General features: G+C 71.3%; 173 protein-coding genes, 3 rRNA genes, 9 pseudogenes and 2 riboswitches (1 of these 187 running past the window's edge). Of the genes and pseudogenes, 64 read left to right on the forward strand and 121 right to left on the reverse strand.

Features of this window, described 5'->3' with window-relative positions; translation table 11 throughout:
• The first annotated feature begins 455 nt into the window (after positions 1–455).
• A complete protein-coding gene (locus OGH68_RS05065; RefSeq protein ID WP_264242109.1) occupies positions 456–848 on the forward strand; it encodes a hypothetical protein in 393 nt (130 codons plus the stop codon).
• 5 nt (positions 849–853) lie between these two features.
• A complete protein-coding gene (locus tag OGH68_RS05070; RefSeq protein WP_264249913.1) occupies positions 854–1,522 on the forward strand; it encodes a nucleotidyl transferase AbiEii/AbiGii toxin family protein in 669 nt (222 codons plus the stop codon).
• 83 nt (positions 1,523–1,605) lie between these two features.
• Here the strand turns inward: OGH68_RS05070 and OGH68_RS36370 are convergent.
• A pseudogene (locus OGH68_RS36370) lies at positions 1,606–2,148 on the reverse strand (transposase family protein); the annotation flags it as partial.
• Positions 2,149–2,523: 375 nt separating this feature from the next.
• On the opposite strand from OGH68_RS36370, the gene OGH68_RS05080 reads away from it, so the two are divergent.
• The 3 genes from OGH68_RS05080 to OGH68_RS05090 all read left to right on the forward strand — a co-directional run bounded on the left by OGH68_RS05080 (position 2,524) and on the right by OGH68_RS05090 (position 7,134).
• The gene (locus tag OGH68_RS05080; RefSeq protein ID WP_264242111.1) at positions 2,524–3,966 is read left to right on the forward strand and encodes an ATP-binding protein; all 1,443 of its coding nucleotides are present in this window, start codon (positions 2,524–2,526) and stop codon (positions 3,964–3,966) included.
• A complete protein-coding gene (locus OGH68_RS05085) occupies positions 3,867–5,756 on the forward strand; it encodes a hypothetical protein (protein ID WP_264242112.1) in 1,890 nt (629 codons plus the stop codon). The genes OGH68_RS05080 and OGH68_RS05085 overlap by 100 nt, the downstream gene beginning before the upstream one ends.
• A 217-nt stretch (positions 5,757–5,973) precedes the next feature.
• Positions 5,974–7,134, forward strand: coding sequence for a hypothetical protein (locus OGH68_RS05090; protein ID WP_264242113.1), 1,161 nt, complete (start codon positions 5,974–5,976; stop codon positions 7,132–7,134).
• A 162-nt stretch (positions 7,135–7,296) separates the two neighbouring features.
• On the opposite strand, the gene OGH68_RS05095 is transcribed toward OGH68_RS05090, so the two are convergent.
• Both OGH68_RS05095 and OGH68_RS05100 read right to left on the reverse strand, forming a co-directional pair.
• A complete protein-coding gene (locus OGH68_RS05095) occupies positions 7,297–7,914 on the reverse strand; it encodes a hypothetical protein (protein WP_264242114.1) in 618 nt (205 codons plus the stop codon).
• A gap of 17 nt (positions 7,915–7,931) precedes the next feature.
• On the reverse strand, positions 7,932–8,990 hold the full coding sequence (locus OGH68_RS05100) for an aldo/keto reductase (protein WP_264242115.1): 1,059 nt from the start codon (positions 8,988–8,990) through the stop codon (positions 7,932–7,934).
• A gap of 38 nt (positions 8,991–9,028) precedes the next feature.
• Here OGH68_RS05100 and OGH68_RS05105 point away from each other — a divergent pair, with 38 nt between their 5' ends.
• Positions 9,029–9,214, forward strand: coding sequence for a hypothetical protein (locus OGH68_RS05105; RefSeq protein ID WP_264242116.1), 186 nt, complete (start codon positions 9,029–9,031; stop codon positions 9,212–9,214).
• 353 nt (positions 9,215–9,567) lie between these two features.
• Positions 9,568–9,789 (forward strand): NUDIX domain-containing protein, encoded by a 222-nt coding sequence (locus OGH68_RS05110; RefSeq protein ID WP_264242117.1) that lies wholly within the window; start codon positions 9,568–9,570, stop codon positions 9,787–9,789.
• Positions 9,790–9,973: 184 nt separating this feature from the next.
• On the opposite strand, the gene OGH68_RS05115 is transcribed toward OGH68_RS05110, so the two are convergent.
• Positions 9,974–10,678: a thioesterase II family protein gene (locus OGH68_RS05115; RefSeq protein WP_264242118.1), complete on the reverse strand. Its 705-nt coding sequence runs from the start codon at positions 10,676–10,678 to the stop codon at positions 9,974–9,976.
• A 524-nt stretch (positions 10,679–11,202) separates the two neighbouring features.
• Between OGH68_RS05115 and panD the strand changes: the two genes are divergently transcribed.
• The 6 genes from panD (at position 11,203) to OGH68_RS05145 (ending at position 25,759) form a co-directional block, all read left to right on the forward strand.
• Complete coding sequence (gene panD / locus OGH68_RS05120; protein ID WP_264249914.1) at positions 11,203–11,646, forward strand: aspartate 1-decarboxylase; 444 nt, start codon at positions 11,203–11,205, stop codon at positions 11,644–11,646.
• Positions 11,647–12,070: 424 nt separating this feature from the next.
• Positions 12,071–13,855, forward strand: coding sequence for an ABC transporter transmembrane domain-containing protein (locus OGH68_RS05125; RefSeq protein WP_413470937.1), 1,785 nt, complete (start codon positions 12,071–12,073; stop codon positions 13,853–13,855).
• The gene (locus OGH68_RS05130) at positions 13,852–15,612 is read left to right on the forward strand and encodes an ABC transporter ATP-binding protein (RefSeq protein ID WP_264242119.1); all 1,761 of its coding nucleotides are present in this window, start codon (positions 13,852–13,854) and stop codon (positions 15,610–15,612) included. Before OGH68_RS05125 ends, OGH68_RS05130 begins: the two co-directional genes overlap by 4 nt.
• Positions 15,613–15,719: 107 nt before the next feature.
• Entirely contained in the window at positions 15,720–16,886 is a 1,167-nt protein-coding gene (locus OGH68_RS05135) for a threonine synthase (protein ID WP_264242120.1), read from the forward strand.
• A gap of 63 nt (positions 16,887–16,949) precedes the next feature.
• Positions 16,950–21,611: a type I polyketide synthase gene (locus OGH68_RS05140; RefSeq protein WP_264242121.1), complete on the forward strand. Its 4,662-nt coding sequence runs from the start codon at positions 16,950–16,952 to the stop codon at positions 21,609–21,611.
• Positions 21,612–21,634: 23 nt separating this feature from the next.
• Positions 21,635–25,759, forward strand: a complete 4,125-nt coding sequence (locus tag OGH68_RS05145; RefSeq protein ID WP_264242122.1) for an amino acid adenylation domain-containing protein — start codon at positions 21,635–21,637, stop codon at positions 25,757–25,759.
• Between the two features lie 116 nt (positions 25,760–25,875).
• Here the strand turns inward: OGH68_RS05145 and OGH68_RS05150 are convergent, their stop codons facing one another.
• The 22 genes from OGH68_RS05150 to OGH68_RS05255 form a co-directional block, all read right to left on the reverse strand.
• Positions 25,876–30,393: a non-ribosomal peptide synthetase gene (locus OGH68_RS05150; protein ID WP_264242123.1), complete on the reverse strand. Its 4,518-nt coding sequence runs from the start codon at positions 30,391–30,393 to the stop codon at positions 25,876–25,878.
• A gap of 5 nt (positions 30,394–30,398) precedes the next feature.
• On the reverse strand, positions 30,399–33,545 hold the full coding sequence (locus OGH68_RS05155) for a condensation domain-containing protein (protein WP_264242124.1): 3,147 nt from the start codon (positions 33,543–33,545) through the stop codon (positions 30,399–30,401).
• A gap of 1 nt (position 33,546) precedes the next feature.
• Positions 33,547–34,752 carry a hypothetical protein gene (locus tag OGH68_RS05160; RefSeq protein WP_264242125.1) on the reverse strand — a complete coding sequence of 402 codons (1,206 nt, stop codon included), beginning with the start codon at positions 34,750–34,752 and terminating at the stop codon, positions 33,547–33,549.
• 102 nt (positions 34,753–34,854) lie between these two features.
• Complete coding sequence (locus OGH68_RS05165; protein ID WP_264242126.1) at positions 34,855–35,106, reverse strand: acyl carrier protein; 252 nt, start codon at positions 35,104–35,106, stop codon at positions 34,855–34,857.
• A gap of 29 nt (positions 35,107–35,135) precedes the next feature.
• Entirely contained in the window at positions 35,136–35,987 is an 852-nt protein-coding gene (locus OGH68_RS05170; protein ID WP_264242127.1) for a 3-hydroxyacyl-CoA dehydrogenase family protein, read from the reverse strand.
• Between the two features lie 85 nt (positions 35,988–36,072).
• The gene (locus tag OGH68_RS05175) at positions 36,073–40,653 is read right to left on the reverse strand and encodes a type I polyketide synthase (protein ID WP_264242128.1); all 4,581 of its coding nucleotides are present in this window, start codon (positions 40,651–40,653) and stop codon (positions 36,073–36,075) included.
• Complete coding sequence (locus tag OGH68_RS05180; RefSeq protein ID WP_264242129.1) at positions 40,646–43,897, reverse strand: non-ribosomal peptide synthetase; 3,252 nt, start codon at positions 43,895–43,897, stop codon at positions 40,646–40,648. The genes OGH68_RS05175 and OGH68_RS05180 overlap by 8 nt, the downstream gene beginning before the upstream one ends.
• 82 nt (positions 43,898–43,979) lie before the next feature.
• On the reverse strand, positions 43,980–45,143 hold the full coding sequence (locus tag OGH68_RS05185) for an acyl-CoA dehydrogenase family protein (RefSeq protein ID WP_264242130.1): 1,164 nt from the start codon (positions 45,141–45,143) through the stop codon (positions 43,980–43,982).
• 46 nt (positions 45,144–45,189) lie between these two features.
• Entirely contained in the window at positions 45,190–46,158 is a 969-nt protein-coding gene (locus OGH68_RS05190; protein ID WP_264242131.1) for an alpha/beta fold hydrolase, read from the reverse strand.
• Positions 46,155–47,576, reverse strand: coding sequence for an AMP-binding protein (locus tag OGH68_RS05195; RefSeq protein WP_264242132.1), 1,422 nt, complete (start codon positions 47,574–47,576; stop codon positions 46,155–46,157). The genes OGH68_RS05190 and OGH68_RS05195 overlap by 4 nt, the downstream gene beginning before the upstream one ends.
• Before the next feature lie 3 nt (positions 47,577–47,579).
• Positions 47,580–49,337, reverse strand: a complete 1,758-nt coding sequence (locus OGH68_RS05200) for a non-ribosomal peptide synthetase (protein ID WP_264242133.1) — start codon at positions 49,335–49,337, stop codon at positions 47,580–47,582.
• 54 nt (positions 49,338–49,391) lie between these two features.
• Positions 49,392–50,531 (reverse strand): cytochrome P450, encoded by a 1,140-nt coding sequence (locus OGH68_RS05205; RefSeq protein WP_264242134.1) that lies wholly within the window; start codon positions 50,529–50,531, stop codon positions 49,392–49,394.
• Between the two features lie 95 nt (positions 50,532–50,626).
• A complete protein-coding gene (locus OGH68_RS05210) occupies positions 50,627–51,364 on the reverse strand; it encodes a hypothetical protein (RefSeq protein WP_264242135.1) in 738 nt (245 codons plus the stop codon).
• 42 nt (positions 51,365–51,406) lie between these two features.
• The gene (locus OGH68_RS05215; RefSeq protein ID WP_264242136.1) at positions 51,407–53,275 is read right to left on the reverse strand and encodes a CocE/NonD family hydrolase; all 1,869 of its coding nucleotides are present in this window, start codon (positions 53,273–53,275) and stop codon (positions 51,407–51,409) included.
• Complete coding sequence (locus OGH68_RS05220) at positions 53,272–56,793, reverse strand: amino acid adenylation domain-containing protein (RefSeq protein WP_264242137.1); 3,522 nt, start codon at positions 56,791–56,793, stop codon at positions 53,272–53,274. The genes OGH68_RS05215 and OGH68_RS05220 overlap by 4 nt, the downstream gene beginning before the upstream one ends.
• A gap of 119 nt (positions 56,794–56,912) precedes the next feature.
• Positions 56,913–57,668, reverse strand: a complete 756-nt coding sequence (locus OGH68_RS05225) for a thioesterase II family protein (protein WP_264242138.1) — start codon at positions 57,666–57,668, stop codon at positions 56,913–56,915.
• Positions 57,665–57,877: an MbtH family protein gene (locus OGH68_RS05230; protein WP_264242139.1), complete on the reverse strand. Its 213-nt coding sequence runs from the start codon at positions 57,875–57,877 to the stop codon at positions 57,665–57,667. Before OGH68_RS05230 ends, OGH68_RS05225 begins: the two co-directional genes overlap by 4 nt.
• A gap of 87 nt (positions 57,878–57,964) precedes the next feature.
• Positions 57,965–64,708 (reverse strand): type I polyketide synthase, encoded by a 6,744-nt coding sequence (locus OGH68_RS05235; RefSeq protein WP_264242140.1) that lies wholly within the window; start codon positions 64,706–64,708, stop codon positions 57,965–57,967.
• A 377-nt stretch (positions 64,709–65,085) separates the two neighbouring features.
• Positions 65,086–68,187 (reverse strand): amino acid adenylation domain-containing protein, encoded by a 3,102-nt coding sequence (locus OGH68_RS05240; protein ID WP_264242141.1) that lies wholly within the window; start codon positions 68,185–68,187, stop codon positions 65,086–65,088.
• Between the two features lie 79 nt (positions 68,188–68,266).
• On the reverse strand, positions 68,267–68,986 hold the full coding sequence (locus tag OGH68_RS05245) for a helix-turn-helix domain-containing protein (RefSeq protein ID WP_264242142.1): 720 nt from the start codon (positions 68,984–68,986) through the stop codon (positions 68,267–68,269).
• A gap of 155 nt (positions 68,987–69,141) precedes the next feature.
• Positions 69,142–69,873 (reverse strand): 4'-phosphopantetheinyl transferase family protein, encoded by a 732-nt coding sequence (locus OGH68_RS05250; RefSeq protein ID WP_264242143.1) that lies wholly within the window; start codon positions 69,871–69,873, stop codon positions 69,142–69,144.
• Complete coding sequence (locus tag OGH68_RS05255) at positions 69,870–70,718, reverse strand: metallophosphoesterase family protein (protein WP_264242144.1); 849 nt, start codon at positions 70,716–70,718, stop codon at positions 69,870–69,872. Before OGH68_RS05255 ends, OGH68_RS05250 begins: the two co-directional genes overlap by 4 nt.
• Positions 70,719–71,475: 757 nt before the next feature.
• On the opposite strand from OGH68_RS05255, the gene OGH68_RS05260 reads away from it, so the two are divergent.
• Together OGH68_RS05260 and OGH68_RS05265 are read left to right on the forward strand one after the other, a co-directional pair.
• The gene (locus OGH68_RS05260; protein ID WP_264242145.1) at positions 71,476–71,961 is read left to right on the forward strand and encodes a winged helix-turn-helix domain-containing protein; all 486 of its coding nucleotides are present in this window, start codon (positions 71,476–71,478) and stop codon (positions 71,959–71,961) included.
• Between the two features lie 47 nt (positions 71,962–72,008).
• Positions 72,009–72,331: pseudogene (locus OGH68_RS05265) on the forward strand (transposase); the annotation flags it as partial.
• Positions 72,332–72,408: 77 nt separating this feature from the next.
• Here the strand turns inward: OGH68_RS05265 and OGH68_RS05270 are convergent.
• The 6 genes and pseudogenes from OGH68_RS05270 to OGH68_RS05295 all read right to left on the reverse strand — a co-directional run.
• A pseudogene (locus OGH68_RS05270) lies at positions 72,409–73,434 on the reverse strand (transposase); the annotation flags it as partial.
• A gap of 12 nt (positions 73,435–73,446) precedes the next feature.
• On the reverse strand, positions 73,447–73,674 hold the full coding sequence (locus tag OGH68_RS05275) for a hypothetical protein (RefSeq protein WP_264242146.1): 228 nt from the start codon (positions 73,672–73,674) through the stop codon (positions 73,447–73,449).
• Positions 73,675–73,707: 33 nt separating this feature from the next.
• Positions 73,708–74,451 (reverse strand): transposase family protein, encoded by a 744-nt coding sequence (locus tag OGH68_RS05280; protein WP_413471087.1) that lies wholly within the window; start codon positions 74,449–74,451, stop codon positions 73,708–73,710.
• 145 nt (positions 74,452–74,596) lie between these two features.
• A pseudogene (locus tag OGH68_RS05285) lies at positions 74,597–74,845 on the reverse strand (transposase); the annotation flags it as partial.
• Positions 74,846–74,941: 96 nt separating this feature from the next.
• Complete coding sequence (locus OGH68_RS05290) at positions 74,942–75,757, reverse strand: IS3 family transposase (protein WP_264242148.1); 816 nt, start codon at positions 75,755–75,757, stop codon at positions 74,942–74,944.
• Positions 75,754–76,065 carry a transposase gene (locus OGH68_RS05295; RefSeq protein WP_390838786.1) on the reverse strand — a complete coding sequence of 104 codons (312 nt, stop codon included), beginning with the start codon at positions 76,063–76,065 and terminating at the stop codon, positions 75,754–75,756. Before OGH68_RS05295 ends, OGH68_RS05290 begins: the two co-directional genes overlap by 4 nt.
• Positions 76,066–76,409: 344 nt before the next feature.
• Between OGH68_RS05295 and OGH68_RS05300 the strand changes: the two genes are divergently transcribed.
• Positions 76,410–77,420: a KAP family NTPase gene (locus OGH68_RS05300; protein WP_264249916.1), complete on the forward strand. Its 1,011-nt coding sequence runs from the start codon at positions 76,410–76,412 to the stop codon at positions 77,418–77,420.
• Here OGH68_RS05300 and OGH68_RS05305 read toward each other — a convergent pair.
• Positions 77,395–79,284: an SMI1/KNR4 family protein gene (locus tag OGH68_RS05305; RefSeq protein WP_264242149.1), complete on the reverse strand. Its 1,890-nt coding sequence runs from the start codon at positions 79,282–79,284 to the stop codon at positions 77,395–77,397. The genes OGH68_RS05300 and OGH68_RS05305 overlap by 26 nt on opposite strands.
• A gap of 98 nt (positions 79,285–79,382) precedes the next feature.
• On the opposite strand from OGH68_RS05305, the pseudogene OGH68_RS05310 reads away from it, so the two are divergent.
• A pseudogene (locus OGH68_RS05310) lies at positions 79,383–79,724 on the forward strand (IS30 family transposase); the annotation flags it as partial.
• 182 nt (positions 79,725–79,906) lie between these two features.
• Here OGH68_RS05310 and OGH68_RS05315 read toward each other — a convergent pair.
• Positions 79,907–80,458: a hypothetical protein gene (locus OGH68_RS05315; RefSeq protein WP_264242150.1), complete on the reverse strand. Its 552-nt coding sequence runs from the start codon at positions 80,456–80,458 to the stop codon at positions 79,907–79,909.
• A gap of 289 nt (positions 80,459–80,747) precedes the next feature.
• Here OGH68_RS05315 and OGH68_RS05320 point away from each other — a divergent pair.
• The 6 genes and pseudogenes from OGH68_RS05320 to lnt all read left to right on the forward strand — a co-directional run.
• Positions 80,748–80,988: pseudogene (locus tag OGH68_RS05320) on the forward strand (transposase family protein); the annotation flags it as partial.
• A gap of 353 nt (positions 80,989–81,341) precedes the next feature.
• Positions 81,342–81,473 (forward strand): annotated as a pseudogene (locus OGH68_RS05325) (undecaprenyl-diphosphatase); the annotation flags it as partial.
• 52 nt (positions 81,474–81,525) lie between these two features.
• Positions 81,526–81,705, forward strand: a complete 180-nt coding sequence (locus OGH68_RS05330; protein ID WP_264242151.1) for a hypothetical protein — start codon at positions 81,526–81,528, stop codon at positions 81,703–81,705.
• 22 nt (positions 81,706–81,727) lie between these two features.
• Positions 81,728–82,891, forward strand: a complete 1,164-nt coding sequence (locus tag OGH68_RS05335) for a methyltransferase (RefSeq protein ID WP_264242152.1) — start codon at positions 81,728–81,730, stop codon at positions 82,889–82,891.
• 143 nt (positions 82,892–83,034) lie between these two features.
• Positions 83,035–83,499, forward strand: a complete 465-nt coding sequence (locus OGH68_RS05340) for a nuclear transport factor 2 family protein (RefSeq protein WP_264242153.1) — start codon at positions 83,035–83,037, stop codon at positions 83,497–83,499.
• Between the two features lie 94 nt (positions 83,500–83,593).
• The gene (gene lnt, locus OGH68_RS05345) at positions 83,594–85,210 is read left to right on the forward strand and encodes an apolipoprotein N-acyltransferase (RefSeq protein WP_264242154.1); all 1,617 of its coding nucleotides are present in this window, start codon (positions 83,594–83,596) and stop codon (positions 85,208–85,210) included.
• Here the strand turns inward: lnt and OGH68_RS05350 are convergent.
• Both OGH68_RS05350 and OGH68_RS05355 read right to left on the reverse strand, forming a co-directional pair.
• On the reverse strand, positions 85,134–86,039 hold the full coding sequence (locus OGH68_RS05350; protein WP_264242155.1) for a Gfo/Idh/MocA family protein: 906 nt from the start codon (positions 86,037–86,039) through the stop codon (positions 85,134–85,136). The genes lnt and OGH68_RS05350 overlap by 77 nt on opposite strands.
• A gap of 26 nt (positions 86,040–86,065) precedes the next feature.
• On the reverse strand, positions 86,066–87,316 hold the full coding sequence (locus tag OGH68_RS05355) for an FAD-dependent monooxygenase (protein WP_264242156.1): 1,251 nt from the start codon (positions 87,314–87,316) through the stop codon (positions 86,066–86,068).
• Positions 87,317–87,397: 81 nt separating this feature from the next.
• On the opposite strand from OGH68_RS05355, the gene OGH68_RS05360 reads away from it, so the two are divergent.
• Both OGH68_RS05360 and OGH68_RS05365 read left to right on the forward strand, forming a co-directional pair.
• Positions 87,398–88,012, forward strand: a complete 615-nt coding sequence (locus OGH68_RS05360) for a TetR/AcrR family transcriptional regulator (protein WP_264242157.1) — start codon at positions 87,398–87,400, stop codon at positions 88,010–88,012.
• Between the two features lie 32 nt (positions 88,013–88,044).
• On the forward strand, positions 88,045–88,566 hold the full coding sequence (locus OGH68_RS05365) for a DinB family protein (protein WP_413470938.1): 522 nt from the start codon (positions 88,045–88,047) through the stop codon (positions 88,564–88,566).
• A 16-nt stretch (positions 88,567–88,582) separates the two neighbouring features.
• On the opposite strand, the gene OGH68_RS05370 is transcribed toward OGH68_RS05365, so the two are convergent.
• The 8 genes from OGH68_RS05370 to OGH68_RS05405 all read right to left on the reverse strand — a co-directional run bounded on the left by OGH68_RS05370 (position 88,583) and on the right by OGH68_RS05405 (position 96,115).
• On the reverse strand, positions 88,583–89,056 hold the full coding sequence (locus OGH68_RS05370; RefSeq protein ID WP_264242159.1) for a hypothetical protein: 474 nt from the start codon (positions 89,054–89,056) through the stop codon (positions 88,583–88,585).
• Positions 89,057–89,178: 122 nt separating this feature from the next.
• Positions 89,179–89,862: a uracil-DNA glycosylase gene (gene ung, locus OGH68_RS05375; protein ID WP_264242160.1), complete on the reverse strand. Its 684-nt coding sequence runs from the start codon at positions 89,860–89,862 to the stop codon at positions 89,179–89,181.
• Between the two features lie 107 nt (positions 89,863–89,969).
• Positions 89,970–91,544, reverse strand: a complete 1,575-nt coding sequence (locus tag OGH68_RS05380; RefSeq protein ID WP_264242161.1) for an ABC transporter substrate-binding protein — start codon at positions 91,542–91,544, stop codon at positions 89,970–89,972.
• Between the two features lie 127 nt (positions 91,545–91,671).
• On the reverse strand, positions 91,672–92,451 hold the full coding sequence (locus OGH68_RS05385; protein WP_264242162.1) for an SDR family oxidoreductase: 780 nt from the start codon (positions 92,449–92,451) through the stop codon (positions 91,672–91,674).
• 17 nt (positions 92,452–92,468) lie between these two features.
• Positions 92,469–93,230 carry a 3-oxoacyl-ACP reductase FabG gene (gene fabG, locus OGH68_RS05390; RefSeq protein WP_264242163.1) on the reverse strand — a complete coding sequence of 254 codons (762 nt, stop codon included), beginning with the start codon at positions 93,228–93,230 and terminating at the stop codon, positions 92,469–92,471.
• Positions 93,231–93,403: 173 nt separating this feature from the next.
• Positions 93,404–93,787, reverse strand: a complete 384-nt coding sequence (locus OGH68_RS05395; protein WP_264242164.1) for a DUF3037 domain-containing protein — start codon at positions 93,785–93,787, stop codon at positions 93,404–93,406.
• Entirely contained in the window at positions 93,784–94,638 is an 855-nt protein-coding gene (locus tag OGH68_RS05400) for a HipA family kinase (RefSeq protein ID WP_264242165.1), read from the reverse strand. Before OGH68_RS05400 ends, OGH68_RS05395 begins: the two co-directional genes overlap by 4 nt.
• 232 nt (positions 94,639–94,870) lie before the next feature.
• Complete coding sequence (locus tag OGH68_RS05405; RefSeq protein WP_264242166.1) at positions 94,871–96,115, reverse strand: MFS transporter; 1,245 nt, start codon at positions 96,113–96,115, stop codon at positions 94,871–94,873.
• 140 nt (positions 96,116–96,255) lie between these two features.
• Between OGH68_RS05405 and OGH68_RS05410 the strand changes: the two genes are divergently transcribed.
• Together OGH68_RS05410 and OGH68_RS05415 are read left to right on the forward strand one after the other, a co-directional pair.
• Positions 96,256–97,191: a LysR family transcriptional regulator gene (locus OGH68_RS05410; protein WP_264242167.1), complete on the forward strand. Its 936-nt coding sequence runs from the start codon at positions 96,256–96,258 to the stop codon at positions 97,189–97,191.
• Between the two features lie 32 nt (positions 97,192–97,223).
• Positions 97,224–97,679: a hypothetical protein gene (locus OGH68_RS05415; RefSeq protein WP_264242168.1), complete on the forward strand. Its 456-nt coding sequence runs from the start codon at positions 97,224–97,226 to the stop codon at positions 97,677–97,679.
• Between the two features lie 45 nt (positions 97,680–97,724).
• Here the strand turns inward: OGH68_RS05415 and OGH68_RS05420 are convergent, their stop codons facing one another.
• The 3 genes from OGH68_RS05420 to OGH68_RS05430 are packed head-to-tail and all read right to left on the reverse strand — an operon-like array spanning position 97,725 to position 99,940.
• Positions 97,725–98,948 carry an RNA polymerase sigma factor gene (locus OGH68_RS05420; protein ID WP_264242169.1) on the reverse strand — a complete coding sequence of 408 codons (1,224 nt, stop codon included), beginning with the start codon at positions 98,946–98,948 and terminating at the stop codon, positions 97,725–97,727.
• Positions 98,945–99,322 (reverse strand): YciI family protein, encoded by a 378-nt coding sequence (locus OGH68_RS05425; protein ID WP_264242170.1) that lies wholly within the window; start codon positions 99,320–99,322, stop codon positions 98,945–98,947. The genes OGH68_RS05420 and OGH68_RS05425 overlap by 4 nt, the downstream gene beginning before the upstream one ends.
• 36 nt (positions 99,323–99,358) lie before the next feature.
• Entirely contained in the window at positions 99,359–99,940 is a 582-nt protein-coding gene (locus OGH68_RS05430; RefSeq protein ID WP_264242171.1) for a dihydrofolate reductase family protein, read from the reverse strand.
• 158 nt (positions 99,941–100,098) lie between these two features.
• Here OGH68_RS05430 and OGH68_RS05435 point away from each other — a divergent pair, with 158 nt between their 5' ends.
• Positions 100,099–100,248: a hypothetical protein gene (locus OGH68_RS05435; protein ID WP_264242172.1), complete on the forward strand. Its 150-nt coding sequence runs from the start codon at positions 100,099–100,101 to the stop codon at positions 100,246–100,248.
• A gap of 114 nt (positions 100,249–100,362) precedes the next feature.
• Here OGH68_RS05435 and OGH68_RS05440 read toward each other — a convergent pair whose 3' ends face one another.
• Positions 100,363–101,865, reverse strand: coding sequence for a SulP family inorganic anion transporter (locus OGH68_RS05440; protein WP_264242173.1), 1,503 nt, complete (start codon positions 101,863–101,865; stop codon positions 100,363–100,365).
• 399 nt (positions 101,866–102,264) lie between these two features.
• Here OGH68_RS05440 and OGH68_RS05445 point away from each other — a divergent pair, with 399 nt between their 5' ends.
• On the forward strand, positions 102,265–102,660 hold the full coding sequence (locus tag OGH68_RS05445) for a MerR family transcriptional regulator (protein ID WP_264249917.1): 396 nt from the start codon (positions 102,265–102,267) through the stop codon (positions 102,658–102,660).
• A gap of 170 nt (positions 102,661–102,830) precedes the next feature.
• On the opposite strand, the gene nhaA is transcribed toward OGH68_RS05445, so the two are convergent.
• Together nhaA and OGH68_RS05455 are read right to left on the reverse strand one after the other, a co-directional pair.
• Entirely contained in the window at positions 102,831–104,147 is a 1,317-nt protein-coding gene (gene nhaA / locus OGH68_RS05450) for a Na+/H+ antiporter NhaA (RefSeq protein ID WP_264242174.1), read from the reverse strand.
• A 228-nt stretch (positions 104,148–104,375) separates the two neighbouring features.
• Positions 104,376–104,941 (reverse strand): annotated as a pseudogene (locus OGH68_RS05455) (lipase); the annotation flags it as partial.
• Between the two features lie 205 nt (positions 104,942–105,146).
• Between OGH68_RS05455 and OGH68_RS05460 the strand changes: the two are divergent.
• The gene (locus tag OGH68_RS05460; protein WP_264242175.1) at positions 105,147–105,908 is read left to right on the forward strand and encodes a DNA alkylation repair protein; all 762 of its coding nucleotides are present in this window, start codon (positions 105,147–105,149) and stop codon (positions 105,906–105,908) included.
• A 178-nt stretch (positions 105,909–106,086) separates the two neighbouring features.
• Positions 106,087–106,557, forward strand: coding sequence for a Rieske (2Fe-2S) protein (locus OGH68_RS05465; RefSeq protein WP_264242176.1), 471 nt, complete (start codon positions 106,087–106,089; stop codon positions 106,555–106,557).
• On the opposite strand, the gene OGH68_RS05470 is transcribed toward OGH68_RS05465, so the two are convergent.
• On the reverse strand, positions 106,544–107,194 hold the full coding sequence (locus tag OGH68_RS05470) for a cysteine hydrolase (protein WP_264242177.1): 651 nt from the start codon (positions 107,192–107,194) through the stop codon (positions 106,544–106,546). The genes OGH68_RS05465 and OGH68_RS05470 overlap by 14 nt on opposite strands.
• 133 nt (positions 107,195–107,327) lie before the next feature.
• Between OGH68_RS05470 and OGH68_RS05475 the strand changes: the two genes are divergently transcribed.
• The gene (locus OGH68_RS05475; protein WP_264242178.1) at positions 107,328–107,795 is read left to right on the forward strand and encodes a pyridoxamine 5'-phosphate oxidase family protein; all 468 of its coding nucleotides are present in this window, start codon (positions 107,328–107,330) and stop codon (positions 107,793–107,795) included.
• Positions 107,796–107,810: 15 nt separating this feature from the next.
• Here OGH68_RS05475 and OGH68_RS05480 read toward each other — a convergent pair whose 3' ends face one another.
• Complete coding sequence (locus OGH68_RS05480) at positions 107,811–108,713, reverse strand: LysR family transcriptional regulator (RefSeq protein ID WP_264242179.1); 903 nt, start codon at positions 108,711–108,713, stop codon at positions 107,811–107,813.
• 74 nt (positions 108,714–108,787) lie between these two features.
• Here OGH68_RS05480 and OGH68_RS05485 point away from each other — a divergent pair, with 74 nt between their 5' ends.
• The gene (locus OGH68_RS05485) at positions 108,788–109,876 is read left to right on the forward strand and encodes a DMT family transporter (RefSeq protein ID WP_264242180.1); all 1,089 of its coding nucleotides are present in this window, start codon (positions 108,788–108,790) and stop codon (positions 109,874–109,876) included.
• Here OGH68_RS05485 and OGH68_RS05490 read toward each other — a convergent pair.
• Positions 109,867–111,198: an aminotransferase class I/II-fold pyridoxal phosphate-dependent enzyme gene (locus tag OGH68_RS05490; RefSeq protein ID WP_264242181.1), complete on the reverse strand. Its 1,332-nt coding sequence runs from the start codon at positions 111,196–111,198 to the stop codon at positions 109,867–109,869. The two genes, OGH68_RS05485 and OGH68_RS05490, sit on opposite strands and share 10 nt — an antisense overlap.
• A gap of 23 nt (positions 111,199–111,221) precedes the next feature.
• On the opposite strand from OGH68_RS05490, the gene OGH68_RS05495 reads away from it, so the two are divergent.
• The gene (locus tag OGH68_RS05495) at positions 111,222–111,893 is read left to right on the forward strand and encodes a pyridoxamine 5'-phosphate oxidase family protein (protein ID WP_264242182.1); all 672 of its coding nucleotides are present in this window, start codon (positions 111,222–111,224) and stop codon (positions 111,891–111,893) included.
• A 119-nt stretch (positions 111,894–112,012) separates the two neighbouring features.
• On the opposite strand, the gene OGH68_RS05500 is transcribed toward OGH68_RS05495, so the two are convergent.
• From OGH68_RS05500 to OGH68_RS05510, 3 genes are all read right to left on the reverse strand, one after another.
• Positions 112,013–113,014, reverse strand: a complete 1,002-nt coding sequence (locus tag OGH68_RS05500; RefSeq protein ID WP_264242183.1) for a DMT family transporter — start codon at positions 113,012–113,014, stop codon at positions 112,013–112,015.
• A gap of 198 nt (positions 113,015–113,212) precedes the next feature.
• A complete protein-coding gene (locus OGH68_RS05505) occupies positions 113,213–114,223 on the reverse strand; it encodes an EamA family transporter (RefSeq protein ID WP_264242184.1) in 1,011 nt (336 codons plus the stop codon).
• 31 nt (positions 114,224–114,254) lie between these two features.
• Positions 114,255–114,833 carry a Clp protease N-terminal domain-containing protein gene (locus OGH68_RS05510; protein WP_264242185.1) on the reverse strand — a complete coding sequence of 193 codons (579 nt, stop codon included), beginning with the start codon at positions 114,831–114,833 and terminating at the stop codon, positions 114,255–114,257.
• Positions 114,834–115,046: 213 nt separating this feature from the next.
• Here OGH68_RS05510 and OGH68_RS05515 point away from each other — a divergent pair, with 213 nt between their 5' ends.
• A complete protein-coding gene (locus OGH68_RS05515; protein WP_264242186.1) occupies positions 115,047–115,475 on the forward strand; it encodes an SRPBCC family protein in 429 nt (142 codons plus the stop codon).
• A gap of 114 nt (positions 115,476–115,589) precedes the next feature.
• Here the strand turns inward: OGH68_RS05515 and OGH68_RS05520 are convergent, their stop codons facing one another.
• Positions 115,590–116,204 carry a PadR family transcriptional regulator gene (locus OGH68_RS05520; RefSeq protein ID WP_264242187.1) on the reverse strand — a complete coding sequence of 205 codons (615 nt, stop codon included), beginning with the start codon at positions 116,202–116,204 and terminating at the stop codon, positions 115,590–115,592.
• 138 nt (positions 116,205–116,342) lie between these two features.
• Here OGH68_RS05520 and OGH68_RS05525 point away from each other — a divergent pair, with 138 nt between their 5' ends.
• Positions 116,343–117,164: a PhzF family phenazine biosynthesis protein gene (locus OGH68_RS05525; RefSeq protein WP_264242188.1), complete on the forward strand. Its 822-nt coding sequence runs from the start codon at positions 116,343–116,345 to the stop codon at positions 117,162–117,164.
• Positions 117,165–117,244: 80 nt separating this feature from the next.
• Here OGH68_RS05525 and OGH68_RS05530 read toward each other — a convergent pair whose 3' ends face one another.
• Both OGH68_RS05530 and OGH68_RS05535 read right to left on the reverse strand, forming a co-directional pair.
• Entirely contained in the window at positions 117,245–118,045 is an 801-nt protein-coding gene (locus OGH68_RS05530) for a CPBP family intramembrane glutamic endopeptidase (RefSeq protein WP_264242189.1), read from the reverse strand.
• Positions 118,046–118,122: 77 nt separating this feature from the next.
• On the reverse strand, positions 118,123–119,631 hold the full coding sequence (locus OGH68_RS05535) for a glutamate-cysteine ligase family protein (protein WP_264242190.1): 1,509 nt from the start codon (positions 119,629–119,631) through the stop codon (positions 118,123–118,125).
• A 472-nt stretch (positions 119,632–120,103) separates the two neighbouring features.
• Between OGH68_RS05535 and OGH68_RS05540 the strand changes: the two genes are divergently transcribed.
• Positions 120,104–120,694 (forward strand): hypothetical protein, encoded by a 591-nt coding sequence (locus tag OGH68_RS05540; protein ID WP_264242191.1) that lies wholly within the window; start codon positions 120,104–120,106, stop codon positions 120,692–120,694.
• Positions 120,695–121,012: 318 nt separating this feature from the next.
• The gene (locus tag OGH68_RS05545) at positions 121,013–121,219 is read left to right on the forward strand and encodes a DUF5999 family protein (protein WP_319020180.1); all 207 of its coding nucleotides are present in this window, start codon (positions 121,013–121,015) and stop codon (positions 121,217–121,219) included.
• Positions 121,220–121,311: 92 nt separating this feature from the next.
• On the opposite strand, the gene gcvP is transcribed toward OGH68_RS05545, so the two are convergent.
• Positions 121,312–124,197, reverse strand: coding sequence for an aminomethyl-transferring glycine dehydrogenase (gcvP, locus tag OGH68_RS05550; RefSeq protein WP_264242193.1), 2,886 nt, complete (start codon positions 124,195–124,197; stop codon positions 121,312–121,314).
• 180 nt (positions 124,198–124,377) lie between these two features.
• Positions 124,378–124,475, reverse strand: a riboswitch (glycine riboswitch).
• 114 nt (positions 124,476–124,589) lie between these two features.
• On the opposite strand from gcvP, the gene OGH68_RS05555 reads away from it, so the two are divergent.
• Positions 124,590–124,973, forward strand: coding sequence for a PRC-barrel domain-containing protein (locus tag OGH68_RS05555; RefSeq protein WP_264242194.1), 384 nt, complete (start codon positions 124,590–124,592; stop codon positions 124,971–124,973).
• 816 nt (positions 124,974–125,789) lie between these two features.
• Here OGH68_RS05555 and OGH68_RS05560 read toward each other — a convergent pair.
• The 13 genes and pseudogenes from OGH68_RS05560 to OGH68_RS05630 all read right to left on the reverse strand — a co-directional run.
• Positions 125,790–127,163, reverse strand: a pseudogene (locus tag OGH68_RS05560) (DNA polymerase IV); the annotation flags it as partial.
• A 49-nt stretch (positions 127,164–127,212) separates the two neighbouring features.
• The gene (locus OGH68_RS05565) at positions 127,213–127,758 is read right to left on the reverse strand and encodes a MerR family transcriptional regulator (protein WP_264249918.1); all 546 of its coding nucleotides are present in this window, start codon (positions 127,756–127,758) and stop codon (positions 127,213–127,215) included.
• A gap of 253 nt (positions 127,759–128,011) precedes the next feature.
• The gene (locus tag OGH68_RS05570; protein ID WP_005320145.1) at positions 128,012–128,485 is read right to left on the reverse strand and encodes a bifunctional nuclease family protein; all 474 of its coding nucleotides are present in this window, start codon (positions 128,483–128,485) and stop codon (positions 128,012–128,014) included.
• Between the two features lie 53 nt (positions 128,486–128,538).
• Complete coding sequence (locus OGH68_RS05575; protein WP_264242195.1) at positions 128,539–129,291, reverse strand: MerR family transcriptional regulator; 753 nt, start codon at positions 129,289–129,291, stop codon at positions 128,539–128,541.
• 42 nt (positions 129,292–129,333) lie between these two features.
• A complete protein-coding gene (locus tag OGH68_RS05580; protein WP_264249920.1) occupies positions 129,334–130,269 on the reverse strand; it encodes an FHA domain-containing protein in 936 nt (311 codons plus the stop codon).
• 82 nt (positions 130,270–130,351) lie between these two features.
• Positions 130,352–131,308 carry a DUF881 domain-containing protein gene (locus OGH68_RS05585; RefSeq protein ID WP_264242196.1) on the reverse strand — a complete coding sequence of 319 codons (957 nt, stop codon included), beginning with the start codon at positions 131,306–131,308 and terminating at the stop codon, positions 130,352–130,354.
• Between the two features lie 4 nt (positions 131,309–131,312).
• Positions 131,313–131,645 carry a small basic family protein gene (locus OGH68_RS05590; protein WP_003970459.1) on the reverse strand — a complete coding sequence of 111 codons (333 nt, stop codon included), beginning with the start codon at positions 131,643–131,645 and terminating at the stop codon, positions 131,313–131,315.
• A complete protein-coding gene (locus tag OGH68_RS05595; protein ID WP_264242197.1) occupies positions 131,642–132,568 on the reverse strand; it encodes a DUF881 domain-containing protein in 927 nt (308 codons plus the stop codon). The genes OGH68_RS05590 and OGH68_RS05595 overlap by 4 nt, the downstream gene beginning before the upstream one ends.
• A 99-nt stretch (positions 132,569–132,667) precedes the next feature.
• Positions 132,668–135,163 (reverse strand): mannose-1-phosphate guanyltransferase, encoded by a 2,496-nt coding sequence (locus OGH68_RS05600; RefSeq protein WP_319020270.1) that lies wholly within the window; start codon positions 135,161–135,163, stop codon positions 132,668–132,670.
• A 120-nt stretch (positions 135,164–135,283) separates the two neighbouring features.
• The gene (locus tag OGH68_RS05615; protein ID WP_264242198.1) at positions 135,284–135,892 is read right to left on the reverse strand and encodes a CDP-alcohol phosphatidyltransferase family protein; all 609 of its coding nucleotides are present in this window, start codon (positions 135,890–135,892) and stop codon (positions 135,284–135,286) included.
• Between the two features lie 146 nt (positions 135,893–136,038).
• Positions 136,039–136,155 (reverse strand): 5S ribosomal RNA (rrf, locus tag OGH68_RS05620).
• 96 nt (positions 136,156–136,251) lie between these two features.
• A 23S ribosomal RNA gene (locus tag OGH68_RS05625) occupies positions 136,252–139,376 on the reverse strand.
• Positions 139,377–139,664: 288 nt separating this feature from the next.
• Positions 139,665–141,192 (reverse strand): 16S ribosomal RNA (locus OGH68_RS05630).
• Together the 16S, 23S and 5S rRNA genes form the textbook arrangement of a ribosomal RNA operon.
• 581 nt (positions 141,193–141,773) lie before the next feature.
• Between OGH68_RS05630 and OGH68_RS05635 the strand changes: the two genes are divergently transcribed.
• Both OGH68_RS05635 and ptsP read left to right on the forward strand, forming a co-directional pair.
• Positions 141,774–142,223 (forward strand): PTS glucose transporter subunit IIA, encoded by a 450-nt coding sequence (locus tag OGH68_RS05635; protein WP_264242199.1) that lies wholly within the window; start codon positions 141,774–141,776, stop codon positions 142,221–142,223.
• A gap of 73 nt (positions 142,224–142,296) precedes the next feature.
• Complete coding sequence (ptsP, locus tag OGH68_RS05640; protein WP_264242200.1) at positions 142,297–143,967, forward strand: phosphoenolpyruvate--protein phosphotransferase; 1,671 nt, start codon at positions 142,297–142,299, stop codon at positions 143,965–143,967.
• Between the two features lie 81 nt (positions 143,968–144,048).
• On the opposite strand, the gene OGH68_RS05645 is transcribed toward ptsP, so the two are convergent.
• Together OGH68_RS05645 and OGH68_RS05650 are read right to left on the reverse strand one after the other, a co-directional pair.
• Entirely contained in the window at positions 144,049–145,020 is a 972-nt protein-coding gene (locus OGH68_RS05645; RefSeq protein WP_264242201.1) for a hypothetical protein, read from the reverse strand.
• A gap of 24 nt (positions 145,021–145,044) precedes the next feature.
• Positions 145,045–146,328, reverse strand: coding sequence for an MFS transporter (locus OGH68_RS05650; RefSeq protein WP_319020181.1), 1,284 nt, complete (start codon positions 146,326–146,328; stop codon positions 145,045–145,047).
• 59 nt (positions 146,329–146,387) lie between these two features.
• Between OGH68_RS05650 and OGH68_RS05655 the strand changes: the two genes are divergently transcribed.
• The gene (locus OGH68_RS05655; protein ID WP_264242202.1) at positions 146,388–147,707 is read left to right on the forward strand and encodes an aminotransferase class I/II-fold pyridoxal phosphate-dependent enzyme; all 1,320 of its coding nucleotides are present in this window, start codon (positions 146,388–146,390) and stop codon (positions 147,705–147,707) included.
• Here OGH68_RS05655 and OGH68_RS05660 read toward each other — a convergent pair.
• Positions 147,704–149,725 carry an acetoacetate--CoA ligase gene (locus tag OGH68_RS05660; RefSeq protein WP_264242203.1) on the reverse strand — a complete coding sequence of 674 codons (2,022 nt, stop codon included), beginning with the start codon at positions 149,723–149,725 and terminating at the stop codon, positions 147,704–147,706. The two genes, OGH68_RS05655 and OGH68_RS05660, sit on opposite strands and share 4 nt — an antisense overlap.
• 214 nt (positions 149,726–149,939) lie before the next feature.
• Between OGH68_RS05660 and OGH68_RS05665 the strand changes: the two genes are divergently transcribed.
• Complete coding sequence (locus OGH68_RS05665; protein ID WP_264242204.1) at positions 149,940–152,285, forward strand: glycoside hydrolase family 31 protein; 2,346 nt, start codon at positions 149,940–149,942, stop codon at positions 152,283–152,285.
• Positions 152,286–152,301: 16 nt separating this feature from the next.
• Here the strand turns inward: OGH68_RS05665 and OGH68_RS05670 are convergent, their stop codons facing one another.
• Positions 152,302–152,877 carry an NUDIX domain-containing protein gene (locus OGH68_RS05670; RefSeq protein WP_264242205.1) on the reverse strand — a complete coding sequence of 192 codons (576 nt, stop codon included), beginning with the start codon at positions 152,875–152,877 and terminating at the stop codon, positions 152,302–152,304.
• A gap of 59 nt (positions 152,878–152,936) precedes the next feature.
• On the opposite strand from OGH68_RS05670, the gene OGH68_RS05675 reads away from it, so the two are divergent.
• Both OGH68_RS05675 and OGH68_RS05680 read left to right on the forward strand, forming a co-directional pair.
• On the forward strand, positions 152,937–153,752 hold the full coding sequence (locus tag OGH68_RS05675; protein ID WP_264242206.1) for a M15 family metallopeptidase: 816 nt from the start codon (positions 152,937–152,939) through the stop codon (positions 153,750–153,752).
• A gap of 31 nt (positions 153,753–153,783) precedes the next feature.
• Positions 153,784–154,140, forward strand: coding sequence for a DUF962 domain-containing protein (locus tag OGH68_RS05680; protein WP_264242207.1), 357 nt, complete (start codon positions 153,784–153,786; stop codon positions 154,138–154,140).
• Positions 154,141–154,262: 122 nt separating this feature from the next.
• Here OGH68_RS05680 and OGH68_RS05685 read toward each other — a convergent pair whose 3' ends face one another.
• The 4 genes from OGH68_RS05685 to OGH68_RS05700 are packed head-to-tail and all read right to left on the reverse strand — an operon-like array spanning position 154,263 to position 158,559.
• Positions 154,263–154,865 (reverse strand): GTP-binding protein, encoded by a 603-nt coding sequence (locus OGH68_RS05685; protein WP_264242208.1) that lies wholly within the window; start codon positions 154,863–154,865, stop codon positions 154,263–154,265.
• Positions 154,846–155,250, reverse strand: a complete 405-nt coding sequence (locus OGH68_RS05690; RefSeq protein ID WP_264242209.1) for a DUF742 domain-containing protein — start codon at positions 155,248–155,250, stop codon at positions 154,846–154,848. Before OGH68_RS05690 ends, OGH68_RS05685 begins: the two co-directional genes overlap by 20 nt.
• 7 nt (positions 155,251–155,257) lie before the next feature.
• Positions 155,258–155,701 carry a roadblock/LC7 domain-containing protein gene (locus OGH68_RS05695; RefSeq protein ID WP_264242210.1) on the reverse strand — a complete coding sequence of 148 codons (444 nt, stop codon included), beginning with the start codon at positions 155,699–155,701 and terminating at the stop codon, positions 155,258–155,260.
• Positions 155,698–158,559 carry a nitrate- and nitrite sensing domain-containing protein gene (locus OGH68_RS05700; protein WP_264242211.1) on the reverse strand — a complete coding sequence of 954 codons (2,862 nt, stop codon included), beginning with the start codon at positions 158,557–158,559 and terminating at the stop codon, positions 155,698–155,700. The genes OGH68_RS05695 and OGH68_RS05700 overlap by 4 nt, the downstream gene beginning before the upstream one ends.
• Positions 158,560–159,009: 450 nt before the next feature.
• Here OGH68_RS05700 and OGH68_RS05705 point away from each other — a divergent pair, with 450 nt between their 5' ends.
• A complete protein-coding gene (locus OGH68_RS05705) occupies positions 159,010–159,453 on the forward strand; it encodes a hypothetical protein (RefSeq protein ID WP_264242212.1) in 444 nt (147 codons plus the stop codon).
• Positions 159,454–159,554: 101 nt separating this feature from the next.
• Here the strand turns inward: OGH68_RS05705 and OGH68_RS05710 are convergent, their stop codons facing one another.
• The 5 genes from OGH68_RS05710 to OGH68_RS05730 all read right to left on the reverse strand — a co-directional run bounded on the left by OGH68_RS05710 (position 159,555) and on the right by OGH68_RS05730 (position 168,030).
• Complete coding sequence (locus OGH68_RS05710) at positions 159,555–164,348, reverse strand: hypothetical protein (RefSeq protein WP_264242213.1); 4,794 nt, start codon at positions 164,346–164,348, stop codon at positions 159,555–159,557.
• 42 nt (positions 164,349–164,390) lie between these two features.
• Entirely contained in the window at positions 164,391–165,308 is a 918-nt protein-coding gene (locus tag OGH68_RS05715; RefSeq protein WP_264242214.1) for a hypothetical protein, read from the reverse strand.
• Positions 165,309–165,377: 69 nt separating this feature from the next.
• Positions 165,378–165,584, reverse strand: a complete 207-nt coding sequence (locus tag OGH68_RS05720) for a hypothetical protein (RefSeq protein WP_264242215.1) — start codon at positions 165,582–165,584, stop codon at positions 165,378–165,380.
• Complete coding sequence (locus OGH68_RS05725; RefSeq protein WP_264242216.1) at positions 165,581–167,107, reverse strand: hypothetical protein; 1,527 nt, start codon at positions 167,105–167,107, stop codon at positions 165,581–165,583. Before OGH68_RS05725 ends, OGH68_RS05720 begins: the two co-directional genes overlap by 4 nt.
• Positions 167,108–167,325: 218 nt before the next feature.
• On the reverse strand, positions 167,326–168,030 hold the full coding sequence (locus OGH68_RS05730; protein ID WP_264242217.1) for a GntR family transcriptional regulator: 705 nt from the start codon (positions 168,028–168,030) through the stop codon (positions 167,326–167,328).
• A gap of 161 nt (positions 168,031–168,191) precedes the next feature.
• Here OGH68_RS05730 and OGH68_RS05735 point away from each other — a divergent pair, with 161 nt between their 5' ends.
• The 4 genes from OGH68_RS05735 (at position 168,192) to OGH68_RS05750 (ending at position 171,792) form a co-directional block, all read left to right on the forward strand.
• Positions 168,192–169,469: an MFS transporter gene (locus tag OGH68_RS05735; protein ID WP_264242218.1), complete on the forward strand. Its 1,278-nt coding sequence runs from the start codon at positions 168,192–168,194 to the stop codon at positions 169,467–169,469.
• A gap of 66 nt (positions 169,470–169,535) precedes the next feature.
• Entirely contained in the window at positions 169,536–170,300 is a 765-nt protein-coding gene (locus OGH68_RS05740; protein ID WP_264249925.1) for a LamB/YcsF family protein, read from the forward strand.
• On the forward strand, positions 170,297–170,929 hold the full coding sequence (gene pxpB / locus OGH68_RS05745; RefSeq protein ID WP_413470939.1) for a 5-oxoprolinase subunit PxpB: 633 nt from the start codon (positions 170,297–170,299) through the stop codon (positions 170,927–170,929). Before OGH68_RS05740 ends, pxpB begins: the two co-directional genes overlap by 4 nt.
• Positions 170,926–171,792 (forward strand): biotin-dependent carboxyltransferase family protein, encoded by an 867-nt coding sequence (locus OGH68_RS05750; RefSeq protein ID WP_264242219.1) that lies wholly within the window; start codon positions 170,926–170,928, stop codon positions 171,790–171,792. The genes pxpB and OGH68_RS05750 overlap by 4 nt, the downstream gene beginning before the upstream one ends.
• Here OGH68_RS05750 and OGH68_RS05755 read toward each other — a convergent pair whose 3' ends face one another.
• From OGH68_RS05755 to OGH68_RS05780, 6 genes are all read right to left on the reverse strand, one after another.
• Positions 171,793–175,398, reverse strand: coding sequence for a hydantoinase B/oxoprolinase family protein (locus OGH68_RS05755; RefSeq protein ID WP_264242220.1), 3,606 nt, complete (start codon positions 175,396–175,398; stop codon positions 171,793–171,795).
• A complete protein-coding gene (locus OGH68_RS05760; protein WP_319020182.1) occupies positions 175,395–176,645 on the reverse strand; it encodes an SGNH/GDSL hydrolase family protein in 1,251 nt (416 codons plus the stop codon). The genes OGH68_RS05755 and OGH68_RS05760 overlap by 4 nt, the downstream gene beginning before the upstream one ends.
• The gene (locus OGH68_RS05765; protein ID WP_264242221.1) at positions 176,645–177,811 is read right to left on the reverse strand and encodes a glycosyltransferase; all 1,167 of its coding nucleotides are present in this window, start codon (positions 177,809–177,811) and stop codon (positions 176,645–176,647) included. Before OGH68_RS05765 ends, OGH68_RS05760 begins: the two co-directional genes overlap by 1 nt.
• The gene (locus tag OGH68_RS05770) at positions 177,808–178,932 is read right to left on the reverse strand and encodes a glycosyltransferase family 4 protein (protein ID WP_264242222.1); all 1,125 of its coding nucleotides are present in this window, start codon (positions 178,930–178,932) and stop codon (positions 177,808–177,810) included. Before OGH68_RS05770 ends, OGH68_RS05765 begins: the two co-directional genes overlap by 4 nt.
• A gap of 170 nt (positions 178,933–179,102) precedes the next feature.
• Positions 179,103–180,521 carry a HEAT repeat domain-containing protein gene (locus OGH68_RS05775; RefSeq protein WP_264242223.1) on the reverse strand — a complete coding sequence of 473 codons (1,419 nt, stop codon included), beginning with the start codon at positions 180,519–180,521 and terminating at the stop codon, positions 179,103–179,105.
• A gap of 266 nt (positions 180,522–180,787) precedes the next feature.
• Positions 180,788–181,180 (reverse strand): ankyrin repeat domain-containing protein, encoded by a 393-nt coding sequence (locus tag OGH68_RS05780; RefSeq protein ID WP_264242224.1) that lies wholly within the window; start codon positions 181,178–181,180, stop codon positions 180,788–180,790.
• Positions 181,181–181,475: 295 nt separating this feature from the next.
• Here OGH68_RS05780 and OGH68_RS05785 point away from each other — a divergent pair, with 295 nt between their 5' ends.
• Positions 181,476–181,670: a hypothetical protein gene (locus OGH68_RS05785; protein ID WP_264242225.1), complete on the forward strand. Its 195-nt coding sequence runs from the start codon at positions 181,476–181,478 to the stop codon at positions 181,668–181,670.
• Between the two features lie 32 nt (positions 181,671–181,702).
• A complete protein-coding gene (locus OGH68_RS05790; protein ID WP_264242226.1) occupies positions 181,703–183,289 on the forward strand; it encodes an ATP-binding protein in 1,587 nt (528 codons plus the stop codon).
• 40 nt (positions 183,290–183,329) lie between these two features.
• Here the strand turns inward: OGH68_RS05790 and OGH68_RS05795 are convergent, their stop codons facing one another.
• On the reverse strand, positions 183,330–184,829 hold the full coding sequence (locus OGH68_RS05795; protein ID WP_264242227.1) for a PLP-dependent aminotransferase family protein: 1,500 nt from the start codon (positions 184,827–184,829) through the stop codon (positions 183,330–183,332).
• Positions 184,830–184,893: 64 nt separating this feature from the next.
• Between OGH68_RS05795 and OGH68_RS05800 the strand changes: the two genes are divergently transcribed.
• The 4 genes from OGH68_RS05800 (at position 184,894) to OGH68_RS05815 (ending at position 188,386) form a co-directional block, all read left to right on the forward strand.
• Positions 184,894–185,580, forward strand: coding sequence for a YczE/YyaS/YitT family protein (locus OGH68_RS05800; protein WP_264242228.1), 687 nt, complete (start codon positions 184,894–184,896; stop codon positions 185,578–185,580).
• Positions 185,577–186,341 carry a glycerophosphodiester phosphodiesterase family protein gene (locus OGH68_RS05805; protein WP_264242229.1) on the forward strand — a complete coding sequence of 255 codons (765 nt, stop codon included), beginning with the start codon at positions 185,577–185,579 and terminating at the stop codon, positions 186,339–186,341. Before OGH68_RS05800 ends, OGH68_RS05805 begins: the two co-directional genes overlap by 4 nt.
• 39 nt (positions 186,342–186,380) lie before the next feature.
• On the forward strand, positions 186,381–187,745 hold the full coding sequence (locus OGH68_RS05810; RefSeq protein WP_264242230.1) for an MFS transporter: 1,365 nt from the start codon (positions 186,381–186,383) through the stop codon (positions 187,743–187,745).
• A gap of 266 nt (positions 187,746–188,011) precedes the next feature.
• Positions 188,012–188,386, forward strand: coding sequence for an RNA polymerase-binding protein RbpA (locus OGH68_RS05815; protein WP_003959706.1), 375 nt, complete (start codon positions 188,012–188,014; stop codon positions 188,384–188,386).
• Between the two features lie 133 nt (positions 188,387–188,519).
• On the opposite strand, the gene fxsA is transcribed toward OGH68_RS05815, so the two are convergent.
• The 4 genes from fxsA to OGH68_RS05835 form a co-directional block, all read right to left on the reverse strand.
• The gene (fxsA, locus tag OGH68_RS05820; protein ID WP_264242231.1) at positions 188,520–189,098 is read right to left on the reverse strand and encodes an FxsA family membrane protein; all 579 of its coding nucleotides are present in this window, start codon (positions 189,096–189,098) and stop codon (positions 188,520–188,522) included.
• A gap of 46 nt (positions 189,099–189,144) precedes the next feature.
• A complete protein-coding gene (locus OGH68_RS05825) occupies positions 189,145–189,960 on the reverse strand; it encodes a polyprenol monophosphomannose synthase (RefSeq protein WP_264242232.1) in 816 nt (271 codons plus the stop codon).
• 514 nt (positions 189,961–190,474) lie between these two features.
• Positions 190,475–192,118 carry an amidohydrolase gene (locus OGH68_RS05830; protein ID WP_264242233.1) on the reverse strand — a complete coding sequence of 548 codons (1,644 nt, stop codon included), beginning with the start codon at positions 192,116–192,118 and terminating at the stop codon, positions 190,475–190,477.
• A 10-nt stretch (positions 192,119–192,128) separates the two neighbouring features.
• Positions 192,129–192,569, reverse strand: coding sequence for an Lrp/AsnC family transcriptional regulator (locus OGH68_RS05835; RefSeq protein ID WP_264242234.1), 441 nt, complete (start codon positions 192,567–192,569; stop codon positions 192,129–192,131).
• A 204-nt stretch (positions 192,570–192,773) separates the two neighbouring features.
• Between OGH68_RS05835 and OGH68_RS05840 the strand changes: the two genes are divergently transcribed.
• Positions 192,774–193,193 carry a hypothetical protein gene (locus OGH68_RS05840; RefSeq protein WP_264242235.1) on the forward strand — a complete coding sequence of 140 codons (420 nt, stop codon included), beginning with the start codon at positions 192,774–192,776 and terminating at the stop codon, positions 193,191–193,193.
• 425 nt (positions 193,194–193,618) lie between these two features.
• Here OGH68_RS05840 and OGH68_RS05850 read toward each other — a convergent pair whose 3' ends face one another.
• The 3 genes from OGH68_RS05850 to OGH68_RS05860 form a co-directional block, all read right to left on the reverse strand.
• Positions 193,619–194,791 (reverse strand): acyl-CoA dehydrogenase family protein, encoded by a 1,173-nt coding sequence (locus tag OGH68_RS05850; RefSeq protein ID WP_264242237.1) that lies wholly within the window; start codon positions 194,789–194,791, stop codon positions 193,619–193,621.
• 334 nt (positions 194,792–195,125) lie between these two features.
• A complete protein-coding gene (locus OGH68_RS05855) occupies positions 195,126–195,275 on the reverse strand; it encodes an SCO1431 family membrane protein (RefSeq protein WP_264242238.1) in 150 nt (49 codons plus the stop codon).
• Between the two features lie 117 nt (positions 195,276–195,392).
• Positions 195,393–196,763, reverse strand: a complete 1,371-nt coding sequence (locus tag OGH68_RS05860) for a peptidase C39 family protein (protein WP_264242239.1) — start codon at positions 196,761–196,763, stop codon at positions 195,393–195,395.
• A 175-nt stretch (positions 196,764–196,938) separates the two neighbouring features.
• Here OGH68_RS05860 and OGH68_RS05865 point away from each other — a divergent pair, with 175 nt between their 5' ends.
• Positions 196,939–197,571, forward strand: a complete 633-nt coding sequence (locus OGH68_RS05865) for a uridine kinase (RefSeq protein ID WP_264242240.1) — start codon at positions 196,939–196,941, stop codon at positions 197,569–197,571.
• 386 nt (positions 197,572–197,957) lie between these two features.
• Positions 197,958–199,853, forward strand: a complete 1,896-nt coding sequence (locus tag OGH68_RS05870; RefSeq protein WP_264242242.1) for an AAA family ATPase — start codon at positions 197,958–197,960, stop codon at positions 199,851–199,853.
• Positions 199,854–199,873: 20 nt separating this feature from the next.
• Here OGH68_RS05870 and OGH68_RS05875 read toward each other — a convergent pair whose 3' ends face one another.
• The 10 genes from OGH68_RS05875 to ribD form a co-directional block, all read right to left on the reverse strand.
• A complete protein-coding gene (locus tag OGH68_RS05875) occupies positions 199,874–201,007 on the reverse strand; it encodes a hemolysin family protein (protein ID WP_264242243.1) in 1,134 nt (377 codons plus the stop codon).
• Positions 201,004–202,356: a hemolysin family protein gene (locus tag OGH68_RS05880; protein WP_264242244.1), complete on the reverse strand. Its 1,353-nt coding sequence runs from the start codon at positions 202,354–202,356 to the stop codon at positions 201,004–201,006. Before OGH68_RS05880 ends, OGH68_RS05875 begins: the two co-directional genes overlap by 4 nt.
• A gap of 193 nt (positions 202,357–202,549) precedes the next feature.
• The gene (locus tag OGH68_RS05885) at positions 202,550–203,038 is read right to left on the reverse strand and encodes a PH domain-containing protein (protein ID WP_264242245.1); all 489 of its coding nucleotides are present in this window, start codon (positions 203,036–203,038) and stop codon (positions 202,550–202,552) included.
• A 16-nt stretch (positions 203,039–203,054) separates the two neighbouring features.
• Entirely contained in the window at positions 203,055–203,903 is an 849-nt protein-coding gene (gene hisG / locus OGH68_RS05890) for an ATP phosphoribosyltransferase (RefSeq protein WP_264242246.1), read from the reverse strand.
• 66 nt (positions 203,904–203,969) lie between these two features.
• Positions 203,970–204,242: a phosphoribosyl-ATP diphosphatase gene (locus OGH68_RS05895; protein ID WP_264242247.1), complete on the reverse strand. Its 273-nt coding sequence runs from the start codon at positions 204,240–204,242 to the stop codon at positions 203,970–203,972.
• 33 nt (positions 204,243–204,275) lie between these two features.
• Positions 204,276–204,761 (reverse strand): 6,7-dimethyl-8-ribityllumazine synthase, encoded by a 486-nt coding sequence (gene ribH, locus OGH68_RS05900; RefSeq protein ID WP_264242249.1) that lies wholly within the window; start codon positions 204,759–204,761, stop codon positions 204,276–204,278.
• Positions 204,762–204,872: 111 nt separating this feature from the next.
• Positions 204,873–206,162, reverse strand: coding sequence for a bifunctional 3,4-dihydroxy-2-butanone-4-phosphate synthase/GTP cyclohydrolase II (locus OGH68_RS05905; protein ID WP_264242250.1), 1,290 nt, complete (start codon positions 206,160–206,162; stop codon positions 204,873–204,875).
• Positions 206,159–206,812 (reverse strand): nicotinamide mononucleotide transporter family protein, encoded by a 654-nt coding sequence (locus OGH68_RS05910; protein WP_264242251.1) that lies wholly within the window; start codon positions 206,810–206,812, stop codon positions 206,159–206,161. The genes OGH68_RS05905 and OGH68_RS05910 overlap by 4 nt, the downstream gene beginning before the upstream one ends.
• Positions 206,809–207,417 carry a riboflavin synthase gene (locus tag OGH68_RS05915; RefSeq protein ID WP_264242252.1) on the reverse strand — a complete coding sequence of 203 codons (609 nt, stop codon included), beginning with the start codon at positions 207,415–207,417 and terminating at the stop codon, positions 206,809–206,811. Before OGH68_RS05915 ends, OGH68_RS05910 begins: the two co-directional genes overlap by 4 nt.
• 1 nt (position 207,418) lies before the next feature.
• On the reverse strand, positions 207,419–208,591 hold the full coding sequence (gene ribD / locus OGH68_RS05920; protein ID WP_264242253.1) for a bifunctional diaminohydroxyphosphoribosylaminopyrimidine deaminase/5-amino-6-(5-phosphoribosylamino)uracil reductase RibD: 1,173 nt from the start codon (positions 208,589–208,591) through the stop codon (positions 207,419–207,421).
• 153 nt (positions 208,592–208,744) lie between these two features.
• A riboswitch (FMN riboswitch) is annotated at positions 208,745–208,875 on the reverse strand.
• Between the two features lie 296 nt (positions 208,876–209,171).
• Here ribD and OGH68_RS05925 point away from each other — a divergent pair.
• Positions 209,172–211,499 (forward strand): chitinase C-terminal domain-containing protein, encoded by a 2,328-nt coding sequence (locus OGH68_RS05925; RefSeq protein WP_264242254.1) that lies wholly within the window; start codon positions 209,172–209,174, stop codon positions 211,497–211,499.
• A gap of 95 nt (positions 211,500–211,594) precedes the next feature.
• Here the strand turns inward: OGH68_RS05925 and OGH68_RS05930 are convergent, their stop codons facing one another.
• Positions 211,595–213,724: a SpoIIE family protein phosphatase gene (locus OGH68_RS05930; RefSeq protein ID WP_264242255.1), complete on the reverse strand. Its 2,130-nt coding sequence runs from the start codon at positions 213,722–213,724 to the stop codon at positions 211,595–211,597.
• 216 nt (positions 213,725–213,940) lie between these two features.
• Positions 213,941–215,086: an ROK family transcriptional regulator gene (locus OGH68_RS05935; RefSeq protein ID WP_264242256.1), complete on the reverse strand. Its 1,146-nt coding sequence runs from the start codon at positions 215,084–215,086 to the stop codon at positions 213,941–213,943.
• A gap of 89 nt (positions 215,087–215,175) precedes the next feature.
• Here OGH68_RS05935 and OGH68_RS05940 point away from each other — a divergent pair, with 89 nt between their 5' ends.
• The 3 genes from OGH68_RS05940 to OGH68_RS05950 all read left to right on the forward strand — a co-directional run bounded on the left by OGH68_RS05940 (position 215,176) and on the right by OGH68_RS05950 (position 218,837).
• The gene (locus OGH68_RS05940) at positions 215,176–216,390 is read left to right on the forward strand and encodes an MFS transporter (protein WP_264242257.1); all 1,215 of its coding nucleotides are present in this window, start codon (positions 215,176–215,178) and stop codon (positions 216,388–216,390) included.
• Between the two features lie 197 nt (positions 216,391–216,587).
• Positions 216,588–218,027: a uracil-xanthine permease family protein gene (locus OGH68_RS05945; RefSeq protein ID WP_264242258.1), complete on the forward strand. Its 1,440-nt coding sequence runs from the start codon at positions 216,588–216,590 to the stop codon at positions 218,025–218,027.
• An 81-nt stretch (positions 218,028–218,108) separates the two neighbouring features.
• The gene (locus OGH68_RS05950) at positions 218,109–218,837 is read left to right on the forward strand and encodes a DUF5995 family protein (protein ID WP_264242259.1); all 729 of its coding nucleotides are present in this window, start codon (positions 218,109–218,111) and stop codon (positions 218,835–218,837) included.
• A gap of 18 nt (positions 218,838–218,855) precedes the next feature.
• On the opposite strand, the gene OGH68_RS05955 is transcribed toward OGH68_RS05950, so the two are convergent.
• The 4 genes from OGH68_RS05955 to OGH68_RS05970 form a co-directional block, all read right to left on the reverse strand.
• Entirely contained in the window at positions 218,856–220,553 is a 1,698-nt protein-coding gene (locus tag OGH68_RS05955) for a flavin monoamine oxidase family protein (RefSeq protein ID WP_264242260.1), read from the reverse strand.
• Positions 220,554–220,608: 55 nt separating this feature from the next.
• Entirely contained in the window at positions 220,609–221,409 is an 801-nt protein-coding gene (locus OGH68_RS05960; RefSeq protein ID WP_264242261.1) for a carbon-nitrogen hydrolase family protein, read from the reverse strand.
• Positions 221,410–222,157: 748 nt separating this feature from the next.
• A complete protein-coding gene (locus tag OGH68_RS05965; protein WP_264242262.1) occupies positions 222,158–222,610 on the reverse strand; it encodes an Lrp/AsnC family transcriptional regulator in 453 nt (150 codons plus the stop codon).
• Positions 222,611–222,701: 91 nt separating this feature from the next.
• A complete protein-coding gene (locus OGH68_RS05970) occupies positions 222,702–224,153 on the reverse strand; it encodes an amino acid permease (RefSeq protein WP_264242263.1) in 1,452 nt (483 codons plus the stop codon).
• Positions 224,154–224,542: 389 nt separating this feature from the next.
• On the opposite strand from OGH68_RS05970, the gene OGH68_RS05975 reads away from it, so the two are divergent.
• Positions 224,543–224,953, forward strand: coding sequence for an ATP-binding protein (locus tag OGH68_RS05975; RefSeq protein WP_264242264.1), 411 nt, complete (start codon positions 224,543–224,545; stop codon positions 224,951–224,953).
• A 242-nt stretch (positions 224,954–225,195) separates the two neighbouring features.
• On the opposite strand, the gene OGH68_RS05980 is transcribed toward OGH68_RS05975, so the two are convergent.
• From OGH68_RS05980 to OGH68_RS06000, 5 genes are all read right to left on the reverse strand, one after another.
• Complete coding sequence (locus OGH68_RS05980) at positions 225,196–226,071, reverse strand: RNA polymerase sigma factor SigF (protein ID WP_413470940.1); 876 nt, start codon at positions 226,069–226,071, stop codon at positions 225,196–225,198.
• 141 nt (positions 226,072–226,212) lie between these two features.
• Positions 226,213–227,655, reverse strand: a complete 1,443-nt coding sequence (locus OGH68_RS05985; protein ID WP_264242265.1) for a GuaB1 family IMP dehydrogenase-related protein — start codon at positions 227,653–227,655, stop codon at positions 226,213–226,215.
• 175 nt (positions 227,656–227,830) lie between these two features.
• Positions 227,831–228,835: a sugar-binding transcriptional regulator gene (locus tag OGH68_RS05990; RefSeq protein WP_264249928.1), complete on the reverse strand. Its 1,005-nt coding sequence runs from the start codon at positions 228,833–228,835 to the stop codon at positions 227,831–227,833.
• 169 nt (positions 228,836–229,004) lie between these two features.
• Positions 229,005–229,691, reverse strand: a complete 687-nt coding sequence (rpe, locus tag OGH68_RS05995; RefSeq protein ID WP_264242266.1) for a ribulose-phosphate 3-epimerase — start codon at positions 229,689–229,691, stop codon at positions 229,005–229,007.
• Positions 229,692–229,965: 274 nt separating this feature from the next.
• Positions 229,966–230,686, reverse strand: partial view of an RsmB/NOP family class I SAM-dependent RNA methyltransferase gene (locus OGH68_RS06000; protein WP_264242267.1) — the 3' portion only. Its footprint extends 713 nt past the window's final position; only the last 721 of its 1,434 coding nucleotides appear in the window; its start codon lies beyond the right edge, outside the window; it ends in the stop codon at positions 229,966–229,968.

Raw genomic sequence — 230,686 nt, forward strand, 5'->3', positions numbered from 1 at the left:
TTCGAGCGGGCGGCCCTGTGCTGCCCGCAGGCGGGCAGACCGGAGATCCGCGTGCGAGCAAGTGGCAGTTCGTCTTCGGGGGTCGGGAGCGTGACGGGCATGGACCACACACCGCTGGTCTGGGAGGCGATGCCGAGCGCGACCATCACCTCGGCGAGTCCCATGCCGTGGCCGGGACAGGGAGCCCGGCCACGGTGAGTACGTCGGTGCAGCCGGCCTCCTTCCCGGCAACCAAGGCGCGGATCTGGGCCTTGGTCGCCGTCCCGCGCAGCGGTAATCGCGGAGCCAACTCAGCCCTCTACCGCATTGCCCTCGTCCGCATGTCCAGAGACGCCCGCGCCAACGAGTTTGCCGCGGCGGCGGACCGTTCCGACTTTCCTGCCGGTGGATGTCGGCCGGTGATCGGCCGCGTCCAGCTGCTCGGCGAGCGGGAAGCTGCCGCCATAATGGGAGGCATGCCCTCCAGCCCGCACCACCCCGCACCCGCGTCGAAGAACCCCTCGGGCACGGACGCCGAGGACCTCGCGCTGTACCGGGAGAAGTTCCGGTGCCGTCTGCCGGAGTCGCTGGACGAGTTGCACGGCCCGACCCAGGGGGTCGTCGAGCTGCCGCTGCACATGGCCTGGTCCGGGATGACCTCGTACGACCTGGGCAAGCCGCGCCAGCGCATGGGCCTGTACCGCACTGTCTTGCATGAGGGCCTGCACGACGACCTGCCCCGCTACCTCAACCAGGACCTGCTCCTCCAGCTGTGGCCGGTGCTGCGCACTCTCGTCGGCCGCACCGTGCGCACCGTGTGGGAGGACGCCTTCGCTCAGCTCGCCTCCCGCACCCAGGCAGCCGCGTGACGGACATGCCGGAGCTGCACGCGCGGCTCCTGGCGGATGTGATCGCCCTCGGCTCCCCGTATCCCCTGGTCCTCACTGGCGGGTATGCCGTGCGGGCGCACCGCCTCGTGAACCGCCCCAGCCAGGACCTCGATGTCGCCACCGAGAACCCGGCGCCCATGGCCGACATCGCGGCCACGCTCCGCGCCGGCCTGGAAGCCCGCGGCTGGAAGGTGCACGCGCTGGAGACCGCCCCGCTGTCCGCCCGCTTCACCGTGACCGACCCGGCCACCGGGCAGGACTGCGAGGTCGACATCCTCAAGGAGATCTTCTGGCGGCCGGTCGCCCAGAGCCCGTACGGGCCCGTCCTCGCGGAGGAGGACGTGATCGGGACCAAGGTCCGCGCCCTCGCCGACCGCGGAGCGCCCCGTGACCTGATCGACGTGTTCGCAGCCTCCCGCCGTTGGAACACCGCCGATCTCGAGGAATTCGGCCGTCGCCACGCCCGCGGCCGCTTCGAGCGCGAAGACCTGCAGGCAAACCTCGCCGGATCCGAGTGGACCGACGACGAAGCCTTCGCCGCCTACGGCCTGGACCAGGCCACCATCACCGCTCTTCGTGCCTGGGCCGTGGAGTGGGCCGACGACCTCGCGGCCCGACTCCTCGAAGAGTCGGATGATCCGAACATCGACTGATCACATCTGGCCGACCACCGGAAACGGGAGCCCGGGGAAGCCGAGCGAGGGGCAAGGGCTGAGTGGTAGTTGACCTACGGGATTCAACCTGCGACGGCAAGGTTGTGCAGTGTCGCGACGGCGTGGCGGAGGCAATCTCCCCTCTGGCGGCAGTCGCACACATCTTCATCCGGGCGAAGGTGTGCTCGACACGGGCCCGGACGCGCCGATGTTTGGCGTTGTCCTGCTCCTGACCACGCAGGAGGGGGCGCCCGGGCCTTCTGGAGTTGGGAGACGATCAGTCCGGTGACCAGGTAGGCGCCATCCCGATCACCGTGATGCATGCGGCTTTCGCCAGCAGGTCCGACTCCCGCCAGACGTGGGCGTCGGCTTTGGTCCCACGCGCCGGCCGAGCCAACGCCACCACCAGCCGGGTGTCGGCGTCGACGATGGCCTGCACGTTCGCCGGGAACCAGTACTTGCGGGATGAGGCGCCGACGGTGTGATCGCGGACCTAGATCAGGGTGCGGCCACGATCCACAAACGCTCCACGTCGGCGACGGGCCGCGGAGCTGGCCCAGTGCGAGGAGCGGGCGAAGGCGCTGGATGACCCGGCAGACTGCGGCCGGGGAGATCCCGAACAGCGGGGGGGGAGCTGCCGTAGTCGGACAGGATGCACAACCAGGGCCTTCGAGCCGACCGAGGCGCTCTACCAGGCTGGTCTGACAACCGAGGGGCGATCAGAACGACTTTGCGCCGCGTTCAGCACCCTGCCAGAACGTGATGTCATCCCCTCCGCTGCCTGCACACGTAGCGCCGGCATCGTTCAGCCGAACCGCACCGCACCCCGTGGCACCTTACGCACCTGGCTGGATCACGCCCGCCCGATCATCGGGAACCGTCCCGGACCCCAGGCTTGGCGATGTCACAAGGCGCCAAAGGGGAGGGATACGGACGTGGACGCTCTCGCAGCAGCGGTACACACGCTTCTGGAGGATCCAGACGCATCTACGGAAGTGGAGGTGTCGACCCCGGAAGAAGCGGCACGGGCCGTCCGGCTCCTGGATCAGGGGCTGCGTAGCGGCCGTGGGGTCTACCGCAAGATGGCCGAGGGCGCGCTGCACGGCGCCAAGACACTCTCGACCGACCGTCTCCAGGTCCTCGCCGAGTTCGTCCAGAACTCCGACGACGCGGGAGCCGGACAGCTGCGCATCCTGCTGCGGTCCGACGACATTCTGGTAGCCCACGACGGAGCCGGCCTGCGCCTAGCTGATGTCCTCCCGCTTGGCATGCCCTGGCTCAGCGGCAAGACGGCCGACGCCAAAGCCACCGGCCGGTTCGGCATCGGACTGTCCACCCTCAGAGCCCTCACCACCGTGTGGGAGGTGCACTGCCACCCCTTCCACGTGCGCTTCTCCGGCACCAACCTCGAACCCGTGGCGCCCCCGGAACTCCCCGAGGGGATCTCCGGACCCGGGTGGACCGTCTTCCGCATCCCGCTGGCCCTCGGCACACTGACCGCGGCCCAGCTCCTTGAATGGTTCGAGGACTGGAACGACGCTTCCCTACTCTTCCTGCGTCACCTCCGCGGCCTTGAGGTGACGGCAGGCGAGCACAGCACCGTACTGACCCTGTCCTGGGAACATGTGACGCAGCGTCGGCTCCTGATCGACGGCGTCGAGCACCAGGTGAGCGTGCGGCACGCCCGGGCGACCGACGGAGCGCTGTGGCGTGTGTACACGGCGCAGGTGGCACCGCACCCCGACTGGGAACGGAGCCACAAAGCGCTGGGCCCGAGCGTACCCGTGGGCGTCGCGCTCCCCCTGGAACGTGGAGCGAACGGCAGCGTCCATGCTGGCCTGCCCGTCGCCCCACTGGACGTGGCGGCCCGCGTCCACACCCAGTTCGACCCCGTCGCCAGCCGGGAAGGTTTCGCTGGCAGCCGCCTCAACACGCAGCTCGTCCCCGTGATCGCCGACCTGTGGGCGGCCAGCGTGCGCGACGTCCTGGAGCGGGTGGATCCCACGGCGTGGCATCTCATTCCGCTTCCCTCCCCGACGGGCTCCGCGCCGGCGAACCTGCTTCAGGACCGGATCCGCACAGAGATGCTCACCCGCGCACGGCACTCACTCGCCGCCGAGCTGGCCCTGCCGGTCACGGAGGGTGGTCCCGACGCCCGCTCACCGATTTCGCGGTCGAGGAGACTGCGCTGTCGGGGGTCCTGGACGACGCCGACATCGCCCGACTGGGTAAAGCCCCGTACGCCCTGCCTGCCGCTGCCCGCGACACCGGCGGCCGCTGGCGGAAGGTCTTCGCGGACTGGCGTGCGGCGGGAGCCGTGGACCTGCCTGCGGAGGTGCAGGTCATGGACGCGCTCAGGCTGTTCTCCGACGACGAGTGGCAGGACGTCGCGCGGCTCGTACGGCTCGCTGCGGTCGCCCTCGAAACTGGCCACGAACATGTAATGGCCGACCGGGCGTGCCTGGTCACCGCCGACGGGCGCCGACTGCGGCCGAAGCCCGCGGAGAACGCGTTCACCGACACGTCCGGGGAGGCCACCGGCTCCTTGGATGTGCTAGGTGTCGTTCTGGACCTGCATCCCGCCTACGCGGAGGACAACGCCTGGGCGAAGGCCGTCACCGCATGGCTGCGTCGGCGGGACTGCCTGGTACGCCGCGACGACGCGGCAGCCGTACTGAAGATCGTCTCCCGGATCGGCAAAGCCGGCGCGCAACTTGCCGACGGGGACGAAGCAACGGAAGCCGCCCGGCTCGTCGCCCTCCAGCAGGCGCTCGGCGAGATGCCCAAGAAACTGCGCGACCCGCTCGGTCCGGGCATCGGACGGGCCGTCCTTCTCAACGGCTTCGCCTACGACAAGGAAGGGGCCGAACAGTCCCACCGCGTGAAGCCCGGCGCCGCCTATCTCCCCCAGGCGTTGGAGACCGCCGACGGAGACCGGTTCGAGGTCGCGGCACGCAAGACTCCCGGTCTCATCTGGGTGCGCCGCGCCTACGCGCGATCACTGCTCTCCGCCGCCCAGGCAGGCGGTCTGAGCAAAACGGCCTTCCTGCGGCTGCTGGGCGTGGCAGACACCCCCCGGCTCACCCCGGTGCGTGAGGTCTTTTACCCGGTCGACACAAAGACGTACCCGGGGGATCCCCGCCTCGGCCTCGCACGGGACTGCAGGTGGTCCGTCACAAACCGATGGGCGCAGATGATGCTCAAGGGAGCTGGCCACTCTCTGGACGACCTGACCAGCAGCAACCTCGTCGCTGTGGTCACGAACATCGCGGCCGAGAAGGACGTGGACGAGCGACGACGCCGCACAGCCGCCCTGCTGCGCGCACTCACAGCCCCGCTGACCAGTCCAGAGCAGGCCGTGGTCCCCCTGGCCAAAGGACACTACAAGTGGAATGTCGTGGGTGAGACGGCGGCCATCTGGGTGTGGCAGCTCCGGGAGACCTCCTGGCTGGAGGACAGCCAAGGCCGGCTCCGACCGCCGACAGACCTCACCCTGCGTACCCCGGACACGGAGGCCCTGTACGGGCCGGAGGATCCTGGCTACCTGCACCCGGCGATCCACCAAGCCCTGGCCACCCGCACGGAGGTCCTCACCGCTCTGGGTGTCTCCGGCGATCCCGACGTCCCGCGCCTGATGGAACGGCTGCATGAACTCCGGGACCGTCAGGCCGACAACGCCGCCGAGATCCATACCAATAGCGATACCGACGTACCGGACAGCCTGAGGGCGGAGGCGCTGCTGGTCTATCAATCCCTGGCGCGGCGTCTGACTCACCGTGCGGCAGATGCGACCCAGACGGCGGTGGAGAAGCAGATCCGCAACGAGTTCCGGTTCGAGGCGCTCGTCCTGACCGACCGTGGCTGGATGGAGTCCGGCAAGTGCTTCCAGGGACCTGCGATCCTGCGCGGGTTCCGTCCCTTCACCCTGACCGGGACGGACATCAACCCTCTGTGGCAGGCACTGGGCATCCCCGAACCCGGGCTCGATGACCTCATCGACGTGCTGAAGGAGATCTCCGGGACCGGTGCGGCCCCCGACGCCGAGCACGAGAGGGTCATGCTCGAGGCTCTGCGCCGCCTGCGGGACGTGATCTCCTCTGACGACAAGCCGAATGTCGCCGGGGCTGCAGAGCAAGCTGCGGAGTCTGCCGCTGTGGACCACGGACGGCTGGGTCAAGGGCCAAGGGCCGATCGGTGTTCGCGGTGGCCGACTCGGGGGTCGAGCGGCTCCTGACGGACCGTCTGCCCCTGTGGAAGCCGGGAGGGAACGTGCAGCAATTCACGGCACTGTTCGGACGGCTGCACGTCACCCCCTAGACGTCGCGGATGCCCAGGTCACATACGAGACCGGGGGCGTGGACGGAGCCGGGGATGCAGCCCTTGACCAGCCGGCCGATGCGAGCCTCACGGAGGACTTCCGGCGGGGAGTCGCTGCGCTCCAGGACCTTCTGGTGCGGGACGAGCCCGAGACGGCCGAGGCTTTCACCGGCTGGACCTGGCTGGTGGGCCTGGAGGTCCGGCTGCTCCCCGGCCTGCGGATCCGCCTCGATCCGGGAGAGACGTACGAGCCCATCGAACTCCCCGTCGACGCACAGATCGACCGCGGCCGCAGCACGCTGTTCCTACGCTCGCACACGTCGATGACCACCAAAGCCGGTGCGGGCGCGGCCATCGCCGCCCACTTCGCAGAAGAACGGTCGCGCGTAGGCCACAGCTGGCGGGACGTTTGGGAAGAACGCCTGGTGGAGGCAGGGTCCGGGGCCACGCTCACATCGGCAGGGCAACGGGACCGTGAGGAACGGCAGCGGCTCGCCGAAGAACTGCGTCGGCGAGCCCAGCAGGGTCCCACCGCGCCGATGCCGAACGGGAAGTCGGCCCCTCAGCGGGGCACGGGCGCCGGCCCCGCTGTCCCCGCTGGCCCGACCGGCATCATCCCACCACCCCGCACCGGCTCAGCTCCCGCGCCCGGGATCCCCGGACCCGGCGCCCAGCCCGGCCCGCAGCCCGCGCCGGCCGTGCGCCCCCTGGTGGACGCAGCCCACTTCAACGTGCTGCCCGGCAAGGTCACCCGCACTGGAACGCCGTCCACACCGGGCAGCACCCCTGCCCGTACACCGGGGACAGAGGGACCTTCGCCCCGCCCACACGGGACCCCACTCCCCCAGCCCAGGCACGGAGGGGCCCCGCCCCGCAGCCAGGCCCCACTGCTCGGCTACGCAGACCATCACAAGGAGGAGCTCGTCATCCAGGCGCTCCGCCGGATCCTGCAAGCGCAGGGCGTCGAGCTGGACGACCAGCGGGGTGCGTCGGGCGTGGGCGCCGACGCATACGACTCGACCGGGCGCTATTACGAGATCAAGGCCCACGGGCGTGCTGTCCCGGGCGAGCTGACCCTGACACGTTCGGAGTTCGTACGGGCCTGGTCCGAGGGCGAGAACTACACGCTCGTGATCGCCTCACATCTGGAGAAGGGCGTCGGCAAGCCGACCCTCCGCCTGGTGAACGACCCCGTGCACCACTTCGAAGTCGAACCGCCAACGGATGTTCGTCTCAAAGGCGTACGGGACTTGTCCGTGGAGTCGACCGTGTACGAGTGGCCCGGCACGGAGTAGTACCCTGCTCCCCCCGTTACCGTCTTTGTGGCTCCGCAATGGGGCTACCGGCCTTCGGGTCCGGCATGACTTCCCCCCTTGTTGCGGGTTGATGATCCGGGGGGTGGTGTCACCGGGCCCGGAGGCATCGAAGGACCGCTGATGAGGGGCTTGAGCACCGGCTTACCCGAGCCGGAAGAGCTCTCCGTAACGTGGGTGTGGCAGCTCGATGCCGAGGCAAGTGAACTTCAGGGCGAGGCGGGGACACGGTACGTCGGGCTCGCCCTCCGGTGGCGGTCCCCATGCCGCGAGCGCGGCCGACACCGTCCGTGTGCCTGATTCCAGATAGCAGATCATGTTGACCGGGTAGCGACTGTTGTCGAACATGTAGCGGTCCATTAGCGTCGGTTCCTCGCTTATTCGGAGCCCGCGCTCTTCGGGCGGGCCGATCCGGTGCCAATCGGGATGCAGGTGCAAGGATCCGAGGACTTCGATTCCGTCGAGCTCCGCCTGCCGGTGAATGCGCAGCAGGTCACGGGTGCTGCACCAGAAACCCCGTCGGGGGTTTCTGTAAGCGCCCCCGAAGCACGGTGCTATCGTATTGGAAAATTCTTCCAGTGCCACTGGATCGGTGGCGCGGACATTGGTGGCAAATTCTATCGACACGATGGTCGCTGTGTCGTCGGCGATGGTTCCGAGAAGGATGGCGAAACAGGAGGGCGGTTCATGTGGCGAACAGGCCTCGTATTCATCGTAAGCCGTTGCGGTGAAAGATTTTAGGGAATCGAATCCGATCAACACGGTGTGTGGATTAGTGGTCACAGATTCCGTCCGCTGTAGAGAGTTTGTGGATCTTTTCTCGTAGTGGTGCGAGAAGCGATGTCCAGGCAGTGGACATCGGTTTTGGTGAGTTCCAAGGTCGCTCCCGGAATCAGTTCGGCCAATTGCTCGGGCGTCGTGCTGCTGGCGAGGGGAGCGGTCACGTGGGGTTGGGCGCGGAGCCACGCCAGGGCGACCGCGGCTGGGGCGGTGCCGTGCTCGGCGGCGATCTCGTCGAGGGCACGGAGCACGGCCCGGCCGCGGCCGGTCGAGCCGTACGCGTGCGCCACGGCGCCCCGGACGCTCTCCACCGGGGGCGCGGCCTGGCGGTACTTGCCCGTCAGGAAGCCCTGGGCCAGGGCGAAGTAGGGGACGCAGGAGATACCTTCGCGCTCACAGACCGGGGCGAGACCGTTCTCGAAAGCCTCGCGCTCCATCAGGTTGAAGGGCGGTTGCACCGCGACGTACGCCGCAAGGCCCGCCTGCTTCGAGACCGCCAGGGATTCGGCCAGCCGGGGGCCGCTGATGTTCGAGGCACCGATATGGCGCACCTTCCCTGCTGATATCAGCCCGTCGAGCGTGGAGAGGGTCTCCTCCAGGGGCGTCCCAGGGTCGTCGGCGTGCGTGTAGTAGAGGTCTATATAATCCGTTCGCAGGCGGCGCAGTGACTCTTCCACCGCCTGCCGTATTACTTTCGGTGAGAGTCCCGTCAGGCCGCCCTTGCGGCCCACCTTGGTCGCGATCACTAGGCGGTCCCGGGTGCCCCGTGAGGTCAGCCAGTCACCCAGGATGGATTCGGATTCCCCGCCGGTATTCGATGGAGCCCACTGGGAGTAGGAATCGGCTGTGTCGATGAAGTTCCCGCCGGCATCGGCGTAGGCGTCAAGAACGCGGAAGGAAGTCTGTTTGTCGGCGGTCCATCCGAATACGCTGCCGCCGAGACAAAAAGCAAAAACGTCGAGATCGGAATTTGCGATGGTAGTCAAAGGGTGCTTTCTCGATTCTTTCGACGCGGCGGTGCGGCCAGGTTTCAGCGCTGCCGCGTCGCAGGCGAACATATGGTCGAGTCAGTTGTCGTCCTACTGACCTGTGTCTGGTGGAAGTTGTCGAGTCCGTGGGTCCGGCCGCGACGGCACAGCAGGCCGTCACGCCGGTCGTCGACCGTCTCCCTCCCAACTGCGGACCTGCCTTCGTCGGAACCCGAGAAGAACGCGGCGCCCACGACGTCGCGATCCTGCCCGCGAACCCCGAGATCACAGGCACCAACCGCTCCACGAGCTGATCGTGGTTCCAACCGTCGTGGCCCAGTACTAACTTTCGCGTCCCGGCTCATTCACGACATCAACGCCCACCTGGGCAAAGGCGAACCCGGACACGTCCACTTCGACCTGCGTTTCCTCTTCCATCTGCACAACACGACCGGGGTGCCGATGGTGCTGCAGAAGGAAGAGGTCGGCGGCGTCGAGTGGCGCCCCCTGGACCGGGTGACCTCCCCGACCCTGCACGAGAAACTGCTCAAGCCCCCGCCAGCAGCCGAACCGGAGACGGCTAACGCCTCGGCCCTGACTACAACGACCATGGTTAGAACCTTTTCCACCTGCGCGACTATTCCCCGGCGAGATCTGGGAGCCAGGCATGTGGTCTCTGCTGGGCGGCGGCCGAGAGCCCCAGGACCCCACCCTGGAACACACCGTGCGGCGCGAACTGGCCGAGGAAGCCCCGCCTCGACATCGGCGACCTGACCCCGTTCGGCACCGAGTACGCCTCCAACCACGACGGCGCGACCGTGCCCATCGCCATCTACGCGGGTCGTTGGACCGGCAACCCCCCGCGAACTCCACCTCACGGAAGGGGTGATGCTCACATCGCACTCTCGGTCCTGGACGAGCACAACGCCCAGGGCCTCGGAGGGCCAGATGGCACCTCCGAGCTGAGGCGGCAGTCGCGGAGGATCTTCCAGGTCTTTATTGCCGGGGTCGGCCCGGGGAAGCTCCTGCCACCGTCCACGCTGCTTCACGCGCGGACGCCGGAGGCCGGGGCTTCAGGCCGCGATGGCGGTGGCCTGCCGGACGACGCGCAGCACCTCGGACGCCGACTGGTTCAGGTACATATGTCCGCCCTCCATCTCCACGAACTCGAAGCCGCAGCTGGTGACGTTCCGCCAGTCCTGCGCCTCGGCGAGGGTCACGTTGTCGTCGTCCTGGCCGCGCAGCGACGTGATCGGCACGGGGAGCTCGACGGCCGGATCGTGGAGGAATCCCTCGTACATCTCCACATCGGCGCGGAGCGCGGGCAGGATCAGCTCCCGCATCTCGGGGTTGTCCAGAGCCGGATGGCGGTATCCCGCGAACTCCTCGACGCGCTCTATGAACGCCTCGTCCGGCAGGCCCGTCGCGTGCCGGGCCCGGCGCAGGCCGGGCCCCGGCGCTCCGCTCACGAAGAGCCGGACCACCTCGACGTCGGTGCGCGTCGCAAGCTCCTGGGCCAGCGCCAGGGCCAGGACGCCGCCGCTGCTGTGTCCGAAGAGCGCCACCCGGGTTCCTTCGACGCTCGACAGCAGACGGGGCAGGACGGTGGCTACCGCCTCGCGGATGCTCCGCACCGGCTCCTGCTCGATCAGCCGCTCACGCCCAGGGAGTTGTACCGGCACCAACTCGATGTCGGGAGCCGCGTGAGAGCGCCACGAACGGTAGTAGGAGGCACCGGCGCCCGCGAAGGGGACGCAGACAAGAGACAACTTGGACACAGAGATACTTTCTGATCTTCGGAGAGTTTCCGGCACCTGTGAGAATCCCCGCCGGAGACCGGGAGTTGGGGACGACCGTGGCCGCAACAGGAGGATTGAAGCAGTGCGGAGGCGGCAGGCTCCGCGGGCCGCCTACACCGCGCCACTGAACGACGGCACAGCAGGGCCACTTTGACGTGCATATTCTTAGGCCGCCCGCGGCCCTGTCAAGGGGTTCGTGCCGATCAGGCGGCTGCGGCCGGGCGGGCACCGTCACACCGCCGGTTATAGTCGGCTCCCGTGGGCCAACCGCCGTCCACTGTGCCTTCCTGCCCTTTGCCGAACCCCGGTCCCGAGTCGCACGCCGACCCGGGAATCCGCGGGCAGGACTCCACCTGGCCAGGGGGACACCATTCCACCCAGCGGCCCGTCCCGCGACTTCCCGCGAGGGGGCTCGCCGCGTCTTCCACGCCGTCGCAGTCGAGGCCGTCGCAGTCGAGCGCGACGGCCCGTTCATCCCAGTCATGATTCGAGGGTTGACCAGCATGTACCGCACCATGATGAAGTCCAAGATCCACCGGGCGACCGTCACCCAGGCCGACCTCCACTACGTGGGGTCCCTAACCATCAGCGCCGATCTGATGGAGGAGGCCGATCTGCTGCCGGGCGAAAAGGTCGACATCGTCGACATCAACAACGGCGCCCGCTTGTCCACTTATGTCATCGAAGGACCCCGGGACTCCGGGATCGTGGGCATTAACGGTGCCGCGGCACGGCTCATCAGCCCGGGAGACCTCGTCATCATCATCGCCTACGCCCAGGTGCCCGACGAGGAGGCCCGTGGGCTCAAGCCGCGGGTCGTCTTCGTCGACGAGCACAACCGGGTGTCCCTGACCGGACAGGATCCCGCGGAGGCGCCCGAGGGGAGCGGGCTCGAGCGGGGCGACGTGGTCGCCCCCGCCTCGACCGGGACCCGCGGCGCCCACTGAGCCGCAAGCGCCCGCGCAGCACCCTTCGGCCGCTCACCGGGAATCAGGCGTTGACAAGCCCGGGTCACACTAAGAATATGGATCGCATGCTGGCGCATTGTGCGCAGCGCAGGAACTCGGCTCCGTCAGACCGCTCTCCAGCGATCCGGGGCCGTGCGTGATCAGCCCTGTCGGGCCGGCCTCCTTCCGCCGGGCATCGCCCGCGCCCCTCCTCCGTCACCGCCGGCCCCGTCGTCCTCATCGCGAGGGACGACGGGGCCGGCGGTGACGTCTTCATGTCCCCTGCCGCCTATTTGCCGGCACCTGCCGGTCTCCGTCCTCGCCGCAGCTGGGCCGGACCGCCGCTCCCGGACAGATTCGCTCCCGTGGCCCGTGCCGACACAGCGGTATCGGCCGATCTGAACCAACACAAAGGACGACCGAGATGACCGACGGACCAGACCTGCCCGGTGGTGCGCACCGGGTTCCCTACAGCGATCCCGGGGAACCCGATCACCGCAGCCCGCTGCGCTACCTGTGGTGGCTGACGGTGCGGCAGCGCAAACGGGTCCTGCTCGGCTCCCTGTGGGGCAGCACCTGGATGTGCGCCCTGATGCTGCCCCCCTACCTCATGTCCAGGACGATCGACGAGGGGCTGCGGGCGCGGGACACCGGCGCGCTGGCCGGCTGGGTTGCGGCGGTCCTCGTGGCCGGGGCGGCCATCGCGGTCCTCGGAATCCTGCGCCACCGCACCATGACCTTCATACGGGTCGACGCGGCCTACCGGACCGTGCAGGTCATCACCCGGCATGTCACGCGTCTCGGCTCCACCCTGCCGCGCCATGTCTCGGCGGGCGAGCTGACCCATCTGCAGGCCGGCGACATCAGCCGGATCGCGCAGACCCTGACCATCACGGGCCCAGGGGTCGGCGCGGCCGTCGCCTACATCGCCACCGCCGTCCTCCTGTTCAACATCTCAGCCGTGCTGGCGGTCGTCGTCCTGCTCGGCGTCCCGCTTCTCGCGGTGACCGTCGGCCCCCTCCTGGAACGGCTGCACGGGGCCGAGGGCGACTACCGGGAACAGCAGGGCGTACTGACCGCCCTCGCCGGTGACATGGTGACCGGGCTGGGCGTGCTGAACGGCATGGGCGGCAAGCCGCTCTTCGCACGGCGCTACCGCGAACGCTCGCAGGCCCTGGTCCCGTTGGGGTACCGGGTGGCCGCGCTCACGAGCTGGGTACAGGCGCTCGGTGCCTGTCTGCCGCTCCTCTTCCTGGCCCTGGTGACATGGCTCGGCGCACGCATGGCGGCCGACGGTTCGGTCACGGTCGGTGAGCTGGTGGCCGTGTACGGGTACGTGGCGGCGCTCCTGGTCCCGGTCTCCTTCTTCATCGAGGGTGCGGACGACCTCCCCCGCGGTCTCGTGTCCGCCCGGCGCGTGGTCGACATCCTGGCGCTCGCGCCGGATTCCGACCGGCACGGCGCCCGAGTGGCCGCGCCCACCGGACCCGCCCCGCTGCACGACCCGGCGTCCGGGCTGACCCTGCGGCCCGGGCGGCTGACCGCCCTCGTCAGCGCCCGGCCCGACCAGGCGCGGGCCGTGGTCGACCGGCTGGCGGGCTACCAGGAATCCGACGCCACTTGGGGCAGCTCAAGGCTGTCCGACATCGAGCTCGCCTCGCTGCGGAGCCAGCTCCTTGTGTCCGACAACGACTCCTACCTCTTCGGCGGACCGCTGCGGTCCGCTCTGTCCGTTCACGACGACCACTCCCCCGAGGAGATCGAGCGTGCGCTGCACGCCGCCGTGGCGCAGGACGTCGTGGCGTCGATGCCCGACGGCCTCGACTCCCCTCTGGACAGTCAGGGCCGCAACGTCTCGGGCGGACAGCGTCAGCGGCTCCGTCTGGTGCGGGCGCTGCTCGCCGATCCCGAGGTACTGGTGCTCGTCGAGCCCACGTCGGCCCTGGACGCGCACACCGAGGCCACGGTCGCGACCCGGGTCGGCGCGTTCCGCCAGGGGCGCACCACCCTCGTCGTCGGCACGTCCCCACTCCTGCTCGGACATGCGGACGAGGTCGTCCACCTGGTGGATGGCAAGGTGGCGGCCACCGGCAGTCACGGCGAACTGCTCGCCACCCAGCCCGGATACGCGGCGCTCGTGTTCCGCGGTGACAGCGAGGGCGTCCCCGCGGCCAGTGCGGCGCACGCCCGAGAAGGAGACTCCCGATGAGCCGTACCGACGAGGCTAGGACCCTCCCGATCGCCGATGCCGCGACGGTACGCCGGGCCAGCTGGCGGCTCTTGAAGGACGACGGGCGGTCCATGGCGGGGATTCTCGTCCTGACCTGCCTCGCCTCTCTCGCGGGACTGGCCGGCCCCTGGCTGCTGGGCCGGATCGTCACCCGGATCGAGGCCGGGGACATGACCGTCTCGCAGGTGGACGGAATAGCGGCCGCCGTCCTCGCCTTCGCCCTGGCGCAACTGGTCCTGATCCGCTACGCACGCTACTTCTCGCACCGCTTCGGCGAGCGCGCGCTCGCCCGGCTCCGCGAGGAAGTCATCGACGGCGCGCTCGCGCTCCCGGCGCGTGTCGTCGACCGGGTCAGCACCGGCGACCTGGTGACGCGCTCCTCGCTGGACGTCGGCACGGTGGCCGCCACGCTGCGCAACGCGGCGCCCGATGTGTTCATCGCCGGCGTCCAAGTGCTGTTCATCTTCGTGGCCGTGTTCCTCCTCGACCCCCTCGTGGGGCTCTGCTCGCTCGTCGGCCTGCCCATGGTGTGGTGGGTCAGCCGCTGGTACCTCGCCCGTGCGCGGGACGCCTACCTCGCCGAGGGAGCGGCCGCGGGTGGCGTGGCCGAAGCCCTGAACTCCACCGCCCACGGTGCCCGGACCGTCGAGGCGTTCGGGCTGCGCCGCAGGCAGAACGGCACGATCGACAAGGCCGTCGACACGACGTACGCCGCGGGCGTGCGCACCCTGCGGCTGCGGACCGTGCTGTTCCCCGTCACCGAGTTCGCCCACTCCCTGCCCATGGCGCTCATCCTCCTGGTGGGCGGCCTCAGCTACCTGAACGGGACGCTGACCCTGGGCGCGGTCGTGTCCGGCAGCCTGTACATGTGGCAGTTGGTCGACCCCCTCGACCGTGCGCTCGCCTGGGTCGAGCAGCTCCAGCGCAGCGGTGCGTCGTTCGCCCGGATCAAGGGCGTCGGCCTGGTGGCGGAGCAGCCGCGGTCCGAGGTCCGGAAGCCCGAGGACGACCGCATCACGGTCAGCGGGGTCCGCTACTCCTACACCGGCGCGCAGGACGTGCTGAGCGATGTCGGCCTGCAGGTACGACCGGGCGAGCGGCTGGCGGTGGTCGGTCCTTCGGGAGCCGGCAAGTCCACCCTCGGCAGGCTGCTGTCCGGGGTGGACCTGCCAGACGCCGGTGACGTGCTGGTCGGCGGTGTGAAGGTCGCCGACCTGGCCGCATCCGGCGAGCTGGGTACCCGTATCGTCCTGATCACTCAGGAACACCACGTGTTCATCGGCACCCTCCGGGACAACATGACGATGGCGGCCCCGGACGCCGACGACGACGCCGTCCTCGCGGCGCTCGCCATGATGGAGGCCGACTGGGTACGGGACCTCCCCGACGGGCTCGACACCGTGCTGGGCGCGGGCGGGGTCGAACTGGAAGCCTCCCAGGCCCAGCAGCTCACGCTCGCCCGGGTCCAGCTCGCGGATCCGCACACGCTGATCCTCGACGAGGCGACGGCCCTGCTGGATCCCACGACCGCCCGTCAGGCCGAGCGGGCCATGGCCGCCGTCCGCTCGGACCGCACCGTCATCGCCATCGCACACCGCCTGCAGACCGCCCATGACGCCGACCGCGTCGCGGTCATGGAGGCGGGCCGCATCGTCGAGCTCGGTACGCACGACGAGCTCACCGCCGCAAACGGGCCCTACGCCGCCCTCTGGCGCTCCTGGAACGGCGAAGGCTGAGCCGCTCCCGTCCACGAGAACGCCTCCCGGCCAGGACCGGGGGGCGTTCTCGTTTCCCTGCCTCCTTTGTGCCCCGCTGCACCCCTCCGAAGGGACCCCGCACCTCCATGGTTGCCACGAAGCACGTCGAAGCGGCCGAGAAGTTCGACCTGGTCTGCCTGCTCTGCGAGAGCGTGTTCCCGCCCGCCCTCGTGTACCGATGTCCGAGCTGCTCGGGCGCGTTGGAGCCCCGGTACGCGCTGGACCGGCTGACCCGGTACGACCACGCGGATCCGGAGCAGGTCTACTTCGACCTCCTGCCGCTGACGGCGCGGGACTTCCTCGACAGCGGCGTGACCAAGCGGACGCCCTGCCGGCCGGCGCCACGGCTGGGCGCGGCCATCGGGGTCCCGGACCTGTGGGTCAAGGACGAGTCCCAGCAGCCGACCCGTACCACCAAGGACCGTCTCGCCTCGCTGGTGCCGGCCGTGCTGCGTCAGTTCGGGGTCAAGGAATTCGTCGCGTCGAGCACGGGGAACAGCTCGACCGCCCTCGCGCGGGCGGTACAGATGGATCCCGCGATGCGCGGGACCTTCTTCTGCGGCGAGGACTTCGTCCGCAACCATTCCGTGGCGCAGGACGAGCGGACCTCACTGACCGTGGTCGCGGGAAGCTATGTGGAGGCGTCCGCCGAGGCCCGCCGGTTCGCCGCCGCGCGCGGGCTCCACCTGGACGCCGGGTTCTTCAACTGGGCCCGGCGGGAGGGTCTCAAGCTGGCCTACCTGGAGGCCCTGGACACGATGGACCGTACCCCTGACGTCGTGGTGCAGGCCGTCAGCAGCGGTATGGGCATGCTCGCCGCGCACAAGGGGATGCGCGAGTACCTGGCCCTCGGCGAACTCGACCGGATGCCACGGTTCCTCATGGTTCAGGAGCAGTCCTGCGCGCCGGCGGCCGACGCCTGGGCGGAGGGCCGGACGGAGCTCACCGCGGACGACGTGATCGACCAGCCGTCGGGACTGGCGACGGCCATCCTCCTCGGTGACGGCTCGCCCTACTACCCATACCTGCACGCCATCGCCACGCGGACCGGGGGGTCGATCGTCCGGGCCTCCCGCGAAGAGCTCGTCGAGGCGCAGCGCATGCTCGCGGAACTCGAGGAGATCGACGTCTGCTACGCCTCGGCGGCCACCGTCGCGGCGGTGCGCGACGAGGCGGCGGCGGGCCGGATCCGGCCGGACCAGACGGTCCTCCTCAACCTGACCGGGCGCAGCCGGATGGTCGAACCCTCCTGATCCCTCCCGCCTCGGCGGCGACGGCAGGTCCCCTTCTTGTCTTGTTCTGATGACGGAGAAACAGTGGCAGACCACGAGTTCGGGCAGCACGCAGACCGTGACATCGCGATCGTCGGAATGGCCGGGCGCTTCCCCGGTGCCCGCGACCTGGACGAGTTCTGGGCGAACGTCCGCGACGGCGTGGAGTCCGTCTCGTTCTTCACCGAGGAGCAGCTGATCGCGGCCGGTGCGTCGCGCGAGACCATCGCCCAGCCGAACTTCGTGCCCGCCGGTGCCTGTCTCGACGACGTCACGGCGTTCGACGCGGGGTTCTTCGGTTACACCGCACGCGAGGCGGAGACGATGGATCCGCAGCACCGCGTGTTCCTGGAGACCGCCTGGGAGGCCCTGGAGCACTCCGGCTACACACCCGCCCAGGTGAACGGACGCGTCGGCGTGTTCGGCGGAGCCGGCACCAACAACTACCTCGCCAACATCTACTCGAACCCCGAGGTCGTCGACAGCACCGGCGGAACGCAGGTCCTCCTCGGCAACGAACTGGGTTTCCTGGCCTCCCGCGTCTCGTACAAGCTCGATCTGCGCGGCCCCAGCGTCTCGCTGCGCTCCGCGTGTTCGACCTCGCTCGTGGCCGTCCACCTCGCCTGCCGCTCGCTGCGCGAGGGGGAATGCGACATGGCCCTGTCCGGCGGGGTGTTCATCAACGCGGAACACAGCCAGGGCTACCTGCACCAGGAGGGGTCCTTCCTCTCTCCCGACGGTCACTGCAGGCCGTTCGACTCCCGGGCTGCGGGAACGCTGTTCGGCAGCGGGGCGGGGGTGATCACGCTCAAGCGCCTCGGCGACGCGCTGGACGCGGGCGACACCGTGTACGCGGTCATCAAGGGTTCCGCCGTCAACAACGACGGCGCGGTCAAGGTGGGCTTCACGGCGCCGGCGGTGACCGGCCAGGCGGAGGTCATCCGCGCCGCCCTGCGTGACGCGGGCGCCCCGGCGTCGGCCATCGGCTATGTCGAGGCACACGGTACGGGCACGGTCATGGGCGATCCGATCGAGATCCGCGCCCTGACCCAGGTGTACGAGGGGGTGCTGCCCGGCACCGTGGCCCTGGGCTCCCTCAAGTCGAACATCGGTCACCTGGACGCGGCAGCGGGCATCGCCGGTCTACTCAAGACGGTGCTGTCCCTGTGGCACGAGACGCTGCCGCCCACCCTGCACTTCGGCTCTCCCAATCCCGCCATCGACTTCGCGGCCGGCCCGTTCGTCGTCCAGCGCGAGCGCGCCCCCTGGCCCCGCTCGCGGCGCCCCCGGCTGGCCGGGGTGAGCGCCTTCGGCTTCGGCGGCAGCAACGCCCACGTCGTGCTGGAGGAGGCGCCGGCCGCTCCCGGAGCCGGGGAGTCGGCCCGCTCCTCGCAGCTGCTGGTGCTCTCCGCCCGCAGCAAGGAGGCGCTGGACGAGCTGAGTGAACGTGTGGCGGGGGTCCTCCGCAGCGGTGGGACGCCCCTGCAGGACGCCGCCTACACCGCGGCGGTGGGGCGGCACGTCTTTCCGGTGCGCCGCATCGTCACGGGCCCGGACGGTCCGGCTGTGGCGGACGCCCTGGCGGCCGCCGATCCCGCACGCGTCGTCGACGGCCACCACGAGGGCGGCCGGCCGGGCGTCGCGTTCCTGCTGAGCGGTCAGGGGGGTCAGTACCCGGGCATGGCGGCCGAGCTGTATGCGCAGGAGCCGGTGTTCCGTCAGGCCGTGGACGCCTGTACCCGAGCCCTGGCCGGGAGCGGGACCGGCACGACGGTACGCGACCACCTCCTCGGTGACCGGGAGTCGGCGGAGGCGGCCGCCGCGCTGACCCAGACGGAAGCCGCGCAGCCCGCGCTGTTCGTCCTGGAGTACGCGCTCGCCCGCATGTGGGAGTCGTGGGGCGTGAAGCCCGCGGCACTGCTCGGGCACAGCCTCGGCGAACTCGTCGCGGCCTGCCTGGCCGGGGTGTTCACCCTGCCGGACGCACTGCGTCTGGTGGTCCTCCGCGGAGCGCTGATGCAGCGCCGGCAGCGGGGTTCCATGCTGAACGTGGTGGCGGACCGCGACTCCGTCCTGGCCCTGCTGCCGGAGGGCCTCTCGCTCGCCGCCCACAACGGCCCGAAGGACTGCGTGGTGGCCGGGCCGGAGGCCGATGTGGCGGCCTTGGCCGGGCGGCTCGCGGCCCTCGGGATCCCCACTCACCCGGTGGCGACGTCGCACGCCTTCCACTCGGCCCTCATGGCGCCGATGGTCGAGGAGTTCACGGCGGCCGTCGCGGCGGTCCCCCGCCGGGGGCCCTCGGTGCGCTTCGTGTCGAACGTGACGGGTACCTGGATCACCGCCGAGCAGGCACAGGACCCGCGGTACTGGGGCCGGCAGATCCTGAGCCCGGTCGAGTTCGCCACCGGGGTGCGCACCCTGGCGGCCGATCCGGACCTGGTGTTCCTGGAGATCGGTCCCGGGACCACGCTCAGCAGCCTGGCACGACGTGTCCTCACCGGTTCTTCCGCACGCCTGGTCACCGCCACGCTGCCCCACCGGCGGGACGGGCGGCACCCGGTGGAGGCCGCGCAGCGCGCGCTCGGCCAACTGTGGCTGAACGGCTGCGAGCCGGACTGGGCCGGCGTCCACGGGCACGAACCGCGCCGGCGTGTCGGCCTGCCCACGTACCCGTTCCAGCGGCAGCGGTACTGGTTGGAGCGGCGCACGGGCCCCAGCGCGGAGCGCGGATCCGCGCGACGACGGCCCGATGTCACGGACTGGTTCCAGATCCCCTCGTGGGAGCGCACCGCCCTGCCGCCCGCGCGGCCCGACCGCGGCGGCGAACGCTGGCTGGTGTTCACCGATGCCGTCGGGGTCGGCGAGGCAGTGGCGACCCGTCTGCGGGCTGCCGGTGCCCTGGTCACGACGGTGGCGGCGGGACCGGCGTGGGACCGGCGGGACGGTGGCGGGTTCACGATCGACCCGCGCGACGCGTCGCACTACGGCCGTCTGGTCCGGGGCCTTGCCGAGAACGGCCCCGTACCCGCGTTCGTCGCCCACTGCTGGGGCGTCACCGACGGCCCCGCACCGCAGGAGGCGCTCCAGGAGGACACCGCTTCGCTGTGGCTGGGGTTCAACAGCCTGTTGTTGCTCTCGCAGGCCCTCAACGGTCTGGCCGACGGGGCCGAGCGCTCCGTGTGGGTGGTGAGCAACGGGATCCACGACGTGATCGGGTCCGAGCCGCTCATGCCGCTCAAGGCCACCGTGCTCGGGCCCTGCCGGGTCCTCCCGCGGGAGCACCCCGGGCTGGCCTGTCGCAGCGTCGACATCGTCCTGGACGGCTCGTCCCCCGACGCGCACGCCGCCCGGCTGGTCGCCGAGTTCGCCGTACCCCCGGCACACGCCGCGGTGGCACACCGAGGGCCGCACCGCTGGTCCCAGACCTTCGCGCCCGCCCCGCTCCCTCCCACGGCGGAGGGGACCTCGGCCCTGCGCGAGGACGGCGTCTACCTGATCACGGGCGGCACCGGAGGGCTCGGACTGGCGCTCGCGGCCCATCTGTCCAGGCCGGGCCGCAAGCTGGCCCTGCTGACGCGCACTCCCGTCCCCGCGGAGGACGGGGCGGAGCGGACAGGCGAACGGGCCGGGGGGCCCGCTCCGACCGGGACCATCCAGAAGCTGCGGGAGATCAGGGAACAGGGCGCCGAGGTCCGGGTGATCGCGGCGGACGTCCGCGATCCCGCGCAGACGGAGGCGGCGGTGTCCCAGGTCACGGCCGCCTGGGGGCGGATCGACGGTGTGTTCCACGCCGCAGGGGTCGTCGGCGGCGGGCTCGCGCAGCTCAAGACCCTGGAGGAGGCCGCCGGCGTCATGGCCCCGAAGGTCGGTGGAACGCTCGCTCTCGAACGGGCCCTCGCCCCGGTGAAGCCCGGCTTCATGGTGCTCTTCGGTTCCAACTCCGCCAACGTGGGCGACTTCGGGCTCGTGGACTACGTGGCCGCCAACTGCTTCCTCGATGCCTACGCCCACTCCCGCGCGTCGGGCGCGGGAGCCTCGCCCCGCGTACTCACCGTGGACTGGGGTCCGTGGCAGGAGGTCGGCATGGCCGTCGCGGCGGATCCGGGCAACGGGCTGGCGCAGGCCCGGGGCAAGGACCTGGCCAAGCGCGGCATGGCTCCCGCCGACGCGATCGAGGCACTGGAGCGCGGTCTGTCGGGCTCGTACGAGCCCCAGCTGATCGTCACCCCCGTCGATGCGCGCCACCTGGTCGAGAACGCCTTCACCCTGCGCGGCCAGGACCAGGAGGCCGACGAGAGGCTGAGCGGCCTGGACGCGCCCCGGACCGTGCACCCGCGCCCCGAGGTGCCCAGCGCCTACACGGCCCCGCACGGCACGGTCCAGCGCCGCCTCTGCGCGATGTGGCAGGAACTGCTGGGCATCGAGCAGGTCGGCGTCGACGACAGCTTCTTCGACCTCGGCGGAAGCTCCCTGGTCGCCATTCAGCTCATCTCCACCGTCAACAGGTCGCTCGGCACGTCGCTGACGGTCGCCCAGCTCTACGAGTCCCTGACGATCGCCCGCCTGGCGGCGCTGGTGGACGGAGGCGGCACCGTCCCCGCCGAGGACGTCAGGAACTCGCTCGAGGAGGTGCGCAACCGTGCCGGCTCACGGCGTCAGCAGCAGCAGAACCGCATGGCCCGCTCCCGCAGCCGCCGTCAGCAGTGAAGCGAAAGGAGACAGCAGTGCAGGTGAACGCGGTTCAGGGTGCTGACCTGGACATGCCCGGCACGGCGTCCGCGGGCACGGGGGCACAGTACCCGCCCTCCCAGCCCCGCACCCCGCGCCTGACCCGGCTCGTCGAGGAGGTCCGGGCCGCGCTGCGCGCCCGGCCGGAGGCTTCCGCCGAGGAGGCCGGCCGGGACGTGGCCGCGGCGCTCGCCCCGCACCTCGGGCGGGCCGACCTCCTGACGCCCGCCCAGCAAGAGGCCGACCGGGGCGGATACAAGCAGCACGTCCTGCACGTCGAGGCGGACGGCTCCTTCTCCGTCGTCGCCCTCGTCTGGCTGGCGGGTCAGTGCACGCCGGTACACGATCACGTCTGCTGGTGCGTCGTCGGGATCCACGAGGGTGCCGAGGAGGAGACCGTCTACCGCCTCTCCGGCAGTCCGGAGCAGCGGCATCTCCTCGCCGTGGACACCACCACGAGCGAGGTCGGTGCCGTCGCGGCCCTCGCTCCGCCGGGCGACATCCACGACGTCCGCAGCACGGCCGCCGGCCGGACCGTCTCCCTCCACGTCTACGGAGCGGACATCGGCCGGCTCGGCACCAGTATCCGCCGGGTTTACGAGCTGCCGGTGAGGCAGGCGGAGGACCCATCCGGCATCAGTCCAACAGTGTGGGGAAGTGACGTCATGGGCGACAAGTCAGCTCACGGCATGACGGCAGAGACCCTGCCGGACCTGTTCTCGGCCCAGGTGGCCAGGACTCCCGAGGCCGTCGCGCTCATCGCCGACGGAGTCTCGCTGACCTATGCCGAGCTCGACGAGAGGGCACACCGGCTGGCGGTGTCGCTCGTGGCGAAGGGTGCGGGCCCCGAGACGGTCGTCGCGGTGCGCGTACCGCGTTCGGTCGAGCTCGTCGTCGCGCTGTACGCCGTGCACAAGGCCGGGGCCGCGTACCTGCCGCTCGATCCGGACGGCCCGGACGAGCGGAGCCGGCACATGGCCGAGGATGCCGGGGCGCTGCTGGTGCTGACCGCCGAGGATGTCGGACGGGCGGCCGAGCCGGGCCCGGCGGACCCCGCGGGCCGGCCGCTCCCGGCCCCGCACCCGCTGAACACGGCCTACGTGATCTACACCTCGGGATCCACGGGGCGTCCCAAGGGCGTCGCGGTGTCCCATGCCGCGATCGTGAACCGCCTCCGCTGGATGCAGGCCGAGTACTCCCTCGGCGACGACGACCGCGTGCTGCAGAAGACCCCCGCGGGCTTCGACGTGTCGGTGTGGGAGTTCTTCTGGCCGTTGTGCGTCGGGGCGTGCCTCGTGGTGGCCGCCCCGGACGGACACCGCGACCCCGCCTACCTCACGGAGGTGATCCGGGCACAGCGGATCACCACCCTCCATTTCGTGCCGTCCATGCTGCGCCTCTTCACCGACGAGCCGACCGCGCGCCTGTGCACCACCGTGCGCCGGGTGTTCGCGAGCGGTGAGGCGCTGTCGGGCGAGCTGCGGGACCGGTTCTTCGAGGTGCTCGACGCGGAGCTGCACAACCTCTACGGGCCCACCGAGGCCGCCGTGGACGTGTCCTACTGGCGGTGCCAGCCGGACGACCGGCCGGGTCCGGTTCCGATCGGCCGGCCCGTGTGGAACACCCAGCTGTACGTCCTGGACGCAGATCTCCGTCCGGTCGGCCCCGGCGTCATGGGAGAGCTCTACCTCGCGGGCGTCCAGCTGGCGACGGGGTACGTGCGGAGGCCCGGGCTGACGGCCGAGCGCTTCCTTCCCGACCCCTTCGGCCCTCCCGGCACCCGCATGTACCGCACCGGGGACCTCGCCCACATCCGCGACGACGGGGCCGTCCACTACGCCGGACGCACCGACCACCAGGTCAAGGTGGGTGGTGTCCGGATCGAGCCCGGTGAGGTCGAGGCGGTGCTGGTGCGGCATCCCGCCGTCGCCGAGGCCGTGGTGACCCCAGCCGCCGACGGCTCCGGCGGAACCCAACTGGTCGCCCACATCGTGCCCGACCCTGTCGCGGCGGCGCCCCTGCGGAACCTGTGCCGGCTGGAGCGCGAGGGGGCCCTCGACGCCGGTGAGCTGCACACCCTTCCCAACGACATGGTGATCGCCGCCAGCAATCCGACCGAGACGGACTTCCTCTACCGGGAGATCTTCGAGGGCCACGAGTACCAGCGGCACGGCATCGTCCTGCCGGAAGGCTCCCGCGTCTTCGACGTGGGAGCCCACATCGGCCTGTTCTCCCTCTCGGTCGCCCGGTCGCGCCCGGGCAGCGTCATCTACTCGTTCGAGCCCATACCGCAGCTGTTCCGCCTGCTCGATCTCAACACACGGATCCACGGGGTCGACGCGCGGCTGTTCCCCTGCGGCATCGCGGAGAGTTCGGGGAGCGCCACCTTCACCTACTACCCGCAGCTGTCGATCATGTCGGGGCGGTTCGGTGACCTCGCCGAGGAGCGCGGCGTACTGGAGGCGTTCGTCCGCAACGAGAGTCGCGGTGACGAGTCTCCCGCTCCCGGCAGCGAGGCCGACCTGGACAGTCTGCTGACCGAACGGCTCAGGCACGTGGACGTCACCTGTGCCCTGCGGACGCTCTCCGACGTCATCGAGGAGACAGGCGTCGACCGGATCGACCTGCTGAAGATCGACGCGGAGAAGAGCGAGCGGGAGGTCCTGCTCGGGCTGCGTGACGAGCACTGGCCCCTCGTACGCCAACTCGTCATCGAGGCCCACGACCTGCCCGGGCAGGTCGACTGGATCCGGCGGCACCTGGAGGCCAGGGGGTACCGCGTCGCGGTCGACGGGCAGCACATGCTCGCGGACACCGGACTGGTCACCGTCTACGCGACCCGGCCCGGCACGGCGGAAACTCCGTCCTCCGGCGGGGCCGGTGCGCACGGAGTGCCCGCGGTCCCCGGCGGGGGCTGGTCCGACCCCGGACTGTTCACCGAGGACGTGCGGCGGGAGGCCGCGCTGAGCCTGCCCGGCCCGATGATGCCCTCGCAGTTCGTGATCGTCGACGCGCTCCCCCTGACACCCAACGGCAAGCTGGACCGTGCGGCCCTGCCGGCTCCGCGGGCCCGGGCCACCCAGACCTTCACCGCGCCCCGCGACCCCGTCGAGGAGGTGCTGTGCAGCCTGTTCGCCGAGGTACTCGGGGTGCGGGCAGTGGGCATCCACGACGACTTCTTCCAGCAGGGCGGGCACTCTCTCGCCGCCATCCGGCTGATGGGCCGGATCCGGGCGGTGTTCGGTACCGAGCTGACCGTGCGCAGCCTGTTCGAGGCTCCTACGGTGGCGCGTTTCGCGCCGCTGCTGGGCCGCGATCCGGGCGGGGACCCGTTCGCGGTGCTGCTTCCCCTGCGAGCCACCGGCGCCGCCGCGCCCCTGTTCTGCGTGCACCCCGCCGCAGGCGTCGGGTGGGTCTACTCGGGGCTGCTGCGGCACGTCGGGGACGACCGGCCCGTCTACGCCCTGCAGGACGCGGGGCTCACCGGCGGGGAGCCGGCCGCCGACGTCGAGGAGGTGGCCGCGGGCTACGTGCGCCTGATCCGCTCGGTGCAGCCGTCCGGCCCGTACCACCTGTGCGGCTGGTCGTTCGGAGGGCTCGTGGCCCAGGCCATGGCCACGCTCCTGCAGGAGGCCGGTGAGACGGTCGCCCTGCTCGCGGTGCTGGACGCCTATCCGCTGTGCGACCGTGCCGTGCCCGCCGCGCTCTCCTCGGACGGGCTCCGGGAGCTGCTCGTGTCCCTGGGATACGGAGTACCGGACGCTCCCGGGTCTTCGATGACCCCTGCGGAGTTCACCGAGGCGGCCGGCACCGCCGGCGGTGTCCTCGCCGATCTGGAGCAGCGGCAGGTCCTGGCCATGGCCGGCACGTTCCGGCGGAACGTCGTCCTGGCCCACGGCTTCCGGCCCGCCGTGTTCGACGGTGACCTGCTCCTCTTCACCGCCGCGGTGGGCCGGAGCGGCGACGCGCCGTCCGCCGGAGACTGGTCGCCCTACCTGACGGGCCGGGTGCACACCGTGGACGTCCCTTGCACCCACGGGGAGATGACCGGCCCGGTGGCCGTGGCCGACATCGGCCCCCGGATCGCGGACAGGCTGTCCGGTGTGGCCTCCCACCGGGCGGGGTGAGCGGACACCCCCTCGCACCGCGGTCCCTGCCCGGGACCCGTACGCACCAGGCCCGTCCGGCCGAGCGGTCAGCTCGGCCGGACGGGCCTTTCCGTGCTGTCCGGTGTCCGCCGTGGTCAGCCGCCGGCCGTCGCGCCCACGACGGACTCGGGGTCCCCGGCCGCCCGCTCCAGCAGGACCGTGTAGCCGTGCAGCAGCTCCTGCGCCGCCTCGGCGGTGAAGAGGTCGACCGCGTAGGTGAGGCGGATTCCGATGCCGTCGGGCGTGCCGTCGGCGGTCCGGCGCTCCGCCAGCTCGAACCGCAGGTCGAACCGCGCCGGCTGGTCCGGCAGCGGCTCGGTCCGCACGTCGAGGCCGGGCAGCGACAGGTCGGGCAGGGCGTTGTTCTGGAAGGCGAGCATGACCTGGAACAGCGGATGGCGGCCCGCCTCCCGGTCGGGGTTGACCGCCTGGACGATGTGGTCGAAGGGCACGTCCTGGTGCGCGTACGCCGCGAGATCGGTGGTGCGGACCCTCGACAGCAGCTCTCGGAACGTAGGGTTCCCGTCCGTCCTGGTCCTCAGCACCAGGGTGTTCACGAAGAACCCCACGAGGTCGTCGAGGGCGTCGTCGGTGCGTCCGGCGACCGGTGTCCCGATCGCCACGTCCGTACCCGCACCCTGTTCGGTGAGCAGGGCGGCCAGTGCGGCCTGGCACACCATGAACAGGCTGACGCCGCACCGGGCCGCCAGCGCGTGCAGCGGCTCCAGCACGGACACCGGGATCCGGGCGTCGAGGTGTCCGGCCCGGTACGAGGGGGCCCGCGGGCGTTCGGCCGCGGCGGGAATCTCCAACCGGTCCGGCAGTCCGGCGAGTTCCCCGGTCCAGAACGCGGTCTGGCGGTTGAGCTCCGATTCCGGCAGGTCGGCTCCGCCGAGCAGTCGGTGGGCCCACAGGGTGTAGTCCGCGTACTGCACGGCGAGGTCGCTCCACGCCGGCCGGGTGCCCGCCGCCGACGCGGCGTAGGCCCGGGCGATGTCCCTGGCCAGGGGGGTGAGCGACCAGCCGTCGCACGCGATGTGGTGCAGAACCAGCAGGAGGACGTGCTCCTGCTCCCCGATCTCGAACAGGCGTGCCTGTACCGGCGTTTCCTCCGTGAGGTCGAACGGATGGCGGGCCCCGGCGGCGAGCAGGCCCGGCAGGTCCTCCTCGGTCGTCACCACCAGCGGCAGCTCGACAGGCGCCTCGTGCGGTTCCAGCACCACCTGCTGCGGGACGCCGTCCCAGTCGGGGAAGGCGGTGCGCAGGCTCTCGTGCCGGGCGACGACGTCGTTGACGGCCCGGTGCAGGGCGGCACGGTGGAGCGGCCCGGTCAGCCGGAGCGCCATGGGCATGTTGTAGTTGCCGTTCGCGCCCTCCAGCCTGTTCTGGAACCACAGGCGGCGTTGCACCGGCGCCAGCGGCAACTCCTCCGGCCGCTCCATCGGTCCCAGCGCCGGGCGTGCGGCCGCGGGCCGCTCCTCCAGCGTCTCGGCGAGGTGGGCGACCGTCGGGGTCTCGTAGAGGGTGCGCAGGGCGACTTCCACGCCCAGCTCCCGCCGGATCCGGCCGATGAGCCGCGTGGCCAGCAGCGAGTGTCCGCCCAGGTGGAAGAAGGAGTCGTCGATCGTCACCCGGTCGAGCCCCAGTACCTCGGCGAACAGCCCGCACAGGAGCTCTTCCCGCTCCGTCCGTGCCGCGCGGCCGGATGAGGCCGACTGGAAGTCGGGGGCGGGCAGCGCCTTGCGGTCGATCTTGCCGCTGCCGGTCAGCGGCACCTCGGACAGGGGGAGGACCAGCGCGGGAACCATGTACTCGGGCAGCTGCCCGGCCAGGTGTGCGCGCAGCCGCGCCCCGTCGAGCGGCCGGCCGGGGTGTGCGGGGACGACGTACGCGATGAGGCGGGACCGGCCCTCGGTGTCGGGGCGGTCGACGACCACCGCCGCCTGCACGTCCGGGTGGGCGGCCAGGACCGCCTCGATCTCGCCCGGTTCGATCCGGAAGCCCCGTATCTTGACCTGGCCGTCGACGCGTCCGTGGAACACGAGACTGCCGTCGGGGCGGCGGCTGACCAGGTCACCCGTGCGGTACATCCGCCCGTCGGACGGGTTCCCGAAGGGGCAGGCCGGGAAGCGCTCCGCCGTCAGTCCACTCTGATTGAGGTACTCGTCGGCGAGGCAGGCGCCCGCGAGGTGCAGTTCGCCGACCACGCCCACGGGAACGGGGCGCTGCCACGCGTCGAGCACATAGGTCCTGGTGTTCCACACGGGACGGCCGAGGAGGACCTCGGGCCCGTCCGCCTCGGCGTAGAGGCTGTCCGCTCCGGCCTCGGACGAGCCGTAGAAGTTGACCAGGCGCGCACCCGGCAGGAGGGAGCGGAACTGCCGGACCAGTTCGAGGGTGAGGGCCTCACCGCTGGACACCCAGAGTCCGCAGGACGTCAGGTCACGCCGGCCGGCCTCTTCCAGCAGCGCTCCCAGCAGGCTCGGGACGACCGTGATCCGGCACGGTCCCGTGCCCTCGATCATCGCGGCGAGAGCGATCGCGCTGCGGGCGGTCCCGCTGTCGGCGAGGGCGATCCGGGCGCCGTTCAGCAGGGCTCCCAGCAGTTCGACGGAGCCGTCGACGAAGCTGAGGGTCGTCTTGGCGATCACCGTCTCGTCCGGCTGGTACGGGAACTCGGCGGCGTACCAGGCGATGCGGTTGAGGACGGAGCGGTGGCCGGCCACGACGCCCTTGGGGCGGCCGGTGGACCCCGAGGTGTAGACGATCCACGCCGGGTCGGTGGCCTTCGGCTCGGCAGGGCGTTCCCCCTCCGTCAGGTTGCCCGCGGACAGGCCCTCCGTCAGTGCGCGGAAGCCGTCGTCGCCCTGCCGCGCGGTGACGGTCGGTACGTCCGCTCCGACGACGGACAGCAGTTCCTCGGTGGTGAGCACGACGTCGGGCTTCGCGTCGTCCAGTATGAACCGGACCCGGTCCGCCGGAAGGTGCGGGTCCACCGGAATGTAGGCGGCACCGGACTTGAGGGCCGCGAGCAGGGCCACCACCATGTCGGTGGAGCGGGGCAGCATGAGGGCGACGCGCCGTCCTGGGCCTGCTCCACGGCCGAGGAGGAGCCTCGCCAGCCGGTTGGCCCTGCCGTTCAGTTCGCGGTACGAGACGGCGGACCCTCCGAAGACGACCGCGTCGGCGTCGGGGGTGCGCCCCGCCTGCGCCTCGAACCCGTCGGCCAGGGTTCCCTCCGGGATGTCCCGCACCGGTCCGTGCCAGCGCCCCAGGAGTTCCGCCTTCTCACCCGGGAGCAGGGGGACCAGGTCCCGGAGGGTGCTCCCGTCGCCCGCGGCCATCATCCCCAGCAGTTCGACGAGCCGGTCGAGCCAGGACCGCGCCTCCTCGGCCGTCATGAGGTGGGGCTGGTAGCCGAGGCGTATCTCCAGCTCGGTGCCGGGGACGACGGTGAGGGTGAGGGCGTAGTGGGTCGCGTCCGCGATGTCCGCGCCGGTCAACGTGATGCCCGGGGCCAGCTCGTCGCCCGTGGCAGCGTCGACCGGATAGTTCTCGAAGGCGGTCACCGTGTCGAAGAGGGCGGGCAGCCCGGTGAGCTCGTGCAGGTCCTGGAGTCCCAGGTGGTGGTGGGGCAGCAGGCGGGCCTGCTCGTCGCGCAGCCGGCCCAGGTAGGCGGGCACGGTTTCGTCGGCGTCGAGCCGCACCCGTACCGGAACGGTGTTGGTGAGCAGTCCGACCATGGACTCGACGCCGGTAAGCTCCGGAGGGCGGCCGGACACGACGGTGCCCAGGACGACGTCCTGGCTGCCGGTCATCCAGCCGAGCAGCAGGCCCCACGCTCCCTGCACCACGGTGTTCAGGGTGACCTGGCCGCGGACGAGACCGTCCAGGGCCCACGTCCCGGCCTCCGGCAGCACCGAGACGACCGTGCGGGGCAGCTGCTGGTGCCGCGGGGGCACCGCCGCGGTGACGGACGCCACCATGGCCGGTTGGTCGAAGCCCTCGAAGGACTCCCGCCAGGCCGCCACCGCCTCGGCGTGGTCCTGGTCCGCCAGCCACTCCAGGTAGGAACGGAACGGGGCGGGCTCGGGAAGGCCGGCGGCCTCCCCGCCCTCGGTGTAGACGCGGAAGACCTCCCGCACCAGGACCGGGAACGACCAGCCGTCGAGCACCAGGTGGTGGTTGGTCATCACCAGGGTCCACTGCTGGTCGCCGGTCCGGATCAGCCTGAAACGCACGAGCGGGGGACGGTCGAGGTCGAAGGGCCGGCGGCGGTCTTCGGCGATCAGCCGCTCCCGCCGGGCGGCCCTGTGCTCCGGGTCCACCCCGCGCAGATCGGAGGTGGACCACGGGGGCACGGCGTCACGGACGACGAACTGCAGGGGGTCGCCGGTGGCACGGGTCCTGAATCCGGCGCGGAGCGGGGCGTGCCGCCGCACGACCGTCGCACAGGACCGGGCGAGGCGTTCCGGATCCAGCGGGCCCGTCAGATCGAGGGTCAGCTGTGCGGTGTAGAGGTCGGCCGCCGCTCCAGCGAGTCGGGCATGGAAGTACAGCCCCGACTGCAGCGGGGTGAGGGGGTAGACATCTTCCAGTCGGGACGTACGCATAGGTTCTAGGCCCACCGTTCCAGTTCGGCTTCCAGATCATCGACCTCGTCCTGGCCGAGCCCGGTGAGGTAGAGGTCTGAGGGGGTGTGCCGGCTGACCTCGCGGCCTGCGGCAGCGGCCGCGAGGGCGCCCAGGGCCTCGTCCCAGAGCGTGCACAGCCGGTCCAGGTCCGCGGCGCGGAGCCATCCGGCCGGAGCGCTGAAACCGGCCTCCAGCCGGGGCCCGCCGCTGTCCTCCCGGACCAGGACGTCGATGGTGAGTCCGTGGCCGGCCGGGCCACGGGGGTCGCGCCCGTCCCTCAGGACGTCGGCGGCGGACACCGGGCTCCAGTCGGCTTCCTCGCGGCCGGGCAGCCGTCCCAGGTAGTTGAAGAGGATCTCCGGCTTCGCCAGACCGCGCAGCTCCCGTCCGGTGTCCGGGTTGAGGTGACGCAGCAGGCCGAAGCCCAGCCCGTCCCCCGGGACGGCACGCAGCTGCTCCTTGACCCACGCGAGTGCCTGGGTGGCGTCCTGGGGGACCGTGCCGCCGGCGTCCGCGGGGTTCAGTCGGACGGGGTGCATGCTCGTGAACCAGCCGACGGTACGGGACAGATCGGCCTCGTGGGAGCCGTCCGCCCGGCCGTGGCCCTCCAGGTCGAGCAGGACGTCGTGGGAGGCAGGGAGCCCGCGTTCCGCGCGCCATGCGGGGATCGCCAAGGCCAGCGCGGTGAGCAGCACATCGGGAATCGTGCCGTGCACGGCGGCGGGCACCGAGGACAGCAGGGGGGCGCTGCGGGCAGGGTCGAGGACCAGGTGCCTGCGTGTGCTGGTCGCGGCCGTGTCCACGGCCGGGTCCAGGGGGCGTTCCCCGAGCGGCGGGGCGTCCGGGGTCAGCACTGAGCGCCAGTGGGGCAGTTCCGCCAGCCTCCCGGCGTCGTGGGCCGAACCCTCCAGGAGCCCGTTCCACCGCGTGACCGAGGTCGCGACCGGGGGCAGTTCGACGGGGCGGCCTGCCCCGTGGGCCTCCCAGGCGAGCGCCAGGTCACGCAGCAGCGTGTACCAGGAAGCGCCGTCCACGGCGAGGTGGTGGACCACCAGCAGCAGCATGCCCCGCCGGTCGGGGCCGCCGTCGAAGAGGCGCGCCTGGAGCAGGGTGCCGCCCCATGGGTCGAGCCGCTCGGCGGCCTTCCGGACGTGGGTGGCGGCGAGTGCGACGGTCTCCTCGTCCGAGAGGTCCTCCACGGCGACGCGTTCGACGAGCCCCTCCACGGCAGTGCTGCCGGCCGGGGCGATGTGCAGACGCCACCCGTGCTCGTCCACCAGCCGGGCGCGCAGGACGTCGTGGTGGTCGGTCAGGGCGGTCAGCAGCGTCCGCAAGGTGTCCTGCGTGAGTCCGGCGGGAGTACGGATGAGCAGGGACTGCTGGTACGCGTCCACCGGGCCGCCCAGCTCCTCCAGCCATCTCAGGACCGGACTCGCCGGGACGGGTCCTGTGACGGCGTCGTGCGGGGCGGTCCCCGCCGCCGTCGCCTGCTCCTGGGCCACCGGTACGGCGACCTTCGCGAGCTCACGCGGCGTCTCGCGGGCGAAGACCTGCTTGAGGCTGATGGCCCACCCGTTCTCCCGCGCGCGGGAGACGAGCTGGATCGCGGTGATGCTGTCACCGCCGAGGTCGAAGAACGCGTCGTCCGGGGCCGCCTCGGCGACACCGAGGACGCTCCGGAACAACTGGACCATGGCCTCCTGAGCGGCCTCGCTCCCACCCGGCTCGGCCTGCTCGGCGGCGGTGGCCGGCTCCGGGCCCGCCTGAGCCGCCGGCCTGGCCTGCTGTCCGCCCGAATCGCGGGCGCCGGCCCTGACCGCCCGTGGGGCCGGGGCCACCGCGACGGAGCCGATGGCGCCCTGCGGGTCGTCGGCAGCGGCACGGAAGAGGCCGAGCAGGATCTGCTCGTGATGGGCGAGCTCTTCCTCCGCGTACCGTGCCGAACTCGCGTCCGTGTCCAGACTCAGACCCGCGCCGTCCTGGCGCCCGCCCACCGCGACGGCGATGTCGCCGACCGGGCCGTTGGAGAGGTTGTGGGCGACGGCGGTGTGGCCTCCCATGGTGAAGGTGTGGGGGAACGTCATGACGTTGACCATCGGGCCGACGACCCCGCGCTCGCCGCGCGTGAAGCCCAGGTCGCGGTGCAGGTCCTCGGCACGGTAACGCTGGTGCGGCAGTGCCTCCTTGATCACCAGCGCCGCCTGGCGGGTCAGGTCGGCGAAGGACATGTCGCCGTGCACGGCCAACCGGAGGGGGACGGTGTTGGACAGCATGCCGGGAGTGCGCCGCGCGACGTCTCCTCGCCGGGCCGTCACGGGGAGCGAGACGACGACGTCCTCGGCGCCCGTCACGAGGTGCAGCTGGGCGGCGACCGCCGCCACAGCCGTCGGTGCCAGGGACCGGCCGAGGCCCGCGCGCAGCCGGTCGGCCTGGTCCGCGGGGATCCGTGCCGTACGGCGCAGCACCGGCGCGGCCGGCTGCCAGGAGCGGTCGGAGAGCGACACGGGCCGTGGCCGGTCGGCGAGCTTGCGTGTCCAGAAGTCGCGGTCCGCGTCGAACGCCGCCGAGGCCCGGTACGCCTCCTCGTCCGCCAGCAGGTCGGCCAGCGAGCCGAAGGAGGAGGCGGCCGCCCGTGGGCCGCCCGTCTCCTGCGCGTAGAGGGCGGCGACGCGCTCGGCGAAGAGTGCCGCCCCGAATCCGTCCACGGTCAGGTGGTGGGTGCGCTGGTACCAGAGGAAGCGCCGGGAGGAGAGCCGGAACAGGCACACCGTGAGGACCGGATCGCGGGTCACGTCGAGCGGCCGGGCCAGGTCGTCCCGCATCCGGTCGAGCGCCGCGGCTTCGGGGTTCCCCGCGGTGGCGAGGTCCAGGAAGAGGATGTCGGGCGACGGCCCGGACAGGACCGACTGGCGTGGGCCCACCGGCGTGTCCGTGACCGCCACGCGCAGCGCCTCGGTCTCCTCCCACGCCCGGATCCAGGCGCGGCGGAAGGCTGCGGCGTCGACCGGTCCCGCTATGTCGAAGTACTCCGCTATCCGGTAACGGCCCCCGTGGACCTCGTCCTGGTCGGCGAACCAGATGCCGAGCTGGGCCCGAGAGAGGGGGAAGTCCGTGCTCGTGCTGTCGTCCATGTCAGATCCCGCTCAGCCCTTCGACGCCGGTGCGGACCGCCGCGGGCCAGCCCTCGGGGTCCACCCCGTACTGGCACAGGAACGCGTACACCAGGCGCTCCAGGCCGAATCCCACGCAAGCGCTCCTGACCAGACCGCCGGTGCCGTGCTGGATGCCGAAGTTCCGGCCGAACAGGTCGTCGTGGAAGTTGAAGGATCCGACGGCCACGGTCCGGTCGGGCCCGACGTCGAGGCGGAGTTCGTACTTGAGCTCGAGCAGCCGCTGCGACCAGATGCGCTGGGAGGTGTCGGTGCCGCAGAAGAAGGGATCGTTGCCCACCTCGCAGAACCCGGACAGTCCGAGCTCCTCGACGAGCGCGAACACGTTCCGCATGAAGGTCTCGCGGGCGGAGAGCACCTCGTCACGCGCGCCCATGAAGACGATTTCCCGGATGGTGAAGTCCCAGAGACGTTCGAGCGTGGTGGCGTAGTCGGACTCGTACCGGAACGACTTGCCGCGGGCGGTGACCACGTGGAGCCGGTCCGCGCTCAGCTCCCGCCCGCTGTACTGGTGGAAGGTGTGGTAGCACATGGTGGGCGGCAGGCAGTAGTCCACGTTCCCGCACGACTCGAGTACGCCGGAGTCGATCCCCGCTCCGGCGTACTTCTCCTGGAACCCCTGGTACACGTCGATGTCGTTGTGCAGCCGGGTCACGAACATGAGGTGCTGGGGGAACGACCCGAAGTATCCGGCCGTCTCCAGCACCCGAGTGCTGATGAGGGTCGGATAGCGGTACTCGCTCACCTGGAAGTCCTGGCGGAGGAGCTTCTTGACCGTCCGGTCGAAGTACTCCAGCAAGGAGAGGAACGGTTCGCCCACCGCCACCTGGCCTTCGCCGGCCTCGCTGACGGCTCCGGCGTCGGCCAGGAGGGTGAAGGTCCCCTCCCGCACCTCGCGCCGGTGGGGGGACCGCCACACGGATTTGGCGGGTGTCGGCCGCTGCGGGCGCACGTCGCTGTCGACCACGCGGTTGACCTTGTCGGCCAGGACAGCGGGGTCGACGGGCTCCGCCGACCGGATCACCACTCCGCGCACCTCGCCGTCGCCGACGACGAGCTCGAACGCGTCGATGTCGCCGGACACGAAGAACATGCGCCGCTCGATCTCGGGCGCGAGGTGCTCCGGCACCGGAGTGTGCAGGTCGACACGGGTACTGAAGGGGGTCATGGTGGTTCACTCCTGGCCGGATGGTGGGGCGGGACGTTCCGTGGGGTGGTCGCGGGCACCCCCTGCCCGGGCCCCGGGGAGCAGGTCCCCGGGGCCCTGCGGTCAGACCGCCGCGGCGGTGTTCGCGTTCACGAGGCGGACGAGGCCCGAAACGGTGCGGAAGTTGTCGAACTCCATGTCCTCGGCGCCGAGCTGCAGGGAGAACTCCTTCTCGATGAAAAGGACGAGCTGCATGGCGAAGAGGGAATTGACGTATCCCAGGGCGAAGATGTCGTCCCCGTCGGCGACTTCCTGACCACCCAGGTGCGGGGCGAGGAATGCGCGGATACGGGCGTTCACGTCGTTGTGCGTCATGTCGTTCTCCTGAGGGATGAAAGGGGTTTTCAGTAGGTGTAGAAGCCCTGGGACGTCTTCCGCCCGAGCAGCTTGGCGTCGACCATCTTCTGCAGCAGGGGGGCGGGCCGGTACTTGGAGTCCTTAAAGCTCTCGTACATGACCGTGAGCGAGTTCAGAATGGTGTCCAGCCCGATCAGGTCACCCGTTTCCAGGGGGCCCATCTTGTGGCCGAAGCAGCCCTTGAACATCCTGTCGACGTCCTCCGCGGTGGCGACCTGGTCCTGCACGCAGAAGACGGCTTCGTTGATGGTGAGCATCAGGACCCTGTTGGTCACGAATCCCGGGGCGTCCTGTACGACGATGCCCTCCTTGCTCGTGGCATCGAGGAGCCCCATGGCGACCGCGAGTGTCTCGTCCGACGTGAAGTAACCGCGCACGACCTCGACCGTGTCCATGAGCGGCACGGGATTCATGAAGTGCAGTCCCAGCACTTCGGCGGGCCGCTCGGTGACCGATGCCACGCGGGTGATCGGAACGGCCGAGGTGTTGACCGCGAAGACCACGCCAGGACGGCAGATCTTGTCTATCGTCTCGTAGACCTCACGCTTGACGTCCCAGTTCTCGGTGACGTTCTCGACGACGAAATCGACGTCCGCCAGAGCCTCGGGTTCGGTGCTGGTGGTGATGCGACCCAGAATGGTCTCCGCGTCGTCGGCGAGTTTCTCCGCGCGGAACAGGCCCTGCATACGCAGGTCCCGTTCCATCTGGCTCCTGGCACTCACGAGCTGGCTCTCCGCGATGTCGACCAGGACCACCTCGAAAGAGGACTGGGCCAGGGACTGCGCGACACCGCGGCCGATCGTCCCGGCGCCGATGACACCTATCTTGCTCACGCTCACGCCTGCCGCCTTCGGTTGTTCGGAAGAGAATGGAGGGGATGTCGAGGGGCGGCCCGGCGGACGAGCACCGGGCCGTTGTGCCGCGTCACCGGCCGTCGGCCGCGCGGAGGTCGTCGACGAGCCTGCCCAGGGCGCGGACGGTGGGGCCTTCGTAGACGACCGTCAGCGGCACGGGCAGGGAGAGTTCCTGGCGCAGCCGGTGCACGACCTGCAGGCCGAGGAGGGAACTGCCGCCGAGCTCGAAGAAGTTGTCGTGGACACCGACGCTCTGGACCCCGAGCAGCTCCTGCCAGATCACGGCGACCTGCCGTTCCGTGTCACTGTCGGGCGCCACGTAGGGGTTGCGGAGGTTGGGCCGCTCGTGCTGCTGCCGCGGCATGGCGGCCTCCGCGGCGGGCGCGACCCACTGTTCACGACGCCGGACCGGGTCGGAGGTGGAGACCACGACCTGCGCCTGCGGGACCGCGGCCAGCAGGGCGTCCGTCACCCGGCGTCCCTCGTCGGGGTCCAGAGCCAGGGCCTGGACCGCCGAACCGATGCCGGCCTCGTCCCTCGGCGCGGCGGTGAAGCGCCATGCCTCCCAGTTGACGCTGGACCACGGCTGCCCGGCGCCGTGGTGGCGCTGCGCGAAGGCGTCGAGCACGGCGTTGGCGGCCGCGTACGCGGCGAACCCGAGGCCGCCGAGGAGGGAGGCGATCGAGGAGCAGAGGAGGGCGAAGTCCAGTTCCTGGTCCGCCAGTACCTCGTCGAGGACGTACGTGCCGTACAGCTTCGGGTCGAAGTGCCAGGCGCTCTCGCGTTCGCCGAGGTCGGCCACCACGCGGTGGGCCTCGGCCCCGGTCGTACCGGCGCAGTGCAGCAGCCCGTCGACCCGGCCGTACGCCTGGACCACCGCCTCCTTCACCTCACGCATGCGGACGGGATCGGAGACGTCGGCGGCGCACACCATCACCTCGGAGCCCAGCTCCTCGAGCGCGCGGACGCCGCGGATCAGGTCCCGGGTGGCCTCGGGGTGGTCCGGTGCGTCCCAGGTCTCCCGCGACGGCAGCTCGGTACGCCCGAGGAGGACCAGGCGCACCCGTTCCCGCTCGGCGAGGGCCCGGGCCATCAGCATGCCGATCTTCCCCAGTCCCCCCGTGATCAGGTAGACCCCGTCCGCCCGGACCGGGGCGGAGTCGCGGCGCGGTTGCTCCGCCGCCACGAAGGTGGGGGCCCACCAGCGCCGTCCGCGCAGCGCGAGCGTCCGCTCGCCGGCGGGCCGGGAGAGCGCCGGCAGGATCGCGTCCACGGCCGCCGGTGCGGTCTGCCCGCCCGCGAGGTCGAGATGGACGCAGGTGAGCGACGGGTACTCCTGCGGGAGGACCCGGACGATGCCCTGGACCGCGGCCTTCGGCGGGCAGAGCGCCTCTTCCCCGGTCACGGAGCAGACCTCGCTGGAGACGACGTCCCACCGCTGCGGCACGCTCAGCCCGGACTCGGTGGCTTGGGCCCAGTGCAGCAGCGAGTGGAACCCCCGGTCGAGGAGGGCCCGTACGTCCTGCGGGTCGGTGCCGTGGTCCGCGTCGTTCCCCACGCTCCAGCAGTGGAGCACCCGGTCCGGCGGCGAACCCTCCTCCCGCAGGGCCTCGGCCAGCCGGGTGTAGTGCTCCGGGCTGCCGGGGTCGAGCACGTAGACGCCCTCGGCCTTGCGGCTCCATTCACTGCCGGCCCGCACGGTGCGCACCGTCGCGCCGAGACCTTCGAGCCGGTCCGCCAGTTCGCCGCCGACTCCTGTCTCATCCGCGAAGACGAGCCAGCTGTGCGCGGCCGGCCCGGCCGCGTCGACCGGGGGCACCGGTGCCGTCTGCTGCCAGGACGGGGCGTAGAACCACTGTGCCGGATCCGTATGGCGGCGGGCTTCGGCGGGTACGCGGGGCGCTGCCGTGCCGCGCTCCACCCAGTAGCGGCGCCGCTCGAACGGGTATGTGGGCAGCGGGGTGCGTCGCGCGCCCCGCACGGGCGGGAACGGCTGCGCACGCCCCGCCAGCCACAGCCTGGCGGCGGCGCGGAGCATGGTGGCGCGGTCGCTCTGCCGGTCGAAGACCCCGGGCAGCGAGTGCACCACGACCCGGTCGGCGACCGCGGCCGCCGCGGGGTGCTGCACGATCCCGGGCACCATGCTCTGGCCGGGTCCGACCTCGACCACGACGAGTTCGGGAACGGTCCAGAGAGTGCCGATGCCGTCCGCGAACCGTACCGGCCGCCGCATGTGCTCGGCCCAGTACTCCGGGCTGGTGGCCTCCTCCGGTGTGATCCACGTGCCGGACATGTTGGAGACGAAGGGCGTGGCCGGCGGGTTCAGCCGGACGGTTCGCACCAGCTCCGTGTACGGCGCGACCACCGGGTCCATCATCGGCGAGTGGAAGGCGAAGCCGGTGGTCAGGCGCCGGGAGGCGATGCCCTCCGCCAGGAGCGCGCGGCCGGCCGCCTCGATCCCTTCGACGGTGCCGGAGAGCACGCAGGTCTGCGGTCCGTTCACGGCCGCCAGGCAGACGTCCTCGCTCGTCCAGCGGTCGGCCTCGGCCTCCGAGAGCGGTACCGCGAGCATCGCGCCCTCGCCCTGGCCCTCGATGAGCCTCGCGCGTTCCACCACCAGGCGCAGCGCGTCCGGCAGTGAGAAGACGCCGGCCAGGCAGGCCGCCACGTACTCGCCGAGGCTGTGCCCGATCATGGCCTCCGGCTCGATGCCCCAGGAGCCCCAGAGCCTGGCCAGGGAGTACTCGAGGGCGAAGACCGCGGCGTAGCCGAGGCGGGGGCTGTCGAGCGGGTGCTCGCTGCGCTGCGGCTGGAGCAGCATGCTCCGCAGGTCCATGCCTCCCGCGCCGCCGCGCCCACTGCTCGCGGAGTCGGTGTCCGCGGTGAGCATGACGGGGCGGATGTCCAGGCCGAGCAGGGGCAGCAGGAGCTCCGCGCACTCGTCCAACGCCTCCCGGAACACCTCCTCCTGGTCGTAGAGACCTGCGCCCATGCCGGGGTACTGGGCACCGAACCCGGTGAAGACGAAGGCGACGGGCCTGCTGGAGGACTGGGGGCCGGATGCGGTGAGGAGCCTGCCGTCGTCCGGCGCGCCGAGGATGTCCCGTGCGTCGTCGACGCTCCCGCACAGCAGTGCCCGCCGGTACGGGAACTCCCTGCGGCCCTGTTGGAGGGTGAAGGCGACGTCCTCCAGCGGCACGCCGGGGTGTGCGCGCAGGTGGTCGAGGAGTTCACCGGTGGCCGTGTCGAGGGCCTCGGGCGACTTGGCCGAAAGGACCAGCAGCTGTTCCGTGTCCGGGCCGGACCGGCTGTTCCGGGGGATCTCAGGGGGCTGCTCGACGATCAGATGGGCGTTCGTGCCGCCGAGGCCGAACGAGCTGACCGCGGCGCGGCGCGGTCCGCTGTCCTGGGGCCAGGGCAGGAGCTCGCTGTTGACGTAGAAGGGACCGGATTCCAGGCCGAGCCGCGGGTTGGGTCGCTCGAAGTGCAGGGTCGGCGGGATCTCGCCCCGTTCCACGACCAGGGCGGTCTTGATCAGCCCGGCCACTCCGGCGGCGGAGTCGAGGTGTCCGATGTTGGTCTTGACGGAGCCGAGGGCCGTCCGTGCTCGCGGGACGCCGCCGTAGGCCGAGTTGAGTGCCGACACCTCGATCGGGTCGCCGAGGAGGGTGGCGGTCCCGTGCGCCTCGACGTAGCGGATGCTCTCCGGGTCCACGTCCGCGTTGGCGAGCGCCGTGGCGATGACGTCGGCCTGGGAGGCGGCGCTCGGGGCGCTGAATCCCGCTCGCGCGGCGCCGTCGTTGTTGACGGCGCTGCCCCTGATCACCGCGTGGATGTGGTCGTTGTCGTCGACCGCGTCCTGCAGGCGCTTGAGCACCACCATGCCGACGCCGTCGCCTCCGACGGTGCCCTGGGCCCGGGCGTCGAAGGTGCGGCAGTATCCGTCCGGCGAGTAGATCCCGTCCTCGCGGTAGACATATCCGTCGCGACGCATGACGTCGACGGCCACGCCTCCGGCGAGGGCGGTGTCGCACTGGTAGGCGAGCAGGGCCTGGCATGCCTGGACGACCGCGACCAGGGAAGTGGAACAGGCCGACTGCACATTGATGCTGGGGCCGCGCAGGTCCAGCTTGTAGGAGACCCTGCTGCTGAGGAAGTCCGAGCGGTTCCCGATGACCAGCTGGTTCCCGCCCATGACCTCGACCGCGTCCGGGTGGGAGGCGATGTTGAAGAGGAGGTAGGTGTTGTTCCCCGTGCCGGCGTAGACGCCGGTCAAGCCCTCGTAGCGGTCGGGGTCGTACCCCGCGCTCTCCAGGGCCGACCAGGCGCACTCCAGGAGGACGCGGTGCTGGGGGTCCATCAGTTCGGCCTCGCGGGGCGAGTAGCCGAAGAACGCCGCGTCGAACTTGTCGCTGTCCTCGAGCAGGTAGCCGACGGGGACGAAGTCCGGGTCGGCCAAGGCTTCGGCGTCCGCGCCGAGCTCGGCGAGATGCTGCTCGTCGAACCGGGTGGCGGCGCAGTGGCCGGCTTTCAGGTTGCTCCAGAACTCCTCGATGGTCCGCGCCTTGGGGAACCGGCCCGCCATACCCACGATGGCGATGTCGAGACCGTCCTCGAACGGGCCGGGCTCATCCGGAAGCTGCTCAGTCATGACGGCCTCGCTTTGCTCGCAACTGCTGCTGACGGCGCTTCATGAGCGCGTTCTGCTGGGCTCCCCTGGCTCTGGGGGGTGTGTCGGGCGCGGGGGGCTCCCCTCCCGCGGAGAGGAAGGCCGCCTGCGTCCGGACGGAGGTGTGCCGGAACAGGTCGAGGAGCTCGATGTCGCGGCCCGCGACGGCCTGGAGGCGGTGCTGGAGCTCGACCAGGAGCAGCGAATGCCCCCCGACGTCGAAGAAGTTCTGGTCGACGCCCACCGCGTCGGTCCGCAGCACCTCCCGCCATGCCTGCGCGACCTGGCGCTCGACCTCGCCCTGGGGCGGCAGTCCGGCCGGGCCGGCCCCTCCGGCGGCCGCCGGGACGGGCAGCGCGGAGCGGTCGACCTTGCCGTGCGGGGTCAGCGGCAGGGCGTCCAGCACCACGGTCGCCTGCGGGACCATGTGCGGCGACACCCGCTCCCGTACGTGCCTTTCGAGCTCCTGGGGGGAGACCGCCCCGGGCGGGGACAGCTCGGCGTACGCGACGACGCGCCGGTCCCCCGGGGTGTCCTCCCGGACGACCACCACGGCTCCGCGTACGGCCTCGTGGCTGGTGAGCGCGGCCTCGATCTCCCCGAGGGTCACGCGGAAGCCGCGTATCTTGATCTGGTCGTCGCGCCGTCCCAGGAAGGCGAGGGAGCCGTCGGCCAGGCGGCGCACGATGTCGCCGGTGCGGTAGAGCCGCGCCCCCTCGGGCCCGCCGAGGGTGTCCGGCACGAAGGCCGCCGAGGTCAGCTCGTCCCTGCGGTGGTAGCCGCGGGCCAGGTTCGTGCCGCCGAGGATCAGCTCGCCGGCCACGCCGAAGGGCACGGGACGGCCTTCCGCGTCGACCACGTGTGCCTGGGAGTTCGGAAGGGGGACACCGATCGGCGCGGTGTCCCACTGCGCGTCCAGGTGCTCGGCGACGGCCAGGGTGAGGACACCCACGGTCGTCTCAGTCGGACCGTAGTGGTTGAACACCCGGCAGTGCGGCACGGAGCGCTGGAGCGCGGTCATCCACTGCCAGTCCGACGCCTCGCCCCCGATCACGAGCAGGCGGCGGGGAAGGAGGTCCGCGAAGCGGGCCGATGCCTGCAGCGCCCGCAGGTGCGAGGGGGCGATCTTCAAGCAGTCCACCGCGTGGGTCCGCATCCAGTCGGCCATCCTGGCCGCGTCCAGTGCGTGCTCGCGGGACAGCAGATGGACCTCGCCGCCCGTGGACAGCGGCGGCATCAGGGCCGTGACGCTGGAATCCACGGTGAGAGGCTGGACCATCGCCCAGCTCAGGGGTCCGTCGATGCCCAGACGCTCGATGACCGCCCGCGTGTAACCGACCAGTTGGCGGTTCTCCACGACCACCCCCTTGGGCTTGCCGGTGGAGCCCGAGGTGTAGAGGAGGTAGGCGGCGTGCTCCGGCGCCGAGGCCGGTGTCGCGAGATCGTGTGCCGGACGGCCTTTCAGCACGGTGCAGTCCGCGTCCAGTACGACCGTCTCGTACCCCGCGGCCGGCGCGGGATCCGTGCAGATCACGACGCCGACCTGGGCGTCGGTGAGGATCGTGTCCCGGCGCTCCGCCGGGTCCCGCGGATCCAGGGGTACGTAGGCGCCCCCTGCCTTGAGCACGCCCAGCAGGGCCACGACCATCCGCCGGCCGCGCTCCATGCAGATGCCGACGGTGGTCTCCGGGCCGACGCCCAGGTGCCGCAGCAGGTCGGCCTGCTGGTTGGCCAGGGCGTTCAGCTCCCGGTAGGTGAGGGTCCCGTCCTGCGACCGGACCGCGACCGCGTCGGGCGTCCTGCCCGCCTGCCTCTCGAAGAGCTGGTGGAACGTCATGTCCGGGAGGTCGCCCCGGACGCCGTTCAGCTCGGCGATCGTGCGTTCCTCCTCCTCGGTGAGGAGGCGGAGCGCGGAGACGACACGACGGGGGTCCTCGACGGCGGCGTCCAGCAGCGTCAGGTAGTGCCGTGCCGTCCGCCGTGCGGTGGCGGGGTCGAACACGTCCTCCGCGAACAGCAGGCGCCCCGTCACCCCGTCCTCCCCCTCGACGAAATCCAGCGCGAGATCGCCGAGCACGTGCGTGACGGGGGCGTCCGGGAACCAGGTCCGGATGCCGGGCAGTTCACCGATGCGGGGCGCCGCCCGGTAGGAGAAGCCCGGCCTGGTGAGCAGTTCCGCGGCGGGCGCCGGGGTCGGCCGGGCACGTGCCGCGTCAGCCCGCACCCGGGCCACCAGCTCGTCCAGGTGCACGCCCGGGAGGACCTCGCACCGGACCGCGGCCGTGGTCTCGGAGGCCGTTCCCGCGGCACCTGCCACGGGAACGGCCACGGCGAGTGCGGTCTGGCCGCTGTAGCGGTGCAGGAGGACGAGGTACACAGCGAGCAGTACGTGGTGCAGCTCCGCACCCTGCCGCGCGCCGAGCGTGCGCAGCGCGGCGGCGGTCCCCCGCGGGATGCCGAACGCCACGCAGCCGGCGTCGAGGGCGCGCCGCGCGGGGCGGGGCCGGTCCAGGGGGAGCTCGGGGACCGGCGGCAGCTCGGCTGGCCGGTCCGCCGGCCCGGCGGAAGCCGGGGCCGGGACCTGGTCCACCGGGTGGCCCCCGGCGCCCGATGCCTCACGGGCCGCGGGCGAGGGGGTCTGCGACGCGGCCCCTTTCCCGGTCAGGGCTCCGTAGGCGGCCGCCATGTCCCGCAGGACCTGCTCGAGGAGGGCGTGGTCCGCGATCAGCCGGTGCGCCACGAGGACGAGGAGGTGTTCGGCGGGTCCGCTCCGGATGAGCAGGGCGCGGGAGAGCGGGCCGCTCTCCGGGTCGAAGGGCGCGCGGAGCGCTTCGGCCGACGCCTCCCGCACCCGGCGGCTCCGTTCGTCCTCGTCGAGGCCGCTCACGTCGGAGTACTGGACCGGCAGTTCCACCAGGTCCGCCGAGAGGCGCACGGGCATCCCGCCGGCGACGGTGAAGCGCGCGCCGGGTGACAGGTGGGTGGCAGCGGCCCCGCGCAGTGCCTCCAGGAGCGCCGGCCGGTCCGTGTCTCCGGCCAGCCCGAGCCCGGCGGAGACGTGGGTGGCAGTGCGGCCCGGAGCGAGCATGCCGAGCAGCCAGGTCTGCTGCTGGGCCGGGGTGAGGGGTGCGGGCGGCGCAGCGGGCCCGGTCGGCTCGCCGGGCGTCCGTGGGCTTTCGTGCCCGGGGCCGGTCGGCCCGGTCCGGGAGTGAGGATGGGACGTCATCAGGACTGCCTTGTGGATCGTGAGGTGGACGCGCTGGCTTCGGGAGATGGCCGTGCACCCCGGAGGCCGGGGCCGGCGCGGCTCAGGAGGTGCGCGCACCCCCAACGGCCGGATGCTGAATCTGAGCGCTCCAGCGGCCGAGCATCGCCTGGTGGAGCTGGCTCGTCCCTTCGATGATCTCCATGACCTTGGCGTCCCGGAACAGCCGTCCGACGGGTGCGTCGGGCCCGATGCCCTGGGCTCCGAGGATCTGGACGGCGTCGGCCGCGACGCGGTTGGCGGTGGTCGAGGCGAAGTACTTGGCCATGAGGGTCTGGTTCACGGCGTCGAAAGCGCCCTGCTCCTTGGCCGCCCCGGCCTCCCAGCACAGCAGCCGTGCCGCCCGGGAGCCGGCCACCATGTCGGCGAGCATGCGCTGCACAAGCTGGTGGTCGATGATCGGTGTGCCGTACTGGATGCGGTCCTGCGCGTGGCGAGTGGCGGCGTCGAGGCACGCCTGGGCAAGGCCGACACAGCCCCATGCCGTGCTGTACCGCCCGATGTCCAGGGCGGTGGAGGCCACGAAGGCGAGCCCGGAACCAGGATGGCCCACCATCGAGTCCGCCGGCAGACGGCAGTCGTCGAAGACGACCTCGGCCAGCGCGGAGCCCCGCAGGCCGAGCAGGCCGCGGATCGGCTCGACGGTCAGGCCGGGGGTGTCGCGCTCCACGAGGAACGCGGTGTGCCGTCCCTCGTACTGGGCGAACACCAGGCAGATGTCGGCGATTTCGGCGAAGCTGATCCACTTCTTGCGGCCGCGGATGACGTAGCCGTCCCCGTCCGCCGTCACCACCGTCTCGACGCCCTTGGCATCGCTTCCGACGTTGGGTTCGGTGAGCGCGAAGGCGGCGACGGCCTCGCCCGCCGCGATGGGCCCGAGCCACTTCTCGCGCTGTGCGGCGGTGCCCCACTTCCAGAGGGAGTGCGACACCATGTCGGCACAGGCCACGAAGTTGCGCACGTTCTGGCAGGTCCGGCCCATCTCCTCGGCCATCAGGCCGTAGCTGAGCGGGTCCAGCGACGAGCCTCCCCACTCCGCGGGGAGGAGCGAGGATATCCAGCCCTCCCTGCCCAGGCTCTTGACGAGCGTCCGTGGCATGGCCTGCTGTGTGTCCGCGGACTCGGCCGCGGGTGCCACCGTGGTGTCGGCGAACTCGCGGAAGGAGGCCCACTTCTCGCGCTGTTCCGGCGTGAGTTGACTGATCATCTGAATGTCCTCGTGCTTGAGACCGGAGCCCTCGCGGGCTGTTGCGTCACCTGTGGCGGGCGGGGCGGAGGTGCGGGGCGAGCTTCTCCAGGAACTCGTCCTCGGAGTCCCGGAGGAAGAAGTGGTCGCCCGTGACTTCCTCGATGTCGACGGCTCCATCGCCGTAAGCGGCCCAGTGGGCCATCTGCTCCCTGCCGGCCTCGTGGTCGTCGGCGCCGCAGAACGCCGTGACGGGACAGCCGAGGGGAGCGGTGCGGGGCGCCCGGTAGGCGTCCAGGATCGTGTAGTCCGCCCGGATCGTCGGAAGGTAGAGCTCCATGAGCTCCTCGTTCTCCAGGAGTTCCTCCGGGGTCCCGCGCAGCTTTCGCAGCCGCTCAGTGAACTCCTCGTCCGAGAGGTCGTGCGTGCTCTCCCGTGGGGTCGCGAGATGCGGAGCGGGGCATGCCGAGACGAGGAGGCGAACGGGCGGCGGGTACCCCTGGCCCATCACATGCCGCACGAGCTCGTAGGCCAGGATCCCGCCGAAGCTGTGGCCGAACACGGCGTAAGGAGCCCGACGCGCTTCGTCCATCGCACCGGCGAGGTCCTCCAGGAGCACGGACAGCCGGGACTGCGGGGGCTGGGACCACCGGGAGCCCCGGCCGGGGAGCTCCAGCGGTACCACGTTTACCGTGCCGGGCAGCTTGGCGCGCCAGGGGTCGTAGATCCGTGCCGATGCCCCGGCGTAGGGAAGGCAGTAGAGCGTCAGGGCCTGTGGACCGGACGGGGCGGGGGTCTCGGCCGGGAACGGGACGTCGAGGCCGACGAGGCCGGCGACGGTGGGATGGTCGTGCAGCTGCCTCAGCGGCACACGGTGGCCGAGCTCCGCGGAAAGCCTGCGCTGGAGCTCCACGACCAGGATCGAATTCCCCCCGGCATCGAAGAAGTTCTCGTCGTCGGAGGCTGGTTCGGCTTCGAGCGTGGCGCGCCAGGCCCTGAGGACCGCTGCGCGGCGCTCGCTCACATCAGTCTTCATGTCGTGCGGCTTTCCAGGAAGTCGGGGCGGGCCAGGGCGTTCCGGTCGACCTTCCCCGAGGTGTTCCTCGGGAGCGACCGCACCACGTGGACCTTGCCGGGGCAGTAGGCGGCGGGCAGCCGGGTGCGCGTCCACGCGCTCACCTCAGCGGCCGTCAGGTCGCCGGCGGACACCACGTAGGCGGCGATCAGGGCGCGCTCGGCCCGGTCGGGATCGCGCACGAGGGCCACGGCTTCCGTGATCTCCACGTGCTCCTCCAGTACGGATTCCACCTCACCGAGTTCGATGCGGTGGCCGCGGAGCTTGATCTGTCCGTCAGCCCGCCCCAGATACTGGAACGAGCCGTCCGGAGCCGGGCGGGCGCGGTCCCCGGTGCGGTAGGTGCGCCGCGAGCCCTCGGGCGTGTCCCGGACGGAGAAGCACTCGGCGGTCAGATCGGCCCGGCCGTGATAGCCGCTCGCCAGGTGATCACCGTAGAGGATGATCTCCCCTTGATCCAGGTACCAGCCCATACCCCTCAGGGGCTGTCCCAGGGAGAGGGCGTCGGGGCTCTCGATCCGCGCGGCGGTGGCCCAGATGGTCGCTTCGGTCGGCCCGTAGAGGTTCCAGAGCTCCGTGCTCCGGCCGAGCAGCGACTCGGCGAGGGTCGCGGTGAGCGGCTCACCGCCGCACCAGACGCGGAAGCGGTGGGCGGCGGCGGTCCCGCCGCCCGCCAGGAACAGCCGCCAGAAGCTCGGCGTCGCCTGGACCACATCGGGCTTGTGGAGGCGGGTGAACTCCTCGAAGAGCTCGGGGTCGGCCCGCACCTCGCCCGGTACGACGACGAACCTGGCTCCGACGATCAGCGGCACCAGCATCTCGGCCAGCGAGATGTCGAAGGACAGGGCCGTCATCGCCAGCATGGTCTCGCCCGCCCGCAGGCCCGGTACCTCCGCGAGCGCCTGGAGACACGAGGCCAGTGCGGAAGGGGGGACGACGACGCCCTTGGGGCGCCCGCTCGAACCCGACGTGTACATCACATAGGCCGCATCGCCCGGGACGCGGTCGTCCGGGGCCTCCGCGCCCTCGCGGTCGAGGTGCTCGACCGTGAACACGCCTTCCTCCGCCGACCGGAGCACCGCGACGGGACGGGCGTCCTCCAGCACGAACGCGCGGTGGGCCGCCGGGCTGTCGAGGTTCAGGGGGACGAGCGCGCAGCCGACTCGGGCGCCCGCGAGCAGGGCCACCGCCCCGCTCACCGGGCTGGCGGTCTCCACCGCCAGCCAGGACCCCGCCGGCACCGTCTCGCGGAGGGCGGCGGCGAGGACGTCGACGCTCCGCACGAGGTCCCGGTAGGTGTGCGGGCGCTCGCCGACGGCGGCCTGCGCGTCAGGAGTGCGCCGGGCCTGCTCGCTCACCAGATCCCACACCGTGGTCATCGCTCAGCCCTCCTTGATCCGGAGCTGCTCGGCCACGCACTCGACGAAGTCCGAGAAGACCGAACGGGTGAACATCACCTCGAGTGCCAGGGGGATCCCGAACTCCTTGCGGGTCATGGCCAGGACCCGGGCCGCCTTGAGGGAGTGGCCGCCGATCAGGAAGAAGTCGTCATCGGCTGCGGGAGTGCGGCCGAGGACCTCGGACCAGATCCCGGTGACCCGTTCCGCCGTGCTCGCGCCGGCCCCGGCCTCCGCGCCCGTCCGGTCCGTGGTCCCGGACCCCGGGTTCGACGGCGCACCGGGCCCCACCAGTTCCAGGAGACGGCCGCGGTCGATCTTCCCGTTGGCGTTGAGGGGGATGCCGTCCAGCCTGCGCAGTTCGACGGGGACCATGTAGCCGGGCAGGGACCGGGCCAGCTCGTCACGGACCGTCTCCGCCTCGGCCGTCCCGCAGTAGCAGCCGACCAGCTCGCCTCCGTCGTCGGTCTCCCGCGCGACGACCGCGGCCATGCCGACACCCGGGACGCCGAGGACGGCCTGTTCGACCTCGGCCGGCTCGACGCGGTGGCCGCGGATGCTGACCTGGAGGTCACGGCGTCCCACGAACTCCAATTCGCCGTCCGGCGTCCAGCGGCAGAGATCGCCGGAGGAGTACCAACGGCTCCCGTCCGGGCGGTGGGAGAACAGCTTCCGCGTCATCGGCTCGTCGCGCAGGTAGCCGATGGCCAGGACCTCTCCGCCGATGAGCAGCTCGCCCGGCACGGAGGATTCCTCGACGGTGCTGCCGTCGTCGGAGACGAGGAGCACCTCGGCCCCACGAATGGGACGCCCGATCACCGGCGCCCCGTGCCGCGCCGGCCGGCGGAGATCGCCGCTGGCCGTCGTCACCACGGTCGCCTCGGTCGGGCCGTAGTGGTTGAAGACCGCCGCCGGGAAGTCCGGGCGGGGGTGGACGCGCAGCTTGTCGCCGCCGGTGGTCAGGACCCTCAGCGAGCGGGGTGGCTGCGGCAGTTGGAGCAGTTGCTCCGCGAGCGGAGTACTGAGGAAGCACTGGTCGACCGCCCAGCGGTCCAGGAACTCGCACACGTTGTGGATGTCGGCGGTCGCGACCCCTTCGGGGAGCAGCAGCGTCGCCCCGCTCGCGAGCGCCGACCACGTCTCCCACACGGTGGCGTCGAAGCCCAGGCCCGCGAAGGCGCCGACGCGGTGCTCCGGTCCCGTCCCGTAGGTCTCCCGATGCCATGCGGTCAGGTTCGCGAGGCTCGCGTGGCCGACCTCGATCCCCTTGGGCGTCCCCGTCGAGCCCGAGGTGTAGATCACGTACGCCGCGTCCGGATCGAGCGCCTCCGGCTCCTGCGGGCCGGCGGCCGACGGTTCCACCGCGATGGCCGCGGGTGCGGTCCCGCCGGGTGACAGGACGGCGAAGGGACGGGCGTCGCCGAGGATCGCCCGGTGGCGTGCCTCGGGCAGGGCCAGGTCCAGGGGAAGGTAGGCCGTTCCCGCCCGCCAGGCACCGAGCTGGGCGACGAGACCGCCCGCCCCGCGGGGGAACCGGGTCGCGACCAGGGCCCCGGAGCGGAAGCCCGGCAGGGCGGACAGCCGCCCGGCCACCTCCCCGGCGGCCTCCCACAGCTGTCGGTACGTCAGCCGCGCTGTCACGGCACGCGTGTCGGCGACCATGACGGCCAGGTGGTCGGGAGCGAGCTCCGCTCTCTGCTGCAGCCACTGCGGCACGGTGGCCGGGGCGGATTTCGCGATCACAGTCTCTCCTGTTCGACGGCTTGCGGGGGCGTTCGTCCGGGTCCGGTACCGGCGTCAGCGACGCACGCGCAGCCAGAGGTGTTCCAGCACGGTCACGCCGTAGTGCGGGCGCAGGACGGGGGGTTCGGCGAGCTCGGCCTCACCGAAGCGCTCGACGAGGCCGGTCAGCGCCGCGTCGGCTTCGAGCCTGGCCAGCCCCGAGCCCAGGCAGTAGTGCGCGCCGTAGCCGAACGCGAGGTGGCGGGCGGTACGCCGCTCGGTGTCCAGGGTGTCCGGCGCCGGGAACACCTCGTCGTCACGATTGGCGACACCCAGCATGAGCAGGACCAGGTCGCCGGGCTCGATCCGGTGCCCCGCGCATTCCACGGGTGCGACGGCGACCCGGGCGACCTGCTGAACCGACGTGTCGAAGCGCAGGAGTTCGTCGATCACCGGGGTGAGGTGCTCCGTACGCGCGTCCTTCCACCGGCCGGTGTGCACGAGGGCGCGCACCGCCTTGCCGATGAAGGTCGAGGTGGTGTCGAAACCCGCGAAGACCAGCAGACTCGCCGTCGCGGCGATGTCCGGTTCCTCGATCAGGCCCTCCTGGTGGGCGCGCTCCAGGACGTCGAGGGCGCTCCCGGCCGGTACCTGCGAGGAACGGAGGGTCTCCGCCACGACGCCCTCGATCTCCTGGAGGGCCTTCGTCCCCCGCTCGACGACCCGGGGAAGGTAGTCGGCCACCAGCAGGGCCGCGATGTCCAGGGCCCAGGCGGCGATCCGGGGGGCCACCTCCTGCGGGATCCCGATCACCCGGCACACGACCCGGGCGGCCAGCGGCTCCGACAGCCCGCCGACCACGTCGATCCGGTCCGGCACGCCGTCGAGGAGCTCCCCGACGGTCCGCTCGACGAAGGGCCGGAGTCCGGCCACCCGTCCGGCCGAGAACAGGGGCGCCATCAGGCCCCGCAGGAGCTGGTGGCGCGGGGCGTCGTTGAACATGAACCAGCGCCGGACGATGTCGGCGGTGCGCGGGGCACCCTCCGTCTCCGACTGCTCGCCGTGCAGTCGCGTCCTGCCGCGCTCCGGCCACGCCGAGGACAGCGCCGGACTGCGCAGCAGCTCGGACACCTCGCGGAAGCCCGTGACGATCCAGACGCCCAGGTCGTCGTCCCGCCTGATCGTCCCGGTGCCCCGGAGGGCTATGTAGTCCATGCACGGATCCACCGGCATGGCTCCCTGATCCCGCCCGTAGGGACAAGTGGGGTCCATGGTCTGCTGCCTCTGCGTGGTTGGGGGTGGGCTGGGGACTAGGCGCCTGAGGGCGTCGGCGGGGTCATCCCGTCGAGCACGCCGGCGATCACCGCTGTGGCCTCCTCGGAGGTGAACAGCTCCACGTCGCCGACGGGGAAGCGGTGCACCCGGGCGCGGCCGGTGTGCTCCCAGGCCGCGGCCTCGCTGAGGAGGACGTGGTCGGGTCCGTCCCGCAGGACGCCACCGTGGGTGCCCGCGGCCAGGGTGTAGCTCAGCCAGGCGCGCTGGTGCGCGGTGAGCGAGTCGGCGATGTCGGACGGCAGGTCCGGGGCACACCGTTCGACGACCGAGCGCAGGAAGTCACTGATCACGGCCAGTGCCTCCGCGGGGCCGTGGCCCAGGATGTCCGGCACATCTCCCGGGAGGAGGTCCTCGTCCATGCCCGTGGCGAGTTCGACCAGCAGTTCCTGGGCCTCTTCCGCCGTGGGGGCGGCCGGGTCGACCAGCACCAGGGTGGTGTCCGCCCCCATCCTCGCCGCCAGCGCGGACGCGACCGGGGCTCCGGAGCAGTAGCCCAGCACCACGGCCGGGCCCGGCTCCGGGCCTAGCCGGCGTGCCCAGTACTCGGCCTGCTCCTCGACGGTGCGCACGGTCCGCGGGATGTCCGGGTGGGTGAGCAGGTCGATGCGCTGGTAGCCCTCCCGCCAGGGCGGTGGGAGCAGCGTCGCGAAGGAGCGGGGCGGGGTCTCCTTCCCGAACTCGACCCCCACGACGCGGTACTGGTGTGCAGGCAAGGCATTACCTTTCTGGTGCTTCGACGCGCCTCGGATGATCGGTCAGGCCCTCGGCACGACCGGCAGGACCACCCGGGACGGGTGGCGCGCGCCGCGGTGGACCGTGACGACGGGGGCGGGGGTGATCTCCTCCACCCGCGCGTTGTCCCGGTCGCAGCAGGTGATGCTGACGCGCAGCCGCCTGCCCGCCGAGAAGGCGTAGGACGTGGGGTGCAGGTCGATGACCAGTTCGACGGGCTCACCCGGGGGCAGCGGCGCGAGCGCGTCCCGCGTCCCCGGCTGGTAGGGCAGCCCCATCCTGTCGAAGGGGGCCGGACCACTCCCCCGGTACGAGGCCCGCAGGACGCCCTCGGTCACGTAGTGGGACTCCCCCTGCTCGTCCACCTCGCTGAGGTGGACGAAGAAGGCACCGTCCGAATGGGTCGAGGTCACCCACAGATGCACGAGGGGGTGGCCCGTCACCTCCAGGTCCTCGGACTGCACCGCCGACGTGTAGGTCAGGGCCTTGCGGTCGTTCGGGGTGAGGTCGTAGTGGAACCCGCCCGCGTACCCGTCCGACCAGCGGGTGGTGCGGCCGGAGGTCGTGGAGTAGTCGACCGTGTACGCGTCCCCGTCATCCTCGGCCGGCGTCCCGGTCCCCGCCAGCACACCGTCGTTGACGGACCGGATGGTGCCGCTGGGCCCGCCGCCGAAGCACAGCTCCTTGGGGCGCGCGGCCGACGGCGGCCAGGTGTCGGCCGTCTTCCATCCGGTCGCGGCCCCGGCGCCCATGGTGAAGTACCGCACCGGCGGCTCGGCCATGACCCCGTTGTCGACGCCCTTGAGCCAGTGGTCGTACCAGCGGAGGTGTTCGCGGGCCAGGTCCTCGTTCTTCCAGTTGTTGTGGCTCCACGGACCGATCACCATGCGCTGCGGGTTGTCCAGGTTGCGGAACCACAGGGTGGTGTCGCGCGCCCAGATGTCGTGCCAGCCGCCCAGGTGGCACACCGGGATGCCCGACGCGCTCACCGCGTCAAGCGCGGTCGCCGGACTGACGTCCCGGTAGGGAGCCAGGCCGGTGACCGGCTCGACGCTGTCGCGGAACTCCAGCGCCGCCGCCTGGCCGAAGACGTCCGCGTTCTCCTGGTGGCCCGCCAGGTAGCCCGCCGGCCCCTCCGGGCCCTCGCCGGTACCGGCGGCCCCTGCTCGGGTGTCCAGCCCACGCACCAGGTCGCTCCAGTTGCGGGCGAAGTCGTCGCGGAAGACACCGCCCGGACGGAGGAACTCGTACAGGTCGAACATCGCCATCTGCGGCAGGATCGCCGTGAGGTGGGGCGGTGCCGTGGCCGCCGCCAGGAGCTGGTTGATCCCCGAGTAGGAAAGGCCGTACATGCCGACGCGGCCACTCGACCAGGGCCGGGCCGCGATCCACTCGGTCACCTCGAAGGCGTCCTCCGCCTCCTCGTGGCTGAACTCGATCCGCCGGGTCCCCTCGGAGGCGCCGCTGCCGCGCGAGTCGACGACGACGACCACGTACTCGTTCCGCAGCATCTCCTTGAGCCAGGGCTGGGAGTCGAGTTTGGTGAGCACACCGCCCTCCACCGTCTCGGCCCGCCGGTACCGTTCGTGGCACCAGAGCACCGGCAGGGGCTCCTCGACGACCGCGCCCCGGCGCCGGGGCCGGAACACGTCGGCGGCCAGGCGGACGCCGTCACGCATCGTGATCCGTACCGTCGAGCGTTCCGCGATGTCGGCGTCCGCCAGGAAGGCCACGATCTCGCCCTTGTGGGCGACCAGTTCGGCACGGATCGCGTCCGTCATCACCCCGGCCGGTGCGTCGAAGCGCAGTCTCCCCTCCTCCGCCCACAGAACGATGTTCAGCGAGCGCATCTCCAGCAGGAGGTCGACCACGCCTCGTGCGGTTGCCGTCACAGCTCGCCCACCTCGCGCTCGCCGCCGGTGTCGACGGCCGCCACCTGGGACCCGAGCGCCCAGCGCAGGGATTCGAGGTAGGCGGCGAGCCCGGCGACCGTCGGGCTGTCGACGACGGCACGCACCGGGATGTCCAGGGCGAGCTCCTTGCGGAGGGCGTTGACGACGGAGAGCAGGGAGAAGGAATCGCCCCCGATCTCGAAGAAGTCGGCTTCGACGCTGCGGACGTCCTGTCGCAGGACCTCCGTCCACACCGCCGCGACCAGGTGCTCCATCGCGGTGGACGGCGGCACGGCCGTGGGTCGCGGCGGGGCCGGTGCCGCGGCGGGCCGCGGCAGCCGGGAGCGGTCGACCTTGCCCGTCGCCGAGGAGGGTATCGACTCCAGCCGGACGAAGACCGAGGGCTGCATGACGATGGGCAGCTTCGGAGCCAGATGGGCGCGTACCGAAGCCTCGTCGAAGGGCGCTCCGGGGGCGGACTCCAGATAGGCGACGAGACGCTGATCGGGCTCCAGTACGACGACCGCGTTCGCGACGTCGGGATGGGCGCGCAGCACCGACTCGATCTCCTCCAGTTCGACGCGCACACCGCGGATCTTCACCTGGCTGTCGACACGTCCGAGGAACTCCATCTCCCCGTTCGGCAGCCACCTCACGAGGTCGCCGGTGCGGTACAGCCGGCGCCCGGGGTTCGCGGGGTCGGCGGTGAAGCGCTCAGCGGTCAGGCCGGGCAGGTTGCGGTATCCCCGTGCCACCCCGTCACCGCCGATCCACAGCTCACCCGGGACGCCGATCGGCTGGGGGTTCTCCCAGCGGTCCACAACCGCGCAGGTGGCGTTGGCGATCAGCTCGCCCAGGGGCATGGAGGTGCGCTCCAGGGGCTCGTCGCCCATCCGGCCGACCAGCGCGGCGCCTGCCGTCTCCGTCGGTCCGTACTCGTTCCAGATCTCGCAGTCCCCGGACACCACCTTCCGGGTCCGTGCGACCAGTTCGGCGTCCAGGTTCTCGCCGCCCATGGACACGTGACGCAGGGAGGGCATCGCGATGCCCGTGTCCGCGATGCCGCGCATCTGGGTCGGGGTCAGGTAGAGCATGTTGATCGCGCGCTCGTCGATGAACCGCGCCGTGGCAGCCGGGTCGGCCCGCAGCTCGCCGGGCAGCATGACGAGGCACGCACCGCTCGTCAGGGCGTGGAACATCTGCTCGACCGACCAGTCGAAGTGGTAGAAGAGGTTGTGCACCACGCGGACGCCCGGGCCGATCGGCCGGCTGTCCTGCGCCCACTGGATCCACGGCGTGATCGCCCGGTGCGGAAGGCCGACGCCCTTGGGCCGGCCGGTGGTCCCGGACGTGTACATGAGGTAGACGAGCTGCGAGGAGTCGACCTCGACGGGGGGCTGCCGAGGCGTGTCCGGCACGGTCCCGGGCTGCCCGGGCGCCTTCGCGTCCACGGTCGTCACGTCCACACCGGCGACTACCTCGGCCGGCAGCTGTTCCCGCAGCGCCGGAGTGGCGACCAGGACCTTCATACCGCTGTCGGCCACGACGTACGCCATGCGGTCGGCCGGGGCGATGGGGTCCAGCGGTACGTAGCCGGCCCCCGCCTTGATGATGCCGAGGATGCCCACCATCAGTTCCAGGGAGGGCTCCGCGCACAGTCCGACGAGGTCGTCGGTGCCGATGCCGCAGCCCGCGAGCTCGGCCGCCAGCCGGTCGGCGAGGGCGTCCAGCTCCCGGTAGGTCAGCACGTCCGTACCGCTCTCCACGGCCGGCGCGTCGGGCGTCCTGCGCGCCTGCTCCTCGAAGAGGCGGTGCAGGAACAGGTCGGTGGCGTAGGGGCCGTGGGCCGAGGCCGACCACTTCGCGATCCGGCGCCGCTCCTCCTCCGGCAGGACGGTGAGTTCCGAGACCCGCTTCCCGGGGTCGGCCACGGCGTCGGCGGCCAGGACGCCCAGGTGGTCCAGGATGCGCCAGGCCGTGTCCTCGACGAAGAGGTCGCTGTCGTACTCCAAGGACACCCGGTAGGTGAACTCGGTCTCCGTCACGGCGAACACCAGGTCGAACTTGACCGCTTCGAGGCCGAGGTCCACGTCGCTCACCGTGATCCCGGGCAGGTCCGGAGCCGGGATCTCGTGCTGGAAGGCCAGCATCACGCGGAACAGACCCTGACGGGCGGACCGGTCCACGGTGACGGCGTTGACCACACGCTCGTACGGCACGTCCTGGTGGGCGTACGCGGCCAGGGCCGTCTCACGCACCCGGTGGAGGAGCTCCGTCAGAGTCGGGTCACCGGACAGGTCACTGCGGATCGCGAGCGTGTTCAGGAAGCATCCGAGCATCCCTTCCAGCTCGGGCAGATCGCGGTTGGCGCTCGGTGTGCCGATCACGATGTCGCTCTGACCGCTGTACCTGTGCATCAGGACGTTGAGCAGCGTGAGCAGCGTCATGAAGGGTGTGCTGTCGTGTTCCCTGGACAGCTCCCGAAGGCGGCGCGAGACCGCCCGGGGCAGCTCGACCGTCACCGAGGCGCCCCGTCCGGAGGAGGTGTCCCGGTAGGGCATGTCGGTGGGCAGGTCGAGGACCGGCAGCGGTGCCCGCAACTGCTCCTTCCAGTACTCCAGCTGGTCGTCCACGGTGGCGTCGCCGATGGTGCGGCGCTGCCACGCGGCGTAGTCCGCGTACTGCACCGACGGCTGCCGCGCCCCGGCGGACGGGTCGCCCTTCCGCGCGTACAGGCTGAGCAGCTCGGACACGGCGAGCTCGAAGGAGCGGACGTCCGTGATGATGTGGTGCAGGTTGATCAGGAGGACGTGCCAGTCCTCCTCCAGCCGGTAGAGCTCCACCCGGAGCAGTGGACCGCGCTCGATGTCGAAGGGATGCCGGGCGGACGCGGCCAGCCGGTCCAGGAGGATCTGCTCGCGCCGGTCCGCCGGCTCCGGGCTCAGGTCGATGGTGTGCAGGGCCACGTCCGAGTCGGGTGCCACGACCTGCTGGGGCACACCGTCCACGGCGCGGATGGTGGTACGGAAGACCTCGTGCCGCTCCACCAGCGCCCGGACGGCTGCTTCCAGGGCCGCCACGTCGAGCGGCCCCTCGATCTCGATGGCCGAGGGGATGCTGTACCGGGGGCTGGGCCCCTGGATGTGCTCCTCCACCCACATGCGCTGCTGCACGAAGGACGTCGGGGCGTGAAACACCCCATCGGCCCGCTGCTCCAGGGGCTCGATGGTCGGCGCGGCGGCGGAGACCGGCGTCCCGAGGGCTTCGACGGCCGCGGCGAGTTCACCCACCGTCTGGTGCTCGAAGAGGACGGAGAGGGGGATCTGGATGCCAAGATCGTCGCGGAGCCTGCTGATCACCCGGGCTCCCTGGAGCGAGTTCCCGCCCAGTGCGAAGAAGTTGGCGTCCGTCTCCGGGGTTCCGGTCCGCAGGACAGCGGCCCACGTCGCCGAGACGACATCCACCACGGAGGCGACTGGCCGGCCGTCGTTCGGTTCGGCCCCGGTCTGCAGAGTCATGTCGTTCCACCAAGTTCCATCAGTCAGGAAGGCACGGAAAGCTGCATTGCGAGGGCTCGCCAGGGCAATGCGCACAAGAGGGACGGGCGGCCCGCGGAGGATCCACGGACCCCGTGGCGTCAGCCGACGCGCGCGGCAGCGGCCTGGCCGAGCCCCGCGACCACCGCGGCGATCACGGCCTCGCGGGCCGAGTTCACGAAGAAATGGCCGCCCGGGAACATGCGCAGGTCGAACTGGTTGTTCGTCAGTTCGCCCCACCGCTCCAGAACCGACGGGGCGGCGTTGTCCTCCGTACCGCCGAACGCGGTGACCGGACAGCCGAGCGGCGCGCCGCCGGTGAACGTGTGGGTCTCGATGACGGCGAGGTCCGCACGGACCACGGGAAGGAGCAGCGCCATCAGCTCACGGTCCGCCAGTACGGCCTCGGGGGTGGCCCGCCAGCTGCGGAGCAGCTCGACGAGTTCCGCGTCGGACCGCTGGTGCAGCGGCGGATTTGCCGCCTCCATCGCCTGGGGAGGCACCCGGCCCGACACGAAGAGCCACTCCAGCGATCCTGATTCCAGGCGGCCCAGGGTGCGCGCCAGCTCCAGCGCGACGACCGCTCCCATGCTGTGCCCGAAGAAGGCGAACGGGCGGTCGAGCCGAGGGATGATCGCCGGCACCAGCGTGTTGAGGACGTCGCTCATGCGCTGGAAGGGAGGCGTGCCGATGCGGTCCTCGCGCCCAGGCAGCTGGATCGCCCACGGCTCGACTTCGTCGGGAAGCGCGGCGGCCCACCCGCGGAACACTGAGATGCCACCGCCGGCATAGGGAAAGCAGAACAGCCTCTGGGTGGCGTGGGGGCGGCTGACGAGCGGCCTGACCAGCTCGCTCACGAGGTCGCCCCGTCGGCCATCTGCCGGCGCAGGGTCAAGGGCCTCAGATCGGTCCATGTCTCGTCCACATACGCGAGGCACTCGCCCTTCCCACCCCGTTTGCCGACTTCCCGCCAGCCCTCGGGCAGTGCCAAGGCCGTCCGCCAGATCGAGTACTGCTCCTCGGCGTTCACCAGCACGGTGTACTCGTCCTCGTCGTGCTCGTCCATCTGTCACTTCCTTCTGGACCGACCCGGATCCCACCGGGCATCGAACTCATGTCTGCAAACGCGCTGCGCCGCACAAGGGCCCGCTCCTCAGCGGCGCGGGCGCGACAATCGCAGGCCGCCCGGCCTACGGCCTCCCGCCGATGTCGTCCGCGTCGCCTTCCGTGCTTCCCTCAGCGGCTCCGCGAGGGATTCCAGGCTCACCTGCGCATCGCGCGCGGCCTCGCTCAGGGCTGCGAGGAAGGTCGCCTGGATGTCGACGATCTCGCTCTTCGACAGCCGGCTGGAGTTGTAGTTGAAGCGCAGGCTGAGACCGTCCCCGCTCGGCTTCCCGTACAGACAGACGTCGAGTTGCGAGGTCTGGTACGCGGGCGGCAGGAAGTCGGTGAACTGGAACGCACTGGAGAACACCGGGTTCTGCCCCGGACGAGCGGGGACGGCGAGCCGCTCCAGGAGACGGGCGAAGGGGTACCGGCTGTTCGCGTACGAAGCCACGCTTTTGCGCTGGGCGCGCCGGACCACGTCGCCGAACGAGTCGGAGGCGGTCAGCCCGATGCGGACGGACAGCGGGTTCACGAACGCGCCGACCATCCCCTCCATCTCCTTGGTGTCCCGGCCCGAGAACGGAACGCACATCACGATGTCCTCATCGGAACCGATGTCGTGCAGCGCGACCACGAATGCACTGAGGAGCACCACGTGGACGGTCGCGTCGAGCCCCCTGGCCAGTTCGGCCACGGCGGTCGCCAGGTCCGGGCCGATCTCGAAGTCCAGCGTGTCGTTGACGACTTCCACCGAGTGCGCGTCGTGGTCCCCGATCCTCAACCGAGGCAGGGGCCCCTTGAGCTCGTCGGTCCAGTAGGCCTCCATCGCCGCGCTCTCCGGGCCCGACAGCCACTTCTGGCGGTCTTGGACGAAGCCGCTGAACGACATGGTCAGCGGTTCCAGTTCGGGCGTCCGCTGCTCCACCCGGGCGCGGTAGGCCACCAGCAGCTCACGGAGCAGGTTCCCCATGCTGGTCCCGTCGGCCACGATGTGGTGCACGTTCAGGTAGGCGCAGTAGTGGTTCTCCGCCAGCTTGTAGAGCTTCGCACGCACGGGCGGCACCGAGAGGTCGTCGAAGGGGACCGCGTTGTCGGCCTGGATGAGGAGTGTGCTCTCCTCCTCCGGGTCGTCCGCTCCGGTCACGTCCACCAAGGGCACGTCAAGGTCGTGCCGGGGCAACACCCGCTGGCGCGGACCGTGCTCGGTGTCCTGGAGGGACAGGCGCAGGGCGTCGTGACGCTCGACCAGGAACCCGACGGCTTCGCGGAAGGCGGTGACGTCCACCGCCTCGTGGACGTAGTGCCACACCGGGAGGTTCAAATCGGCCCGGTCTTCGCCGAGCTGGTGCTGCAGCCACATCCCCTGCTGGCCGTTCCATAGTTCGAACCACGTCTCGTCAGCGGGGTCCTGCCCCGTCGGAGGCACGGCCACGGAGTCCTCCGCCGGCTCCTCCCCGACGGCAGCCTCCTCCGGAGCCAGGTACGCGGCGAGGTCCGCGACGGTCAGGTGGGCGAACAGGTCGGCGATCGTCAGTTTGACACCGAGCGCCTTCTGTAGGCTGTTGGCCAGTCTCAGGGCAAGCAGCGAGTCCCCGCCCAGGTCGAACAGGCTGGCGAAGACGTTGATGTCGGAGATGCCGAACTCGGCCGCCCACAGGCCCGCCAGGGTGCGTTCGAGCTCCGTGTACCCGCCGTCCGCGCGTCCCGTGAGCCGCACGGACACCGTGCCCGGCGTCGGGGACACGGCGGGACCGGCAGCCGAGGAGCGGGCGGACACCGTTCGCTGGATGGACTCGGCGAGTCGCAAGGGCGCCGTCGCCATCCGTGCCCGCAGTGCCGCGGGATCGAGGGAACCCAGCATGCCGTAGTTGATCTCGCCGACGATCACCTGCGTGTACGACCCCCGCAGGATCGCCTCGTAGCTGGCGATGCCCTCCTCGACCCCGACGGACCGGAAAAACCCCTGATCCTGCCGGACGCCGTGGTCCGCGGCCATGCCCGTGCCGATCCAGTCGGTCCAATTCACCGTGAAGGTGCGCAGGCCCGCCTTGTTCCGCCATGCGGCGAATCCGTCGAGGTACTGGTTGGCCGCGGTGTAGTCGCTCTGGCCGGCGGAACCGAACAGCGCCGTGGTGGAGCTGAACAGCACCATCACGGGCCGATCGGCCAGGGTCGCCTCGTGGAGCGCCACCGCACCGTCCGCCTTGGGGGCAAGTGTGGCGCGGAAGGTCTGTGCCGACTTGCGCAGGAGGAAGCCGTCGCCGGCGGTTCCCGCCGCGTGGACCACGTGGGTGACGGCGCCGAGCTCGGCCCTCACGGCCGCGACGACACGTGCCATGTCCTGCGCGTCCGCGACGTCGCCCTGGAGGCACACGACGCGGGTGCCCCGCGCTTCCATCTCCTGGATCAGCCCGATCCGGGCGGCGGTCCTGCCTCCCCCGCTCAGGACCTCGTCCCATTCGGCGCGTGCGGGGATCGCGCTCCTGCCGACCAGCGCGATCCCCGCCCTGGGCCGCCGCAGGCTGATCGACCGGGCCACTTCCAACCCAAGACCGCCCATGCCTCCGGTGATCAGGTGCACTTCACCGGCGGACGCCTCGTGCTCCGGGGCGGCCTCGGCCAGATCCACCGCATCCAGTTCCGCGGCGTAGCGGCCCGTCCCCCGGAGGGCGATCTGGCCGAGCGGGTCGGAGCAGAGGATCTCCTCGATCCATGCCGCGGGCGCCAGGTCGTCACCCACGTCCACGCATCGGCAGCTGATCTCCTGGTGCTCCTGGCCGATGACTTTGGCGAGTCCGAAGAGCGCGGAGTGGGCGGGGACGAGACGGGGCTCGTCCCCGGTGACGTGGTGCACATGCTGGGCGACGACCGTGATCCGATGGGTACCGGCGCCCGCCCCGGCCAGGGCACGGGCAAGTTCGAGCAACCCCACGACGCCCTCGTCGAGCAGCCTCTCCTGCCCCTCTGTGCCGTCGCCGTCCGCCGCGTCCCCGGCCACGTAGACGATCTCCGACGGCAGGGGATCCGGCCAGGAAGCCCAGTCCGTTCCCGCGGGGGCCGTCGCGACGGTGACGCCGGCCGCGCGCAGTCCTGCCGCCGTCGCTTCGAGCAGTGCCGACCCGGCACCGACGACCAGGGCCGTGCGGACGTCGCGACGTCCCTCCTGCCCGCGGTCCGCACGCACCCAGTTCAGCGTGTGGTGCACGACCGAACCCCGGGCACTGTCGATGGTCCGTCGCGGGCTGTTGACCCGCTTCGCGGTGAACCCCTTGATCTCCAGGACGACGGCACCGGCAGGGTCGTGGACCATCACGTCGACCTTGCGGATCTCGCCGCTCTGCTGGAAGCGAGGGTCCGGTTCGATCACGCTGACGCACGAGGCCGGCATCGGGCCGTGCACCACCAGCCGGTCGTAGGCCAGCGGCAGGTAGAAGTCCCCGTTCGCCTCGCGCTGCTCGTCCTCCCCGTCGAACATGGCCCACCGGTGGAATCCGGTGGCGAGGTCCAGCAGCGCGGGGTGCAGCACGTAGTCGGCCGTCTCCTCCCGGAAGCGGGTGGGCAGGGCCATCGATCCCAGGGCGCACCGGACACCCACGTCCACCGTGCGCAGGCTCTCCTGCCAGCGGCTGCCGAACTCCATCACGCGGTGTCCGGCCTGGAGGGAGGCACCGTCCATGGTGGCGAGCCCGCAGCGGGCGGCGAACTCCGCGGGATCCGTGCCTGCGGGCGCCGACTGTGGGTCCGCGGCCACCCGGCCCCGTACGTGCAGGGTCCACTGCCGGCCCACGGCCGCGTCCGGGTCGTGGCTCACGACCCGGAACTCGGCTCCGCCCTCCTCGCCGGCCCGCACGATCGTGTGCGCCACGCGCGGCCGGTCCGCCGTCACCAGGAGCGGCACCTGGAACTCGACGTCGCTGACCACGGTCACCGGCGTGCCGAAGAGCGCCGATCCTGCCGCGCGGGCCATCTCCAGATAGGTCGTACCCGGGACGATCGCCTCCGCAAGCATCCGGTGCTCGCTGAGCACCCAGTGCCGTTCGAGGTCGAACTCGGTACGGAACACGACCTCGTCGACCGTGTGGAGCAGCAGTTCGTCCAGCAGTGCGTGGGGGGCGGGGCCGGCCGGGGCGGCCAGCACCGAGGTGGGCGCGGGGTCGAGCCAGTACCGACGGCGTTCGAAGGGGTAAGTGGGCAGGGCCACCCGCCCGGGGTTTTCCTCGCGGTGGTACGCGGACCAGTCCGGGGCCACGCCCGCCTGCCACAGCAGCCCGAGGGCCCGCTGTACGGATGCCAGCTGCCCGCGGACGTCACGGGCGTGCGGCAGGGATCCCACGACCACGCGGGCCTCGCCCTCGGCGAGCTGGCGCGTGACGAGGCTGCGCAGCGTCTGGCCCGGGCCGACCTCGAGGAACACCAGGCGGTCGTCGGCCGCCAGGGTCTCGATCCCCTTGGCGAACTCGACGGTGGAGAGTACGTGGGCCCCCCAGTAGGCGGGGTCGGTCGCCTCTTCGTCAGTGATCCAGTCTCCGGTGACGTTGGAGACGAAGGGGAGGTGCGGGGCGGTCAGGGAGAGCTCCGAGACCGCCTTGACGAACTCCTCGACCATGGGGGCCATCAGCGGGGTGTGGAAGGCGTGCGAGGTCGCCACGGGCCTCGCGCCGATCCCGTCGGCTGCCAGGATGGCGGCGAATTCCGCCACCGGGCCGGCCGCTCCTGCGACCACGCAGTCGGCCGGTCCGTTGTGTGCGGCCAGGGTCAGCCCGTCGGGCAGCCGCGCTTCGACGGTACTCCGCCCGGCCGAGACGCTCAGCATGGCTCCGGGGGCCTGCTCCTGCATCAGCCTGCCCCGCAGGGCGACCAGCCGGAGGGCGTCGCCGAGTGTAAAGACCCCTGCCAGGCAGGCTGCGACGTACTCCCCGAGGCTGTGCCCGGCCATCGCGGTCGGGGTCACGCCCCACGACGACCACAGCACGGCCAGCGCGTACTCGACGGTGAAGAGAGCGGGCTGGGCGAACTCGGTCCTGGTCAGCAGTTCGGCGGCGCCCGCGTCGTCCGGCGGGCACAGCAGCAGGTCCCGCACGTCCATGCCGAGCGCGTCGCGCAGCCCTTCCGCGCAGCGGTCCACAGCCGCCCGGAACTCCGTTTCCCGGTGGTAGAGTTCGCGCGCCATCCCGGGATGCTGGGAACCCTGACCGGTGAACAGCATCGCCACCTGCGCGGAGGCGCGATGTGCCGTCTCGGTCGCCAGCGCGGCGGGGTCACGGTCTTCCAGCGCCTGGGCCGCCTCCTGCGACGACGAGGCAACGACGGTCCGGCGGTGCCTGAACTCCTCGCGCCCCTGTGCCAGGGTGAAGGCCACGTCGACGAGCGCCTGCGGCTCCCGGCGCAGGTGCTCTGCCAGGCGGTCAGTCGCCCGTTCCAGCGCCTCGGGTGTACGGGCCGAGAGCACGAGGAGCTGCGAGGGACGCGCGGGCTCGGTGACCGGTCGCTCCGGTGCCTCCTCCAGGACGACGTGGGCGTTGGTGCCGCCGAACCCGAACGCGCTCACTCCCGCCCTTCGCGGTCCGTCGGGCGACTCCCACAGGGTCAGGTCGCGCTGGACCCGGAACGGCGACCGGTCGAAGTCGATCTGCGGGTTGGCCCGGTCGAAGTGCAAGGTCGGGGGGAGCATGCCGTGTCGCAGCGACAGCGTCGTCTTCAGGAGGCCCGCCATGCCCGAGGCCGCGTCCAGGTGGCCGACGTTGGACTTGACGGAGCCGATGGTGCAGTAGCCCGTGCGCTCGGTGCTCTGGAAGAACGCCCTGGTAAGTGCCTCGATCTCGATGGAGTCGCCGATCTGCGTACCGCTGCCGTGCGCTTCCACGTAGCTGATGCTGTCGGCCTCGACGCCCGCGACGTCCAGTGCCTCCAGCACGACGGAGGACTGCCCTGCCACGGCCGGGGCGGAGAAGCTCGCCTTCGTGGCACCGTCGTTGTTGACCGCCGTGCCCTTGATCACGGCGTGGACCGTGTCGTTGTCGGCCAGCGCGTCGGCGAGCCGCTTGAGGAGCACGACGCCCACGCCGTTGTTGAAGACCGTGCCCCGGCTGTCGGCGTCGAAGGGCCGGCAGTGCCCGTCCGGCGACATGATGCCGCTCTCCTGGAACCGGTACCCCTTCTGCGGGCTGACCTTGAACGCCACTCCGCCCGCGAGCGCCATACCCGATTCGTGGTTGAGCAGGCTCTGGCACGCGAGGTGGACCGCGACCAGCGAGCTGGAACAGGCGGTGTGCACGGGGATGCTCGGCCCCTGGAGGTCGAGTTTGTAGGAGACACGGGTGGTCAGGAAGCCCAGCTCGTTGCCCAGTCCCACATTGGATGCGCCGATCGCGGCACCGTCGTCGAGGTTGGCGAAGACATGGGGCAGGTAGGCGCTGGTGCCGGCCCCGCCGAACACGCCGACGGTGGTGTCGATCCGGCGCGCGCTGTACCCCGCGTTCTCCAATGCCTCCCATGCCGTCTCGAGGAAGACCCGGTGCTGCGGGTCCATGATGGTGGCCTCTCGCGGCGTGTAGCCGAAGAACTCGGCGTCGAAGAGGTCGATCCCCTCGGTGCGGGCGCCGGCCTTCACGTAGTCCGCCTGAGAGAACTCCTCGACGGGGACGCCGGCGGAGATCAGTTCGTCGTCGTCGAAGAAGCTGATGGACTCCACGCCATTGCGCAGGTTGTGCCAGAACCGGTCCAGGTCGGGGGCACCGGGGAAACGTCCGGCGACGCCGATGATGGCCACGTCGCAGCCGAATTCCTGCATCGCGCTAGCGTCTTCCACCGGCTTGCCCAATCTGTCGCAGGACCGCGCTGCTTCGCGACGCCGCACCTCGACGGGAAGGTGGCAGCGGCAACTCCTGCTCAGGGGCGGCCGCGAGGAGCGGTCGGCCGAGTACGGAGTGGAAACGGTCCGAATCAGGAAAAGAGAGAAAAGGGAGTCCGCGCCGACAGGAGATCCGACTCACTGCGGATTTGCGTCACACCCGGGCCGAAGCGCGCAGCTCAGCCACTATGAGGTACATATTCTTAGTCGATCCCGACCGTGTCAAGAGGGATCCTCTTACGGTCTCCACAGGTCTCGGACCTGCCGCAGGCCGGAAGGGAGGCCTGCGGCAGGCTGCCCTGCGGTCCCCCGAACCGTCAGGGTGCGGTCACGTCGTCCAGGAGTTCCAGGAAGCGTGCGCCCAACTGCGCGGCGAAGGAGGCGGGAATCTGATGGGGCCGGTAGCTGACAGTCAGCTGCGGTCCACCGCGTTCGTACGGGCGCACCTCGGCGACGAGTTCCGTCGGCAGACCGAAGGGTGCCGGACGGAAGAACTCGGTCGCCGCCCCGGAAAGCTCCAGTTCTGCCGGGGCGTTGTTCTGCAGCGCGAACATGTTCTGGAACAGCGGCGCGCGCGGCCCCCGGGGCGGGTTGACCAGCCGGACGACCTCGCTGAACGGGATGTCCTGCGCGGCGAAGGCACGGCGGACCGCGTCCGCGACACGTGCCCGATCGTTCCTCCTCACTCCCTTCCCGGAGAACCGCATCCGGATGCACAGCACGTCGACGAGGCAGGACACCGCGCGGTCCAGCCGCTCGTCCCCGCGCAGGGCGAACGGAGTACCGACAGCGATGTCTTCGTCTCCCGACACCTCCGCCAGGGCTGCGCCGTAGGCCGTAAGGAGGACGACGAAGGGAGTCACGCCTAGTTCGGCCGCGCGTTCCTCGACACGTTCGAGCGTCTTCTCCGGCAGGGGGAACACCTGGCATTCCGGTTCCGGTCCTCCGTCGGCCAGCCGGCCGACGGAGGATTCGGGAACCGTCAGACTGGGGACACCGGTGAGTTCGCCGCGCCAGTACGCACGCTGCTGCTCCAGTGTCTCGGACGTGAGGCGGGCCCGCTGGGCGGCCGCCACCCCCTGCAACGTCGGCCCCGGCTCTCCCGGGGGGATGGGGCCGAGCCTCGACGCGTTGTAGGCATCGGCGAGCTCCCCCGCCAGGATGGACTCGGACCAGCCGTCGAAGGCCACGTGGTGCACGACGAGACCGATGAGATGTGACGCGCCGGGTCCGACCGTCACCATGACCACCCGCCATATCTCGCCCTCTTCCAGCCGGAAGGGCCGGCCCAGCGCCTGTCGCAGGAGGGCGTGGGCCTCCTCGGGATCCGGTGCCCACAGAACCGCCGGCCGGGGAGGCACGGCATCGAGCGGGACCGCGGCCGGGCCGGGGTCCGCGTCGAAACGGTAGGAGGAGCGCAGGGCCTCGTGCCGGCGGTGGACGTGTTCGACGGCTCGGGCCAGCGCCTCCGGGTCCACTTCGCCATCCACCTGCCAGCCCATCGTGCAGTGGTGCACGAGGTCGTCCGGGGCGAAGACGTGACGCATCAGCATGTCGCTCTGCTGCGGGTTCAACGGCACGGGGCCGCCGTCGGGCCGGACGTCTGCGGCGCGAAGCTCGTGGCCCGCCTGTTCGAGCCATCGGGCGATGCCTGCGGGGGTGGGACTCCGGTAGACCTGGGAGAGCGGCAGGGGCTGTGCGTGGCCGCTCTGAAAGACGGCTCGCACCCGGTTCTGGAGGCCGATGGCCAGCAGGGAGTGCCCGCCCAGCTCGAAGAAGTCGTCCTGCGGGCCCACTTCCTCCTGTTCGAGGAGTTCGGCGAAGAGCGCACAGAGCTCCGCCTCCGCGGCCGACCGCGGCGCTTGCGCGGACCGGCCGGGTGTCACGACCACATCCGGCAAGGCGGCCCGGTCCAGTTTGCCGTTGCCCGTGAGGGGCATGGCCTCCAGCAGTCCGATCGCAGAAGGGATCATGTAGTGCGGCAGCACCTCGGCGAGGTGCGCGCGGATCTCCGCGACGTCCGGCTCGACGCCCGGCTCCGGAACCACGTGGCCCACCAAGGTGGCTCCCCCGGTGGCGGATTCCCGTACGGCGGCCGCCGCGTGGCGCACCGCCGGATGGCCGGCGAGCGCCGCCTCGACTTCGCCCAGTTCGATCCGGAAGCCTCGGATCTTCACCTGGCTGTCGGCACGGCCCAGGTACACCAGCAGCCCGTCAGGACGCAGCCGGGCGAGATCGCCCGAACGGTAGCCCCGGACCGGCCGGCCCGCGGAGTCCTCGACGGTGACGAAGCGCGCCGTCGTGAGATCGGGCCGCCCGAGGTAGCCCAGCGCCACGCCGGGACCCACGACCACCATCTCACCGGTCTCGCCCGGCGCGACGCGGCGGAGGTCCTCGTCGACCAGGAGCAGGTCGAGGTCGGGCAGCGGGCGGCCGATGACGCTGTCACCGTCGTGCAGGTCCGACTGCCGCACCTGGTGGTACGAGGTGTGCACGGTCGTTTCGGTGATCCCGTACATGTTGACGAGAACGGGCCGGCCGACACCGTACTTGGCGGCCCAGGGCTTGAGGTCGGAAAAGCGCAGCGCTTCCCCGCCGAAGACGACGAACCTCAGCGGGAGGCGTTCCTGGTGTCGGCCGTCCTCGGTCACCAGCTGCTGGAACGCCGAAGGCGTCTGGTTCAGCACCGTCACCCGCTCCTGCCTGAGCAGCCGGTGGAAGGATGCGGGGTCCTTGGCCACGTCGGCGGGCACGAAGACAGCGCAGCCGCCGTGGAGCAGGGCACCCCACATCTCCCAGACCGAGAAGTCGAAGGCGAAGGAGTGGAAGACCGTCCAGACGTCCTCGGACGTGAAGCCGAAGACGGGGGCGCTCTCCGAGAACAGGCGGAGCACGTTCCGGTGGGTGACCTCGACTCCCTTGGGCCTTCCGGTCGTTCCCGAGGTGAAGATCACGTAGGCCCGCGACTCGGGCGCCACCCGCTCCGGCAGGGGTACGGCGGCCTGCGGTGCGGCCGACGGGGCATCGACCAGACAGCGCTCGATGCCCGCCGGTACCCGTTCCGCGAGGCTCCTGGACGTCACCACGGCCACCGGCGCAGCGTCCTCGAGGATGATGGCGTTCCTCGCCGCCGGAGCCTCAGGGTCCAGCGGGAGGTAGAACGAGCCCGCCTTCAGCGCAGCGAGCGCCGCCACTGCCATCTCGACCGACCGGTCGAGCAGAATACCGACGGGACGCTCCGAGGTCCGGGTGAGGGTCGGCAGTTCCCTCGCGAGGTGCGTGGACCGCCGGTCGAGCTCGGCGTAGGTCAGGCTCCGCATGCCGCACTTGACCGCGGTGCGATCCGGGTACGCGGCCGCAGCGCTCTGGAACGCTTCGACGAGGGAGGCCGGAGCGATCGGTTCTGGTGGTTCGTGCATGTCTCACTCGCTCATCCGGAGGGAGCCCGGCCCCATGGGCCCGGGCCTGCGGTTTCGATGCATCGCTGCGAACGCGCTGTCAGCCGACGGACGCCAGCACGTCCGCCTTGGCGTAGTAGACGCGGCGCCCGTTCGTCCGCCGCCGCCAGCTGTTCTCCGAGGCGAGCCGATAGACGTTGCTCATGGAGATGCGGCACAGTTCCGCCACGTCCTTGGCGGTGAGCCACGGCAGCCCGGCCTGGTGCTGGTGCTGGTGGCTCACGCGGCGGTCCAGCTCCCGCCACTCGTATGCCGACCAGGCGTGCCCGGGATCGTTGTCGCACCGGACCTCACTGGGCAGCCGGCCGTCCGCCTGGATCACCGCGATCAGTGATCCCCCGCACTCGTGCTCGATGCAGGCCCCCACCCGGAAGCACCGTACCCGCTCCGGGCTGACGACGCGCCGTGCCATGGTGGCGGTCTCGGCCATCTCGCTGATGGCGTCACCCGCTGCCGGGTGGTGGCACAGCCAGCGTGCGTGCTGATGAAGGAACTCCGCCAGCACCTCCATGGACTGCCCGGCAGGAACACACCCGTGTTCCGCGTTCACCAGGTCGCACCATGCCCGAAGGCGCGCCCGCAGGGTGTCGCGCGCTTCGACGGCGACGGCGTTGAGCTTGATCCCGAACGACCGGGTACCGGAGACCCTCTGCCCGTCCCGGGGCGTGGTGGCGAGCATGTTCTCGCATTCCCGGTAGAGGTCCGGAATCGTTTTCAGATCCCGCTGGAACCGCTCGAAACATCCCGTACAGACACGCATACCGCCGAGCACGGGACGCACACTGTCAGCCGCTCGGTCGCGGATGTAGGGGCACTCTCCGTTTTGACAGCCGTTCACTTGAAAAATACCTCGCAGTACATGTCCGGCAGGAGCCGGAGAAGATGAGCTAATTCTTGTGGGCCCGGCGTTCGGCATTACGCGCGGACGTCCCGGAGGAATTCACTGCCGGTCGCGATCGAACCGGCGGACGCCGATCGGCCACCTGTCGCGGGAACGGTGATCGCCGTCACGATGAGCCCGTGCCGGGCGGCCCAGCGCCCCCGCAGCACGGTGAGCCTGACGTCATTCACCACGGGGCCGGGTGCCAGCAGATGGGCGGTGAAAGTCTCTGTTTCCGGTTCCAGGACCACTGCGGCGTGCTCGAAGCCCAGCCAACGACGGGCAAGCGGATACCACGCCTTGTACACGCATTCCTTGGCGCTGAACAGCAGCCGGTCCCAGGCGATGTCCGGGTGGCTCTCGGCCAGCCGGGCCAGCATGGCCAGTTCCGCCGGCCCCGCGATCAGCTCTCGGATTCCTTCGTCCGGGCAAGCCTCGTCGGGTTCCGCGTCGACCCCGATCATGGCGAATTCCTCGGCCCTGGCCAGGACCGCCACACGGTATCCCGCACAGTGGGCCATGCTCCCCACGAGGCCCGCGGGCCACAACGGCTCACCCTGGGCTCCGTGCAGGATCGGCACCGGCGCGAAGCCCAGCTGGCCCATGGCCTCCCGGGCACACGCCCGCACCGTACGGAACTCCGCACGCCGCGAGATCAGCGCACGCTCGACGAGAGCGGCCTCCTGGGCGAACACGGGGGGCGTGACGTCCGGATCCCCGAAGTACTGGACGGCCGCCACCTCGGCGGGAACCAACTCCGCTATCACAATGGGGCGCCATCGGCGGGCCAGCCCGACAGGACCGGCACGAGCTGCCCAGGCCGCGCGGCCCGCGCCCTCCACTCACGCGGATATCCCAGGGACACCTCGTAGTGCGGTACCCCGTCCTTGCGCATGAATCCGGGTATGTGCAGGTGCCCGTAGACGACGGCGACGGCACGGAATCTCCGCGGCCAGTCCTCCGTAGCTGAGGTGCCACACCACAGCTCGAACTGTGGATGGCGCAGCATTCGCGTCGGTTCGCGGATCAGCGGGAAATGATTGACGAGTACGGTCGACATGCCCTCCGGGAGAGCGGAAAGACGCGCTTCGGATGCGGCGAGCCGCGCACTGCACCACGCCTCCCGGCTCGGATGGGGATCGGGGTGCAGCATGAATTCGTCCGTGCACACCACGCCCGATTCTTCTGCCAGCGCGAGCGCCTGAGCCTTGTCGTGGATACCGAGAGCTCTGAACGAGTAATCGTAGAGAACGAAGAGCGGGGCTATGGCGACCGGACCCTCCGGGGTCTCCCAGACGGAGAACGGATCCTCGGGCGTGAGAACCCCCATACCCCTGCAGAGCTCCACGAGGGACCAGTACCGCTCTTCACCGCGCAATGCGAGCGGATCGTCCGGGCGTGTCCACAGCTCGTGGTTCCCCGGCGCCCAGACCACTTGCGCGAAATTGCTGCTCAGGACGTCGAGGCCCCATCTCACGTCGTCGCTGTGGTCGCCGATGTCACCGGCCACCACGAGCCAGTCTTCGTCCGACGTCGGCCGGAGCCTTCTGACCAGCTCCTTGTTCTCGTCGTACTGCACGTGCAGATCACTAATGGCCAAAAGATCGCCCATTGGTACACACCCAAAAACTCTTGAGACCGGAGGATCGGCTGGGCGGGTGGCGCTGCACACGAGACGCGGCAGCACCTCGCCGATCAGCCGGCTGAGGGGTGTCCGGGTCGACGTCTCGTCGGCAGCGGCGCCGCAGGGCCGCTTGCCCGCTCCAAGCCCCGCAGGTCAGCCGGGGGCTCTTCCAGCGACTTCCCGGCTGCAATTTCATACGCCTGTATACACACAGGGCCCCCCACGTCTCGACCTATGCGAGTCGCGAAATATTCGGTCGGCGACTCACCCGTTAGGATCTTCAAGTAATTCCGAGCGAGCCGCAATGGATCGTATCGTGAGATGGATCACCCTCTGCGTACGGGTGACAACAGATCAATATATTACATAACGGACATAATGCACCAGGTAGATCGAGGTCCGACTATGGACGGCGCTCGGCGACCCCGCTCCGTTCTGTGCACGAATATCGGCGCCTTTACATCCATATTCGGACGTCTTGAAAGAACGACCGCCGAGACGCCGCGCATGGAAAGTTGCAGTTGCAAACCTAGACCCCTCCGTCGCAGTAACTTAAAGTCCAGGCAAAGGACCTGGGCATCCACAGGGAGGCCCTGCGGGCCTGGGTCCGCCCAGGCCGAGGCGGACAAGGGCGACAGGCCTGATCTGATGACCACCGTCGAACGGACCGAGCTGGCCTACTGAGACTGAACTCGTGGTGTCGTAAGGGCTGGCGACTGGCCGCATGCTGCGGTATCACCGACGCATGCGGTATCCACAAGGGGGCGGTCTGACCGCCGAACGGCAGCGGTTTCGCGAGGAGTTACGGCTTGAAGCGGCCGAGAGGTTTGGCCAGGGCGAGGCGAGCTCGGCCATCGCCGCGGACCTGCGGGTCAGTGTGCGGTCGGTGCAGCGGTGGCGGCGGATGTGGGAAGAGGACGGTCCGCAGGCTCTGCGGTCACAGGGGCCGGCGTCCCTGCCGAGGTTGAGCGAGAGGCAGTTCGCTCAGCTGGAGGCGGAACTGGCCAGGGGGCCGACCGCGCACGGCTGGGAGGACCAGCGCTGGACCCTGAGCCGGGTGAAGACGGTGATCGGCCGACGGTTCCATCTGAGTTACACCATCCAGGGCGTGCGCAAGCTGCTGGTACGCAACGGCTGGTCCTGCCAGGTCCCGGCCCGCCGGGCCGTGGAACGGGACGACGAGGCGGTGGCCGGATGGGTCAAGGAGGTGTGGCCCCGCGCGGAAGGTTAGCGGCTCGTGGGGCCTGGCTGGTCTTCGAGGACGAAGCCGGTTTCTCCATGACGCCGCCGCACGCGAAGACCTGGTCACCACGTGGCCGGACGCCGGTGGTCCGGGTTCGCGGACGCTCGCGTAGACGGATCTCCATCGCGGCGCTGACCTGCTACAAACCCGGCCACCGGTCGAGGCTGATCTACCGCCGAGGCGGGACGACGGCAACCGTGACGGGCGCAAGAGTTTCTCCTGGCGCGACTACCGGGACCTGCTGATCGCCGCCCACCAGCAGCTCGGCGGCCCGATCGTGCTGGTCTGGGACAACCTCAACGTCCACAAGGCCGCCGGCCTACGGGAGTTCGCCGAAGCCAAGGACTGGCTGACCATCAGGTCGAGGGCTGCGAGGTGTGATGTCCGGGTGGGGGCGAGTGGTCGCCCGGTCCACCAGGCGTCGAGGCGGATGAGGTTGACGGCGGTGGCCGTGAGCACGTGTGCGAGGGCGGTCTTCCGTAGTCCTGTGTAGCGGGTTCTGCGGCTGCCGGCGGCCGTGACGGCTTGGTGGATCGTGCCCTCCACGCCGGATCGGATGGCATAGACGGCCTTCCATTCCTCGGTTGACTGCTCCGCACGGACGCGTTCGAGGACGGCTTCTTGATCTTGCGGGCGGACGGTGAGCTGTCGGCCGTAAAGTGTCGAGTTGGTGCATTGCCCGCGGGAGGGGCAGGGCGCGCAGGTCTCGGTGGCGAAGCGGATACGGATCGCGGGCCGGTGGCTGTTGTCGAGTCCTTCGGTCCAGTAGCGGCTGTGGGCGCCGTCGGGGCAGATTGCCCGGCGGGCGTCCCAGTCGATGGTGAAGGACGTCTTGTCGTAGCCGGTGGTCTGGATGGTGCGACGGGTCATGGGCCGGACCGGGCCGATAACGCGGACACCGTGTTGGCTGGGCGCCGTCAGCAGGAGTTCCGCGGAGATGTAGCCGGCGTCCATCAGGTGTTCGTCCGGCAGCAGGCCCTTGGCGCCGAGCTGGTCGTGGATCTCGTCGACGACGACCGGGTCGCCGACCGTCGCATCTGTGGTCACCACATGGGTGATCAGGTGGGGTCGGCCGCTCTCTTGGGCGTCGCAGGTCTCGGTGAAGTGGACCTTGTATCCGTCCCACGCTGAGCCGCGTTTGACGGAATTCCGGGCGTCCACGTCATAGGGCGAGGTGATCCGTGCTCTGCTGGGCGGGAGCTCGTTCTTTCCCCGCCAGGCCACCTCCTGCACCTCGTCCTCGACCGTTCGCTGGAACTGCTGCAGCCACACCGTCCGCAGGGTCCCGATAGCCGGCACCTGTCGCAGCCAGTGAGGGGCGTCCGATGCAAAGGCCGCCTCGAGGAACCAGTAGCCGTCGGCCGCAATGCGCCAGGTCAGCTGGGTCCGCTCGTTCTCATCACTCGGTAGCCGGTAGGCGTCCACTCGGGCGCCGTACTGTTCCTGCCAGGCCGGGGGCATCCAGGAGGCGAGCTACCCGGGTGCGGCGACGGCGACCGCCTCCAGCGCGGCCCGAAGTGTCTCACCGACGAACTCCAGGCGATTGAGGTCCCTCACTGCGGCGAGGATGTGGGTGGAGTCCGTGCGCTGGCGACCCCGCCCAGACACAAGCCCCAGCTCGATGAGCCGTTCCAGCATCAGATCCAGGACCTTCTCCTCCAGGACGTGGTCCAGGAGACGGTCACGGAAGCCCGTCAGCACGGTGAAGTCAAAGCCGGAGTCAGTGAACGCTTCTCATCCTGAGCTCCAGGCGATCTCGATGGCGTGAACGGCGGCGACCGTGCGGCCGATGCGGTTGGTGCTGCAGCGGGCTTTGCGGAGGATCCGCCATTGCTTGAGGCGCGCAAAGGCACGTTCGCCCGGCGCCCGCAGCCGGGCGTGGTCCCGGTTGAACTGGGCGTACTTCTCGGGGAGGTCTCGGCCGTAGTAGGGGGTGCGGACGGTGGCTCCGGCTCCGCGGTAGGCCCGGTCGGCAAGGACGAGGAGCTGACGGGACAGACAGGCTTGGATCACACCGTGTGCGCGGGCTGCGGTCAGGTCGTGCGTGCGGCCGGGCAACGCTCGCGAGAACCACAGCGGTGTCCCGTCCGGCGCGGCCACGACCTGCACGTTCATCCCGTGACGGCGGTGCTTCATCGAGTAGTACGGCTCGTCCGCCGCGATGCGGTCGGTGGCGATCAGGGTGCCGTCGAGGATGACGAACCCCTCCGGCGGCAACTCGCGCAGGGCCTCGTGCAGGCTCGGGGCGCGCTCGGCGAGGATGTCGACCGTTTCGCTCACGTAGCGGCCGGCGGTCGCGGTGGAGACGCCGAACCCCGCTGCGACCTGGGCCAGAGTCTCGTTCTTGCGCAGGTGCACCAGGACAAGCAGGGCCTGCCGGAAGCAGCCCAGCCTGCGCCAGCGGGAGTTCAGCTCACACCTTCGGGCGTAGATGAGCCAGGAAACGTGCTCCACGACCTCGTGCGGGACGTCGAGCATGGCACGATGCGGGACCAACAGGGCTCCTGTGTCGAGACGTTGGCGAGTGAGATCACCAGCCGAAACGACCAGGAGCCCTGCCGCGTTACGGCCCCCGACCGCCAGCCGTCATCACCCGCGAACCACAGGATGAGAAGCGTTCAGTCAGTTCGAGGCCGAGCAGGTACTTCCAGTCGATTCTCGCGCGCACCGCGTGGGCGGCTTGGCGGTCGGTGAGATTCTCCGCGAACTGCAGCACGCTGACCAGCGCAAGCTGACCTGGAGCGACTCCGGGGAACAGCGGGCCAAGTGCGTCCCGCACCCGCATCGCCAGACAACCCTTGGGAAACGCAGCCTGGGCCACCGCCCGCGTTCCCTCAGGAACCTCCCGACCCGAGTCCGCCCGCATCGACACCCAGCCCTCCGTTCAGCGATCCAGGCGGGCCGTCCCCAAGCCCCCATCCACAGACTCCACCCCTCAACCACCCACCAAGACCGAGATCAGAGGCATTCACCCAATTGGGCAACGGGGTCCCTCGATGAAATCGAAGATCGCGGTGCGGGCCGCAGCCCGGCTGGGCCAGGCGGAAGTGCCGAGCAGTTCGCGTTTGATGGTCGAGAAGAACGACTCTGCGAGCGCGTTGTCCCAGCACTGACCGGTTCGTCCGACCGACAGGCGGATCCTGAACTCGGCTGCCAGAGAAGCGAATTGTTGACTGGTGTACTGGCACCCGCGATCCGAATGGAAGATCACGGGACGGGTGGGACGACGCTGCCTGCAGGCGGCTGCCAGCGCGTCGGCCACCAGCTCGGTCCGCAGGTGATCGGCGGTTGCCCAGCCGACTACGCGCCGGGAGGCGATGTCGATGACCGTGGCTAGATAGAGCCAGCCCTCCTCGGTCGGGACATACGTGATGTCGCCGCACCAGCGGGTGTCGAGCCCGGTGCAGTCGGGCCGGAAGTCCCGGACGATGAGGTCAGGACGGAGAGCCGCCCGGGAATCGGAGATCGTGGTCACATGCCGTCGTCGGCAGTGCCGGCCCTGCAGTCCGGCGGCCCGCATCAGCCGTGCGACACGACGGCGGCCGCACCCGGCACCCTCGCGCTTGAGCATGGCATGCACGCGCGGGGCCCCATAGGTCCCGCGTGATTTCGCATGCACGTCGGTGATCTGCTCGGTCAGCTCGGCATCCCGCACCGCACGGAGACCGGGCAGGCCGGAGCGACGGGCATAGAAGGCGGTCCGGGAGACCTTCATCAGCTCACACGCCCGTTTGACGCTGTGACCTGCCTGCTTCTCCGCCTCGATGAACGGGTGCACCGTCACCGGGTCTCCTTCGCGAAGAAGGCTGTGGCCCGCTTGAGGACGTCGACATCCTCGCGCAGCCGGCGGTTTTCCCGCCGCAACGCGGCCAGTTCCTCGCGCTCACTGCTGGTCAGCCCGTTGCGCTCGCCCGCGTCGACCTCAGCCTGCTTCACCCAGTCCCGCACCGCGGTCTCGGTGAGCTCGAAGTCCTTGGCGACCTGCCCGACCGAGCGGTCACCCCGTCGGCACAGCCCGACGATCTCGGCCTTGAACTCCGGCGTGAACGAACGGCGAGGGCGGCGAGGCTTCTTCTTCCCCATGCTCTCCATGATGGACATCCTCCCGGGGCTGAACCCCTGATCTCGAATGTCCGTCAAAGCGGATCAAGCCCACAGCCCCGCACGGCCGGTCGATGCTGACCGCATAGGTGTCCGGGAAGTCTGCAGCCTCGCCGTGCGGCCTGAGCCACGTCGTAGGGCGCCGGACCCCACCCGCAAAGGCACCTGTTACGCGCGGCTCGGCCGAACACTCTTCCGCCACCCACTGCCCACTGTCAGTGCCCAGGTCTATCGTCATGCGTGACGGTTCGAGAATATGACGGAGTCATGCGTCATCTGCTGCCGTACCGCGGGCGCGCGGGGATCGGAGTGAACGTGGCGGGTGGGGGCGGTGGCTGCCTGGAGTCGGACGACCTGGTGCAGGATCGGGAGATCCAGGACGGCCGAGGCGACCGACTCGCCCATGGGGGCCGTGGGGGTCGGAGAAGTCAGGTGTGGCCAACCTCCTCCGAGGGGAGCTGGCCAGGGACCGAGGTGTGCGGTTCGTGCGCTTCGACGCGTTCAAGTACGCGGAGAACCCGCTGCGTAGGAACTTCATCATCGCCGTCGCCACCGCGCTGGGCATCGAGGACCGCAAGTACCACGAAGACCTCTACTGCGGACAGGTCACCGCCAGAATCGAGTTCAGCGGTGGCGCTCTTCTGAGGTTGCTGTGGACCTACGCACGGATGTTCGCGGTGATCGCCAGCGCATCTGTGCTGGTGGTTGCCGTGCTGGCGTCGTTGAGAAGTGGCCCGTACCAGCAGACGTTCATCGACATGACCACCGACGTCCTCAAGGCCGGTCTGGCGCCGGCAGCGCTGCTCACGTCTTTGACGGTGCTCGTATCCCGCACGCTCACTCGTGAGCACAAGACCGACGCCGGCGACAGCGACGAGCAGTTCGAGAGGCTCTTCAGCTCGCTGGTGGAGCAATCGAAGGTCAAGCGACTGGTCGTTTTCGTGGACGAGCTGGACCGCTGCGCTCCCTCGGATGTCGTGGCGATGGGAATCTCTGAATTCGGCCAGGGACGCTCGTCGCCTCACTTGTTCCGGCATTCAACGGAGTGGGGAGTTTCAGTGAGCGTCGCGCGTTGTCGGCCTGGGCTGCCTGATCATGCAGGGTGCGGGCCGCGCCGAGCCCTCAAGGGCGCCTTCGGCGGCGCTTCGCGCTGGCTTCCCCTCGATTTGCCGCGTCGGCGGCCCGGGCCGCCGGGCAGGGCGGATGGCTACGGAGGTCGCCCAGGAGACCGGCGCGACCAGCGCCCGCGCGATCAACCTGAGTTGAGACCGCGGTCGGTCGTCGCCAGCGGGCCCGCCAGGGGGGCGGGCCCGCTGGCGGTCAGGACCGGTGCCGCGCGAAGCTGATGTAGGCGAAGCCCTCACCTGCGCGTGGCGCCCGGGTCCAGGACCGGGTGGTGAAGGTGTGGAGCCTGCCTTGGGTCAGCGCGAAGCGGGGGAGCGAGAGCCCCAGTTCGGTGTGCAGGGCCTCCAGCACCCGCCGTTCGTTATCCCGCTCGGTGTCCTCCGGCCGGAACAGCCGTGCGGGGTCCAGGGTCTCGGGTATCGCGCCGGAGCGCTGGATCTCCGTGCCCCGCACGGTGAAGGCGTAGAGCTCCTGGCCGTGTTCGGCCACCGATACGTGGAGGGCCGACGGATCGTCCGGGGACGAGCGCCTCGGGTCGGACCACACCACCACCGCGCGGCCGGAGGAGGAGGCGGCCGCGGCCGGGGACAGGAACAGGCCGTGCAGGTGGCGGTGGGAGGGCCCGTCGAAGGCGAAGGCCCACCCTTCAGCCGTGCGGCCGACGGCAACGACGGCCCGGTCCTCCCAGAGTTCCACGCCCTCCCGCTCGTGGGGCTGGGGCGCCCGCCGGAAAGACCTCGACAGATCGACGGGCGGGCTCAGTTCGGCGCCCTCCTCACCGATCAGGGCAGGCAGGCCGACGGGATCCGCCCCCTCGACCCAGACGCAGCGGTAGCCGTCGAGCGGCTGCCCGTACCTGAACGGCCCCGCCAGCCAGGTGAGGCCCGGCGGATCGAGATCGGGCACCGGCTCGGGAGCGGGGCCCGTCTCACCGGCCCGCGGTGTCGCGAGGATCTCCCGCCCGCGCTCCGGAGTGATCAGCGGCCCCAGGACCGGATCGGCGAGCAGACCGAGCGGGACGACCATCAGCGGCCCCGGCGCCTCCCACAGCGGCAGCGCGTCCCGCAGCACGTGCCACGCGGCGTCGGTCGCGCCCCAGCGGGCCGCCTCCCGGGCCTCGGCGACGGCCCGCCCCCACGGACCGGGAGGCGCGTACTGGTGTGTGCCGTCCCGCACGGCGCCCAGCACGGCCTCGGCGATCTCCGGGGCGGCCCCCCGGGCGACCATCATCCGCAGCCACTGCTCGTCCCCGCCCGACGACCCCCGGCCGTTCGCCTGCTCCATGGCCTCCAGGGGCAGGATCTCCGGCTGGTACAGCGGGTCCGCCACCAGGTTGCCGTGGCCCTGGGAGCCGCTCGGAGCGAGCAGCTGACTGAGCTGGTTCAGCAGGACGGCGCTGCGCGGCCTCCCGAAGGAGAACGCCTCCTGCAGCAGGGGCAAGGCCACCTCGTACCGTCCACGCAGGGCCAGCAGACGCGCCTCGTCCACGTGGACGTCCTGGGCGAGCGTGGTCGCGTTCACGAAGTCGGGTTGCGCCACCCGGTCGGCGTGGAAGCCGCGGTACATGGCCTCCATGTATGCGCGGAACGAGGGGTAGCGGTCGGGCACTTCACCGCTCCAGCCCTTGTAGACGTAGAGTGCCCACTCGCCGTCCTCGTCGCTGTCGCCCGGGTCGAGAAGGGCGTGCGACATGTCGGAGTCCGTTTCGAGGCGCAGCGCCCGCTGCCACATGCCGGCCAGCAGCACGTCCTCCTCGCGGGGGTCGTCGCCCGGATCCGGCTCGTACAGCGCGGTCATGTCGTACGGATCCCGGAACCAGTCGATATCCGAGGCACCCCCGAGCCGGTAGATCCCGGCCGTCTGGTCGACGTGCCACCCGTCGCTCGCGGCCAGGAACCCCCGGTACGAGGGCGGCAGCCGCCGCCCCAGCCGCTCCTCGGCCACGGCGATCACCGCCTCGTCCGCCCCGGGCAGGCCCGGGCGGACGAGGATCTGCTCACCGTCCTCGTCTGCGTCCGGGCGCGGAACCCACTCCTCCTGCCACCGTCCCAGGAACTCGTGCCAGTTGAACGATTCGCTACTCATGGCCGGATGGTGTCACCCGGCACTGACAAGGCGGCACCCTGTTCTCATCTCCCGCGAGGGCGGGCCCCTCAGCAGGGCGACCCGCTTGCCTCGGCATCGAGCTGGTCCGCGACGCCCTGGTCGAGACGGTCCACACGCTGCCGGCTCACCTGAAGCGGTCGCTGACCTGGGACCAGGGCAGCGAGATGGGCCGGCACCGGGAGTTCACCGTCGCCACCGACATCCCGGTCTACTTCTGCGACCCGGCCAGCCCCTGGCAACGTGGTTCGAACGAGAACACGAACGGCCTGCTGCGGCAGTACTTTCCCAAGAGCACCGACCTGTCCCTCCACAGCCGTGAGCACCTGGCCACCGTCGCCGCCGAACTGAACGGCCGATCACGCAAAACGCTCGACTGGGAAACCCCAGCCGAGCGCCTGCATAAACTGCTCGCGGCCTGATCAACACGACCACGTGTTGCGACGACCCCTAGAAAACGCCGCCTCGCCCGGAGGGCCTTCTCGGAGATCTTGAGGATCGGTGATTGGTGGGGTCGGCTGGTGGTGCGCCCAGGCTCGTAGGCGGTGAGGAAGTGGGGCTCCGCGGCGGCGGCAGTGACTCCCCAGAAGGAGTCATATCCATCTCAGACCCTGGTAGACACCTTGGCCACCGCCCGCGACACCACACCTTCGCTTAAGGGCACATCCCCGGAGGCTAGCGCAAATGGATGCTGATACTTCGCGTGCGACCCCCCTGCTCCGCAGTCCGACCTCAGGGCGAGGACATCGCACAGCAGGTCAGGGGCGGTCGGGGCGGCGTCGGCGTCTTTGCGGGCCTGGGCGAGTGCCTTGCCGTCAACGTAGCCGAGATCGACCAGGACGGACTCCTTCAGCATGTCGTCCAGCACGGGTAAGCCGTAGGAGCGCAGCCCCTTCTCCAGGACGGCCAGGAAGTTCTCCGGTTCGGCCGGCAACGCCACCGACTCCGGTAGTCCCGCCCGCCTGATCCGCTCACGGAACAGCGCCTTGCCTCGCCTGTACTCGTGCGGCAGCTGCTCCATGAAGCGGACGATCCGCGGGTGTACAAGCGGGCTCACCGGCCAGACGCCGACCCGCAGGAAGCCTGGGTTGTGCATCCCGAACGCCATCAGGGTCGGCACCGGCAGGACGGGGATGGGCGCCAGGTGCTCGTTCACCTCGGCCAGGGCTCGGACCGCCTTCGGACCGAACCACGGGGCGGGGTTCCGGCGTCGGCAGTTCCCCGCATCGGTCCTGGAGTGGTGGGTGTTGACCTCGTCCCCTCCGCTGCCGGTGAACATGACGTCGCACCGTCGGGTGGTTGCCTGGGCTCGTACGACGTCGAAGGCTTCTTGGTAGAATGCCCCTCCCAGATCATGCGGCCGGGGCCAACCGTATCGCCGTCGACCGACCGTTCTGCTCGGGCAATCACAAGCTCGCGGGCCGCACGGACCTCATGGGCAGACCGACAAGGGATACCAAGGAGCCGGGGGCACGGTCCGTGTTTCCTACCGCCGGCCGGTGGGAGACGCCGTCCACAGGCCAGCAGGCCGTCAACCGGTCCCACGCGAAGATCCGGGCCCTGGTCGAGCAGGCCGTCGCCACCCTCAAGTCCTGGCGGCTTCTCCGCAAGCTCCGCTGCTCGACCACCCGCATCACGAGCCTTGTTCAGGCTGTCCTCACCCTGCATCTGGCCAGCTCAGGCTGAAGATGGAAAAGGCTCACGGCGCTCCCCTTCCGGAGGTCCCCGCAACCGCGTACGCCGGGAAGCGGCTGTACCTGCTTCGTCACGGCGGCAAGGAGTGGCTGGACGAAGATCGACACAGCCGCATCGCCGTGGAGACCCGCATGGGCCACGAGGTCGCCGGCGTGGAAGGTCTCTACTCGCACGTTACCCTGACCATGGAGCAGGAGATTGCCGATTCGCTGCAAACCAGGTGGCTGCGCTTCGTGGCCGGCGAGGGAGAGCACTGGAAAGTGCCATCTCCCACTGCTCTCCCATTCAATCTTGATGAGTGGTGGAAACAGCAGGTCAGAGCCGCTCAGAACCTCGACTTGAACTGGTTCATGAAATTCATCACTACGAAGAGCTTCATGCCGTTCGTGATCTACCGGATCCTGCTCGGAATTCTGCTGTTCGTGCTGGTGGGCGCGGGGGTGCTCAGTCCGCATGCGGGTGAGTCGGGCGGCTGAGCCGCCAGTTGGGCCGAAGACGCGCGCCGGGCGCAGGCCTTAACCTGGAGCCATGTCCCCCTTTCCCCGCGAGTCCGAAGCCGAAACCTTGTTGTCCGCCTCCGAGCTGAACGCCCGGATCCGAGAGCTGTGGGCCGACGGTGCCCTGCCCGAGGACCGGCGCCCGGAGTACGAGGCACTGGTGGTGGAGTGGGCGGCCGCGGCACACGAGGACGTACGGCCCGCCGCGTAGCAGCGGCTAGCCTGGGCGCACGATGAACCGTCTGACCACGTCATGGGGCGCCTACGAGCTCGCCCGCTTCCCCGAGGACCCGCGCGACATACTCCGCGCCTGGGACGCCGCCGACGAGTATCTGCTGCGGCATCTGCACGGCACCGACGACACCCCGCCCACCGCCCTGGCGGGGACCGTGGCCGTGGTGGGCGACCGATGGGGGGCGCTGGTCACCTCGCTGGCCGCGCACACCGGCGTCCCGGTCACCCAGATCTCCGACTCGTTCCTCGGACAGCAGGCGACACGCGCCAATCTGGCCCGCAACGGCGTCGACACCGGTTCTGTGCGGTTGCTCACCGCCAGGCAGGAGCCGCCGGAGCGCATCGACGTGCTGCTGGTCCGGGTGCCGAAGAGCCTCGCGCTGCTGGAGGACCAGCTGCACCGCCTGGCCCCGGCCGTGCACGCGGACACCGTCGTCATCGGCACCGGCATGGTCACCGAGATCCACACGTCCACGCTCAAGCTGTTCGAGCGCGTCCTCGGGCCGACCAGGACGTCGCTCGCGGCGAAGAAGGCCCGGTTGATCTTCTGCACGCCGGACCCGGCGCTCCCCCGGACGCCGAGCCCCTGGCCGCTGCGGTACGCCCTGCCGTCCGACACCGGTGTCCTCGCGGGCCGGACCGTGACCAATCACGCCGGTATCTTCTGCGCGGAGCGCCTCGACATCGGCACCCGTTTCTTCCTGCGCCACCTGCCGCGGCACCGGGGGCACGAGCGCGTCGTGGACCTGGGCTGCGGCAACGGCGTGGTGGGTACGGCGGCGGCGCTGGCGAACCCGGACGCGGAGGTGACGTTCACCGACGAGTCCTGGTCGGCGGTGGCCTCCGCGGAGGCCACGTTCGGCGACAACGTGCCGTCGGGCAAGGCGGAGTTCCTGGTCGGGGACGGTCTGTCGGCGCTGCCGGACGGGTCGGTGGACCTCGTACTAAACAATCCGCCGTTCCACTCGCACCGGGCGACGACCGACACGGCGGCGCGGCGGATGTTCGCCGACGCCCGCCGTGCGCTGCGTCCCGGTGGGGAGCTGTGGGTCGTCGGCAATCGTCACCTCGGCTACCACGTGCGGCTGAAGCGGCTGTTCGGCAACTGCGAAGTGGTCGCGAGCGATCCGAAGTTCGTGGTGCTGAAGGCCGTCCGGCCCTGAGGCTGTTCATGGTGGCGCGGGCCGTCCGGCCCTGAGGCACGTGGTGCCGGAGGGGCGGAAGGCGGCCGGTTGCCGTCCGCCCGCGGACGACACGGGCGTGCACGGCTCTTGGCCCGGCGGGCCGTCTCACCGACACTGACCCGATGACACAGCGCCTGGATCTCGCGACCGTGATGGACAGACTCGCCCTCGACGACGTGGTCACCGGTTACGCGGCGGCCGTCGACGACGGCGACTGGGACGCCTACCGGGCACTGTTCACGGCGGACGGCCGGGCCGACTACCGCGGGGCCGGCGGCATCGAGGGGCCGGCGGCCGAGGTCGCCGAGTGGCTGTCGCGGACGATGCGGCTCTTCCCCGTACGCCAGCACCTGATCGTCAACCGGCGGGTGAGCATCGAGCACGTCGACGGGTACCCCGGCGAGCGGGCCGAGGTGCGGGCCGACTACGTCAGTCCGATGCGAACCGGGGCGGGCGAGGAACTCCTGTCGGGCGGCCGCTACCGCTTCGGCATGGCCCGGGCGGCGGAGGGCTGGCAGCTGCGCTCCGTGGTCACCGAGGAGAAGTGGCGGCGCACGGGGGCGGCCGGGGCCCTGGCGGGCGGCTGAGACGCGGGAGGCGCACTGTTCGCCGGTGCCGATCTTCGCGCACACTTGTGATGAACGGCTCGGGGCCCCTCGAAGCCGGGCGAGGAGGCGCGGCATGCGGATTCCGGTCGGCGGTCGGGTGCACTTGAAGCGGCGCGACGGGTCGCGGGCCCCTGTCCTCGGTTCGCGCAGGGCGCGCGGTGCGGCCGCGCTCGTCGCCGGTGCGCTTCCCGCCCTCGCCTTTCCGGAACCGTCGCTGTGGTGGTTCGCGTATCTGGCGCTGGTGCCGTGGATGCTGCTGCTGCGCACCGCGCCCACGGCCCGCCGGGCGGCCGTCGAGGGCTGGCTCGGCGGCGCCGGTTTCATGATGGCGATGCACCACTGGTTGCTGCCCAGTCTTCATGTCTTCCTTCTGGTGCTGGCGGCGCTTTTCGGGCTGCTGTGGGCGCCGTGGGGGGTACTGGTGCGCCGCATGCTCGGCGGCAGTCCGTCGACGGCCCGCGCCGCGGCGGCCGTCGCCGCCGTCCCGGCGGGCTGGCTGATGATCGAGCTGGTCCGCTCCTGGGAGGGGCTCGGCGGCCCCTGGGGGCTGCTGGGAGCGAGCCAGTGGGAGGTGGCGCCGGCGCTGAGGCTCGCCTCGGTCGGCGGTGTCTGGCTGGTGAGCCTGCTGGTGCTGGCCGTCAACACGGTGGCCGTGCTGCTGCTGGCGGTCGGGCCGGCCCGTACGCCCGCGGTGGTGGGGGCCGTCCTGTGTGCGACGGTCGTCGCGTCCGCGTGGGTGTGGGCGCCGGTGCCGCGGGAGACGGGCCGGGTGCGGATCGCCGTGGTCCAGCCGGGGGTCGTCGGCGGCATGCTGAGCGCCGAGCGGCGCTTCGACCGTGGCGAGGAGCTGACCCGGGACCTGGCGGGCAGCGAGCTGGACCTGGTGGTCTGGGGTGAGAGCAGTGTGGGGGCGGACCTGCAGCGGCGGCCGGACCTGGCCGAGCGGCTCGCCGCCCTGTCCCGGGAGGTCGGCGCCCCGCTCCTGGTCAATGTGGACGCCCGGAGCGAGGCCGCGTCGGGCCCGCCGGGGATCTACAAGAGTTCGGTGCTCGTCGGACCGGACGGCCCGACCGGGGACCGGTACGACAAGATGCGGCTCGTCCCCTTCGGGGAGTACATCCCGGCCAGGTCCGTACTGGGCTGGGTCACGTCGGTCGGTGACGCGGCGGGTGAGGACCGGCTGCGCGGAGAGACCCCCGTGGTGATGTCGCTGCCGGACAGCGGTGTGCGGATCGGCCCGCTGGTCTGCTTCGAGTCGGCCTTCCCGGACATGAGCAGGCGGCTGACGCGGGACGGCGCGCAGGTGCTGGTCGCCCAGTCGTCGACCTCGTCGTTCCAGGGCAGCTGGGCGCCCGAGCAGCACGCTTCACTGGCCGCGCTGCGGGCGGCGGAGAGCGGCCGGCCGATGGTGCACGCCACCCTCACCGGCGTGAGCGCCGTGTACGCGGCGGGCGGCGGGCAGGTCGGCGCCGCGCTCCCCACCGACGCGAGCACCGCGGCGGTCTACGACGTGCCCCTGGCGAGCGGCACGACGCTGTACGTCCGCTACGGCGACTGGCCGGTGTACGCCTCGCTGGCAGTGCTGGCGGGCGCGGCCGGCGGCGTACGGGCGCTCAGGCGGCCTGGTCCAGGGCCAGCCGGACCACCCGCTCGCACAGCTCGTGGGTCCTCAGCGCATCCTGTGCGCTGAGGAGCTGTCCGGCGCGCACGGCGTCGAGGAAGGCGTGCACCGCCTGCTCGATGCCGCGCTGGCGGGCCACCGGCACCCAGTCGCCGCGCCGCCGGACACTGGGCTGGCCCTTGTGGTCGACGATCTCCGCGAGGTTGCGGATCTCGCGCTTGGAGTCCTGCCCGGAGACCTCGAGGATCTCCTCGGCGGAGCCGCTCATCCGGTTCATGGTGCCGATGGCGGTGAATCCGTCGCCGGACAGCTGGAGGACGACGTGGTACATCAGCCCGTCGACGATCCGCGCCCGCACGTCGGTGTGGACGACGGGTCCGGGCACGAGGAAGCGCAGGGTGTCGACGACATGGATGAAGTCGTCGAGGACGAGTGTGCGGGGGTCCTCGGCGAGGCCGACGCGGTTCTTCTGCATGAGGATCAGGTCGCGCGGGTGCTCCAGGCACTGTGCGTAGCCGGGGGCGAGCCTGCGGTTGAAGCCGACGGCGAGGGAGGTGCCGCGCTCCTCGGCGAGGTCCACCAGCCGCTTTGAGTCGGCCAGTTCGTAGGCGAGAGGCTTGTCGACGTAGGTGGCGACGCCGGCTTCGAGCAGGCGGGTGACGATCTCGGCGTGGGCGGAGGTCGGCGCATGGACGAAGGCGGCGTCCAGGCCCTGGGCGAGCAGGGAGTCGAGGTCGGTGTGGCAGCGTGCGGCGGGGATGTGGTGGGTCTCCGCCGTACGGGCCAGGGTCGCCGGTGTCCGGGTCTGCAGGTGCAGTTCGACGCCGGGCAGGGTGGTGAGCACCGGCAGGTACGCCTTCCGCGCGATGTCGCCGAGCCCGATGCAGCCGACCTTCACAAGGCCCCCTCACATGTCCGGCCGGGTCAGTGCCGTGCCGGTCGTTCTTCGTGCGCGCCCTGTTCGGCGTGCGCCTCCTGTGCTTCGGCAGCATACGTCCGCTGCGGTGGGCGCCAGTCGGCGATGCCGTCGAAGGTCCGCAGCACGAGACCGGGGCCGAGGCGGGAGACCACGGACATGAGGGTGTCGCGGACGGCGACGGCCGGTGTGCCGGTCAGGGACATCAGCCGGGCGACCTGTGCCGACTTCCGGACGATCGCCGTGGTGCGCGGGAGCCGTTCGGCGCTGTAGGCGGCGAGCCCGGCGCCCAGGTCCTGGCCGGCGGCCGCGTGGTGGGCGAGGACGATCGCGTCCTCGATCGCCTGGTTGCCGCCCTGTCCGAGGGTCGGCGCCATGGCGTGCGCGGCGTCGCCGAGCAGCGCGGTGCGGCCGCGGTGGAAGGCCGGGAGCGGTGTGGTCATGTGGTGGACGTCGTTGCGCAGTACGCGGTCGGGCCCGGAGGCGGCGATGATGCCGGGCACGGGGTCGTGCCAGTCGCCGAACCGGCGCAGCAGTTCGGCCTGCTCGCCGTCTCCCCCGCGGGCGCCGGGCGGGGCCACGGCGGCCGCGTAGGCGTAGATCCGGCCGTCCTTGAGGGGCTGGGTGCCCCAGAGCGATCCGGCGCCCCAGGTCTCGTGGGGTTCGAAGGGCCGCTCGGGCGCGGGGACGACCGTACGCCAGGTGGTGAAGCCCGCGTAGGCGGGGCCGGGGTGCTGGGGGAAGAGGGCCCGGCGGACGGACGAGTGGATGCCGTCGGCGCCGATGACGAGGTCGGCCTCGATGTCGCCGTCGGGTGTGGTGACCCTTGCGGGGCGGCCGCCGACGGTCCCGGCGTCGGCCAGTTCGGCCGGTGAGCCGGTCCGGACGGCGCCCTCGGGCAGCCGGCGGGCGATGCGGTCGATCAGGGTGGCGCGGTGGAGGAGTACGAGGGGTCCGCCGAAGCGTTCGGCGGCGGCGGTGCTGTCGGTGCGCGACAGCCAGCGGCCGGAGGGGTGGCGCATGCCGCCGGCGCCCTGCCAGGCGGCCAGGGCGCGGATCTCGTCGCCGAGGTCGATGACGTCGAGCGCGCGCTGGGAGTTGGGGGCGAGCCCGATGCCCGCGCCGACGGGTTCCAGCGACTCGGCCCGTTCGAGGACGGTGACCTTCCAGCCGCTCTGCCGCAGGGCAACAGCCGCGGTGAGGCCGCCGATTCCGCTGCCGACGACGACTGCGTGCGCGGTGGTACGGGACGCAGGCATGGCTGCTCCTCCCTCGGTTACTACACCTGTAGTGACATCCATAGGCTACTACAGGTGTAGTTGCGACGGTAGATTGGGCGGATGGCCACAAGCACCGCTCCCTCCGGCGCCCCTCGGGCAGAACTGATCGCCGACACCGCCCTCGCGCTCCTGGCCGAGCGCGGCATGCGCGGACTCACACACCGCGCCGTCGACGAGGCGGCGGGGCTGCCTCAGGGCTCGACCTCCAACCACGCCCGCACCCGTCAGGCCCTGCTGGAGGCGGCGGTACGCAGACTGGCGGAGCGCGAGGCGGCCGTTCTCACGGTGACGGAGATGCCGGTGGCGCCCGGCGGCGGGGGCGACCTCCTCGACGCCCTGACGCTCGCCCTGCACCGCTATCTCACGGACCACTCCGCGCTGCTCGTCGCCCGCTACGAACTGGCTCTGGAAGCGACCCGGCGGCCGGAGCTGCGCGAGTTCTACGACCGGGCGGGCAGCCGGTTCCGCGGTCCGCTGAGCGCGCTGATGGCGGACGCGGGATCGCCGGAGCCGGAGCGGCACGCACTGTCCCTGGTCGCCTGGTGCGAGGGGCTGATGTTCTCCTGTGCGGTCGGCTCCTACCACGCCGCCGTGCCCAGCCGGGAAGAACTGCGTACGGGATTCGGCGAGTTGCTGCGCGGAATGCTCGGTCCACAGGCCGCACGCCCCGCATAACCCCTCGCAGCACCGGCGCCCCGTGCCGCAGGATGATCGTCATGACAACCGACGAACGCACCGAACCGTCCACCACCGCCGCCGAACGGGACATGCTCGAAGGCTTCTTGGACTACCACCGCGAGACGCTGCTCATGAAGTGCGCGGGACTTGACGACGAGCAGCTGCGGCGAGCGGTGCTGGCGCCCTCCGGGCTCACACTCATGGGCCTCGTACGCCATCTCGCCGAAGTCGAGCGCTACTGGTTCCGCGAGGTCATGGAGGCCGAGGACCTGCCGGACCTCTACTCCACGGCGCAGGACCGCGACGGGGACTTCCACGTCACGGACCGGGACACCTGGGCGCAGACTCACGAGACCTGGCTCGCCGAGATCACCGAGGCCCGCAAGGTCACGGCCGCGCACGGGCTCGACGACGTGAGCGCGTCCCGGAGCCGCCACGCCGAGGGCTTCAGTCTGCGCTGGATCCTCACGCACATGATCGAGGAGTACGCACGCCACAACGGCCACGCGGACCTGCTGCGCGAGCACATCGACGGGGTCACCGGCGAGTGACCGCGCCGGCGGCCGCTCACCCCGCCCGCAGGGTGCGCTCCAGCCGGTCGATGGCGGCACGGACGCCGTTGCCGTAGCCGTCGTCGCCCAGGGAGTCCGTGGACGCGCGCGCCCGGTCCAGATGGGCGCGCGCCTCCCCGGGGCGGCGCAGCTTGAGGTAGTCGGCGGCGAGGTTCAGATGGAGCGAGGGGTACAGGGCGCGCACCGCGAGCGCCCGGTCGTGCCGGGCGAGCCGCTCCTCGCTCAGCCCGTCGGCCGCCGACAGGGCCCGCAGGTCCCAGGCCAGTTCGTCCGCCGGGTCGTCCTGGACGTCCGCCATGCAGTGGGCGAGAGTGCAGCGGTGGAGGGCGTCCCCCTCCTCGCCGATCTCCGCCCAGAGCACGGCGAAGCGGTTGCGCGCCTCCTCGCGGTCCCCGCCGTGCAACAGCATCATCGCCTGACCGATCCGGGTCATGACGATGTCCTGCGACGCCTCCTGCTGCTCCGTCACTGTGGCCTCCTCGTCCGCACGGCGAACCGCTGGTCCCTGGAGACCGACGCTAGCGGTCGGGGGCGCCGATCCCCCTCAGGCTCGGGCGCCGGTCCGAGCCTGTCAGCCGGTCGCCCGAACACTCAGCCGATGTCGGGGATGCGCCAGTCGATCGGCTCGTGGCCCTGCGCCGCGACCGCCTCGTTGATCTGTGTGAAGGGGCGGGAACCGAAGAACCTCTTCGCGGACAGCGGCGAGGGGTGGGCGCCCTTGACCACGGCATGCCGCTCCTCGTCGATGAGCGACAGCTTCTTCTGCGCGTAGTTCCCCCACAGGACGAAGACGGCCGGGTCCGGCCGGGAGGCCACGGCGCGGATCACCGCGTCGGTGAACTTCTCCCAGCCCTTGCCCTTGTGGGAGTTGGCCTCGCCCGCCCGGACGGTCAGCACCGCGTTGAGCAGCAGCACGCCCTGGCGCGCCCACGGCATCAGATAGCCGTTGTCCGGGAGGGGGTGGCCGAGCTCGGCCTGCATCTCCTTGTAGATGTTCCGCAGGGACGGCGGGGTCTTGACCCCCGGCCGCACGGAGAAGCACAGGCCGTGGCCCTGGCCCTCTCCGTGATACGGGTCCTGGCCGAGGACGAGTACCTTCACCCGGTCGTACGGCGTGGCCTCCAGTGCGGCGAAGACCTCCGCACTCGGCGGGTACACCGGACCGTTCGCCCGCTCCTTCTCGACGAACTCGGTGAGCTCCTTGAAGTACGGCTTCTGCAGCTCTTCGCCGAGGACGCCGCGCCAGGACTCGGGCAGCATGTCGGTGTCGGTCACGTCAACAACCTCCGTCTGTGGGTAGGTTCCGGGATCGGGGAACCGTGATCTCAGAACCTACCCGGGGGCACTGACAGTCCGGCCGCCGGTGCCCGTCCGCCCGTCCGCTACCAGCTGGCCTTGCGGTACAGCTCCCACACCTGCATGACGGTCTGCGGGTCGAGGGCGCGCTCGCCGCCGCCGATCTCCTCACTGGCCGCCACATACAGCTTGCCCTGCCACAGCGGCAGCAGACGGACGTCGTCGACGAGGATCTCCTGCGCCTTCTCGAACTGCTTGGTGACCGCGCCGCGGTCGCTCTCACGACGGGACTGCACCAGCTGCTCGGTGATCTCGGGCGCCTCGTACGGCGTGCCGAGGACGTTCTCCGCGCCGACGAACGGCGCGATGAAGTTGTCCGGGTCCGGGAAGTCGGGGAACCAGCCACGGCCGAAGACGGGGTACTCGCCGTTCTGGTAGCCCTTCTGGAACTCGTCCCACGGCTTGCCCTGGATGGTGACCTCGAACAGGCCGGTGGCATCGAGCTGCCGCTCGAGCTCGGCGAACTCGGGCTCCGTCGCGGAGCCGTAACGGTCGGTGGTGTACCAGAAGCTCAGCGGCACGGGCTCCGTGATGCCCGCGTCCTCCAGGATGCCCGCCGCCTTGGTCACGTTCGGCTCGCCGTAACGGTCGAAGAACTCGGTGGTGTGCCCGGCGATGCCCTTGGGGACCATCGAGTACAGCGGCTCCGCCGTCCCCTTGTAGACCTTCTCGACCAGCGCGTCGCGGTCGACGACCTGCGCGATCGCGCGGCGGACGGCCAGCTTGCCGGCGTTGGGGTCGGAGGGGTTGAAGACGAGGTAGCGGATGTCGGCGCCGACCGTCTCGACGAGCTGGAGGTGGTCGTTCTCCGGCTCCTTCTCCTGCAGCTCGACGACCTGCTCCGCGGTCAGACCACGGTTTATGGCGTCGATCTCGTGCTCCTTGAGGGCCGTCATCATGACGCCGGAGTCCTCGAAGTAGCGGATGGTGACCGCGTCGTTCTTGATCTTCGCGAAGCCCTTGTACTTGGCGAACCGGGTCAGCTCGGCGCGGTCGCCCTTCTCGTACGAGTCGAGGGCGTAGGGGCCGGACCCCGTCAGCTTGCCGTCCTCCCGCAGCTTGTCGGCCGGGTACTCGGAGGGCGGCACGATGGACATGGCCGGGGTGGCGAGGATGAACGGGAACGTGGCGTCGGACGTCTTGAGGTGGAAGGTGACGACGCGGTCACCCTCGGTCTCGATCCGGTCCAGGGAGCCCAGCAGACCCTTCGGACCACCCTGTACGTCGATGGTCCTGATGCGGTCGATGGAGTGCTTCACCGCGGCGGCGTCGAGCTTGTCGCCGTTGGTGAAGGTGAGGCCCTCGTGGACCTCGCACTCGAAGGTCTTGTTGCCGGCGTCGGTGAAGCGGCACTCGGCGGCGTCGGGCTGCGGCACGGTGCTCCCCGTCGGGAAGCTCACCAGCGTCTGGAAGACGTTCCGGTACAGCTCCCACGAGCCGTCCCAGGCGGCGGCCGGGTCGAGCGTACTGGGCTCGCTGGTGGTGCCGACGGAGATCTTCTGTTCAGTGTCGCCGCCGTCTTCCGAAAGCAGGCCGCACCCTGCCAGCAGCGATATGGACGCTAGGGCTGCAGCGGCCTGCAGACAGGTCCGGTAGAACACGTGCACGCTCCTCGTTCAGCCATGGGTCGGCGAACCATACCGCAGCGCCCCGCCGGGGCAAGGTGGCGGCCCGGCGGGGCACTTGGATCATTCAGGAACAAACCGCCGCAGGGCGGTCCGCCGCCCCTCAGTGGACTCCCGCGTTGAGGAAGATACCGCCGTCCACAACGAGCGTCTGCCCCGTGATCCAGTCCGACTGCCGGGACGTGAGGAACGCGGCCGCGCCCCCGATGTCCGACGGCACGCCGAGCCGCCCCAGGGGGTAGGCCGCGGCCGCTTCCGCCTCCCTGCCCTCGTAGAGCGCCTCCGCGAACCTGGTCTTGATCACCGCGGGCGCGATGGCGTTGACCCGTACGCTCGGCGCGAGTTCGTGGGCCAGCTGAAGGGTCAGATTGACCATGGCCGCCTTGCTCATGCCGTACGCCCCGATGAAGGGCGACGCGGAGACACCGGCGACGGAGGCGATGTTCACGATCGCACCGCCGTTCTCCTTCTGCCACGCCTTCCACGTCTGCTGGGCGAAGCCGAGCGCGGAGATCACGTTGGTCTCGTAGACCTTGCGCGCCACGTTCAGGTCGAGCTCGGCGATGGGGCCGAAGACGGGGTTGGTGCCGGCGTTGTTCACCAGGAAGTCGACACGGCCGAACGCCTCCATGGTGCGCTCGACGGCGGCCGCCTGGTGGGCCTCGTCGTGGGCCTTGCCCGCGACCGCGATGACCCGGTCGGCTCCGAGCCGCTCCACGGCCTCCTTCAGCGCCTCCTCGCCGCGGCCGGTGATGCACACCCGGTCGCCTCGCGCGACCAGCGCCTCCGCGATCCCGTAACCGATCCCGCGGCTGGCTCCGGTGATCAGCGCGACCTTGCCGCTGTCCTGGACCTGCTCCGCCCCTGCTGCCTGTGCTGTCATGTCCTTCGAACCCCGATTCAGTTGAGCGGTCCGCCGGCCACGTACATGACCTGGCCGGAGACGAAGCCGGCGTCGTCGCCCGCGAAGAAGGCGATCGCATTCGCGACGTCCTCCGGCCGGCCGACACGCTGGACGGGGATCTGGGTCGCGGCGGCGGCCTGGAACTCCTCGAAGCCCATGCCCACGCGGGCCGCGGTCTGCGCGGTCATCTCCGTGACGATGAAGCCGGGAGCGACGGCGTTGGCGGTGATGCCGAACTTGCCGAGCTCCTTGGCGAGGGTCTTGGTGAAGCCCTGGAGACCGGCCTTGACCGCCGCGTAGTTCGCCTGGCCGCGGTTGCCGAGCGCCGAGGAGGAGGACAGGGAGACGATCCGGCCGAAGCCGGCGTCGACCATGTGCTTCTGGCAGGCCTTGGCCATCAGGAACGCACCCTTGAGGTGCACGTTCATCACGGTGTCCCAGTCGGACTCGCTCATCTTGAAGAGCAGGTTGTCGCGGAGCACCCCGGCGTTGTTGACCAGGATCGTCGGTGCGCCGAGCTCGTCGGCGACGCGCGCCACGGCGGTCTCCACCTGGGCGGCGTCCGAGACGTCGCAGCCCACCGCGACGGCCTTGCCGCCCGCCGCGGTAATCTTCTCGACGGTGTCCTTGCAGGCCGCCTCGTCGAGGTCGAGCACGGCCACGGCGCGGCCCTCGGCCGCGAGCCTGATGGCGGTGGCGGCGCCGATGCCGCGCGCGCCTCCGGTCACGACAGCCACACGCTGCTCGGTGGTGGACATTCTGGTTCTCCTCGCCCTTGAAGCCCGTCAATCCCTGTGCCGGCGACCGAACGGCCACCCTTCACTGAGCGACCGCTTAGTACCTTCGGCAGACAGGACGCTAGAAGCCCTGGCACCCGGTGTCAACGGCACCGGGGCCGGGCGGCGCATGTCACACCGGCCGGCTCTGGTCCTCAGCGCACGAGCAGGTCCAGCAGACGCTCGACCTCCGCCTCGGGATCGAGGGTCAGCCCCGTGTGCACCGGGCCGGGCTGGACGACCGTGGACCGGGGCGCGATCAGCCAGCGGAAGCGCCGGCCCGCGTCGTCGCGCGCGGCCTGGCCCGCGTCCTCGCCGCCACGGCACACGCCCTCCACGGCGCGGAGCGCCGCCCGTACGCCGGTCACGTCCGCCTGCGGATCGAGTGCCCGCAGTTTGGCCTCGTCGAGATGGGTGCGGGCGGCCACGAACGTCTTGGCGCGGCAGTAGACCACCACGCCGGCGTTGAAGAACTCCCCGCGCTCGACCCTCGGCACCACGCGCAGCAGTGCGTACTCGAAAACATCGCGGTCGCTCACCGGGCCGTGCCCTTCGCGCTGTTCCTGGTGGGGTGCGGCCAGGGGGTCAGATGGTCGGTCAGCCAGCCCGGCGCCCGGGACGGCCTCGGCTTCGTCGGGGCGCCGAGGGTGATGCGCTCGTGGATGGTGGCGGCGCGCGACAGCAGCGCCTCCACGTACGAACGGCGCAGGGCGTCGGCGGAGTCGAAACCCGGCTCGCCGGCCAGCCACGCGTCGGGCACCTCCGCCGCGACCTCGGTCAGCAGCTCCTCCGTCACCAGCGGCGCGAGCTCGGCGGCGGCCGCTGCGACGTCGGGGCCGAAGGGGGCGAGCGCGTGGTCGGAGGCGTCGTACGGCTTGGCCGCGGAGGCGGCTGCGCCGGGCCAGTTGTGGTGCCAGATCATGGTGGCGCCATGGTCGATGAGCCACAGATCGCCGTGCCACACCAGCATGTTGGGATTGCGCCAGGAACGGTCCACGTTGTTGATCAGCGCGTCGAACCAGACGACCTTTCCGGCCTCGGCCGCGTCCACCTCGTACGCGAGCGGGTCGAAACCGAGCGAGCCGGGCAGGAAGTCCATCCCGAGGTTGAGCCCGCCGCTGGCCTTGAGCAGTTCCTGTACTTCCTGGTCCGGCTCGGACAGCCCGATGACCGGGTCGAGCTGGATGGTCACGAGGTCGGGCACCCGCAGCCCGAGCCGCCGCCCGAGCTGCCCACAGACGACCTCGGCGACCAGGGTCTTGCGGCCCTGCCCGGCACCGGTGAACTTCATGACGTACGTGCCGAGATCGTCGGCCTCGACGATCCCGGGAAGCGAACCGCCCTCCCGCAGGGGCGTGACGTATCGGGTCGCGGTGACCTCTGTAAGCATTTCGCCAGGCTATACGGCCTGCCCCTCTGGAGATCCACGGAACGGATGAGCGTCGCACAGCCCGAGGGGCGGCACCCGACCAGCCCCGGGGAGATCTGGGGAGCTTTCGGCCGGCCCGCCGGGCGGCCGGAGTGCCCCGCAGCGCGCAGCTCGGCGATGTCGACGACGTGGGCGCGCGAGGGGAGGACTCGATGGAGCAGTTGCGGCCGGCTTCAGCGGCGACTTGCGTGCGTCATTCACGGGTGTGGGACGGTTCCGGGTCGTGCTGCGACGTCTGGTCGCTTCGGGGAAGCAGCAGCGGGGTGGCCAGGATGAGCAGTCCCGCGACCGTGAGAGCCGTGCGTGGGCTGGTGACGTCGGCGAGCAGCCCGCCGAGCGCGGTGAGGACGGCGATGGACGCCTGCCGGCCGATCGACCAGGCCGACAGGGTGCGGGCGACGAGATGCTCGGGAGTGCGTTCGAGCCGGTAGGTGGCGAGCACCGGGGTGTACAGGCTCATGTTGACAATGATCGCCAGCTCGACAGCCATCACGGTGACGAGGCCGACGACGCCGGGGCCGACGAAGGCCAGGCCGAGCAGCCAGACGACGCGCAGGGTGCCGACGGTCCGGAAGACCCGGTCCCGGCCGTAGCGGGTCACGACCCGCTGGGCCAGCCGGGAACCGATGAGCCCGCCGAGGCAGGGGACGGCGAAGGCGAGGCCGTACTGCCAGGGGGCGAAGTCGAGTTGGCGAAGCAGGAGCACGGCGAGCACCGGCTCGGTGGCCATGATCAGACCGGAGACGAGCATGTTGTTGAGATAGAGCGCCCGCAGACCGGGATCGCCCATAATGTGCCGCCAGCCGTCGAACACTGCGCCCGCCCGGACTGTCTTCCTGCCGGTCGGTTGCGGCGCTTCCTCCCGGCTGCGGATCGCGGTGATGCCCAACGCGGAGAGCAGGTGGCTGAGCGCGTCGGCCACCACAGTGACGACCGGCCCGAACAGGCCGATCGCCGCCCCGCCCAGCGGTGGCCCGACCGCGATGGCGCTCCAGTTCGTGGACTCGAAGCGCGCGTTGGCCACGAGCAGGTCCTCCGGCCGGACGACGGCCTTGAGGCAGGCACCGCCGGCCGCCCCGAACGCAATCCTGGCCGCAGCGATCACGATCGAGACCACGAGCAGCTGCAAGAAACCGAGTTGACCGAAGGCGTAGGCGACCGGGATCGTCGCCAAGGCTGCGAACCGGGTCAGGTCCATCGCGATCATGACCGGCCGCTTGCGCCGGAACTCCACCCACGGCGCGAGTGGCACCGCGATGAGCGCGCCCACGGCAGGCCCCACCGCGGACAGCGCGGACACCTCGGCGGGACCGGCGTGCAGCACCAGTACGGCGATCAGCGGCAGTGCCCCGAACCCCAGTCCGGACCCGTACGCGCTCACCGCGTACGCCGCCCACAGCCAGCCGAACTGCCGGCCCAGCCGTCTCCTGCGCACCATGCGCCGCGCGCTCCCCTCGACGTCCCGGTCGAACAAGCGGATGTTGACCGATGAGAGCTAATCGGGCGACATAACCGCAGGTCAAACAACCATCTCGTCAGCTACGCACAACCATGGGTTGTTCAGTAGGGTGGGTCGGCGTGGATCTCGAAGCCGTACGTACCTTCGCCGCCGTCGCGGAAGCAGGCCAGTTCCAGAAGGCCGCCGTCGACTTGTCGGTCACCCAGCAGGCCGTCTCCAAGCGCGTGGCCGTGCTGGAGCGCGACCTCGGCGTGCGGCTGTTCACCCGCACGCCCCGGGGCGCCGAGCTGACCATCGACGGGCAGGCCTTCCTGCCCCACGCGCGCGAGCTGCTGCGCGTCGCCGAGCGCGCGGTCGCGTCCGTGCGTACCGGCAGCCGTCCGCTGCGCGTCGACGTGATCGCCTCGCGCGGCGCGGCGTCGGGCCTGATGCGCGGCTTCCACCGCGCACATCCCGAAATCGACCTGGACGTGCTGATGCTGTTCGAGATCGAGACGGCCGTCGCCGCCATCCGGTCCGGTACGGTCGACGCGTCCTTCCGCGCCGTCGCCGCGCCCGGCCGGCCCTTTCCCGAGGACATCGAGTCCGTCCGAGTGCTCGACGAGCCGCTCCAGCTCCTCACCGGCCCCGCCCACGCGCTGGCGGGCGCCAAGTCGGTGACCGTCGCCGAGCTGGTCGGGCACCGGATCTGGATGCCCGGCATCGTCCCGGGCACCGAGTGGGGCGCCTACTACGACGATCTCGTCGCCGAATTCGGCCTCACCATCGAGGCGACCGGCCCCAACTTCGGCTCCGACGTGCTCCTCGACACCATCGCCGACACCCCGGCTCTGGCCACCTTCATGAGCGAGCAGACCCGCCTCGTCTGGCCCGCCGGCCACGACCTGCGCCGCATCCCGGTGACCGACCCGACGCCGGTCTACCCGCACTCGCTCATCTGGCACCGCGACAACCCCCACCCGGCGCTGGCCACCCTCCGCGCCCACCTCGCCGCCACAGCGACCGGCCACGACGCCGCAGGGACCTGGGCGCCGGGCTGGGTGATTCCGCGCTGAACGACGCCGCGTCGTCGATCCCCGCCGGATCGATGGACGGCGCCTCACAGTTCCAGCGCATCGGCCCCGCTTATCCGTACGACAACACGGCCGGTGCGCACCGCACGTACACGTTCGCCTTCGATCCCACGGCGGGTGACGGGGTCCGCATCATCGGACGTCCCGGCGGTGAGAGGACGTTCACGTCCATCGCGGAGCTCGAGGTCAACTACGGCAACCCGGGCGGTGTGATGCTCGGCGGCCCGCCGACGGACGCGAACGGCGACGGCAAGGACGACATCGTCACCTTCACCCACAACGACCTGGCCGACGTGTACGTGAGCGTGTCCAACGGCACGGACGGCTTCGTCAGCGGCGCCAAGTGGCACGACTTCTTCGGCCTCGCCGGCGAGACGAGCCTCTGGTGCCGGAGATCCACGGAACGGGCGAGCGTCGCACCAACCTCGGGAAGGGTCACCGTCATCCGGACGCCTCGGACCGAACACTGAAAGACCACGCTCAGTCACAGTCGCCGGCCGCCACAGGCCTGCCCTCTACTCCACGAGCGTCGCAGCGCGTTGCTCGAGGAAGGCGCGGGCAGCCGGGTCGTCGCTGAGCGCCGCCGCTTCGGCATACGCCGCGACGGCCTCCGCACGCCGGTCGAGTCGTGCCAGGAGGTCGCCCCGTGTCGCGTGGAAGGGTTGGAACCGCGCCGGTTCGGCCGGCAACCCGTCCAGCAGTTCCAGCCCACGCTCCGCAGACTCACTGCGTCCCACAACAGCCGCGTGGGCGACGCGGCTTCCCATGCTCGGGGCGACCGTGACCAGCGCCGTGTAGAGCATGCGGAGCGCGGACCAGTCGACATCACCGGTCCGAGCCCGGTCGCAGTGAACGGCCTGGATCGCGGCCTCGATCTGGAACCGACCCGGTGCCCGGCCGGGGCGTTCGGCCCGCCGCAGGTACTCCTCCCCGCGTGCGATGAGCGCGTGGTCCCACCGGGTCGGGTCCTGCTGGTCCAACGGCAGATAGATCCCCTCCGGCGTCGCCCGCGCGGCTGCCAGCGCCAGCAGCGCTGCCAGCGACCATGCCTCGGGCTCGTCGCCGAGAAGGCCGGCTGTCGTGACGGCGAGCTGCAGCGCCTCACCGGCAAGTGACTCCCCGTCGCTCCGCTCCGCCCCCGCCAGCGCATGGCAGCCATAGATCGCTTCCAGAACCCCCGGAAGGCGCTCGGGCATGGCCTGGCGTCCGGGGATGACGAACGGGATCCGCGCGTCTCGGATACGCCGCTTGGCGCGCACCAGCCGCTGCGACATCGCTCCGGCGGGCACCGCGTAGGCGCGGGCGATCTCGGCGGAATCGAAACCGAGCACGGTCTGCAACATCAGCGGTGTGCGCACGTTCGCGGCGATCGCCGGATGTGCGCAGACGAACAGGAGTGCCAACCGCCGGTCCGGAATCGCGTCCGGGTCGAAATTCTCCAGGGGCGAGACGGCATCCGCGCCGGTGCCGGTGGCAGCCTGCAGGGGCTGGTTGCGGCGGTGCGCGGCGGATTTCCAGACGTCCCGCTGCCGGTTCTGCGCGACCCTCAGCAGCCACCCTTCCGGATTGCGCGGAACGCCGTCCCGTGGCCACGTGGTCAAGGCCTGTTCGAACGCCTGCGCCACGGTGTCTTGGGCGAGTTCGAGGTCGCCGGTCGGAGCGGCCAGCAGCGCCACCAGCCGACCGAAGGAGGTCCGCGCGGTGCGTTCGGCGACAAACGCGGCCGTCTCGCCGGTCATGACGACGGAGCCCATGTCCCGTTCACGATGTGCACCGCGCCGGGGCGGATCTCGACCGTGCCCCACGACGCCGGCGGCGCCTGACGCGCCCACTCCAGGGCCGTGTCGAGATCCGGCACGTCGATGACGATCACGCCGCCGAGCTGCTCCTTGGTGTCGGCGAACGGCCCGTCCTGGATGCGTGGCTCCCCGTCGACGAGGGTGAGCGTGGTCGATGTCGTCGACGGCTGCAGCACCTGGCCGCTCACCAGAACGCCGGCCTGCGCCAGCGTCGCGGCGTAGGCGGCGAAGGCCCGCATACCGGCGGCGATCGCCTCCTCCCCGATCGACTCGTCGGTCTCCTCGCTGTAGTGGAACAGCAGCATGTAGCGCATGTGCACACCTCTCACGCAACCGTGCGGGCAGCCCGGTCACTTCACCCGGTAGCGCGCGATCACGACACCGGTCGTGGAGCTGAGCGACTCCTCCAGCACCAGGTCGGCGCGTTCGCCTTCGTCGAAGAGCCGGGTCCCGGCACCCAGCACGATCGGGTGGATCAACAGCACGTACTCGTCGACCAGCCCCGTCGAGCGGAGCGAGCGGACCAGGTCACCACTGCCGAGCACGGTGATCACGCCCTCGACGTCGCGCTTCAGCGCCGTAACGGTCTCGCTCGCCTCCCCGGACAGAAGTGTGGAGTTGGGGAAGGCGGGCCGGGGGCCCGCGTGTCGCGAGGCGACGTACTTCCGTTGGTTCACGAGAGCCTCGGTGAACGGACTGGGCTCCGGCACCGAGGTCCAGTAGCCCAGCAGGTCGTCGTAGGTCCGGCGTCCGAACAGCATGGCGGTGGTTCTCCCGATACTGGAACCCGCGAACCGTCCGATCACCTCGTCGGCGTAACCTTCGCCCCATCCGCCGTGGTGGAAGCCGCCGCGCGTGTCTTCGTCCGCGCGACCCACGCCCTGCATGACACCGTCCAGGGTCACGCTTTCGAAGACGCTGATGACACCCATGGCCGTACTCCTCAGCCTCGTGGCCTCCCGGACCACGGTATGTGGCCCTCCGAAGTGATGACGAGCGGGAAAGAGCCGGACAGACACCCGAGGAAGAGATCTTTTCGCGAGGGGGATTTCCGCGTCCGGGCGCGGTCCCCTCGGCTCGGACGGAGCGCGTGGAACAGCTCGTCGGCCTCGCCTCCCTGGGACGGATCGACCTGGCCCCGCCCATGACCTCCCACGTCCCCTCGAGCGAGGCAGCCGACGCCGTCGCCCGACTGGAGAAGAGGGCCGGCGCCCCGGTCCGCCTCGTGCTCACATCCTGAGCACCGGCTGATTCGGCCCGGCCCGGCGGGTCTGCCGCCGAGCCGGAGCCACGCGAGCGACCGCCGGCCCCGCGCGCGCAGTCGGCGGCGCGCCGGGCCGGCGGTCGGTGTCGGTCAGTGGCCGGCGGTGAGCTGCCCGGCGAGCTTGCCGTGCATGTCGGCGCTGGGCTTGTTGAGGCCGACGATCGTGACCTTCTTGCCGCGCTGGGCGTACTTGGTCTCGACCGCGTCGAGGGCGGCTACGGAGGAGGCGTCCCAGATGTGGGCGTCGGTGAGGTCGATGACGACGTCGTCGGGGTCGCCCTTGTAGTCGAACTGGTAGACGAGGTCGTTGGAGGAGGCGAAGAACAATTCGCCGGTGACCGCGTAGACGACCTGGTTGCCGTCGGGGTCCATTACGCCGGAGACCTCGGCGAGGTGGGCCACGCGCTTGGCGAAGACGACCATGGCGGTGATCGAGCCGAGGACGACGCCGATGGCGAGGTTGTGGGTCGCGACGACGGCGGCGACGGTGACGACCATGACGGTCGTCTCTCCGACGGGCATGCGCTTGAGCGTCTTCGGCCGGACGGAGTGCCAGTCGAACGTGGCGGCCGAGACCATGACCATGACGGCGACCAGGGCGGCCATGGGGATGTCGGAGACGATCGGGCCGAAGACGATGCACAGCACCATCAGGAAGGAACCGGCCAGGAAGGTGGAGAGGCGGGTGCGAGCACCCGACACCTTCACGTTGATCATGGTCTGGCCGATCATGGCGCAGCCGCCCATGCCGCCGAAGAAGCCGGTGACGATGTTGGCGATGCCCTGGCCGAGCGATTCGCGGGTCTTGTTGGAGTGCGTGTCGGTGATGTCGTCGACCAACTTGGCGGTCATCAGCGATTCCATCAGCCCGACCAGTGCGAAGGCGAAGGCGTACGGGGCGATGGTGGTGAGCGTGTCCATCGTGAACGGGACGTCCGGCAGGCCGGGCACCGGCAGCGAGGAGGGCAGGTCGCCCTTGCCGCCCACGGTCGGCACCGCGATGCCCGCGGCGACGGTGATCACGGTCAGGACGACGATGGACACGAGCGGCGCCGGGATCACCTTGGTGACCCTGGGGAACAGCACCATCAGCGCCAGTCCGCCGACGAGCAGCGGGTAGACCGCCCACGGCACATCGTGCATTTCCGGCACCTGCGCCATGAAAATCAGGATGGCGAGGGCGTTGACGAACCCGACCATCACGCTGCGCGGCACGAACCGCATCAGCCTGGCCACGCCCAGCGCGCCGAGGACGATCTGGATCAGCCCGCCGAGGATGACGGCGGCGATCAGGTAGCCGAGGCCGTACTCATGATTGAGCGGCGCGATGACCAGCGCGATCGCGCCGGTCGCGGCGGAGATCATCGCCTTGCGGCCACCCACGACCGAGATCACCACGGCCATGGTGAAGGAGGCGAAGAGGCCGACGGCCGGGTCGACACCGGCGATGATCGAGAACGAGATCGCCTCGGGGATCAGCGCCAGAGCCACGACCAGGCCGGCCAGCACCTCGGTGCGGAAGATCTTCGGGGAAGCCAGCCACTCAGGCCTGGACAGACGCAGCTTGGGAGCTGCGGACAGCGGTGAAGACATGCAACCGTTTCCGTTCGGGCGCATGCATCCACCTGCCGGATGCAAGCGCGTTGTTTCTCGACCCCACGTGGTGACGAAAGGTCCCCGGCGCCCCGGCCTCGGTGGGGGTCTGCCGGTGGGAGTGACGGCCGCTTCGGCCGCCGATCGGGCATCATTACCCGGAAGTCTTCGGGTGTCGGCGGGGCCGGTCACGGCCGGGCGCCGACGCGGGCGCTCCGTCTGCACCTGCGCAGCATGGGCGGCCTCGGCACAAACTGTACCCTGACGTTACGGAAGAGTGCGACCCGGTGGCTGGTGAAACCCAGGTCCACGCGCACTCGGATCACGTGATTCCGGACACGTACGCTGGGCACTTCGCTCGTTCGAGCACCGGGGAAGGCAGAAGGAGAAGGCGTGACGATGACAGAGCGGCAGATGCAGATCGGCGAGGTCGCCGAGCGAACCGGTTTGTCGCTGCGCACGATCCGTCACTACGAGGAAGTCGGCCTCGTGACGCCCTCCGCCCGGAGCAAGGGCGGCTTCCGCCTCTACACCGAGGCCGACGTCGAGCGCCTGATGGTCATCCGCCGCATGAAACCGCTGGACTTCTCGCTCGACGAGATGCGGGACCTTCTGGAGATCACCGACAGGATCGCCGGTACCGCCACGGAGGTCTCCGCCGACGAACGCGCGCGGCTGCGCGAGCGCCTCGACGCCTACCGCAAGGTGGCGGACGCCCGCTGCGAGAAACTGCGCGCACAGCTGCTGGCGGCCGAGGACTTCGCCGCCACACTCCGCAGCAGGCTCGGGGACTGACAGCGGCACAAGCGCACGCGTCGCGCGCGAGCCACTGAACACCCCGGCACTTGAAACACCCCGGCACTGAAACACCCAGGAGCTGAACGCCTCGCACCACCCGCGTCCGCGCTACGGGGACGGCGCCGGTCGGGCGCGGTAGGTCGTGGTCCACGTCCGGGCACGGGCGGTCATTGCTCGTCGTCCGGCCCGCGCTCGTAGATGTCGGGAACGGCGTTGGCGTTCTCGTCGATGTTCTCCTCCTCCCACAGCCGGCGGTAGATGCCGTTCCTGCGCTTGAGCAGCAGGGCGGCGAGACCGGCGGCGATCAGCGAGCCGACCAGGACGGCGGCCTTGACGTGCTCCGTGAGCACCGGATCGACGAAGGCGAGGTCGCCGATCAGCAGGGCGACGGTGAAGCCGATCCCGGCGAGTGCCGCGAGACCGAAGACGTCGGCCCAGGCCAGGTCCGGGTTGAGTCGTGCCCGGGTGAAGCGAGCCGCCAGCCAGGTCCCGGCGAAGACACCGACCGTCTTGCCCACGACCAGCCCGAGGACCACACCCAACGGCTCCGGGTCCGAGAACACCTTGCCCAGGGCGGAGGCCGAGACGCTCACGCCAGCGGCGAAGAGCGCGAAGAGCGGGACGGCGATGCCTGCGGAGATCGGTCGCAGCAGGTGCACGGTGCGTTCCGCGGGTGACGCGTCCTCCCGGGGGCGTCCCCGGGTGCCTTCGTCGTGCGCGGCTCGCAGGAGCATGCCCATGGCCACTCCGGCCACGGTCGCGTGCACGCCGCTGTTGTACATCAGCGCCCAGATGGCCACGCCCAGCGGTACGTACCACCACCAGCCCCGTACGCGCAGCCGCTGCAACAGGTAGAAGAGGACCAGCCCGGCGACAGAGCCGCCGAGCGCCGGCAGGTTCAGCTCCGAGGTGAAGAACACGGCGATGATCAGAATGGCGCCGAGGTCGTCGACGACGGCGACAGTGAGCAGGAACGCTCTCAGCGCGGACGGCAGATGGGTGCTGAGGACGGCCAGCACGGCGAGCGCGAACGCGATGTCCGTCGCCATCGGCACGGCCCAGCCTGCCGGTGTGCCGCCGCCTGCCGCGACCGTGAGGAGATAGACGAAGGCAGGCACGGCCATTCCGCACAGGGCGGCGATCACGGGCAGCGCGGCTCGCGCCGGATTCCGCAGCTCGCCCAGGACCAGTTCCCGTTTCAGTTCGATCCCGGCGACAAGGAAGAACACGGTGAGCAGGCCGTCGGAGGTCCAGTGCTCGATCGAGAGGTCCAGGCCCAGCGCCGGAATGCCGAAGTGCACGTCCCGCAATGATTCGTAGGCGTCGGCCCAGGGTGTGTTCGCCCAGATCAGAGCGATCGCGGCAGCCACGAGGAGCACGACGCCGCCGACCGTTTCGGTTCTGAGGGCCTGCGCGACGGCCTTCCGTTCCGGCCACGGCAACAGGCCGAGGAAGACGGATGGTTCGCGCGGGGCGGCACACACGACGGGGGACCTCCGGGGCAGCGGCACTCGGGCACTCGGGCCCCTTCATCGCCGACCAGACTTCCCGGCACACCCCGCGCCTGGTCCGACGCGTTCCTCTCACCCTATCCCTCCGTCCTGTCCGGGGCCCTCGGCGCGCGGCCGTCGGACACGGCACGTACGCGGAGCCGTGCGGGGTGGGTCGGCCCGGGGCGCGCCTGGCTGTGGCGTGCTGTCCCGTTCGGCTGCGGCGGCTGCGTCGGAGCCGTGGCTGATCGAACTGCCGTGGTGGAGCCACACCTTGCGGCCCCGGTCCGGTGCGGGCTCGACGGGGGCGTCGGTGCGCAGGGCGACGAGTTCGGTGGTCTCGTTGTGCGGCAGCCAGATCTCCATGTCCTTCGTACCGGCCGGCAGGCCGGGGAAGCGGAGGGTGCCGGGTGGGCCGGACCGCCTCTCCGCGGTGCCGTCGGTCATGTCGATGACCAGAGTGTTGCCGCCGGTCACGCTTGCCCGGCCGGCCGGTCGGCCGTCGAGAGCAGCTCGTACACACCGTCCGGGCGGGGCGGGGCGCCCGCGTAGACCCGTTTGGTGGGCAGTGCGTCCAGTTCGACGGCGGTGGCCCGGGTGCGGAACGCCAGGCGGACGCCGGACGGCTGGGCCTCGGCCATGGCCAGTTGCGGGTCGGTGCACTGGGCGCGGGCCCAGGCAGGCAGCCGGTGCGGCAGCACGCCGGCTTCGGTGCGCTCCACCTCGACGGCGCCGCGCAGCAGGTCCGCGGTGACGGGCGTGGTGATCCAGTTGTCCTCGTTGCGCATCGTCTCAACCTGTTGATCAAAGGAGCCGGGCCGTCCACCTTCGCAGACACCCGCACCGGCGCGGGCGCCGGGCCCGTGGGCCGGTGAGCTCCCCTTCGGTTGCCGCAAGATGGACCGACACTGTTCCACGGTTCGTCCCGGCCCTTCCTCAGAAGGCCCGCGGCGTCCGGTCCCGCCCCCGAAAGGCTGGTCAAGAGTGCACGCCGTGCCCGTCCCGTTCCTCGCGGAGGAGATCCGCACCCGGCTGGAGGAGAACGCGGTCCCCGGCCGCGCGGTCGACGAGAAGCGCTATCTCAAGAGCGATCTGGAACACGTCGGCGTGCCGCTGCCGGCGATGCGCAGGCTGGTGCGGGACTTGGTCCGCAGCCATCCCGGCCTGACCCGTGACGAGGTGGCCGAACTGGCCCTGGAGCTCTGGTCGCGGCCCGTGCACGAGCACCGCTCCGCGGCACTGCTGATCCTCGCCGGATACGTGGGCCGGCTCGAGGCGGAGGACACCGAGCTGCTCGAGCGGCTGCTGCGCGAGTGTCACACCTGGGCCCATGTGGACCTGCTGGCGCCGTTCGTCGCCGGACGGCTGCTCCTGGACCGTCCGGAGGCCCAGGACGACATCCGCCGCTGGGCCGTCGACCGGAAGCAGTGGGTCCGGCGCGGCGGCATTCTCTCGTTCCTGCTCGCCCTGCGGCAGGAGCAGGACTTCCCCCGCTGGTTCCCCGTCTTCGGCGAGGTGGCGGACCCGCTGCTGGAGGACGACCGCTTCTTCGTCCGCAAGGCGATCGGCTGGATGCTGCGCGAGGGGGCCAAGCACCACCCCGGGCCGGTCGCCGACTGGCTCGGTGACCGGCTGGACCGCGTCTCCGGGCTGACACTGCGCGAGGGCGCGCGACGGCTCCCCGACGCGGACGCCGAACGGCTGCTCGCCGAGTACGCCCGACTGCACCCGCGTGGCACCAGGCGCAGGACATGACCGACGTGAACGTGCCGGCGGCGACGCCAAGGTTTCGACAGGACCGCCCGCAGCCGCCCCGTCATCGTCGGCCGGCGCAGTCATGAGAAATCCATGAATCCTTGAACGGTGCGGCCGGAGCCCGCGTACAACTTCACGAACCGGCCGGTACGGGCCGGACCGTGGAGAGGGAGCCAGCATGACCGGATCGCAGGGGATCACTCGGACCGTGGCGCGCCGCACCGTCGTCGCCGCCGTGGGCGGGGCCGGTCTCACCGCCGCGCTGACCGCATGCGGCAGCTCGGACGACACGGTGCAGACCGGGTCGGGGAATCCGGCCGGTGAGGAGGGTGCGGCGGCCTCGGGAGGCGGCGCGGGCGGTGCCGGCGGCACGGTGCTCGCCAAGACCACCGACATTCCGGCGGGCGGCGGCAAGGTCGTCGGTGACGTGGTGATCACCCAGCCGGTGGCGGGCGAGTTCAAGGCCTTCTCGTCCAAGTGCACGCACCAGGGCTGCGCGGTCAAGGAGATCTCGAACGGCACCATCAACTGCCCGTGTCACAACAGCCGGTTCGACGCGTCCGACGGCAGTGTCAAGGCCGGTCCGGCGACAGCGCCGCTGCCGCCCGCCCAGATCACCGTCGAGGGGGACGCGATCAAGCTCGCGTGATGCGGTGCGGCCCCTTCCAGCAGGACACCACCTCGTCGGTCGTGGCGATCGTGGCCACCAGCGACAGGGTGTTACGGATCATCGCCGGGGTGTACTCGGCGGGCACCCCGGCGATGGCGTCCGCCACGACGACCGCCGTGTAGCCGAGGTTCACCGCGTCGAAGACGGCGCACGGAACCGCCACGTTGGCCGAGACGCCGGTGACGAGGAGGGTGCGGCAGCCGAGATTGCGCAGGAGCGGGTCGACACCGGTGCCGGCCAGCGGTGAGAGCCCGTGCAGCCGGCGTACGACGAGGTCCTCGGGCGCGACGTCGATCGGCGGGGCGACCCGTACGGCCGCGGAGCCGGTGTGCTGCTGCACAGGCAGTCGTTCGGCGGCCCTGAACAGCCGCGCGTTCCGGTTGGAGCCCCGGCCGTCGGGGCGCCGTTCGGCCACCGCGTGCAGCACCTGTACGCCCGCGTCGTGGGCGGCGGCGACCAGTCGTGCGACGTTGCGGAGTGCCCCTGAGGCGCTCGCCTGTGCGGCGAGTTCCGGCAGGGCGCTGTCCTTGCCGACGACACCCTGCTGGCATTCGACGGTCAGGAGTGCGGTGGTGGGTGGTTCGAGCTGTTCCAGGAGCTGATGACGGGACGGCATGGGGCCCCTCGGTGTCGTGTCCGCTCGGCGCGGAGGCGCGACGGTAGCCCCCATTGCGTACGGAGGGAAGAGCGTCCATGCTGGCCGGGCACATTTCTGACAGCCAGTCAGCCGCAGGGCCGGGAGGACGCAGATGACCGCCACTCAGCGCCGGGGCCGTCGGATCATGATGACCCCCGGGGAGCTCGACGCCTTCCTGACGCAGCAGCGGACCTGCCGGGTGGCCACCGTCTCGTCCGACGGGCGCCCGCACATCAGCGCCCTGTGGTTCGCCTGGGACGGAAGGTCCCTGTGGCTCTATTCCCTGACCCGCAGCCGGCGCTGGGCACAACTGCGCCGCGATCCGCGCATCGCCGTCGTCGTCGACGACGGCGAGGAGTACGGGGAGCTGCGGGGTGCCGAGCTGTCCGGCACGGCCGTCTTCGTCGGTGAGGCTCCGCGCACGGGCGAGGACTGTCCCGAACTGGCCGCGCCGGAGGCGCTCTTCGCGGCCAAGAACTTCGGCCTGGACGCGATGCCGCACGACGGTCGGCACGCCTGGCTGCGGCTGACCCCCGGCACGGTCGCGTCCTGGGACTTCCGCAAACTGCCGGGCCTGTGATCCCCGGCCCGGGCGTCAGTCCTGCTGCTCGGCGGCGCCGCGCAGCGCCTCCACCGCCGCCCTGACGGACGGCCTGCGGTCGGCGTCCGCACGCCACACCGCGTAGACATGGCGACGCATCCGCTGCCGTACGGGGACGAGCGCGACGCCCTCGGGGACGGGGCCCCGGCCGAGCCGCGGCGCGACACAGACGCCGAGGCCCGCGGCGATCAGGGCGAGCTGGGTGTGATGCTCTCCGGCCATGTGCCCGATCCGCGGCTCGAAGCCCTTGGAGCGCAGGGTGAACATCAGCCAATCGTGGCAGAACTCGCCTTCCGGCCACGACACCCACTCGTCGTCGGCGAACTCCTCCAGGTCGACCTCGGCGCGGCCTGCGAGGGGGTGGTCCGCGGGCATGGCGACATCGGGTACGTCGTCGAGCAGCTGCGCCTGCGCGAGCCCGCCGGGGACGGGCAGCCGCTTGTTGCTCCAGTCGAGCACCACAGCGAGATCGAGATCACCGCGGATCACCTCCCTGACCGCCGCCTCGGGCTCCAACTCCCTGGATATCACCCTCAGTTCTGCGTGGTCGCGGCGCAGCGCGGACACCGCGGCCGGGAACAGGCCCCGGGCCGCGGTCGGGAACGCGCCGATCCTGACCTCGCCCACTGCCTGGCCACGCCGGGCCTCGATGTCGGACTGTGCGAGCTCGACCTGGGAGAGGATGCGCGCGGCGTGGTCGGCGAGGAGCCGGCCGGTGTCGGTGAGGCGCACACCGCGGCCGTTCTTCGCCACAAGCTGCTGCCCGACCTCCCGCTCCAGTTTCGCCATCTGCTGGGAGACGGCCGAGGTGGTCACGTGGAGACCTTCGGCAGCGGCGCTGACCGAGCCGTGCCGGGCCAGGGCGTCGAGGGTACGCAGCCGCTCCAGGTTCAACATGTAAGCAATGCTAAGCGATGAGATCGAGAAATTCTCGCTTGTCCTAAGAAGTTCGGACGGCCATCGTGGTGCCCATGAGCACCGCAGCCACCGGGGCCGACAAGGCTTCCACCTCTCCCGCCTCCCACAGCCCAGGGTCCGCGCCCGACGCCCCGCCGCGACGGCGGGCCGTCGACTGGCGCATCCGGTTCGCGGTGCTCTCGGCGGTCTGGGGCTTCAGTTTCCTCCTCATCAAGGTCGGCACCGGGGCCTACGCCCCCTTCCAGGTCACGTTCGGCCGACTCTTCTTCGGCACGGCGGTACTCGCCGTCGCCATGGCGTTCCGCCGTGAGCGGCTGCCGAGGGGCCTGCGCACCTGGGGTCATCTGGCCGTCGCCGCCTTCTTCCTCAACGCGCTGCCGTTCTCGCTCTTCGCCTACGCAGAGCTCACCATCCCCTCGACACTGGCGGGGATCTGCAATGCCACCTCGCCGTTGTGGGGCATGGCGCTCTCCCTCGTTGCACTCTCGGAGGACCGGCCCACGCGGCGCCGCGTGGCGGGGCTGGGCATCGGATTCCTCGGAGTGCTCACCGTCCTCGGCGCCTGGCAGGGCTTCTCCGGACTGGACTTCGGCGGCACGGCCATGGCCCTGCTCGCCTCGCTCAGCTACCCGATCGGCTGGATCTACGTACGCCGCACCCTGGCCGGTTCCAGCCACTCGCATCTGTCGCTCACCGGCGCACAGCTGAGCCTGGCGACCCTGCAACTGGCCGTGGTCACCCCGGTGTTCACCGCACTGCCCACCTCGTTCCCGCTGGTGCCGCTGTTCGCGGTGATCGCGCTCGGGGCACTCGGCACGGGGCTGGCCCTGCTCATCCAGTACGGGCTGGTCGCCGAGGTCGGACCGACGACCGGCCAGATGGTCACGTACTTCATCCCGGTCATCGCCACGGCCGCGGGTGTACTGCTCCTCGGCGAGCACCTGGGCTGGAACACGCCCGTGGGCGCGCTGATCGTCCTGGTGGGTGCGGCACTGACGCAGAGCCGGCCGAAGCGGCCGACGCCCCCGGCGCCGGCCCCGACCCACGCCGCGGCTTCCGCCTCCGCCTCGGCCACGGCTACCGCTCCGGCCTCCGCCTCCACCTCGACCTCCGCCTCGGCCACGGCTGCCGCTCAGCCGTAGCTGCGGGCCGGCATCGGGCCGACCGCCGAGGCGACCGCTTCGGCGAGCGGCTCGATGTCGGCGTGCGCCAGCTCCGACACGGTCAGCCGGACCGCGGGGGGCGACGCCATGCGGAAGCGCGCGCCCGGGGCGACCGCCCACCCGGCGTGGAGCAGCCGTGCCACCGCCCCCGTCTCGTCCTGGACGGGCACCCACACGTTCATCCCGCTGCGCCCACGGGCCTCGACACCGCGCCGCGCCAGGGCGTCCACCAGCGCGTCGCGCCGCTCGCCGTACGAGCGGGCGACGGCGACGGGATCGACGGCGCCGGAGGCCCACAGATGAGCGACGGTGTGCTGGAGCAGCCGGCTGACCCAGCCGGGCCCCAGGCCGAGCCGGCCCTGCACACGGTCGACGGTGACGGTGTCTCCCGTCAGGACGGCCACCCGCAGATCCGGCCCGTACGCCTTGGCCGTGGAGCGTACGAACGCCCAGTTGTCGGTCACCCCGGCGAGGGGATGCAACGGGTGGTCGACGATGGCGTGGCCGTGGTCGTCCTCGATGAGCAGCGTGCGGGGGAACCGCGCGAGCACGTCGCGCAGCTGATCGGCCCGGTGGCGGCTCAGTACGGCGCCGGTCGGGTTCTGGGCGCGGTCGGTGACGACGACGGCACGGGCACCGGCGTTCAGGGCGCGCTCCACCTCTCCGGGCAGCGGCCCGTCGTCGTCGAGTGCCACGGGCAGCGGTTTGAGCCCCAGCGCCGAGACGAGGTCGAGCAGACTCCCCCAGCCCGGGTCCTCGACGGCGACCGCGTCACCCGGCCGCAGGTGCGCGGCGAGGATCCGTTCAATGGCGTCCAGCGCCCCGGACGTGGCTGCGAGCGGCCCGGCGGGGACTCTGTCGGCATCCATGGCGGCGCGCGCGAGGCGCGCGAACTCGGCGTCGAGCGGCGCCCTTCCGTACAGGCCGGGCTCCTCGGCGCACCGCGCGGCCGCGGCGGCGAGCGCCTCGTCCAGCGGGGGCAGCAGGGCGGTGTCGGGATTGCCTTCACCGAGGTCCCGTACGCCCGGGGGCGCGTCCACCCTGATGGATCCGCGGGACGTACTGGCCGGGCGGGGACGCACGCGACTGCCCCGGCGCCCCGCGGTCTCGATCACTCCGCGCTCGCGCAGGGTGCGGTAGGCGGCGGCGACGGTGTTCGGGTTGACGCCCAGCTCGGTTGCCAACCCCCTCATGGGGGGCAGCAGTTGGCCCGGTTCGAGGTCTCCGGCGCCGACAGCACGCTCCACACTCGCGGCAATCTCCGATGCGCGCCGCCCGACGATCCGATACTCTCCTAGCACAAACCTTATTATGCACTAGTGCAATGGAGTCGGCAATGTCGCAGCCCACCGAAACCCCCTACGAGCCGACGGAGCGGACGATTCCCACCCGCTCCCGGGAACGCGCGTCCTACGACCGTGAGCTGGTGCACTCGATACTCGACACCGCCTACGTCTGCCACCTCGGTTTCGTGCGCGACGGCGCGCCGGTGGTCCTGCCGACACTGTTCGCCCGCGTGGACGAGCGGCTGTACGTGCACGGGTCGACGGGATCGCGGCCCCTGCGGATGGCGGGCCAGGCGGACCCGGGGCTGCCCGTCTGCCTGACGGTGACACATGTCGACGGCCTGGTGCTGGCGCGCTCGGCCTTCCACCACTCGCTCAACTACCGCTCGGTGGTCGTCCACGGCACCGCCCGGCAGGTGACGGACCCGGCGGAGAAGCGCACGGCCCTCGATGCGCTCGTGGACCACGCGATCCCCGGCCGCGCCGCGGACTCCCGCCCGGCCGACGCCAAGGAACTGGCGGCGACGGCCGTGCTCCGCCTGGATCTGACGGAGGTCTCAGCCAAGACCCGCACCGGCGGCCCGAACGACGACCCCGCCGACCTGTCGCTCCCCTACTGGGCCGGTGTCGTCCCCGTCGCCGTCACGTCGGGCACGCCCGTCCCGGCCGCCGACCTCGCCCCCGGCACCCCGGTTCCCGACTACCTCTGAGCCCGCCCGGCCGACGCGCCCGCTTCGCCCCGGACCGGGCGCCTGGGGCGGGGGGGGGTACGGACCCGGGCATGCGGAGACGGGGCGGCGGGTACGTCAGGCCGGGGCCGGACAGTGCGTCAGGCCGGGACCGGCACCCGCCTCCGGGCCGCGGCTCCCCGCGCCTCGGCCGCGGCGAGGCCCGCGACCGCCGACAGCAGCAGCAGCGTCCCCGCCACCGTGGCCGCCGTCAGCCGCTCGTCCAGCAGCGTCACCGCGATGACCGCGGCGCTGACCGGCTCCAGCAGCATGATCACCGAGACGGTCGCCGCCCGGACCACGGCCGCGCCCGCGAAGTAGAGCGCGTAGGCCAGCGCGGTCGGCACGGCCGCGACGTACACGAGGAGCCCGGCGACCAGCGCCGGCTCCGCCGTGTGCGGCAGCAGCCCTTCACCGGCCGCCATAGGCAGCAGCCCCACGCACCCGATGGCGAAGGCCCATGCCGTCGTGGACAGCGAGTCCCCGCCGCCCCCGTCCCGGCCGAGCCACCTGGTCAGCAGCGTGATCGCCGCGTAGCCGGCGGCCGACAGCAACGCGAGGAGGACACCCAGGGGCCGCACTTCCCCGCCCTCACCGCCGAGGACCAGCACACCGAGCCCGGTCAGGGCTCCCGCGACGGCCAGGATGCCGCCGCGGCCCAGCCGCTCGCCCATGGTCAGCCGTGCCCCGACGGCGATGAGCACGGGACCGGCACCCAGTGTCACGACGGTGCCCACGGCCAGTCCGGTCGCCTCGACGGCCGCGAAGTACGCGCTCTGGAAGACGGTCAGTCCGACCCCGGTGGCGACGATCCGCAGGACACGGCGGCGGCGCGGCTCGACGGGCCCGGTGACCCCGCGCCGCCGCCGGGCGCGCAGTGCGAGGACGGGAAGCAGGAGCAGCAGGCCTCCCGCGCACCGCCAGAACGACAGGGCGAGCGGTCCGAGTTCGCTCATCTCGAACACGAGGGACGCGGCAGCGCCGGCGGTGCCCCAGGCGAACCCGGCGAAGATCAGATAGGTGAGTCCCCGCCCGACGGGCAGGCCGGCGGAGGTGCCGGCGGGCATGCCGAGCGGCATACCGGCAGGCATGTCCGCGGGCATGCCGGCAGCGGAAGTTGAAGAGGAATACGACACGTGACTTCTCCGTAAGAAGAACGGGAGGACGGCTGACCACTCGGATCGGTCACGCGGGCAGCACCGACCTGCTCGGGGACACCCCGAGCCGGGTCTTCGTCGGAGAAGGACCGCCCGCGCTAGGCGGCAGGCGGCGGAAGTACGGTCGAATGCATGATCGCCACCTTACGGTGCGCGATTGCCGCCCGACAACTCCCCCTCGCCCACGCCCTCGCCGGCCGTCGCGGGCACCGGTTCCGGCCCGCCGGCGGCCACCGGCCCGGACGGCGCCCTGGGCGCCTGCGACTGTGCGATGAACGCCCCTGTGAGAACGACCGCGCCGCCGACGATCTGCGGCGCCGACAGGTGCTCCCGCAGCAGGACCCAGGCCAGCACGGTCGCGATCACCGCCTCCAAGCAGGCGACCACCCCGGCCACCTGCGGAGACAGCCGGCGTACGGAGACGACCCCGGTGACGTACGCGAGCACGGTGGCGATCAGCACGATCCAGCCGAGCAGCAGCGCGGCGGGCACCTGCGCCCCTCCCATGTCGGCGGCACCGGCCAGCAGCGACCAGTCCATGCCCCACGGACGGGCCACGGCCGTGAGCACCACCGCGCCGATGAGGAGCCCGTAGGCGATGACGCCCAGCGGGTCGGGCGCGTCGTCGCTGTCGCCGCCCTGGTCGGACAGGACGAAGTACCCGACCTGGCAGCACGCCGCACCGAGCGCCAGCAGCAGCCCGAGCAGGTCGAAGCTGAGCCCCGCCCACACCTCGACCACACACGCGAGACCGGCCACGGCGAGGACGACACCGGCGGCCGCCGCCCTCGTCACCGGGCGGCGCTGGACGAAACGGACCCAGCCGAGCACGAGTGCCGGGGCCAGATACTCGATGAGCAGCGCGACCCCGACCGGGATGCGGGAGATCGCCGCGAAGTAGCAGGCCTGCACACCGGCCACGGCGAGCAGGCCGAACCCGGCCAGCAGCGCGGGCCTGCGCCGCAGCAGTCCGCGGTGGCGCCACGCCACCGGCGCCATGACGAGGGCCGCGCCCGCGACCCGCAGCCACACGACATGGAGGGGGTCGAGCCCCGCCTCGATCAGCGGCTTTGCCGCGACGCCCGATCCACCGAACGCAACGGCCGACCCCAGGGCGAGTCCCAGGCCGGCGCTCTTTCCCCGAGAAGCCTGCATCGGCACATGATGTCAGGGCCGGTCAGTACCGTCACCCCGATGACACATGTCGAGACAGCTCCGGGATCCGCGCACCCAGCAGCGCCGGGTCGACACGGGCACGCCGCAGCACCTCGGCGGCCCGGCAGTCCGGATCCGCCGCGAGGCAGGCCAGTACGTCGATCCCCTCGGCCGTGGACCTGCCGCGCAGCCGCGCCCGTTCGAGCGCGCCCGCCACGGCGGCCACGGCCGAGGGCGACCAGCCCGGCACACCGCGTACGGCAGCCCCGGGGGGCCGCCCCGGACCGCCGCTCCCGCGCAGGACGGACAGCGCCCCCGAGTCCTCGACAAAACCCTGCCAGGCGAGGCCGTATCCGATGCTCCGCTGCACGAGGTACCCGAGGACCCGCGCGACCTGCGACGGGCCCCCGAACGCCGCCCTGACCTCGGGGTCCAGCTCCATCAGCGAGTGCAGCAGATGGGCGGTGTCGATCTGCCGGTCCCCGTCGCGCAGCACTCGTCTGCGCGCGCCCGTGACCACCGCGGCCAACTCCACGGTGAGCGCGGCTTCGACGTCCGCGGGGACGGGGGTGGGCTGCTGCAGCGGCAGCCGGAAGGCAGGGCTGTGCACATCTCCCACCTCATCAGATGTCCAGCGCCCCGGCGTCCGCGCGCGGAAGCATTTGCCCCTCCCACCGGAGTTGGGCACACGCGGACGATTCCTCCTCCTTACGGATGAGAGGGCCTGACGGGGCACCCGATCTGACAGGCCGTCAGTATTGAATGTTCCGGCACCCACCGCTACGGTCCGCGACACCGCAATCCGAGCCGAAGGGGTGGTCGCATGGCGGAAGTCAGCGCGGAGGCACGCATCGAGGCACCGGCCGCGAAGGTCTGGGCCCAGCTCACCGACTTCACCTCGTACGGACGCTGGAACGCCACCCACACCGGCTTCCCCGAGGGCGGCCCGGAACCGCTGGAGACCGGCGCCACCTTCACGGAGAACATGAAGCTGATGGGCTTCCCGGCCGAGGTGGCCTGGACGGTGGAGGAACTGGAGGCGGAGCGGGTGCTCGCCATCAAGGGCAAGGGCCCGATGTCGGTCACGGTGGCCACCCGGTACTCGCTCACCCCGGCCGACGGCGCCACGAAGGTGCGGATCGACGGGGAGTTCACCGGTGCGGCCGTGTCGCTGATGGCCGGGAAGCTCAAGGACTCGGCGACCGCGGCGCTCGACGAGTCGCTCCGCAGGCTCGCGGGGCTCGTCACCTGACCCGGCCACGGCGCAAACGGAAGAAGGGCCCCGCGTGACCGCGAGGCCCTTTGCGCACCGCAGAGCCCGGCCCCCGAGCCCAGCACTGCGTACTCAGCTCCGAGTGCTCGACACTCAGTGCTCGTCGGCGAGGATCAGATAGAGCTTCTTCCGGGCCTCATTGATGACGGCGACGGCCTTCTGTCGCTGCTCGGCGTCACCCGTCTTCCAGACCTGGCCGAACGCCTCCATCAGACCGAAGCCGGCCTGCCGGATCTCGTTGACCGTCTCCCAGTCGACGCCGCGCCCGACCTCCTCCCAGGGAGCCTCCGGGCCCGACTCGGCCTCGGTGCGGCCGGTGTCGGTCAGCGTGAACAGCTTCTTGCCGCCCTCACTCTCGGAGACGATCAGGCCCTCGTCCTCGAGGAGCTGCAGGGTCGGGTAGACGGAGCCGGGGCTGGGCTTCCAGGCCCCGCCGCTGCGCTCGCCGATCTCCTGGATCATTTCGTAACCGTGCATCGGACGGGTCTTCAGCAGCGCCAGGATCGAGGCGCGCACGTCGCCGCGCCGCGCCCTTCCCCGGCCTCCGCCGCGCCCGCGACCGCCACCGAAGGGCCCGCCGAAGGGCGGTCCCCAGGGCCCGAACGCGGCACGCCGGCCCTCGTGCTCACCGTGACCGTGATGGCTGGGCCCGCAGTGTCCATGACCGCGGCCGTGGTCGTGTTCCGGTCCGTTTCCATATGAACGCATCGTTACGCTCCTTCCATCGTTGATCTGTCGCGATGCTTCAACGATATATCGGCAGCGATCGGTGGGCAAGACTCTGCCGGTCCAGCGGAGCGGAATTGGCCTTGGCCTGCGTCTTCGTGCGCGTTCTACGGTCGCGCCATGCGGATTCGAATCGTCGACGCCTTCACCGACCGGCCCTTCGCCGGCAATCCCGCCGGAGTCCTTCTGCTCAATTCCGGCGGCTTCCCCGCCGACCCGTGGCTGCAGCAGGTGGCCGCGGAGCTGAATCTCTCGGAGACCGCCTTCGCCCACCCGCTGCCAGCCGGCGGTGACGCGGACTGGGCGCTGCGCTGGTTCACCCCGGCCACCGAGGTCGACATGTGCGGCCACGCCACACTGGCCACCGCCCATGTCCTGCACACCACGGGGACGGCGACCGGTACCGTGCGCTTCGCCGCGCGCTGCGGGACGCTGATCACCACCGCGCACGAGGACGGCACCCTCACGATGGATTTCCCGACCGCTCCGCTGACGCCGGTCGAGGCCCCGGACGGCGTGGCGCAAGCGCTCGGCGCGAAGGTGCTGTCCGCCCACGACACCGGCCCCCACATCGGGGACCTGCTGGTCGAGCTGGCCGACGAAGAGTCCGTGCGCGGGCTGAGCCCCGACTTCGCCGCTCTGGTGGAGCACTCGGAACGCGGCATCATCGCGACCGCCGCCGCCGCGGACCCGCGGTCCGGCTACGACTTCGTCTCCCGCGGCTTCTTCCCCCGGGTCGGCATCGACGAGGACCCGGTCACCGGCAGCGCGCACACCGCGCTCGCCCCGTTCTGGTCGGCCCGCCTCGGCCGGGACGAGCTCACCGGGCTGCAGGCCTCGGCGCGCTCCGGCCTCGTCCGCACCGCGCTGCGGGGCGGCCGGACGCTCCTCACCGGCAGCGCGGTCACCGTCGTCGACGGCGAACTGCTCAGCGCTCCCTGATGCGGGACGCGTGAGGGGGTGTACGGCGCCCGCCCGCCGTACACCCCCTCACTGCTCGTCCCGCAGCCGCCCCGTGCCCCTCACGGCGTGGGCAGCCAGCCCACCTTCCCGGCCAGCAGCCCGTAACCGACGAAGGCAACGATGTCGAGCAGGGCGTGCGCCGCCACCAGCGGCCCCACCCGGCCCCACCGCCGGTACAGCAGCACGAAGACCACGCCCATCACCATGTTGCCGATGAACCCGCCGATGCCCTGGTAGAGGTGGTAGGACCCGCGCAGCACCGAGCTCGCGGCCAGGGCCGCCATCGGGGTCCAGCCCAGTTGGTCGAGCCTGCGGAGCAGATATCCGACGACGATCACCTCCTCCACCACCGAGTTCTGGATGGCGGAGAGCACCAGCACCGGGTACTTCCACCACACGTCGGGCAGCGACTCGGGCACCACGGTGAGGTTGAAGCCGGACGCCCGCGCGAGGAGGTAGAAGGCGAGCCCCGCACTGCCGATGCCGGCGGCCACCAGCGCACCGCGCCCGAGGTCCGGCCACGGCCGGCTCCGGTCGAAGCCGATGACGTGGAGGCCGGCGCGCTCACGGATCAACAGATGCGCGACGAGCGCCACCGGCACCAGCGCCGTCGCGATCCCGAAGAGCTGCCAGGCGAGATCGAGCCACGGCCGCCCCGGCGCGAAGGACCCGTTCAGCGTCGCCGCCTGGTCCTTCAGCCCACCGGGCTTCGTCAGCGACCCGATGAAGCTGATCAGCGCGGAGACAGCGCTCGCGCCGAGCGACAGCGCGAGCACGAGCACCGTCTCGGACCGCAGGATCCTGCGCGGCACCGCCTCCCGCGGATAGGGTCCGGCCGCGTCTCCCGCTTCCGCCTGCACACGAGCCTCCAGTTGTTCCACCGCATGGGACGTCACAGCTTGCCCGACGAACCTGTGGCGGAATCAGCCAGGTCCCGTCAGGACCCGGCACCCGGGAACCCGACCGGCCAGGTGTGCACGGGCTGACCCTCGCGCATCAGCTCGCAGTAGCGGCGGGTCATGGCCGCCAGCGCCGCCTCCCGCTCGAGCCCCGCGTCGAGAGCGCGGTGGTACGTGTCGGCCTGCCACGCGGCACCGTTCATACGGCGGCGGCAGCGCCCCTCGATCACTCCGAGGTACAGGTCCCGGTCGGCGGGCGCCACGTTCCACGCGTCGAGCCCCGCCGCGGCCAGCGGCAGCAGCTCGTCACGTACGAGCTTCACGACGGGTACCTGTGTGACGCCGCCGCGGCCGGGGCGCGGCCACTGGAGTTCGGCGTCGATGCCGTACCGGCAGGCGGCGTCGAAGTTCTCGCCGGCGACGGCGAAGGGGAGCCGCTTCCACACCGGGCGGGCGTCCTCGGCGAGCGCACGCACCAGACCGTAGTAGAACGCGGCGTTGGCGATCACGTCGGTCACCGTGGGGCCGGCGGGCAACACCCGGTTCTCCACCCGCAGGTGCGGGACGCCGTCGACGACCTCGTACACCGGGCGGTTCCAGCGGTAGATGGTGCCGTTGTGCAGGACCAGTTCCTTCAGCCGCGGCACTCCGCCGTCCTCCAGCACCTGGAGCGGATCCTCGTCGTCGCAGAACGGGAGCAGCGCGGGGAAGTAGCGGATGTTCTCCTCGAAGAGGTCGTACGCGGAGTCGACCCACCGCTCGCCGAACCAGGTCCGCGGCCGTACGCCCTGCACCTGGAGCTCCGGCGGGCGCGTGTCGGTGGCCTGCTGGAAGAGCGGCGGCCGCGACTCGCGCCACAGCTCCTTGCCGAACAGGAACGGGGAGTTGGCGCCGAGAGCGACCTGCACAGCGGCCACCGCCTGCGCGGCGTTCCACACGTCCGCGAACCGGCCGGGGGTGACCTGGAGATGCAACTGCACCGAGGTGCAGGCCGCTTCCGGCGCGATCGACGCCGATGTGCACGTCAGCCGTTCCACGCCCTCGATGTCGAGGGCGAACTCCTCGCCCCGTGCCGCCACGATCTGGTCGTTCAGCAGCACGTAACGGTCGACGTCGGAGAGGTTGGCGGAGACCAGGTCCTGCTGCGCGAGCGTCGGAAGAATTCCGATCATCACGATCCCGGAACCGATCTCCTGTGCTTTGCGGTCGGCATATCCCAGCCCGGTATGCAGCTCTTCCGCGAGCTGATCGAGCACCCGGCCGCCCAATCGGTGCGGCACGATGTTCACTTCCAGATTGAACATTCCGAGCTCGGTCTGGAAATCGGGACTCGCGATACGGGAGAGAACTTCGGCATTCATCATCCGCGGCATGCCGTCCTGGCCGGCGAGATTCAGCTCTATCTCGAGCCCCATCAGATTCTTGGGCCGGTCGAACCTCTTCTCCTCCAGCAGCCGCCCCAGGCTTGCCAGGCACTGCTGCAGCTTCCTCCGGTACCGTTGCCGATCGGACAGGTCGAACCCGCCTGCCTCGATCTTCTCCCCCATCGAAGCGTCCCTCCTCGAGTGGGTCCACGCAGCGCGAACCGCTGACGTCACGGACGATAATGCCCAGACTCATTGATCCATAACGTCCCCGCGCGGGGTCCGCTCCGGGTAGGCTGGAGACAGCGCTCCACAGGCACATTCCTCCGGCATGACACACCGGGCATTTTCCGGCAGAGAGGCCGCGAAAAACACCGGCCCGATTCGGCCTACCGCTTCGGAGTCAAAACCGCAGGCAGCAGCCCCGGAAGCATTGAAAAGCCGCTGAAGGGCCGCACAGAACGGGCCGATTTCCGCCTTGCCGGAAATACCCACGACGGCTAGCGGAAACATTACGTGAACACGTGTCGTATAAACTCCGCGAGGGCAGAGAGTTGGCATCCGGTGTCTTCCGGCCGCTCACCGCCCCGCACGCAGACAGTGCCGTCCGCACCTTCACGCTTCACCGTGTCTCCTGAGTGAGAGGCGACCCATCATGCCGCTGCATGTCCTCCCGGCCCCCGCGCCTGCCTTGCGCAGCGTCCTCGCAGCACTCGGTTCTCCCACGGCCGTGTCCGAAACCCGTACTCCAGCTCTGCGGTCCGTCCAGGGACCACTGAGCGCCGAACTGCCGCTGCCGGTCCACGTGCTGGACCGGATCGCCCCGAGCGGCGGAACCCCGCTCACCCGGCTCACCGGCTGGCGCTTCCTGATCCGCAGCGGCGATCGCGCCGTGGCCGCCGCGGACACGATCCTCACGCCCGACGGCTGGGCCTTCTCGCACTTCTTCGAAGGCCCCTATCTCGACTCCACCGAACGCGCCCTGCGGCAGGCCGAGTCCATGGGACCGCCTCTCCAGCCGCGGCTGCTCTCCGTTCCCGAGCTCTACATGCTCACCCTCTGGCTGCACGGCTCCACCGAGGCGGACGCGGCCGCCGGCACGCCGCAGCCGTCCGACGTCCTGATACCCCTGGCGCCCGCGCCGCCGGGCATCGCGGCCCACCGGCCGCACCGGGTCGCCGAACTGCTGCCCGTGATGACCCTGCGGCTGGCACCGGCCCCGCTGCTCGACTCACCAGCCGCCTGACAGGGCCCGCCCGCCGACAGGAGACCACCCGGTACGCCCCGCGACCCACCGGTCGCGGGGCGTACCGGCGCACCGGCACCGGCCCGTTGTGACTAGTCCGGCCCGGCCACCGGGAACCACCCGAAAGGACCGCCCGGACGGGCTGAACCGTCCGGGTGGGTGATGCGTCATCAATCAGTGGGAAGAGCTGCCGTGAAATGCCTGCGGAGCGACGCCCGTAGGGGAACACTGGGACCGAACCGAGAGATACGGGGGGCGGCCATGAACACCTCATCGAGCCGCACGACACACACCACATCGCAGCGAAAGAACCCATCCATGTGCCAGCACCAGCCAGCCTGCCCCACCTCCGACTCAGCCGACCGTGAGGCGGCGCGCCTCGTGGCCCATCATCCGGAACAGGGCTGGAGCCTGCTGTGCAACGGCGTCCTTCTCTTCGAGGACACCGGCGAACTGCTGCCCGACGGACGGGTCATCGCCCCGCGCCGCCCGCGTTCCGCGGGCCCGTTGATGACGGCCGCGTAGGAGCCGTCCGCGACAACCGCCCGAACGACGAAGGGGCCGGCCCGGAGATTTCTCTCCGCACCGGCCCCGACGCATCTGCCCGTGGGCCCGCGTCAGTTGTCGTACTCGTCCAGCGGCGGGCAGGAGCACACGAGGTTGCGGTCGCCGAAGGCACCGTCGATACGGCGCACCGGCGGCCAGTACTTGTCGGCGGCGCTGACCCCGGCCGGGAAGACGGCCTCCTCGCGGCTGTAGCCGTGATCCCACTCGCCGCCGAGCGCGGCCGCCGTGTGCGGGGCGTTGCGCAGCGGGTTGTCGTCCGCGGACCACTCGCCCGACGCGACCTTCTCGATCTCGGCGCGGATCGCGATCATCGTGTCGCAGAACCGGTCGAGTTCGGTCAGGTCCTCGCTCTCGGTGGGCTCGATCATCAGCGTGCCGGCCACCGGGAAGGACATGGTCGGTGCGTGGAAGCCGTAGTCGATCAGGCGCTTGGCGATGTCGTCGACGCTGACGCCGGTGCTCTTCGACAGCGGACGCAGATCCACGATGCACTCGTGCGCGACCAGCCCGGCCGGGCCGGTGTAGAGCACCGGGTAGTGCGGCTCGAGGCGCTTCGCGATGTAGTTGGCGGCGAGCACGGCGACCTGCGTGGCGCGCTTGAGGCCCTCGCCGCCCATCAGACGCACATACGCCCAGGAGATCGGCAGGATGCCCGCCGAACCCCACGGAGCCGCGGAGACCGGTCCGACGCCCGTCTCCGGGCCCGCCGTCGGCTGCAGCGGGTGGTTCGGCAGGTAGGGCGCGAGGTGGGCGCGCACGCCGACCGGGCCGACGCCGGGGCCGCCGCCGCCGTGCGGGATGCAGAAGGTCTTGTGCAGGTTCAGGTGCGAGACGTCGCCGCCGAACCGGCCCGGCTTGGCCAGGCCGACCAGGGCGTTGAGGTTGGCGCCGTCGACGTACACCTGGCCGCCGGCGTCGTGCACCTGGGCGCAGATGCCGGCGACGTGCTCCTCGAACACGCCGTGGGTCGACGGGTAGGTGATCATCAGCACGGAGAGCTCGTCGCGGTACTGCTCGATCTTGGCGCGCAGGTCATCGACGTCGATCTCGCCGTCGTCGGCGGTCTTGACGACGACGACCTTCATGCCGGCCATCACGGCGCTGGCGGCGTTGGTGCCGTGTGCGGACGACGGGATGAGGCAGACGGTGCGCTGGTCGTCCCCGTTGGCCCGGTGGTAGGCGCGGACCGCGAGCAGACCGGCCAGCTCGCCCTGCGAACCGGCGTTGGGCTGGATGGAGACCTTGTCGTAGCCGGTGACCTCGGCGAGACGCTCCTCGAGCTCCTGGATCAGGGTGAGGTAGCCCTGGGCCTGCTCCACCGGGGCGAAGGGGTGGATCTGGCCGAACTCCGGCCAGGTGACCGGCTCCATCTCCGTGGTGGCGTTCAGCTTCATGGTGCAGGAGCCGAGCGGGATCATGCCGCGGTCCAGCGCGTAGTCGCGGTCGGCGAGCCTGCGCAGGTAGCGCAGCATCGCGGTCTCGGAGCGGTGCTGGTGGAACACGGGGTGCGTGAGGTACTCGTCGTCGCGCAGCAGCGCGGCAGGCAGCGCCTCGGGGGCCGCCGCGTCCAGGGTCTCGACGTCGCCGTCGACGCCGAAGGCCGCCCAGACGGCGGTCAGCTGGGCACGGCCGGTGGTCTCGTCGCAGGCGGCGGAGACATGGTCCGCGTCGACGAGGCGCAGGTTGACCCCGCCCTCCCGCGCGGCGGCGACGACCTCGGCGGCCCTCCCGGGCACCCGGGCGGTCACGGTGTCGAAGTACGCGCCGTGCACGACCTCGACACCGCCGGCCCGCAGCCCCTCGGCGAGGATCGCGGCGTAGCGGTGGGTGCGCCCGGCAATGGTCCGCAGCCCGTCGGGGCCGTGGTAGACCGCGTACATGCCGGCCATCACGGCCAGCAGCACCTGCGCGGTGCAGATGTTGCTGGTGGCCTTCTCGCGGCGGATGTGCTGCTCACGGGTCTGCAGCGCCAGCCGGTAGGCCTTGTTGCCGTCCGCGTCGACGGAGACGCCGACGAGACGGCCGGGCAGGCTGCGGGCGAACTTCTCGCGGACCGCCATGTAACCGGCGTGCGGACCGCCGAAGCCCATCGGGACGCCGAAGCGCTGGGTGGTGCCGACCGCGATGTCCGCGCCGAGCTCGCCGGGCGAGGTGAGCAGCGTCAGGGCCAGCAGGTCGGCGGCGACGGTGACGATCGCCCCGAGCTCGTGCGCCTGCTCGATCACCGGCTTGAGGTCCCGTACGGCGCCCGAGGCGCCCGGGTACTGCAGCAGCACACCGAACACGCCACGCTCGGCGATCTCGGCGGGGATGCCGTCGCTCAGGTCCGCGGTGACGACCTCGACACCGGTGGGCTCGGCGCGGGTCTCGATCACGGCGACGGTCTGCGGCATGGTGTCGGCGTCGATCAGGAAGACGCCGTTCTTGACCTTGCCGACCCGGCGGGCCAGGGACATGGCCTCCGCGGCGGCGGTGCCCTCGTCGAGGAGCGAGGCGCCGGAGGTGGGCAGGCCGGTCAGGTCGGCGACGACCGTCTGGAAGTTCAGCAGCGCCTCGAGCCGGCCCTGCGAGATCTCGGGCTGGTACGGCGTGTACGCCGTGTACCACGCCGGGTTCTCCATGACGTTGCGCAGGATGACGGGCGGCGTGAAGGTCCCGTAGTAACCCAGGCCGATCATGGGAGCGAGCACCTGGTTGCGGTCCGCCAGTATGCGCAGCTCCGCGAGGACCTCGGCCTCGGTGCGGGCGTCGGGAAGGTCGAGGGCCTCGGCGCTCTTGATGACGTCGGGCACGGCGGCGGCGGTGAGCTCGTCGAGCGATCCGTAACCCACTTGGGCGAGCATCTTGGCCTGGGCACCGGCGTCGGGGCCGATGTGCCGCTGCTCGAACGGGATTCCCTGCTCCAGCCGGGAGAGCGGAATGCGGTTGGCGGTCATGGTGGGAGGCCTCCTGGTCTTCGCGACCTGCGAGGGGCATCACGGCGCGGATGCCCGGACGGCCTCCCCCTCTGTCATCTCGACCTGAGAGCTTCACCGGGCATCGCTGAGCGACCTCCCGGCTTTCACCGTCGGTGAGAGCGGATGCCGTCCGACGCCCGCCCTGCTTTCCAGAGTGACCTCGTCCGTGCGGTACAGGTGCCTGAGAGATTCCGGGGAGGATTTGCTCCTTCGGCGCCTCCGGACTTCTCTCCGGAGGACTCTCCCGCACAGGGTCAGCGGCCGCTTGCCAGGGTACCAGCGCGGCCCGCGCGGGATCGCTCGAGTGGCCGACACCCGAGATGTGGCCTTTTGTAGTCGTTGGGGAGCAGTTGCGACCAATTGGAGGGACCGTGCAGACCGACATCGATCCGCGCAGCCTGATAGGCCGCAAGGCGTTCGACCGCAACGGCACCAAGATCGGGACTGTTGATGAGGTTTATCTGGACGATGCCACGGGAGTTCCCGAGTGGGCAGCCGTGCGGACCGGCCTCTTCAGCCGGGACGCGTTCGTCCCGCTCGAGCCGAGCGAGCTCGTCGACAACACTCTGCGCGTGCCGTACGAACGCGCACTGATCAAAGACGCCCCCGACTTCGGAGTGGGCCGTCATCTCTCGCCCGAGCAGGAACTTCAGCTCTACCATCACTACGGGCTCGACCTTTCCGCTCCTCCCCCGGCACCGGCCCCCGCCTCCGGCGACCGGTCGTTCGGCCGCGTCGCCGGCCAGGAGGACTGACCCCCGTTCCGTCGGCGGGGCGACTCCCCGCCGCCCTGCTCTGGCGCCCCCTCCCCCGGCTCCGGCGTGCCGGCCGCACGCCGGAGCCGGTTCGTCGTCCGGGTCTCCGCGACCCGGGCGACGAGCCGGTCAGGCCCGGACCGCCCTGCCGCAACGCGGCCCGCCCGAGCCCTCCCCGGCCCCCGCTCCTTCCCCTGGCGGCCCGGGAGCCCCTGCGGCACCCGGCGTTCCGGTGACCCCGGGCGTGGGCCCCGGTTCGGCCCGCCGAAGCTCGGGAGGCCCGGCCTCCCCCTCGACCCCGGCCCCGCCCGACATCCCGTCCCCCGGCCCGACGACGGCCCCGGCTCCGGGCTTACCCGAGAGCCCGACCCCCGGCTCGGCGGGCGGACCGGCCTCGGGCTCGTCCAAGACCCCGGTTCCGGGCTCGGCGGCGGCCCCGGCTTCCGGAACACCGAGCGCCACAGCCCTGGACGCGGTGCCCGGCTCAGCGGCACACGCGGTCTCCGGAACGTCGGCCGGCCCGACTCCCGGCCCGACTCCCGGGTCGGCCTCGGGCTCGTCCAAGAGCCCAGCCCCCGGCTCGGCGGCGGGCCTGGCCTCGGGCTCGTCCGCCAGGAGTCCGGCTCCCGGAACACCGAGCGCCACAGCCCCGGGCGCGGCGGGCGGCCCGGCGCCCGGCTCGGCGGGCCCGGCCCCGGGCTCGGGCTCGTCCGAGAGCCCGGCCCCGGGCTCGGCGGCCGGCGCGGCCGACCGTGCCTGAAGCGCCGGTGGCGACCCGGCCGGAACGGGCGCCGCCTTCGGCGGCGGCGTCGGCGCGACCAGCGGCAGTGGATCCGCGGCCTCCAAGTCCTCGTCGTCCACGCGGAACGTCCGCACCCGCCCCGGCGGCGACCACGGCTCCTCGAAGCGCACGGTGACCCGGCCGACGCCGCTGCCCTGGACCCAGCCCGACCCGTACCGCGCGTGGCGGACGTCCTGTCCGGCGGCCCAGCGCCGCTGCGCCGGCTCCTGCAGGCCACCCGGCTCGCTGTTCTCGGTCTCGTGCGTCTCGGCCTCCGGGCCGCCGACCGGAGCCGGCCGCTGCCCGTCGGGCACGGCGGGACCGGCCGCGGCCTCCGCCGCGGCCTGCGCGAAGAGGTCCTCCTGCGTGTAGTCGGCGAGTCCAGTGACGCCGACCCCGAGCAACCGCACCCCACCCGTGGTGTCCACCGCCTCCAGCAGCCTGCCCGCGGCCTCCCGCACCACCGCGGGATCGTCCGTCGGCCCGCGGAGCGTCTCGGAGCGGGTGAGCGTCGAGAAGTCGTAGCGGCGCACCTTCAGCACGATGGTGCGGCCGGAGTGGCCGCTCGCCCTCAGCCGCTGCACGCACCGCTCGGCGAGCCGCTCCACCTCGATCCGCACCCGCACCCGGTCGTGCAGGTCCACGTCGAAGGTGTCCTCCACCGACACCGACTTCGCGTCCCGCTCGGCCACCACCGGCCGGTCGTCGTGCCCCAGCGCCATACGGAACAGGGACGCCCCGTGCGCCCTGCCGAGCAGCCGCACCAGCTCGTCCTCCCCCGCCTCCGCCAGGTCCGCGACCGTCGTCATGCCGGCCCGGCGCAGATGGTCCCCGGTGGCGGGCCCCACGCCGGGCAGGATCCGCACCGGCATGGGTCCGAGCAGCTCACGTTCCGTGCCGGGGTCGATGAGGACCAGGCCGTCCGGCTTGGCCTGCTCGGAGGCGATCTTGGCGAGCATCTTGGAGCCCGCCAGCCCGACCGATCCGGTGAGGCCCGTGACCGCTCGTATCTCGGCGCGCAGCCGCTCACCGGTCGCGCGGGCGGACGGCGTGTCATGGGCGGCCCCGCCCGCCTCCAGGTCGACGAAGGCCTCGTCGAGGCTCAGTGGCTCCACCAGCGGCGATAGCCGTCCGAGCAGCCCCATGACCTGCTCGCTCACCGAGCGGTAGAGGGAGAAGCGCGGCACGAGGTACGCCGCGTTCGGCGCGAGTCGTCTGGCCTGCGCCATCGGCATGGCGGAATGCACGCCGAAACGCCTGGCCTCGTAGGACGCGGTGGCCACCACACCTCGGGGACCGAGTCCGCCGACGACCACCGGCTTTCCGCGCAGCGACGGCTTCGCCGCCTGCTCGGCGGCGGCGAAGAAGGCATCCATGTCCAGATGCAGGATCGTCGGCGCGTTTCTCACATCTTCGATGCTCCCGCAGACCACTGACAACGGGGAGCGCCGGGCATCCTCACACGGCCCGGTCGCGTCTGCGTCTCGCCAGCTCGTCGGCGGGGTTGTGGCCGACCAGGGTCTCCCCCGTGTCGATCCGCTCGCCGTGCAGCTGCGACAGCGCCGCCTCGACGTCCCGCCACACGACACCGACGGCAATACCGAACACGCCCTGGCCCCCCTGGAGCAGGCCCACCACCTCGTCGGGCGAGGAGCACTCGTAGACCGTCGCTCCGTCGCTCATCAGCGTCATCCGCTCGAGGTCCCTGAACCCGCGGGCACGCAGGTGCTGGACGGCCGCGCGGATGTTCTGCAGCGCCACGCCGGTGTCCAGGAAGCGCTTGACGATCTTGAGTACCACCACGTCGCGGAAGCTGTAGAGCCGCTGGGTGCCCGAGCCGTACGCCGACCGGACGCTGGGCTCCACCAGGCCCGTGCGCGCCCAGTAGTCGAGCTGCCGGTAGGTGATGCCGGCGGCCGCGCATGCGGTCGGTCCGCGGTAGCCGATGGTGTCGGTGGCGGGCACGGCCGCGTTGTCGTGCAGCGGGTACGGCCCGCTGTCCACCGGACCGGGTCCGGGGCCGCCCCCAGCCGTACTGTCGCCGCTGCTTCTCACGCCGACCTCCGTCCTTGACCTGCCACCTCGAAGGTAGGGAGTCACCAGGGGTGCGTCAACGATCGCCACACTCGGCACGCCGAGTGATAATCACCCTGAGAGTGGTTTCTCGTACCCCGATCCAGGGAAAGGCTACTCGAATGGGCCGACGGGGAACGGCCGAGCGGCGTCCGCCGCCGGAACCGTCACCGGTCCGCAACCCTCACTGGTTGCTCGAGCCGAAGTCCTCCGGCGAGATCTGGTCGAGGAACTCGCGGAACTTCTCCACCTCGTCCTCCTGCTCGTCCGGGATCGCGATACCGGCGTCGTCCAGCACTCCGTCACTGCCGTAGATCGGCGTACCGGTGCGCAGGGCCAGCGCTATCGCGTCGGACGGCCTGGCGCTCACCTCGACCCCGCTGGCGAAGACCAGCTCGGCGTAGAAGACGCCTTCCCGCAGGTCGGTGATCCGGACCTGGGTGAGCTCCTGGCCCACCGCCTCCAGCACGTCCTTGAAGAGGTCGTGGGTCAGCGGCCTGGCCGGTGCCATGCCCTGCTGCGCGAAGGCAATGGCGGTCGCCTCCCCGGGTCCGATCCAGATGGGGAGGTACCGATCGCCTCCCACTTCACGCAGAAGCACGATCGGTTGGTTCGAGGGCATTTCGACCCGGACACCCACAACGTCGAGCTCGTTCACACAGCAACCCTAGGACGTGCGCGACCGGTTTGGGTAGTCGGGTTGGTCCAAGATCAGTGGAGCCGCACGCCGAGGGCGGTCCGTACCAGCGCCGCATGCAGCCTCACGGACAGCGTCACCAGCTCTTTGGTGGTCGCCTCGGCATGCGCTCTGGTCTGGGGATTACGGTGCCGGCGCAGCGGCGCGACAAGCTGCTCCACGAGCCCGGCGTCCCGCTCCGCGGAGGCCTTCATGGCGCGAAGATGCCTCGGCTCCAGGCCGAATCTGCCGAGGTCCGCGACCAGCCGGGCGACGGTGACGGCCTCGGCCTCGTAGGAGCCGTGCGCGTCCGGCGCGAGCAGACCGTACGACTCCCACTCGACGAGCTGCTCCTCCGTGACCTCGGCCGCGGCCAGCAGCGCCGCCCGGCCGACACGGCCCGCGGTGGGGCGGTCGGCCTCCGGCTCCCAGCCCGCGTCGAAAGGCTCCCGCCGGTCCCGGTGCGCGCCCTGCGCGGGCAGCGGCACGCTCTCGCCGCGCTCCAGGGCGTCCAGCTGCTCCCGGATCACTTTCAGGGGAAGGTAGTGGTCACGCTGCATCCGCAGCACCAGCGCGAGCCGCTCGACGTCCTGCGGACTGAACTTCCGGTACCCCGAGGGCGTACGGCTCGGTTCGACCAGCCCCTCCGCCTCCAGAAAACGGATCTTGGAGATCGTCACTTCGGGAAACTCTTCGCGCAGGTGCCCGAGCACCGCGCCGATGCTCATCGGGCGGTCACCCGCGGCGGCGGCGCCGTGACCGGCGCCGCCCGTCGGTGTTCGCAGCATGTACCTTCCCTGGGTGTCCCCCGGACGGAGCCTGGGGGAGGATCACGCGCCCCGCTGGCTCCCGTAGAACACCAGCCGGTACTTGCCGATCTGTACCTCGTCGCCGTTGGCCAGGACCACGGAGTCGATCCGTTCACGGTTCACATACGTGCCGTTGAGGCTGCCGACGTCGGAGACGGTGAAACCGCCGTCCGCACCCCGGCGGAACTCCACGTGCCGCCGCGACACCGTCACGTCGTCGAGGAAGATGTCGCTCTGCGGGTGGCGGCCGGCCGTGGTCAGGTCACCGTCCAGGAGGAAGCGACTGCCCGAATTGGGCCCCCGGCGGACCACCAGGAGCGCCGAGCCGGGCGGCAGCGCCTCGACGGCGGCCTGGGCCTCAGGCGACAGCGAGGGGACGGCGGTCTGGCCCGTCACCTCGGAGTCGTATGCCTCGATACCGGAGATGGAGATCGTCGACGTCGTCTCCGACGCGCGCTCGGCGGGGGCTCCACCCCGCAGCGGCGCACCGCAGTTGGAGCAGAACCGGCCGGCCTCGGTGTTCCGGTGGCCGCACCTCGTACAAACCGGCAAACCCGCCATGGACGGATCCTCCTGCCGCGGCTGCCCCGCGTGGGGATTGGTCGCATACGGGTCGGAGGCGAACCCTCCACCCGTACTTGAGGTTGATGGTTCCCCGAAACCTATGCCTCCGGCACCGGCAGGGTCAACAGACGACGCACCCTGTCCGCCCGAATTGTCCCCACCGGGGACCTCGTCCCGGAACAGCGGACGCTCGCCCCCCTGGTCCTCACTCTGACCATGCCGCGGCGCGCGATGCCGGGCGTCGCCGTCCTCGCGCGCACTCTTGCCGAACCACTTCGCAAACAACTTCACGGGCGTTTCCCCTTGACCGAAATAGACCCGCCCGTGGGGCAGGACGAACCCAACACACCTGCCGACCCGGACACCCTCACAACGTCCGTATCCACCAGACAGTTTCCACCACGCACGACGACTGGGATGCGTCGACCCCCTGCAATCTTCTGCCCTGGCCCGGCAGTCCCCATGTTCCCCCGCTTCACTGCGGTGACGACCGAGCGTAGTCAGGCCGTTCAGCCGGTCGCAAGGCGTCGACAACGATCTTCTCGGAGCGCTCCACCGTGGCCGTGGCCTGCTCCTTCTCCAAGGTCTGCACCACACCGCCGGGGATGTTCAGGGCCGGCTCCAAGTCCTGCGGCTCACCGATGACCTTGAAGGTGTACGGCGCACTGATCCGCTTGCGGTCCACCTCGATGTCACCGGCGCTTCCCGAGAAGAATGTGCTCGCGACGACCCGGACGCCGTTGACCTGGATCGCCTCCGCCCCGGCCGCGCGCAGCTCCTGGATCGTGTCGAGGAGCATGTCCGACTCGACGGTCCGCGCCGGGTCCTGGATCGTCAGCGTGATCCCCGGCCCTTCCGCGGCGACGGTGCCGGCCAGGATGCCGAGCTGCTGTTCCTTCTGCTGCGTCTGCCTGCGCGCCTCTTCAGCCTGGTCCGAACTGTTCTCGAGCTCGGTGCGCTGGTCCTCGAGCCGCTGCTTCTCGTCCTCGAGTCGCTGCGTGCGGTTGTCGACCTCGTCGAGGATGCGGACCAGGTCCTCCTGTCGGGCACCGCGCAGCGCACTCTCGTCGCTGTTCGAGCGGACCTGGATGGCCAGTCCCAGACCGAGAACGAACAGCAGTACCGCGACGATCAGTTGGGCGCGCGTCACCCGCGGCGGCCACACCGCTGCGGCCAGCCGCTGTCTGCCGGTCCGGGTCCCGGCGCCGGGCTCGCCGGACTCCCGCGGATCGGGCTCCCGCGAGCCGGAGTCCTGCGGCCGCCCGGGCTCCCGGGAACCGGACCCCTGCGGCCCGGCTTCCTGGGAACCGGCCTTGTACGCGCCGACTTCCTGCGCGGCAGAGTCCTGCGCGCCGGTGGACACGGGCGGCTGCTCCTGCGGCAGGGGCTGCGCCCGGCACGTCTCGTCCTTCGAGTTCTCTTCGCTGTTCATACGCTCACGCCCGGAAGACATGCCTGCGGATGGCCGCGGCGTTGGAGAAGATCCGGATGCCGAGCACGACGACCACACCGGTGGACAACTGCGCACCGACACCGAGCTTGTCGCCCAGGAACACGATCAGCGCGGCCACCACCACGTTCGACAGGAAGGAGACGACGAAGACCTTGTCGACGAAGATCCCGTCGAGCATGGCCCGCAGACCACCGAAGACGGCGTCGAGCGCGGCGACGACCGCGATGGGCAGATATGGCTCGACGACCGCCGGCACCTCGGGACGGACCAACAGGCCGACCACGACTCCCACGACGAGGCCCAGTACGGCGATCACGATGTGCCCTTCTCTGTTTCGGCCGTCGCCGGTCCGCCGCTCCGCCCGGCGCCGGCCGTCTTCGGCTCTGCTGTTCGTACGATCAAGCTCGGGGCCGCCGGCAGGCGCACCGTCTCCTCGGCGGAGATCGTGGTACGGATCCCGAAGTCCTCCTTCAGGACCTGCAGATACTGCCCGTCGGCGCTGTCCTGGAAGGCACTGCGGAGCTTCCTGCCGTCCCCCACCGCCAGCACCGTGTACGGCGGCACCAGCGGTCTGTTGTCGACCAGTATGGCGTCGCCCGCCGCGCGGATCGCCGACAGGGCGGTCAGTCGCTGGCCGTTGATCGCGATCGCCTCGGCGCCCGACTCCCAAAGACCGTTGACGACCCGCTGCATGTCGCGGTCACGGACCCGGCCGGTGTCGGAGAAGCCGCTGCTCTCCCGCGGACCGCCACCACCCTGGTCGGTGCTCTCGGCGTCGTCCACGACGAGCTTCACACCGGCCCCCTCCACCTCGGTGGCTCCGGCCAGCAGGGAGACCGTCTCGCCCTGTTCCCCGCCCTGGGTGTTGAGGGCCTTGCGCTGCCGCTCCTCCACGTCCTTCCGCAGGGCCTCGACGTCCCGCTCCAGGGCGTCGGCGCCGTCGGTCTGCGCCTGTACGCGGTCGATGAGCTCCTCGCGCTCCTTCGCGCGCACGGGGGCCGCGATCTGCGCCTCGGCGGCTCCGAGCGTGACGACGGCGGCTGCCAGCACGAGACCGGCGGCAAGCCCGAGCTTGGCGCGGAGTGTGCGGGGAAGCCCGCCCGCCTCGGCCCTGCGGGCCGTCGCCTCGGCGTAACCGTCGTCGAGGCTGTGCTCCATGACATTGGTCAGCAGCGACATGGACGCATCAGGGCGCGCGGGCGGAGAACCTGTCCTCCGAACGGGGGGCTGCTGCGACATGCCGCACATCGTCGCACGTCGCAGCCGCTACCGCCGAATGGCCCCACAGGTGCGTCGAGGGGGCGCCCGTGGGCGCCCCCTCGACAGACGGGGTTCCGGTCAGTGACCTGCGCTGTCCACGACCGACGACCATTCGTCGAGCAGCGCCTGGGCCGACGCGTCGTCCGGCCCCTCCGCCCACAGATGAGTGACGGCCTCTGACGGGTCCGGCAGCACCATCACCCACCGGCCGTCCGCCTCGACCACCCGCACACCGTCGGTGGTGTCCACGTGCCGGTCCCCCGCAGCCTCCACCACCCGTCGCATCACGAGACCCTTGACGGCCCACGGCGTCGCGAGATCCCGCCTGAGCACATGGGCCCGCGGGATCCGGGCGTCGATCTGGCTCAGCGTGAGCTGCGTACGGGCCACAAGACCGACGAGCCGCACGAACGCGGCCGTGCCGTCGAAGACGCTGCTGAACTCCGGCACGATGAAACCGCCCCGGCCGTCACCGCCGAAGATCGTGGTCTCCTCCCTGCCGACCCTGGTGAGGTCGTCGGGAGACGTGGTCGTCCACTCCACCTGCGTGCCGTGATAGGCGGCCACCTGTTCGGCGATCCTCGTCGTCGTCACCGGCAGCGCCACACTGCCGCTGCGCCGCTCCGCGGCGACAAGATCGAGCAGCACCAGCAGGGCACGGTCGTCCTCCACGATCCGCCCGCGCTCGTCGACGAGCGAGAGCCGCTCGCCGACCGGGTCGAAACGCACGCCGAAGGCCGCACGCGCGGAGGCGACGATCTCGCCGAGTCGGACCAGACCGGACCTCCTGGTGTCGGCGGACTCCGTCGGCCGCGACTCGTCGAGGCCGGGATTGATCGTCAGGGAATCGACCCCGAGACGCCCGAGAAGGCTCGGCAGCACAAGGCCGGCGCTGCCGTTGGACGCGTCGATGACGACCTTGAGCCCCGACTCCGCGATCCCCGTGGTGTCCACGTTCCGCAGCAGTGAGCCCGTGTAGGAGTCGAAGACGCTGGACGGGAAGTGCAGATCGCCGATCTCGCCGGGGAACGCCCGGCGGTACTCCTGACGCGCGTACACCCGGTCCAGCTTGCGCTGACCCGCCTGCGAGAGGTCCGCTCCCCGTTCGTCGAAGAACATGATGTCCACGGAGTCGGGCACACCGGGCGACGTACGGATCATGATGCCGCCGGCGCTTCCTCTGGCCGTCTGCTGACGGGCCACGGGGAGCGGCACGTTCTCCAAGTCGCGCACGTCGATGGCACTGGCCTGCAGCGCCGAGATCACGGCCCTCTTCAACGCACGCGCACCGCGGGAGTGATCACGTGCCGTGGTGACCGTGGCGCCCTTCTTCAGCGTGGTGGCGTACGCACCGGCCAGGCGCACCACGACCTCGGGCGTGATCTCCACATTGAGGATCCCGGACACGCCCCTGGTTCCGAAGAGATGCGCCTGTCCCCGGGACTCCCAGATCACCGATGTGTTCACGAACGCGCCGGCCTCGACGGTCTTGAACGGGTACACGCGGACGTTGCCCTGAACGATCGATTCTTCGCCGACCAGACATTCGTCACCGATGACGGCGCCGTCCTCGATGCGCGCGGCCCTCATGATGTCGGTGTTCTTGCCGATGACACAGCCGCGGAGGTTGCTCTGCGGACCGATGTAGACGTTGTCGTGGACCACCGCCTTGTGGAGGAAGGCGCCGCTCTTGACGACCACATTGGATCCCACGACCGTGTGCTCGCGGATCTCGGCGCCTGCCTCCACCTTGGCGTAGTCACCGATGTAGACCGGGCCCCGCAGCACGGCGTCCGGGTGGACCTCCGCGCCCTCCGCGACCCATACCCCGGGCGAGATCTCGAATCCGTCGAGCTCGACGTCCACCTTGCGCTCCAGGACGTCGGCCTGGGCCTTGACGTAGCTCTCGTGGGTGCCGACGTCCTCCCAGTAGCCCTCGGCGACATAGCCGTAGATCGGCTTGCCTTCCTTCATGAGCTGCGGGAAGACGTCACCGGACCAGTCCACCGGCACATCGGCCTCGACGTAGTCGAAGACCTCGGGCTCCATGACGTAAATGCCGGTGTTGACGGTGTCGGAGAAGACCTGCCCCCACGTCGGCTTCTCGAGGAAGCGCTCGACCTTTCCTCCTTCGTCGACGATCGTGATGCCGAATTCCAGTGGGTTCGGAACACGTGTGAGGCAGACGGTGACCAGTGCGCCCTTCTCCTTGTGGAAGGAGATGAGGTCGGTCAGGTCGAAGTCGGTGAGGGCATCACCGGAAATCACGAGGAATGCGTCGTCCTTGAGCGCTTCCTCCGCGTTCTTCACACTGCCGGCAGTTCCGAGTGGCTTCTCCTCATTGGCGTAGGTGAGCTCCATTCCGAGCTCTTCGCCGTCGCCGAAGTAGTTCTTCACCAGCGAGGCGAGAAATTGCACGGTTACAACGGTCTCGGTGAGCCCGTGCCGCTTGAGCAGCCTCAGCACATGCTCCATGATCGGCCGGTTGGCCACCGGAAGAAGCGGCTTGGGCATACTCGAGGTCATGGGGCGAAGTCGTGTACCTTCGCCGCCAGCCATCACGACGGCCTTCATGTCGGAAGCGTCCTCCTTGAAGAGACGACGGTCAGCCGACTTCACCCGTCCAAGGTGACCATTGGTGACATGTGGTGACACGCGCGGCCGGCGACGCTGCGCGATACCACACCGACGAGGTCAATCGGCCTTTGTGTCCGCTCTGACGAGACGGCGGACCTGGACCACATAGAGGATCCCTGCCCACCAGTACAGAGTTGTACCCCATCCCGCGAACGCCCATCCGAAAATCGCCGCGAGTGACGCAAGCCACCCCGTCCCGTCACTCAGGAGAAGCAAGGGGAAGGCATACATGAGGTTGAAGGTTGCAGCTTTGCCCAAGAAGTTCACCTGCGGCGGCGGATAGCCGTGCCGGCGGAGGATTCCCACCATCACCAGCAACATCAGCTCGCGAGCCAAAAGCGCGGCGGTCAGCCAGAGCGGCAAAATCTCCCGCCAGGTCAGTCCGACGAGGGTGGAGAGGATGTAGAGGCGGTCGGCCGCCGGGTCCAGGATGCGGCCCAGGCTGCTGATCTGGTTCCACCGGCGGGCGAGTTTGCCGTCGAGATAGTCACTGACGCCGCTCAGCATCAGTACCAGCAATGCCCAGCCGTCGCTCTTGGGACCGCCGAACTCGGGGCGGAGAATCAGCCACAGGAAGAGCGGTACGCCGAGAAGACGCGCCATGCTGAGGATGTTGGGGATGGTGAGTACCCGGTCCGTCTGAACGTGGGTCTCCTGGACCTCCACCCGGGGGCCTCCTGTGGGAAACGTGCCGACTATGCCCCCTGACCCTACCTGGACCCCGGCGGCGACCGGCGCGGGGGGCGGTGGTCGGGGCCTTGAACGCGGAAAAGCCCCGCACCACAAGGGTGCGGGGCTTCCCCACAAAGATTGTTCGGCGGCGTCCTACTCTCCCACAGGGTCCCCCCTGCAGTACCATCGGCGCTGAAAGGCTTAGCTTCCGGGTTCGGAATGTAACCGGGCGTTTCCCTAACGCAATGACCACCGAAACACTATGAAGATGTCCGAACTACCAGCCGGCAACCCCGCAACAGGGGTCGGGCGAGTTCGTTACTTCAGAACTAACACAGTGGACGCGAGCAACTGAGGACAAGCCCTCGGCCTATTAGTACCGGTCAACTCCACCCCTTACAGGGCTTCCATATCCGGCCTATCAACCCAGTCGTCTACTGGGAGCCTTACCCTCTCAAGGAGGTGGGAGTCCTCATCTCGAAGCAGGCTTCCCGCTTAGATGCTTTCAGCGGTTATCCTTTCCGAACGTAGCCAACCAGCCATGCCCTTGGCAGGACAACTGGCACACCAGAGGTTCGTCCGTCCCGGTCCTCTCGTACTAGGGACAGCCCTTCTCAAGACTCCTACGCGCACAGCGGATAGGGACCGAACTGTCTCACGACGTTCTAAACCCAGCTCGCGTACCGCTTTAATGGGCGAACAGCCCAACCCTTGGGACCGACTCCAGCCCCAGGATGCGACGAGCCGACATCGAGGTGCCAAACCATCCCGTCGATATGGACTCTTGGGGAAGATCAGCCTGTTATCCCCGGGGTACCTTTTATCCGTTGAGCGACGGCGCTTCCACAAGCCACCGCCGGATCACTAGTCCCGACTTTCGTCCCTGCTCGACCCGTCGGTCTCACAGTCAAGCTCCCTTGTGCACTTACACTCAACACCTGATTGCCAACCAGGCTGAGGGAACCTTTGGGCGCCTCCGTTACCCTTTGGGAGGCAACCGCCCCAGTTAAACTACCCATCAGACACTGTCCCTGATCCGGATCACGGACCCAGGTTAGACATCCAGCACGACCAGAGTGGTATTTCAACGACGACTCCACCTGAACTGGCGTCCAAGCTTCACAGTCTCCCACCTATCCTACACAAGCCGAACCGAACACCAATATCAAACTGTAGTAAAGGTCCCGGGGTCTTTCCGTCCTGCTGCGCGAAACGAGCATCTTTACTCGTAGTGCAATTTCACCGGGCCTATGGTTGAGACAGTCGAGAAGTCGTTACGCCATTCGTGCAGGTCGGAACTTACCCGACAAGGAATTTCGCTACCTTAGGATGGTTATAGTTACCACCGCCGTTTACTGGCGCTTAAGTTCTCAGCTTCGCCCCACCGAAATGGAGCTAACCGGTCCCCTTAACGTTCCAGCACCGGGCAGGCGTCAGTCCGTATACATCGCCTTACGGCTTCGCACGGACCTGTGTTTTTAGTAAACAGTCGCTTCTCGCTGGTCTCTGCGGCCACCCCCAGCTCAAGCAGCAAGTGCTATCACCAGGAATGGCCCCCCTTCTCCCGAAGTTACGGGGGCATTTTGCCGAGTTCCTTAACCATAGTTCACCCGAACGCCTCGGTATTCTCTACCTGACCACCTGAGTCGGTTTAGGGTACGGGCCGCCATGAAACTCGCTAGAGGCTTTTCTCGACAGCATAGGATCATCCACTTCACCACAATCGGCTCGGCATCAGGTCTCAGCCTCAATGTGTGACGGATTTGCCTATCACACGGCCTACACCCTTACCCCGGGACAACCACCGCCCGGGCTGGACTACCTTCCTGCGTCACCCCATCGCTTACCTACTACAAGTCTGGTTCGTCGGCTCCACCACTCCGACCTCGTCCGAAGACTCAGCCGGCGGCTTCACGGACTTAGCATCGCCTGATTCGATATTGGGCGTTTCAAAGCGGGTACCGGAATATCAACCGGTTGTCCATCGACTACGCCTGTCGGCCTCGCCTTAGGTCCCGACTTACCCTGGGCAGATCAGCTTGACCCAGGAACCCTTAGTCAATCGGCGCACACGTTTCTCACGTGTGTATCGCTACTCATGCCTGCATTCTCACTCGTGAACCGTCCACAACTCGCTTCCGCGGCTGCTTCACCCGGCACACGACGCTCCCCTACCCATCCCAGCGGGCGTTGGCCCTCATGCTGGAATGACACGACTTCGGCGGTACGCTTGAGCCCCGCTACATTGTCGGCGCGGAATCACTTGACCAGTGAGCTATTACGCACTCTTTCAAGGGTGGCTGCTTCTAAGCCAACCTCCTGGTTGTCTCTGCGACTCCACATCCTTTCCCACTTAGCGTACGCTTAGGGGCCTTAGTCGATGCTCTGGGCTGTTTCCCTCTCGACCATGGAGCTTATCCCCCACAGTCTCACTGCCGCGCTCTCACTTACCGGCATTCGGAGTTTGGCTAAGGTCAGTAACCCGGTAGGGCCCATCGCCTATCCAGTGCTCTACCTCCGGCAAGAAACACACGACGCTGCACCTAAATGCATTTCGGGGAGAACCAGCTATCACGGAGTTTGATTGGCCTTTCACCCCTAACCACAGGTCATCCCCCAGGTTTTCAACCCTGGTGGGTTCGGTCCTCCACGAAGTCTTACCTCCGCTTCAACCTGCCCATGGCTAGATCACTCCGCTTCGGGTCTAGAGCGTGCAACTCAAACGCCCTGTTCGGACTCGCTTTCGCTACGGCTTCCCCACACGGGTTAACCTCGCTACACACCGCTAACTCGCAGGCTCATTCTTCAAAAGGCACGCAGTCACGACTGACAGCACAAGTGCTGCCAGCGACGCTCCCACGGCTTGTAGGCACACGGTTTCAGGTACTATTTCACTCCGCTCCCGCGGTACTTTTCACCATTCCCTCACGGTACTATCCGCTATCGGTCACCAGGGAATATTTAGGCTTAACGGGTGGTCCCGCCAGATTCACACGGGATTTCTCGGGCCCCGTGCTACTTGGGTGTCTCTCAAACGAGCCGTATGAATTTCAGCTACGGGGGTCTTACCCTCTACGCCGGACCTTTCGCATGTCCTTCGCCTACCCATACGGTTTCTGACTCGTCGACCAGCCGGCAGACTGATCAAGAGAGATCCCACAACCCCGTATGCGCAACCCCTGCCGGGTATCACACGCATACGGTTTGGCCTCATCCGGTTTCGCTCGCCACTACTCCCGGAATCACGGTTGTTTTCTCTTCCTGAGGGTACTGAGATGTTTCACTTCCCCTCGTTCCCTCCACACTGCCTATGTGTTCAGCAGCGGGTGACAGCCCATGACGACTGCCGGGTTTCCCCATTCGGAAACCCCCGGATCAAAGCCTGGTTGACGACTCCCCGGGGACTATCGTGGCCTCCCACGTCCTTCATCGGTTCCTGGTGCCAAGGCATCCACCGTGCGCCCTTAAAAACTTGGCCACAGATGCTCGCGTCCACTGTGTAGTTCTCAAGCAACGACCAGCCACCCACCACCCCGCCGCAACCGCGACGAGTTCACTGGGGCCGGCATCCCGAAGGACGAGCAACGCTCGCACCCTCAGACACCCAACAGTGTGCCCGGCAGAATCTCCCACCAGCCGCCTCGTTCCACGCTCCGAAGAGCAGTACTGGAAGCAGCAGGCGAGCAAGTCCCTGCCGAATAATCAACGTTCCACCCATGAGCAACCGTGCGAGTCATTCGCTCGCAGTCGGCCATGTGCTCCTTAGAAAGGAGGTGATCCAGCCGCACCTTCCGGTACGGCTACCTTGTTACGACTTCGTCCCAATCGCCAGTCCCACCTTCGACAGCTCCCTCCCACAAGGGGTTGGGCCACCGGCTTCGGGTGTTACCGACTTTCGTGACGTGACGGGCGGTGTGTACAAGGCCCGGGAACGTATTCACCGCAGCAATGCTGATCTGCGATTACTAGCAACTCCGACTTCATGGGGTCGAGTTGCAGACCCCAATCCGAACTGAGACCGGCTTTTTGAGATTCGCTCCGCCTCGCGGCTTCGCAGCTCTTTGTACCGGCCATTGTAGCACGTGTGCAGCCCAAGACATAAGGGGCATGATGACTTGACGTCGTCCCCACCTTCCTCCGAGTTGACCCCGGCAGTCTCCTGTGAGTCCCCATCACCCCGAAGGGCATGCTGGCAACACAGAACAAGGGTTGCGCTCGTTGCGGGACTTAACCCAACATCTCACGACACGAGCTGACGACAGCCATGCACCACCTGTATACCGACCACAAGGGGGGCACCATCTCTGATGCTTTCCGGTATATGTCAAGCCTTGGTAAGGTTCTTCGCGTTGCGTCGAATTAAGCCACATGCTCCGCTGCTTGTGCGGGCCCCCGTCAATTCCTTTGAGTTTTAGCCTTGCGGCCGTACTCCCCAGGCGGGGAACTTAATGCGTTAGCTGCGGCACCGACGACGTGGAATGTCGCCAACACCTAGTTCCCAACGTTTACGGCGTGGACTACCAGGGTATCTAATCCTGTTCGCTCCCCACGCTTTCGCTCCTCAGCGTCAGTAATGGCCCAGAGATCCGCCTTCGCCACCGGTGTTCCTCCTGATATCTGCGCATTTCACCGCTACACCAGGAATTCCGATCTCCCCTACCACACTCTAGCCTGCCCGTATCGAATGCAGACCCGGGGTTAAGCCCCGGGCTTTCACATCCGACGCGACAAGCCGCCTACGAGCTCTTTACGCCCAATAATTCCGGACAACGCTTGCGCCCTACGTATTACCGCGGCTGCTGGCACGTAGTTAGCCGGCGCTTCTTCTGCAGGTACCGTCACTTTCGCTTCTTCCCTGCTGAAAGAGGTTTACAACCCGAAGGCCGTCATCCCTCACGCGGCGTCGCTGCATCAGGCTTTCGCCCATTGTGCAATATTCCCCACTGCTGCCTCCCGTAGGAGTCTGGGCCGTGTCTCAGTCCCAGTGTGGCCGGTCGCCCTCTCAGGCCGGCTACCCGTCGTCGCCTTGGTAGGCCATCACCCCACCAACAAGCTGATAGGCCGCGGGCTCATCCTTCACCGCCGGAGCTTTCAACCGCAGACCATGCGATCCGCAGTGTTATCCGGTATTAGACCCCGTTTCCAGGGCTTGTCCCAGAGTGAAGGGCAGATTGCCCACGTGTTACTCACCCGTTCGCCACTAATCCCCTCCCGAAGGAGGTTCATCGTTCGACTTGCATGTGTTAAGCACGCCGCCAGCGTTCGTCCTGAGCCAGGATCAAACTCTCCATGAATGTTTACCCGTGATCGGGTGCACATCCGAAGAGCGGAACAACCGGTCGGAATAGGACCGGTCGTTCACAGCGTCCTCGCTGTGATTGCCGCCCCGCAAGCGGGACGGACTTTTTCAAAGGAACCTCGACCATCCGAAGATGGACGGGGTATCAACATATCTGGCGTTGATTTTTGGCACACTGTTGAGTTCTCAAGGAACGGACGCTTCCTTCGGGCCCTTCTCAAGGGGCCCTCCGGGCGCTTCCCTTCGGTGTTTCAAACACTACCAGGCTTTCAAGGCCTTCCTGACCACCACCCTGCGGGCACCCTGAAGGGGCGACAGTGGTTTAGACCAGTTAGGATCTCGGCTTGATAAGCGCTGCTGCCGACCCCGACTCGTTGTCGCGTTGGGGCCAGGCAGGACAACGACAGTACAGCCGATCCGGCAGACGGTGCAAATCGTTTCCGGTGCACCCCTAGGTCCGTCAACTGGTAGATCACGGACGGAACTAGGACTTCTCATGACCTACGCTTCAGAACAGTGCGTCGTCCGCGACATGCGATGGCGGCGCCGTACGAATCTCCGCCCCTGGGAGGCTCCATGACCACAGTGACGTCCCCTCTTGCCGGCCGGGCCATCGGACTCGCTGCAGTGCCCGATCCGGTGTTCTCCGGCGCGATGGTCGGGCCCGGGACCGCTATCGATCCCGTGCGTGAGCCGTCGGAGGCGCTCTCTCCCGTCGACGGCATCATCGTGTCCCTGCACCCCCACGCCTTCGTGGTCGTGGACCCGGAAGGGCACGGTGTGCTGACACACCTCGGTATCGACACCGTCCAGCTCAACGGCGAGGGCTTCGAGCTGCTCGTCAACAAGGGCGACACCGTGCAGCGCGGTCAGGCGGTCGTGCGCTGGGACCCGTCGGCCGTCGAGGCTGCCGGAAAGTCCGCCATCTGCCCGGTCGTGGCACTCGAGGCCACGACCGACTCCCTGTCCGACGTCCGTGAGGACGGCGACGTGAAGGCCGGCGAGAGCCTCTTCGGCTGGCAGTGACCCGCCGACGTCGGTGACGGCGAGTCGGAATCCATCGCGGCGGCTGGACCGCCGCCCAATCGGAGACGGTGAAATGGAGACAACGCTGCGAGGCGTCGGCGTGAGCCACGGGGTGGCGATCGGCGAGGTGCGGCACATGGGCACGGCGGTTCTCGAGCCGCCGGCCAAGCAGAACCCCACGCAGGACGCGGAGCGCGAACAGGGGCGCGCCCGCAAGGCCGTGGAAGCCGTGGCGGCCGATCTGATTGCGAGGGGCAATCTGGCGGGCGGTGAGGCGCAGGGCGTCCTCGAGGCGCAGGCCATGATGGCGCAGGACCCGGAGCTCATGTCCGATGTCGACCGCCGTATCGCCGTCGGCAGCACGGCCGAGCGGGCGGTGTACGACGCGTTCGCCGCCTACCGGGCGCTGCTGGCCGGTGCCGGCGAGTATCTGGCCGGGCGGGTCGCCGACCTGGACGACGTACGGAACCGGATCGTGGCGCGGCTGCTGGGTGTGCCGATGCCGGGTGTGCCGGACAGCGACGAGCCGTATGTACTGATCGCGCGGGACCTCGCGCCGGCCGACACGGCTCTGCTGGATCCGGCCCTGGTGCTCGGGTTCGTCACGGAGGAGGGCGGGCCCACGAGCCACAGCGCCATTCTGGCGCGGGCTCTGGGGGTTCCCGCTGTGGTCGCTCTCCCCGGTGCGGGTGAGATCGCCGAGGGCACGCTGATCGCGGTCGACGGCAGCACGGGAGAGATCTTCGTGGAGCCGAGCGACGAGAAGCGGACGCAAATGGAGCGGGCCGCTGCCGAGCGGAAGGCCGCGCTGGCGGCCTCCAGCGGACCGGGTGCCACGTCGGACGGGCACAAGGTGCCATTGCTGGCGAACGTCGGAGGGCCCACCGACGTTCCGGCCGCCGTCGACGCCGGTGCCGAGGGCGTCGGCCTGTTCCGTACCGAGTTCCTCTTCCTCGACGACAGCAAGCAGGCTCCATCGGAGGAGAAGCAGGTCGAGGCCTACCGGAAGGTGCTCGAGGCGTTTCCCGAGGGCCGGGTGGTCGTGCGGGTGCTCGATGCAGGTGCGGACAAGCCGCTCGACTTCCTGACCCCCGCCGACGAGCCGAACCCGGCACTGGGCGTGCGCGGGCTGCGTTCCCTGCTGGATCACCCGGAGGTGCTGCGGTCGCAGCTGTCCGCGCTGTCGAAGGCCGCGCAGGGGCTGCCCGTCTACCTCGAGGTCATGGCGCCGATGGTGGCGGACCGGACGGACGCCAAGGCGTTCGCCGACGCCTGTCGGGAGGCGGGGCTGCAGGCCAAGTTCGGGGCGATGGTGGAGATCCCGTCGGCCGCCCTGCGGGCTCGTTCGATCCTGCAGGAGGTCGAGTTCCTCTCGCTGGGGACCAATGATCTGGCTCAGTACACCTTCGCCGCCGACCGGCAGGTGGGTGCGGTGTCCCGGCTCCAGGACCCGTGGCAGCCGGCGCTGCTCGACCTGGTGGCGCTGTCGGCCGAGGCCGCGCGGGCCGAGGGGAAGAGCTGTGGTGTGTGTGGTGAGGCGGCCTCCGATCCGCTCCTCGCCTGTGTGCTCACGGGTCTCGGTGTGACGTCGCTGTCGATGGGCGCCGCGTCGATCCCGTATGTGCGGGCGACGCTGGCGAAGTACACGCTCGCCCAGTGCGAGCGTGCCGCCGCGGCGGCACGTGCCGCGGACACCGCGGAGGAGGCCCGGGTGGCCGCCCAGGCGGTGCTGTCCGGCGAGTAGGCACGCGGCACCACGGGCCAGGTGCCCGGGTGTGCCGGGAGAAGGGGGCTTTCCGCCGGGAGCGGGAAGCCCCCTTCGCCGTCAGTGGTGGCTGTCCGGGTCGTCGGTGGTGACGGGGAACCCGGCGCAGTACTCGACGCCGGGCTCCGGGGACAGGGGGTCTCCGGTGGCCGCGTCGGTGCAGTAGGCGCTGAACACCTCGCCCGCGGTCAGGGGGTCCAGGCGGCCCTGGTGGAGGCGCCATCCGTGGAGATGGTCGGGTGTGCCCGGGGCGCTGGTGCGCAGCACCATTCCCCCGGACCCTTCGAGTGCGATGCCCGCGGCGAGGACGGTGACGAATTCGGTGCCTTCGGTGGCGTCGATCTGTGCGGTGGACGACGGGCCGCCGTGGGCGTGCAGCACGGCGAGGAGCTGTTCGTCGGGGCCGGGAACGCTGCAGACGACGTGGTGCTCGCCCGGTCCGGCGAGCTCGAGGAGGCGCATCAGGATGCGGGAGGCCCGTTCGAACGCGGCGCTGCCGATGTCCTGGCCGCAGTCTGCGCAGACGCCGAGGTCGGCGAGGAGAAGGGTGGCGTACTCCCAGGTGGCCTGTCGTACGGTCCTGTTGACGAGCTCCGGCAGAAGACCGGTCAGTGGCCGACCGGTGTAGGGAACGCTCGGGCCACGGCCCGCGAGTTCGGCCGTGAACCGGCTGCGGCCGGCGGGGGTGTCGGCGTCGATGCCCGCCTCCGCGCAGTACTCGGCGAACTCGTCGGGGTCGAAGAGGGCGACGGATGTGTGCAACTGCTGGGCGGACAGGGTTTTCAGCAGTCGTTCGCACTGCTTCAGATAGGTCGGGTAGTCGTCGAAGGCGAAGGTGCGGTAGCGGCGCATCCGTGTGAAGTCCTGTTCGTCGGCGAGGATGCCGACAGTGCTGGGGACTTCGCGGCGCAGAGCGCGCCGCAGTGTCGCGTTGTCGCCGGGCCGCCGGGACCTCCCGGACCGGCCGGGCTGCCTGGACTGCTTGGACTGCTTGGACTGCTTCAGCTGCTTGGACTGCCTGATGTGCGTCATGCCGATTCCCCCGTGTCCTGTCGATCATTCGTGACTCACGGTAGCGGCCGGCACTGACAATGCCGGTTTCGGCAGTCGGTCGCGGACGAGCCGGCTCTGGGCCAGGCAGACCGTGGCGAGTCCGGTGCCGAACAGGGCCCAGCCGAGTGGGCCGGCGGCGACGGTGGCGGTCATGACGAGCGGGCCGAGGCTGCGTTGGGCCGAATTGGCCAGGCCGTGGACGCCGAGGTAGGCGCCCTGCGCCTCGTCCGGCGCCAGGGCTACGGAGAGTTCCCATGACGCCGTGGCGTGCAGCATCTCGGCGAACGTCAGCGCCACGGCCGCGACGGTGAGGGTGACCGTCGCGGTCCACGCTCCGCCGGTGGTCGACAGGCTCAGGGCGAGGGCGCCCACCGCGAACGCGGCGGCAAGGGGCACGAGGAGCCGGCGGGCGGCGTGGCTGGTGGCTCCGTAGCGGGAGAGCGGGATCTGGAGGGCGACCACCATCACGTTGTTGAGGACCATCAGCAGCGGGGCGAGTCCGTGCGGTGCGTCGGTGGCGTGGACGATCCACAGTGGCAGTCCGACCTTGAACACCGCGTCGTCGAGCAGCAGGAGGGCCTCGGTCGCGGTGTAGAGGAGATAGGTGCGGTCGCGCCAGGGGCCGGCCGGTTTCTGCGGGCCGGTGGTGCCGGTGGTGCCGCTGTCGCCGCTGGTCCTGCGGGCCGGGACGGGGGCTTCGCCGCAGCCCATGATGAGCAGGGCGGCCGTGAGGGCCGCGATACCGTTGCCGACGACCAGGGCCTGGTAGGCGGGGGTGGTGCCGATACCGAGGGCGGCTGCGGCCGCGAGACCTCCGACGGCGAACCCGATGTTGGAGACCGTGCGGTTCACCGCCTGGTAGCGCACTCGGTCGGGGCCGGCGACGCGGGCTGCGTACAGCTTGGTGAGGACGCTGCTGGCCCGGTCGCCGAAGCTGCCTGCCGCCGCGAAGGCGATCAGCAGTACGTACTGGTCGGTGGTGAGGAGGCAGAATCCCGCCGCGGCACGCAGCAGTTGCGCCGCGATCAGGAGGCGGTTGAGGGACATCCGGTCGGCGAGGCGTCCGGCGACCGGGGCTCCGGCGACTCCGATGCCGGCCGAGACGGCGATGAGGATGCCGACCTGGGCGGCCGTGAGGCCGGTGACATAGGTGAAGTAGAGGACCGCGGTGGCTGCCCAGAGGCCGTTGCCCGTCTTGTCGACGAGGGCTGTCCAGAGCATGCGGCGGCCGTCGGTTCCGCCCGGGATGCGTTCTTCGAGTGTGCGCCGGCGCTGCTGCTGACTCACGGTCCCCCCAACCTTGACCAACCTTGACGCGAATTATGTATTGGTACATAATTCATTACGTGACAGCACAATATTCGATCTCGGGTACGACCGCCAGTACGATTGCCGCCTCCGTCGAACGCGCGGTGGCCGAAGGCGCGTTGGGGCCGGGAGACGCCCTGCCCCCGGTGCGCAGGCTCGCCGACGACCTGTCGGTCAGTCCGGGCACGGTGGCGACCGCCTACAAGGAGCTGCGCCGGCGGGGGCTCGTCGTCACCCGTGGCCGGGGCGGCACGATCGTGGCGGCGGCGCCGTCGGTCGCCTCACGCCGGCCGCCCAGGGTGCCGGAGGGCCTGCGGGATCTGGCGGGTGGCCATCCCGACCCGGCGTTCCTGCCGGATCTGGTTCCGCCGGGCCGGCTGTCGGCCGGGGTCCGCTCGCACCGTGCGACGCCGCGGCTGCCCGAGCTGGAGGAGACGGTCCGGGCCTGGATCGGCGACGCGGGGGTGCCGGTGGAGCACGTCACCTTCGCCCACGGGGCCCTCGACTGCGTGGCACGGCTGCTGTCGACCGATCTGAGGCCGGGCGACGCGGTCGCGATGGAGGATCCCGGGTATCACCATCTGCTGGACCTGGTGCAGGCGTTGGGGCTGCGGTCGGTGGCCGTGGTCGTGGACGACGAGGGGATGCGGGCCGATGCGCTCGAAGCGGCAGTACGGGCGGGGGCGCGGGCCGTGGTGTGCAGCCCCCGTGCGCAGAACCCGTACGGCGGCGCGTTCTCGGCCGCGCGGCGGGACGCCCTGGGGGCGGTGCTGCGGCGGGCACCGGACGTCCTGGTGATCGAGAACGACCACGCGGCGGACATCGCGGGTGTGCCGCTCCACTCACTCGCGTCGGCCGGCCTGGCGCGGTGGGCACACGTACGGACCGTCACCAAGTTCCTGGGTACGGATCTTCGCTGGGCCGCCGCCGCCTGCGACCCGACGACACTGGCGCGCCACGACGGGCGGCTGCTGCTGACGTCGGGGTGGGTCAGTCATCTGCTGCAGCGCACGGTGCTCTCTCTGATGGGCGACGCCGACACGACGGCTCTGGTGGGCCGGGCGTGCTCCGCCTACGGCGAGCGGCGGAGGGCACTGGTGGCGGAGCTGGCCTCACAGGGAATCGCGGCGCACGGCCGGAGCGGGATGAATGTGTGGGTGCCCGTCCGGGACGAGTCCGCGGTGGTGAACGGGCTGCGCTCACGAGGCTGGTGGGTGGCCGCCGGAGCGCGGTTCCGGCTCGCGTCGGCGCCGGGGGTGCGCATCACGACCGCCGGTCTGGCGCCCGCGGACGCGGCCCGGCTGGCCTCGGACTTCGCCGCTGTGCTGGGCGAGTCCGAGACCACGTACGGGGGTTAGCGTCCTGCCCGCGACGACGTCCCGGAAACGGGGACGCTACGGCGGGTACGGGTGCGGGCGATGTCCTCGTAGAAGCGGAGGAGTTCGAGGTTGTCGACGGAGCCGGGGTTGACCGCCTTGTCGAGCGCTGTGCCCTGGAGGAGGCGCTTGACCGGGACCTCGATGCGCTTGCCGGTGAGGGTGTGGGGAACGCCGGGGACCTCGATGATGTCGTCGGGGACGTGGCGCGGGGAGAGGTTCTCACGGATGGACTGCTTGATCCGTGCGCGGAGCTCGTCGTCGAGTGCGGCGCCTTCGGCGAGGTGGACGAAGAGCGGCATCCAGTAGCCGCCGTCCGGTTCCTCGAGGCCGATGACCAGGGACTCTCGGATCTCGGGGAGCCGTTCGACGACCTCGTAGATGTCGGCGGAACCCATCCGGACGCCCTGCCGGTTGAGGGTGGAGTCGGAGCGGCCGTGGATGACCACGGAGCCGCGGTCGGTGATGGTGATCCAGTCGCCGTGCCGCCAGACACCCGGGTACATCTCGAAGTAGCTGTCGCGGTAGCGGCTGCCGTCGGGGTCGTTCCAGAAGCGGATGGGCATCGAGGGCATCGGGTTGGTGACCACCAGTTCACCGACCTCGTCGATGACCGGCTTGCCCTGCGGGTCCCAGGACTGGAGGTCGGTGCCGAGGCAGGCGGCCTGGAGTTCGCCGATCTCGACCGGCAGGGTGGGGACGGCCCCGGCGAAGCAGCTGCACACGTCCGTTCCGCCGCTGACGGAGGCGATCCACAGGTCGTCCGCCACCTCGTCGTGGATCCAGCGGAAGCCGTCCGGGGGCAGGGGTGAGCCGGTGGTGGCGACGCACTTGACGCGGGAGAGGTCGAAGTCCCGCCCGGGGTGGACGTCCGCCTTGGCGCATGCCATGACATAGGCGGCGGAGGTGCCGAACAGGGTGGCCCCGGTGCGCTCGGCGACGCGCCACTGGGCGCCGGTGTCGGGGAAGCCGGGGCTGCCGTCGTACAGGACGACGGTGGTGCCGGTGAGCAGGCCGGAGACGAGGAAGTTCCACATCATCCAGCCGGTGGAGGTGAACCAGAAGAGGCGGTCGCCCAGGCCGAGGTCGCAGTGCAGGCCGATCTGCTTGAAGTGCTCGAGCAGGATGCCGCCCTGTGACTGCACGATGGCCTTGGGAAGGCCGGTGGTGCCGGAGGAGTACAGGACCCACAGCGGGTGGTCGAAGGGGACCTGCTCGAAGACCGGCTCGGCGTCACCGGCGGTCACCGCCGACCACTCGAGGGTGCCTTCGGGGGCGTCGGTGCCGAGCAGCGGGATGTGGACGACCGCGCGCAGGGTGGGCAGTTCACGGCGGAGCTCGGCGACGGTCCCGGCGCGGTCGTGCTCCTTGCCGCCGTAGCGGTAGCCGTCGACGGTGAACAGGACCACCGGTTCGACCTGCTGGAACCGGTCGAGGACGCTGCGGGCGCCGAAGTCGGGGGCGCAGGAGGTCCAGACGGCTCCGACGGCGGCCGTGGCGAGGAACGCGGTGACGGCCTGCGGGATGTTGGGGAGGTAACCGCTGACGCGGTCCCCCGGCTGCACGCCGAGGGCGCGCAGCTGAGCGGCGAGCGCCCCGACCTGGCGGCGGAGCTCGGACCAGCTGACGGGTGACGGCTCGTGTGTCTCGTCCACATGAAGGAGCGCCGGGTCATGTGCGCGGCTCGGGTCCTCGGCGGTGCGCAGGGCGTGTTCCGCGTAGTTGAGGGTGGCGCCGGGGAACCACCGGGCGCCGGGCATGGCGCGGTCGGCGAGCACTCGCTCGTACGGGGTGGAGAAGCGGACCTCGAACCATTCGGCGACCGCCTGCCAGAACGTCTCCAGCTCCTCGACGGACCAGCGGTGCAGCGCCGGGTAGCCGCCCTCGGCGGGCGCGCCGTGGCGTTCGGCGGCCCAGGCCTGGAAGCGGGTGATCCGGGCGGCGGCGACGCGGTCGGGATCGGGCTGCCACAGAGGGGCAGGGTTCGCTGCTGAGGTCATGGGGCGGCTCCCGGGCTGGCTCTACGCGGTGTGTGCGTGCGCCGCGCACGAGCGGGGTGTGCGCGGACGCGGCTGACAGGACGATGCCATGTGATCGTCGTTCGCACCAGGGCGGATCCCCCATGGCCGGGTCGGCGAATATGTGCTCCCACCATGGGTGAACGCCAGTTGAACAGAGCATGCGGGGCAGCATCCGGGTGGCAGGGTGAGCAGCATGGACGGTCGTGATCTGGTGCGCGCGGTGAGAACTTTCGGTACGGCACACGGTCTGCGGGCGGCCCGTTCGGCGTGGCGCCGCCGGCGGGACGATGCCGAGGGCCTGCCGCCGCGGGGTGCGGAACGGGCCAGAGTGCCGGGTCCCGCCACCGGTGCCGAGCCGCTGCCCGGCGGGGGGACCGTGCGGTTCGCGCGTTCCGAGCTGCGGATCGTGGTGACGGTCGGCGGGGCGGTGTTCCGCGGCTGGGACGGTGCGCTGCCGGAGCCGTCGTACGCGCTGGCCGGCGCTCCTCCGGAGCCGGATCCACGGGCGGGTCTCGAGCCGGACATGGACGGCGGCTGGCGGGTGGTGTCCGAGCGTCTGACCGTCGCGGTCTCCCGGCACGGCGCGGTGGAGATCCGTACGCCGGGCGGTGTGGTGCTGCGCCGGGACCTGCCGCCCCGCTGGTGGGAGCCGGCCGCGGGCGGCACGGCACGGTGGGTGCAGCGCAGCGAGATCGCGGCGGACGCCCGCGTTTTCGGTCTCGGGGGCCGCGCGTCGGGGCCCCGGCTGCGGGACGGCTCGTACCTGCTGTGGAACACCGCTCCGCGGGCCGGGTTCGGTCCCGAGGACGGTCCCCTGCACATCACGATGCCGGTACAGACGGTGGTCGCCGACGCGGGCACCCATCTCGCCTTCCACGACAACAGCTGGGAGGGCCGGGTCACCGTGCGCGAGGGCGAGGAAGGAGCCGGGTCCGGCCACGACAGGCCCGGCACGGTCGAGGTGCGGATGGACGGCGGGCCACTGCGCAGCTGGGTGCTGGTGGGAGCACCGGCACGCGTCCTGAGCGGCTGGGCACAGCTGACGGGCGCGCCCGCGCTGCCGCCGTCCTGGGCGCTGGGTCCGCAGCACATGCGGCGGACGGGTGGCGAGGACGAGGTGCGGCGCACCGTGGAGACGCACCGGGACCTGGGCCTGCCGCTGTCGGCGGTCCACGTCGGCGGCGGCGTCGACGAGGCCGGCCCCGCCGACCGGGACCGGTTCCCCGGTCTGCCCGCGCTCGCGAAGGACCTGCGCGGGGACGGGGTGCGGCTGGTGCGGTCGGTGGCTCCGGCGGTGCCCGCGGAGCCGGAGGACGCGCTGTACCGCCATGGTTCCTCGGCGGGGCTGTTCGTACGGGACGCGCGGGCGGCCGAGGTGCGGGGTACGGCCGGCACCGCGGAGTGCGTCTTCCCCGACTTCACGGACGCGCGGGTGCGCGAGGCGTGGGACGAGCTGTACGGGGAGACGGCGGCGCGGGGCTTCTCCGGGGTGTGGCTCGACCGGAACGAGCCGGTGGCCTGCACTTCCTTCGACGGAGCGACGCTTCCCCGTTCCGCACGGCACGCGCTGGACGGGCGCGGCGGCGACCACCGGGAGGCGCACAACGTGTACGGGCTGGCCATGGCGAGGGCCGGTTACGAGGGGCTGCGCCGGCAGCGGCCCGACGAACGGCCCTTTCTGGTCTCCCGTTCCGGCTGGGCGGGCATGCAACGGTACGGCGGCGCCTGGGCCGGGGACGTGACCACGGGATGGCCGGGGCTGCGAGCCTCGCTGTCGCTGGTCCTGGGCCTGGGACTCTGCGGCGTTCCGTACTCGGGCACGGATGTGGGCGGAGCCGGTGAGGAGGTGCCGGCCGAACTGTATCTGCGCCGGCTCCAGCTGGCGGCGTACCTGCCGCTGTCGCGTACGACGGAGTCCGGGCCGCCCTGGGCGTACGGGCCGGAGGTGACCGCGCACGTGCGGGCCGCCCTGGAGGAGCGGGTGCGGCTGGGCCCGTACTTCGTGACCCTGGCGCAACTGGCGCGGCTCACCGGCGCGCCGTACGCGCGCCCGCTGTGGTGGCGCACCCCCGGAGAGCGTGCCCTGCGGAACTGCGAGGACGCGTTCCTGCTGGGCGACGCGCTGCTGGTGGCGCCGGTCCTGGAACCGGGTTCGGACCGGCGTGCGGTACGGCTGCCGCGCGGCCGGTGGTACGACACGGCGTCGGGCCGGCCGTACGAGGGACCCGGTCAGGTGCTCGTGGACGCGCCGCTGTCCCGGATCCCGGTGCTGGCACGGGCGGGGTCGGTGCTGCCGGTGCTCGCCGGGCCGGGCGGCGGCGACGGGGCGGCGGACCGGGTCGCTCTCGAAGTGTGGGCGCCGGCCGCGGGCCGCAGGGGCGGCGGGCTGGTGGTGCGCGACACCGGCGACGGGTGGGACGAACCGGAGATCGAGCGCTACACGACGCGGCTGGCGGGCGGGCGTGTGGTGGTGGAACGGACCATGGACGACGGCGCGGTGGCGGTCGAGGGGCCGGTGCGGGTGCGCGGCCTGGAGTGACTCGGCCGCACGGCCCTCAGCGGCTGTCGGCGCCGTGGCCTTCGGCGCTGTGGCGTTCGATGCGACCCGGGTGGGCGCCCTGTCCGTAGGCGCCGGCGAACCAGTTGCGGACCGCGATGGTGTGGAGCGGGAAGGCGAGTTCACGGGGCGCGTGCAGCAGCTCCCAGCCCTCGGTCTCGTCGGTGGGCACCGACGGCGGCAGTTCGGCGGCCGGGCGCTCGGGGAGGAGCCCGAAGACGAGCAGGTGCCCAGCTGGGGAGCTGAGGGCGTCGGCGAGCCGCACGTCCTGCTGCGGCACCTCGATGCCCGTCTCCTCCCGCAGTTCGCGCACCACGGCGTGCCGCCAGTCCTCGCCGTGGTCGATGAAGCCGCCGGGCAGGGCGGTGCCTCCGAGGGCGGGTTCGATGGTGCGTGTGATGACGACGAGCCCGGTGCCGCGCTCGTCGTGGGCGGGCAGCAGGGCGACGACAACGGGGAGCGGGTTGCGGTACGCGGTCTCGCCGCAGGCGGCGCACGTTCGTGGCCAGCCGGGGTCGGCGCCATAGGGAGTACCGCAATGGCCGCAGTGCGAGGCGTGGGAGGCGTGGGACATGGGCGGACGGTAACCGATCACTCTTTCCCGGCGGGGACGTTGCTGGTAGACCATGGCGCATGACTCGACTTGGTTCCGCTCTCCGGGTACTGACCGCCGCGGCCGCGGCCCTGCTCTGCGTCACGTCGGCGGCGCCCGTCGCACAGGCCGGGCCGGAGCCGAAGGCGCCGCGGGAGTTCGTGGCGCTGCGCACCGTGGCACCGACGATCATCCAGGAGATGCGGTACACGACGGACCACAACTTCGTGGGCGAGCCGGTGGACGGCTACCGGCAGCCGGTGTGCATCGTGACCCGGCCGGCGGCGCAGGCGCTGGGCCGGGCGCAGTCACGGCTGTTGCGGCAGGGGTACTCGCTGAAGGTGTACGACTGCTACCGGCCGCAGCGGGCCGTCGACCACTTCGTGCGATGGGCGAAGGGCCTCGATGACGAGGCGATGAAGCAGGAGTTCTACCCGCAGGTGGACAAGTCGCGCCTGTTCGCGGACGGTTACATCGCGGAGAAGTCCGGGCACAGCCGCGGCAGCACGGTGGACCTGACGATCGTGAAGCTGCCCGCGGCGCCCACCCGGCGCTACGTCCCCGGCGAGACGCTCGTGCCGTGCTTCGCGCCGCAGGACGAACGGTTCCCCGACAACTCGGCCGACATGGGCACCGGTTACGACTGCTTCGACACGCTCTCGCACACCGACGACCCTCGGGTCACCGCGGAGCAGCGCGCCAACCGGGACCTGCTGAGGAGCACACTGGCCGCCGTCGGGTTCGTGAATCTCCCCGAGGAGTGGTGGCACTTCACGTACAAGCCTGAGCCGTTCCCCGACACGTACTTCGACTTCCCCGTCGCCGTGCGTTCGGTCGCCGGGCACCGGGCGGGCTGACGCCGGGCGCCGTGGCGGCTACGGTGCCCGCATGGCGGAGGCAGAGCAGCGGACATTCGAGTCGTACGAGGAGTTCTGGCCCTACTACGTCGCGATGCACTCACGGGCGGCGACCCGGTGGGTGCATCTGACGGGGACGCTGACCGGGCTCGCGGTCAGCGTGTACGGGCTGGCGCGGGGGCGGAAGCCGTACGCGGCCGCGCTGCCGCTGATCGGGTACGGGACCGCCTGGCCGGCCCACTTCTTCATCGAGAAGAACAACCCGGCGACGTTCGGGCACCCGGCGTGGTCGCTGCGCGGTGATGTGCGGATGATCCGGATGATGCTGGCCGGCCGGGACGCCGAGCTGGCCGAGACCGCCGCCAAGTGGCTGGCGGAGAACGGCTGAGCATCCCTCTCCGTCGCTGCCGACGGACCCGTCGGGGTCCCGTGAAGCCCACGGCCCGTACCCCGGTCGGTGGGGGTACGGGCCGTGTCACGCCGGTCCGGTCTGCCGTGAGGTGCGGGGCTTCAGGTGGTGGCGGGCTCACGCACCTGGTCCGCGCGGGCGAGCGCGTGCTCGACGACCGCGACGAGGATGTCCTTGACGGATTCCCGTTCCCGGGCGTCGCCGATCAGGAGCGGCACCTCCGGGTCGAGGTCGAGCGCGGCGCGGACGGTCTCGGCCGGGTACCGCTTCGCCCCCTCGAAGGAGTTGACCGCGACCGCGAAGGGAATCCCGCGGCGTTCGAAGTAGTCGATTCCGGCGAAACTGTCGTCCAGGCGGCGGGTGTCCGCGAGGACGACGGCGCCGAGCGCGCCCTGCGCCAGCTCGTCCCACAGGAACCAGAAGCGGTCCTGTCCGGGTGTGCCGAAGAGGTAGAGGACCAGGTCCTCGCGGAGCGTGATGCGGCCGAAGTCCATGGCGACCGTGGTGGTCGTCTTGCTCTCGACGCCGGCGATGTCGTCGACCGGCCGGCCGGCCTCGGTGAGTCTCTCCTCCGTCCGCAGCGGCCTGATCTCGCTGACCGCGCCCACCAGGGTGGTCTTGCCGACGCCGAAGCCGCCTGCCACCAGGATCTTCAGAGTCACCGGCTCGATCGGCGCCTTGCGGCTAGAGCGCCCGAAGACCATTGATCACCTCGCGGAGAATGCTCACGTCCGGCAGTTCGGCCGGAGGTACGGGACGGGTTACGTGTACGAGTGCGTCGTCGACGAGATCCCCGACGAGGACGCGGACCACACCGACGGGCAGGTCGAGCCCCGCGGCGAGTTCGGCGATGGACTGGGGGGCACCGCCGCAGCGTTCGACGATCTCGACGTGTTCCGGCGAGAGCGTCTGGTCACGGCCGGGATCGTCGGCCGCGGGCTCGGGCACGACCAGGGCGATCAGGTCGAGCCGGTGGCGGCCCGCGTGGCTGGTGCGGCCCCGGGTCATCGCGTAGGGGCGCACCACCGGGCCGGCGTCGGCGTCGATCCAGTGGTGCGACCTGCGACTGTGCCGGACTGAGTCACTCATGGCCGCCTCACCCTCCGGCGGCCGGTCCGGTCCGTGGCGCCGTGACGAGGTGGGCTCCGACGCGCTTGACCATCAGCGTCATCTCGTAGGCGACCTGGCCCACGTCGGAGTCGGCGTCGGCGAGGACCGCCAGACAGCTGCCGTCGCCGGCCGCGGTGACGAAGAGGAACGCCTCGTCGAGCTCCACGACGGTCTGCCGGACCTGGCCGGCGTCGAAGTGACGGCCGACGCCCTTGGCCAGGCTGTGGAACCCGGAGGCCACGGCGGCGAGATGTTCGCTGTCCTCACGGCTGAGGTCCCGTGAGGTACCGGTGGCCAGGCCGTCGCTGGAGAGGACCAGGGCCTTGCGGATGGTGGCGACGCGGTCCACCAGCTCGTCGAGGAGCCAGTTGAGCCCGCCCGAACGCTGAGTGCCGGTGGCGTCGGTTGCTGCGGCATGCGGTGCGGTCATCGACCGTCCCCCTCCGATGTCGATCCTGGTGCGGTCCGGCCGTCGCCGGTCCCGTCGGTTGCTTGCTCTGCGGCGGCTTGGTCCGCGGCGGCTTCGTCGGCGTTGCGGCGGCGGCCACGCTGCCAGCCGCGCTGCATGGAGGCCATGCGGTTCCGCACCTCTTCTGCGTCCCGCTCCGGCTCGCGACCCGCGTCGGCGGCAGCGGGCTGCTCGGGGTCCGGGGCCGACGCCCTGAGCTGGGGCACCAGGCTGGCCTGCCGTACGCGGCGGGGCAGTCCGTCGAGGTGTGACGGTGCCGCGTCCGGTGCGGGGCCGTCGTCGCGCCGTCCCGCCGGCTGTGTCCCGGCGTCCCGGGACGCCGGCACGGGCGCCGGCCCGCTCTGCGGCCTGGGCCTCGACCGGTCGCGGCGCTCGGGTGTCAGGGGCGTGGGGGCGGCCGTGAGCGGCGGCCGGGCGAACGGCGTCGGCTCCACGGGGCTCCCCGGTTCGGGGGCCGGGTGGCCGCGTCCGCCGGAGCCTCGTTCGTCGACCCGCCGGCCGTGGTCGACGACGAGCGTCGGGGGGCGGCGGCGCGGCAGCGGAACCGGGCCCGGCAGGCGGTGCTCCCCCGGCTGCTCGGGCGACGCCTGCCGGTTGCCGGATCCGTCACCGCGGCGGTCGCGGCGGCGGGACCGGAAGATGCCGCCCCGCTCGCTGTCGCTGTCGTCCAGGTCGGCGATGCGGTCCGGGTCGGAGAGACGGTCGGGGTCGGTGGGCAGGGACCGGTCGTCCCCCAGCAGTGCGCGGTCGCGCTCGTCGAGGCCCAGCGCTTCGACGGGGGCCTCCAGTTCGACGGGTCCGTCGAGAAGCGCGGCACCGGTCAGGCCGTTGTGCCTCTGTGACAGGGCCGCCTGCCTGCCGTCACGCCGTCCGGCCGGGCTCTCGCTCTTGCGGTCCAGCCGGAATCCGGCGCCCTGGGTCTCCGGCGCATCCGTGAGCAGCGCCGCGGGAATGAACACCACCGCGGTGATGCCGCCGTACGGGGACTGCTGGAGCGACACCCGCACGTTCTGGCGCTGGGCGAGGCGGCTGACGACGAAGAGGCCGAGCCGGTCGGTGTCGGAGAGTTCGAACTCGGGGGTCTCCGCGAGGCGCAGATTGGCTTCGAGGAGGGCGTCGGCCGCCATGCCGAGACCACGGTCGTGGATCTCCAGGGTGAAGCCGTTGGCGACCCGCTCGCCGAGGACCTGCACACCGGTGTGCGGGGGCGAGAACACCGTGGCGTTCTCGAGGAGTTCGGCGATGAGGTGGGTGAGGTCGGCGACCGCCGGGCCGCCCACGCCGATGCGCGGCAGCCTGCGCACCTCGATGCGCTCGTAGTCCTCCACCTCGGCGACCGCGGCCCGTACGACGTCCATCAGCTGGATGGGCTTGCGCCACTGGCGCGAGGGGGCGGCCCCCGAGAGGATCACCAGGCCCTCCGCGTGGCGCCGCATGCGGGTGGTGAGGTGGTCGAGGCGGAACAGGTCGGCCAGTTCCTCGGTGTCCTCCGTGCGCCGCTCCATGGTGTCGAGGAGGGACAGCTGACGGTGGAGCAGGACCTGGTTGCGGCGGGCGAGGTTGACGAACACCTCGGACACGCCGCGGCGCATGTCCGCCTGGCGCACGGCGGCCTCGACGGCCGCCCGCTGAAGGGTGTTGAGTGCCTGCCCGGCCTGGCCGATCTCGTCCTTGTCGTACTCGAGGCGCGGTGCCTCGGTCTCGACGTCGACGTGTTCCCCGGCGGCGAGGCGGCGCATCACGCTGGGCAGCCGTACGCCGGAGACCTCGTGGGCCTCCTTGCGGAGCCGGGACAGGTCACGGACCAGGTCCCGCCCGATCCGTACGGAGACGATGACGGAGACGAGCAGGGCGAGGAAACCGAGTACGCCTGCCACCCCGGCCTTGACGAGGACGCCGTAGGCGGCGGGTTCGACGCGGTCCTGGTAGCGGTCGCGGGCCTCTGCGGCCTCCTGGTCCAGGTTGTCGAGGACCGGTGTGGCGGCCTGCTGCCAGCGTTCGGCCTCGGACACGGGGAGTTCGTCGGCGGGACCGCCCGCGATCAGGCGCTCCTCCGCCGCGCGCAGCGGCGCGGTCTCCGGGCTTCCCCAGTACTCCTCGAACCGTTCCCGGTCCTCGGCCGGTAGCAGCTCGAGGTTCGTCTCGTAGTGGATCTGCCGGTGGGCCGTGTGGTCGGCGAGTTCGCGGATCTCGTTCGCCGAGACCTTCCGCGCCGTCAGCGAGGAGGCGATCAGGGCGTCCTCGCGGGCGAGCATCTCGCGGGCCCGGGAGAGGCCGACGAGCGCCCGGCCCTGGCGTTCCAGCTCGACGTCGTCGAGGGCGTGCAGCGTCAGCAGGAAGCTGTGGGAGGGGTCGATGATCCGGTTGAAGAAGTCCAGCACCTGCGGGCGGGTGACGGTGTTCGTGTCGACGGACCGGCGGAGTACGCCGATGCCGTCGAACGCGTCCAGGAGCTTGGTGAGCCGGTCGAGCGACTCCGGGGTCATGTCGTCCCTGACGGACGGCTTCGCGGCGTTGCTCCGGATGTCCGCCAGGGCCTGGTCGGTGGCTTCGCGACGGCTTCGCAGATCGGGCAGCGCGGCGGCGGCACGGCGGTCGGCGAGATAGACGAGCGTCTGCCGGCGTTCTTCCTGAAGGACGGCGACGCTGTCCACGACGGGCTGTCCGACCTGTTCGGCCACCGAGGCCGCTTCGAGCAGTTGGTTCGCCTCCCGGCCGGTCAGTACGGTGGCGAAACCCCACAGAGCCGTGAGGGAGACGAGCGGGACGAGCAGCAACGCCACGATCTTCCGGCGGATGGACTTCCCGCGAAAGCGCATGGCCTCCCCCTGGTCGACCCCGCACGGTGCGGGTGGTATTCCCTCAGCAAACGGCGTGAGCCTACTACTGTCACACAATCAACTCGAAGACTCGTCCGGACGGTTTTCGGCCGCCATGACACGGTCCGATCACAGGATGTCCGGGTATTCGCGGAGATGGCGTTCCCGGCCGCGCCGGTCGTCAGCGGCGGTGCGGCACTTTTCGGACCTGGGCAGATGGCTGGAACTCTACGGTCACCGGGAATCATCGCCCCTGGTCGTTCGTCATTCAGTGCGGGGGCGTCGAGGGTTCGCAGTCGCCACGCGCATCGGAACGGGCCGTGGTCACGGGCGGTTCGGGGGCCGAACGGCCGTGGGAGGAATGCCGCGGACGTGGTCCGGTCGGAGTAGGGCGGCGGAATCCGGGCACCCACCGTTGAGTCGGACATGAGGTGGGGAGTGACACGATCCATGGACACGGAAGAGCGTCGCGAAGCGACGCCGGTGGCGGGGGACGGCGCGTATGTGCCGCAGCAGCTCTGGGTCGAGGAGCCGGCGGCCAGACCGCGCATGGCCGACCCCGTCCGCACGGCGGCGGTCCGCGCCGTGATCATCATCTCGCTGACGGTGATTCAGGCGATGGCCGCGTTGCTCTTCACGCTCTCCGGGGCATGGCTGGCGTTCCCGGTGACGATGTGCTGTGTGGCCAGCACGGTGGTCGCCACCTGGGCGGTGCTCGACGTGTGGGTCACCCGCCAGGTGTGGAACCAGCGCAACGGCGTGGTGTCGGTACCGAGCAGCACCGCCCGCCGGCTGCGCCGTGAGCGCCGCCGCGCCCGCCGGGCGGCCCGCGCCGCCGCCCGCGGGACCTCACGCATACGGCGGCGCGGCAGCGGCAGGCTCTCCCAGGCGTGAGACACGCGCGCAGCGGCGCGGGGGCGCGGCGCTCACGCCGGCGGGTGCGGGTGCTGTCCCGCCCGCCGGTCCGGTGCCTGCACCGACCCGTTGAGGCGCCCTCACACCGGCTGGTCGGGGGCGGCACCGGCGGGCTGTGGTCCGGACGGCTCCGGGGCCGGTCCTTCCGTCGGCTGCTCGGGCAGCGGCGCCCGCTTGAACATGCGCGTCGCCGTGATTTCTCCGTGCACCGTCGCTCCCGCCGGATCGGGCTGCGGCAGGCCGGGACGCAAGTGCTCCTCGACGCTGATGTACTTCAGGCCCGCCCTCAGGTCGGCGTCGTTGCGCAGCCGGATCACCAGCGGGAACTCGGCCAGGGCCGTCGTGTCGAACAGGCCCGTGGTGTAGAGCAGCTGCACGCCCAGCGCGTCGGACACCGCACGCTGGAGCTCGAGCAGGTACGTCGCGTTCGCCCGGCCGATGGGGTTGTCGAGGAAGAGTGTCCCCGCGTGCCGGTGCCTGTCCCGGCCGCGGTCGTTGCTGCGCAGCGCGGCCATCGTGCAGTACAGGGCGATCGCCGCGGTCAGCAGCTGGCCGCCGGAGAAGACGTCGCCCATCTGACCGACCGGCACACGCTCGGCCCGCAGGACCGCGTCGGGCTTGAGGATCTCCACGGCCACGCCCCGGGGTTCCAGGGCCGCCTGCACTCCGCGCAGCAGCAGCGACATGCCGTCCCTGCGCAGGTCGGAGTTCTTCTTCACCGCCGCACGGGTCGCCTCGTCGACGACCTCGCCGAGCCGCTCCGCGAGCGTCGCCTGGTCCGGTTCCTCGAAGCGGATCCGCAGGAACTCCTGCCCCGACCACTCGCCGAGCCCGTCGGGCAGGCGGGAGAGCCGCTGCGCGGAGCGGAGCGTCGCGAGCGCCGACTCCACGAGGCCGCGCAACCGGTCGACGATGGTGTCCCGGTTGCGCTCGAGCTGCGCCAGCTCGTCGGTGAGCACCCGCAGCCTCGGCGCGAACGCCTCCGCCCACTTCGCCGCGTGTTCGGGCAGCGCGGCCGCAGGCAGCTCGCGGATCTGCTGCCGGGCCGGGGTGCGCACCTGCTCGTAGCGGGTGGCGTTGGCGTGCCGTACGAGCACGTCGCTCGCCTCCCGCACGGCCGACTCGGCGGCCGACAGGTCGCCGGCGCAGCCGCGCAGCGAGCGGCGCGCCTCCGCGGCGGAGTGCCGGGCCTCTTCCAGGGTGCCGGGATACGGCTCCGGGGGCTGCGGCGTCTCGTCCTCGTGATGGTGGTCGCGCAGCAGGTCGCGCAGGAGCGCGGCCGTCTCGTCGAAACCGCCCGCCGCGTCCTCCGTGGCCCGGTGGGCGTGGAGCAGTCCGGCGTGGGCGGCGCGGGCCGCCTCCAGGGTGTCGGTGCAGGAGGCGAGTTCACCGGTGGCCGTGCGCAGGAGCGCCTGGGCGTGCTCGGCGTCCACGGGGACGAGTTCACCGGGCAGTTCGGTGTGCGCGTCGCCGTCGGCGGGCGCGAGCCGCTCGGCCTCGCCCCGCAGCCGGCCCAGTTTCTCGCTCGCCTCCGAGGCACGCGTCTCCAGCATCTGCACCAGCGACTCGGCCCGGACCACGGCCGCCTGGCGTGAGGGGCCGTCGGCGCCGTCCGTTCCCTCCAGGAGCTGTGCCGCGCGGGTGCGGACCTTGTTGGTGAGCCGGTCGAGCTCCGCGAGCGCGGCGCTCTCGTCGCTCTCCGCGCGGGCCTGCTCGGCGCGCAGGTCGGCGCCGACACCGACCTTCTCGTAGAGCTGGGACGCCGCGCGGTACGCCTCCCGCAGCGCGGGAAGCGAGGAGCGGGGCGCGTCGGCGTCCTGCTCCGGAAGGCTTTCGGGCGCTCCGGCGATCTCGGCGCGCTCGGCGCGCAGCGCGCGGGCCGTACGGCGGGCGTCGTCCCCGGCGCGCTGGGCGGCGCGGCGGTCCTCGTCGGCGGCTTTCGCACGCTCCAGGCAGCTCGCGGCGCGGGCCTCCGACTCGGCGGCCTCGTCGGCCAGTTCCCGGAGTCTCACCTGCCAGGCGGCCCGCTCCCGCAGCCGGAAGGCGAGGCCCGCGAGGGCGTCGGCGGCCCGCCGGGCGCGCTGCGCGGAGTCCTGCCGCTCGTCGCGGACGCGGGCGGCGTCGGCAGCCGCCTCTTCGGCCTCGGCACGCGCGGTACGGGCCTCGGTGAGCGTCTCCTGTGCCTCCTGGGCGGTCTGGCGTGCGCTGCGGGCGCCTTCGGCGAGCTCGGCGAGCATCCCCTGCGGGCAGTCCGCGCGCCATGCGCCGAGGCGGGCCCCGATGGCCCGGTCGGCGGCGAGGCGGGCGGCGAGCGCCCGGATGTCCTCGTCCCGCGCGGCGACCCTGGCGCGCAGCGCGTGGCGCTCCTCGTCGGCGGCGTGCTCGTCGTGCATCGCGGGGTTCGGCGGCACCAGGAACACGTCCGCGTCGTCGCCCGCCCCGGGCCGCGGAACGGGGGCGAGCAGCGCCGCGGACGTTCCCACGGCCACGGCGGAGCGCGGCAGCAGGGCCGCGCCCGCGAGCACGTCGCGGGCGCGGGCGTGCGAGGCCGGGTCGGTGATCACCACACCGTCGACGAGCTCCGGCCTGCCGGCCAGCACGGCGGCGTGGTCCACCGGGTCGACGGACTGGGCGAGATACCGCCAGCCGGGCAGCGCCGGGATGCCGTGCTCGCCCAGGTACTCGACGGTGGCCAGGACGTCGGGGCCGGGGGGCAGCAGCCCTCCGTCGCCGAGGGCGCCGAGGATGCGGGCGTCGTCGGCGGCGGCGGTGCGCAGGTCGAAGAGCTGCCGTTCGGCGGAGGAGACGGACCGGTCGAGCAGTTCGCGCAACTCGTCGGCGAACCCGTCGAGTTCCTCGACGGTGAGGGGTCCGCCGGACGTGCGGAGCGGTCCGCCGCGGGAGCCGGCCGCGGCCTGCGGGTACGTGCCGTCGGCGGCGGTCGCGGGCCGCGGGGAACCGTCCGGCTCGCCGGTGGTGCCGTCTGTCGCCGGGGCGCCGCTGCGCGGGGACGGGACCGCGGGCGCCGGCGGGGCGAGGCTCAGCAGATCCGTGAGGCGTTCGTCCGCCGCGATGGACTCGGCGGCGCGGCGTTCCGCCTCGTAGGCGTTCTCCGCGGCGTCCGCCGCGTCGGCCGCGCGGGCCGCGGCCAGTTCGGCGCGGCTCTCGGCCGCGGCCGTCTCCTTCGCGCGGTCGGCCGTGGAGCGGGCCGCCTCGCGGGCCTGGTCCCACGCGGCCACGGCCGCCTTCTCGGCGTCGCTCGCCGCCAGTGCGGCGCGCGCCGGGTCGGCGTCGGGAGCGGTGTCGTCGAGCCATCCGGCCCGTACCGCCTCCGCCGTCTCCTGCTCGACCTCGCTGAGGCGCTGGCGCAGGTGGCCGATCTCGCTGCGGGCCCGCTGGGCCTCGGTCGCGGCGGCGGTCGCGTCGCGGTGGGCGGACTCCGCCGTCTCCTGGAGTTCGCGGGAACGCTCCTCCTCCTCGTTGGCGACGCGTTCGCCGTCCTCCGCCGCCGTGTGCAGGGCACGCACCAGATCACCGGCGGCCTTGGCGCGGGCGGCGAGCGCGGGAGCGGCGTCGCGCTCGGCCTCGCGGATCGCCGCGGCGACGCGAGCGGAACGGTCACCGGCCGCCCGGTGCCGCAGCACCGCCTCCGCGGCCAGCCAGGCGGAGTGCAGCGTACGGGCGTCGATGAGCTCCCGGCGCCTGGCGGCCGCGCCCTTCTCCGCGGCGGCCAGGGCCAGCGAGGCGTGCCGGAAGGCCAGCTCCGCGGCGACCAGCGAGCTGCGGCTGCGGGCCTGTTCGGCTTCGGTCACGGTGTGCGCGGCGGCGGTGACCTGCTGGGCGAGCTCCGCCGCCCGGGACCGTTCCTCGGCGGCGCGGGCCGTCAGACGGCGCGCCAGGGTACGGGTGCGGCGCTCGGCGCCGGCGTGGATGTCGCGTGCCCGGGCCCTGGTCCCCGCGGCTTCGACGATACGGCCGAGCAGTTCGACGGAACCGGCGGTGAAGTCCCGTTCAGCGGTGAGTTCGGCACGGCGGCCCAGCTTGTTGCCGAAGCCGCTGACGAGATCGGCGAGACCGTCCGTGTCGCGGGTGTCGGTGACGGCCCGCAGCAGCAGATCGGTGAAGTCGGAGTCCTTCTTCACCGCGAAGAGCCCCGCCGCCTCGCCCTCGTCGGCGTTCATCTCACGCTGGTAGCGGAACAGTTCGGGGTCGAGACCGAGGTCGCCGAGGTGCTCGTTCCACCGGTCGTGGATCTCCTCCCAGTACACCTCGAGGTGCGGATACACCTTGCCGGCCTCGGTGAGCGCGTCACGGAAGCCCTTCATGGTGCGGCGGCGCCCCTGGGCGCCGGAGGCGCCCTCGACGGGCGGGCGCACGGCGGTGGACTCGGCGACGGGCAGCGAGTCGAGGCCGAGGCCCGGCCCGGGGCGGAACGAGTACCACGCCTCCGCGAACTTCCGCGGGTCGTTGGACACCTGCCGGCCCCGCCACTCGCTGACCTTGCCGACCACGACCAGCTCGCCGGTGAGTGTGTGCTGCCACTCGAGAGCGACATGCCCGCAGTCGTCCGCGAGGAGGAACTTGCGCAGCACGCCGGAGCTCGCCCCGCCGAGGGTGTTGCGATGGCCGGGCAGCATCACCGAGAAGATCAGCTTGAGCAGGACCGACTTGCCTCCGCCGTTCTCCAGGAAGAGCACGCCCGCGGGCGCTGGGCGGCGCGGCGGGCCGACCGGCTCCTCCTCGAAGAACTCCGCCTGCATGGGGGCGGGATCGGGCACGGGCTCGCCGACTCCACGCAGGTCGAGCACGGTGTCGGCGTAGCGCGCACCGGCCGGACCGATGGAGTAGAGGCGGACCCGGGACAACTCGTACATGGCGGCGGACTCTCGGTTTCGTCGGTTGCGCGTGCTGAACGGTTACGCGTGGAAGGGCAGGCCGGCGTCGGCGGCCAGTTCGAGGTCGTCACCCTCCGGCGGGGCGACGAGCGTCGCGGAGCCGTCGCTGACCGGGACGACGCCGAGCTCCAGCAGCTCGGCCATCGCGGCGCCGCCCGCCATGTCGCGGACCTGGAGCTGGTAGCGGGCGGTGGTGCGGTACGCGCCACCGGCGTCGTCGCCGGTCCGTTGCAGAAAGCCGGAGTCGGTGAGGAACGCGACGGCCTTGCCGACGATGCCGGTCGTGGACCCGGCGAGGCGGCGGGCGTCCTTGGTGGCGCCGGTCGCGCTGCGGCGCGCGTACACCCGCCAGGCGGCCTCCAGCCCGGGGGCGTCGCTGGCCGGGTCGGTGTTCTCGCCCTGCTCGTCCGCACGCTCCTCGAGACGCCGGCACGCCTGGCGCACGAACGCGTCGACGCCGTTGACGGTGATCCGGCCCACGTACCCGTCGTCGGCGAGGTCCTCGGGACGGGGAAAGGCCATGGCCGCGACCGCGAGATGGGCGAGTCCGTGCAGGAAGCGGTCCGCCGAGTCGGCGGAGGCCCGTCGGGCGTAGTCGCCCATGCGCACCGCGAACACCGAGTCCTCGCCCGCGGTCACGGCCATGCCGGCCCGGGGGGACACCTCGAGGACGACCAGGCCGAGGCCGGTGGCGACGGCGTCGGCAAGGCGCGCGAAGGCGGTGTCCTCGCGGTAGCGGCGCAGCAGTTCGGCGTACTCGGCGTCGCGGGCCGGGAGCAGCTTCGGCTGCAGGCCGAAGGAGACGAGGCGTGCGGCGTCGGCGGCGTCGGCCGGCGTGACGGCGCCGCCGGGGGCGGCGGAGACGGGGCCGGCCGGTGGGCCCTGAGGGGCGACCGGCTCGCTCCACGCGGCGCCGGGCTCGGCGTGGTGGTCGCTCACGGTGTGGGCTCCTTGGAGATGCGGTTCGGGTGGGGCGGGGTGGGGACAGTCGCGGGAGGGGCCGTTCCCCTACGCGGAGGGGGCCGGAACCGTGCCCGCGGGGGAGGTCACGCACTCGGAGGGGGCCGTGCGCACGGGGATGGTCGTGCCTGCGGGCGGGGCCGTGTGCACCGGAGTGTTGGTCGTGCCTGCGGGCGGGGCCGTGCCTGCGGTGGTGGCCCGGCCCGCGGGCGGGGCGACGCGCACGGGACGGGTCGTGCCTGTGGGGGTGGTCATGTGGCCTCCGAGCGGGCCGCCGCCATGCCCGCCGCGTCGAGGAGCGCCGTACCGACGATCAGGTCGGCGCCGCCGAACTCCGGGTCGTCCAGCTCTGTGCCGTCGTCGACGGCGAACAGCAGTCGCTGCTCGCCCTGGCGGTAGGCGGTGCCGACCGGAGGGCTCGCCGCGTGGACGGCGAGGAGTGCCACCAGGTAGGGCAGCTCGGGGTCCCGGCTGCGTGCCTCCGCCAGCAGGCCCGAGAGGCGACGCGGTGCCTCGTGCTCGAGGTCCAGCAGTTCCATGGCGCTCGCGAGCTGTGCCTCACTGAAGCGGCTGTCGTCGGGGGTGGCGATCAGGTCCGGTTCCGGCATCTGAGCGCCGAGGTGCTCGCGCTCCGCCGGCGGGGTCAGCAGCAGGTCGACCAGGTCGCCGACCCGTACGGAGGGCGGCGTGCGCAGCCCGGTGCCCCGGGCGAAGAACGCGTCCGTGACGCGGGTCGCCGACCCGACGGGCAGCGGCAGCAGCGGCGCCACCAGCTGTCCGTACAGGTCGAGACCGGTACGGGCGGTGGGACGGGCGAACGCCTGCCGGTCCTGTTCCGCGCGGAACAGCGGCCCGGCCTCCAGCAGCCGGGACTGGAGCTGGGTGTGCCGCCGGATGCAGTCCTTGACGATGTCGACGAGTTCGGCGGCGCGCCGCTTGTGCTCCGGGTCCTCCGCCTCGTCGCGGGCCTTGCGGATGTTGGTGAGGATCGCGTTCTCGTGGCGGTAGCGGTCGGCCACGTGGTCGAGTGCCTCGGCGATCATGTCGGGGACGGTGTGGAGCCAGTCCACGGCACGGACGTTGCGGCGGGTGGCCTCGAGCGTCCTGCGCAGCGTCTCCGAGTACTGCACGGTCCGGTAGCGGGCCTGTTCGGCGGCGAGTTGGGCGTCGGCGAGACGGCCCCGGTTGATGAGAACCTCCAGCTTCACCTCGGCCGCGATCTGTGCGCTGGTCACGTCGGTGTCGAGCGCTCCGACCAGGACGTTGACCGCTTCGTCCGTGGTGCGCAGATAGACGGTGCCGTCGTGGCCGGGCACTTCCTCGATGAGCTTGAAGTCGTAGTCGCGCCGGGTGTAGACGCCGTCCGTGCCGAAGGTGCCGTAGACCGCGCGGAACCCGCGGTCTACGCTGCCGACGTTGATCAGGTTCTCCAGCACCCACCGGGCCACGCGCTCATGCTCGGCGACGGGTCGGCGGGGGGCCTGGGCGGCCGCGCGCGGCAGCAGACGCGCCACTATCTGGTCGTGGTCGGCACCGGTGTCGAAGTCCATGTTGAGCGTGACGAGATCGATCGCCGCGAGCGCGACCTCGGCCATGGCGTAGACCGAGTACTCCCCGGCGAGATTCGCCTTGCGTACGTCGAGGTCGTGCAGCGGCGCGGTGCACGCGAGCGCGCGGAGCCGCCGCGCGAGCCCTTCGTCGGCGGCCGGGCCCTGCGCGGGGCGCGGCCCCGCGCTGAGCTGGGGCGGAACGGTGTCCGTCGGGGCAGGCGAAGTCACGGTGCACAGATTAGGTCCTCGCACCGACAACGGTCGAAACGGACGCAGAGCGGACCGGGACGGCTTCCCCCCGGGGGCCTTCGGGCACGGGCGGCCGAGGGCTGCCGGGCCGGTCCGTTCGGCCACTTCCGTCCTGGCCGGCACTGGTGCACCCGGTTTGCCCGCATCACACCTGTTGCACCGGATTCGCTCGGGTCGGGCCGGCCAGTCCGGGCCGGTCAGTCCGGGTCGGTCACGAGCGTCGCGTACGTGAGGACCAGTTGGGCCCGCGAGTCGTCGAGGTACGCGTCGAGGAGCGTCCGCGCCTCCTCGCGCCGTCCCGCACGCAGCGTCTCCAGGATCTCCCGGTTGCGCACGAGGTACGGCTGGTGCAGCCCGCGCGGGTCGTCCACGACGTGGAACGCGAGGCGCAGTTCGGCGAGGACGCTGCGCATCAGCTCGTCGGTGCGCGGGCTGCCGGCGAGCGCGACGAGTTCGCGGTGGAAGTGGATGTTGGCGGTGGAGACGCCCTTCCAGTCCCGCTCGCGCGCGGCACGCTCGCCGCCCGCGACGGCGGCGTCCAGTTCGTCCAGTGCGTACGGCGGCTTCCCGAGGCGCTGTACGACGGCGCATTCGACGAGTTGCCGGGTCCGGTAGATGTCCTCGACGTCCTCGACGGCGAGGACGCGCACGAAGACGCCGCGGTTGAGCTCGTGGACGAGCAGCCGTTCGTGGGTGAGCAGGCGGAACGCTTCCCGAAGGGTGTTGCGCGAGACGCCGAGGGCCTTGCCGATGCTGTCCTCCGACAGCCGTTCGCCGGGCGGGAAGAAGCCTTCCGCGATGCGGGTGCGCAGGATGTCGGCGACCCGCTCGGCCGTGCTGGTGCGGCCCAACAGCGCCCGGCCGTCCGCCAGTCCGCCGGCCCTGGGTTCCGTAGTCCCCACAACGCCCCTCTCTCCACCGCCGGCCGTCCACGCCGGGCGCGCGGTGCCCATCGTAGAAGCAGGAACGTCCCGACACGACTCTTGTCGGATCGTTCAACAATCCCCTACCTTTGCGGCACGCACACTCCCGGCAGGCTCCTCCTCCCCCTAGCGAGGTGCAGATGAGCACGACCCAGGCCCGGCCGAAGCACGACGAACTCCCCGAGTCCTCCGGCGCGTTCGCATGGCTGCGCGCCCTCGGCCCGCGCGGCCGGCGCGCCTTCGGCGGCGCGTTCGGCGGTTACGCCCTCGACTCGTACGACTACTTCACCCTGCCGCTGAGCATGGTGGCGATCTCCGCGTACTTCAGCCTCGACAACGGACAGACCGGACTTCTCACCACGGTCACCCTGGTCGTCTCCGCTGTCGGCGGCGCCCTCGCCGGCATCCTCGCGGACCGGGTCGGACGGGTGAAGGCACTGATGATGACGGTCGCCACGTACGCCGTCTTCACGGTCCTGTGCGGCTTCGCGCCCAACTACGAGACCCTGCTGGTCTTCCGCGCCCTGCAGGGCCTCGGCTTCGGCGGCGAGTGGGCCGTCGGGGCCATCCTGGTCGCCGAGTACGCCACCGCCAAGCACCGCGGACGGACCCTCGGCGCCGTCCAGAGCGCCTGGGCGGCCGGCTGGGCGCTGGCCGTGATCGTCTACACGCTGGTCTTCCACTTCCTCGACGCCGACACCGCGTGGCGCGTGATGTTCTGGACCGGTGCGCTGCCCGCCCTGCTGGTGATCTACGTGCGCCGCAATGTCAGCGACGCGCCCGCGGCAGCGGAGCAGCGCCGCACCAGCACCGAGCGCGGGTCGTTCACCACGATCTTCAAGCGGGACCTGCTGCGCACGACGCTGTTCGCCACGCTGCTGTCGACCGGAGTCCAGGGCGGCTACTACACGCTGGCGACCTGGGTGCCCACCTATCTGAAGACGGAGCGCGGACTGACGGTCGTCGGCACCGGCGGGTATCTGACGTTCCTGATCTCCGGCGCCTTCATCGGCTATCTGACCGGGGGTTACCTCACCGACCGGATCGGCCGCAAGAAGAACATCGCGCTGTTCGCCGTGCTGTCCGCCGTCGGAATCCTCGCCTACACCAACATCCCGTCGGGCGCCAACAGTCTGCTGCTGGTCCTCGGCTTCCCGCTCGGCTTCTGCATGTCGGCCATCTTCAGCGGCTTCGGTTCGTTCCTCAGCGAGCTGTATCCGACGGCGGTGCGCGGCACGGGCCAGGGCTTCACGTACAACAGCGGCCGCGCGGTGGGCGCGTTCCTGCCGACGCTCGTCGGTTTCCTGTCCGACAGCTGGGGCGTGGGCGGTGCGCTCGTCCTCGGCGCCCTCGGCTACGGTCTCGCCGTACTGGCGCTGGCCGGTCTGCCGGAGACACGCGACCGCGAACTTCTCTGACCGGGCCGCCGGGCGGGCGCGGTCCGCACAGCGGCTCACCCCGCAAGGAACTTGGAGGTGTACTTCGTGACCTGGGCGTCGATCGATCTCAACGCCGATCTCGGCGAGGGCTTCGGCCACTGGCGGCTGACGGACGACGAGGGGCTGCTGTCCGTCGTCACCAGCGCCAACGTCGCCTGCGGCTTCCACGCGGGGGACGCGGTCACGATGCGCCGCGTCTGCGACCTCGCGGCCGGACGCGGAGTGCGGATCGGCGCCCAGGTCTCGTACCGCGATCTGGCCGGCTTCGGACGACGGTCCATGGACGTCCCGGCCGACGAGCTCGCCGCCGAGACCGCCTACCAGATCGGCGCACTGGCCGTCTTCGCGCGGGCGGCCGGCTCCCGCGTCTCGTACGTCAAGCCGCACGGCGCGCTGTACAACCGCGTCGTGCACGACGAGGAGCAGGCGGCGGCCGTCGTCGAGGGCGTGCTGCTCTCCGGTGAACGTCTGCCGGTGCTGGGCCTGCCCGGCTCGAAACTGCACACCATGGCGGAGAAGGCCGGTCTGCCCACCGTCACGGAGGCGTTCGCGGACCGCGCCTACACCGCGCAGGGCACTCTCGTGCCGCGCGGTGAGAGCGGCGCGGTGATCAGCGACCCGGCGGCGGTGGTCGAACGGTCCGTCAGCATGGCCAGGTTCGGCGTGGTCACCGCGCGGTGCGGCCGCTCGGTCGGCGTCCGTGCCCGGTCGCTGTGCCTGCACGGCGACACCCCGGGCGCGGTGGCGCTGGCGCGCCGGATACGCGGGGAGCTGGAGTCGGTGGGCGTCCGTGTGCAGGCGTTCGTATGAGCGGCGCCGCGCTGCGGGCCCTGCCCGTGGGCGACCGGGCGCTGCTGGTGGAACTCCCCGGCGGCGCGGAGGCGGGCGCCCTCCATGCCGAGCTGCTGCGCCGCCGCGCCGCGGGCCGGCTGCCCCGCGTCGAGGAGATCGTGCCCGCCGCGCGCACCGTGCTGCTGGACGGACTCGACGACCCCCGTGCTCTCGCCGAGGACCTGGCCTCCTGGGAGATCCCTCCGCTCGGCGCCGTCGCCGAGCGGTCGGTCGAGATCCCGGTGCGCTACGACGGACCCGACCTGGCGGAGGTGGCGGCCCTGTGGCAGGTGGGCGCGGACGAGGCCGTACGCATCCACTCGGGGCTCGAGTTCCGGGTCGCGTTCTGCGGTTTCGCGCCCGGCTTCGCCTATCTGAGCGGGCTTCCACAGCGTTACGCCGTCCCCCGCCGGGCCACGCCCCGCACCGCCGTGCCGGCGGGGTCCCTCGCGCTGGCCGGCGCGTACACCGGTGTCTATCCGCGCTCCTCCCCGGGCGGCTGGCAGCTGATCGGGACGACGGACGCCGTGCTGTGGGACACGGCCGCGCAGCCCGCGGCGCTGCTGTCGCCCGGCACCCGGGTCCGGTTCGTGCCGGAGGGCCGATGACGGACCTGGCACTGGCCGTCGTACGGGCCGGGGCGCTGACCACCGTGCAGGACGGGGGACGGCCCGGGCTGGCCCATCTCGGGGTGCCCCGCTCCGGCGCGCTGGACCTGCCGGCGGCCCGGCTCGCCAACCGCCTGGTGGGCAACGAACAGGACGCCGCCGTGCTGGAGACGACGCTGAACGGCTGCGCGGTGCGCCCCCGCTGCCCGGTGACCGTCGCCGTCGGCGGCGCCCCGTGCCGGGTCACGGTCGACGGCGAACCGGCCCGCTGGGGCGCTCCGCTGCGGGTGGCGCCCGGATCGGTGCTGGAGGTCGGGCCGGCGGTACGGGGTGTGCGGAGCTACCTTGCCGTCGCCGGCGGCATCGCGGTCGACCCGGTGCTGGGCAGCCGCTCCACCGACCTGCTCTCGGGTCTGGGGCCCGCGCCGCCGGCCGACGGCGCCGTGCTGCCGCTCGGCGCTCCGGCCGGGCCGCCGGCCCGGGTGGACGTGGAGGTTCCGTGGCCCGCTCCCCCTGCCGAGCTGGTGCTGCGGGTACGGCTCGGTCCGCGCGACGACTGGTTCACGGACGGCGCGCTGCGCACGCTCACCCGCGGCGCCTTCCGGGTCTCGTCGGCGAGCAACCGCATCGGGCTGCGTACGGAGGGACCGCGGCTGGAGCGGGCGGTCGGCGACGAACTGCCCAGCGAGGGCGTGGTGCTGGGCGCGGTCCAGGTGCCGCCGGACGGCCGGCCGGTGGTCTTTCTCGCCGACCACCCCACGACCGGGGGCTATCCCGTGGTGGGCGTCGTCGACCGGCGTGACCTGCCGGCGGTCGCGCAGGCGGTCCCGGGCACCGCGCTGAGGTTCGTCACGACGCGCTGATCAGGGCGGCGGTGTCCCGTAGCCACCGCCGCCCGGAGTGCTCACGACCAGTACGTCGCCCGGCTCGACGTCGACCGAGTCGACGCCGGCCGCCGGCACGACAGTGCCGTCCGCCCGCACCACACGGTTCTCGCCGAGCGCGCCCGGCTCGCCGCCTGCCATGCCGTACGGCGCGACGCGCCGGTGTCCGGTCAGCAGCGCCACGGTCATCGGTTCGAGGAAGCGGATCCGGCGGACGACGCCGCGGCCGCCGTTCCATCGGCCGCGTCCGCCGCTGCCGTCGCGTACCGCGAAGGAGTCCACGCGGACGGGGAACCGCAGCTCGAGCACCTCGGGGTCGGTGAGGCGCGAGTTGGTCATATGCGTCTGCACGGCGTCCGCGCCGTCGAAGCCGTCACCGGCGCCGGAGCCGCTCGCCACCGTCTCGTAGTACTGCACACGGTCGTTGCCGAACGTCACGTTGTTCATCGTCCCCGAGCCCTCCGCCTGCACCCCGAGCGCCGCGTACAGCGCGCCGGTGACGGCCTGTGAGGTCTCGACGTTGCCCGCGACGGTGGCCGCCGGGTGCGTGGGGGCTAGCATGCAGCCCTCGGGCACCCGCACCTCCAGCGGCTCCAGGCAGCCGCTGTTGAGGGGGATGTCGTCGGCGACGAGGGTGCGGAAGACGTAGAGAACGGCGGCCATGACCACCGAGGTCGGCGCGTTGGTGTTGCCCGGCTGCTGGGGGGAGGTCCCGGTGAAGTCGATGACCGCCCCGCGCTCTTCGCGGTCCACCCGCACGGCCACCTGGATGACGGCGCCGCTGTCGGTCTCGTAGCGGCACTGCCCGTCGTCCAGCGCGGCGACGATGCGGCGTACGGATTCCTCGGCGTTGTCCCGGACGTGCCGCATGTAGGCCTGAACGACGTCCGTGCCGAACTGGGCGGTCATCCGGCGGAGTTCGGCGATGCCCTTCTCGTTGGCGGCGATCTGCGCCTTCAGGTCGGCGATGTTGGTGTCCGGTGCGCGGGAGGGGTACCGGGAGCCGGTGAGCAGGGCGCGTGTCTCCTTCTCGCGCAGCCGGCCGTCGCGTACGAGGAGCCAGTTGTCGAAGAGGACGCCCTCCTCCTCGATGGTGGTGCTGAAGGCCGGCATCGAGCCGGGGGTGATGCCGCCGATCTCGGCGTGGTGCCCGCGTGAGGCGACCAGGAAGCGCAGTTCGCCGTCGTCGAAGACCGGCGTGACGACGGTGACGTCGGGCAGGTGCGTGCCGCCGTGGTACGGGTCGTTGACCGCGTAGACGTCACCGGGCCGCAGCTCCCCCTCCTCGCGGCGGCGCCGCAGCACCTCCTTGATGGACTCGCCCATCGAGCCCAGGTGGACGGGGATGTGGGGCGCGTTGGCGACGAGGTTGCCGTCGGCGTCGAAGAGGGCGCAGGAGAAGTCGAGCCGTTCCTTGATGTTGACGGAGTGGACGGTGTTCTCCAGCCGCACGCCCATCTGCTCCGCGATGGCCATGAAGAGGTTGTTGAACACCTCCAGCAGCACCGGGTCGACATCGGTGCCGACCGCGACGCGTGCGGGCCGTGGCCGCACGCGGCTCACCAGCAGGTGCCCGGTGGCCTGCGCGGCGGCCTGCCAACCGGCATCGACGACGGTGGTGGCGTCGGCCTCCGCGACGATCGCGGGACCGGGCACCTCGTGCCCCGGACGCAGGTCTTCGCGCCGGTACAGCGGCACCTGGCGCGGCTCGCCGTCGACGAACATCGCCACCCGGTCGGCCCTCGCCGGCGGCCCGCCCGGCGCGGCCGGTTCGTCGGCCGCGACGGCGTTGTGCTCACCCGCGCCGCCGACCGCTTCGACGGAGACGGCCTCCACCACGACGGGCTTGTCCATGGTGAACGCGTACCGGGCCCGGTGGGCCGACTCGAAGGCCGCGCGCATGGCGTCGGCGGTGTCCAGCGGCACGGGAAGGCTCGCGTCCGTGCCGGCGTAGCGCAGCAGCACCCGGGCGTGCGTGCTGATCGCGGAGTCCGGGACACCGTCGTCGCGCAGTTCGCCGCGGGTGCGGGCGGCCAGTTCGTCGCAGAGGCCGCGGACCTTCGTCTGTGTCCGTTCGTCGAGTCCGGCCTCGACGGACCGCTCACGCATCGCGGTCGCGTCGGCGAGGCCGATGCCGTAGGCGGACAGGACGCCGGCGAGCGGCGGGACGAGCACCGTGTCGACGCCGAGGGCGTCGGCGACGGCGCAGGCGTGCTGGCCGCCCGCACCACCGAAGGAGGTGAGTGCGTAGCGGGTGACGTCGTGGCCGCGCTGGACGGAGATCTTCTTCACGGCGTTGGCCATGTTGAGGACGGCGATCTCCAGGAACCCCGCCGCGACCTCCTCGGGGCTGCGCCGGTCCCCGGTGGCCGCGGTGATCTCGTCGGCCAGCGCGGTGAAGCGTTCGCGCACGACGCCGGCGTCCAGCGGCAGGTTGCCGCGCGGACCGAACACGGCCGGGAAGTGGGCGGGCTGGATGCGGCCGAGCATCACGTTGGCGTCGGTGACGGTGAGCGGGCCGCCGCGCCGGTAGCAGGCCGGACCCGGGTCGGCGCCGGCCGAGTCCGGGCCGACGCGGTAGCGGCGCCCGTCGAAGTGGAGGACCGAGCCGCCGCCCGCGGCGACGGTGTGGATGCTCATCATCGGGGCGCGCATCCGCACACCGGCGACCTGGGTGCCGAGTTCACGCTCGAACTCGCCCGCGTAGTGGCAGACATCGGTGGACGTGCCGCCCATGTCGAAGCCGATGACCTTCTCGAAACCGGCCTGCCGGGAGGTACGGGCCGCCCCGACGACGCCGCCGGCCGGACCCGAGAGCACGGCGTCCTTGCCGCGGAAGTGCGTGGCCTCGCGCAGGCCGCCGTTGGACTGCATGAACATCAGGCGGATGCCGCTCAGCTCGGACGCCACCTGGTCCACGTACCTCTTCAGGATCGGCGACAGATAGGCGTCCACGACGGTGGTGTCGCCCCGGGGCACCAGCTTGATCAGCGGGCTCACCTCGTGGGAGCAGCTGACCTGGGTGAAGCCGAGGGCCCGGGCCTGTTCGGCGACGCGCCGCTCGTGGTCCGGGCTGCGGTAGCCGTGCATCAGGACGACGGCGGCGCTGGTGATGCCGTCGGCGCGGACGTCTGCCAGCCGCTCCGTCACGGCCGCCAGGTCCAACGGGCGGACCACCTCGCCGTGCGCGTCGACGCGTTCGGGCACCTCGATCACACGGTCGTACACCGCTTCGGGCAGCAGGATGCGGCGGTCGAACAGTCGCGGCCGGTTCTGGTACGCGATGCGCAGAGCGTCGCGGAACCCTTCGGTGATCACCAGCACGGTCGGCTCGCCGCGCCGTTCCAGGAGCGCGTTGGTGGCGACGGTCGTGCCCATCTTGACCGAGGCGACCAGGTCCGCCGGTACCGGGCGGTCGTCCGCCGTGCCGAGGAGCAGCCTGATGCCGGCGACGGCGGCGTCGCGGTACCGCCCGGGGTCGTGCGACAGGAGCTTGCGGGTCACCAGCCGGCCGTCGGGGCGCCGGCCCACGATGTCGGTGAACGTGCCGCCACGGTCGATCCAGAACTCCCAGCGCCCGGTCATTCCCCCATTGTTGCCCCGATACGTCCGCCGGGAACGGTCGGCGACACGGTCGCGAGCGCGGCGGACAGCGCGAGTTCCGCGCTGCGGTCGAGACGCTCGCCGGTGCCGCGGGCCCAGTGGTGCACCTCGTCGCCGGCGAGCCGCAGCAGCTGCGGCAGCAGGTCCGTGCAGCGCCGTGCCACCCACCCGGTGCCGGCGGTGGCCAGCCACAGCAGTGCGGCGGCCCGGGTCGGGGGCGGTTGGTCGGGCTCGGTGTCCGGCACCGGGCCGACGGCGAGCCCGCGGGCGGTGAGCCGCTCGTGGAAGCGCCGGGCGAGCATGCGGTGCCCGCGCTCGCCCGGGTGCAGCCGGTCGGCGCTCCACATGGCCCGGTCCGCGACCCAGGCGGCGTCGGCGGCGTGCAGATGGACGGTGTCGTAGCGCTCGGAGAGCGCGTGGACGACGGCGTTGACGGCCCGTTGCCGTCGGGCCAGCGGCCGGGCGAGCGGCGCGGGCAGGCCGAACATGGCGCCGGGATCGGGCAGGCAGGCTGTCAGCAGCACGGTCCGGCGGGCGGCGAGCGCGGAGCAGATGCCGTCGAGACGCCGGGCGATGTCCGCTATGTCGAAGGTGCGGCGCAGGGTGTCGTTGACGCCGACGACGACGGACGCGATGTCGGGCTCGAACGCGAGCGCGGCGGGCGCCTGGGACTCGGCGACGTCCTTGCTGAGGGCCCCGCTGACGGCGAGGTTGCGGAACTCGACAGGCGCCTCCGGGGAGCCGATCCCGCCCGCGAGCAGCGCGGCCCACCCCCGCCACCCGCCCTCGACCGGGTCGCCGACCCCGGCGGTGAGCGAGTCCCCGAGCGCGGCGAACCGCCGAGGGCCCCCGTCGGGCCGCGGCCCCGCGAGGCGGACCCGGTGCCAGGCCGGTGGCGCGGCCGCGCCTCCGGCGCGGGCGGCGGGAGCCGCCGGAACCGCGGGGCATGCCTGCCCCGACGAGCGGAACGGGCCACTGCCCGCGCCGGACGCCGGTACCGGGCTGCCGGGTGCTCCCGGCGGGCCGGCGACGCCAGGCCCCGCCGGCGGCGCAACGTCCAGGGGTTCCCTCGGCACCGCGACCCCGGGCAGCGCCGTTACCCGGCGGGGTCCCGCCACCGGTACGGCGGCCGCAGGTCCTGCCGACGCCGCGGCAACCCCGGGCCGCGCCCGTACCGTGCCGGCCCCGCCTCCCGCCGACGCCTCGGCGGCCTTCGTCCGGGGCTGCATCAGCGGCTCCCCCGTCCGGCGGGACGGCCGACGGCCGGCAGCGCCTCGTGAGCGGCGAGGAACGCCGTCACCGACCGGTGCCAGTCGAACAGTTCGGCCCGCGCCCTCGCCGCCCGGCGGCGCGCCGGCTCCGGCCGCGCGAGCAGGTCCAGCACACCCCGTGCGAAGTCCTCCGCCGTGTCGGGGGCGGCCACGCCCGCGTCGCCCACGACCTCCGGCAGCGCCGAGGAGGCGCTGACCACGACCGGGGTGCCGCAGGCCAGCGCCTCCAGGGCGGACAGGCCGAACGTCTCGGCCGGCCCGGGGGCCAGGCACACGTCCGCCGCGGCCTGCAGGTCGGCGACGGCCTCCCGGTCGGCGACATGGCCGAGGAACTCGACGGGCAGCCGGTCCGCACGCGCCCTGCGGACGAGCAACGACTTCAGCGGCCCGTCGCCCGCCACGGCCATGGAGACCCGCAGACCCCGTTCACGCAGCACGGCGAGCGCGTCCAGGGCCGTGCCGGGACGTTTCTCCACCGACAACCGCGAGCAGAGCAGCAGGAACACGTCCGCTCCGGCGGCGTGCCGGGCCCGCAGCACCGCACTGCGCCGGCCCGGCCGGCAGCGCCGCAGGTCGACGCCGAGCGGGGCGCGTACGACGTTGCGTGCGCCGATGCGGACGAACTCCCGCTCCGCCCACTCCGTGGTGCACACGATCCGCGCGTACGCCCAGGCGCTGCGGCGGTTGAGCCTGTCCGCCGCCCGCGCTGCCGCCTTCTGCGGGAGGCCCCAGGTGCGCAGTACGCCGTCCGCGGTCTCGTGCGAGACCATCACCGAGGGGATCCGCGCCCGGCGTGCCCACTCGCCGGTCCACCGCAGGGTGGTGCGGTCGGAGACCTCGAGCCGGTCGGGCGCCAGCTCTTCGAGCAGCTGCCGCAGCCGCCGCCGTCCGGCGAGCACCCGGTAGCCCCCGGTGCCGACGATCTCCGGTCCGGGCAGGGTGATGACGCGCCCCTGGTCGGTGAGCCGGTCGCTCTCCACCTCGCCGGGCACCACGAGCACCGGCTCGTGGCCCGCGGCCAGATAGCCGCGGCCCAGCTCGGCGAGCGCCGTGCGCAGCCCGCCGGACGAGGGGGTGACGAAGTTCGCCAGCCGTACGATGCGCAGACCCCGCTCCCCGCTCACGCGGCTACCGCCGTACGGGCGCCCAGCACATCGGCGTAGTGCTCCAGCAGCATGTCCCCCACCGCGGCCCAGGTCCGGCCCTCGACGGCGGCGAGGCCGGCCTGCCCGTACGACCGGCGCAGCGCGGGGTCTGCCGCGAGGGTGGCGACCGCGGAGCGTACGGCGTCGGCGCTGTGCGGTTCCACGAGCAGCCCGGTGCGGCCGTGGGCGACGAGGTCGAGCGGGCCTCCGGCGGCCGGCGCGATCACCGGCAGCCCGCTGGCCATCGCCTCCTGCACGGTCTGGCAGAAGGTCTCGTACGGGCCGGTGTGGGCGAAGACGTCCAGCGAGGCGAAGACCCGGGCGAGGTCGTCGCCGGTCCTGCGGCCGAGGAAGACGGCACCGGGCAGGGCGGCCCGCAGTGACGTCTCGCTGGGTCCGTCCCCGACGACGACCACCCGGACACCGGGGAGCCCGCACACTCCGGAGAGGAGTTCGACGTGCTTCTCGGGGGCGAGCCGGCCGACGTAGCCGACGATCAGTTCGCCGCCGGGCGCGAGCGTGCGGCGCAGTTCCCCGTCGCGCAGCTCCGGCCGGAAGCGGGTCGTCTCCACCCCGCGCGGCCACAGCCGTACCCGCTCGACCCCGTGCTCCTCGAGGTCGCGCAGGGCGGCGGTGGACGGGGCGAGGGTGCGGTCGGCGGCACCGTGCACGGCCCGGATGCGCCGCCACGCGGTCCCTTCGCCGGCGCCGACGTAGGTACGGGCGTAGCCCGCCAGGTCCGTCTGGTACACGGCCACGGCGGGCAGCCCCAGCCGGGTCGCGGCGGCCATGCCCCGCACGCCCAGGACGAACGGGCCGGCGAGATGGACGAGGTCGGCCCGGTGCGCGGCGATCGCCGCCGCGACCCGGCGGCTGGGCAGTGCGACGCGCACCTGCGGATAGCCGGGCAGCGGAAGGGAGGGGACGCGCACGACCGGGCAGGGGGAAGCGGCGTCACCGCTGTCCGCCCCGGCGGCCGCCGGGGCGATGACGAGCGGCTCGTGACCACGGGCGGCGAGATGCCGTGCGGTCTGCTGGGCACAGTGCGCCACACCGTTGACATCGGGGGGAAAGGACTCGGTGACGATGACGACACGCATATCCGTGTTGTCGTCGGGCCCGGAGTGGCTGCGCCAACGTGGATCTTTCCGGATGCGGAACGTCCCGTGAGCGTTTGTGTCCGCGCCGGGCGCCAAACGTCGTCAACCGCCCCCAACCACCGCCGAACGCCCCCGTCCGGCACCGGTGGTGCCCGTCGGCGCCGGGGAGGTCACATGGCCTGCCGGTCGGGTCCGATCCGGCTCCGCACGGCGGTCTGCACCTCGGCCTCCTCCGCGGGGTCGGCGGCCAGCCGGCGCAGCCGCTCGGCGACGCGCACGTCCCCGGTCTCCGCGTGCAGCGCGGCGACTTCCCTGGTGGTCTCTTCGCAGTCCCAGAGGCATTCGACGGCGAAACCGGTGGGGAATGAGGGGTCGGTGGCGGCGAGTGCCCGGGCGGCGCGGCCCCGCAGATGTGAGGAGGCCGTCTCGCGGTAGATGTGACGCAGCACGGGGGCGGCGCAACCGATGCCGAGGCGTCCGGCGCCGTCTACGAGGGTCCACAGCCGGGGCGCGTCGGGTCCGTCCGCCCGTACGGTCTCGCGCAGGGCGCCGAGCACGAGGTGCGCGTCGCCGGTGCCGCCGCGGCAGGCGAGCACGCCGGCCGCGGACGCGCCGAGTTCGTCGGGGCGGTGCACCCAGCTCCGTGCCCGGTCCGTGGCCTCGTCGCCGCACATCCGCTCGAACGCGGCGACGGCCGCTTCGGCGACGGTCCGGGGTCCCACGGTGACCGCGGCCTCGATCAGGTCGAGGACCACGGCGTCGCGCGACTGGGCGAGGTAGTGCAGGGCGGCGCAGCGTGCGCCGTCCTGGCCGCTGCGGGCGGCCTCGACGATGACGGACCGGTCCTCCGGCCCGGCCACCGCGGTCAGACATCGGGCGGCCGGCACATGCAGCGCGGCACCGCGCTCGAGTCCCTGGTCGGCCCATTCGAGCACCGCCCGGACACTCCAGCCGGGGCGGGGCCCGGAGGGGCGCATCTGGCGCTGCCAGCGGTCGAAGGAGCCTGCTTCCTGTGCGGCCCTGACGCGGGCGCCGACCGCTTCCCGCGGGTCCTCGGCCCACAGGCGCCAGGGCCGCGGCTCGAAGGAGTCCCGCATGGCGGCGGCCAGTTCGGCGTCGCCCTCCGGGGTGGCGGGGAATCTGGCGAGGACCGGGGCGGCGAGCGCGCGAAGACCGGCGTCGTCGTCGCGCAGCGCGAGCTCGTCGAGCGCCCAGGCCCAGTTGGCGCCGTTCGTGGCGTACCTGCGCAGCAGGGCGAGCGCGTCGCCCCTGCCGTAGGAGGCGAGGTGTCCGAGCACGGCGAGGGCGAGACCGGTCCGGCCTTCCTCGGTGTCGAGGTGGTCGTCGATGTCGCACAGGTGCCGCTCGATCTCCTCGAGACTGCCGTGGAGATCCAGGTAGAGGCGTGCGTAGTAGAGGGAGCGGTTCTCGACCTGCCAGTCGTGGCGCGGGTCGCTGAGCACGCAGTGGTTGAGGGCGGCGAGCGCTTCGGCGCGCGGGGCGGCGAGCGCGTGCAGGGTGCCGTCGCCGCGGCCCCTCTGCAGCAGGCCGAGCAGGGTGCCGCTCGGCGCTATGACTGGATCGAACATGGGGAATGCCTCACATCAAGCTGTCGACGCGACCGGGGAGTGGAGTGCCTAGGCCGCGCAGCAGCATGTAGGGCCGCCCGTCGTGATACGCGTCTTCCGCTTGGTGTAGAGCATCTTCCTCTGCCTCTCTTCGGTGGCCCCAGGGGAAACTCCCGGTTGATGTCGTCCGGGATGGGGCTGACGTCATGATGACCCACCCATATCGCCACCGCGACCACATTTACGGCGCCCCCCGTGGCGGCCTCTCCGGCTCCGGCCGGACCCGCTCAGCGGCCCTCGAACAGCTCCAGGAGTTCCGCCTTCCCGAACATCCGCGCCGTATCCGCGGCGGACGGGGTTCCTGCCTTCGGATCGGCGCCGCCGGCGAGGAGGGCGCGGATCACGGCGTCCTCACCCTTGAACACGGCGCCGGCGAGCGGCGTCTGGCCGCGGTCGTTGGCCCGGTTCGGCTCCGCGCCGCGGGCGAGCAGTGCCTCCACGGCGGCGGCATGGCCGTGATAGGCGGCGAGCATGACGAGCGTGTCGCCCTTGTCGTTGGTGAGGTCGGCGGGGACGCCGGCGTCGACGTACGCGGCCAGTGCCTCCGTCTCCCCCTGACGCGCCAGGTCGAAGACCTTGGTCGCGAGTTCGATCACCTCGGGGTCCGGGACCTCGCTCATCGGACGTACCGCCTTTCGCCGTTTGACCTGGGCGCACGGCAGGAGCAGCCGTACGAGTGAATCGACAGGGTACTGGCCCCGCGTCCGACATGATGCCGGGCGTCGGCGGCAAGGGATCACGGCGCGGAGGCACTGTGCCGCGCCGTCGAGCCCTGTGCCCGCGGGGCAATGACCGGCCGTCCGCCAGTGCAGTGAAATGCCGAGAAATTCACCCTTTTGCACCTTTTTTCGCATTGATACTTTCGGTAAGCCTGGGAGAACTGATGGTGACTGTCCCCTCACCCAGGAGAACCTCATGATCCTGTCCATGTCCGGCGTCGTGCTCCTCGGCATCATCGTCTTCCTCTTCTTCCGGAAGGACGGCCTGAAGGCCTCGCACGCACTCGTCTCCGCGCTGTTCGGCTTCTTCCTCGCGGGCACCGCGATCGCCCCCAGCATCACGGCAGGCACCACGAGCCTGGCCGGCCTGCTGGGCGGGATCAAGTTCTGACCGCCTGTCCCTTCAGCACCCAAGGAGACGATGTGGCCCGGCGTCCACTCCCCCGCATCCTGAGCAGCGGAGGCGCGCAGATCGCCCGCAGCCGCGAGATCGCGCGCACGGCCGCCGACAGCGCCACCGACGTTCTCCATCCGCTGATCACGGTCTCCCGCGGCCTGCGGAAGCTGGCCGCGACCGGCCGTCAGAAATGGGCGGCGACCCCCAAGGAGCGGCGTGGTCCGACCCTGTTCCTCGTCGCCCTCTGCGTCCTCGCGGTCGCGGTCGTCCCGTACGGGCCACTGATGGCCCTGATCACGGTCATGGCCGCGGCCGCCTGGCAGGGACGCGTGCGGACACCGGTCAGGACCGGGCCCGACGAGGCGGAGGCGGCACGGCTGAAGGCGTTGTACGAGGCGCTCGTCCCGTACTTCTCCGTCCCCGAGGACCCGGCTCCCCTGTACGCCCACGGCGGGGAGTGGAGCAAGACCTTCAGCGAGTACGAGTTCGACGGCGACGGCCGGCTCACTCGGCTGCGCATCACGTACCCCGCCTACTTCACCGACGGCGAGGCCGCCGCCAGGGCCCGGATCGAGCAGTTGCTGCATGCGAAGTCCGGCCGGGGGCGCGAATACCTCTTCACCTGGGACGAGGAGGGCAACGAACTCGTCATGAGCGTGCTGCCCGCCCTGTCCACCGCCATCGCCGCCCAGCGCTTCGTCACCGTCCCGGGTGAGACCGTGCTGGGCTTCACCGACGCCGACGCCGTCCAGCGCACGGTGCCGGTGGCGGTCGGGAACGAGATCACCCAGGCACCCCCGGTCGTCTGGCGCACCGGGCCCCGCTCCACCGAGCCGCACCTGCTCGCCGTCGGCGAGCCCGGCAGCGGCACCACGACCCTCCTCCGCTCCATCGCTCTCCAGGCGCTGCAGCACGGGGACGTCCTCGTCGTGGACGGCAGCGGCACCGGCGAGTACGCCTGCCTCACCGGACGCGCCGGTGTGCTCGCCGTCGAGTGCGGGCTGGCCGGCACGGCGGCGAGCCTGGAGTGGGCGGCCAAGGAGACCGAGCGGCGCCTCATCGCCGCCAACCGCGCCCGGCAGGCGGGGCAGCCCGCGCCCGACGACACCAAGCGGCCGCTGTGGATCCTGGTGGACCGGCCCAGCGTCTTCGGGCACCTGGCCGCCGCGGACGGGCGCATGGACCCCCAGGAGCTTCTCTCCGTGCCGCTGCGCCACGGGCGGGCGGCGCACGTCACCGTCGTCGTGGCCGAGCAGTTCGACAGCACCGGCGCCCTGACCGAGACGGTACGGACGCACACCCGTGCCCGGGTCGTGCTCGGCGCGGCCGGCTTCGCGGACGTGACGGAGGTGCTCGGCATGACGCCGCGGACCACGCCGACGACCGCCGTCCCCCCGGGCCGGGGCTACGCACGGCTCGGTACCGGGCCGGTCCTGCGCCTTCAGGTACCTGCCACGCCCGACCCGTTCGACGACGCGACGACGGAGGCCCACCGCCGGGCGGTCCTCGCGCTGCTGCCGCCCGGTCCCGACGCGGCGCCCCCGGCCCCTGCGCCGGCGCCGGTGATCCCGGCGAAGCCGCCCACCCCGCCGACGGTCCCGGCGAAGCCGTAGCGGAGAGGCGGGTCCGGACCACGGGCCGCCTCTCCGCGTCCTACGCGACGAACGTGCGGGGCGCCTCCGTACCGGTCGACGCGCCCGTGGAGACCAGCCGGGCAGCCGCCGCCAGTCGCGCCGCCGCCTCTTCGGCCACCGGCCCGCCCACGGTGAACGGCAGGCGCACGTAGCCCTCGAACGCGCCGTCCACGCCGAAGCGCGGCCCCGAAGGCACCCGGACGCCCACCCGTTCGCCGACCTCGGCGAGGCGCGAGCCGGAGAGGCCGCCCGTGCGGACCCAGAGCGTGAGGCCGCCGCCGGGGACGTCGAACTCCCAGGCCGGCAGCTCCCGTCGCACCGCGGCGACCAGTGCGTCCCGGTTCTCGCGGGCCTGCGCGCGGCGGACCTCGACCGCCTCGTTCCACCCGCCGGTCCGCAACAGCCAGTTGATCGCGAGCTGTTCGAGCACGGGGGTGCCGAGGTCCGCGTAGGCGCGGGCGGCGACGAGGGAGCGGATCACGTCGGGGGCCGCGCGGACCCACCCGATCCGCATGCCGGCCCAGAAGGCCTTGCTGGCCGAGCCGACGGTCAGGACCGTCGAACCCGCCGGGTCGAACGCGCAGACGGGACGCGGCATCTCGATGCCGGGGTCGAGGTGCAGCTCGGACATGGTCTCGTCGACGACGAGGACGGTGCCGGCGGAGCGGGCCGCCTCGACCAGGGCGCGGCGCTGGGCCTCGTCGGCGAGCGCGCCGGTGGGGTTGTGGAAGTCGGCGACGACGTACGCGAGGCGGGGCGCCGCGTCGCGCAGGACCTGGCGCCAGCGGTTCACGTCCCAGCCGGTCAGGCCCTCCGCCATGGCGACGGGCACGAGCCGCGCCCCCGCCTCGCGCATCAGCTGGAGGATGTTGGCGTAGGAGGGGGACTCGACGGCGATGCGCTCCCCGCGACCGGCGAACAGATGGCAGATCGCGTCGATCGCGCCCATCGCACCGGTGGTGACCATGATCTGTTCCGGCATGGTGGGGATGCCGCGTTCGGTGTAGCGGTCGGCGAGCATCTGGCGCAGGGCGGGCAGGCCGGCCGGGTAGTCGCCGTGGGTGTGGGCGTACGGCGGCAGTTCCTCGAGCGCGCCCTGGACGGACCGGGTGAGCCACGGCTCGGGCGCCGGCAGCGCGGCGCAGCCGAGATCGATCATGGAGCCGAGCGACTCGGGCGGCAGGGGTTCGAGACCGCGGGCCGGCAGCGGGTTGCCCGCCGGCACGGCGGTCCAGCTGCCCGCTCCCCTGCGGGACTCGAGGAAGCCTTCGGTGCGCAGCGCCTCGTAGGCCGCGGCGACGGTGGTGCGGCTGACGGACAGGGCGAGCGCCAGTTCGCGCTCCGCGGGCAGCCGGGCCGCCACGGGGACGCGGCCCTCGAGGACGAGCAGCCGGATGCCGTCGGCGAGCGCCCGGTAGGCGGGCGGCTTGCGGGTGCCCGGTCCGGCCGGCCGCGGCTGCTGGGAGGTGAGCTGCCGGGCGAGTTGGGCCGCACCCACCGCAGAGGTCCACTGCGTCATGGAAGTCAGTCCACCTTCCTCGAATTGGCCATGGTTGGCTGTTGTTCCGTAGCCACAGAGTGTCATGCATCAGTCCACGAACACCAGACAAGGGGGCGCCATCGTGTCCGTGCATCTCACCCGCAGGCTGCTGCAGCTGTACGTCGGCCTCGCGCTGTACGGAGTGAGCTCGGCACTGCTGGTGCGAGCCGGGCTCGGCCTGGAACCCTGGGGGGTGCTGCATCAGGGGCTGGCCGAGCTGACCGGACTGACGATCGGCGTGGTGTCGATCATCGTCGGGGCCGTGGTGCTGCTGCTGTGGATACCGATCCGGCAGCGGCCTGGGCTCGGGACCGTGTCGAACGTGTTCGTCATCGGCGTCGCGATGGACGCCACCCTGGCGCTGGTCCCGCGAGTGGAAGGACTCGGGACGCAGATTCCCCTGATGGCGGGCGGCATCGTGCTCAACGGCATGGCCACGGGCCTCTACATCGCCGCGCGTTTCGGACCGGGCCCGAGGGACGGCCTGATGACCGGCCTGCACCGGCTGACGGGCCGCTCGATCCGGCTGGTGCGAACCGCGATCGAGGTGGCGGTCGTGGCGACCGGTTTCGCGCTCGGCGGTTCCGTCGGCGTCGGGACGGTGGCCTACGCGCTGGCCATCGGGCCGCTGGCGCAGCTGTTCCTGCGGGTCTTCGCCGTCCCGGAGAGGGACAAAGGCAGCACGGTGGTCGCCGGGGCGTCACCGGCGCAGGCGATACTGCGGCGGTGACCCGCATACGCCATCCCTATCTGGATCATCCCGCGACGCTCGCCTTCGCCCACCGCGGCGGGGCGGCCGACGGCATCGAGAACACCGCGGCGGCCTTCCGGCGGGCCGCCGCCGCCGGCTACCGCTACTTCGAGACCGATGTGCACACCACGGCGGACGGCCGGCTGGTGGCGTTCCACGACACGACCCTGGACCGGGTGACCGACGCCCGGGGCCGTATCGCGGCACTGCCGTGGAGCGAGGTGCGTAAGGCGAGGGTCGCGGGCCGCGAGCCGGTGGCGCTGTTCGAGGAACTGCTCGAGGAGTTCCCCGAGGCCCGCTGGAACGTGGACCTGAAGGCGGAGTCCGCCCTCGCGCCGCTGGTGGAACTGATCCGACGGGCGGACGCCTGGGACCGGGTGTGTGTCGGCTCGTTCTCCGAGGGCCGGGTCGCGCGGGCGATGCGTCTGGCGGGTCCGCGGCTTGCGACCTCGTACGGGGTGCGCGGTGTGCTCGGTCTGCGTCTCGGCTCGTACGGGATACCCGCGGCGGTCCGCGGCGGCGCGGTGTGCGCCCAGGTACCGGAGGCACAGGGCGGCATACGGGTGGTGGACCAGCGCTTCGTGCGGGCGGCCCACGCGCGGGGGCTGCAGGTCCATGTGTGGACGGTGAACGACGCCGAGCGGATGGCCGCGCTCCTGGACCTTGGCGTGGACGGCATCATGACCGATCATCTTGAGACGTTGCGCACGGTGCTGACCGCCCGGGGCGTGTGGAGCTGATCCGGCGCGTCTGCGACGGCACGAGCGAGGGGGCGCGGGGTGACGGCGGACACCGCTGACCGCACCGGAGACACCGGCGGGGACGAAGGCACGGCCGCGCGCAGACGCGAGCAACGCGGCTGGTACTTCTACGACTTCGCGTGCTCCGTCTATTCGACGAGCGTCCTCACCGTGTTCCTCGGCCCCTATCTGACGTCGGTGGCGAAGGCGGCGGCCGACGCCGAGGGCTTCGTGCACCCGCTGGGCATCCCGGTGCGGGCCGGGTCGGTCTTCCCGTACGCGGTGTCCGTCTCGGTGGTGCTCGCCATCCTGGTCATGCCGCTGGCGGGGGCGACGGCGGACCGCCGCGGCAGGAAGAAGCCGCTGCTCGCCACCGCCGCGTACGTGGGGGCCGCGGCGACGGTCTGCATGTTCTTCCTCGACGGCGACCGTTATCTGCTGGGCGCGTTCCTGCTGATCGTCGCGAATGCCTCGCTGGCCGTGTCGATGGTCCTCTACAACGCCTATCTGCCGCAGATCGCGGCACCCGACGAGCGCGACGCGGTGTCGTCGCGCGGCTGGGCCTTCGGCTACACGTCGGGGGCACTGGTGCTGGTGCTGAACCTGGTCCTCTACTCGGGCCACGAGTCCTTCGGGCTGTCGGAGGGGGACGCGGTCCGCATCTGTCTGGCCTCCGCGGGCCTGTGGTGGGGCGCCTTCACGCTCATTCCGCTGCGGCGGCTGCGGGACCGCAGCATCGCGCCGTCCGGGGAGGGCGCCGTCGGCTCGGGCTGGCGGCAACTGCTCGCGACCCTGCGCGACATGCGCCGGCACCCCCTGACGCTGTCGTTCCTGCTCGCCTATCTCGTCTACAACGACGGCGTGCAGACGGTCATCTCGCAGGCGTCCGTCTACGGCTCCGAGGAGCTGGACCTCGACCAGACCACCCTGATCACGGCCGTGCTGCTGGTGCAGGTCCTGGCCGTGGCGGGCGCCCTGGGGATGGGCCGGCTGGCCCGCGTGCACGGCGCGAAGCGCACCATCCTCGGCTCGCTGGCCGTCTGGACGCTGATCCTGGCAGCGGGGTACTTCCTGCCCGCGGGCGAGCCGGTGTGGTTCTACTGCCTGGCGGCGGGCATCGGACTGGTCCTCGGCGGCAGCCAGGCCCTGTCGCGGTCACTGTTCTCGCATCTGGTGCCGCGCGGCAAGGAGGCGCAGTACTTCTCGGCGTACGAGATGAGCGACCGGGGCCTGAGCTGGCTCGGGCCGCTCGTGTTCGGCCTGGCGTACCAGGTGACGGGCAGCTACCGGGACGCGATCATCTCGTTGGTGATCTTCTTCGTACTGGGATTCGTGCTGCTCGCAAGGGTCCCGGTGAGGCATGCGGTCGCCGCGGCGGGGAACCCGGTACCGGACCGGATTTAGACGCCTGAGTAAAAGGCCGGTAGTGTACGCCTTTGGCTTGCCAGGCGGACCGTTACTGCGTGCTGGAATAGTGAAATCAGTGGGTGACACTTTCTGTCAGAAGTGACAAACCGGGCACTGGTGGGTACCCCAACCAATGGCAAAGCAGCGGCACGACGGGCGACGCATGACCCGGAACGGGAATCTTTACCGCCGACCGGACGTTGACCGGATGACGACGACAGCGACACCTGTCCTGTGGGCGACAAGCCCGGGAGGCACGATTCATGAGTGAGCGAGCTCTCCGCGGCACGCGACTTGTGGTTACCAGCTACGAGACGGACCGCGGCATCGACCTGGCTCCGCGCCAGGCGGTGGAGTACGCATGCCAGAACGGACATCGTTTTGAGATGCCGTTCTCGGTCGAGGCGGAAATTCCGCCGGAGTGGGAGTGCAAGGCGTGCGGCGCCCAGGCACTCCTCGTTGACGGGGACGGCCCCGAGGAGAAGAAGGGCAAGCCGGCGCGTACGCACTGGGACATGCTGATGGAGCGGCGCACCCGCGAGGAGCTGGAGGAGGTCCTGGCCGAGCGGCTTGCGGTCCTTCGTTCCGGCGCCATGAACATCGCGGTGCACCCGCGCGACAGCCGGAAGTCCGCGTAGCGCGCGCAGGCGCGCGAAGCGACGTAAGCGTCAGACAGAGCCGCGGGTCGGCCACACCTCGTGTGGGCCGGCCCGCGGCTCTGTCACGCCCGGGGGCGGGGCGGGGAGGGGAACGGCTCGCGCAGCGGGCTTGTCAGGGGGTCAGCGGCGGGCGCGGGCCGGTGTCGTCGCGGCGGTCCGTGCCGGTGTCGCGGATGACCTCACCCGGGACGACCTTGCCGTCCGGGCGGTGCATACGGGCCTGTTGGAACGCGTTGCCCAGGCCGCCGTCGGGCATCGCCGTGTTCATCCGCCGCTCCAGGGAGCGTTCGGCGAGCCGGCCGAGGCGGGTACGGACCGGCGGAAGCAGAAGCAGCAGGCCCGCCGCGTCGGAGATGACACCCGGCAGCATCAGCAGCAGTCCGCCGAGCATGAGCAGCCCGTTCCCCTCGCCCCGCGCGGGGGCGGCGGACGGCGCGGGCCCCTGGCCCGTCTGCTGCTGCAGGGTCCGCGTGAGGTTCGCGAAGGCCCGCCGCCCGGCCCGCTTGATCACCACGGCTCCGAGCACCCCGGCGCCGACCAGCAAGGCGAGAACGGCGAAGCCGCTCGCCGCGTCCGCGACGACGGTGAGGAGCCAGATCTCGAGGACCAGCCAGGCGGCCACGGCGAGGGGGACGAAGGTGCGGGCGCGGGAGCGCCTGCGGGCGGGCGGGGGCGTTGCGCCGGTCGTCATGTTCCCAGTGTGCCTGGGCGCCCGCCGGAGCGGCGTAAGGGGGGCGTCAGGAAGATCGTGGGGGCCTGGGCCCCGGAGACCTGCGGCCGAGGACGCGGCCGGCCCGCTCCCCCACACCCCAGGCGGTGACGCGCCAGAGCGCCTCGACGACGATGTCCCTGCTCATCTTCGAGTCGCCGTGCTCACGCTCGACGAAGGTGATCGGGACCTCGACGACGTGGAAGCCCGCGGCCACGGCGCGCCGGGCGAGGTCGACCTGGAAGCAGTAGCCCTGCGAGGCGACGTCACCGAGCCCGAGGCCCTCGAGGGTCTCGGCGCGGAAGGCGCGGAAGCCTCCGGTGATGTCCCGCAGGGGGACGCCGAGCAGCAGCCGCGAGTACGTGCTGCCGCCCCGGGAGAGGAACTCCCGGTGCTTCGGCCAGTTGACGACACGCCCTCCGGGCACCCACCGGGACCCGAGCACGAGGTCGGCGCCCTTCAGTGCGGTCAGCAGTCTGGGCAGTTCCTCGGGCTGGTGGGAGCCGTCGGCGTCCATCTCGACGAGGACGCCGTAGCCGTGTTCGATGCCCCAGCGGAAACCGGCGAGGTAGGCCGCGCCGAGCCCTTCCTTGCCCTTGCGGTGCAGGACGTGCACCTGCTCGTCCTGGGCGGTGAGCTCGTCGGCGATCTTTCCGGTGCCGTCGGGGCTGTTGTCGTCGGCGACGAGCACGTCCGCGTCCGGTACGGCGGTGCGGACCCGGGACACGATCGCGCTGATGTTCTCGGCCTCGTTGTAGGTCGGGACGATCACCAGGGTCCTGCCGAGCGGGCCGTACCGCCTCCCCTGGGGTCCGCCATGGGGAACCGCACCACCGTCGTTCACTGCTGCCCCTTAAAGTCCGTACGCAGAGCCCAACCATAGCGAGGTCGCGGCTCGCGCTCGCAGCGACACTGATCTTCACGGGAGAGGGGGGAGCGGTCCGGCCACGGACGCAGCGGATCGGGCCCGGCGTCCTTCGGGCCGACCTGGGGCCCGCTGGCTGCGGGTCGACCGAGAGCCGTTGTCTACTGAACGCCGGGCCCCACCCGGGTCGCACCTGCCGACCGGCTGAAGCCTTCCCTCTGCCCCCGAGGCGCGGGCGCTGAACCTGGCTCCCAGTGACGGTGTGCCGGTGCGGCACACCACCCCATGACCCAGCGGCGTTCGACGACTTGCGTGGAGGTTGCCGGTCGGACGTTCTTCGGTGGACTGGCCCGAACCTACCGGCCGGTGGGCGCTCGCTGTCAACAGTTGCCTGATCAGCGACAATTAACGGAACCTCCAGGTCAGACGGGAAGATCCGCAGGTCGAGGCGGAACGGTGGGAGTATCCGGCAGGGGTGCGAAATGTCCCTACGTCACCCGTTCGGTCCCTCGAAGACGGTGCGTCCGCCGACCACGGTCCGCAGGCAGACGGGCAGTTCTGCGCCAGGGCCGAGGTCGGGCAGGCCGGGGGTGCCGGAGCGCGGGTCGGTGGACCAGCGGGCGACCCGGTCGTCGGGGGCCTGGACCACCAGTTCGCCGGTGCGCCAGACCGCGTAGTCGGCCGGCGCGCCGGGGACGAGCACCCCGGCGTCGTCGCGTCCGACCGCGCGCCAGCCGCCACGCGTGTGGGCGGTGAAGGCGGCCCGCACCGAGACGCGGTGTTCGGGGGTCCGGTGGAAGGCGGCCGCGCGCACGGTGCCCCACGGGTCGAGCGGTGTCACCGGGCTGTCGGAGCCGAAGGCGAGCGGCACGCCGGCGCGCAGCAGCGCGGCGTACGGGTTGAGGGTGCGGGCCCGTTCGGCGCCGAGCCGCTGGGCGTACATGCCGTCCTCGCCGCCCCAGGCGGCGTCGAAAGCCGGCTGGACGGAGGCGGTGAGACCGAACTCGGCGAAGGCGGCGATGGTTTCGGGGGTGAGCATCTCGGCGTGCTCGACCCGGTGCCTCGCGGCGCGGACGCGGGCGATCCCGAGCCGGTCGGCGGCGGTTCGCACACCGTCGACGACGGCGCTCAGCGCGGCGTCGCCGATGGCGTGGAACCCGGCCTGCAGTCCGGCCTCCGTGCACGCGGCAACATGCGCGGCCACGGCCGCCGCGTCGAGGTGGGCGCTGCCCGTGGTGGTGGGGCTGTCGGCGTACGGCCTGTGCAGGCAGGCGGTGTGCGAGCCGAGGGAGCCGTCGACGAACAGGTCCCCGGCGGCGCCGGCGGCACCGAGTTCACGGATGCGCTCGGCGCCCTTCTCGCCGGTGACCTGCTCGGCCCAGTAGCCGACGACCCGCGGGCCGGGTTCCGCGCGGGCCAGCGCGAGGAGGGAGGTGAAGTCGTCCTCGTCGGAGATCTCGGGTCCCGCGCACTCGTGGACGCTGCCGATGCCGAGGGACGCGGCCCGGGCGAGCGCCGCCCGCTGCGCCTCCCGGCGCTGGGCGGGGGTGACGGCCGCGTGGGCGGCGGCGCGGACGGCGTGATGGGCGGCGGCGGTCAGCGGGGCGTCGGGGTGGAAGCCTGCGAGGCCTCTGACGCCGGGGACGAGGTCGAGCAGGGCGGTGGTGACGACCGCGGAGTGGACGTCGACGCGCGGGAGGTACAGGGGCCGCCCGCCGGCCGCCTCGTCGAGCTCCGCCCGGCTCGGGGGCCGCTGCTCGGGCCAGCGCGTGGCGTCCCAGCCGTGCCCGAGGAGCACCTGGCCGCCGGGATGCGCCGCGCTGTGCTCCCGTACGAGGCGCAGGGCGTCGGCGAGGGAACGGGCGCCGGAGAGGTCGAGGCCGGTGAGGGCGAGTCCCGTGGAGGTGGTGTGGACGTGCGCGTCGGTGAACGCCGGTGCGACCAGGGCGCCTTCGAGGTCGATGACCTCGTCGACACCCGTGGCGAAGGCGTCGGCGGCGCCCTCCGACCCCACCCAGGCGATGTGTCCCTTCTCGACGACCATCGCGGTGGCGAAGGGGTCGGCGGGGCTGTGGACTTCTCCACCGCGCAGCAGCACGGTGCGGTGTTCGCTCTGGGGGGCGGTGCTCTCGGTCATGGGACCAAGACTAGATACGCGGCGGGCGGGCCTCGTACGGGGTGGAGAGGACGACCGTCGTGCGGGTGGAGACGCCGGCCAGGGAGCGGATGCGGGTGAGCAGGTGTTCCAGCTCGAGGGGGGTGGCGACGCGCACCTTGAGGATGTAGTTCTCGTCGCCCGCGACGCTGTGGCACGCCTCGATCTCGGGGACGCCGGCGAGCCGGTCCGCGATGTCGTCCGGGGCGCTGGGGTCGAACGGCTTCACCGAGATGAAGGCGGTGAGCGGCAGCCCGACGGCCTCGGGGTCGACGACGGCCGCGTAGCCGCGGACGACGCCCCGCTGTTCCAGGCGGCGGACGCGCTGATGCACCGCCGAGGTGGACAGGCCGGTGGCCTTGCCCAGGTCGGTGTAGCTCATCCGCCCGTCCTTGACGAGCAAATCCACGATCTGACGATCCAGCTCCTCCATGCGGATCAACCTATTGCCACAGGTCGTCTCCGGCACAGTCCGGGACGGCCCGGAAGGACCCTTCCGGGGGCCATGTGACGAACACCACAGGTTTGCCGCCGGATGTGCCGTGACCCTACGGTTATCTGCCCCGCGCGATGGGCATTGCTTGCTGTGGTCGAGGCCACACGTGCCTGGTCGGCCCATCCGAGGGGGAGATTCTCCATGCAGAGCATCAAGACTGTGACGTCCAAGGGCGGCGGACGTACCGAACCGGAGCCCGTTGATCCGGCCGAGTCGGCGGACACGGACGTCCTGAGCGAGTACGACACCTTCGAGATGTACCGGGTGATCTGCCCGGACTGCGCGCAGCCGATCGCGCTGCTGGCGGACGAGGACGTCCTGCCCGAGCACGCGCTGTGCCCCACTCCGTGGAACCCGTTCGGGCTGACGGTGTGCTCGGGCACCGGGCGGGAGGCCTCCTCGGCCCGTCCCGCCGACGAGTCGCTGGAGCTCCAGGAGCAGGACACCGCACTGCTGCTGACGCTGCCCCAGGGACTGGACTGGCGCACCCAGCCGTTCTCCCACGTGGGCGGTCCGGGGTCGCGGCCGCTGAAGGCGCCGCCGCTGCGGCGGGCCGCCTGACAGAGGTGTCGTCCGGGCCCGCAGGCGTCACTGCCCCGGGCCCGTGGGGGTGAGCTCCGGAGGCCGGCGACGGCGTGTGCGCAGGCGCGCACGGCGCCCACGCGCCCTACCGGATGCGCCCGCGCCCGACCGGGTGCGGCAGGAGCGGGTAGTCCCTGCACTGGCGCTCGAATAGCCCCGGCGGTAACCGCTTGTGCGCGTGGCGCGTTGACCCGGCATGAGCCCGCACTCCGCGACCGCGCACGGCCGTCGGCGCCTCGTCGTGCCCGTCCGTGCCGTGTATGAAGAATCGGTTCTGCATCCGACCGATCCGCCGATCTACCGTGAGCTGCTCCAACTGTGGGCGAGCCGGGGCAGAACACTGCCGGGGCGCCGCGACCCCGAATGGATCGGACTCGCGGCGCCACTGGTCCCGAGCGCGCGGGTCAGCGCGTCTCAGGCCCGGCGAGGTGGCGGGCGATGACCATCCGCTGGATCTGGTTGGTGCCCTCGACGATCTGCAGCACCTTGGCCTCGCGCATGAAGCGCTCGACCGGGAAGTCCTGCGTGTAGCCGTAGCCGCCGAGGACCTGGACCGCGTCGGTGGTGACGCTCATCGCCGCGTCGGTGCAGAACAGCTTCGCCATGGCGGCCTGCTGCGAGAACGGCCGGCCCGCGTCCCGCAGCCGGGCCGCGGAGAGGTACAGCGCCCGGCCCGCCTCGATCCGGGTGGCCATGTCCGCGAGCATGAAGCGCAGGCCCTGGAAGTCGGCGATGGGACGGCCGAACTGCTTGCGCCCCGTGGCGTATTCGAGCGACTGGTCGAGGGCGGCCTGCGCGACGCCGATGGCGCAGGCGGCGATGCCGAGCCGGCCGGAGTCCAGGGCGGAGAGCGCGATGGCGAACCCCTGGCCCTCCTCGCCGAGACGCCGGGAGTCGGGGACGCGGACCCCGTCGAAGTGGAGCTGGGCGGTGGGCGAGCCCTTCATGCCCATCTTCTTCTCGGGCACGGCCGCGTTCAGCCCCTGCGCGTCCCCGGGAACCAGGAAGGCGGTGATGCCCCGCGGCCCCTCGGCGCCGGTGCGGGCCAGGACCGTGTAGAAGTCGGCCACGCCGCCGTGCGTGATCCAGGCCTTCGTCCCGGTGATCACCCAGTCGTCGCCGTCCCGGACCGCCTTCGTGCGCAGCGAGGCGGCATCGGAGCCGGAGGCGGGCTCGGAGAGGCAGTAGGCGCCGAGCAGACCGCCGCCGAGCATCGCGGGCAGGTGCTCGCTCTGCTGCTCCTTGGTGCCGTAACCGGCGAGCGCGTGACAGGCCAGGGAGTGGACGCTCACACCCAGGCCGACGGTGAGGCGGGCCGCCGCGAGCTCCTCGAGAACCTGGAGGTAGACCTCGTAGGGCTGGTCACCGCCGCCGAACTCGGAGTCGTAGGGGAGGCCGAGCAGTCCGGAGCCGGACAGGAGCGAGAAGACCTCACGCGGGAAGTGCCCGGCGTCCTCCTCCTCGGCCGCGCGGGGGGCGATCTCCCGCTGGACGATGTCGCGGACCAGGGTGATCAGATCCCTGGCCTCCTCGGTGGGCAGCTGACGGTCCACCGGCTGCGGGGCGCGGTCGGGCATTGCGGCGCTCTCCTCCCTGTCGGGCGCTGCGGCGGTCGCGCGCGATGGGGTGTGGGGCGCGCCGCCGGTTGTACTGCCAGGCCGATGGTGCCCTTCCGGATCACGAAAGAGGCTGGACAGCGGCGTGTGGCGCGTTGAGTATGCCCGATTCGGCTCCGCCCGTCACGGGCGCGGAGGAGGCCGGGCAGCTGATCGCTCATACCGGCCGACCTGGTCCGGACCATGGGCCCACCGCGGGGCCGCCCTCCATGTCCGGTCACCTCTCCCCCGCTCGTACGACGGGGGCGGGCGGATCCCGCCGCCCGGGAGGGGCGGCGGCCCGCCCCGGCCGCCTCTAGAGCAGGCCGACCTGGGTGATGAGCATGGCGAGGACGACCACGAGCGTCCAGCCGAGGATGTGCTCGAGGATGTTGTTCTCGTCGTCCGGACCGCCGGTACGCGTCGTCGGCAGGGTGCGGTCGGCGGTGGCTGCGGTCGAAGTCATGGCGCGTCTCGTTCGGTCGTCCGGCAGGTGGCTCCCCCCACTGCCCCACCACAGTGCCAGCGGCACCGGCCGCCGGGGTAGAGAGATTGGTCACTGCCCCGGGAGCGCTGGCGCGCGTCAGTGGATGCCGACGGCCGCGAGCGCCGCGCGCTGCGTGGGTGTGGGGTGGGCCGGCCAGTACAGGTAGCAGACGCCTCCTGTGCCGGAGACCACTCTCCCGCTCGCGTTGTAGCGCTTGGTGCGGAGCCAGATCTTCTCCCACTCCGCGCGCCGGTAGACACGGCGCACGGCCTCGTTGCTCGGTGAGGCCGGGTCGTTCGCGATGACGTCGCCGTCGGCGGTGAAGCCGATCACCGTCATCAGGTGTCCCGCGGTGCCGTAGCCCGCTCCGGTCAGCTCCTCCTCGAGGAACGACTGGGACGTGATGGCCGGGATGCCCGCGGCGATCAGCGTCTCCAGGTCGGTCAGCGAGGAGAGCCGGGTGACGACGGCGCTCATGTCGCGGTAGGTGGCGGCGTAGGCCGCGTTGAAGGGCCAGTTGCCGCAGCCCTCGTACTGATGGTCGTACGTGTACCGGGCGGCGTGGCAGACCTGCGGATCGTCGAAGGCGGGGTTCACCCACGCCAGATCGGCGGCGGAGGGCTCACGGCCCCAGCACTCGATGATCATCTGTGACGAGGTGGGGCTGCACCAGGCCTCCCCGCCGTTGTCGTACTCCGGGTACTGGCCCACGTGCGTGTTCTGGGAGTACCGCGGCACGATCAGCTCGCGGGCGAGGCCGGGCTCGGACGCGGGGACGCCGAAGCGGTCCGGGATGTCGGAGGCCATCGCCCCCAGCCGCCACACGGTGGGGGTGAGCCCGCTCCGCGGCCGCCGGTAGAGGGTGAGCCGCAGCCGGTACGTGTCGAGACGCAGCCCGCTCGCCGCGTCGTCCACGGAGAAGGTGTCGGTCCAGATGCTCGCCCTGCCGTCGCCCTGGTCGTCCACCGACGTGCGGCGGATGTCCGTGTCGCCCGCCGCCCAGCGCCCCATCACGAACCACGGGCTCGCGGTGCCGTCCGAGTACCGACCGCTCAGCTCCACCTGGAGCCAGGTGCCCGCGGGGGTGTCGGCGTTCCACGAGGCGATGACCTCGGTGGCGGGCACGCGCGAGCGGTGCACCGGCGAGGTCCAGGTGGCGTACTCCCAGCGCGCGGTCGTGCCGGTGTGCGGGTCCGTGTGGTCCGTCGTACCCGCGGGCTCGGCGATCACCACACCGGGGCGGCGGCCGGCGACGGCCTTCGTGCCGGCCCGGTCGCCGCACCGCCAGTCCGTGTAGGTGGACCAGAAGCGGTTGTCCACCATCGTCCCCGATTGCCGACGCCGGGCCGGCGGGGCCGCGGCCTCGGCGGCGGCCGCCGGTCCGGCGGAGGCGGACAGGGTGCCCGCGGTGGCGGCTGCGGCGAGCACGGCGCCCAGGACGTTTCTGCGCGAAGTCGGTCTGGCCATGGGACCCCCAAGTCGGGTGCGCGACAGTGGGGCCACTATCGCGGGTCCCGCCGCGCTTCTGCCAGAGACGCGCAGCGCGCCGCGACGCCAATATTGGTCTGGTCCACTGGCATGACCTGCGGTGCCGCACCCGGGCGCCCCGCGTCGCCGCCCGGTGGTCTCTTAGGCTGGGCCCATGGACGACCTCGACCGGCAGGCGGCCCGTCTGCGGACGCTGCCACCCTCCTGCGGTCCCGTGCGCCTGGTCGCCGTGGACGGTCACGCGGGTTCGGGCAAGAGCACCTTCGCCGGCCGGCTCGCCCGCGCACTCGGCGACGAACCGCCCGTACTGCACCTCGACGATCTGGCCAGCCATGCGGAGCTGTTCGGCTGGACGGGGCGGTTGCTGAGCCAGGTGATCGAGCCGCTGTCCCAGGGCCGGGACGCGGCGTACCACCCGTACGACTGGAATCTGCGCCGTTTTCTCACCCCCCGCGCATTCCCTGCCGCACCGGTCGTCGTGATCGAGGGGGTCGGGGCCGGACGACGGGCGCTGCGGCCGTACCTCGCGGCGCTGCTGTGGATGGAGCGGGACGCCGAGGAGTCCTGGGCGCGCGGCCGGGCACGGGACGGCGCCGGTCTCTCCGGCTTCTGGGACGGCTGGACAGCGGCGGAGACCCGCCATTTCTCGTCCGATCCCTCACGGCCGTTCGCCGATGCCCTGATACGCGAGTGCCCACAGGGGTACGAGTGGCTCCCGATGCCCGCCAGGACTGCGAGTCCGCACCAGACAGTCACAAACAGTGATGACCTTCCCCCGGCATACTGAGCAGTCGGAGTTCGGGCTCAAGAGTGGCTCAACTCTGCTTGACCGACGGGGCGTACAGGTCTTACGTTCTCAATGTGCGGCTTTTCGGAGCCGCCGCAGACGCGAAGCCCCCGGTTGTTCCCCCGTGATCGGGGGCTTCGTTCTGCCCGTTTCCCCGCTTCCGAAGCCCCTTCCGGCACGCCAGTGCTCACCCTGGGTCACCGCCTCCGGTGCCGCGCGGGGCGGTCGCGGCGCTCTTAATCACCACCCCGTGCGCAGGTACGATGCACCCGGTGGGTCGTCAATTCCCGTTCCTGGCCGGGCTGTTCCGGCTGACTGCGGCCCGCGGGCGTCCACCCGGCGCGACAACACTGGTGCACGGTTTGTGGGGGGAGTGGGGGGACCCTATGGACATCGGCACGCAGGGCGCTCGGACGCCGGCGGACCTCGCGTGGGTGCGCGGCGTGGACGCCTGCACCATGGGCGCGTACCCGCAGGCCGAGGAGGAGTTCCGCACGGCCGTCCGGCTCGACCCGGGCATGGCCGACGCCTGGCTGGGCCTGCACGCCCTGCGTGTGGACACCGCCACCGCCCTGCTGCACATGTACCGCAGCCGCGACCGCTTCGGCGAGCAGCGCACCCGGCACCGCCGCACGCTGAACTCCTGGTACTGGCTGGGCTGGTGGGTGCAGCCCGTGCTGGAGAGCCCGCGCGACCTGCTGCTGGCGCACGCCTCGCACTGGCTCGACGGCCGTCATGTGCCCGAGCTCGACCGGGCGCTCGCCGCGCTGCCGCCGGTCGACACCGACCCCCAGGTCCGTTTTCTGCACGCCTGCCGCGCCTACCTCGTCAAGGACTGGGAGCAGCTCGTACGGCATACCGAGCCGCTGGTGGACGATCCGCTGCTGGGCATCGAGGCCGGGCTCTTCGGCGGCATGGCCCGGGTGCGCCTGGAGATGTACGGGCAGGCGGAGCCGATGCTGTCCGCCGCCCTGATGCGCTGCCGCAGCGAGCAGCCGCAGCGCAAGGAGCTGCGGTACTGGCTGGCCCGGGCGCACGAGGGCACCGGCCGCAGCGCCGCGGCGCTGCCCCTGTACCGCGCGGTGCACCGCATCGATCCTGCGTTCATGGACACCTCCGCGCGCCTCGCGGCCATCGCGGAGTACGACGGGATCGACGCGTACGACGACTCGGTGGGGCTGGCCGCCGTGTCCCTCGCCGGCCTCGGGAACGACGTGGCGGACGGCCAGGCGGAGGGCGAGGTGCCACAGGGACCGGAGCCCCGGTTCGGCGGCGACGCCGGCGGGCCGCTGCCCGGCACCTCTCCCGTGGCGCCGGACGAGATGCCGCGGCGCAAGGCGACCGTCCCGGCGCAGTCCGCTCCCCCGCGCTTCCCCGCCGGGCCCACGGATCCGGTGCTGCTCGCCCAGGCGCTGGCGGAGCTGGAGCGGATGGTGGGGCTCGAGCCGGTGAAGCGGCAGGTGAAAGCCCTGTCCGCGCAGCTGGAGATGGCCCGGCTGCGGGCCGGGCAGGGGCTGCCCGTGCAGCCGCCGAAGCGCCACTTCGTCTTCTCGGGGCCGTCGGGCACGGGCAAGACGACGGTCGCCCGCATCCTCGGGCGGGTCTTCTACGCCCTGGGGCTGCTCGGCGGTGATCACCTGGTGGAGGCCCAACGTGCCGACCTGGTGGGCGAGTTCCTGGGGCAGACCGCGGTGAAGGCCAATGAGCTGATCGACTCGGCGCTCGGCGGTGTGCTCTTCGTGGACGAGGCGTACAGCCTGTCCAACTCGGGCTACAGCAAGGGCGACGCGTACGGCGACGAGGCCCTGCAGGTGCTGCTCAAGCGCGCCGAGGACAACCGCGACCATCTGGTGGTCATCCTGGCCGGTTATCCGGAGGGCATGGACCGGCTCCTCGCGGCGAACCCCGGCCTGTCGTCCCGTTTCACCACCCGCGTCGACTTCCCGTCCTACCGGCCCCTGGAGCTCACCGCCATCGGCGGGGTGCTGGCCGCCGACAACGGCGACGTGTGGGACGAGGAGGCGCTCGACGAACTGCGTTCCATCAGCGGCCATGTCGTCGACCAGGGCTGGATCGACGAACTGGGCAACGGCCGCTTCCTGCGCACGCTGTACGAGAAGAGCTGCGCGTACCGCGATCTGCGGCTGACGGGCTGTCCGCGTCCGCCGACCCGCGAGGATCTGTCGACGCTGCGGCTGCCGGACCTGATGCAGGCCTACGGAGAGGTCCTGTCGGGCCGCGGCCCGTCGGGCCGGGGCCCGCAGGACCCTCCGTTGAGCTGATCCGTACGCCGCTCAGCCGCTCAGCCGCTCACGAGCTCCCCTGCCCCGTCCTGCGCCGCGGCGCCTCCGGGCGCCGGGGAGGCCGGCGGAGCAGCGGCGATGCGGGCCGTCGCGGTCGCCGGCACCCGGTGTGCCGGGTCGCGCACCTCGCCGACGAGCATCTCCAGGACGTCCTCCAGGGCCACCAGTCCCAGCACCCGTCCGGACGCGTCGGCGACCTGCGCGAGATGGGTGGCGGCACGGCGCATCACGGTGAGCACGTCGTCCAGCGGCAGCTCGGCGCGCAGCGTCGCCATCGGCCGCCAGACGTGCTGCGGCACGGCGCGCTCGCCGTGCTCGAGGTCCAGCACGTCCTTGACGTGCAGGTATCCCATGAACGGGCCCTCCCCCTCAGCGCAGACGGGGAAGCGCGAGAAGCCGGTGCGGACCGTCAGCTCCTCCAACTGCCGCGGTGTGACCGACGGCGCGACGGTGACCAGCTGCGAACGGCGGATCATCACGTCGGTGACCGGGCGGCTGCCCAGCTCGAGGGCGTCCTCGAGCCGCTCCTGCTCCTCCGGCTCCAGCAGCCCCGCATGGCCCGCGTCCTCGACGAGCCGGCCCAGCTGCACGCTGGTGAAGACGGCCTCGACCTCGTCCTTCGGCTCGACCCCGAAGGCCCGCAGCACCAGCCGCGAGCAGGCGCCGAGCCCGCTGGTGACGGGGCGGCAGAGCCGGGCGAAGCCGACCAGCCCCGGGCTGAGCCACAGTGCGGTCCGCTCGGGCGCCGCCATGGCCAGGTTCTTGGGCAGCATCTCGCCGACGACGAGGTGCAGGAAGACCACCACGGCCAGGGCGATCACATAGCCGAGCGGGTGGACGAGCCCTTCGGGGACGTGGGCGGCATGGAAGACCGGCTCCAGCAGGTGGGCGACGGTCGGCTCGGCGACCGCGCCGAGCGTGAGGGAGCAGACCGTGATGCCGAACTGGGCGGCGGCCATCATCTGCGGCAGGTTCTCCAGCCCGTGCAGGACCTGGCGGGCCCGCGCCGACCCGGCCGCGGCGAGCGGCTCGATCTGGCTGCGGCGAACGGAGACCAGGGCGAACTCGGCTCCGACGAAGAAGCCGTTCGCCACGACCAGCAGCAGGGCGAACAGCAGTTGCAGTGCGCTCACCGGGCGGTCCCCGTCCTCGCGTCGTCCGGCGCGGCCGCATCGGCGGTGCGCACCAGGCGGACCCGTTCGGCGCGATAGCGCTCGACCTGGCGCACGGACAGCCGCCAGCCGGGCAGTTCGGCGCGGTCACCGGGGGCGGGGATGCGTCCGAGGAGGTCGGCAACGAGGCCGGCGACGGTCTCGTAGGGGCCGTCCGGTACGTCGATGCCTATCCGGCGCAGGGTCAGGACACGGCAGCTGCCGTCGGCCTCCCAGGCGGGCCGTTCGTCCTCCGGGGCGGCCGGGGCCAGTTCGGGGCGGACGTCCGTCTCGTCGTCGTGCTCGTCGCGGACCTCGCCGACGAGTTCCTCGATGATGTCCTCGAGCGTGACGACGCCGGCCGTGCCGCCGTACTCGTCGACGACGACGGCTATCGGCTGCTCGCTGCGCAGCTGTGCCAGCAGCTGCTGGACCGGGAGAGTCTCCGGCACGAGCAGCGGGGCGACGGCGATCCGTTCCACCGCGACCCGCCGGCGTTCCTGGGCGCGCACCGCGAGGGCGTCCTTGAGGTGCACCATGCCGACGATCTCGTCGATGCGCTCCCGGTAGACGGGGAAGCGGGAAAGCCCCGTGGCGCGGGTGAGGTTGAGGACGTCCGCCGCGGTGGCGTCCGTCCGCAGGGCGCTCATCTTCACCCGTGGGGTCATCACATGCTGGGCGGTGAGGTGGCCGAGCGACAGGGTGCGTACGAACAGGTCGGCGGTGTCCTGTTCCAGCGTGCCGGCCCGCGCCGAGTGGCGGGCCAGTGACATCAGCTCGCCGGGGGTACGGGCGGACGCCAGTTCCTCGGCGGGCTCGACCCCCGCCAGCCGTACGAGCCGGTTCGCGGCGGCGTTCAGCAGGGTGATGACGGGGCGGAAGACGGCCGAGAAGGCGGTCTGGGGACCGGCCACGAACCTGGCCACCTGGAGCGGCCGGGACACGGCCCAGTTCTTGGGGACCAGTTCGCCGACGACCATCTGGACGGCGGACGCCAGCAGCATGCCGACGACCACCGCGACGCCGGGCACGGCGCCTTGGGGCAGTCCGGTCGCGGTCAGCGGTCCGCCGAGCAGTCGGGCCAGGGCCGGCTGCGCGAGCATGCCGACGACCAGGGAGGTGATGGTGATGCCGAGCTGGGTGCCGGAGAGCTGGAAGGACAGCTCGCGCAGTGCGGTGACGACGCGGCGGGCACGGCGGTCGCCCTCGGCCGCGGCACGCTCGGCGTCGGCGCGTTCCACCGTGACGAGTCCGAACTCGGCGGCCACGAAGAAGCCGTTGGCGAGGATGAGAAGGAACGCTGCGGCGAGCAGCAGAAGGGGGATGATCATGCCGCCGCCTCCTGGGAGGGGGCGGCGCAGGTACTACCGGACGATCCGTCCATCGCTGGAGGGAGTCACTCCTCGGGTCGCAGGGTGTGCCCCGCCGGCCGGCGGGCCGTGCGATCGCGGGGCGGGGGCGCCCTCGGCGCCGCCGCCCACCAGAGTAATCAAGCCGGCCCGGCGGGGGCAGGGGCGCTGCCGCTCAGCGTTCGCCCGGGCGGGTGCCGGGGTCTACCTCCGGCCGGGTGCCGAGCATCTCCGCCAGGGCCCGCAGGGCGCGGGCGTCGTCGATGGCCCGGGCCTTGGCGATACCGGGCTGGATGCCGAGTACCGGCAGGCTGGTGCCGTCACTGAGGTCGAGGAAGACCCAGGGATCGCCGGACCGCAGATTCACCCGGAGGATCTCCGCCCAGGCGAGTCGGCGCGTCCGGGTGAGGTTGACGACGGTGACGCCGTCGTCGTCGGCGACGACCTTGGGCCGGCTCAGCAGGGCCAGCACCCCGAAGAAGAGCAGCGCCGTGAAGACGAAGCTGGCCTTCTCGGGCGGGCTGAGCCGGTCCAGCATCAGAGTGATGGCGGTGACGGTGGCGAACATGACCGCGCCCACGGTCAGCAGGACGATCCGGGTACGGGTCGGCCTGAACGTGACCGGGAGCGTGGGCGGCCGGGCCGCGGGGGCGGATGAGGACATGGTGCGGTGTCCGTCCTCAGAGGCGGCAGGCGTGGATGGCCGTGGTGAGGATGGCCCGCGCGCCGAGGGCGTACAGGTCGTCCATGATCCGCTGGGCCTCCTTGGCGGCGACCATGGAGCGGACGGCGACCCAGCCCTCGTGGTGCAGGGGGGAGATCGTGGGCGACTCGAGGCCGGGGGTGAGGGCGACGGCCTGCTCCAGGTTCTCGACCCGGCAGTCGTAGTCCATCATCACGTAGCTGCGGGCGACGAGGACGCCCTGGAGGCGGCGCAGGAACTGCTGCACCTGGGCGTGCGCCGGGTCGGCGCCGGTGCGCCGGATGACGACGGCCTCCGAGGTCATGATCGGCTCGCCGATGACCTCCAGGCCCGCGTTGCGCAGGCTGGTGCCGGTCTCGACGACGTCGGCGATGACCTCCGCGACGCCGAGCTCGATCGCGGTCTCGACGGCGCCGTCGAGGTGGACGACGGAGGCGTCGATGCCGCTGTCGGCGAGGTGCTTGGCGACGATGCCCTCGTAGGAGGTGGCGATCGTCATGCCGCCGAAGTCCGCCACGCCCTTCGCCGTGCCCGGCTTGGTGGCATAGCGGAAGGTGGAGCGGGCGAAGCCGAGCTGAAGGATCTCCTCGGCGTTCGCACCGGAGTCGAGCAGCAGGTCGCGGCCGGTGATGCCGATGTCGAGCTTGCCGGAGCTGACGTAGATCGCGATGTCACGCGGACGCAGGTAGAAGAACTCGACCTCGTTCTCGGGGTCGACGAGGACGAGTTCCTTGGACTCCTTGCGCTGCTGGTAGCCGGCTTCATGGAGCATCGCCGACGCAGGTCCGGACAGTGAACCCTTGTTGGGGACGGCAATGCGCAGCATGAGACGGGCTTCCTTTGTTCGTGTGGCTGTATGTGCGGCTGTTTGTGTCCGGCGGGGCGGGCCGGCTCAGAGGTGGGCGTAGACGTCGTCGAGGGAGATCCCCCGGGCGACCATCATCACCTGGACGTGGTACAGCAACTGCGAGATCTCCTCCGCGGCGGCGTCCTTGCCCTCGTACTCGGCGGCCATCCACACCTCGGCGGCCTCCTCGACGACCTTCTTGCCGATGGCATGGACGCCCTTGCCCACCAGCTCGGCGGTGCGGGAGGTGGCGGGGTCGCCCTCGGCGGCCTTCTGCTGGAGCTCGGCGAAGAGCTCCTCGAACGTCTTATTCGGCATGGTGGTCCCAGACTACGCGGAAGCGGCCGCTGCTCAGCGCCAGGGTTCGGATACTGAACGCAGGATGGTCGCCGTGGCGACGGCCGCCGTGACCGCCTCGTGACCCTTGTCCTCGTTGGAGCCCTCGATACCGGCCCGGTCGAGCGCCTGCTCCTCGGTGTCACAGGTCAGTACGCCGAAGCCGACGGGAACGCCGGTGTCGATCGAGACCTGGGTGAGGCCCTGGGTGACGCCCTGGCACACGTACTCGAAGTGCGGCGTGCCGCCGCGGATGACGACGCCGAGGGCGACGATCGCGTCGTAGCCCCGGCCGGCGAGCACCTTGGCGACGACGGGCAGCTCGAAGCTGCCGGGGACGCGCAGCAGCGTCGGCTCGTCGATGCCGAGCTCGTGCAGCGCCCGCAGGGCGCCGTCGACGAGGCCGTCCATGACCTTCTCGTGCCACTGGGCCGCGATCACCGCCACCCGCAGGTCTCCGCAGTTGCGGACGGACAGTTCGGGCGCACCCTTGCCGCTCATGTTTCTCCCTAGCCGTTCTTCACTTGCCGACCGCGCGGTACTCGCGGTCGCGCGGTGCTTGCCGGTCGCGCGAGGTATTCGCCGGTCGCGCGGTGCTTCTCGTTGCCGCGGTTACTGGTTGCCGCAGGTCGACGCGGGGACCGCGTCGAGCCACGGCAGGTCGTGGCCCATCCGGTCGCGCTTGGTGCGCAGGTACGTCAGGTTGTGCTCGCCCGCCTGGACGGGCATCGGTTCGCGTCCGAGGACGGTGATGCCGTACCTGACGAGTGCGGTGGACTTGTCCGGGTTGTTGGTCATCAGCCGCACGCTGCGCACGCCCAGGTCGGCGAGGATCTGCGCCCCGGCGGCGTAGTCACGGGCGTCGGCGGGCAGCCCGAGTTCCAGGTTGGCGTCGAGGGTGTCCCGGCCGCGCTCCTGGAGTTCGTAGGCGCGCAGCTTGGACAGCAGTCCGATGCCGCGGCCCTCGTGCCCGCGCAGATAGACGACGACTCCCCGGCCGGCCTCCGTGATGCGCTCCATGGAGGTACGCAGCTGGGGGCCGCAGTCGCAGCGGAGCGAGTGGAAGATGTCACCGGTGAGGCATTCGGAGTGGACGCGCACCAGGACGTCCCGGCCGTCGCCGATGTCGCCGTGGACGAGGGCGACGTGCTCGACGCCGTCGACGGTGGACCGGTAGCCGTAGGCGGTGAACTCACCGCTGGCGGTCGGCAGTTGCACCTCCGCCTCGCGCCTGACGGTGGGCTCCGCGCTGCGGCGGTAGGCGATCAGGTCCTCGATGGAGATGATCGTCAGGCCGTGCTTGCGGGCGAACGGGATCAGCTCGGGCAGCCGCAGCATCACGCCGTCCTCGCCGGCGATCTCGACGATCGCGCCGGCGGGGCGCAGTCCCGCGAGCCGGGCGAGGTCGACGGCGGCCTCGGTGTGGCCGGGCCGGCTGAGGACGCCGCCGGGCTTGGCGCGCAGCGGGAAGATGTGCCCGGGACGCACGAAGTCGGCGGGGCCGGCCGTGCCGCCGGCCAGTAGCTGAAGGGTGGTGGCGCGGTCGGAGGCGGAGATGCCGGTGGTCACGCCGTAGGCGGGGCCCGCGTCGACGGAGACGGTGAAGGCGGTCTGCATCGACTCGGTGTTGCGCTGCACCATCTGGGGCAGTTCCAGCCGCTCCAGCTCCTCGCTCTCCATGGGGGCGCAGATCAGGCCGCGGCACTCGCTCATCATGAAGGCGACGACCTCGGGGGTGGCCTTCTCCGCGGCGATGACGAGGTCGCCCTCGTTCTCGCGGTCCTCGTCGTCGACGACCACGACCGGGCGGCCGGCTGCGATGTCGCGGATCGCCTGCTCGACGGGGTCGAGGGCGAAATTCTCTGTGCTGTCGGTCAGGTACAGGGCGGGCTGCGCGGTCATGCCGTAGCTCCTTCCAGGGAGGGGCGGCCGCTCCGGCGGGAGCGCAGCCACCAGTCGCGCAGGCCCCACAGGACGAGCGCGCCGTAGACGACGTAGACGAAGCCGGAGAAGGCAAAGCCGTTGGCGAAGTTGAGCGGCACGCCGACGAGGTCGACGAGCAGCCAGGCGAACCAGAACTCGACCATGCCGCGGGCCTGGGCGACCATCGCGACGAGGGTGCCGACGAAGATGTAGGCGTCGGGCCACGGGTCCCAGGACAGTGACGGGTAGAGGGTGAAGAGCCCGCCGACGGCGAGGGTGCCGACGACGGCGCCGCCGGCCAGGTAGCCGCGCTCGCGCCAGGTCGCGAACCTGACCGCGATGGAGCCGTCCTGTGCCTGCTGTCGGCCGCGGGTCCACTGCCAGTAGCCCCAGGCCGCCACGGCCATCACCACGACCTGCTTGCCGGCGCTGCCGGTCAGATGGGATGTGGCGAAGGCGGCGAAGAGGATGGCACCGGAGAGGAACTGGGCGGGCCAGGTCCAGATCGAGCGCCGCCAGCCGAGGGCGAGGGCGAGCAGACCGATGATGTTGCCGATCATGTCGGACCATTTGATGTGCTGCCCGAAGGCCGTGAAGGCCTCGCCGTTCAGCCAGTCAAGGGCGCTCACTCGGCGCTCTCCTCGGTCTGCGCGCCGAGCAGCCGCTCGACGTACTTGGCGATGACGTCCACCTCGAGGTTGACCGGGTCGCCGGGCTGCTTGATGCCGAGCGTGGTCAGGGCGAGGGTGGTGGGGATGAGGCTGATCGTGAAGTGGTCGGTGCCCGCGTCGACCACCGTGAGGCTGACGCCGTCGACCGTGATCGAGCCCTTCTCGACGACGTACCGGGCGAGCCCGGAGGGCAGTGAGATCTTCACGATCTCCCAGTTCTCCGAGGGTGTGCGCTCGACGATCGCGCCCGTGCCGTCGACATGGCCCTGCACGATGTGGCCGCCGAGCCGTGCGCCGACCGCGGTGGGCCGCTCGAGGTTGACGCGGGAGCCCGCGTCGAGCGCGCCGAGGCTGGAGCGCTTCAGCGTCTCGGCCATGACGTCGGCGGTGAACTCGCCGTCACCCGCCTCGACGACGGTCAGGCAGACGCCGTTGACGGCGATGGAGTCGCCGTGCTTCGCGTCCTCGGTGACGATCGGGCCGCGCAGACGGAAGCGGGAGGCGTCGCCCAGGTTCTCGACGGCGGTGACCTCGCCCAGCTCTTCGACGATTCCGGTGAACACTTCAGGCTCCCTTGGGGACGGTCGCGGTGACGCGCAGGTCGGTGCCGATGCGGTCGGTGTGGGTGACGTGGAGCCGCAACGCTCCGGTGATGGTGGTGATTCCGGCGTCGGCGAGGGCTGCGGGGCCCGCACCGAGGAGTACGGGGGCGAGGTAGCCGATGACGCGGTCGACGGCACCGGCGGCCACGAAGGAGCCGGCGAGGGTGGGGCCTCCTTCGAGGAGTACGGAGCGGACACCGCGCTCGTGGAGCGCCGCGAGCAGCGCCGGCACGGACAGCCCGCGCTCCGCACGCGGCAGCCGCAGGACCGCGGGTCCGCCGGCGTCCGGCTCCGGCGACGGCACTGCCTCTCCGGCGGCCGGGACGGGCGCGGCGGTGTCACCGTGCGCGGTGCCGGCGGCCGTGACGTACGGGACCGGCGCAGCGTCCTGCGCGACCGCGACGAGCGTCGGCGCCGCCTCGTCCAGCACCCGGGCTCCCGCCCGTACGGCGGCGGCGTCGGTGTCGATCACGACCCGCAGCGGCTGGGTGGCGCCCTCGATGCCCCGGACCGCCAGGTGCGGGTCGTCGGCGCGCATCGTCCCGGAGCCGACCACGACCGCGTCGGACTCGGCCCGCAGCCGGTGGACGTCGGCGCGGGACTCGGGCGAGCTGATCCAGCGGCTGGTGCCGTCGGCGGCGGCGATCCGGCCGTCCAGGGTGGCGGCGTACTTCCAGGTCACGTACGGGCGGCCGAGGCGTACGGAGGTGAGCCAGGCGATGTTCCCGGCCTCTGCTTCGTCCTCCAGCAGGCCGTGCGCGACCTCGACGCCGGCGGCGCGCAGCGTGTCGGCGCCGCCGGTGGCCTGCGGGTTCGGGTCGGCGACCGCGTACAGGACGCGGGCGATCCCGGCCTCGGTCAGTGCCTGGGCGCAAGGGCCGGTGCGGCCGGTGTGGTTGCAGGGCTCGAGGGTGACGTACGCGGTGCCGCCGCGGGCGAGTACTCCGGCCGCGCGCAGGGCGTGGATCTCGGCGTGCGGTCCGCCGGCACGCTCGTGGTAGCCCTCGCCGACCACGTGTCCCGAGGCATCCGTGATGACGCACCCGACGACCGGGTTGGGGCTGGTGGAGCCGAGTCCGCGGGCGGCGAGCTCGATCGCTCGGCGCATGGCGTCCGTGTCGGCTGCGGTGGCCACCGGGTTCTCCTGCCTCTTCGGGCACGGACTCCGGGGCCTGTCGGTACGACAGAGAACGGGAACGGCACCAGGGGAACGCCGAGGCCGGATCGACGGTCGCCGGATGGTGCACGGCGATCGACAGACGGCCGACGCACCTCACGGTGACACCCGCCGCGCACTGCCTCCCATCCGGACTTTAACCGTCGGTCCAGGAATTTCACCTGGTCAACCGGCCGCTGGCTGCGGACGGGTCGCGGACTGTAACCGCCGGTTCGGAATTGCACCGACCCCGGAGTGCGCTGCTGCTGATACAGGGACAGTGTGCCACGGGATGCACTGAGCCATGCGGGTGACTGCTGTGGACTGGCTCACATCCGCGCACGCGGTGTCACCCGGCGTCACATTTCCTCGGGATGGTCCAGACCTATTGACCACACTGGTCTAGTCCTTTTAATGTCTGCGACACCTCCGCGGACCAGGCCCGCCGGTGTGCGCACACCAGGGCCAACCCCTCTTCTCCACCAGCCAGTTGTGCGAGGCCCACGCCCCCTGCGCGCCTGGCCGGCGAACAGGGGATCCCCACCAGGAGGAACTGATCGTGCAGTCCCCCACCCGTACCAGAGCCGGAGCATCGCTGCTCGCAGCCGCCGCGGCCGCCGCGGCGATGCTGGCGGGCATGCTCTCGCCCGGCGTCTCCCACGCCGCGTCCCAGGAGTCCTGCCGCCCCGACGGGCTCTACGCCACGCCAGGTGTCGACGTCCCCTACTGCTCGGTCTACGACACCGAGGGCCGCGAGAAGATGGGCGCGGACCACCAGCGCCGGGTGATCGGCTACTTCACCGGCTGGCGCACCGGCAAGGACGGCACCCCCGCCTACCTCGCCTCCGACGTCCCGTGGGACAAGGTCACCCACATCAACTACGCCTTCGGGCACATCGACTCGGCCAACAAGCTCTCCGTCGGAACCGACAGCGCCGCCAACGCCGCGACGGGCATGACCTGGCCGGGCGTCGCCGGCGCCGAGATGGACCCCGCACTGCCGTACCAGGGCCACTTCAACCTGCTCAACAAGTTCAAGAAGCAGCACCCGGACGTCAAGACGCTGATCTCCGTCGGCGGCTGGGCGGAGACCGGCGGCTACTTCGACGACAACGGCGAGCGGGTGGACTCCGGCGGCTTCTACACGATGGCCACCAACGCCAACGGCTCGGTCAACCAGGCGGGCATCGACACGTTCGCCGACTCGGCCGTCGCCTTCATCAAGAAGTACGGCTTCAACGGCGTCGACATCGACTACGAGTACCCGACCTCGATGAAGGACGCCGGCCACCCGGCCGACTTCCCGGTCTCCAACGCCCGCCGGGCCGGCCTCAACAAGGGCTACGCGGCGCTGATGAAGACCCTGCGCGAGAAGCTCGACCGGGCCGGGGCCGCCGACGGCAGGCACTACCTGCTCACCGTCGCGGCACCCTCCTCCGGCTATCTGCTGCGCGGCATGGAGACCTTCCAGGTCCAGAAGTACCTGGACTACGTCAACATCATGTCCTACGACCTGCACGGCGCCTGGAACGAGTACGTCGGCCCGAACGCCTCGCTCTTCGACGACGGCAGGGACGCCGAGCTGGCGGCGGCGAACGTCTACGGCAGCGCGCAGTACGGCGGCATCGGCTACCTCAACACCGACTGGGCCTACCACTACTTCCGGGGCTCCATGCCGGCCGGCCGCATCAACATCGGCCTGCCGTACTACACCCGCGGCCACAAGAACGTGCAGGGCGGCACGGACGGCCTGTGGGGCAGGGCCGCCGCGACCTCCTGCCCGGCCGGCTCGGGTCTGACCAAGTGCGGCGACGGCGCCGTCGGCGTCGACAACCTGTGGCACGACAAGGACGACAACGGGGCCGAGTCCCCGGCGGGCTCCAACCCGATGTGGCACGCCAAGAACCTGGAGAAGGGGATCGTCGGCGACTACGTCACGCAGTACGGCTTCCCCGCGGACACCCGGCTGACCGGCACCTACGTGCGCAAGTACGACTCCACGCTCGTCGCGCCCTGGCTGTGGAACGCCGAGAAGAAGGTCTTCCTCTCCACCGAGGACGAGCAGTCGGTGGCCGCGAAGGCGGACTACGTGGTCGACCGCGGCATCGGCGGCACCATGGTCTGGGAGCTCGCGGGCGACTACGACTGGAACGCCGCGAAGGGCCAGTACGAGATCGGCGACACGCTGACGACCGCGATGTACGAGAAGTTCAAGGCGGCCGCCCCCTACGGCGCGAAGAAGAGCAACACGGCGCTGCCCACCGAGGCGGTGGACATCGCCGTGGACTTCACCGAGTTCAAGCTGGGCGACTCCAACTACCCGATCACGCCCAGGCTGAGGATCACCAACAACACCGCGGCCACGCTGCCCGGCGGCACGGAGTTCCGGTTCGACTACGCGACCGCGGCCCCGGCCAACGCCTCCGACCAGTCGGGCTTCGGCACCAAGGTGATCAGGAGCGATCACACGGGCGACAACATCGGTGGCCTGCGGGGCGACTTCCACCGGGTGTCGCTGAAGCTTCCGGCATGGCAGTCGCTGGCCCCGGGCGCGACCGTGGACCTCTCGTTCAACTACTACCTGCCGGTCTCGACCCCGTCGAACTGGACGGTGAACATCGGCGGCACGACGTACGCCCTCGCCGGCGACCTCGCCCGGGGCACGACGGTGGTCGAGCTGGGCGACGGAGGCACGGGTCCGGGCCCGGACCCGTCGCCCTCGCCGGGCGACTGCACCGCGCCGGCGTGGGACGCGGCGTCCGCCTACGGCGGCGGGTCCACCGTGTCCCACAACTCCCGCCAGTGGAAGTCCAAGTGGTGGACGAAGGGCGAGGAGCCCGGTATGACCGGCGAGTGGGGTGTCTGGCAGGACCTCGGCGCCTGCTGATCCCCTCGTGCGACAGCCCGGCGGCGGTCACCGGCCCTTGCCGCCGCCGGGCCCCCGGGCGGACGCCGATGCCCCGGCGCGGCGCCGCCCGCGGGTCACCCGGAGGCGGCGCGGCACCGCAGTACGAGAACCGCGATGTCGTCGGTGCGGTGCCGCCGTCCGTCGGGCGCCTCACGCAGGAGGGCGTCGACCAGCCGGCCGAGATCCGGCTCGTCCGCCCGGGTCAGCTTCGCCGCGAGACGTGCGACGGACACGTCCAGGTCGACACCGGGTGTCTCGACGAGTCCGTCGGTGTAGAAGACGAGCGTCCGGCCCTCCGTGAGCGGGATCTCGGTGACGGGATACGTCGCGTCGGGGACGACGCCGAGCAGCGGCCCCGCCGGCACCGGAATCGGGTGCGTACGACGGTCGGGGTGGCGCAACAGCGGCGGCGGGTGGCCCGCGTTGGCCAGCCTCACGCAGCCGCGTGCGAGATCGATGTGGGCGTAGAGGCAGCTGCTGAACAGGCCGGTGTCGAGGTCGGTGAGGAGCCCGTTGATCCCGGACAGCACCTCGTCGGGGTGCGCGCCGAGCCCCGAGTAGGCATGGACGGCGGTACGGACCTGCCCCATCAGCGCGGCGGCTTCCACGTTGTGGCCCTGGACGTCCCCGATGACGGCCGCGGCGGCCGTGTCGCCCAGCGGAATCAGGTCGTAGAAGTCCCCGCCGATGTCCATGCCGCGCGTGGCGGGCAGATAGCGCGCCGCGACGTCCAGCCCGTCGATCGCGGGCAGACTGTGCGGCAGCAGGGCCTGCTGCAGGCCGTGGGCGAGCTGGTGTTTCGCGTCGTACAGGCGGGCGCGGTCGAATGCCTGGGCGATGAGTCCCGCGAGTGAGGCCATGACGGCGCGCTCTTCCGCCGAGAACGCATGGGGACGGTCATAGGTCAGCACGCAGCAGCCCACGGGACGGCCGGAGACGATCAGCGGCAGGAAGGCCCAGGCCTGCTTTCCGCTCACCTGCGGCGCCTCGGGATAGTCCTCGGCCATCTCGGCCGGAAAGGCGAAGAACAAGGGGATACCGGTGGCCAGCACCTGCCCGGCCGGAGTGAACCGGGTGTCGATCGGCAGGCCGTCCAGACGCTCGACGACCGATGCCGGGTATCCGCGGTGTCCCATGATCTTCAGCCGGCCGGCCTCGGCGGCGGACAGGACCAGGCCCTGCGCGCCGAACGCTGGCATGATCTGGTCGGCCACCAGGTCGACGACATCCTGCACCCCGATGACCTCGGTCAGCGCGGCGGCGAGATGCAGCAGCTGGTAGAGCTGCCCCGGCCGGGCGGGGGCGGACGCGGCCATGGACGGCACGGCCGGTGCGGGCGCCGCGGGCGGCTCGGCGCCGCTGGGCACGATGCGGACGCTGATGCCGCTCGCATCGGGGTAGAGGTGGAAGGACAACCACTGGTCCGGCGGCCGGCAGGCCGTGAAGGACACCGGCCGGCGGCTGAGCACGGCCGCGCGGTAACGGTCCTCGTACGCGGGATCGTCCAGCCAGGGCAGCGACTGCCACGGCCGGGTGCCCAGTAGTTGTCCGGCACTGCGGCCCAGCAGCTCGGCACCGCCGGAAGTGACGAACGAGAGGCGACCGTCGAGGTCGAGCGCACAGGAACCGCCGGGCAGGCGCTCCGCGAAGTCGGCGGCGGCCGACGGCGGCTGCGCGTCCCGCCGACCGGTCTCGACCGGCAGCACCCGCGGCCGCTCCCCGCACGTGTACGGGCGGCCGGACTCGGCTGCCTCGTCCAGCAGCAGGGCGAGGCGACGGCACTGCGTGGCGACATGTGCCCGCTCACGCCCGGTCATGCGGTTGCGGTGCCCGGCCGGCCACATCAGCAGCAGCGCTCCCCAGCGCCGGACCCCGGTGACGGGCGCGGCGGCGAGCGCCAGCGGGAAGGGCAGCGCCACGGCGCTGCGCGGATAGGAACGGGCCAGCTCCTCGTGGCTGCCCACCCAGACCAGTCGGTCGTCGCGGACCGAGTCGGCCACCGGGGCCGGTGCGGTGATCGCGATCCTGCTCCACGGCTCGGCGAATCCGGCCGGGACGCCGCACACCACGTCCAGGCACAGCAACTGCTCGTCCGGCGTCAGCAGGAAGAGCCCACCGATCCCCGCACCGGTCCGGCGCACCGTCTCCACCAGCGCGTTGCCCAGGACGTCCGCGTCGGTCGCTGATCCACCCGGCCTGGTCATGTCACAGGACACCTCCGGCGTCAGGAGTTCAGACGGCCGTCCGGGCGCCGGCCGGCCGGCGGGAACGTTCCGCACGGCTCGTCCGGTCCACTCCTAGAGGACGTTACGCCCACAGGACCGCCCACGCCCGGTACGGACGGCGCCGGGTCCCCTGCCCCGCTCGCGCCAGGGTCTTTCGTTCGAATCAGGCCGGCCCGGCAATCCGAACGAGAGGCCCTAGGGGAACAGCTCGCCTCTCGCCGCCTCCCCGGCCGCCAGCAGCGCGCCGCTCAGGACCGCCGCGCCTCCGAGCGTGCCCGCCCGCACCTGGGTCCGCAGCGGCGACAGGCCGGCGACCTTGGCCTCGACACGCGCGGCCAGCGACGCGCCGCCCGCGTGACCGGTCTCGCCGCCGAGCACGACGCAGCCGGGGTCGAGGACGGCGGCGACTGCGGCCACGGCGAGAGCCAGGCGGCCGGCGAGGGCGTCGAGGAAGTCGTCGCGGTCCTCGGCGACGGCCGCCTCGACGACGTCCGCCACGGTCGCACCGGCGATCTCGTACTGCTCCCCCAGCTCACGGATCGCCGCCGAGCCGGCCAGTGAGTGGAAGCCGCCGTCGCAGTCGACGGCGGAGGGTGTGCCGGCCGTACCCGGCACAGGGAGGAAGCCGATCTCGCCCGCGCCGCCGGAGGCCCCTCTGCGCAGCCGGCCGTCGAGGACGAGGCCCGCGCCGACTCCGTGGCCCAGCCAGAGGAAGACGAAGGAGTCACGGTCGCTCGCGGCACCGAGGCGCTGTTCGGCGACGGCCGCGAGGTTGGTCTCGTTCTCGACGATGATCCGGGCGGACAGCCGCTCCTGGAGGGCCGCCACGAGCATGCGGTGCCAGGCCGGCAGACCGGTGGTGGCGCGGAGTTCGCCGGTGGACGGGTCGATGAGGCCGGGCGCGCCTATGCAGACGGTGTGCAGGGTGGCGGCCCCGGCGCCCTCGGCGGTGCGCTCCACGAGGGCGGCGGCGCGCTCCACGGCCGGTCCGGGCTCGGCGGCGTCGCCGATCGGCAGGGACGCCTCGGCGAGGCGCCTGCCGAGCAGGTCCGCGACGACGACGGAAACGCTGTCGGTGCGTACGTCGAGCGCGGCGAGGTGCGAGCGGTCGGCGACGATCCCGTACAGCCGGGCGTTCGGGCCCCGGCGGTCGGCGCCCGCCTCGCCGACCACCCTGATGAGCCCGGACGCCTGGAGCCGCTCCACCAGGTCGGCGACGGTGGGCCGGGAGAGGCCGGTCAGGGTCTTCAGCCGGCCGGCCGTCAACGGGCCCTGCTGCTGGAGGAGTTCCAGGGCGAGCCGGTCGTTGAGGGCCCGGGCGGTGCTCGGGGATGCGGGCATGCCGGAATCCTTCCAGATGGAATATCAGCTATTTATCAGGCAGGGTTCCTGATAGTTTACGCTTCACGTTCTCGGGGAGGGGTGTCCGCATGTCCAGCGAATCGACGGTCGGGTTCCGGCAACTGAGGCGCGCCCGCTTCGCCGTGGCCGCCGTCTTCTGTGTGCACGGCGCGGTGACCGGCAGCTTCGCGACCCGCATCCCGTGGATCCAGGACCATGCCGGGGTGAGCGCCGGCCAACTCGGCCTCGCCCTCGCCTTCCCGGCGCTCGGCGCCTCCGTGGCGATGCCGCTGGCCGGAGCCGTCAGCCATCGTTTCGGCACTCGTACGGCACTGCGCGGCCTTCTCGCACTGTGGACCCTGAGCCTGATCCTGCCGGCGTTCGCACCGAACCTGCTCACCCTCTGCGGTGCGCTCTTCGTCTACGGGGCGACCTCCGGCATGTCCGACGTGGCGATGAACGCCCTGGGTGTGGAGATCGAGAACCGTCTCGACCGGTCGATCATGTCCGGGCTGCACGGCATGTGGAGCGCGGGCGCCCTCATCGGCTCGGCGGGCGGCACGATCGCCGCACACCTGGGCAGCGACGCCCGGTGGCACCACACCCTGGCGGCCCTGACGCTCACCGCTCTCGGTCTGGCCGCCTGCCAGGGCGTACTGGACGTACGCGGCTCCGCCGAGGTGGAGCCGCCGCCCCGGTTCGCGCTGCCTCCGAAGTCGGCGCTGCTCATCGGCGCGGTCGGTTTCTGCGCGGTGTTCGCGGAGGGAGCGAGCCTGGACTGGTCGGCCGTCTACCTGCGGGACGTGCTGGACACCTCGCCGGGGCTCGCGGCCGCCTCGACCACGGCGTTCGCGCTGACGATGGCCGTGGCCCGGTTCGCCGGCGACCGGATCGTGGACCGGTACGGCCCGGTGCGGACCGTGCGGACCGGCGGCGTGCTGGCGACGCTCGGCGGCCTGCTGGTCGTGCTCGCCCCGCACCCGGCGCTCGCCATGTCCGGCTTCGCGCTCATCGGTCTGGGTGTCGCCGTGGTCGTGCCGCTCGCCTTCGCGGCGGCCGGGCGCAGCGGGCCGAACCCGAGCCAGGCGATCGCCGGTGTCGCCACGATCACCTACACGTCCGGCCTGATCGCCCCGTCGGCGATCGGCGCGGTCGCCGACGCGACCAGCCTGATGATGTCGTTCGGCCTGGTGACGGTGCTCGCGGTGGGCCTCGTGCTGGGCGCCGGTGTGCTGCGCTCGGCCGGACGGGAGAGCCTGAAGGTCGCCTCGTCGGCCCCGGCGGTGCAGGACCCCCGCCTCTGAACCGCCCGCTCCGGGAGACGGGGCGCGGGACAGGGGCTCGCGGAGGGCGGCCAACGCCCGCACGGCATTGCCGTGCAGCCCTCCACGACCCTGCCGTGCGGGGCACAGCCCGGCCGGACCGCGCGCGGCGGGAGCGGTGGGACCTGCGCCTTACCATTGACGCCGATCGTTGACGACTGAATGAAGTGGAGCGGCCCGTGAACCTCGGCGTGCGCTGGACCCTGCACGGCGACGGGCGGACCCCCGCTCCCGGTGCCGTCGTGCGACCCGACGAGCGGCTGTCCTGGCCGCGTACCGCAGGCCTCGGCGCCCAGCACGTGGTCGCGATGTTCGGAGCGAGCTTCGTCGCACCGGTGCTCATGGGACTCGACCCGAACCTCGCGATCATGATGTCCGGCATCGCGACCGTGATCTTCCTGCTGGCCACCCGCGGCAAGGTGCCCAGCTATCTCGGCTGCTCGCTCTCGTTCGTCGGTGTGGCCGCCACCATCCGGGCCACCGGCGGCGACAGCGCCACCGTGACCGGCGCGGTGCTGGTCGTCGGCGCCGCGCTCTTCGTCGCGGGCCTGGCCGTGCGGCGGTTCGGGGCGCGGGTCATCCACGCCACGATGCCGCCGATCGTCACCGGCGCGGTGGTCATGCTGATCGGCTTCAACCTCGCCCCGGTGACCGCTTCGACGTACTGGCCGCAGGACCAGTGGACCGCCCTGCTGGTGATGCTCTTCACCGGGCTCGCGGTGGTCTGCCTGCGCGGCTTCTTCTCCCGTATCGCGATCTTCCTCGGCCTGATCTTCGGTTACGCCCTCTCCTGGGGGCTGGACCGGATCTTCGGGAAGATCCACTCCCCGGCGGGCGGCGCGGAGGCCGTGGATCACTGGCGGCTCGACCTGTCGGGTGTCGGGCAGGCGGACTGGATCGGCCTGCCGTCCTTCCACGCCCCGAGCTTCGAGTGGTCGGCGATCCTGGTCGCCCTGCCCGTGGTCATCGCGCTCATCGCCGAGAACGCCGGACATGTGAAGGCGGTCGGCGAGATGACCGGCGATCCGCTCGACGGCAAGCTGGGCACCGCGATCGCCGCCGACGGCGCCGCGTCCATGCTGTCCACCGCCGTCGGCGGTCCCCCCAACACCACGTACTCCGAGAACATCGGCGTCATGGCCGCGACCCGTGTCTACTCCACGGCCGCCTACTGGGCAGCCGCCGCCTTCGCCCTGCTGTTCGGCCTGTGCCCGAAGTTCGGGGCGGTCGTGGCCGCCGTCCCCGGCGGTGTGCTCGGCGGCATCACCGTGATCCTCTACGGCATGATCGGGCTGCTCGGCGCGCAGATCTGGATCAACGCGAAGGTGGATCTGCGCAATCCGCTGAACCTGGTGCCGGCCGCCGCGGGCATCATCATCGGGGTGGGCGGCGTCAGCCTGAAGGTCACCGACAACTTCGAGCTCGGCGGTATCGCCCTCGGCACCCTCGTCGTCATCACCGGCTACCACGTGCTGCGCGCCTTCGCGCCCGCGCACATGAAGGAGCGGATGCGGGAGGAAGAGCCCCTGCTGGACTCCGGCACCTCCTCGTACGACGCGGGGACCGGCGACGAGAAGGCCGGCCGGTCCGGGACCGAGGGCCGCGTCTCCGGCCGGTAGGCGCTGCAAAAACGTCCCTCTTTCCGGGGAAGCCCCGGCCCGTCACCGCGCCGGGGCTCCCGGGGCTGGCACCCTTCCCCCATGGCGCAGACGGAACAGTTCGCGGTGCGTACGGTCCACGGCCCGTCAGAGCTCCACCACGCGGCCGGTACGCCGGTCGGCGTCGTGGTGGAGCGGATGCACGCCCTGCACGCCGAACTGCCCCCGGGGGACGGGCTCGCGGTGTTCAACCGCGTCTACCTCGCGGTCACGGAGGAGTTCGCCCGGCACCTCGACGGCGGGCACTTCCCGGACCGGCGCGCCGCCACGGCGCTCGGTGTGCTCTTCGCCGGCCGCTACCTGGCGGCCGTGGAGACTGCGGCGGCGGGCGGCCGTCCGCCCGCCTGCTGGCGGCCCCTGTTCCAGTACCGGCGCCATCCCGGCGTACGGCCGCTGCAGTTCGCGCTCGCCGGGATCAACGCCCACATCGGGCACGACCTGGCCCTCGCCGTCGTGGACACCTGCCGTACGCTCGACTGCGAACCCGCCTGCCTGGAGGCCGGTTTCGAACGGGTCGGCGACATCCTCGTGCTGCTGGAGGAACGCATCCGCGAGGACCTGATGCCCGGCCCGGACCTGCTCGAGATCGCCGATCCGCTGACCCATCTGGTCGGCTCCTGGAGCCTCGAGCGGGCACGCGACGGCGCCTGGTCGGCGGCGCGGCTGCTGTGGAGGCTGCGGGACGCCCCCGGCCTGGCCGAGGAGTTCACCGAGCGCCTGGACACGAGCGTCGGGCTGGTCGGGCGCTGTCTGCTCACGCCCTGCCGGTGAACTCCCCGCTGCCGTAGCTCAGTCCTCCGGCAGCTCGACCGGTGCGATCTCGTCGTACAGGTCGCCCGGGCCCGGGTTCGTCGGGTCGGTCGTGCCGCCGAAGTGGGCCATCACGCCCCATACGGCGTTGAGCGCGGTCTGCACGGCGCCCTCGGCCCAGCCCGCCGTCCACGAGATGTCGTCGCCGGCCAGGAAGATGCCCCGCTTGTCCTCGGGCAGCCGGTCCTGCATGAAGTGGGTGAACAGCCGGCGCTGGTAGCGGTAGTGACCGGGCAGGTTGGCCTTGAACGCGCCCATGAAGTACGGCTCGTTCTCCCACGACACGGTCACCGGGTTGCCGATGATGTGGCTGCGGATGTCGACGTTCGGGTAGATCTCGCCGAGCGACTTGAGCATGACCTCCATCCGCTCGTTCGCGGACAGCGGCAGCCACTTCAGGCTGTCGTCGCACCACGTGTACGAGAGGCAGATGACGGCCGGTGCGTCGGGCCCGTTGTCCAGCAGGTACGTACCGCGGGTCATCCGGTCGGTCAGCGTCATCGACATGGTGTCGCGCCCGGTGACCTCGTCCTTGTCCAGCCAGAACGGCCGGTCCACCGGCACGAACAGCTTGGACGACTCCATGTAGTGGGTGCGCTCCATCGCCGTCCAGTGGTCGATGGGGAAGAGGGAGTCGTCGCACGCGATCTTGGACAGCAGCATCCACGACTGCGCGGTGAAGATCGCCGCCCGGTACGTGCGGATGTCGCCGGACGCGTCGGTGACGGTGATCCGGTTGCCGGCCGTGCGGTTCAGCCGGGTGACGGCCGGGCGCGGCTCGCCGTCGTGCAGCGAGGACAGCGAGGTGCCCAGCGGCCAGTGGACGATCTTCTGCGGCTCGCGCTCCCACAGCCGCAGCGGCAGCTGCTGGCTTCCCTCGACGATGCCGCGGTGGTGGTCGTCGGCCTCGGAGTAGACGACCCGCAGGATCTCCAGGATGGAGTTGGGGAAGTCGGTGTCCCAGCCGCCGGTACCGAAGCCGACCTGGCCGAAGATCTCCCGGTGCCGGAAGGACTTGAAGGCCTCGGAGTCGCAGAGGAAGCCGTAGAAGGTCTGGTTGTCCAGCTTCTCGACCAGCCTGGCCCAGATCTCGCGGATACGCGGAACGTCCCGCTCCCGCATGGCCTGGTTCATGTCGGAGAAGTCGGCGCCCTCCTCCAGGCATGCGTTCCACGCGTCCATCACATCGCGGTAGACCTGCGGCAGGTCGTCGATGGTCTCCGCGTAGTGCGACTCGCCCTTGAGGTCGACGACGGTCGACGGCGTCGAGGGGGCGAGCGGGTTGGGGAACGGCGCCGTGGTCAGGCCCACCAGGTCGATGTAGTGCTGGAGCGCCGTGGAGGAGGGCGGAAAGCGCATCGCGCCCATCTCGGCGGTGAGCCCGTCCGTGCCGGTGCCCTCGAAGCCGACGGTGCGCAGCCGGCCGCCGATCCGGTCGGCCTCGTAGACGACGGGCTTCAGGCCCATCTTCATCAGCTCGTACGCGGCGACGATGCCGGAGAGGCCGCCGCCGATGACGGCGACCTCGGCGCCGTGCTCGGTCGCCGGTATCTGTCCCAGACCAGCGGGGTTGGCCAGATAGTCGTCGTAGGCGTACGGGAAGTCCGGACCGAACATGGTGATCGGGGGCTGCGCGTCGCTGTGCTGGACGGCGGTGGTGGGCACCGTGGACGTCATGGGGTACGGACTCCTTGCACGGAACTCGATGAAGCGGGGGAAGGCAGGGGCGGCGTCAGCTCAGGGAGCCGTACAGCCCGGGACGGCGGTCGCGCAGATACGGGTTGGTCTCGCGGGAGGCGCCGAGGAGCACGGGGTCGACGTCGCCGATCACGAGCTCCTCCCCGCGTCCGGCACGGGCGCGGGTCGTGCCGTCGGGGCCGGCGAGACAACTGAGGCCGGTGAACTCGAACACGCCCTCGTGCCCGGTCCGGTTCGCGTACGCGACGTAGAGCTGGCTCTCGAACGCCCGCGCCGGGACGAGGGATTCCGCCACGAAGGGGAAGGGGTGCATCAGCGCGGTGGGCACCAGCAGCAGGTCGGTGCCGGCCAGCGCGTGGGCCCGGACGTTCTCCGGGAACTCCACGTCGTAGCAGATCAGCATGCCGATGCGGATGCCGTCGAGCTCGGCCTGGACGACGGGCTCGTCGCCGGGGGTGAACCACTGCTGCTCGAAGCAGCCGAAGAGGTGCGTCTTGCGGTAGTTCGCGAGGCGGCCGCCGGACGCGTCGATCAGCTGGGCGGAGTTGTGGATCAGCTCGCCCGCGCGTTCGGGGTAGCCGTAGTGCACCGCGATGCCGTGGCGTACGGCGATCTCGGCGACGGCGTCCGCACCCGGCCCGTTCGCGGGCTCGGCCAGCACCGGCACGTCGTCCCCGATCGCGTATCCGGTCAGGAACAGCTCGGGGCAGACGAGCAGCCCCGCCCCGGCCCCGGCGGCCCTGCCCGCGGCCTCGTCCAGCACCTTCAGGTTCTCGGCGACCGAGCCCGGCCGGCCGGAACTCTGAAGCAGCGCGGTGCGCAGGGGCAGGGGCATGGGTGACCTCGGGCGGGGGGGTGTGAACGGGAGACGCCTATGACGGTACGGTCCGGCGATCGAGCGGGACAAGGCGCGAGTGTTGCGCACGGATGGGCGATCTGTTGCGTCGTCGACGGGGGCGCGGCGATTCGTTGCACGGGCTCACCCCCACCCCGCCCGAACCCGTTTCCGGGGGCTCCGCGCCCCCGCGCCTCTCCCCCTACGGCCCGGCGGCCGTGGGAGGTACCAGCGAGGCTGATCTCGCCGGTCCCTCCTCCGCCCCGAACCCCGCGCCTCAAACGCCGGCGGGGCTGAAAAGCAGCCCGACTCGGGGACACCTCCCTGCGCCCGGCGGCGTGGGAGGTCCCCCCACCCACGGCCGCCAGGCCGTAGGGGGAGAGCGGGGCCACCCCGCGAAGCACGGCACCGGAGCCTGGGGCGCAGCCCCCAACACCGCCCGCAAGGCAGCACAGGCCCGGCGAAGCACGACGCCCGGAAGACGGACCGATACCCGAGACCTGGGACGAAGCCGGCGTTCAAGAGCACATCAAGCCCGGCCGGCGATCGAAGCCACCCCGCGAAGCACGGCACCGGAGCCCGGGCATCAGCCCCCAACACCGCCCACAGGGCGGCACACGCCCGGCGAAGCCAGCGTTCGGGGCCCCGGGATCCGGGGCGGGGCCCCGCGTCCCCCGACCCGCGCCTGCGGGGGCGCGGGGCCGGGTCCGGGCGGAGTCCGGTTTCGGGAAGGGGCGGGGGAGGGGGGCTACGCCGGCGCGCCCGACGTGAAGCGTCGCAGCAGCGGCGAAAGCACCAGCACCGACTTCGTCCGCTCCACGAACGGCTCGCCCGCGATGCGCTCGAGCACCCGCTCGAAGTGCCGCATGTCCGACGCGAAGACCTGGACGATCGCGTCCGCCTCACCGGTCACGGTGGACGCGGACGCGATCTCCGGGTAGCGCTTCAGACCGCGCTCGATCGCCTCCGGCGATGTGTTGCGGCTGCAGTAGATCTCGATGAACCCCTCGGTCGCCCAGCCGAGCGCCTTGGGGTCGACCCGTACGGTGAAGCCCGTGATGGCGCCTTCCGCCCGCAGCCGGTCCACCCTCCGCTTCACCGCCGGGGCGGACAGCCCCACCATCGAGCCGATGTCGGCGTAGGAACGGCGGGCATCCTCCGCCAGGGCGTGGACGATGCGCTCGTCGAGGTCGTTCAGCAACTTTCACACCATGCTCGGTCCGGCCCGGGGAGCGACGGCTCCCCGGTCAGGACAGTATCCATCAGGGACACGGAGGGACGTTCTCCCCGTGTCACCGCAGGGCGGACCTGCGCATGCCGTAGGCGAAGTAGAGCGCGAGGCCCACCGCCATCCACACGCCGAACACGATCCAGGTGACGGTGTCGAGGCTGAACATCATCCACACGCAGAACCCGAAGCCGATCACCGGGAACAGCGGCGACAGCGGCACCCGGAAGGTCCGCTTCATCTCGGGCCGGGTCCGGCGCAGCACGACGACGGCCACGTTGACCAGGGCGAACGCGAACAGAGTGCCGATGCTGGTGGCGTCGGCCAGCTGGCCGAGGGGGACCGCTGCGGCGAGCACGCCGCAGAACAGCGAGACGATCACCGTGTTGGCGCGCGGCGCACCGCTCTTCTTGTGGACCCGGGAGAACACCTTGGGCACCAGCCCGTCGCGGGACATCGCGAACAGGATGCGCGTCTGCCCGTACAGCACGGTCAGCACGACACTGGCGATGGCGATGACGGCACCGGCGGCGAGGAGCACGGCCCAGAAGCTCTGGCCGGTGACGTCCTCCATGATTCCGGCCAGCGCGGCCTCCGACTCGCCGAAGCCCTTCCAGGGGCGGGCCCCGACGGCGACGGCCGCGACGAGGACGTAGAGCGTGGTGACGATCAGCAGGGAGAGCATGATGGCGCGCGGCAGGTCCCGCTGCGGGTTCTTCGCCTCCTCGCCGGCCGTGGAGGCGGCGTCGAAGCCGATGTACGAGAAGAACAGCGAGGCGCCGGCGGCGCTGACGCCCGCCATGCCGAGCGGCATGAAGTTCTCGTAGTTGCCGCTGCGGAAGCCCTGGACGCCGACGGCGCAGAAGAGCACCAGCGCGGCGATCTTCACCACGACCATGATGGTGTTGGCGCGGGCGCTCTCGCGGGCCCCGCCGAGCAGGAAGACCATGGCGAGCAGCACCACGATCAGCGCGGGCAGGTTGAAGAAGCCGCCGTCGCCGGGCGGGGCGGAGATCGCGTCGGGGATGGTGACGCCGATGGTGCCGGCGAGGAGTTCGTTGACGTACTCGCCCCAGCCCACGGCCACTGCGGCGACGGAGACCCCGTACTCGAGGATGAGACACCAGCCGCAGACCCAGGCGACGAGCTCGCCCATGGTGGCGTAGGCGTACGAGTAGGAGGAGCCGGCGACCGGGATGGTGCCGGCCAGCTCCGCGTACGAGAGGGCGGAGAACAGTGCGGTCAGGCCGGCGATCACGAACGAGACCGTGACGGCGGGGCCGGCCTCGGGGACCGCTTCGCCGAGGACGACGAAGATGCCGGTGCCGAGCGTCGCACCGATGCTGATCATGGTCAGCTGCCACATGGACAGCGAGCGGCGCAGCGCACCGCCTTCTCCCTGTCCGCCCTCCGCGACCAGGCGTTCGACCGGCTTGCGCCGCATCAGGCGGGCGCCGGCCCCTTGGGGCTTCGGCGACGGCTCGGTCGTGGGTGGCGCTGCGCCGTGGTCCAGCACGTCGGGGCTCCTTCATCGCTGAGGGTCGGCGGGGGCGGCCCCGCGGCGGCCCGCAGGCAGGCAGAAGAAGCCCGCGCATGGGTGAGGGAACCGCCGAGCAGACGGTCACCGCCACTCCTGGTACGGGGGTCGAGCCTACGAGTCCGCAGCTCACAGCCGTAATGCATCGTTGTTGCGCATCAGCGGACAATCGTTGCGCGCTGGCGGGAGCCACGGGGAAACATTGCGCTCCGGTGAACGAGAGCCTTCATCACCGCCTCGGGCGGGCGTGCTCCGGGCGCCGGGCGGGGCGGGACACGTCGGGGCTGTCCGGACACGTCAGGACACTCGTGCCACAGGGCCGGTTCGCGAGGTTGATACTTCGGCGACTTCTGGGTATGCGAGCCGTGATGAACGCACAGCCGCAGGTGGTGATCGAGGAATCGCCGCACAAGGAGAGCAGACACAGCGCGGGCGCCCGTACGGCCACTGCGGAGTTTCTGCTGCAGCACTGCCCCTGGGTCGACCCGGACGCGGTGCTGCTGGTCGTCTCGGAACTGGTCACCAACGCCGTGCGTCACACCGCCGCCGGCTGGTGGCGGCTGCGCCTGACGGCCGGACACGACACCCTGCTCGTCCAGCTGGACGACTCCAGTCCGCTGCCGCCGATCGCCCGGGAGCCGGACTTCACGGGCGGCGGCGGGTTCGGCTGGCACATGGTGCAGCGGCTCGCAGGCTGCGTCGAGGTCCGTCAGCTCCCTTACGGCAAGAGCATCCGGGCGACCTGGGTGCGCCCGGCCACGGCGCCGGCCGGCTACTGAGCGACCGGCCCCTGCGCAGAGGCCCCGCACGGACCCCCTGACTCGTACGGTCTCGCACGGCCTCACATCGCGGACAACGCCCGCACAGGTGACCGCCGGTACTGCGGCCCGACACAGAAGCGGCGTCCTGACGTACGCGGGACGCCGCTTCTGCCCGTGGGGGGCTTCGGTCTCGATGTGCTGCTGCTTCCGCTGCGCTCGCGTCGCGTGAGCGGTTCCGGTGGCCGGCGGAGCCGCCCGGGTCACTCCACCGCGAGCAGCCCTTCACGCAGCCGTCCGGTGATCCGCGACAGCAGCCGCGACACATGCATCTGGGACACGCCGAGCTCGTCGCCGATCTCCGACTGCGTCATCTCCTCGCCGAACCTCATCTGCAGGATCCGCCGGTCGCGGTCGTCGAGCTCCTCGATCAGCGGCTTGAGGGCCTGCACGTTCTCCGCGGTTTCCAGCTCGGCGTCCGGCTCGCCCAGCCGGTCGGACAGCGGCACCGCCGCGTGGTCGGACGCGTCGTCCATGGGCATGTCGATGGAACCGGCCGTGTAGCCGTTGCTCGCGACCACACCCTCGATGACCTCTTCCTCGTCCAGGCCGAGGTGCTCCGCGAGTTCCGCGGTGGTGGGTGTGTGGTCCAGCTTCTGGGAGAGCTCGTCCACGGCCTTGGCCAGGTCGATCCGCAGCTCCTGGAGCCTGCGCGGCACATGCACGGCCCAGCTCGTGTCGCGGAAGAACCGCTTGATCTCTCCGACGATGTACGGGACGGCGAACGTCGCGAACTCCACCTCGCGGCTCAGCTCGAACCGGTCGATCGCCTTGATCAGGCCGATCGTGCCGACCTGGACGATGTCCTCCATCTGTTCCGCGCGGTTGCGGAAACGGCCCGCCGCGTACTTCACCAGGGCCAGATTGAGCTCGATAAGGGTGTTGCGCACGTACTGGTACTCGTGGGTGCCCTCGTCGAGGGAGGCCAGCCGCACGAAGAAGACTTTGGAAATTTCACGTGCGTCCTTGGGTGCAACCTCCCCCGGGTTCTCCACGTCCGGGAGGTCCAGCGCCGCCATGTCGGGGCGCTGCACTCCAGGCTGCGTGAGTTCGGTCGGGACCGTGCTCGCCGTGGACACTTCGTCCTCCCCTGCTCCGATGTCAGTGCGAAGGGGCGCTTACCCCGGTTCCCGAGCCACATGCGCAGGAAGTGCAGTTGGCCGAAAACGACGAGGTCCGGCCCCCCGCATCTGTGGAGGGCCGGACGGGGTGACGAACTGTCAGTTCCAGCTGGCGTGCAGGGGCTTGCCCTCCGCGTAACCCGCGGCGCTCTGGATGCCGACGATCGCGTTCCGGGCGAACTCCTCGAGGGACCCCGCTCCGGCGTAGGTGCACGAGGAGCGGACGCCCGCGATGATCGAGTCGATCAGGTCCTCGACGCCGGGCCTGGTCTGGTCGAGGAACATCCGCGAGTGCGAGATGCCCTCCTCGAAGAGGCCCTTGCGCGCACGGTCGTACGCGGACTCCTCGCTGGTCCGGTTGCGCACCGCGCGCTTGGACGCCATGCCGAAGGACTCCTTGTACAGCCGGCCGTCGGGGGCCTGCTGGAGGTCACCGGGGGACTCGTACGTCCCGGCGAACCACGATCCGATCATGACGTTCGACGCGCCGGCGGCCAGCGCCATCGCCACGTCACGCGGGTGACGTACGCCGCCGTCCGCCCAGACGTGCTTGCCGAACTTCTTCGCCTCCGCGGCGCATTCCAGGACGGCCGAGAACTGCGGCCGGCCGACGCCGGTCATCATGCGCGTGGTGCACATGGCGCCGGGGCCCACACCGACCTTGACGATGTCCGCGCCGGCCTCGATCAGATCGCGTACGCCCTCGGCGGCGACGACGTTCCCCGCGACGATCGGCACCTGCGGGTCGAGCGCGCGCACGGCCTTGACCGCGCTGATCATCGACTCCTGGTGGCCGTGTGCCGTGTCGACGACGAGCGTGTCGACGCCCGCGTCGAGCAGCTGCTTCGCCTTGCCGGCCACGTCGCCGTTGATGCCGACGGCGGCGGCGATGCGCAGCCTGCCCTTGTCGTCGACGGCGGGCGTGTAGAGGGTCGCGCGGAGGGCGCCCTTGCGGGTGAGCACTCCGGCCAGCTTGCCCTCGCCGTCGACGGCGGGAGCGTAGCGCCGGTTGGCGCCGTCGAGGGTGTTGAACGCCTCGCGCGGGTCGATGTCCGCGTCGAGCAGCAGCAGGTCCTTCGACATGACCTCGGACAGCTGCGTGAAGCGGTCGACCCCGGCCAGGTCGTGGTCGGTGACGATGCCGACGGGGCGGCGGTCCTCGTCCACGACGACGCCGGCGCCGTGCGCCCGCTTGGGCAGCAGGGACAGCGCGTCGGCGACGGTCTGGTGGGGGGCCAGGACGATCGGGGTGTCGAGCACGTGGTGGCGGGTCTTCACCCAGGAGATGACGTCGGTGACGACGTCGATCGGAATGTCCTGGGGGATGACGACGAGGCCGCCGCGCCTGGCGACGGTCTCGGCCATCCGGCGGCCGGCGATGGCCGTCATGTTGGCGACGACCAGCGGCACGGTCGTGCCGGTGCCGTCCGGGGAGGAGAGGTCCACGCCCTGCCGCGAGCCGACGGCCGAGCGGCTCGGCACCATGAACACATCGTCGTACGTGAGGTCGTACGGCGGCTTGATGTCGTTGAGGAAACGCACGTGCTTAACATCCCAGTCGATCGGAGTCGGCCCCCCGACGATGCGGCCGGAGGAAAACGCACGTACTTCATTCTCCCATGCCGACGCCCCGGACCGGGCCGGGACAATCGTCCAGGTCAGCAGGGGTGCCTTGGTCGGATCGCACAAAGCGTCCCGCCGCGCGGGCGGACCGCCGCTACCGGCCGGAGGCGATGCCCTGGTCGTCCGGGTCGGCCCGCTCCAGCGCCGGGCGCGGGTTCGGGGCCGCGCTGAGCAGCAGGTCGGCGGCGGCCGTGTCCGTCACCAGGCTGGTGACCAGGCCGGAGCGGAGCACGGCGGCGATGGCCTCCGCCTTGCGCGGCCCGCCCGCGATGGCGACGACCTCGGGGATACGGCGCAGCCGGTCGGCCTCGACGGTGATGCAGCGTTCGCCGAGGTCGCGGCCGACGCGCCGCCCGTGGGTGTCGAAGAGGTGGGCGGACATCTCCGCGGCCACGCCGAGCGAGGCGTAGTGGGCGCGCTCCTCGTCCGAGAGCATGTCGTGGACGGTGGAGATGCCGGGCTCCCAGGAGCCGATCGAGACGCAGGCGACGGTGACCTTGTCGAAGTACTCGAAGGCCCGGGCGATGCCCGTCTGGTGGCGCAGCGCCGCCGCCGTCGCGGGGTCGGGCAGCAGCATCGGGGCGTAGATGGGGTGGGCCTCGCCGCCCGACACCTGGGCCGCTCTTCGTACCGCCTCGACCGAGCCGCGCTCGGCGGTGCCCGCGTCGTACACGCCGGTGAGCTGGACGACCGTGCACGGGGGCAGCCGGTCCAGGGCGGCGGCCATGTGGATGGTGGAGCGGCCCCAGGCCAGGCCGAGCACGTCGCCCTCGTCCACGAGCTCGCCGAGCAGGTCGGCGGCGACCTCGCCCAGGTTCTCCGGGTCGGGCGACTCGTCCGCGCCCTCGGCCGGGGACTCGACGACGACCGCGTGCCGCAGACCGTAGTGGGCGCGCAGCGCGTCGGAACGCTCGGCGTCCAGTTCCGCGGGGACGCGGATCTCGATCCGGACGAGATCGCGCTCGAGCGCGGTCTCCAGGACCCTGGCCACCTTGAACCGGCTGACGCCGAACTCCTCGGCGATCTGGATCTTGGACTTGCCCTCGAGGTAGAAGCGGCGGGCCATGGCCGCCGCCTGCACAAGCTCGGCGGGTCCCATCCGCAGGGCAGACCGTCCCGCCGACCTAGCAGACACCGCGATCTCCTCACTGCTGTTCGTGCCGTACACACGCAACCCTGTACACACTCCGGATCTGCCATCCTGTCAGATCCGGCCCTTCTTGATCAGCCCTGCTGGGCCAACATCGGTTGAACAAGCGCCGCCGGCCTCAATGGGCGCACGCCCAGGGCGCGGAGGCGGTCACCGCGGCCGCCTGGTCACGCAGCTTCCGCACCGCACCCGCGGGGTCGTCCGCGCCGTAGACCGCGGAACCGGCCACGAACACGTCGGCGCCGGCCTCGGCGCACCGCTCGATGGTCGATGCCGACACCCCGCCGTCGACCTGCAGCCACAGCTGGAGGCCGTGCTTGGAGATCAGCTCCCGGGTGCGCCGGATCTTCGGCAGCATGATGTCGAGGAACGCCTGGCCGCCGAAGCCCGGCTCCACGGTCATGATCAGGAGCATGTCGAGCTCGGGAAGCAGGTCCTCGTACGGCTCGATCGGGGTGGCCGGCTTGAGCGCCATCGAGGCGCGCGCGCCCTTGGCCCGGATCTCGCGCGCCAGCCGCACGGGAGCGGCGGCGGCCTCGACGTGGAAGGTGACGGACCCTGCCCCGGCCTCGACGTACCGAGGAGCCCAGCGGTCGGGGTCCTCGATCATCAGATGGCAGTCCAGCGGGGTGTCCGTCGCCTTGGCGAGTGATTCCACGACGGGCACACCCAGAGTGAGGTTGGGCACGAAGTGGTTGTCCATCACGTCGACGTGGAGCCAGTCGGCCCCGTCGACGGCCTGGGCCTCTTCCGCCAGGCGGGAGAAGTCCGCGGAGAGAATGCTGGGATTGATCTGAACGGCCATGCGCCAAGACTGCCATGCCTTCGGCCGCTTACCGGCTCCGGGACAGCACTCGGTCCGGACCAAGAGGGCACCGGACCACGTCGTCCTACCGCATTCCGGACGATTCCACCCGCGTCCGTCGCGGCCTCCCGGCCCTTCGACGCGGCCGAGGCGGTCGCGCACGACACGACCGCCTCCTTTCCCCTTCCGCGAGGCCGGCGCCCTTCGCGCCTTTCGAAGCCGTGGAGCGCCCGGCGGTCTCGGCCGGCTGAGGCCGCGCCCGGCGGTCGCGGCCTCAGCCGGTGCGGCGCAGCAGGGCCAGGTACATGGCGTCCGTGCCGTGCAGGTGCGGCCACAGCTGTACGTCGGGGCCGTCGCCGAGCGCCGGTACGCCCGGCATCAGCGGGCGGGCGTCCAGCAGTTCCGCGTCGGCCGCCGGGCCACCGCGGCCCCGCAGCACGTCGTCCACGACGACGCGGGTCTCCGCGAGGTGCGGGGAGCAGGTCGCGTAGCCGACCACGCCGCCGACCCGTACGGCGTTCAACGCCTCGCGCAGCAGGCCGCGCTGGAGCGGGGCGAAGCCCTCCAGGTCCTCCGGGCGCCGCCGCCAGCGGGCCTCCGGGCGGCGGCGGAGCGCCCCCAGGCCCGAGCACGGCACGTCGACGAGCACCCGGTCGAAGACCCTCTCGCGCCACGGCGGGCGCGTGCCGTCGGCCGCGATCACCTGGTACGGGCCCGGATTGCCCGCCAGCGCCCGCTCGACCAGCCTGGCACGGTGCGGCTGCTTCTCCGAGGCCAGCAGCGAGGCGCCGCGGCCCGCGGCCAGGGCGCCGAGCAGCGCCGCCTTGCCGCCGGGACCGGCGCATCCGTCGAGCCAGCGCTCGTCGCGGCCTTCCAGCGGCGCGTTCGCCAGCGCGATCGCCACGAGCTGACTGCCCTCGTCCTGGACGCCTGCCCGTCCCTCCCGCACGGCCTCGATGGCGCCCGGCTCGCCGCCCTCGGCGAGCCGGACGGCG

The sequence above is a fragment of the Streptomyces peucetius genome, assembly GCF_025854275.1.
Lineage (GTDB): Bacteria > Actinomycetota > Actinomycetes > Streptomycetales > Streptomycetaceae > Streptomyces > Streptomyces peucetius_A.

Bases quoted from the DNA above. Each gene is read 5' to 3' on its own strand.
- OGH68_RS05065 (WP_264242109.1), top strand. From the start codon at position 456: ATGCCCTCCAGCCCGCACCACCCCGCACCCGCGTCGAAGAACCCCTCG.
- OGH68_RS05070 (WP_264249913.1), top strand. From the start codon at position 854: ATGCCGGAGCTGCACGCGCGGCTCCTGGCGGATGTGATCGCCCTCGGC.
- OGH68_RS05085 (WP_264242112.1), top strand. From the start codon at position 3,867: ATGGACGCGCTCAGGCTGTTCTCCGACGACGAGTGGCAGGACGTCGCG.
- OGH68_RS05100 (WP_264242115.1), bottom strand. From the start codon at position 8,990: ATGTTCGCCTGCGACGCGGCAGCGCTGAAACCTGGCCGCACCGCCGCG.
- OGH68_RS05110 (WP_264242117.1), top strand. From the start codon at position 9,568: ATGTGGTCTCTGCTGGGCGGCGGCCGAGAGCCCCAGGACCCCACCCTG.
- panD (WP_264249914.1), top strand. From the start codon at position 11,203: ATGTACCGCACCATGATGAAGTCCAAGATCCACCGGGCGACCGTCACC.
- OGH68_RS05125 (WP_413470937.1), top strand. From the start codon at position 12,071: ATGACCGACGGACCAGACCTGCCCGGTGGTGCGCACCGGGTTCCCTAC.
- OGH68_RS05130 (WP_264242119.1), top strand. From the start codon at position 13,852: ATGAGCCGTACCGACGAGGCTAGGACCCTCCCGATCGCCGATGCCGCG.
- OGH68_RS05135 (WP_264242120.1), top strand. From the start codon at position 15,720: ATGGTTGCCACGAAGCACGTCGAAGCGGCCGAGAAGTTCGACCTGGTC.
- OGH68_RS05150 (WP_264242123.1), bottom strand. From the start codon at position 30,393: ATGCGTACGTCCCGACTGGAAGATGTCTACCCCCTCACCCCGCTGCAG.
- OGH68_RS05155 (WP_264242124.1), bottom strand. From the start codon at position 33,545: ATGGACGACAGCACGAGCACGGACTTCCCCCTCTCTCGGGCCCAGCTC.
- OGH68_RS05160 (WP_264242125.1), bottom strand. From the start codon at position 34,752: ATGACCCCCTTCAGTACCCGTGTCGACCTGCACACTCCGGTGCCGGAG.
- OGH68_RS05165 (WP_264242126.1), bottom strand. From the start codon at position 35,106: ATGACGCACAACGACGTGAACGCCCGTATCCGCGCATTCCTCGCCCCG.
- OGH68_RS05175 (WP_264242128.1), bottom strand. From the start codon at position 40,653: ATGACTGAGCAGCTTCCGGATGAGCCCGGCCCGTTCGAGGACGGTCTC.
- OGH68_RS05180 (WP_264242129.1), bottom strand. From the start codon at position 43,897: ATGACGTCCCATCCTCACTCCCGGACCGGGCCGACCGGCCCCGGGCAC.
- OGH68_RS05185 (WP_264242130.1), bottom strand. From the start codon at position 45,143: ATGATCAGTCAACTCACGCCGGAACAGCGCGAGAAGTGGGCCTCCTTC.
- OGH68_RS05190 (WP_264242131.1), bottom strand. From the start codon at position 46,158: ATGAAGACTGATGTGAGCGAGCGCCGCGCAGCGGTCCTCAGGGCCTGG.
- OGH68_RS05195 (WP_264242132.1), bottom strand. From the start codon at position 47,576: ATGACCACGGTGTGGGATCTGGTGAGCGAGCAGGCCCGGCGCACTCCT.
- OGH68_RS05205 (WP_264242134.1), bottom strand. From the start codon at position 50,531: ATGGACTACATAGCCCTCCGGGGCACCGGGACGATCAGGCGGGACGAC.
- OGH68_RS05220 (WP_264242137.1), bottom strand. From the start codon at position 56,793: ATGACTCTGCAGACCGGGGCCGAACCGAACGACGGCCGGCCAGTCGCC.
- OGH68_RS05230 (WP_264242139.1), bottom strand. From the start codon at position 57,877: ATGGACGAGCACGACGAGGACGAGTACACCGTGCTGGTGAACGCCGAG.
- OGH68_RS05235 (WP_264242140.1), bottom strand. From the start codon at position 64,708: ATGCAGGAATTCGGCTGCGACGTGGCCATCATCGGCGTCGCCGGACGT.
- OGH68_RS05240 (WP_264242141.1), bottom strand. From the start codon at position 68,187: ATGCACGAACCACCAGAACCGATCGCTCCGGCCTCCCTCGTCGAAGCG.
- OGH68_RS05245 (WP_264242142.1), bottom strand. From the start codon at position 68,986: ATGCGTGTCTGTACGGGATGTTTCGAGCGGTTCCAGCGGGATCTGAAA.
- OGH68_RS05255 (WP_264242144.1), bottom strand. From the start codon at position 70,718: ATGGGCGATCTTTTGGCCATTAGTGATCTGCACGTGCAGTACGACGAG.
- OGH68_RS05260 (WP_264242145.1), top strand. From the start codon at position 71,476: ATGCGGTATCCACAAGGGGGCGGTCTGACCGCCGAACGGCAGCGGTTT.
- OGH68_RS05280 (WP_413471087.1), bottom strand. From the start codon at position 74,451: ATGCTCGACGTCCCGCACGAGGTCGTGGAGCACGTTTCCTGGCTCATC.
- OGH68_RS05295 (WP_390838786.1), bottom strand. From the start codon at position 76,065: ATGGAGAGCATGGGGAAGAAGAAGCCTCGCCGCCCTCGCCGTTCGTTC.
- OGH68_RS05305 (WP_264242149.1), bottom strand. From the start codon at position 79,284: ATGAGTAGCGAATCGTTCAACTGGCACGAGTTCCTGGGACGGTGGCAG.
- OGH68_RS05330 (WP_264242151.1), top strand. From the start codon at position 81,526: ATGTCCCCCTTTCCCCGCGAGTCCGAAGCCGAAACCTTGTTGTCCGCC.
- OGH68_RS05335 (WP_264242152.1), top strand. From the start codon at position 81,728: ATGAACCGTCTGACCACGTCATGGGGCGCCTACGAGCTCGCCCGCTTC.
- OGH68_RS05340 (WP_264242153.1), top strand. From the start codon at position 83,035: ATGACACAGCGCCTGGATCTCGCGACCGTGATGGACAGACTCGCCCTC.
- lnt (WP_264242154.1), top strand. From the start codon at position 83,594: ATGCGGATTCCGGTCGGCGGTCGGGTGCACTTGAAGCGGCGCGACGGG.
- OGH68_RS05355 (WP_264242156.1), bottom strand. From the start codon at position 87,316: ATGCCTGCGTCCCGTACCACCGCGCACGCAGTCGTCGTCGGCAGCGGA.
- OGH68_RS05360 (WP_264242157.1), top strand. From the start codon at position 87,398: ATGGCCACAAGCACCGCTCCCTCCGGCGCCCCTCGGGCAGAACTGATC.
- OGH68_RS05365 (WP_413470938.1), top strand. From the start codon at position 88,045: ATGATCGTCATGACAACCGACGAACGCACCGAACCGTCCACCACCGCC.
- OGH68_RS05385 (WP_264242162.1), bottom strand. From the start codon at position 92,451: ATGACAGCACAGGCAGCAGGGGCGGAGCAGGTCCAGGACAGCGGCAAG.
- fabG (WP_264242163.1), bottom strand. From the start codon at position 93,230: ATGTCCACCACCGAGCAGCGTGTGGCTGTCGTGACCGGAGGCGCGCGC.
- OGH68_RS05400 (WP_264242165.1), bottom strand. From the start codon at position 94,638: ATGCTTACAGAGGTCACCGCGACCCGATACGTCACGCCCCTGCGGGAG.
- OGH68_RS05405 (WP_264242166.1), bottom strand. From the start codon at position 96,115: ATGGTGCGCAGGAGACGGCTGGGCCGGCAGTTCGGCTGGCTGTGGGCG.
- OGH68_RS05415 (WP_264242168.1), top strand. From the start codon at position 97,224: ATGGACGGCGCCTCACAGTTCCAGCGCATCGGCCCCGCTTATCCGTAC.
- OGH68_RS05420 (WP_264242169.1), bottom strand. From the start codon at position 98,948: ATGACCGGCGAGACGGCCGCGTTTGTCGCCGAACGCACCGCGCGGACC.
- OGH68_RS05425 (WP_264242170.1), bottom strand. From the start codon at position 99,322: ATGCGCTACATGCTGCTGTTCCACTACAGCGAGGAGACCGACGAGTCG.
- OGH68_RS05430 (WP_264242171.1), bottom strand. From the start codon at position 99,940: ATGGGTGTCATCAGCGTCTTCGAAAGCGTGACCCTGGACGGTGTCATG.
- OGH68_RS05440 (WP_264242173.1), bottom strand. From the start codon at position 101,865: ATGTCTTCACCGCTGTCCGCAGCTCCCAAGCTGCGTCTGTCCAGGCCT.
- OGH68_RS05445 (WP_264249917.1), top strand. From the start codon at position 102,265: ATGACAGAGCGGCAGATGCAGATCGGCGAGGTCGCCGAGCGAACCGGT.
- OGH68_RS05465 (WP_264242176.1), top strand. From the start codon at position 106,087: ATGACCGGATCGCAGGGGATCACTCGGACCGTGGCGCGCCGCACCGTC.
- OGH68_RS05470 (WP_264242177.1), bottom strand. From the start codon at position 107,194: ATGCCGTCCCGTCATCAGCTCCTGGAACAGCTCGAACCACCCACCACC.
- OGH68_RS05475 (WP_264242178.1), top strand. From the start codon at position 107,328: ATGACCGCCACTCAGCGCCGGGGCCGTCGGATCATGATGACCCCCGGG.
- OGH68_RS05480 (WP_264242179.1), bottom strand. From the start codon at position 108,713: ATGTTGAACCTGGAGCGGCTGCGTACCCTCGACGCCCTGGCCCGGCAC.
- OGH68_RS05485 (WP_264242180.1), top strand. From the start codon at position 108,788: ATGAGCACCGCAGCCACCGGGGCCGACAAGGCTTCCACCTCTCCCGCC.
- OGH68_RS05495 (WP_264242182.1), top strand. From the start codon at position 111,222: ATGGAGTCGGCAATGTCGCAGCCCACCGAAACCCCCTACGAGCCGACG.
- OGH68_RS05500 (WP_264242183.1), bottom strand. From the start codon at position 113,014: ATGCCCGCGGACATGCCTGCCGGTATGCCGCTCGGCATGCCCGCCGGC.
- OGH68_RS05505 (WP_264242184.1), bottom strand. From the start codon at position 114,223: ATGCAGGCTTCTCGGGGAAAGAGCGCCGGCCTGGGACTCGCCCTGGGG.
- OGH68_RS05515 (WP_264242186.1), top strand. From the start codon at position 115,047: ATGGCGGAAGTCAGCGCGGAGGCACGCATCGAGGCACCGGCCGCGAAG.
- OGH68_RS05520 (WP_264242187.1), bottom strand. From the start codon at position 116,204: ATGCGTTCATATGGAAACGGACCGGAACACGACCACGGCCGCGGTCAT.
- OGH68_RS05525 (WP_264242188.1), top strand. From the start codon at position 116,343: ATGCGGATTCGAATCGTCGACGCCTTCACCGACCGGCCCTTCGCCGGC.
- OGH68_RS05535 (WP_264242190.1), bottom strand. From the start codon at position 119,631: ATGGGGGAGAAGATCGAGGCAGGCGGGTTCGACCTGTCCGATCGGCAA.
- OGH68_RS05540 (WP_264242191.1), top strand. From the start codon at position 120,104: ATGCCGCTGCATGTCCTCCCGGCCCCCGCGCCTGCCTTGCGCAGCGTC.
- OGH68_RS05545 (WP_319020180.1), top strand. From the start codon at position 121,013: ATGTGCCAGCACCAGCCAGCCTGCCCCACCTCCGACTCAGCCGACCGT.
- gcvP (WP_264242193.1), bottom strand. From the start codon at position 124,197: ATGACCGCCAACCGCATTCCGCTCTCCCGGCTGGAGCAGGGAATCCCG.
- OGH68_RS05575 (WP_264242195.1), bottom strand. From the start codon at position 129,291: ATGCTGCGAACACCGACGGGCGGCGCCGGTCACGGCGCCGCCGCCGCG.
- OGH68_RS05585 (WP_264242196.1), bottom strand. From the start codon at position 131,308: ATGAACAGCGAAGAGAACTCGAAGGACGAGACGTGCCGGGCGCAGCCC.
- OGH68_RS05595 (WP_264242197.1), bottom strand. From the start codon at position 132,568: ATGTCGCAGCAGCCCCCCGTTCGGAGGACAGGTTCTCCGCCCGCGCGC.
- OGH68_RS05600 (WP_319020270.1), bottom strand. From the start codon at position 135,163: ATGAAGGCCGTCGTGATGGCTGGCGGCGAAGGTACACGACTTCGCCCC.
- OGH68_RS05635 (WP_264242199.1), top strand. From the start codon at position 141,774: ATGACCACAGTGACGTCCCCTCTTGCCGGCCGGGCCATCGGACTCGCT.
- ptsP (WP_264242200.1), top strand. From the start codon at position 142,297: ATGGAGACAACGCTGCGAGGCGTCGGCGTGAGCCACGGGGTGGCGATC.
- OGH68_RS05645 (WP_264242201.1), bottom strand. From the start codon at position 145,020: ATGACGCACATCAGGCAGTCCAAGCAGCTGAAGCAGTCCAAGCAGTCC.
- OGH68_RS05660 (WP_264242203.1), bottom strand. From the start codon at position 149,725: ATGACCTCAGCAGCGAACCCTGCCCCTCTGTGGCAGCCCGATCCCGAC.
- OGH68_RS05665 (WP_264242204.1), top strand. From the start codon at position 149,940: ATGGACGGTCGTGATCTGGTGCGCGCGGTGAGAACTTTCGGTACGGCA.
- OGH68_RS05670 (WP_264242205.1), bottom strand. From the start codon at position 152,877: ATGTCCCACGCCTCCCACGCCTCGCACTGCGGCCATTGCGGTACTCCC.
- OGH68_RS05675 (WP_264242206.1), top strand. From the start codon at position 152,937: ATGACTCGACTTGGTTCCGCTCTCCGGGTACTGACCGCCGCGGCCGCG.
- OGH68_RS05680 (WP_264242207.1), top strand. From the start codon at position 153,784: ATGGCGGAGGCAGAGCAGCGGACATTCGAGTCGTACGAGGAGTTCTGG.
- OGH68_RS05685 (WP_264242208.1), bottom strand. From the start codon at position 154,865: ATGGTCTTCGGGCGCTCTAGCCGCAAGGCGCCGATCGAGCCGGTGACT.
- OGH68_RS05690 (WP_264242209.1), bottom strand. From the start codon at position 155,250: ATGAGTGACTCAGTCCGGCACAGTCGCAGGTCGCACCACTGGATCGAC.
- OGH68_RS05695 (WP_264242210.1), bottom strand. From the start codon at position 155,701: ATGACCGCACCGCATGCCGCAGCAACCGACGCCACCGGCACTCAGCGT.
- OGH68_RS05700 (WP_264242211.1), bottom strand. From the start codon at position 158,559: ATGCGCTTTCGCGGGAAGTCCATCCGCCGGAAGATCGTGGCGTTGCTG.
- OGH68_RS05705 (WP_264242212.1), top strand. From the start codon at position 159,010: ATGGACACGGAAGAGCGTCGCGAAGCGACGCCGGTGGCGGGGGACGGC.
- OGH68_RS05710 (WP_264242213.1), bottom strand. From the start codon at position 164,348: ATGTACGAGTTGTCCCGGGTCCGCCTCTACTCCATCGGTCCGGCCGGT.
- OGH68_RS05720 (WP_264242215.1), bottom strand. From the start codon at position 165,584: ATGACCACCCCCACAGGCACGACCCGTCCCGTGCGCGTCGCCCCGCCC.
- OGH68_RS05735 (WP_264242218.1), top strand. From the start codon at position 168,192: ATGAGCACGACCCAGGCCCGGCCGAAGCACGACGAACTCCCCGAGTCC.
- pxpB (WP_413470939.1), top strand. From the start codon at position 170,297: ATGAGCGGCGCCGCGCTGCGGGCCCTGCCCGTGGGCGACCGGGCGCTG.
- OGH68_RS05750 (WP_264242219.1), top strand. From the start codon at position 170,926: ATGACGGACCTGGCACTGGCCGTCGTACGGGCCGGGGCGCTGACCACC.
- OGH68_RS05755 (WP_264242220.1), bottom strand. From the start codon at position 175,398: ATGACCGGGCGCTGGGAGTTCTGGATCGACCGTGGCGGCACGTTCACC.
- OGH68_RS05760 (WP_319020182.1), bottom strand. From the start codon at position 176,645: ATGCAGCCCCGGACGAAGGCCGCCGAGGCGTCGGCGGGAGGCGGGGCC.
- OGH68_RS05770 (WP_264242222.1), bottom strand. From the start codon at position 178,932: ATGCGTGTCGTCATCGTCACCGAGTCCTTTCCCCCCGATGTCAACGGT.
- OGH68_RS05775 (WP_264242223.1), bottom strand. From the start codon at position 180,521: ATGTTCGATCCAGTCATAGCGCCGAGCGGCACCCTGCTCGGCCTGCTG.
- OGH68_RS05780 (WP_264242224.1), bottom strand. From the start codon at position 181,180: ATGAGCGAGGTCCCGGACCCCGAGGTGATCGAACTCGCGACCAAGGTC.
- OGH68_RS05785 (WP_264242225.1), top strand. From the start codon at position 181,476: ATGATCCTGTCCATGTCCGGCGTCGTGCTCCTCGGCATCATCGTCTTC.
- OGH68_RS05795 (WP_264242227.1), bottom strand. From the start codon at position 184,829: ATGACGCAGTGGACCTCTGCGGTGGGTGCGGCCCAACTCGCCCGGCAG.
- OGH68_RS05800 (WP_264242228.1), top strand. From the start codon at position 184,894: ATGCATCAGTCCACGAACACCAGACAAGGGGGCGCCATCGTGTCCGTG.
- OGH68_RS05815 (WP_003959706.1), top strand. From the start codon at position 188,012: ATGAGTGAGCGAGCTCTCCGCGGCACGCGACTTGTGGTTACCAGCTAC.
- fxsA (WP_264242231.1), bottom strand. From the start codon at position 189,098: ATGACGACCGGCGCAACGCCCCCGCCCGCCCGCAGGCGCTCCCGCGCC.
- OGH68_RS05830 (WP_264242233.1), bottom strand. From the start codon at position 192,118: ATGACCGAGAGCACCGCCCCCCAGAGCGAACACCGCACCGTGCTGCTG.
- OGH68_RS05835 (WP_264242234.1), bottom strand. From the start codon at position 192,569: ATGGAGGAGCTGGATCGTCAGATCGTGGATTTGCTCGTCAAGGACGGG.
- OGH68_RS05840 (WP_264242235.1), top strand. From the start codon at position 192,774: ATGCAGAGCATCAAGACTGTGACGTCCAAGGGCGGCGGACGTACCGAA.
- OGH68_RS05850 (WP_264242237.1), bottom strand. From the start codon at position 194,791: ATGCCCGACCGCGCCCCGCAGCCGGTGGACCGTCAGCTGCCCACCGAG.
- OGH68_RS05855 (WP_264242238.1), bottom strand. From the start codon at position 195,275: ATGACTTCGACCGCAGCCACCGCCGACCGCACCCTGCCGACGACGCGT.
- OGH68_RS05860 (WP_264242239.1), bottom strand. From the start codon at position 196,763: ATGGCCAGACCGACTTCGCGCAGAAACGTCCTGGGCGCCGTGCTCGCC.
- OGH68_RS05865 (WP_264242240.1), top strand. From the start codon at position 196,939: ATGGACGACCTCGACCGGCAGGCGGCCCGTCTGCGGACGCTGCCACCC.
- OGH68_RS05870 (WP_264242242.1), top strand. From the start codon at position 197,958: ATGGACATCGGCACGCAGGGCGCTCGGACGCCGGCGGACCTCGCGTGG.
- OGH68_RS05880 (WP_264242244.1), bottom strand. From the start codon at position 202,356: ATGATCATCCCCCTTCTGCTGCTCGCCGCAGCGTTCCTTCTCATCCTC.
- OGH68_RS05885 (WP_264242245.1), bottom strand. From the start codon at position 203,038: ATGTCCTCATCCGCCCCCGCGGCCCGGCCGCCCACGCTCCCGGTCACG.
- hisG (WP_264242246.1), bottom strand. From the start codon at position 203,903: ATGCTGCGCATTGCCGTCCCCAACAAGGGTTCACTGTCCGGACCTGCG.
- OGH68_RS05895 (WP_264242247.1), bottom strand. From the start codon at position 204,242: ATGCCGAATAAGACGTTCGAGGAGCTCTTCGCCGAGCTCCAGCAGAAG.
- ribH (WP_264242249.1), bottom strand. From the start codon at position 204,761: ATGAGCGGCAAGGGTGCGCCCGAACTGTCCGTCCGCAACTGCGGAGAC.
- OGH68_RS05905 (WP_264242250.1), bottom strand. From the start codon at position 206,162: ATGACCGCGCAGCCCGCCCTGTACCTGACCGACAGCACAGAGAATTTC.
- OGH68_RS05930 (WP_264242255.1), bottom strand. From the start codon at position 213,724: ATGACCAGGCCGGGTGGATCAGCGACCGACGCGGACGTCCTGGGCAAC.
- OGH68_RS05935 (WP_264242256.1), bottom strand. From the start codon at position 215,086: ATGCCCGCATCCCCGAGCACCGCCCGGGCCCTCAACGACCGGCTCGCC.
- OGH68_RS05940 (WP_264242257.1), top strand. From the start codon at position 215,176: ATGTCCAGCGAATCGACGGTCGGGTTCCGGCAACTGAGGCGCGCCCGC.
- OGH68_RS05950 (WP_264242259.1), top strand. From the start codon at position 218,109: ATGGCGCAGACGGAACAGTTCGCGGTGCGTACGGTCCACGGCCCGTCA.
- OGH68_RS05955 (WP_264242260.1), bottom strand. From the start codon at position 220,553: ATGACGTCCACGGTGCCCACCACCGCCGTCCAGCACAGCGACGCGCAG.
- OGH68_RS05960 (WP_264242261.1), bottom strand. From the start codon at position 221,409: ATGCCCCTGCCCCTGCGCACCGCGCTGCTTCAGAGTTCCGGCCGGCCG.
- OGH68_RS05975 (WP_264242264.1), top strand. From the start codon at position 224,543: ATGAACGCACAGCCGCAGGTGGTGATCGAGGAATCGCCGCACAAGGAG.
- OGH68_RS05990 (WP_264249928.1), bottom strand. From the start codon at position 228,835: ATGGGACCCGCCGAGCTTGTGCAGGCGGCGGCCATGGCCCGCCGCTTC.
- rpe (WP_264242266.1), bottom strand. From the start codon at position 229,691: ATGGCCGTTCAGATCAATCCCAGCATTCTCTCCGCGGACTTCTCCCGC.